Genomic DNA, 230,686 nt, shown 5'->3' with positions numbered 1-230,686 from the left:
GCAGGCTGAATCGGCTACTCACGCCTACCTCATAGTTATTGGTGATGATCGGGTCGGTTTGCAGTTGTGTCAGCGTGCTTTCTTCAGCACTCCGTACGATACGGCCCAGTTCGTTGAGGCCAAACCCTTGGGAAAAGCTTACAAACGGGTTGAATGCATCGAACTTGGTATAGCGAAGACCAGCGTTGAATATCGTCGCGTTGTACGAAAGGGTTGCTCCCGTGACCGGGATGCTGCCTTCTCCATTGGGGCCGGTGGCAAGCGTATTGAAATCGGCTATTTTCACCGTGGCATTTTCGTAGCGGATGCCCCCTTTGAAGATGAGGTATTCGGCAATGTCTGCTTTCAATTGTGCATACGGGGCGAAGTTGGTCATGTCCATGTTGGGGATATAGATCCGGCCGTCCAATAGCGGTTGGCTGGTCACGTCGCCCAGCAGATCGACGCCGTAGACCACATTACCTTTGACAATGCCGTTGCCCCAGGGGGTGCTGAGATTCAGCCGTACCCCTTTCTTTTTGGAACTGATTTGGGTCTGGCCGGGGCCATACCAGCCGTTGGCCCGCTCCACATAGCGGTTGGTCGAGAGAAACCGTTGGTAGTAGCCCGTAAGTTCTAAAAATGTATTCAGCGGCAGGGCCTCATTCCGGTAGGTCAGAAACGCATTGTGATTCTGCGGCGTGCCGGCCGGATCGCCTGGATACTCGCCCTTTATTCCGATGGAGGGTCGCTCACCGTATACACCGCTCTGATTGATATAATCGGTCTCCTGCAAGCTGTGGAAGGTACTGTAGGAGAGTGTCAGGTTGCTTGATGCATTGAATTGGTACGCCGCCTTTGCAAAGATGTTGTAGGAATACGTTTGGCTCAGGCCATCGTCCTGCGCCAGCACATTGCCCTCGGCATCTTTGAATACGCCGTTGTAATTGTAGGAACCTCCGGCGACGTAAGAAAATTGGTCAATGGTACCATGCAGCACCTGCGAAATGCGGTATCCCATGGTATTGGCGAGGTGCCCGGGCTGGCCGTTCGTGCCCAAGGTGGTCTGGCCGCTGATCTTCTTATCGCCGTCCGGTTTTTTGGTGATGTAGTTGATGATACCGCCGCCTGATCCATTGCCATAGATGGATGTAGCTCCTTTGATGATTTCCACCCGTTCGATGATGGCCGGATCGATTGAACGGATATCGCGCGAGCCGTTCATCAATGGGGTAGACTGCGGGATGCCGTCAATCAGCACCAGCACACTGCGGCCGCGGAGTGTCTGGCCCGAGTTGGTCGCCTTATTGGTCGATGGTCCGAGGCCGGGCACCGTGAAGCCCAGGATCTCACTGATGGAGTTGTTGATGTTAGCCTGCTGTTCAATCTGGGCGGCATTAAGTATCGTCACCGAAGAGGGTACCTCGTCAATGCTTTCCTGTACCCGGCTCGCGGTCACGATGACCTCCGAAAGCTGGCCCGTTTGCTGGAGCGTAAAGGTAATATCCGCAGTTTGATCAGGAGCGACGGTTATTTCCTGCGTGGCCGTGCTGTACCCTACGGCGCTTGCGTTTAATTGGTGGGCACCCGCTTCAACCCCTTCCAGCGAGAAGTGCCCTTGCTCGTCTGTGCGCGTATTTCGGTACCCCTGGATTCCGACGGTCACGTACGCGGCCGGTTTGCCATCGGCGGTTTGTACCGTACCGGTGACTTTGCCTTTGCCCGATGAAGCTTGTATCGTAATCCGGTTGCCTTCTACAAGCAGCTTGTTGAAATCCTTGCCCAACAATTCGGCAAGGACTTCACTCAACGGGGTGCCGCTGGCAGCAATGGACACCCTTCGCTGGGTATCAAACTGGCTGCTCGAATAGGAGATGGGGGCACCGGCTTCCTTGCCCACGGCCGAAAGTGCCTCAGCCAGCGTCACGTTCGTAAGTTGCAACGTGATGGGCTTCGTGAGGACGTTTTCCTGCGCCCACACGGTGTTGACAAAAAAGGTACTCAGGAAGATGGCGATGATTAGTAAGAAAGCGGAGATATTTTTCTGGTAACTTATTACCGTTTGCATATTTTTGTTGATGGTATGATTAATAATTCACGTTATTGATTACTGCTTGCCCGGTACAACGTTTGGCGATGGGGTGCCGGGCTTCATTTCTTATTGAATGGTCATGGAGGATATTGATCGTTCGTCATTTCGTATGTAGTTAAGGAGTAAGGGTTGTTGAAGGTGTAATGGTCACGTGCCGGCCATCGGTTTGGTATTCGAACCGGATGGCAAACGCCAGGCTTTTTAAGACGCTCTGAAGCGAAGGATGGTCAAATTCGCCGGTATAGCGTTGCTGCGCTAAGGCATGCGAAACGATGGTTACCTCCACGCCGTACCAGCGAGTGAGCGTGCGGGCGATGTCTTCCAAGGGCATATCATCAAATACCAGCTTGTTTTCCTTCCAAGCAGTGTGGTATTCGGCTGCTACCGCTTGTTGTTTCAGGACGTTGCCATCTTTCAGCCGACCGAGCTCATTTGCCGTGAGCATAAGCTGCTGGTTGCGGTCCTGTTTCGCCGAAAAGCTGACCCGCCCTTCGGCGACCACCACGGTAGTGGTGCGATCCCCTTCATATTCGCGGAGGTTGAATGCCGTACCTAATACCCGGGTGACACTCTGCTGTGTCTCAATGACAAATGGCTGGGCCGCGTTTTTCGCTACTTCAAAAAAAGCCTCGCCGGAAAACGTGATGAGGCGTATGCTATCGTCGAACCGCTCGGGATAGCGCACGGTGCTCCCACTGTTGAGGTAGATGCGGGTGCCATCGGCCAACGTAAGCGTGGCTTTCTTTCCCGGGGCGACGGAGTAGGAATGGTAGTTGGTCATGTGAGGCTCCTGACGCAGGTGGGGATAAAGGTAAAAGAAAAGCGTACCGGCAAGCAATAGACACGCTGCAACGGCAATGAGCCGCCGTATCGACCACGTATGCCCTTGGGCGGTATGCCTAACCTCGGGGTGCCTTGCTTCGAAGGATGCCCAGCCGCGATCTTCGAGATACTGCGTATCGGGATGCGGTGGCACAGGCGCTCCTGTCTCATCTTCGTCGGCCAGCCATCGTTCTACGGCTTCTTTCTCCGTGGGGCTGCACTGGCCGAGGTAATACTTGTCTAATAACTCCTGCGTGATTTCCATGCACGATATCGCTAACGGCTTTTTATGCGTCCGTTAATACTATCACGTCCTAAGTCGGGCATTTTCCTCAACCGGAGATGGATTTTTTTAACTTATTTGATTTTTTCCCGGAGATAGTTTAGGGCTTTGTACAAGTGATACTCGACATTCTTTTCGGATATCGCCATCGAGGCGGCGATGCCCCTTTTGTCCAGTCCGTTTTCGTGGAGGTAGTATATTTCCCGGCTTTTGACCGGTAGGTCGGATACCAGTGTTGTAATGGTGGTTGTCAGTTCATGGAAGAAAATAGCTTCTTCCGTATTGTTGGTAGTGCCTGGAAGTGTGCACGCGTGTGTTTCCAGCAACTGCTTTCTATTGGCCGTATGGCGGCAGTATGATTGTGCTTCCAACTTAGCAGCCCGGCAAAGGTATTTGCCGATACCGGTTTCGGGAATAAGCATGTCACGCTTCTGCCACGCCAGCTCAAATACATGCTGGGTAAGGTCTGCCGCCAAATCCGCGTCGCGGACATACCGGTAGCAGACCGCGAAGACCTCCTTCCAATGGGCCCGGTACAACTGTTCGAACTCCCCGGCACCAATGCCCTTAGGGGTTGAATGTTGCATATTATGATCTTCGGGACGTGACATTGTCCCGCAAAATTAAATTTATTTAGAATGATTCAAAAGTATTTTTGCAATATTGTGCCAGATGCGAGGAGCAACTGCTATCCATTGCTTCTCCGGTGTCTCGCCATCAATATAAAAAGCCGAATAGCCACAGGGGGATTTTAGATCCGTACCCGTATTCAATATCATCTGCGGCGATGTAGCCTGCATCCACTTCCTTTAACTGGGCGGTGGACTTATCTTTTCCACCCACCTCGAAGACATATTGGCCGTCAATCAGGAAATCCCCTTTTGTGGGAAACAGCACTTGGTGATGATAAGACAATTGGTTTGCAAAGAACGTTTCGCGGACGTTGCCCACGTTGGGCTGCCCGAGAATATAGGCCAGGTTCGTGTTTTCCAGGAAAATCTTATCCGGCTTTTGCAACCGGCTAATGCCTCCGGCAGCGCGGAAAAGGTTACGACTGAGTCCCACTTCTTGCAGGTAGTGCAAATAGGAAAGCAACGTGGCCCGGTTGATGCCTATCTTTTCGCTTATTTTGCTGACATTGGGGATAAAAGGAGCTGATTCGGCGATGATAAGGAGTAATTGCTTGATTTTCGGCACGTAGGCCAAGTCGACTTTCCGCAACAAGGGCAACTCGATTTCCAGCATCATGTTGATGACTTCCTCTACCCGTTGCGCATACAGATCGATTTCCTCTCGGTAATAGGGATAGTATCCGTGCTGCAGGTACGCCGAGAAATATTTAAGGGGTTTGACGTCCTGTAAAATCTTTTCGGCGATTTCGGAATGGTGTTCAAGGAGATTTGGTAGCTTGATTTCAGGGGTGGTGTAGCCCCATTCGATGGCCAGGTATTCGCGGAACGATAAGCCTTGCATGGCGTAGACCACAGCACGTCGGCTGAGGTCCGCACGTGCATTTAGTATTTCCAGCAGCGAAGAGCCGGTAAAGATGATCTGTAGGTTTGGGTAATCGTCGTAACTGTTTTTTAGTTCCTGCGACCAGTTGGCATATTTATGTACTTCATCCAGAAACAGATGCTTTCCACCCCGTTTTACAAAGTTGTCCACGAGATCGGCCAACCGGTTGTTGCTGAACCACAGGTCATCCAAACTCACGTAGAGTACTTCATCAAGCCGATCGCGCAGGTGTGATTTGATATATTGGAGCATCAACGTAGTTTTTCCCACACCCCTGGGCCCTTTTATGCCGATCAAGCGCGCGTTCCAGTTGATGGCTTGGATATTCCCCCGCATAAAATCCAGCGATGTATAGGCGATTTTTTGCCGGAATTTTTCCGTTAGCTTTTCCATATTTGTTTATTGTGATATACAAATATACTAATTATATGTTTACCATAGTAAACAAAAATAGCATAAATTGTTTAGCATAATAAACAATACTAAGGGTTTTCCAAGCGCGAGGCAGAGGGCTGCCGCTGATTCCGTTGCCGCTTTTTCTTCCCCCACTTGCGCTGGTACCAGACGATGAAGCCGGTGACGGGGAGGGAGGCGCAGATGAGGGAGCCGAAGAAAGCGAGGATTTTTGTGGGATAACCGCCTATGGAACCTGTGTGAATTTCACTGTTCATGCGGTCACCAAAGTCTGCGAAGCTGGCCGTGGCGTATCTTGTCTGGCTATAGATCCCTCCACCGGGTACTTCCTTCAATGTATAGCGGTCGTAGTAATAGATGTCTTGTGCGTATAACCTGCTAATGGGACTGAACCGAATAAAGTAGGTGTCCGCTTTTTCCCTGGGGATGTTCATATACAATTCCCAGTTCTTGCCCACCGGTTTTATCCGATTCCATATGGTGTCCAGCGCTGCAGCAAGCGGGATATTGTCCATTTTTGTAGTATCCGATGCCACCGGTATCCATTCGGATTTGGTTTTTCCCCCGGAAGCAACCCAGTACAGGCCTTTTGATACCCAGGGAAATGAATATACAAGCCCTGTAATGGCGAGCATGAGTGCTACGGAAAATACATAAAAGCCCAGCACATTATGCAGATCATAATTCAGCCGTTTGAACGTAGCCCTCCACTTTATGTAAAAACTTTTCTCCCGGCTGGATTTTCTCCAGTTTTTGGGCCACCACAATACCATTCCCGATAGGAGCAGAATTACGAATATCAGGGTGCATATGCCGACGAACGGCCGTCCGACAGGGAATGGCAACCAGAAATGCCGATGCCCCCGCATGAGGAAGCCAAGGACGTCATAATGGGTCAACCCACCGACATCGGCCCCACTTTTGGCGTTATTATCCTTATTTACCAATAGCTTTCCCGAATATGGATTGAAAAATAAGGTATGGCTGTATTCGCTGGCGAAGTACGAAATGAAGGCTTCGGAGCCGCTGTTTTTGTAGACAATGACCGTGGGCACTTTGCCCGGGAGTTCTTCTTCCGCTTGTTTCAGCAAAACCGATGGCGGTTGTACAGGAGCATTCCTTGCCAATATCGTAGGCGAATCGTTTTTAATCCACAAGGGTGAAAGCTCGGCCACAAGTATCCACAGGCAAGCCGTAAAGCTGATGATAAATACGACCAACCCGGATATAAGGCCGAGCCAAAGGTGCAGCAGGTAAACGATCTTGCGGAATGTCATGGATAGTGGTGTTTAGTTAATTAAGTTGATTGGGAGCAGTATGTTCCCAATCAACTCGTGCGTGAGAATTACCTGAATTTATAATTCCGGTATACGGCAAAAATGCCAGGGTCAATGGAAACACCCTTTTTGAATTCGTCTGTGTTAGGGTCATATCGATATACTTTCCAGCCGTTATTCCTTACGAATGTGTACATCTTGCCATCTTCCACGGCATTAATCAGCCCGCGTACCCAATCACCCTGTTCATAGGATTGCAAATCCACTTTCATCTTCGCATTGGGCAGATCCGCGATGTAGCGGCCCTCGCCGATGCAAGCGTAGCCATCTGTGATGTATGCACTGAAGCTATGCGGATTTTCCAGGTTGTCCGGCAGCACGAACAGGTAGTCCGGATCGATCCGGGTTTCATCCTTTTTCATGCGGAGAATGGCATTGCCATATTTCTCCGAGGGGGAGTCTGCAATGACCGGAGTCCCTGAGAAAAAGTAAATATTTCCTTCTTCATCACGAACCTGTTGGTAGAGGTAGGGGGGGACAGGACCTGCGTTGACACCGACTCCCGCACGTTCATCGGTAATCACTTCGGGATTTTCTAAGCTTGGATAATCCAATGAATAAAGGAAAAAAGATTCCGACTGCGTGGTCGGCTTGGTTTTGGTTTCGTACCGGATGCCGAGAAATAGTTTTCCGCCGTTGAGGAAGCATTGGCGGATATGGGTGGCCACTTCCTGGTCCTCGCCGGTTATGGGGTTTACAATCGGATCGGGTAGATGCGGTATGTCAATGATTTTTGCCGCCTTGATGGTCATGTCTGTGGTATTTACCGTATACAGCTGGATTTTGTAATCGTCTATTTTGCTGGCAACGATCAGGTCGTCTCCATCCCAGTCAAAACCACCCTGAAAATTGATTTCGGCTACCATGTTGTCCACTTCCACATAACGGCCGCTTTCAAATGTGCCTTTGCTGAATTTTCCATTCAAGCCCTGATAAAAATAGCCGTCGCGGAAGGTACAATTGCCATAATCAAGGATTTCGTTGGTTTCGATACCGGTGCCGACGATCGAGATGGTCGTATCTTTCATCAGATCGTCAAGGGTCAGCATGTAAAAGCCGTAGCCGGTTGCTTCGCTGCCACCATATAGCCAGATACCGTATTCCTTGGACAGCTCTGGATCCGGAGCCCCGTTGCCGGGATCTTTTTTACAGGAAGAGGCAGATATGCCGATCAGCGCTGTAGCACATAGAAAGAGTAATGATTTGAATCTGTTTGTATTCATGTTCGATATGTATTAATTTGTTGGTCTTCAGATAATGGACACCCTGAATTTCACATAGAGCGCCCGGCCAGGCTTCTGCAGCCGGAAGTTGTCGTATACCCGGTCATCCGTCAGGTTCCGGGCTTCAAGGGAGAGATTGTATCGCTGCTCCAGCCACGAATAGGTGACGATCAACGAATGGATGAATTGGGAGGGGATGACCGATTTGGTGTCTTTGCGTCCCAGTTTAGACCACGTAAGGTAATACCAGTGGGTGTATTGGTAGTTATAGGTCAATTGCAAGCGGTCATCCTTCCGTTTTACCTGATCCCAGCCAATGTTGGCCGTTGCTCCACCGTAAAACCACGGCCGATTGGGCAACTGGTCGCCATAGGTAATACTTACGATGCCGTGTTCTTCATCCACATATTTCCAATTGTCACGAGCCGATTCGTAGCTGCCGTTTACCGCAAGATCGAATTTGGTTTTATAACCATAGTGTGCTTCCACATTGATGCCCCGGAGGCGAACTCCCGGCATATTAAAGCTTTGGAAGTAGTCTCCACCGGCATTCCTTGTTCCAATATAGTCCTTTGAATCCCTGTAAAACATGGAACCATCGATGTTGAGAAAATGGCTCCCTAAAAAGCGGTTGTAGAAAACCCCTATATTGACATTGTCGCTGCGTTCAGGTTTCAGTCCGTAATTGGGAATGTGGTTCTGTCCATCACCGTATAATCCGATCATTTCTGGCAGATTGTAACCGCGTTCAGCAGAAGCTTTCAGTCCGATGTCATCGGACAGGCGGTAGCGGAGGGCCACTCCTGCACTGTAATAGCCGAAAAATCTGGAGTAATCCATAACACTGCCCACCACTTCTTTCTCTTGGTTATTCCAACGTCGTTCGTCTACCGTCCAATCCGTTGATAAACCGTAGTATTTTCCAAAAAGGTTGCTGATTAATTTCTTGCTGAACCATTGCCCCTGCCAGGAGAGGCCCAAGATATGCCTGCCAAGGCTACTGGGCAAACCGCTGACGTCCTGCTTTTCGGGCGGTGCAAGTTCATCGTATACCTTTTGGCGGTTCCAGTCAAAGTTATAGTTGAAATTGATGCTCTGCGTACGCTCCTCATTGAAGTCGTAATTGAAATTAGCCCGGAAGACATAGTTGTTGTACCGGTATTTGAAATAACTTGGCGCGCGGGAAATAGGAGGAAGCGGATTGACCCATTGCCCACTCCAATCATAGCGGTATAAGGCGGTATCGCGGATATCATTCGCATTGTTGGAATAGCTCGCGAAGAGGTTGGCATAGAGCCCCTTCGTAAATAGGTCGTCTTTGACATAACGCGCTGACGGCATCAGGAAGTCGTTCTCCGTCCAGTTGCCTGCTCGGATAGCGTTTACTGCGGCGCCCAATTGATTCTGTTTCTTGTTTTTTGAATAGATAAGTCCCACGGTGAACCAATCGGCCCATTTGACTTTTTCCATCCCGACTTCCAATTCACCCATGGCCGACCAGTAGGTGTCGTAAAAACGTCGTGCTTTATCTACGGGCACGAACTTACCATCCTTCGCCACCTCCAATAAGACCTTGTATTCCGGATCGCTATACATCGTATAATTATTGTCCGAGTAATTGTAATATCCATTGGCCCGCAACATTAAACCGGTTTTTTGGTCACGCAAATTGGCCGTCAGGGCTGTACGATGGGTGTTGAACGAACCAAAGCTGTAGCTGGCATCTATCGCCTGCCGCGACTGCCTTTTGGTAATGACGTCTACCGCACCGCCCATGGCATCCGAACCAAGATAAGCGGGTACCACACCTTTGTATACCTCTACGCGTTCCACCATGTCCACGGGGATGTTGTTGAGGCCCATCGAACTACCGAAATTTTCCATTGGAATGCCGTCAATGAATATCTTGGCATCCAGTCCGTTGATTTTGAATGTGAAATCCGACCCCATCCCGCCCGATTCCCGGATGGTGATGCCTGTGGTCTGGCGCAGCACTTGATTCACATCGGCGGTGGTGTTGGCATATTTCTGCATGTCCACCACGTTGACGTTGTATCCGCTCTCGCGGATTTCCTGCACAACGCTTCTTCCGCGCACGTTGACCTCCTCCAAATTGCGGCTGTCCCGGCTGACCGTAAAATCAACGATAGTTGTACGGTTTGCGGTAACTTCTGCCTCACGGCTGCTCAACAGTTGTCCGACGTAGGACACCCGTAGCTGGTAACTGCCGGGCACCATGTCCTCCAGTTGGTATTGTCCTACGCTGTCCGTTTCCGTTTTATTTATGCCCACCACCGAAACCGTTGCATAGGCGAGGGGTTCGCCACCCTGCAACCGTACGGTACCGGTAATACGACCCCGGCCGGGCACGAGTTTCAACGTAATGACATTGCCGCGCACAGTGATATCGGCAAGCTTGTCGCCCAGCAACTGCGTGAGGGCATTCCTGAGCGATTGGTTTTGGATGTTTATACGGATGAATTGCTCGGTATCCAGCAGCGAATTATTATAGGAAAGGGTAGCACCTGCGTTTTGAGCAAGATAACGCAGGGCATCTCCCAAACGGATGCTGTGTTCCCGGAGCGAGACCCGCTGGTCCAGCAATGACGGCTGTGCATGGACCGGATTGATAGCCAGCAAGACGATGAATAGGAAATAAGAATATTTTAGAAGGTGTTTTTCTGACGTAACATGCGTTGCATGTCTGCTGATATGCATATTTTTGGCGAATTGTGATTAGCTAACGGTTAATTACACACGCCCGGTGGAAGGTTTGGCGACGGACCGCCGGGCATTTTTCCTACCTCATCGCTATGTCATGGTTTTTCATTGTTTATAGTAAGCACTTTGTTTTCAAACCGGTACTCAAACCCATAGGCAAAACTGAGGCTCTTTACCAATTCCCCGAACGGCGGGTTGTTAAACTCGCCGGTATACCGTTGTGCGAGCAGGGCCTTATCCTGTACTTCTACGGTGATACCGTACCAGCGTTCTATCGTCCGGAATACCTCTTTGAGTGGCTGGTTGTCGAAGATTAGGCCGCCACGTTGCCAAGCAAGCTGGCTGCTGATATCCTGAACGGTCTTGGAAAGTTGTCGTTCTGCGTCTTGCCATCCCGTCTCGCCGGCGGTGAGTATGACAAACTCCCCCGATCCGGGATCGGACAACTGGACTTTTCCCCGCACCACATTGACCGATGCCATGGTTTCATCTTCATAGGCCCTGAAATTGAATGCCGTGCCCAGTACACGGACGACGCTGCGCGGCCCATTGATCACAAAAGACTTGGTTGTATCGTGGGCAATGTCGAAATACGCTTCGCCACCGAAGGAAACCAGTCGCAGGGAGTCGGTAAAGCGCTCCGGATACCGGATGAAACTGCCTGAGTTGAGGTGTACACGGCTGCCATCGGGTAGTGTGATTTCCATTTTTTTACCGGCAGGCACTTCGACAACCCGATATTGTACCTCCGCCGGTGCCGACGGTCTCAGGAAGTAAGCCAAGCCAAGTGCAAGCACGATGCCTGCAGCCACCCCGCGCAAGACCCATCGTTGGAAGAAAGGCTTTGTCTCTTTTGTTTGAGCCTTGAAAGCTACACGTTGGTGAAGCTCTTCCCACGACGTTTCGCGCAGACTCTCCATGTCTACTCCGTCCGGAAAAGCGGTTTCCGCATCGCTTTCCAGCAACCAGGCTTCCACGGCTTCCCGCTCAGCGGCGGTACATTCGTTGCGGTGGTACCGCTGTATGAGTTCCTGTGTGATTTCCATCGTTCAGCTACATAGCTGCATGAAGAGCTAGTTTCCCTAAATGATCGATGGAAAAATTTATAAGTTGCTCATTTGTAGTGTGAATAGTTTTTAGTGGGATTGCACTGTTGTTCCGATCGAGGAGCAAAAGAAATAGCTTTTGGTTTGTGAATCCAGTATTTGATAGCTATATTTGTGACTAGCTAAGCAAAGGAGGCATTATGGTAACCGAAGCGAGGAAACTGCACGTCATCGAGCAAGTCCTAAAGATAAAAAACGAAGAAAAGCTAGCTGCTATTGAAGATTTTGTTAGCCGTACCTTGAAAAAGCAAAAAAAAGAAGCTCGTTTGGAATCGCCGTTTCAAGAATTTGTGGGTATATGGAGTGAGGAAGAAGCAGCGGAAATTGAGAACGCCATTGCCGAATCATGTGAAACCATAAACCCTGATGACTGGAAATAGCATCCTCTTAGACACCAGTATTGTCATCGAACTTTTTAAGGGCAACACCAAAATATCATCCCATTTGGGTGACAGACAAATAGTCGATATTCCATACGTGGTACTTGCAGAATTGCTATTAGGGGCATACCGATCATCAAATACACTGAAGCATCTTTCTCAGATAAATAATTTCGTGAAACGATGTAATATTGTATCCGCCGATGCATCAACGGCCGATGTTTACGCCCAAGCCAAGGCCGGCCTGTTAAGAAAAGGAAAACCAATCCCTGAAAATGATATTTGGATTGCAGCCATAGCCTTGCAGTATAATTTAGTTTTAGTTACCCTGGATAAGCATTTTCAAGAGGTTGAGGGGTTGCTAACAGAAAGTTGGAATCCGAATAATTGACGGACTCTCAACTCACTGCTCCTTCCCTGTGTTGACATCATCATTGTTCACACCTCGGTGCTGCACCTGTCTTCCCGATTGCCCGAATTTCCAGCCGACTGTCAGCCGGAAACTGCGGTTGTAATACCGGTTGTCCAACTGCGAGCGATACCCCGAAGCATCCCACACATCGGTCCGCGACGTATAGGCGGCAAATGGATTGGCTGCAACGAAGGAGATGTTGAGGTTTTGCTTGGGTAGGTCCTTGCTCACCGAAAAGCTGTAATAAAGCCAATGCGTTTCATAGCCCTGCAGGGTCACCGCCCGCGAATCGTAGTCGACAAACCCCTGCACGGTATACTGCTTGCCGGGTGAATACGTCAGGTTGGCGTTGATTCCGGCATTCCATCCCCCATTGGCAATTTCAAGCGCACGGCTGTCGAAGCGTGCATGCCCTGCGCGGGCGTTGCTGCTCAACTGCCATTGGCTGGATATCGGCCAGTTGGCCGATGCATTGACACCCAACTGCCGACTGGAACCGAGATTCTGCTTGGTAATTGTCGAAATGCCGGAAGCAGGATCTATGCGGATGATGTCTTCGATGGCGTTGTCGCTCTGCCGCCAGTACAGGGAACCGAACAGGAAAACGCCGGAAGCAGTACTTGCCCCGTACGAAAGTTCGGTTTGGTGGGTAGCCTGTGGCCGTAAATCGGGATTACCCACCACCAGGTTATTGGCATCCCGGGCATCGATATTGGGGTTCAGGTCGATGATAGACGGGCGGGTAATCCGCTGCGTATAGCTGACGGCCAGTGTCCCGTTGCTGTTCCACTTCTTTTCAAATGTAGCGCTGGGCACCCAATTGGTAAAGTCATTGGTAAAAGGTTCGCCAACCGAACGCAGCAATCCTTCTACGTAGGTCTTCTCCAGTCGTATACCGCCGATGACCAACCAATCTGCTGGCAATTGAAGTTTTGTCTGCAGGTATCCTGCCAGCACATGCTGGCTGTAGTCAAACCGGTCCGTCCGGCTGGGCTGCACTTCCAGCGGGGATGAACCCGTTTCGCTCGCCAGCGTGGTGTAGTCGCTCAGCACGTCCCGGAAAATGGCTTTCACGCCTGCTTCAAGCACATTACGTCCGCCCCGGCCCAGGGGGTGCGTGTAATCGGATTGCAATGTCCATTCCGCAGTCTGCAGGTGATTGTCGTTGCGTTCCCGGTAGATGGGGGTGCCTGCATCATTGCGGTGCCAAGTATCGTAGTCATAATCGTCTTTTAGGTTATTGCTGTACTGGGCGATGGCAAAAAGCTCCTGACGGGGCTTCCGTAAGCGCTTGGTATAACTACTGTTCAGTTCAAAACCGATATTGGGCGCTCCCCGGGTGAGGACTTCCTGCGCGTACCGTTGCGCTGAGCCGGGCAGCAGGCTGACATTGGTTTGCGTGGTGTTGACAGGCCAATTGCCGAACCAACTGCCCGCGGAAAGATTGAGCAATGTTGTCGTGTCGGGTTGGTAGTCTACGCTCATGTCGTACGATCCGTGCGGCCTTATGTTGTCTGCTGCTGTGGATTGCGTAAGACCATACACCGCTCCCTGATCGGAAATCGGCGACCTTTGCAGGCTTCGCGTCCATTTATCCTGCAAGCGATGCAGGTGCGCGTAGGCATTTACATGCCATTTTTCCAAAGAGATGCCTGCCCGCGGATTCAGGATCTGCTCGCGGTTACCGCCGCTTAGGGTTAAGGCTCCCCCAAAGGGCATATTGTTTTTCTTGGTGATAATGTTGATGACACCGGCGGCACCTTCAGCGTCGTATTTTGCGTTGGGACTGGTGATGACTTCCACCGAGCGGACGATGTCCGAAGGAATCATGTTGAGGGCATCGGCCGGGCTGCGCGCCACCTGTCCGGAATATTTGCCGTTGATGAGGATGCGGATGCTGCCGCTGCCCCGCATGGTCACGTTGCCCTCGGCATCCACCTGAAGAGCCGGAGCTTTCCGCAGTACATCGGCGGCCGAGCCGCCCACGTTGGTGGGATCGTTTTCGGCGTGGTACACCAACATGCCGGGCCGCTGCTCGACGAGCCTTTTCTTCGCTGATACATTCACTTCATCCAGCAGGTTTACATCGGGAGCGAGAAGGACGGGTGCAAGCGGGATGGAAGGCTCCGTTTCCGCTACGGTAAACACAACGGTCTTCGGATGATATCCCACAAAGGAAACTTGCAACTGATAACTGCCGGGAACAGTGGTTTTCAACTGAAATGTGCCGTTTTCGTCGGAAAACGCAGTTTCGATCGTTTTCCCGGTGCGTGCGGTCAGCTGTAGGGAAACATAGCCGATGGGTGCACCGCTCAACGAATCGTTTACCACACCCTTTATGGTTCGGAAATTAGTTTTGTTTTGTGCCTGTATGGGCTGGCCCAACACCAGCCCATACAGGCACAGGAATGCAACTCGGAAAAAAGACATCATTAGCTATTTAGCTACTTCAATGCTATAAGTGGCACCCTGCCATAGTGCTTCGTAACTATTAGCTTTGTGCTTGCCCGGTGTTTTTTCGTAATGGCTGATTTCAATGACGTAGGTGCCCGGCCATAGTGGGATAAAATCAACGGTTCCGTCTGCACCCAGCGGGATGCCCTTTGTCCAACCCGTAGGGGATAGGATCGTGGCAAACCCCTCGGTCAGCGTTCCTCCTTTATGCAGGGCTTTCAGCTTGGTCGGTTTGTTTACCTTCCATTTGGCGGGAGATTGTGGGAATACCGTTAGTTCTTGGCTGCTGAGCATGGTTTCCGGGTTGTCACCTATTTTGCCCACACTCACGGTTGTTTGAGCCAAAAACTCCAGTTGGGTGTCGCCATTCAGGTCGCCGAGTTTATGTGCGGTGGAGAGGATGTACACCCCATTTGCCGAGGGAACAAACGATGTGTGCAGGAAGTTGCTGTCCGGATTCACGGTTAGTTTTTCTTTGCTTCCGTCGGGCTTGGTCAGCCACAATTCCAGATCTTTCAGGTCGGAATGCCAATTGGTTAGTGGTTCCCGTTCCCCTTCGGCATATTCGCCGAAGAACAGTTTGACCGTATGCACCTGCCCAGCTTTGCCGATAGGGGTTGTTTCAATCCAAAGGGCATGAGCGGATGCATGGAAAGTCGCTGATATAAGCGCAATGAAGAGAAAGAGTATTTTCAGGTATTTCATTTTTTAGTTATTAATGTGATTATTTGATTCGATAACATAGCTGCATAGCGCAGCATTTCCCCTAATGTATGGTAATAAATAACTGTTAAGGAGTTTATTTACAGGGAAAAAAATTATGATTTGTAATCTTTTAGATGCCTGCGCAGGAAAGAGCGGGTTTTACCGATGTGATATTCGACGGTTTTTTCGCTTACGTTCATGGCAGAAGCGATTTCGCGATGATTAGCACCCTCAAAATTGAGCCGGTAGATCTGCTGTCGTTTTGGTGGCAAGCTTTCCAACAATTCATCCATGCGGGCAGTAAGTTCGGCATAATGGACATCCTCTTGCGTACTGTTGATGGACTGTGGTACCTGATTCCGGTAGCTATCCAAATGTACTTCACGGATATTCTGATTGCGGATGTATTGGAACACTTCAAGCTTCGCCGCCCGGATCAGGTAGGCCTCTGGGCTGCCTGTGATAACCAACGTTTCCCTGCGCCGCCATAAGGATTCGAAAATATCCTGTGCAAGTTCCTTGGCCAGTTCGGTGTCCTGCAATACGCGGAAGCACACACCGAATACCTTAGCCCAGTAGGATTCATAGAGCTGCCGGAAAGTGTTTCCGTCGATATGCAGAGCGATATGTTGCTGTTTATCCGCCACGGGCTGTCAAAAATTCTATGGGCAAATATAGCCTTATTTAGAATTGATACAAATAAATTTGTCATATCGGTTTTGATTAGAAGCGTGTCACGTTAAAAGATGGCTGATTCCATACAGCACATGCCGTCGATTAGCCTGTTTTTGGTTGTTGAGTATACCCAAGATGGTAAGTCGCTTAAGTGTGGTGTACACGGTGGCGTAGCTGATGGTACTACCGTGGTTGCGAAGCCACATGAAAATGTCTTCTCCAGCCATAGGGATTCGTTGCTCAAGCAGAAAATGGATAATGGTTTCTTCGGGCACTGTTATCCGTGTTCCTTTTCGCTTTTGGACAGTTTCCAGTAATTCAGTTGCCAAAGTTTCCATTTATGTACGACTTGGTTTTTGTTTGGGGAGTATTGCCGTCGGCTGTTACCCTTTTTATATGCCTTTTCTTTTTCCCTCGTTTGCGGTTGTACCAGATGATAAAGCCGGTTACAGGCAGGCTTGCGGCAACCAGGCTGGCAAAAAAAGCAAGGATTTTGGTGGGCAGTCCCATTAATTGACCCGTATGGATATCATAATTCATCCGGTCACCTTTGTCAGCTAAACTGGCCGAAACATACCTGTTCTGGCTGTAGGTTCCGCCACCGTGCAGTTCCTTCAGTGTGTACCGGTCGAAATAGTAGATTTCCTGCCGGTAGAGTGTTCCCGGTTTTTTATTGACATTCACAAAGTAAGTGTCTGCCGGCTTTTCGGGCAGTCCGATGTAAATGGCGCCTTTTTCGGGATTATTTTTCCAGAATCTCTCCCATATCCTATCCTCCGGATGTTGAAAGGTTTCACCTACAAAAGTGGTATCCGAGGAGACGTTTTTCCATTCCGGGAGTTGTTTGCCTACGGATGCCACCCAGTAAATCGACTTTGATACCCACGGGAAGCCGTATACCAATCCAGTCAGGGCGAGGGCTAATAGGATAAGCAGGGAATAAAAGCCGATCACATTGTGCAGATCATAGTTGATGCGTTTGAATTTGGCGCCCCATTTAATGCGGAAGCTCTTTTCACGATTGGCTTTTTTCAGGTTTTTCGGCCACCAGAGCACCAAACCCGTTACGAGTTCGATCACGAAAATCAGGATGCCGTAGCCGACGATCGGGCGTCCGTAGTCCCACGGCAGCCACAGCGCCCGGTGCCCATTCAGCACCCAGGCGAAAAAATCAAATTCCGCCGGGGCATCCTGTTTCCAATGCGTCTTTTTAAGCAGCTTTCCCGTGAAAGGGTCAATAAAAAGCTGGTAGTTTTCATTTTCCATCCAAATGAGTACCCAGCATCCCCACCCAACCTCATAGGTGAGCGCACCCGGTTCCTTATCCACCGGAGCATACCGTTTGGCCAGTGCGATGATTTCCGAGGGGGAAAGGTATGTAGTGCTCTTATCATGGGACACACGGACTTCGCTGTCCTTATCCATCAGCTTGTTGATTTCTGCGTGGAATACATAGAGGCATCCGGTGATGCCAACGATGAAGACAACGATACCCGAGGTGAGCCCCAGCCACAAGTGGATTTTTCCGATGAGCTTTTTGAATGACATGCGATCCCTGTATAGTTAGGAACCGGGGCAGGCAGCAAACGCCACGCCCCGGAAACCAGCTGAATTCGTTAAAAACGGAACGTCACATTGCCCACCACACTTCGCAATGGCTGCGGTACAGCTCCCGACCAATATTTCTGGTCTGTCAGGTTGTTGGCTTTCAATCCTACCCGCCATTTCGGCTGGTCGTAAAAGACACTGGCATTCAGCAGGAAATACGAGGGGATGATCACGGTGTTCTCACCATTGAAATACGATTTGTCGACGTAATTGCCTCCAAACGCAATTCCGACATTCTTTAATGCGGGCGAAGACAAAAACTTATAACTTACCCAGAAATTGGCGATATTTTGAGGGTTTCCGGTCACTTGCATGCTTACATTGGATGCGGATTCGACGTATTGGTTGTCATTGAATGTATAACCCGCCAACAGATTTAATCCGGGAAGCGGATTGACGATGAGTTCGATATCGATCCCTTTGCTGTGCTGGTCCCCGTCCTGGTGGATGAAGCTATTCTCGTCAACACGGATGGCATTTTCAATGTCAATGTTGTAATAGCTGATGGACGCATTCAGCTTCTTGTCGAAGGTATTCATTTTTATCCCTGCTTCCCATTGTTTTGCATACTCAGGTTCAGCGATCAGTTGGGTGCCATCCGGCTGGTTGAAAGGACCATAATTGTTGAAGTTGCTCATGTAGTTGCCAAACAGCGAAACCTGATCTGGTACAACTTGATAGACCAGGCCTAACTTTGGAGCAAGCGCCGTCTGTCCATAACCCTCCTTCTGCTGGTAACGATCCAGCCGTAAACTCAACATTAGCAACAGCTGCTTCGTGAAATTGGTTACATTGGAAACATAAGCGCTGTACCTGTCCTCTCCTGATGTCGAAGACCAAAGTCCGTTTTCCCGGAGAATGGCCCAGTCGGCTTGCGAACGGCTTACCGGTGAAAACCCCTGCGTCAAATCGATGGAGTCTAGGAGGCCGCCCGCATAGTTGAATTTGTTGTCATGGTGCAGGTAATCAAGCCCCAGCACAATGCGGTTGGCCACTTTGCCGATGGCAAACTGGCCGTTGAAGTTTTGCTGAATGTTGATATACTCGTCGGCAATCGGGCCAAACAACGTCAATCCCCGGGCAATCGTGGTTTCATCGAGCCAGTTGGGATAGGCCTGGTAGCTGTTGGTGGCCCGGGTATTGCTGTTGGAAAAACTGGTGCTCGATGTCCAGTTGTCAGACATCTTGTAGGTGGCTACCACAAAAGCCCTGAATGTGTTGGCCAGTCCGCTGAAATCCTCACCGTACAGGGAGGTGGTGTAGCCGATGGGGACATCTTTGACGTTTGTCAACCCATACTGGTTGATTAGGGTGTTGATGTTGGGGTAAGGGTTACGGGTTTTGTCTTCCTTGTAATATTCGATGTCGACCAGAAAGGATAGCTTTTTATTTAACTCATAGTAGAGGCTGGGTGCAATGGCGATGGTATTGTGATGCCCCGCATCCATGAAGCTGCCTTCCCGGTTGTAGGCGGCATTTATCCTGAATAGAGCGGTCTTCTCCGCATTCAGTGGAGTGTTCACGTCAATGGTTACCCTGTTCAGTTCCCAGCTACCGGTGGAGTAGGATATTTCTCCTCCGAACCGGTCATAAGGTTTTTTAGTTACCAGATTGACCACACCGCCGTACGACGCGACATTGCTGCCGAACAATGTTCCTGAAGGGCCTTTTAACACTTCTATCCGCTCAATATTGACCGGATCTAATGTCGATCTTCCCGTAGGGGAGGCCATTCCATTTCTTGCATTGATGCCCACTCCAAAGCCTCGGGCGGATATACCCACCCCGCCAGCGGGGTCATTGCCGGCCACCGATCCCGGTATGTTGTTCAATGCCTGATTGATGTTGGTGTTGATCTGTTCGGCCATCAGCTCTTTGGTCACCGTACTGTATACCTGCGGATTTTCCAAATTACTCAGCGGCATTCGCGCGGCATAGTCTGTTTCCTTGTCGGCAAATTTATTTACACGTTCGCCGTTTACCACGACCTCCTGCAGGGTCTGTGCATCCTCACTTAGGGTAAATGTCACATTGGCTGTACTTCCGGCCACTACCGTTACGGATTGCTGCTGGGTCTGTAGTCCTACATAGCTGGCTGTAACCGTATACGTGCCAACTTCGATGTTTTCCAGCGTGAAACGCCCTTGATCATCGGCCTGTGTGCTGCGTTGGCCACGGATGCCTACCGTTACAAACCCTGCGGGTTGCCCGTCGCTGGTGGTCACTGTTCCTTTTACAATACCCGTATTTTTTTCCCTGACAATGATTTGCTGCCCCGACTGGGCAAAAGTCAGGTTGGTCTGGGCACTTATCTGCTCCAGGATATGTTGCAGGCTGCTGGATGGATCAGCCAGCGTGATGGTCCGGTCTACTGCCGCGAAGCGGCTGCTGTATACGAAAGTGACGTTGTTTTGCTGCTCGATCTGCTGGAGGATAGCTTTGACGGCCTGGGTTGCGGGTTGGATACGTATGGATTGGCCTTTCACAGGCTGGATGACCGTTGCCATCAGGAAAATCGCCGCCAGCATGCTTAGCCAGCGGGCACTTGAATTAAAATTCATACTTTTGTAAGCTTTTGAGAAATAAAATGCAGTGAATAAGTGAATGTATTTGTATTCTTGAAAGTTAGTTAAGCGGACGTGTTGCGAGCGCGTCCGTTTTTTATTTCTTGATTACTTGTTTCCCGTTAAGGCGGGAAATGGAGGGTAGCTGTTGATTCCATATTGGTGATTGATAAACGATATGTTGAATTAATGATCATTTCTTATAGATAGTAATTTGCTTGCCTTTCCGGGAGAACGCAATATCGGTGCTTTCGCTGATGACCCATAGAATGCGATCCAGCGGTTCCCTCGTGAATTTGCCGGTAATCAGCTGCTGTTCCACGTTTTCGCTGCCGGAGAATGTGACATCATAATGCTGTTCCAGCCTGCTGAATACCTCTTGGACGGGTGTCTCTTCAAACCACAGCATCCCGGATGTCCAAGCAAGGACCGGGGCGGTATCAGCCAATTGCTGTTTGCTGAAATCTTCTTGGTCGCTGGTCAGTTGCTCACCGGGAACCAGGTGATGGTATTGCGTCGCTGTGCGGTAAGCAATACGGCCATGAATCAAGGTGATTTGGATCGGATGATGATCATCGGCATGCCGGACGTTGAATTCCGTACCCAGCACCTGGATATATTCCTTCTCCGCGGTATGCACGATGAATGGACGGTGTGTGTCCCGATGAACGGTAAAATAGGCTTCTCCCCGAAGGAAACGAATTTCCCGGAGGGTGTCAGTAAACCGTTTGGGATAGGCGATACTGCTGCCGCCGTTCAGTTGGATGACGGAGCTGTCGGGCAAGGTAAGTATGCGTTGTTTGCCCGGCGGATTGTCCACCTGTACCCATTCCAGTGGCTTGGGGGACTGGGTAGATTGGAAAAGTCCCAATCCCAGTATTAACAGAAACATTGCCGCAGCGGAGCCGATAAGCAATACCAATCTATGGATGGTTCGTTTCTTGGCCGGGGCCTGCCTGATCCGGTCTTCCAGTTGCAGCCAATGACGGTCTTTCTCGCCATTGGCAGCCGGCGGTGCCGGAGGCAGCTCATCTGCCTCGTGCAGCCATTGTTCTACCAACCGCCGCTCATCTTCCGTACAGGTTCCACGCAGGTAACGGGCTATTAATTCGTTGTCCATCTATAAAGGATATACCCATTTCGGACGGGTACCCTAAACGGAGACTGTTTTTTTTAAAATTAAAACATATTGGAATTACGATTTCAAATAATCCCGCAGGGAATGTCGCAATAGTTGCAGGGTTTTTCCCATGTGGTATTCCACGGTTTTTATCGAGACATTCAACTGGTCGGCAATTTCACGGTGGGTGAGGTGCTCTTCACGGCTCAACCGGAATATAGTTTTGGCAGGCTCACGGATGGCCGACATCGATTTGGCATAGGTGCGCTGGAGCTCTTTGAATTGGATGTCTTCCGCCGACGCCGTACTTTCGGTAGCCGGGTTATAACCCGCTTGCCTGCGTTCCAAACGTTGCTTGTCTCGCAGGTATCTAAATGATTGGTTTTTAGCTGCTTGGTGCAGGTACGCACTGAGGTTGATAGCTGGAGACAATGATGCGCGGCGCACCCAAAGCGAATAGAAAATGTCCTGAGTCAGTTCGGCGGCTTCTTCATGTAATCCGATAAGACGTTCACAGACTGCCAGCACCTGCGACCAATAACGGTCATAGATTTCCTTAAAAGCGGTCACGTCCCCGCCAATTAGCCTGTCTATTGAATTGCTGAGCATCGCTTGTGTTATTTAGATAAATTCTAAACAACTGCAAATATGCTAACCGCCGGGGATATAACCAAATTTTAATTGCGTCTTTCTTTCGTCCTTGTTCTTTGTTCATTATCTCTGCTTTTTTTCTTCTTCCCCCACTTCCGGTTGTACCAGATGAGGAAGCCAGTGATGGGGAGGGAGGCTGCTATCAGTGAAGCGATGAAAGCGATAATTTTCGTCGGCAGGCCGTAAATGGCGCCGATATGTATATTGCGGTTCTGGCGGTATATTTTTTCTCTTACGGATAAATCTTCATACCGTTTCGCGAAGTGATCAGCGAAGGGCAATTCCTGCAACGTATACTGGTCAAAGTGATACCGTTTCTCTTTGTACTTATTCCCTTCCAGGTAATCAATATATGCGATGTAGGTACCCTGTGCTGCTGTTGGAAGCAGGAAAAAAACGCTGGATAGGTCGGGATATTCCAATTGAAGGCGATTCCAAAGGCGATCCAAGGGCGCTTCCGGGGAGGTGATATTGACCGTCGTATCGCTGACGGGCCGGCTCCCGGTCAATAACGCATTTCCGGTCAATGCCCGGTGATAACCTTGGTTGAACCAGGAAAACGTGTAGACGAGGCCGGTAGCCGCTAAAATCAGGCAAACGATAAGGCTATAGAACCCCAATACGTTGTGCAAGTCATAGTTTTTCCGCTTCCATCCCGTGGTTTTTTTCCAGCCGAAACGGAAGCTACGCTTCCGCATATGCTTATTCCACGGCCACCACAATACAAGGCCGGAAAGCAGTAGGGCAATGAAAATAACCGTGCTCCATCCCACGATATACTTGCCAACCATGCCCAGCATTAGGTTGTAATGCAAATACAGGATAATGTTGAAAAATTCGTGTTTTGTGTTTTCGATGTATACTATCTTTCCGGAATACGGGTGGATATATACCGTGTAATACACTTGGATCGTGTTGAAATAGTGCGTGCCGGCCGGATTGAATAACATGGCATTTGCCCGGAATGTACGGTTCGGCGCAGTATTGGCCTGGATGGATACCAATGGAATATCCCCCATGGTATCCTGTGCAATGCGTGTTAGTTCCGTAAGGGAAAGCGGTGTTCCTTCGGATGGCTGGATGAATAGCCGATCACGGTAAGCGACGTTTTTGATGTCTGGTTCTAAGACATAAATGCAGCCGGTTATTCCCAAGATAAACACCACCAGCCCGGAAATCAATCCGAGCCAGCGGTGTAAAAAGGCATTGAAATCGGATAGCTTTTTTTTGATAGTCCGCAATTTCATCAGAGTTTGACGCCGATGCTCAATATTGCCCGCCTCGCCCAAAGTGGGTAATACCCCCCGTACATGCCATACGTGTATCCTTTCTCATTCGTTAAGTTTGATACATTGAGCCGGGTGAAGAAATGGCGGTATTGGTAGCCAATGGCGGCATCGAGCGTCGAGTATGAAGGGGCTAGTTCGTTGTCAAGGTTGTATGCTACATGTTGGCGGGTTCGCCGAGAAAGGTTTCAAATCGCAACCGCTGGAGTCCATCGTACGTTTGGTTGGGGGAGATAATACCCGGATCCGATGTACGTTCGTCATTGCTGTAGACCGCCTCAACGTTCCAGGTTAGCCGATCGGTGATTTTCCAGGTAATGGTCGGAGCAAAAAGAAATGTCCGGTTGTTGATTTCATCCCGGAAACTATTAGCCTTTTCAAGTGTAGTATTGAGGCGGAACAGTACGGTCCTGTTTTCATCAAGTGCACCGCTGATATCGAACGTGGGACGAAGCAGGCTGTATTGGCCCAATTTCATTTCGAACCGTGTATAATTTTGTTCAAGTGGTTTTTTAGTGACTAAGTTGATCACCGATCCCGGCGGCAAGTCGCCATATTGGATGGAGGCTGGGCCTTTCAGTACGTCGATCTGCTCGATGTTATCGCCATAAAGCTGCCCTGCACCATTGGCTATACTCACGCCATTCCGCATGGCGGTAAGTTCAAATCCCCTTCCTGAAAATGCATCATAACCGCCTGAGTAGGAGCTGGCATAGTTGATGCCGCTGACATTGGCAATGGCTTCCCGTATGGACAGCACCTGCCGCCGCTGCAATTGAGCTTGGTCGATAATCTGTACCATCATGGGCAAATTTTCCAATGGAATATCCGTTTTTGTCACTGACGAAGTTTTACGTTGCTGGCCAGTCACCTCAACCTCCTGCAAGGTCTGTGCATCTTCGCTCAGGGTAAACGCTACATTGGCTGTGCCGTCCGGCGCTACGGTCACCCGCTGCTGCTGGGTTTGCAAACCCACATAGCTGGCCACAACTGTATAGGTGCCGGCTTCAATGTTTTCCAGCTTGAAGCCTCCCCGCTCATCAGCTTGCGTACTCCGCTGCCCGCGGATGCTGACAGTTACGAATCCGGCAGGTTGCCCATCGCTTGTCCGTACCGTGCCTGACACGGTACCTTTGCCAGCCGATGGCTGGAGGTTGATGCGGTTGCCCTTGATTTCCATGCGCTTCACGGCGTCGCCGAATACATCCTGCAACACGCGTTCGAGTGTCTCGTCGCGATGGTTGAGGCTGACCTTCCGGCCGGCATCCAGCAGGTTGAGGCTATAAATAAACGTGCAGCCTGCTTTCTCCTCGATTTGCTCCAATGCTTGCGCGAGGGTGACGTCATTCACCTGGATGCTGATGCGTTTTTGCAGGATGTCGGACTGTGCCCAGGAGAGGGATGTGATAAGCGTAAGCCATAGGATGAGGATGAGGGTCTTGAAGAGATGTGAAAGGTATGTGGTGCTAAATAGCGAAAAGTTCATATTTTTGAAACAGTGTAATGTGATTGAATAATTGATGAATCCATTGCATATGCCCGGTGAACGAGTTTGGCGATGAGTGCACCGGGCTTCTTTATTTAATGATTTAATATTTATTGATACAATATAACCTCCTTGTTTTTAACGGTGTAGTTAATGTTCATGCTGAATGCCAGGTCATGCAGTACCGAAGAGAGCGACGCATTCATAAAACTGGCCTTCACGCGATAATCTGCCAATCCGGGGTTTTGCAAGGTAATGCGGACATCATACCAGCGCTCCAGTTCGGGCAGTGCTTCCGCCAATGAAATTCCGTTGAAAATGATTTCGCCGCTTTTCCATGCCGTATAATTGCGGCTGTTTACGGCCAACTGTTCCATGGCTTTGCCGTTGTAGATGCCCTGTTCATTGGCGATAAGGGTAAGGGTATCGGCCACTCCTGCGGCGGTAAACTGTACCTTGCCTTCCTCCACGGTCAGGCTGGATTGATCCGGGGCACGGCTCCGCATATTGAAGCGGGTGCCCAATACCCGTGCCGCTGCATACGGGGTCTCCACGATGAACGGCTGTTCGGGATTTTTGGTCACCTCGAAGAAGCCCTCGCCTTCGAGCAGCACATGTCGTCGACTGCCATCGAATCGAACGGGATATTTTAGCGTGCTTCCTGCGTTGAGGTATACTGTAGTACTGTCTGGTAAGGTCACTTGCATTTTCCTGCCGTACGGCACCGCTATTTCCCGGTATTCGGCAATGGATAGCCCGGGATGTTCGGTAATTGATGACCACTTGAATAGATAGAGGGATGTTACGATGAGTAACGAAGCGGCTATGCCTATGGGCATCAGCCAGTGATGTAGTCGCCGGTGATAGGACTCCGCGGGCTTTTTTTCCGGTTCTTCCTGTTTGCTACTGCGTTCGCCCTGTATACCTTGCCACAGCTGTGTTTTCAGTGCCTCTTCTCCATTAGGCGCATGCAATTCGTATTCCCGATCGGGGGTATCTTCGGCCATCCAGGCTTCCACGGCTGTCCGTTCTTCGGGCGTGCATCGGCCCGACCAGTATTTTTCCAGCAAGCGGTGGTCAATCTCCATGGATGTTGCGTTTACAACATCAGTCGGCGTTCGGGCGGCTTACCCTTAGTCGGGTATGGAAAAAATTATTTCCAGTAATGCCCCTTAACGGAATGGATTCTTATTCTGTCGTTTAAGACTTCGTAAACGATCCGGTGCTCATCGGTTATACGTCTTGACCATTTGCCTGATAGCTCGTATTTCAAAGCCTCGGGTTTGCCTATTCCGTTATAGGGATTCTCTTGGATGGAACTAATTAGGCGGCTGATCTTTTTTTGGATAGCGAGGTTTCCAGATTTCTTCCAACAAGCAATGTCAGCCATTGCTTGTTCAGAATAATCTATTTCCACAAATCTTCCGTTTTAATAGATTTGAATTGGCCGTTTCGGAACTCTTCTTCGCTTTTTTTGATTTTCTTTACAAAACTCGGATCATAGGTTTTGCCCGATGTTTTCTCAAAAGAGATATTCATGGCTTTTAATACGGCTTTAATTGCGTTTGCTTGGGCCTTGTTCTCCGGATGCACAATAAACGTTTCCATATAATACTTTGTCGTATACTGGCAAATATACTCATTATTCTGATAATGTGCAATCACTTGCTGTCCAGTTGCCCGTCAAGGTTCTTTTTTAAGAAACCAAGAGCTTTGGTGAGGTGTGCCTCCACGGTTTTCTCAGAAATGGACAGTTGCTCAGCGATTTCGCGGATGTTTAATCCACTATTGCGGCTGAGGGTGTACACCTGTCGGCAGCGGCAGGGGAGGCGATTTACCAAGCCATCCACGAAGTGGTCGAGGTCTTTGTAGTAGATGGTTTCTTCCGTATTGTTTACAGTCTCGCAGAACTGCTCAGCAAGGCAATTCTCCCGTTCCGTCCGTTTGAATTTCTCGCGGAAATGATCACTGATTTTGATGCGCGCTGCGCGGAAGAGGTAATATTCCATGCTGACACTGATTTGGAGGGTTTCCCGTCGTTTCCAAAGCGAGCAGAAAATATCCTGTACCATGTCCATCGCCGCATCATCGTCATGCGTGTGGTGCTGGCAGAAGGCCAGTAAACGTTTCCAATAAAGGTCAAACAGCAAACGGAACGCCGTTTCATCCAAGGGGTGTTGGACTTGCTGTTGTGGGTCTTGTTGGCCGTTTTTGTCCACGGAATACGAGATTGCAGTTTAAACGGCCCAAAGCTATGTATTTATGTGGAATAATTCTAAATAAATTTAGTGGTATGTTAGCAGGCTATATCCTCACTTTTTCTATTGCGCCTTATCCGTATGCCCCAGTTGCTTATCCGGTGCTATCCGGTCTCGTACCAAACGCTTCAACGCGGTAATTTCGGGGAATCCACCGTCCGTTTTCCGATCCACAATTATTGTTTCATTGATGGCTATGGTGAATCTCCCCGCTGTTTCCGAAGGCTTCAGCAGGACGCCACCGAGTTCCTCGGTGAAGGTAGTCAATAGTTCAGATGCGAAATATACCGATCGCAGCATCCAGCCGCATTTCGGGCAATATTCAATCGTGATGGTTGGCTTCATCGCACGCTACGTGTTAAAAAAACCTTGCTAAAATACAGAAATATTAGCATAAATGTGGATGGAAAACCAGGCATCAATAGTCCAACACCACACAAGTGAAGTCCATAAATGCCAACGCCGCCACGATGTCTTCTGTAGCATTGCGGTTGGTGCATACCCGCAATACTTTATCGCAATCGTCCAGGTCAACGGTCCAGTTGCCCTTGCCGAGCAGCTTGTCCATCACGGGACTGATGGCTGATACGTCTTTCCCGGTCGCCACCGAAGTCTTAAAAATCAGGATGTGTTGCATCATTTCGATAGTTGCGCATTGGGGATGACAAAAGAGATGCTGAAATTGAAGTATGCGCTCCCTTTGGCATCCGTTTCAAAAAGATAATCCGTATTCCGGTTATAAACCTTCATCAGGCGGCTCTGTATGGTGTTGCGGTAGCCGGCACGGGCACCGGCAAGGATGCGGCCGAACAAACGCTCATACCCGATACCCGAACAGAGCTCCGCTGAAAGATTTTCGTGGTTGCCCCGGAGGGCGTCGGACTCGGGTGTGAAAAAACTGCTGCCCGCCAGTTCCGGTCCGATTGACAGCCAACCCTTTAGGAAATTGGCCTTTCGCAGTATGATTTTCTGTGGAAAGACCGCATCGATTTCCCAGGGTCCGCCACCGAGCCGATGCCAATAGCTGATTACGGGGATTACCGGCGTGGTACTTGAAGGATCCGATGTCACATACACGCCCAACGTGTATCTTGTGGCCGGGCCTTTGACAAAGATCAGCGATGAGACGGCAGTGACAAACACCTTCCTCACGTAGACAAGGTTCGTGCTTGCCATGATGATGTTGACATTGTGCAGGACGGGCTTGTTCCATAGGTTTCCCCTGTGAAACATTGAGGTGGTCAGGTTCACGTCATTGATCTGCATGCGCCGGTCGGGTATAAATCCCGGAAGCCCCGACATCCCTGAATTGGAAATAGCCATGTGCGTATATAGGACACTCCCCGCAAAGGTCGTCTTGCCTTGTTTGTAGATCGGGAAAGAGCCGAGTGCCATGAAGCGGAGCATGCTGGCGTTTCCCCTACCAAATTCCTCATCCTGATGCCGGTTGGTGTAGTCGGCTCTGGCCACCCGGTCGAGCTGCACTATGTAGGGTTTGACCAATGGGTAGTCCGGGGGGTGTTCCGTCTGTTGTGCCGGATCGGTCTGTGCTGGTAATAGCAGGGGGATAGCGGATAATGCAGCAACGAGCAAGATCTTGGCATCGAGTTTTACGTTCATTCTGGATACAAAAATGTCCTTATCCTTTGGCGTGGAAAAGGATAAAATAACCGAAACGGACAAATAAAGGGGGGAAATCGAAACATCAGTGGCCGGAGAGCCAGCGCAGGAACTGCCCTGTTTTCTCCTTGCTCACCTTGACGGTGTCCCCAAAGGGGACGGTCAGATCCACAGCCAGTTTACGCGAAATGGATTGGGACGCGTGTTTCACGGCCCCGCGATTTACCAACTGCTGCCGGTTTACACGGAAGAATTCGTCTCCCACCTGCCGTTCCAATTCTTCCAGGGGCCTACCAATGGCAAAGGTTTTCCTATCGAAAGTCAGTAGGTAGGTTTCCTCCTGTTCGATGTAGAACAATGCGATCTCCTTGATGGATAAGGGGATGATTTTATCCCTGTAATTCACCAACAGGGAAACTGGCCTACGCAGCATATCATCCAGGAGCCGTTTGTAAACGCCGTCATGACTTTCTCTGCCGACCGTGAACATACGCTGGAACGCATAATACTTGCGAAGGGCGGTGGCAACGGCTTCCTCACTTGTCGGTTTCAGCAGGTAATCGATCCCATTGCTTTTAAAAGCCTCCAGGGCATACTCGTCATATGCTGTGCAGAAAATCACCGGGGCGGATACCCGTACGTTGCTGAATATCTCGAAACTCAACCCATCCTCCAGCTGGATATCGCAGAAAATGAGGTCGGGTTGGGACTGCGTGGGTTCGTTCAGGTATTCGGCGCTTTCTGCAACGGAAGCCAGTACGGCGAGGATCCGGACGTCCGGTGTAGCCTTCTGGATAGCATTTGCCAGCACTTCGGCGGCCAATTCCTCATCTTCGATCAATAGGACGTTCATTGCTCAGTATTTTGATTTTTACTAGAAAATGTTCGCTGTTCCGCACGATTTCGATGCCCTCTTCCGAGAGCATACGGTAGCGTTCGGCAAGATTGGCCAGGCCGATGCCTGCGGATGCTTCTATATAGGCTTTTTCATGGATGTTGTTCTTGACGCATATCCATCCGCCTTCTGAGGCGATGATGATGGACAGCGGGATCGACTTCGTAAGCTGGTTGTGTTTTATCGCATTCTCGGCAAGCAATTGGACAGCAAATAGGGGAAGTTTATGATCCATAAGGGATTCATCGACGGTGATGCTGAAACGCAACGTATCCCTGAAGCGCATTTTCTGCATCTCCAGGTAATCGCGGCACAGTTTTATCTCGTCGCGGAGCGTTGCCGTGCCGGCAGGATTTGAGGATACCGCAACCCGGAGGAAGTCAGCCAACCTCAGCAGGTAGGCTTCCGCCATATTGCCGTCTTTCCGGATCAGGGCCCTCAATGTGCTGAGTGCGTTAAACAAGAAGTGGGGATGGATCTGCTGCCGCAGCAATTGGTTTGTAGCTTCGCTTTTTGCTTTGGCAAGCCGTGAATTTTCAAGCTCCACCTGCCACTTGGCATACTGCATGATACTCAAGTGCTGCCAGATCAGCAATACACCGTTCATCAGCACGGCCTGCAAGGCAAGGTAAACATATAGCTTTCCACCTGCTATATCCGAAACCGGTTGGGATAGCATCGGGTACCCGCTAAGGAGCCGCTTATGGAGGTTGTGCACCGCATAGATGGTCAGGATGGCGAATGCACTACTGATGCCAATAGCAGCCGCGGAAAGCCGTACCCCGTTTTGCGGAGGCATCAATGCGTATATGGCTGTATTGCCCATGGAAATGCAGAAAAAAACCAGGAAGGCGAATGTGGTCCGATCCAATACCTGTAGCCCATTCAACCCTTCCATATAAGACGACAGCATCACATAGATGGTAAGGGTCACGGAGAAAAGTAAACCCTGCTTTATCCAGATCTGTATCGGAAATCCCGACGTTCTCATGTGCAAATATACACATCGGATTGCTTTCAATTCCGGGGAACGCATCCAAACGGCCAAATCCGCGTCTGGAATGGGCAAATCCAGCGTGGAGACCATACTTTCGGTTGTATCAGATAATAGTGGTGATTGTACTTATCCTCAATGATGCGTAAACGGATTGTTCCAAATCACATCCAACGCGATGTACTGGACATCCTTGGTATGGTGTCCATGTCCGATGAGGTTGTTCATGTAGCCGATATCCAGTGTGAGTGGGCTTTTACTTGGCTGGAACGAATAGTAGCAGGTAAAGCGGCTTTCCTTATAGGCAAAAGGACTCCACTCATGGCCGGGTACGTTTTCTTCCGAAATGGCAAATAAGGCTTCCGCGCCGCCGACAATCTTTTGGTTGCCATCGACATCCAGCGGGATGGTCAGCTGTGTCTTCGCGCGGGTCCTGAACTGGATGTTTTCCTCGACGGCTCCAAAATCCGGGTCGAAATATTTCCGTACCTCTTGGCGGAAGGTGTTGGTCCATTTGCTCTTTCCAAGGGGATGTGTGTAGGCCATACGACCATATAACCTGAACTCCTGTTGTATCGGAATGGAATCCGGTACGAAGTGGGCGTCGGACTCCTGGTATTGGTTTTGTCGACGGTAGCTTAATGCGTAGGAATACTGCCAGCGGTCGGCAAACTGATGGTAAAACTCTTGGTTAAGTACCATAATGGCTGGATGCCGCGCGGGATTGCTGCCAAGGTGCGGGTCGCTGATGCGGCCAAACCCTAAATAAGTGGTTGAACTTTTGGTATTTTCGGCATTGAGGTTCTGTTTGATTCCAAACGCTATCCAAGAAGCGGTTGCCGTGCTGCCCAATCCCGGTGGGCTTATCTGCGCAAAAACGACGGGAAAATAACTGAATAACGCAATGAAGAGAAATAAGGAATATTTAGTTGAGAAAAGTTTTGATGTAAATGATGTTAAATTCATTTATAATTAATGATTTGTTAACATTGAAGCGCCCAAAAATAAGAATTTCGCTGACCGAAATGAAAGTAGCAGTGGGAATGCACTATTATTTTTACGATTCCGCAACAGGAACTGCATGAACAGGTTATTTACTTCTTACTACTTTTACTAATTGTAGAAACATTATACGGAAATAATACGGAAATTGTAGGGACTTTATAGGGACAAATCCCTAATAAATCCTTATAAACTATCAGTAACTTATCAGTTACTGTTGGAATTGGTCATCAGGTTTTATTACTTTAGTAATATACAAAAAACAGGAAAAGGATATGGCAATCTTGAAAAACGGTCCTAATGGTGGATTCAGCGGAAAGGTAGGCAGCATTGTCGGCTATCAATGGCGCGGCAAGGACGTGATACGCGGCCTGCCTCGTTTTTCCTCAAAACCGCGTACGCCCGATCAACTGGCTAACCAATTAAAGATGACACTGACACAACGCTTCCTGCAGCGCGTGATCCAATTCATCCGCGTAGGATTCAGGCATGAAGCTGATCGGAGGGTCATGAGTGCGTTTAATGTGGCGATGTCCTACAACAAGAAGCAGGCTATCGTGGGCGAATACCCGGATTTAGCATTCGATTACCGGAAAGCTTTGGTGAGCATGGGCAGTGTGCCGCCCGTGAAAGACGGTACGGCACGCTGGGTAGATGGGGGGCTGGAACTGCAGTGGACGAATGACACCGGCGAGGGCAACGCCGGCGGCAGGGATTACTTGCTTGCCGTGTTGTTTTTTCCGGATGACGAGGTCTGCGAATTCCGTTTTAACGGCGCGTCGCGGACTGAAGGCCGGGATGTAATCGCTGTTCGGCCGATGTTTGTTGGAAAACCCGTACACGTCTATGCTTCATTTACTTGCTACAACGGAAGCGATATTTCGCCGAGCAGCTATGTTGATGTGATTACTGTTTGAGGTTGGGCATGGGCAACATCTGCATCGTAACTTTAATCGTAAATGTTGCAAAGGTTATGGAGCTATTGTTATTTTTGCAAACTGACCAGCGTATGAAGAGCTATAGCGTCGAGTGAAAATCATTAAAATCGGAATAATTGTTAGCTGGTGTCTGTCTTGCTTTCATTTACAGGCACAACATTCCTATGTTTTTCGCCATATTGATGCCAATAGCGGGTTGTCTGACAACTTGATCAAGGGAATAGGCACTACACCGGATGGTCGCGTGCGGATACGGACGCAATCAATGCTAAACCTGTACAACGGCGGGACGTTTGATTTCTTTCGCCAAGATAGCGGCACACTATATACATGGAACTGTACGGGAGATGAAGAGGAATATGTGGATAGCCAAAACCGTATCTGGCTTAAAGAGAAGCATCGGTTACAGCTGTTCGACCTGAATACCAATCAATATGTGCCGGATGTAGACAGCGTTCTGCGGGCGTATGGAGTATCTGGCAAGTTGAGCGATTTCTTTGTTGACGATACTACAACCTTGTGGTTTGTTGAGGAGGATCGTACACTTTCGTATTACGATACGGCAATTGGTAAATGTATTGCGTTGCCACATCCAGGTATTGAAACAGGGGGCCGAGATCTTTTGCCGCGCGAAATCGAACGGGTGGGCGATACCTGCTGGATAGTTTATTCGAATGGGTTGGTCCGGCTGTGGAACTACCGTACACGGAAAATTATTCGTGAAGACGATAGGTTGGCAGGATTGATCAATGAGGCGTCGTATAATCTGGTGTTGAAGCGATCGTCCAAGGGTGGGATGTGGCTGATGCACCAAACCGATCTCCTGTATTACGACCCCTTGTCCGACCAATGGAATGTTACAACGAATATTGCCGGTTTGTCCAACTTTTTTACTTGCATGGATGTCGATCAGGATGGCAACGCATGGGTAGGCACGTCGCTGGCAGAAATTCGAGTGGTCAGTGGGAGGTCTTTCCATACGCAATCGTTTGTCGGCTTGCCCCTGACGACCGGTGGAAGGCTGGTCAATGATATCAGTACGATTTACATCGATGATGACAATGGGGTATGGATTGGTACATTGTTTCAGGGAATCTGTTATTACCATGCAAGCATGCGCAAAATCAATCTGATACACACTGTGCCGCATGAAAGCCATGTCACCAATGAAAATGTCCGCTGTTTTCTTGAAGAACCGGACGGTACGATTCTGGTGGGTACGGTTAACGGATTATTTCGCTATTTCCCTGAAACCAACCGATTAGAGAGCGTATACCCCGAGCTGAAAGGAAAACTTTGTATGTGGCTCTATCGCGATAGCCGGGGACGGATATGGGTGCCCACATTCCTTAACGGCGTATTCTGCATAGCGAATGGGCAAGTGCGGCAATATGAGCAACCGGGTGTCGCTATCCATGCCGACCCGAATCCGAACAATGGCCGGATGATCATCGAAGATGCTTCAGGCCAGCTGTGGGTGAGCGTGTATGGGGGAGTGGGCCGATTTGACCCGCGTACGGGATCCATTGATTATTTGTATAAAAACCATCCGGAAATAGGCAACCTCAAATTGGGGCTGACGTTTACCCGTATGAATGACCGTGTGCTTGCTGTGGCCGCAGAGGAGTTGTTTTTCTACGATATAACAACAGACAGCCTGTGGTTTCCGTCTTACAGGGATCAGATCCGGACCCATGGAGCGGAGTTTAATTTTATTTATCCGGATAGCCGATCGCTTCACTGGATAAGCGTTGATGGGCTAAAGGTGTGGGATGAGGGAAACAACCGAATCTACGAAATTCCGATCAACGATGATCGCCCGAACCAGACGGTATCGGCTATTTTGGAAGACGAAAAAGGAGATATGTGGGTGTCTACCATGAATGGCATCAGCAAGATTACGGTGAATAGTGGCACGGAAGGCTATGATTTTACGGTCACAAATTTCGGTAGTACGGATGGAGCGGGTGTGCAGGCAGGACGCTTTAATACCGGTGCATCCATGCGGGCCAGCGATGGTACCATGTATTTTGGCGGCGTACATGGCATGAATGTGTTTCATCCAGAGTCGATGGTGTATAATGCCGGTGTGCATAAACCGATTTTTACCGGGTTCAGGCTGTTTAACACGCCTATTAAGGAGCGTATAACCCATAATGGGCGTATATTATTTGAACAGCCCATCAACCAGATGCATGACATCCATCTGAAGCATCATGAAAACTTTATCACGCTGGAGTTTGCGGGATTGAATTATGTAAACCCTTCCAAGACCTATTACCGATACCGGCTGGAAAACTATGACCAAGGCTGGACGGAGATACAAACCGACGGCGTGGGCAGGGTAAACTATACGGGTTTGCCGCCGGGGAAATATACATTTAAAGTGTATACAGCCAATAACGATAGGCATTGGGGAGACGAATATGCCGAACTGGCCATTGTGATTTCCCCACCTTTTTGGGCTACGGCATGGGCTAAGTTATTATATGTTGTACTTGCCTTATTGGCTGTGTTAGGAATTATTAGGTATTTTAATTGGCGAAATCACCTTAAAATGCTGCGTAAACAAGAAATGGAAGCGCAGCGTCAACGGGAGGAACTTGACCAATTTAAACTCAATTTCTTTACCAACATCAGCCACGAGTTTCGCACGCCATTGTCGCTTATTATGACCCCGCTGGAATTGCTGCGCAATGATGTGGACGACCCTGCGCTGAAGGAAAGACTGGGAGCGATATATGGGCATTCAAATGACTTGTTGGCGATGGTCAACCAACTACTGGATTTCCGCAAGCTGGAGGTGAAGGGTGAAGAATTGCGATTGAGCCATGGCGATATCGTTGAATTCTTAGAAGGTGTATATGCTTCTTTTAAACCTATAGCCGATAGTAAATACTTGGACTTTGCGCTGAATAGACCGGAAACGCCGGTGTACATGTTTTTTGACAAAGACAAGATCCAGAAGGTGATGAACAACTTGCTGTCCAATGCCTTCAAATTTACCCCGCAAGAGGGGAAGGTGAGGTTGCGCGTGTCAACGGACATCACGGGCGAACGAAGATGCGTGCGCATCATCGTGGCCGATACGGGACGTGGGATTGCTGAAGCCGATTTACCTTATATCTTCGACCGGTTTCATCAGGCAGACAACCAGGTGTCCAATCAGGCGGGAAGCGGTATTGGTCTGTACCTGGTCAACGAGTATGTAGCGTTGCATGAAGGGCAGGTAGACGTGGCCAGTAGCCTGGGCAGCGGGACAACATTTACCGTACAATTGCCTACTGATTTGGCAGCTGAACCCGTTGCACTGCCTTCACAGGACAATGCACAGGAATCGATTAAGGCTATACAGGTCGTTACAACCCAAAAGATTCTCATCGTGGAGGATAATACCGAGTTCAGGCAGTTTCTCAAGTCGCAACTGGCTGTGCATTATAGTGTGATAGAAGCTTCGGATGGGGAGGAAGGTGAAAAACGGGCATTGGTCGACGAGCCCGACCTTATCCTTTCGGACATGATGATGCCTAAGATAGATGGGATTACCCTCTGTCAGCGATTGAAAAGCAATATCCAGACCAGCCATATCCCCATTATCCTCTTGACGGCACGGACATCTGAGGATGCAAAGTTGGCCGTATATGCTGCCGGAGCAGATTCCTATATGGCTAAACCCATTGTATATGCTACGCTGTTGACACGTATTGAAAAACTTATCGAACAACAGGAAATGCGGAAGGCGCTGTTTCATACCACCATCGAAGTAACGCCAAGCAGCATTACGATCAATTCGCTTGACGAGGCGCTGGTGCAAAAGGCATTGCAAAGTGTCGAAAAAAATATGGACAATCCACAGTATGGAGTTGATGACCTCGGCCAGGAGATTGGATTGAGCCGTGGGCACCTGTATCGAAAACTTCAATCCCTTACTGGTCGGAATCCGGCAGAATTTATCCGTGCTATTCGTTTGAAAAGGGCAGCCCAATTGCTTCGCGATAGCCAACTCCATGTTGCGGAAATCGCGGATATGGTCGGCTTCAACACGCTCAAGTATTTCAATAAACACTTCAAAGATACCTTCGGTATGACACCTACGCAATACCGGGAGAAAGAAAAGACGGATTGTACAAAGTGACCTATCATTTGAGACAATTTGACCCAGCCTTGAAAAGGCATTCAACCTACTTTTGCTGTCCAATTAATAAGAAGCTAACCCATATTTTAAACATGTGAATTATGATTCAGGAAAACAATTACAATTAAACCAATTGATGCCATTTGGCCATTGATAAGCAAATGTTAACCAATGAATAATTGGGAGGGAACCAATTATTTGAAGTGAATTTTTCAAACCTTAAAAAAAGAATTATGACATTAAAATTAGCTTTTTCGAATAGAGGCTTTTGGTTGTTACCTTTTTTTCTTTGGGCAACAATGCAATCGTTTGCTCAAGGTCAGACTGCGAATGGTACGGTCCGGGATGCGACGACGAATGAGCCACTGCCCGGGGTAGCAGTCAATGTGGTGGGCTCATCGACGTCAACCAGCACGAATGAACAGGGAAATTTTACATTACAAAATATTCCAGCAGGTGCCACATTGGAGTTTTCATCGGTAGGTTACACCGCGCAACGTGTCAGTGCAGCTACCAATATGATGATTCTGCTGGACGTCGAACAGAGCGAACTGGACGAGGTGGTTGTGGTGGGTTATGGCACGGTCAAGAAATCCGATTTAACAGGGGCCGTAGGAAGTGTTTCCAATCAAACATTGACCAAGGGCGGGCAATTCAACGCGTTGGCGGGTATGCAAGGGGCGGTGTCCGGCGTGAACATTGTGCGGAGCAACAGCAAGCCAGGCGGCGGTTATTCGATTGAGGTGCGTGGATTGAGCTCGATTTCGAGTACCAATGAACCACTTGTCGTTATCGATGGAGTGCCAGGCGCAAATCTGGATAAAATTAATCCGGACGACATTGAAAAGGTTGATATTTTAAAGGATGCATCGGCCACGGCTATCTACGGTTCGCGTGGTGCCAATGGCGTGGTCATCGTCACCACGAAACGGGGTGTCGATGGTAAGCCCAGTGTCAGCTACCAGGGTTATGTGGGCTTTCGGCAATACATGAATTTACCGGACATGATGTCCGGGAATGAATACGTGCAGCTTGCCCGTGAGACCCGCCGGGCAACGAATAACAACGAATACATTTCGGACGAGACTATTTTTTCGGATCCTTCAGAACTACTTGCGGTACAACAAAACAATTACTTCGACTGGGTCAGCGCCGTGTCAAATACGGCAATGCAAACCAACCACACCATTTCGGCGACTGGTGGCACCGAAGATACCAAGTATTCGCTTTCTGCGGGCTATTATAACGAGGGTGGTATGTTGTATCCGCAAGGATATGACCGGTATAACCTGCGCGCTAACCTGGATTTGACAGCGAACAGATTTCTGAATTTCGGCGGAAGCCTTTACTTGACCTATGATGACCGTGAAACGGGCAATTCGGATTTGATGCAGGATGCTATCCGTATGCGGCCTACACAGCACCCGAATAGCCTGGTGGATGGCACAGAACTTTTCCGGTACCCAAGCAACGGCTTGTTTAATCCCTTGGTCACCCAACAGAATGAGTTTAATAATACGAAGGCAACAAATATCTTGGCTAATGCGTATGTGAGCCTGAAACCGATTGAGGGATTGGAACTCCGTTCGTCCTTCTCTCCCTACATCGTCAATACGCAGGTGGGCCAGTATCGCGGGGTGTATACCAAAGCTTTGCAGGGGACTGCGGCGGGAGCCACCAATAGCTTGCGGAAATACACGGATTTGAACTGGGTATTCGACAACATTGCGAATTATAAGTGGGAGTCCGGGGTACATCGCTTGGATATTACCGGTGTGTTTTCCTTGCAACAAAATCAATATGAAAACATTCAGGCGGCTTCGCGTGACCTGAGTTTCAACTCGCTGTGGTATAACCTACAAGGAGGCGAAATGACAGGTCTCAGCTCTGCCTATACGCGGGTCAACCTGATGTCGTACCTCCTTAGGGCAAACTATACGTTTAATGATAAATACATGCTTACAGCAAGTGCACGCTATGACGGGTCATCCAAGCTGGCATCAGGCAATAAATGGGCTCTTTTTCCTTCTGCGGCCGTTGCCTGGCGCCTTAAACAGGAAGCGTTCCTGACGGATGTCGACTGGTTGAGCGACCTTAAACTTCGGCTGAGCTATGGGCGTACCGGCAACGATTCCGTGTCCCCCTATTCGACAAGCGGTACGATATCGGGCCCAAGGTATTATGTTTTTGGGGAAGACGTCATCGGAAATGCACCCAACAACTTGCGTAACGATGCGCTTACCTGGGAAAAGACGGCCGAATATAATCTGGGGATTGACTTCGGACTTTTCCGCAGCCGGATATCAGGTAGTGTAGAACTCTACAATAGGTTGACCACCGATTTGATCATGAGCCGGATAGTGCCTACACACCTGGGCTATGGTTCTATCACGGACAATGTGGGATCGGTGCGCAACAAGGGGACGGAGGTGATGCTGAATACGGTCAATGTAGTAACCGATAATTTTAGATGGACCTCGGTAATTAGTGTCGCGTACAATCACAATGCCATCGTGGATTTGGCGGCAAAGGAAGACATGGGACGCTATTCGCCGCAGTTGGAAGGAATGATGGGCGATTATGCCAACCGATGGTTCATCGGGCAACCTATCCGGACAAACTGGAACCTGATGACTATTGGTGTGTGGCAACTCGGCGAAGAGGAAGAGGCTGCCCGGTACGGGCAACGTCCGGGACAATTCCGTGTGCGTGATTTCGACGGAGATGGGGCAATTCACAACGACCGTGACCGTGCCATTGATGGCAAAAGGCAAGCGGACTGGAATGGTGGTTTCACGAATACGTTTGAATACAAGGATTTCGATCTGGCCGTCCACACTTACTGGCGAACAGGTGCCCGCGAGCGAAATCAGTTTTATGTCTCCTATGCCCTGGAAAATAACAATATGAATTTCAACAACCTGAGGAAAGACTATTGGACGCCGGAAAATCCATCAAACACCATGGGACAACCTTCCAATATGGGGCCTTACCGTGATCAAAATAGCACGGTATCTACCGTATCCCATGTGGTGCAAAGTACAGATTTTCTGAAGATAGCTTATGCGACGCTGGGATATACATTCAAAAGCTCCCTTGCTGAACAGATCAAAGCAAGCCGCATACGGCTTTATGCCACCGTGCAAAACCCATTCATTTTTACCAGCTGGTCCGGGTTTGACCCTGAACAGCCAAGCGCAAGTATTGGCGGGACGGACTTGATGACACGCAGTGTGCTTTTTGGATTGAATGTTTCCTTCTGATCAAAGAATGATGAAGGGTTAGGATGAACTTAAAAATGAGAAAAATGAAATTATCGAAATATATCGTTAAAGGGGTTGCCCTCCTTGGTATCGCAGGCTCATTGGCTGCGTGCAGTGACTTCTTGGATGAAGTCAACTACTCCAGTCAGTCTGCTGAAGAATTTTTCATGACGGCATCAGGTTATGAAAATTTAGTCATTGGCTGCTATGCTGATTTGCGCAGCATTTATAATAGTAAAGACTATATCAATATATCGCAATTGGGAACGGATGTCGTAACCCAGAATTTTGTGGGCTCGGTATCGCCCCTTAACCAGTATACGGTGACGTTTGATGCGAATCAAGGAAGCCTAAATGCACATTGGAACCGGTTGTACAGTGCCTTGAAAAATGTGAATGCAGCAATAGGCCGTGCACCGGACGTGCTGACACGTGATCAAGACCTGGACGGTATCGATGAGGCGGTGCTGGCCACGCGCATAGCGGAGGCGAAATTCCTTCGCGCACTCTATCTGTTTGAAATCGTCAAAAATTGGGGACAGGGGCCACTATTGACAGAAGAACCGATGGCTCCGGTATATACTGCTGACATGAGCCCCGCATCGGCATTTTACGAGCAGATTTTGTCCGATCTGGGCGAGGCTATCGAGCTATTGCCTACACGGCAGACTGGCGTGAATTACGGGCGGGCCTCCGCTGCTGCAGCAAAACACCTTCGTGCGCTGGTATTGCTTACCCGGGGATATGAAGATTATGCGGCACCGACAGATTATCAAAATGCATTCAATGATGCGATAGATGTCATCAACAATTCGGGGCATAGCCTGTTGGACGATTATATGCAGGTACACCGGCAGGCCAATCAGCGCAACGACGAAATTATCTTCTCGATAGGCTTCTCGGAAACGGCAAACAACAACGTGAATGGTCGGCATATGTATTACCTCTTTCCTTACCGGGAGGGTTGGCCGGGCCTTTCGAAGGATAACTATTATAGCAACGATGACGCGAGCTTTGTGCCGACGAAATATTTCTATATGCTCTTTGACTGGGCAAATGACCGCCGCGCGGAAGTGACTTTCATGAGCCCGCTGAACGCCGATCCGGCTACGTCAATCGATGGAAGGAACACCGGTAAAAACTGGTTCCAATGTACTTCGCCCGTGGCCGGCCGATTTGCACTTGGGGATACCGTAGTGTATTTTCCAGTGCCGAGCGACCCGAACTTCAAGTTTTGGACTCAGGAAGATAAAGATGCCGTGGAATTTACCGTATACAATTTCCCTACGGGCGATCCGGACGATATGTCGCAGGACGATTATTTCCGGAATGCGTACCAAACCAGCAATTCCAATACGCGGGCTTTCTTGCCGGTCTGGAAATTCAAGGACGCCAACACGATTTATAATGAAAGTAATGCGGCTTCCGGAACCCGGAATATCTATCTTTTCCGTTTGGCGGAAACGTATCTGATTGCCGCGGAGGCCGCATTGCAAAACGGAGACAATGGGCAAGCTTCGTTTTACCTCAATGAGGTACGTGAGCGTGCAGCGAAGGTCCCAGGAAGCCTGCGAAAAACCGGAACGATTACCCTGGATGATATCCTTGATGAACGTGCATTGGAGCTGTTTGGTGAAGTGTCTCATTGGAACGACCTGCAACGGACGGGTCGCTTGGGCGAGCGCGTACTGGCACACAACTGGGATACGGCCAATATCTTTGGCGGCATCCAGACACAATTGACCACTGGAGAGTCCAAGTTTTATTTAAGGCCGATTCCACTGGCTTGGCTAAATACGCTGTCAAACGGCTCGGAGATTGGAAATAACCCTGGATGGTAAACTTTTGGAAATGAAAAAATTTTGGTTAATTATTATTGGTTTATTGCTGGGCAGGTGGGGGGCTGCCCAGCAAACTGAAGAACCATTCGTTCATCCTGGCATTTTGCATACGGAAGATGCGCTGATGGCAATTAAGCAGGCAATCACGGAGAACCGTGAGCCGTGGGCCAACGCTTATGCCTTGTTTTTGAAAGATAGGCGTGCCTCTTATCAATATGATGTCAATGGTCCATATGATGTCGTTTCGCGGATGGGCAGCCAGCCCAATGAGCCAAACCTGCACAAGAAGGAATTCGAGGACGACTGCTTAGCAGCTTACTACAATGCGGTACAATGGAGGCTCACGGGCGATCAGCGGCATGCTGCCAAAGCTGTTGAAATCATGGATGGCTATGCGAGGGAATTGAAAGAGGTCATCAACCACGATAGGGAATTGATGGCTTCTTTGTGTGGTCACCTGTTGGTCAACGCGGCAGAGCTTATTCGACATAGTGATGCGGACTGGGATACGCAGCGGATCGCGGCTTTCGAGCGCATGGTACGTGAAGTGCTGTATCCGGTCATCGCTGAATTTGCTACGTTTGCCAATGGCAACTGGGATGCAGCTTGTATCAAGGCCATGATGACGTTCGGTGTATTCCTGGATGATAGGGAAATGTTTGACCGTGCGGTCACGTATTTTTACAAGGGCGAGGGGAATGGCCGGCTGACGCACTATGTGATCAATGAAGCGGGGCAATGCCAGGAAAGCGGACGAGATCAAGCGCATACGCAATTTGGTCTGGGCTGCCTGGCAGAAGCTTGCGAAATCGGCTACAACCAGGGATTGGATATGTACGGGGCCGCGGAAAACCGTCTGCTCGCAGGTTTTGAATATACTGCAAAATATAATTTAGGATTTGATGTGCCGTTCTCGACTTGGCTGGACAGGACAGGCAAGTATTACCATGCCGAAATCGCACACCATGACCGTGGTAAATGGCGTGGTGTTTTCGAAATTGTCCTTAATCATTATGAAAAGCGGGCTAAGTTAAATCCGTTCTATACCCGAATGGTGGTAGATAAAATAATGCCAGAAGGCGAGCCGTGGACGGCTGACCATCCGGGCTATGGTACCTTATTATTCCGATCTCCAAATTAATTCAACTATGTCAATTACGTTGCGTTTAATTGCGCTATCTCTTCTTCTTATGTGCGGCCGGATAGGTGTCGCACAGCGTTTGTCATTGAAATCGCCCGATGGCAACTACGAAATGCAGGTTTATACGGCCAAGGAAAGGTTGTGGTATATGGTAGCTTATCGGGGAACACCCGTTATCCTGGAGTCCCAGCTGGGCATCCGGGCGGCCGAAGATTGGTCCGTCGGACTGGAAATAGCCGATCAGACAATCGGGGAAACCGATACGGTGTGGAAGCCGATCTACGGTGAGCGATCACAGGTGACCGACCATTATCGGTCTTGTGAGTTGACGGTTACGAAAAAGGGAACGGATAAGAAGCAATTGAAGCTACAGATTCGGGCATATAATGAGGGCATCGCCTTCCGCTATCGGTTTCCCGGGAACGAATATTTTCAAGTGACCGACGAATATACGGAGTTTCAGCTGCCAGCCAACACACAGGCTTATTTTACCAAGCAAGCCCAAAGCGTCTATGAGAAACGGCCATTGGCGGATTGGCCTGGTGAAAGCGAGCGCCCATTGGTATTGACCTTAGAGAATGGTCCTTATGTGCTGTTGACAGAAGCGGCCGTAGTCGATTATGTGCGTACCAAATTCGTGCTCAGTGCACATAAAGCCAATACGATAAAAGGTGCCATGTACGGTCCGGTGGATCACATCGCACCTTACCAAACACCATGGCGGGTCATTATGGTGGCAGAGCGACCGGGGCAATTGATTGAGCATAACGACCTGCTGCTTAATCTCAATCCACCAAGTGAAATCGATAATCCGTGGTGGATTAAACCCGGGAAAGCGATGCGCGAAGTAACACTTACAACAGAAGGCGCGAAAGCTACCATCGACTTTGCTGTCAAGCATCATCTCCAGTATTTGATGTTCGACGCCGGTTGGTATGGGCCTGAAGGCAGCAAATCGTCTGATGCGACCACGGTTACGTTGGATCCGGCACGCAACTCGAACCCGGATGCGTTAGACCTTAAAACCGTCATTGCTTATGCTAAACAACGTGGCATCGGAGTTATCTTATATGTCAATCAGCGGGCGCTGTTTCAGCAACTGGATGACATCCTGCCCCTTTACAAGTCCTGGGGCGTAGACGGCCTAAAATTTGGTTTTGTGCAGGTGGGCTCGCAATACTGGACGGCTTGGATGCACGAGGCTGTCCGGAAGTGTGCGGAATATGGATTAATAGTAGATATCCACGATGAATACCGGCCATCGGGGTTCAGCCGTACCTACCCGAATCTGCTATCACAGGAGGGAATTTATGGCAATGAAGAGTTTCCGGATGCCACGCACAATGTGACCTTGCCGTTTACCCGGTATACCCAAGGTGCGGCAGACTATACCATCTGTTATTACCGGCAGGATTTCGATGGCAAAACAACGTTCGATACCCGACATGGACTGACGAATGTACGGCTGCTTAAAACGACGTCGGCGCATCAATTGGCTTTGTCTGTCGTTTATTACAGTCCGCTTCAATTCTTGTACTGGTATGACAAGCCCAGCGACAGCCGGGACGAACCCGAACTGGAGTTTTTTGACCAGGTGCCCACCGTGTGGGACGATACCCGGGTTGTGCAGGGTGAGATTGGTGAATACATTAGCGTTGCCCGCAGGACTGGCGACCGTTGGTTTGTAGGAAGTATTACCAACAACGACGCACGGAAATTGAATATCCCATTGGATTTTTTGGAAGAAGGCAAGGAATACGTTGCCAAAATTTATGAAGATGACCAACATGTGTCAACACGCACGAAAGTCGGTATCCGTGAACTTGTCGTAAACCGATCGATGCAGTTGAATGCTGATCTGCAGGCTTCTGGTGGTCAGGCGGTTTGGATTTTTCCGAAGGATTGAAAACGCGCTTACGTAAACTATACTGATGAAACTTTTATTCAAGCTGATTCCCCCATTAGCGCTTATCCTGTCTTGCCAAAACGAGCAGCAATATGACGTTCAACACGAAATCGATTACAGTGTAGCGAAAGTGCGTCAGACTTTAGCCCTTTTACCACCCGATCCGCCAAATATCCCTCGAAACATTACCGAAGATGGAAAGACTTGGCGATATGTGAGCCATAGCGATTGGACCAGTGGATTTTGGCCCGGCATCTTATGGTATGCCTATGAAGCTACGCGTGATGAGACATTGTTGAAGACAGCCGACATATTTACTAAGCAGTTGTTGCCGCTCTCGCAGGAACCAGCGACCGACCACGACTTGGGCTTTCAGGTATTCAATAGTTTTGGCAATGGGTATCGGCTAACTTCAAATGAAGCATACAAACCAGTTATTTTGGCAACGGCAGATAGCTTGGCTACCTTGTACAACCCCCGCGTCGGTACCATCTTGTCCTGGCCCAGATCAGTGCCAAACTTGGAATGGCCACAGCACAACACGATCATCGACAATATGATCAATCTCGAATTGTTGTTTTGGGCGTCAAAGAATGGTGGTGCGGATTCGTTGTATGACATCGCGGTGAAACACGCGGAGGTGACGATGGCGAACCAGTTCAGGCCAGACCACACAGTCTACCATGTCGTGGTATATGACAAAGATACCGGAAAGCGAATTAAACAAGTGACTCATCAAGGGTTTGCGGATCAAAGCGTATGGGCACGCGGGCAGGCTTGGGCTATCTACGGATTTACTATGGTCTATCGGGAAACACACGATCCGAAATTTTTGGATTTTGCCCAGCAAGTAACCGACGTATACCTCGATAGGTTGCCCGATGACTTGGTTCCCTACTGGGATTTCGACGACCCCGATATCCCGGATGCGCCGCGCGATGCATCGGCGGCCGCCATCGTTGCATCGGCCCTGCTGGAGCTTTGCACGTTTGTTGAAGGGCCTGAAAAAGACACGTATTTTGATTGTGCGCAGGCGATGCTCCGGTCGCTTTTTGACCATTATCGGGTAGACATGCCGGGCAATACGGCATTGCTGAAAGGTGTCACGGGGCATAAGCCGAACGGGAGCGAGATCAATACGTCTATCAACTATGGCGACTACTATTACTTGGAGGCGTTGTTGCGGCTGCATAAGCTTTCTGGCGGCCCCAAATAACTCGGCTGTTCGCCGCCGAGGTCAATGACCACCCGTTGCAATACCACACCGGGGTCGACGAACCATACCTTTAAGGCATGTTTCCCGCTATCGGCAAGCGAATGGCGGGAAACCACATGCTTGATGTTGTTGGCAACCCCCTCACCCCATGCTTTCTCGGATCCGTCTTCGTTGATGTTGATCAATTGCGGAGCCTGCCCATCCACGGATACGGCCAGCCTCAGATGGCCTTCCCCGTTGAAATTGAGGGTGGGTGATACGTGCAGCGTCACCTGGGCGTCGCCTTCGCCGTGGCTATAAAAGCGGTATACCAGGTGCGGGCTTCCTTCGTCCCAAGGCAGGGGAGGGGCGGTCACGGGCATGGCCGCGACGGCAGACTCCGTGCGCCCGTAATCCGGTAGCACCTGCCACTGGATGCCCTTGGCATCCACCGCTTCACTGTAGTGATGTGCTTCGATGGCGACATAGCCGTTGTTTTCGATAAAGGTGTTGGGTTGTTCAGCCTTAGGTAGCGGGTAATAATGTATGGGGATCTGCACACGTGTTTCCTGTCCTGTCCCTTTTATGCGGATGGTGGCGGTATGTTTCCCGGCAGGGACCTTGTCCCAGTCGATATACACCCATAGTCGCAGTTCATCGCTGATCGTCCCGCCTGTATCGGAAAGCCGCACCCAGTCGGCCGAAGACTTCGCTTCGAACGGGAACGTGCCTTCCCCTTGGTTGAAGATTTCGATGTAGGCGCTGTCGCGCGTATGGGGGTTCAGTTCGGGCAATAGCGGTTGCTGCTGTCCGTCAAACCGGAACCCTTCGGCGTGTACGCCCATCCGGGCCTCTGTGGGCATGGTGAGGCGTTTTACCTCGGGCATGACCTGATGTTCGGGCTGCTGCCAGTACGTATAGCCGATATGGGTTTGGTCCATCATGTGGCTCCATTTGCCTCCGGCCATCACGTCGTTGTACTGATGGGTGAGCAGGGAATCTTTTGCGAACAAGGTTTCGGCCTGTTCGGCCATCGTATTGGTTGCCGCGCGCCGCTGGGAGGCGTAGAGCCGGTTTTTGGCTACGGTATAGTAGAGCTCGTAGAGGTTGGCGCAGGCCAGGATGGGAAAGAGTACCAACTGGTAGTAGGCGTCGCGGTATTGCGCGGGTAGTCGCTCATGGACAGCTTGGGCGCGGTCGGCTAAGGCGTTGTAGTCGGCCACCACGCGTTCCCATTCGCGGTAGTAGTGGAGGCTGTAGGTATCGGCATCGAGCAGCTCAGGCTTGCGGCGGCCGTTGAATTTGGTGTACTGCGCAAGGAACTCGGCGATGTCGCTTGCATGGGTTTCGCCGAATTGTTTCTGCGCCCATTCCACGGTATATGCATGCAGTTGCGCGGCACCCCAGCGTTCGGGCGACCACGCCATGTCGAGGAAAAATTCCGTGGGAAATTCCATGGGCTTGATGTCGCCGACATTCACAATCCATAGCTGGGTGGCACCATACTGATAAGCCAGGTTCATCTGTTCCCATACTCTGGTAATGGGGTTTGTGTTCAGCCATTTGTAGTTGCGCGGGCCGCCTACATAATCGAAGTGGTAGTAGATGCCATAGCCTCCCTTGCGCGGCGGGTCGGACAGCTTGGGTAGCTTGCGGATGTTGCCCCAGTTGTCATCGCAGAGCAGGAGGGTCACGTCATCGGGCACGCGCATGCCATGGTCGTAGTAGTCCTGCACTTCTTTGTACAGCGCCCACACTTGCGGTACTGCTGTTGCATCTTTCCCGGTAACTTCGCTGATGATTTGGCGCTGGTCGGCCACGATGGTTTCCAGCAGTCCGATGGCCGTGCCTTCGGTCATCGGCTCGTCGCCGTCGCCCCGCATGCCGATGGTCACCAGGTTTTCATGAGTACCCATCCGCTGGATGCCTGCTTTCCAGAATGCTTGGAGTGCAGTTTTGTTGGTTTGATAATCCCACGACCCATTGCCGTAGCGCCGCCATTCGTCGTGCGCACGCACCATGGGCTCGTGGTGGGAAGTGCCCAGCACGATGCCATATTGATCGGCCAGCACGGGATTCAGTGAGTCGTCGTCGTTGAATGCCCGGCCCCACATGGCAGGCCACAGGAAGTTGCCTTTAAGACGGAGGATAAGCTCGAATACTTTTTCGTAGAAGGTATGGGTGAAGCCACCGTGGTATTTTTCAGCCCAGCCCGCCAGTGCTGGGGCCTCGTCGTTGATAAAGATGCCCCGGTATTTGACGGCGGGGGATTGGAGAACCGTCCTTTTGGCCGGGAAGAACAGCTCGTCGCTTTTTTTCACGGGTACATCAGCCCAATAGTGCCATGGGGATACCCCGATTTGGTAGGAGACATCATAAATCCCGAAGATGGTACCCCGGTTGTCGCTGCCTGCAATGACCAGCGCCTGTGCAATATCTGAAGTGGGGTTGTCTACCACTTCGATGAGCGTGCTTTCCCATTTGCCGGTGACATCGGTCATGTCAATCGTTCCCGTGCGAACCAGTTCATCGATGACGCGTGATTTTCCGATGGTACCGATGATGATAGTGGCAGGGGTACCCTTGCCATTCAATGTGGGCCGTACGGCGGTGATGCGCTCGATATCCAATTGTAAGTCCGAGGCTGCCCGCAGTACACTACGGTGTTCGCTGCTGTCGACCATGATGTTGGCCGCTTGGTGGCTGCCAACAATGGGAAATTCCTTGCCGGATGCGTATGCGATCTGTACGATTCCTAAAATTCCTATGAAAACGGCGATTTTCTGCATAACTCGGTGTTTTAATGGGTTTTATTAAAGGATTAGAAATCTACCACCCTCCAATAAGCCCTTTTGGGTTTCCGCTGGGTATCGAATAGGGAGGGATGATTTTTCCTTCCCGCTACCGGGTAATTATCGAGCCAGGTGTAGCGGTCGTTGGCATTCCAGAAGGTGACACTGGTCAGGACGTCGCGGTAATCACGGAATACCCGGAATGCCATCGCGTATTTTTCGGCCTGGGCTTTTTGCATGGCCTCGGTATACACATCGGATTCGTCGGCACGTTTGGAGCGGCGTTCCTTTTCCCAGGGATATACCGAGACATCCAGTTCGGTGATGTGCAGCTCCAGTCCGAGCGAGGAAAACCGATCCAACGCATAGCGCAATTGGTCTTCCGAAGGTTCAAAAACAGACCAGTGTGCTTGCAGCCCGACACCATGTATCGGGACGTTTTTGTCTTTGAGCCGTTTCAGCAGTGTGTAGATACGCTCCACCTTCTCCGGTCGTTCGCTGTTGTAGTCGTTGTAGAAGAGCTTGGCATCCGGATCGGCTTCGTGGGCAAATTCAAAGGCTTTTTCCACGAAGTCTTCACCGATGATCGCCGTCCATTTTGATGGCCGCAACAGGTTTTCCGGGTTGTCGTCAATGGCTTCATTCACGACATCCCAAGCATATACCTTCCCCTTGTACCGCTTCATGACGGTATGGATGTGCGTCCGCAGGCGTTCCAGCAGGATTTCCCTGGAGACTGGTTGGCCTTCGTCATCCACGAAAAACCAGTCGGCCACCTGCTGGTGCCAGCATAGGGCATGGCCCCTAATCCGCATGCCGCGGGAAGCAGCAAATGCCACGATATCATCAGCAAGTTCCCAGTTGAATACACCCTCCTTGGGTTGCAGCGGTCCCATTTTCATGGCATTTTCAGCGGTGACACTATTGAAGTGCTGCTGGATAAACGCGGCTTCCTCACCGTCAAGGCTTCTCGGGTTGACGGCCACGCCGATGGGAAAATAGGCCGCATAATAATCCTTCAAGCCTTTGTCCGGTTGGGGCCGGACAGACGATGTGCTGGCTAATGCCAGTAAACTGATGAACACTGGTAGTCTTTTCATGACACTGGTATTTATATCCCCGGCACAAAATGGAATTGCAAATGCTCATAATATTCCAGCGGATGCGCTGGCTGCTCCAGTCCTTCCGGGATGGGCATGCCCGAAAATTGCTGGAAGTACAGCACACAGGCATCGCGCCACAGGATGGCTTCCTCGTGCTGGACGGCCAGCAAATCACTTACCTCCTGAAAGACCGTCGAATCCACCTTGCCGCGCTGTGCTTCCCAGACGGCCTGCATGCCGGCCACTTCCGCTACGCCGCCATAATAGTGGCCGCAGAGCGTCTCCCAGAGCGTTTCGCCGGATTTCATCCGGAAATCCCAAGGGAGGTGGTGGAACCACAGAAGGTACTCATCGGGGCAGGTTTGCGGGTCTTCAAATCGCTTGCGTACCTCCGGTGTATATTGGCCTAAGGCATTGCTGCCCGAAGCGGTGCGGTCAAAGCCAATGCCATCTTTATCAGCCTGGTGGTAATACACCGACGTCCAGTCGGCCCGCTGTTTGTCCTTGATCCACGGCCCCGGTCCGTAGTGGTGGCTCCATCCCATTAGGTGATGGAGGCCGAGGGGTGTCATGTAGTTGACCACGGCCTCGCGCGACTGCATCATCAGGGGCAGCAGGGCACCGATGAGGGAAGCATCGTTGCCGAAGGTACGGCGTAGCCAATCCTCGGCAATGGTAGCGGCGTCGGCTTCGGGATCCCACGCCAGCTGGCCATAGGCAAACCAGTTGGCCTGTGCAAAGGGGTGTCCCGTCCAATTGGTGGCGGTACCCGTGTTGGCCACGCCGGCTATGGCCGTAAGCGATTGCCCGGTCAATGAGCCGTCAACGACACGCGCAACGGTTGATTGAGGGCCGTCGGCATAGGTGTCGGCCTGCAACGTTTCACTGAACAGGGTGCCTAAATAAGCCAGGTTGGTGGCAAAGCCGAGGTATTCCTGCGTGATCTGGAATTCCATCATCAGGGGCGTTTGGGGCATGGCCCCGAAGAGCGGATGGAAGGGTTCGCGCGGCTGGAAGTCGATTGCACCATTCTTGACCTGCACAATGACATTGCCACGGAATTGGCCGTCCAATGGTTTGAACTCGTTGTAAGCCTGCTTGGCCCGATCATCGGGTTCTTTGTCGTCATAAACAAAGGCACGCCACATGACCACGCCGTTGTGGGGTTCCAGCGCATCGGCCAGCATGTTGGCCCCGTCGGCATGGCTGCGCCCGTAGTTCTGCGGACCGGGTTGCCCTTCGGAATTGGCCTTCACCAGGAAGCCACCAAAGTCGGGAATATACCGGTAAATTTCCGCAACCTTTTCATTCCACCATTGCTGCACCTTGGGATTGAGCGGGTCGGCATCGGCAAGGCCGCCCAGTTCGATGGGGGCGCTGAACCGTGCAGACAGGTATACCTTGATGCCGTAGGGACGGAAGATGTCGGCCAGTGCCGCGGCCTTTTCAAGGTAGGGCGCCGTAAGCATGAGCGCGTTGGCATTCACATTGTTGAGCACCGTGCCGTTGATGCCGATGGAGGCATTGGCGCGGGCATAGTCCGTGTAACGCGGATCGCGGTATCCCGGCAGACGGTGCCAGTCCCACAGGGAGAAGCCCGCATAGCCGCGTTCCACGGTGCGGTCGAGGTTGTCCCAATGATTGAGCAGGCGCAATGTAACCTTGGGCCGGGTGGTGATGGCCACTTGTGTGATATCCTCGCCGCCTTGCAGCAGGCCAAGGAATGCGTAGGCACCGTATAGCACACCCTTGCTGGTATTGGCCAGGATGACCGTTGCCGGGCTGCCGTTGATGGTCGTGCTGTGGATGCCATATCCTTCCTCGCCCATGTGATCGAGATGTTCGCCAATGGCTTCACCAGCCAGCCAGGGGAGGGTAGCGGGGGTGCCGACAATCAGGGTGCCTGTCTTTTGGGGGGTATCAACCGATGTGGGGCGTTGCCCGAGCAAGCCATCCAATGCGGTGAGCAGTTCCTGCTTGGCAATGCTATCTGTTTGGTTTGCCACAGGGAAAAGCAGGGCTGTAAGCCGTTGCTTGTAGCCATCGGCCGTTTCTGTGGGTAAGGATTTGAAATCCAGCCACAACCGATAGCCGGATTGGGCCGCAACAGGAAGGCTGTATAGGCAAACTCCTGCCAGGAAGGACAAAATGCGGGTGTATGGGTTCATAATCGGCTTATTTTCATCATTGGTTTCATTGTGGTCGTTGGGTAGAATCCCGTATGATCAATTCATGGCGCAGCATGATGGTTGCCGCGGTATGCTGTTCACCATTTCCATTAAGCAGGTTGATGAGTGTTTTGGCTGCCATTTCTCCCATTTCAGGCCCCCGATAATTAACGGTAGTGAGGTTGGGTTCAACCACCGTAGCGATCGGATCGTTGTTAAATCCAGCAACGAGGATGTCTTTCGGGACGTATATGCCATTTCGTTTCAATTCCTGCATGCAAGCCACTGCGCAGGTATCATTGGCTACAAAGACGGCATCGGGCCGTTCCGTCAGTGCATAGATGTGTTTTGCGGTATGTATGCCGTCTTCTGCACTGAGGTTATTGACGATGAGCCAGCCTTCCTGGAATTGAATGCCATTGTCTAACAAGGCGTCTCTGTACCCCTTGAAGCGTTGGCTATAGACATTCCTGTTGAGATTACCCGCTACATGCATAATACGCCGGGCACCTTGCTGGATAAGGTAGGAAGTAAGCTCGTAGGCTGCTTTATAATTGTTGATGACGATATTCGGGCAGTTGGGGTGTTCGAATACGCGGTCAAAGAAAATCAAGGGAATATTTTTATCAAAGAAGCGCTTGAAATGGTCAATGCCTGTTGTCGTATAGGCCAGGGATACCAATAAACCATCCACTCTGTTATTAAACATGGTAACGGCGTTCTTCATTTCTTTTTCCATGGTCTCCAGGGATTGGCTGATGATTAGTTCATAGCCTGCTTCATTGGATACCTTTTCCATGCCAGCAATGACATCCGACATAAACATACTATTCAACCGGGGTACAATGACACCGATTGTATACGTTCGTTTTGTCCGCAGGTTGCGGGCAAAGGTGTTGAATCGGTATCCCATGCGCTCGGCTTGGGCAAAAATCCGATCTTTCGTAGCCTGCTTGATTGCGGGATGGTTTTTCAGCCCCCGGCTCACGGTTGCCGCTGATATTTGGAGGGCAGCCGCAATATCATAAATGGTTACTTCTTTTTTCTCGTTGGACGTACTCATTTGTTTGGTAAAAATACGGTTCACTAAATGGTTCGGCTAAAATAAGAAAAAAAGTTTTTTTTTGCAATCGGTTGCATAAATTAATTTTTGTTTCTACCTTTACCCACAGAAAGAAATAACCAAGGTCCGGGAGGACGTTATAAACCTTATCCAGATTCAATCATTTCGATGATAAGGTAGTTGTCAAAAGTGCCACATGCCAACGTTGGAACTGTGCAGTTGGGAAAATTGGTCAAGTGGATACGGTAAAGTAGCAATTAACTAAATTATTAAACCAATAAAATCCTACAGTATGATAAGCGTATACAAACCGGGATTGCGGCGACAGCGAGGGAAAGCCATCAAAGCCGCCTGTCTATCGTTGCTTTTGTTTTTTTATTCCGTATACACCATGGCCCAAGGCGGTGGCGTGGGGATATCAGGGATCGTTGTCGATGAAGGAGGCGTGGCGCTGAGTGGGGTTTCCATCCGGTCGAGTGTGGGCACAGCAAGCACGTCTACCGATGACGGCGGCCGCTTCACTATCCGTGTGCCTGCAAGCAGTGCATTGATATTCAGCTATGTTGGATATGCTACGCAAGAGATTAAAGTGGGCGAAGCTGACCAGCAATTGACCGTCACATTGGTAGGGGAAGCCAGTGCGTTAGATGAAGTGATTGTTGTGGGATACGGTGTCCAGCGGAAAGAAGCGGTGACAGGTTCGGTGGCCACAATCGGCGGCGATCAGATGCGCGACGTGCCATCGGCGAATATTTCGCAGGCCTTGCAAGGGCGTTTGCCGGGGGTACAGCTATCGCAAACCTCATCACAACCGGGCGCAACTACGCAAATCCGTATCCGTGGTACACGTTCGCTGAATGCCAGCAACGACCCGTTGGTGGTGCTCGATGGTATCCCCTTTGCGGGGTCCATCGGTGACATCAATCCGAACGACATTAAGAGTCTTGATATCCTCAAGGATGCTTCTGCAACCGCGATTTATGGGTCGCGCGGGGCCAACGGCGTGATATTGGTGACCACCAACAAAGGGCAGAGCGGGCAAGCGGCACGCGTATCCTACAACAGCTTTCAGGGTTTTAAAACTATTTTTTCCAAATATCCGATGATGAATGGACCGGAATTTGCCGCGCTCCGTGCCGCTGCTGGCCAGTACCAGAATGGATTGGATGAATCTGATGATGTCAATACCGATTGGCAGGATCTATTTTACCGAACCGGAAATACAATCAGCCAGGATGTCGGCGTTTCGGCTGGCACTGAAAAGGGCAACTATAATTTCGGCGGGGGCTACTTCCAGGATGAAGGCGTGGTTCCCACGCAAAAATACAGCCGTATTTCATTGCGCGGTACGGTCGATCAGCAACTGGGGGATTATTTCCGGGTCGGCTTTACCACCAACAACAATTATAATATGACAGAAGGTTCCCAAGTGGGGTTGTATGCCGCTTTAAGCATGTCGCCGATAGCCAATCCCTACAATGAGGACGGCACCTGGAAACGGACGATACGCATGCCCTTGGATGAGCCCTGGACGGCCACGAGGGAAATTATAGAAGGTGTACAAGACCAATGGTTAAACGAGACCCGGGCTTATGCTACATACAACTCCGTATATGGCGAAGTGAGTGTACCTTGGGTCGAGGGGCTGAAGTATCGAATCAATCTTGGTTTGGACTACCGCCAAAGCAATGGTGGGGCCTATACCGGGCAGGGCATAAACGCCACAAACCCCACCACACCTTCATCGGCTTCCATCAGCAACCAGCACACCTATCACTGGGTCGTTGAAAACCTGCTGACCTACGACCGTACGTTTGCTGAAAAACACAACATCAATGTAACGGCATTGTACTCTTCCGAGCAGAACAAATTCAACCAATCGGGTATAGCGGCAAGGGATATTCCCGCTGATGCATTCCAGTTCTATAACCTGGGGCAGGCAACAGGCGAAATTACGATCGATCCGAATGGACAGATCTATGAATTGTGGGGATTGATGTCGTGGATGGGCCGTGTCATGTATTCCTATGACGATCGCTATATGCTGTCGGCCACGCTGCGGTCCGACGGCTCCTCAAGGCTGGCATCGGGTCACAAATGGCACACGTATCCAGCGATATCAGCCGGATGGAATATTGGAAGAGAAGCGTTTATGCAAGACGTTTCCTTTGTGGACATGCTCAAACTGCGGGTGGGCTACGGGCAAACCTCCAATCAGGCTATTGCCCCCTATGCGACATTGGGGCGTTTGAACACCCGGCCGTATAATTTCGGCAGCGATAACTATGCTGTAGGCTATTATGTATCCCAATTGCCCAATGCAGGTTTGGGATGGGAATATTCGGAAACGTGGAACTATGGGTTGGACTTCTCCATCCTGAACAGCCGTTTGTCCGGTACCTTAGAGTATTATGTAACAAACACCAACGATGTGCTGTTGAATGTCAATCTGCCGAATACAGCGGGTGTGGGAAGTTACACGGCTAACATTGGGGAAACACAAAATAAAGGGTTGGAGCTTTCGCTCAATGGGGTGATATTGGATGACCACAATGGCTGGACTTGGGAAGCTGGTATCAACGTGTATGGCAACCGCAACAAGCTGGTGGCATTGGCTTCCGGACAGGACAGGGACGAAGGCAACTGGTGGTTCGTAGGACATCCCATTGATGTCGTTTTTGATTACGAGTATACGGGACTCTGGCAGGAGGGAGACCCTTACCTGGATATCCTGGAACCGGGTGGAAACGTGGGTATGGTCAAGGTAAAATACACCGGCGATTATAATGACGATGGGACACCTGCCCGGGCAATCGGGCTTGCCGACCGGCAAATTATCAATCTGCAGCCTGATTTTCAGGGCGGTTTCAACACGCGTGTTGCCTATAAAAATATTGATTTGAGCGCTGTAGGGATGTTCCAGCGCGGTGGCACGCTCATCAGTACGCTCCACACCGCATCCGGCTACCTGAATATGCTGAGCGGACGCAGGAATAACGTGCGGGTAGACTACTGGACGCCGGAAAATACCGATGCGCGGTATCCCATGCCCGGTGGTATTATCAGCGGCGACAATCCGAAGTACGGCAGTACCCTGGGTTACTTCGATGCATCGCACCTGAAGATACGCACGCTGTCACTGGGCTATAACTTCGACGGCAGCGATTGGGTGCAACGTGCCGGCATTGACCGGTTGCGGTTTTATTTCACGGTACAGAATCCATTTGTCTTGTTCTCTCCCTATAACAGGGAGACCGGATTGGATCCGGAAACCAACTCCTATGCTGACGAAAATGCGGCGGTAACCAATACGTACCGGCCCCGGTTATTGACGATTGGTACGAATTCGCCGGCAACGCGTAGTTACTTGTTTGGTATTAACCTGGTATTTTAAAGAAAATAGTAATGAAACAGACACGTAATATCAATTATATAGGAGCAGCCGTGATAGCGTTGTTCTTTTCGGCATGCGCTAAGATTTTGGACGAACAACCGCGTAGCATTTATGAGCCCGGTTTTTTCACGACCGAAAAAGGCGTCCAAGGTGGAATAACCTCCATGTACGCACACCTGCGTTACATTTATGGGCAGGCTTACTATTATAACACGACCCTCACGGGCACCGATGAGGCAACGTATGGGCAAGGGGCGGACGAAAACTTCCTGGTCATGGACCTCAGCGGGCAGGGACAGATCACGCCGATCAACAGCCGTGCTGATGTCCTGTGGGGCACTGCATTCAGCAATATCAACACGGCAAGCGGTATCATTGAAAATGCCGCAGAAGTAGGTACAATCTCAAATGCGTTGATCGCCGAAGCCAGGTTCTTCCGGGCGTTCGACTATTTCATACTGGTGCAGACCTTTGGCGGGATACCGCTGGATTTGGGTGCAGGCGAACTGGCGTTCAACACCAATCCCAGCAGGACCTCCGCGCGGAATACCGTGCCTGAGGTGTACACCAAAGCTATTTTCCCGGATTTGCTGGTCGCGGTAAATGATTTGCCGGATGCCGGCCGGGTAACGGGCGGTGTCACCAAAACGGTTGCTCGCCTATATCTCGCAAAAGCTTACCTGACCTACGGATGGTGGCTGGAAAACCCGAATAATATTCCGACCTATCCGGAGACCAATCGTGTCGATCCGGATGGACATGATGCCCAGTGGTACTACCAGCAGGCATATGATGTGGCAACAGCGGGTATCGACAACCCGGGGCCCTTCGGTTTACAGCCGACATTCTACGACGTCAATTTGGGGCCAAATGATCGCAACAACGAAATCTTGTTGTATGCCGACCATACGGAGAGCAGTGAATTTTACAACGCAGGAAGCCTTACGTATAGCAATGGTGAAGCTCCGGAGAACTTTGCCGGATGGATGATGACATGGAATTATACCGAAATCCGAAGCAGTTCGTCCAACTCGGGGTGGACGGCTATGAGTTCCGTCCAGCGTGAAGCCGAGCAAGCGCTCGGGCGGCCGTGGATGCGGATGAGTCCCACGATTGGAGCGATTACCAATACCTTTGCCGACAAGACCAATGACTCCCGCTACGATGGCACGTTTACCACCGTTTATCGTGGCAACTGGGATAAGGCCGGTGTCAGTGGCCCGGTGTACAACGTAAATTTTGCGCCGGTAAACCCCGGCGATGCGATACTGACCTTTCTGGATGAGGAACCGGAAGGAACTATTGATTACTCCAATTCGACCTATAATAGTAACGTCGGCGCAGGTATACTGCCCGGAAGGAGCGATTTTGTGGTGTCGCCCCGTGGCGTCAGTCGGCGCGTCTATCCCGGGCTTTGGAAACTTGGCCCTTACCGCACCGATAATGGCGATGGATTGGGGCAGCCGAATGCAGCGAGCACGCGGCCGTTTAATATTGCTAAATTCTCAGAGCTCTACCTTATCGCGGCTGAGGCCGCTGTGAAAGGTGCATCGGGTACGCGTAGCGCGCGGGATCTTATCAACGTCATCCGTGAGCGCGCGGGAAAGTGGCGCTGGGATAACAACGGAAATGTGGAGAAAATAGCCGATAATAGTGCCGCCTTGGTCGCTGCCACACCGGCGACGATAGACATCGACTATATCTTGGCCGAACGGTCACGTGAATACTATGGTGAAGGTTATCGGTGGTACGATCTGATACGTACACAGAAATGGACCGAATTGGCGGGTACGTATGAAATCTGCGGACCCAATATCGGTGACCATACGCCGCAAACGGTGACACGAAGTATCCAGCCATATCACTACTTGCGGCCCATTCCGCAGGGCCAGCTGGATGCGATGGAAGGGGAGACCGAAATGTATCAGAATCCAGGATACAATTAACCTGAATGTCCAATTAACAAGGCCGGTAGTGTCCACGATGAGGGGATCTACCGGCCTTATGGATTGGAGCGTCTTTTGCCTTTATGTAAAAACATGCAATCGGTTGCGGTTTTCATTTTTTATTTTTAGATTTGTGGGTAGCGGAATAACCAAACCCCTTTTGGGGTGCTTATAAACCGATTTTCAGACCTTTTTGCATCGGTGGAAGAACATATTTGGATACCGGACGGCTTTGCATGCCAACGTTGGTTTTCAGTTTATGGTGGCTAACCGGTGTATGCGTCTGTCCAGGCAACGGGGATAATACTAATCAATTATATCAATTAAAGCTTATAAAATATGAATGCAAAATTGAAACAATTTCTTGCTTTTGTTTTTGCTTTCCTGTGGGCTTTCCATGTGCAAGCTCAGCAGCCTGTAACGGGGAAGGTAGTCGACCAAAACGATGAGCCCATCTCGGGGGTAAACATCAACGTAAAGGGAACCAGCAATGGTACCTACACCCGGGAGGATGGTTCGTTCGAAATCACCAATGTTCCTGACGGAAGCACGTTGGTATTCTCCCATTTGGGTTATTATACACAGGAGCACCTGGTAGAAAGCCGATCCGATATCCGTATCCAGCTATCGGAAGACCCCAATACGTTGGATGAAGTGGTGGTCATTGGTTATGGAACGCAAAAGCGGTCTGATCTGACGGGGGCCATAAGCTCGATAAACGAAAAATCCATTTCGGAATCGGGGGTCGTCAATATCGATCAGGTATTGCAGGGGCGCGTGGCGGGTGTGCAGTTTCAGCAAAACTCCGGAATGCCCGGGGCGAGCAATTCGGTCAGGATAAGGGGCATCAGTTCGCTCAGTGCATCCACGGAACCGATTTACGTGATAGATGGTGTCATCATTGAAGGCGGGGCTGCCGGCGGGGATAATACCAATACCAACGCACTCGCCTCCATCAACCCCATGGATATCGTTTCCGTGGATGTGCTGAAAGATGCATCGGCAACGGCTATCTATGGTTCCAGGGCGTCCAATGGGGTCATTGTGATTACCACGAGGCGGGGGAAAGCCGGATTTTCTACCCTGAGTTACCACGGCTATACCGGCATGCAGCAGATTCCCAAAAAGATGGATGTCTTGAACTTAAGGCAATATGCGGCGCATCGAAATACGTTGGCGGATTATAACATCTCCACGCCGAACAACAATTTCATCCGTCCTGATTTGTTGGGTGAAGGCACCGATTGGCAAAGCGAACTTTTTAATAATGCGCAGATGAACAACCACAACGTTTCCATCTCCGGCGGCAGTGAGCGGAATACCTACGCGTTGACCGGCGGGTTATTAAAACAGGATGGCATTGCGGCGGGCTCCGGATTTAAGCGCCTTACCTTAACGGGCAATTTTGAATCGCAGGTCAAAAGTTATTTAAAAGCCGGTATAAATTTCGCATTTAACCACTTGAATCAGACGTTGACGGTTTCCGACCAGTCCTTGGTCTCCATCGCGCTGAGGACAACTCCGGATGTGCCTGTAAGGAACGCTGATGGGTCGTTTGCCGCATCTGATGAACAATTCATGCCTACCAACCCAATGGCAATGGCAACGCTTATCGATAACCGGATGGAATCTTACGGTATCCGGGGCAATACATTTGCCTCAGCGGATATCCTTTCCGGCCTGACCTTCCGGACGGAGGTCTCGTTTGATTACAGTACGCCCAATTCGTACCGGTTCCAACCAACTTACTACCTCTCGCCAACCCAATTCATGGACAACAACGAAGGAACCTATTCGAAGCAATTTAACCAATTCTGGACATGGCGGAATATATTGACGTATACCAAAGCATTCGGTGTACATAGTATTGATGCAATGTTGGGCCAGGAAATGCAGAAAACATCCTGGGAGTTCCTGGGTGGATCACGGACAGGCTATACGACCAATGGATCAACGGACTTGTCGTTGGGGGATGCAACGACGGCGGCCAACACGGGGTATTCGGGCGCAAGTTCCATCCTGTCCGAATTTGGCAGGGTTTTTTATTCATATGACGACAGGTATTTGCTGACGGCTACGTTGAGAAGGGACAGGTCTTCGAAATTTGCTCCCGAAAACCGTACCGGATGGTTTCCTTCTGCTGCATTTGCATGGAAGGTTTCCAGTGAAGGGTTTTTGCGGGATCATCCAACAATCAACAACCTGAAGCTGCGCCTGGGGTGGGGGCTCGTGGGCAACCAGAATATTCCAGACAACTATGCATATATCGCTACATATGGCACTGCGACGACGATCTGGGGCACCGGATTGATAGCGGCCAATACACCCAACGAAGATTTGAAATGGGAGAGCACAACCTCCAGTAACCTGGGTATCGACCTCGGCCTGTGGCAGGACAGGGTAAATTTCACGGTTGATTTCTACCATAAGAAGACCGAAAACCTGCTCTTGCAGGCCTCGCTACCGGTATACGCGGGCACTGCGGGTACAGGCGCGAGCGGCCGCCCTTGGGTAAACCTTGGTTCCTTACAGAATAGGGGGATTGAATTTACACTGGCGACGACGAATTTCCAGCGGGATAATTTCCGGTGGCATACCAATCTCGTTTTTTCGTTGAATAGGAACAAGGTGCTGGCCATCAATACACAGACCGGTATCGACTCGCGGACCATCGAGAGCAGCACGTATGGTGTGAATGACAGCCCGGTTATCAACCAAACGATAGTGGGGCAACCCATCGGGCAGTTCTATGGCTATCAGATTGTTGGCCGGTTTGAGCAGGCTACAGACTTTTATTACAAAGACGAAGCGGGCGACATCCATCGGATCCCGGTGATGTTTGATCTTCCCATCGACGAACAAACGGGTGTATGGGTTGGCGACTACATCTATCGGGACGTCAATTTCGATGGGATAATCGACGAACAGGACCGCGCTTTCATCGGAAATCCGGCACCGGATTTTACCTTCGGTGTTGGTAATACGTTTAATTACCGGAATTGGGATTTGACCGTATTTCTGACAGGTTCATACGGCAATGACGTCATCAATTATTCGCGCAGGTTCCTGGAAAATCCACGCAGGAATATCTCAAACCTCTACGCCAAGGCGCTTAATTACGCACGCCTTGAGCTGATCGATCCGGATGGACCGAATGATTACCGGAATGTGCGGGTCGCAGGAGGAGATGGGGACATGAGCCGGCTGGCAATCGGCCAGCAAACATCGAATTACAACTATGCGTTCAGCGACCGTTATGTCGAAGACGGATCTTACCTCCGTATCCAGAACATCACCCTGGCCTATAACTTTCCGACGAGGTGGATGGAACGGATAAAGCTCCAGAACCTGAAGATTTATGCCAACCTGCAAAATGTATACACATTTACCAATTATTCAGGCTATGATCCGGAAATTGGCATTACCTACAGCGGCGGCAACCAGCTGAATGGTGTGGATAACGGACGATACCCAGCTCCGCGCATTTATACTTTAGGTGTTAATCTTAGTTTGTAAAATCATGAAAAATAGATTTATAACAATGAAACCCATCTATGTGCTGCTGGCTTCGGTGATTGCTGTGCTCACGCAGTCGTGCAGCGATTTCCTGGATATAAAACCCAATAATCTGATTACCGGGGAAAGCTTGACGGAAGAAAACCTGCCTTCATTGACCTCGCCGTTATATAATGTGGTTTGGTCGGATTTCAACAGGCAGTTTTACTATGGATTGGGCGATGGTGCTTCCTATAATTTATATGCGCCATTCTCGGATTATGTCTACCCGTTTGCCGATCTCGCGGTCACCGGCCTTACCGGTCCGTTGGTCAGTGCATGGCAATCTTTTTATGTGGTTATCCAGCAGTCCAACAAGGTCATCATCAGCATCAACCAAAGTTCGGCCAGCGATGAAGAAAAACGGACTTATATCGCTGAAGCCCGTTTCATGCGCGGCGTGGCGTATTGGTATTTAGCCTCGCTGTGGGGGAATGCCATCATTACCGAAGACCCCAGTCCGATTGTCAATAATCCGGTCATCAACAGCCATCCAAGGAAGGATGTCTTTGAGTTTGCTATCCGGGATCTCGAATATGCCGCTAAATACCTGCCCCCGGTTTCATTGCAATCCGGAAGGGTGAATAAGTTTTCGGCATTCGGGATGCTGTCCCGTGTATACCTGGCGTATTCCGGTTATGTAGACAACGAAGCCAATCCGAACGGCGGTACGCGCAACCAGACTTACCTGGATTTGGCCAAACGGGCTGCAGCGGCAGTGATTACACAAAGCAGTTACCGGTTGATGGATAGTTATCCGGATCTCTTCAAAATTGAAAACAATAACAACAGCGAATCGATGTTTGCCTTGCAATGGGTTCCCGGCCTCAGCAGTGCTACGGGCTGGGGCTATATCAATCCGCAGCAAGCCTATTTTGCTTCCAGCTCACAGCTAACGGGCGATGATGCGGCCTGGGGGGATTGGACAAGGGCAACATACGACGTGATTAAAGAATATGAGCCAAGGGATTCCATTCGCCGCAAGGCTACCTGGATGGGATATGGAGATTTCTATCCGGAGATCAGCAAAGCTGCGGGCGGATACCTCAATGAGCGGGGAAATGGCCAGCAATTCTTAAATGTAAAGAAAGGGGTGGTGGGATCCTCCCGGGACAACGCGGCGATAGCACGTATGAATTCAGCGCTCAATACCTATATGTTGCGGCTGGCCGAGGTCTATTTAAATTATGCGGAAGCCGAACTCGGGAACGCGGCATCAAGCAGTGATGAACAGGCGCTTTTTTATTTCAACGAAGTGCGCAGACGTGCGGGCTTGGATCCCAAGACAAGCATCACCTATAACGATATCCGCCATGAAAGGCGTGTTGAATTTTGTATGGAGGGCTTATATTGGTATGACTTGCTGAGCAGGGCGTATTACAAACAGCAGGAAGTGATCAACTACATCGAATCGCAAGACCGGGGTACGATTGTACCGTTTCTTTTTGATGCACCTAACGTGCTCAGGGAAGACCCGGATAGGGACCGTGAAACGAGGGCCGTCGGAAATGTGACCCCTGCCATATTCCTGTTGCCATACCCCGAGTCGGAGCTGATACAAAACCCGCTATTGCGGGAGCCGCCGGTCCCGTATGAATTCACTGAGGAGAAAATCACCGATCTGTTTGATTAAAGAATGTTGGCATGAAAAGCTTAATTAAGAATAAAAGTATATACCAAGGGGCGGCCCACGCGGCCCTGGCGGCGTTTCTTTTGGTTTTGTTGTTGAATGGCTGCAAAAAGAGTGATGAGGCTTCCGGCGGACCGATGCGCATCGATGTGGTGTATTTGCAGGACGTCAATTCGGATGTGCCGGACAGGGCCGTGGAGTTTGCGCGTATCGGCCAGACCATACGCATTGAAGGGGAGGGGTTTTCAGGGGTTGAACGCATCTTTATCAATGGGTACCAGACGTCGTTTAACTCGGCGTTGTTTACTGACCATAATATTTGGTTGTCCATCGCGGCGGAAACCCCGACATTTGATGCCAACCCGGACGAACGTAATACCATCGTGCTCGAAAAAGGAGGACAGCTGTACCAATATGCCTTTGAAATCCGGTCGTCGGCACCCACTGTAACGAGCATTTCGCATACCATGCCACAGGCGGGTGAGGAAATTACCATCTATGGCACAGGCTTACAGGGAATAGAAAGCATTACGTTTCCCGGTGGGATAACCGTCACAAGCGGTATCGTCTCGGACGACGAGGAAGGAACCTATTGTACGGTTACGGTACCTGATAACGTATCCGACGAAGGTGGTGCATTGTTGTTGGTGGGAGCCAATGGAGGGGTCTATTCCCCGGCGTATTTCAATTTTAAGCGGGGACTGCTGCACAACTTTGATAACGTGAATACGGCATCATGGAGCAACGGCGAGATATCCGAGGATCTGGATGCGCTGCTGCCCGCCGATGGAAATGGGCCGAAATCCCAAGGTCTATACCGATCGCTCAACAAGGACAGCCGGACGATGGCAGCCTCCGATGCCGCTGTAGACATTACCCGCTATTGGATCAACAACGGCGTGTGGGGGAGTATGATTGACAACACGGTCATCCCGGGTACGACATCGACCGATCAGGTGGCGGTGCAGCTGGATATCTATGTGCAAGGCGAATGGAACTCGGGAAATATCCGGTTTGTCGTCGCTGACGGCTTCGGCACCACCCGCTACTGCATGCTGTATGCCCCATGGGAGTCGGGCGGATCGCGTGTTCCGTTCGAGAATCCGGGCCATTGGTTTACCGTTACCTTGCCTTTCAGCGACAGCGAAGACTTCGCGGGCATGGATTTCCAGGGGGTATTGTCCCTGCTTTCCACAGTGACTTACGCACAGGCGGGCCCGTGGCTGGAGAATGGGCCGATCAATGGGGTGCCCGCGGAAAATACGAACGTAAACGTCTATTTTGACAATATCCGCATTGTGCCATTAAGTACACCCGCATTCAGCGATTTCGAGTAAACGTATGGTTAAACCTTTAGTTTGAAAATGATGAATAGAAAGATAAATATGCACAACGGTCTGCTCATGGCCTGTGTGCTGCTGCTGTCCATGCTTGGTGCCTGTGATAAAAACAAGATGGAATGGGGGAGGGACCCGCGATACGGGCAGGTCACGATGGCGGAGTTGCCATTGGAATTGCGCGAAGCGATTTCGAGGTATGATGTACTGAAAAGCTACTCCGATTTTACACTCGGCGTCGGAATAGATTTCGCCTTGTATTCGAGTGATCAGACCTATAGGACCTTGGTGAATGAAAATTTTCACGAGGTTGTAGCCGGCTATGAAATGAAACACGGGTCTATGGTGGGGGCAGATGGCGCGATTAATTTCGGACCCGTGGACGCGGTCATTGACCAGCTGGTGGCGGCCAACTTACGTGTATATGGGCACACGCTGGTTTGGCATCAAAATCAAAATGCGAGTTATTTGAACAGTCTGATAGCGCCTACGGTCGTGCCTGCGGCAGGTGGCAGTGTACTGGACGTGAGTCCGCTGGCAGACGGCTCATTCTCCGGTTGGAGCAGAAATAACGCAGGAGGCATGACGTTGGTGGACAATGGTGGGCTCAGCAATGGCCCAGCGCTGCGCCTGGAGGTCACTGCTGCCGGAAATGAATGGGATACCCAGTTGATGAGCCCTGGCATTCCTGCCACAGCAGGACACCGCTACGAAATATCCTTTTGGATAAAGTCAGACGGGCCGGGAAACGGACGGATGTCTTTTGACGGGATGGCCAATAATTATCCGTGGTTAAATGGGGCAGCGCTATTCGAAACCAGTGGGGTGTGGACTAAAATGACGTATAGCACATCGACTTTGGGGGCCGACTTTACCGCAACCGCCAGTACGATAAAGCTTGCATTCGATTTGGGTAAGGTGCCCGGTGTTTATTACGTGGATATCAATTCGATCAGTGTCATCGATGAAGATGCGGCGCCGACGGAATATAATCACGTGCCTAACGGTGGATTTGAATCCGGGAGTTTAGGCGACTGGGCGGCGCTGAACCCCGGTGCGGGAATTGAAGTTGTTGGTGAGGATGTTCATGCGGGCAGCTATGCGGTGAAAATGACCACGTCCGCAACCGCAGCTAATGCGTGGGATTTGCAACTCGAAAGCCCCGGACTGCCGCTGCAGGCAGGTAACGACTATACCTTTTCTTTTTATGTGAAATCCAGCGTGGCGGGCCAGGGCAGGGTTTCGTTCCCCGGTCTGACCAATCAATATCCGTGGCTGGACTGGCGGGGTACAGGTGCCGGTGAGTCGTTTACGACGGGCACGGATTGGTCGTTGATCAGTGTTGATTTGGATGGGATAGCCTATAGCTCGGGTACCAGTGTAAAACTGAGCTTTGATTTTGGCTATTTACCGGGTGTCACTTACTATATAGACGACATAAAGGTCGTCGAAAAAGGCGGCGGAGGATCTCCGGGTGGAACGCTCATCATTGAGAAAACACCTGAAGAGAAAAAACAGCTTATCGGAGGGGCGTTGGAAACGTGGATTACGGCGATGGTTTCCCATTATCAGGGCAGTGTCCATGCGTGGGACGTGGTGAACGAGCCGATGACCGAGAGTGGAACCTTAAGAACCGGAGCTAATGTCGTGGATCCGGCCAGCGATGAATTTTATTGGCAGGACTATTTGGGAGAAGATTATGCTGTGCTGGCATTTAACTTGGCACGCAAGCAAGCGAAGCCTACGGATAAGTTATTTATCAATGATTATAACCTGGAAAGCGGATCATTAGCGAAACTTGATGGCTTGATCGACTATGTAAATTACATGGAAAGTCAGGGCGCTGCCGTAGACGGTATCGGCACACAGATGCACTTGTCACTCAGTTCCAACAGGGATAATATTGCCGCGATGTTTGAGAAGCTGGCAGCGACGGGCAAATTGATCAAGGTATCTGAACTGGATATCCAGGTGGGCACCACTTCTCCAACAATGGAACAATATGCGGAGCAGGCAGCGCTATACCGTTATGTGGTGGAAATGTATAACACCCATATTCCAAAAGAACAGCAATTTGGAATAACGGTCTGGGGTATTTCGGATAATGCCCAGGAACACCAATACTGGCTGCCTGAGGATGCACCGAACCTTTGGGACCAAAATTACGCACGTAAGCATGCGTACAAGGGATTCGCCGATGGATTAGCGGGTAGGGACGTTAGTGAGGAATTTAGTGGCGAGCTGGAATATTAATTAACCGAATCCTGTAATAAGTCGATCATGTCGACCATTAACATGAAAGGCTGTTTCACTTACCGAAACAGCCTTTTTCATTGGATTTTTTCAGGAGCAGTACGCGTTAGATGGGGTCGGCATTGCGGTATGGATTTATCGTTCGGATGCGTCCGTCATTGTCGTACTGGAGTTCGGTCACTTTGATGTTGCGCAGATGCGTCTTGCCGCCGGACAATTGGGTGTCGTGGTAGAACAGCCACCATTTACCGCCGTGCTCGACAATGGAGTGATGGGTAGTCCATCCGATGACCGGGGTCATGATCACACCTTGGTAGGTGAACGGCCCGTAAGGATTATCCCCGATGGCGTATACCAATTGATGGGTATCGCCAGTGGAATAAGACAGGTAATAATTGTCCTTGTACTTGTGCATCCAGGAGCCTTCAAAGAAGCGCCGGTCGTGGTCGCCCGTAAGCAGGGGTTGCCCGTTCTCGTCCAGAATAAGCACATCCCGCACGGCTTCGGCAAATTGGAGCATGTCATCCGTTAGGCGGGCTACCTTTGGTGTCAATGCAGGGAGGCTATCATTTTCCAGATCGGTGGATGAACCCTGCGGATCATACTCGCCCGATGCCCAGCGTTGCAACTGGCCGCCCCATATGCCGCCAAAGTACAGGTAGGAGGTACTGTCCGTATCCGTAAATACGGTAGGATCCATGCTGAAACTGCCTTGGATGGGCTCCGGCTCAGCGGCAAAAGGTCCTGTGGGTTTATCGGACGTGGCTACGCCGATGCGGAAAATATCCTGCTTGTCTTTTGCCGGGAAGTAGAAATAGTATTTGCCATTTTTGTGGGCTGCATCCGGTGCCCAGAGCTGCCTTCCGGCCCAGGGAATGTCTTCCAGTTTTAGCGCCACGCCATGGTCTGTGACCTCACCACCTACACTATCCATGGAAAATACATGGTAGTCGCGCATGTCGAAGTGGTCGCCATTGTCGTTCTCCGGTGTCCCGGCATCGATATCATGTGATGGATAGACGTAAATTTTGCCCTCGAACACATGGGCGGAGGGATCGGCTGTATAACTATGGGAAACCAGTGGCTGGGATATGGCCCCTTCGAAACGTGGATCGCCGTCACCGTCAGCAGATTGCGATGATCGCTGTTGGCACCCTATCAGCAGGAAAATGCTAACAGGAAAGGCAGTTAGGGCCGGAAAATAGAATCTTTTCTTCATCATTACTAAGGTTTAATGGTTAGTCAAATTAAGGCGCTTCTTTTCCTGAGAATGCAACCGATTGCAATATTAACTAATTTTTTGTATACTTGCCAAGTAAACCCATGTGTTTAACCAAATTAGCTAAAGAAACGATGACTATCAAGGAAGCAGCACGGACGTCACTGTCGGGTACTATTCGCATCGCCATACTTTTCCTTTTTTTCCAGGGGATGTTGTGTTCGTCGGTCGTTGCAGATGTGAGGCTTCCTGCCCTTGTCAGTGACGGGATGGTATTACAGCGCGGCGTAGACCTGAAGATTTGGGGCTGGGCGTCTCCCAATGAACGAGTCGCAATGCAGTTTGCGGGCAAATCGTATCGAGCAGTGGCTGGGCGCGACGGGAAGTGGCTCGTGGTACTGCCGCCCATGGATGCGGGAGGGCCTTACACCATGGATATCCAAGGAGATAACCAAGTCACTGTCCGGGATATTCTCATCGGCGATGTCTGGTTCTGTTCGGGTCAGTCAAACATGGTGTTGCCCATGGAACGCATCAAAGAGAAGTACCCTGATGCGATAGCTTCGGCAGCGTATCCCCAAATACGCAATTTTTTTGTGCCCACGGCTGCGGATGTCCGTAAGGTACAGGATGACCTACCACCGGGAAAATGGGTGACGACGACACCTGAACATGTTCTGCCGATGGGTGGCGCGACTTTTTTCTTTGCCCGGCAACTTTATGAAAGGTATCGGGTACCCATCGGTATTATCAACGCCAGCGTGGGCGGTACGCCGGCACAGGCCTGGGTTAGTGCAGACGGGCTGGGGAATTTGGAACCTTATGCTGCACATATTGCTGCCTTGCAGGATACTGCGTATTACCGTGTCCTCACAATGCCCGATGAGGTACCGTCGCAACCTAAACCATTTCCGGTGGATAAGGGTACCACTGGCCCGGTGGCTTGGTTCGACCCGGCTTACGAGCCGCAGGGCTGGCGTCCGTTTTGGATGCCGGGTTACTGGGACGATCAAGGGACAAGGAATCTGCATGGCGTGCTTTGGTTTAGGAAGGAAGTAGACATTCCGCCAGCTATGGCGGGACGCCCGGCGAAATTGTTTCTTGGGCGTATCGTAGATGCCGATGAGACCTATGTAAATGGCATTAAAGTGGGCAATATTACCTACCAATACCCCCCGCGCCGCTATGAAATACCCGAAGGGGTTTTGAAGGGAGGGAAAAATCTTATTGTGGTACGGGTGACCAACACTGCGGGTAAGGGTGGGTTTGTGCCCGATAAAAATTATTCGCTGACCGATGGCGAACATACCATTGACCTACGGGGTGATTGGATGTACCAAATCGGCATGGTGCAGCCGCCTACGCTCGATGGTTCAACTGCCCGTGCACCGGTATTCAGCGCGCAGAATGAACCCACGGGGCTGTATAATACCATGGTGGCTCCGGCTGCTGACTATGCCATCAAGGGGTTTCTTTGGTACCAGGGCGAAGCCAATACCCACCGTCCGGACGATTACGGGTCGCTAATGAAAGCATTGATTGCAGATTGGAGAAACAAATGGGGGCTGGGCGCACTGCCATTCATCTATGTACAGCTTCCCAACTTCATGGAGGTGGATTTTTCGCCTACGGAAAGTAATTGGGCACTGCTCCGTGAGCAGCAACTGCAAACGTTGTCCGTGCCCCACACGGCGATGGCCGTGGCTATCGATCTCGGCGAGTGGAATGATATCCATCCGTTGAATAAGAAGGACGTAGGCGAGCGATTGGCGCTGGCTGCGGAAAAGCTGGCCTATGGGGATACGGGTGTCGTGCATTCTGGGCCTATCGTGGAATCGGTGGAAGTGAAAGGCAACCAAATTATCGTATCCTTTGATCAAGTTGGCAGCGGTCTGGTTGCTAAAGACGGCGGTGATCTGTGCCATTTTGCCATTGCTGGAGCGGATAAACATTTTGTGTGGGCAAATGCCCGAATTGAGAGGAACACCGTGGTCATATGGAATGACGATATTGACAAGCCATTGTACGTCCGGTATGGGTGGGCAGACAACCCGGAATGTGCCAACCTCTACAACAAGGAGGGGTTGCCGGCATCGCCATTCCGGACGGATCAGCCATAAAACGAAATATAGCGGTCGCCTGAAAAAAGTGACGTAAATCACTAAAAAATGAGAGGTTAATTTTATCCATTCTAAATAAAAACAAATTAATTTTGCCCGTATATGTCCCTTATATGGAGAAACGGGTATTTGCCATACTGATTTGTACGTATATTTTATCAATCTGCACGCTTAACGCCCAGGTGCTTACCTCTGAAGATTCATTGGCCTCGGGCCTTATCGAAAGGCACCAAACGACCGTCCTTTCCGGGTATGGAGAAGCCAAATACGGGTTAGACACCAAACGCCAAAGTGCCGAAGCCAGGCTGATGCGTGTCGTGTTATTTGTGGGACACAAATTCAGCAACAATATTTCCCTATTTACAGAGCTGGAGCTGGAGAACGCACTGGTCGCCGGGGCCAACAACGATGAGGGGGGCGGGAAGGGGCTTGGGGGCATTTCCATGGAACAGGCATTCCTGAAATTCAATTTTAACCCCTCTTTGTATTTAGTGGCAGGGCTCTTTATCCCACGGATTGGATTTCTGAATGAAAATCATTTGCCCACGACCTTCAATGGGGTGGACAGGCCGTACCTGGAGCAGCAGATCATCCCGTCGGTGTGGCGGGAGGTCGGCGTGGGGCTTTATGGGCAGGTGCGCGACGTGCCTGGGCTCAATTACAGCCTTGCGCTCACCAATGGCCTAAATTCAGGTAACTTTAGCAGCAGTACGGGTATCGGCGGGGGCAAGCAATTGGGGCAGGCCACAGATGGGATCAACCTGGCCGTGAGCGGTTCGCTTTTATACTACTTCCACAACTTCCGCATACAGGCATCGGCTTATTTAGGGGGCTCCACTGCCCTGGAAAAGCGCGTAGCAGATAGCCTGTTGCTCGATGGGGGAGCCTTCGGCAATCCGGTGTCGTTGGGCGAGATGAATGTGAGCTACAACCACGGCCCTGTGAATATCCGGGCCATCGCGACGTATATCCATGTGGCCCATGCCTCGGAAATCAACCGTGCTTTTGCGAACAATACGGCAGAAGAATTATACGGTGCCTATGGTGAAGTTGCTTATGATTTGTTTTACAGGTACTATAAAGGCGAAAAGATGCTGGCGGTATTTGGCCGTTATGAATGGATGGATTTGTCGGCTAAGGTTCCATCCAATGGCATCGATAATCCGGCCAACCGGAAACAATACCTCATTGGCGGATTGACATACAAACCCGTCCGTGGGGTAGCCGTCAAGGCCGACTATGTACGGAGGATTACCGGCGAATTTAATCCGGCACTCATCGTGACTCCTTTTCCACAGCGGGTACCTTATTTCAAGGACAATGGATTTGTCAATGTGGGGGTAGCCTATAATTTCTAAACAAAATGGTTTCAAGAAGGATATTTATTAAATCAGGATGTGCAGCGTGCCTGGGGTTGTCTGGTGCAAGCCTGTTGAACGCTTGCGCCACGCGGCTTCCGATGGTGAAATTAAGCCCGGATGCGGGGCGGGTGCTTACTGTTCCCGAGACGAGTTTCGTGGAGGGGGTGGAGATGTTGGTGGTACGGACCAATACGCTGGAAAACGATATCTTGCTCAGGAAAGTCGGCGAGCGCTACCTGGCGCTTTATCTCCATTGTACGCACGAGGGTGTGGGCCTTACTCCTACGGCCGAACGTATCTATTGTCATGCCCACGGGAGTGTATTCGATCTGGAGGGGCAGGTCGTGAAAGAACCGGCCTTCGAGCCGCTGAAAACATTCAAAACCGAATTTAATAATCATCAAATACTCATTTATTTAACTTAATATACAATGAAAACAAAAGCAATTACCTTTTCATGCTTGCTGGCCACGGTGCTTTTCATAACACTTTCTTGCAGCAAGGACGACGATGGCAATGACGGTACGGACGACATCGCCTTGCAGGAAGAAATTCTGGCCCAGGTTGCTACCAATGTCTGTGAGGATTCATACATCGACATGCACGCCAAGGCCGTGGCTTTGAACGAAGCGATTACCACCCTCAACGGTACGACCACCGACGCTAACCTCGCTGCTGCCCAAGCAGCATGGCGCGATATCCGCACCACTTGGGAACGTACGGAAAGCTGGCTTTTTGGTCCAATTGATGCCGATGAAATCGATCCCCGTATCGATACCTGGCCTGTGGATTTCAATGACCTTGATGGTATACTCGCCAATGGAGACGAACTGACGGAGGCATATATTGACGGATTGGAGGAATCGCTGAAAGGGTTCCATCCGATTGAGTACCTGCTTTGGGGGGAAAACGGAAACAAGACCGCAGCGCAGTTTACCGACCGGGAAAAGGCCTACCTCAGCGCCTTGGGTGAAAACCTGACCAAACTGAGCGCTGATGTAAAAGACACCTGGCAAAACGGATATACACAGGAGTTGGCCAACGCCGGCCGTGGGTCTTCGGAATTTGCTACCCGACAGGAAGCATTCCTGCAACTGGTGGATGCAATGGCGGGGATTTGTGACGAGGTGGCTAATGCCAAAATTAAGGAGCCTTTTGATGCTGCGGATCCCACGCTTGAAGAGAGTCCTTTCGCTAAGAATTCCTTTACCGACTTCAAGAACAACATTACGGGTATCTTGCTGATGTATCAGGGCAAATTCAACACGGATGGCAAGGGGCTGGAAGATTTGGTGCGTACCCATAACCTGTCGCTCGACGCGGAAATCAAAGCCAACCACGCAGCGGCTATTGCTGCACTGGATGCGTTCAACGTACCGTTTGGGGAGGCTATCACAACCAGGCAATCAGACATACAAAATGCCATGGACAAAATCAATGCTTTGGCGACTACGCTGGAAGGCAAACTGAATCCGTTCGTCTTGCAATATGTAAGGTAACGCACATCCCTGCCGGCATGCACCTATATAAATCCACAAAGTTAGCTATCGCATTTGTCGTCGGCGTGTTGACCCTCCAACTGGCTTGCCGGAAATACCAGGATGATACAACGAATCCGGATGATGAGTGGCGATCGGGAGGGGAGCAAACGGTATTCGACCAGGGAAGCGGGGCGTTCGGGCACGCATTCAATGGCCTCCCTGCGTATTTGGCAAGGGTTCACGAAGTGGGTGATGTGCAGTTTAATGCCACTTTTGTTTCTGCTCCGGCTCCGCTTAACCCGGGGCTGGGGCCAGTTTTCAATAACGTATCCTGCTCTTCTTGCCATGTCAACGATGGCCGTGGCAAGATTCCGGGCCGGGGAGAAAGCGCTGCCAATATGCTGTTCAGGGTCAGCCTCCCGGGTGTGGGGGAGCATGGCAGCCCGCTGCCGGTACCCGGCTACGGCGATCAAATCCAAAACCGTGCCCTGCTCAATTACCAGCCGGAGGCCGATGTGGCGATTGGCTATACCAATGAGTCGTTTGCCTTTGGCGACGGCACGTCCTATGAACTCCGACGGCCCACCTATACCATTACCAATCCGTATAGGCCATTACCGCAGGGAGTATTGCTTTCACCGCGTGTGGCGGCGCCCATTTTCGGTTTGGGACTGCTGGAAGCGATAAGCGACGTCGACATCCTTGCCCGTGAAGATCCCAGTGACCTCGACGGTGATGGCATCAGTGGGCGGGCAAATTGGGTATGGAATATTGACGAGCAGCGGACGACCTTGGGGCGTTTTGGCTGGAAAGCCAACCAACCCAGCCTATTGCAACAGACTGCAGCGGCCTATTTTGCTGATATTGGCATTGCGAACAGGCTCTTTTCCGATACCGATGGCGTGCTGGAGATTACCGATAGCCTACTCTATGCCGTTGACTTTTATTTGCGTACCCTTGCTGTTCCGGGGAGGCGTAATGTCGGGGCAGCCACCGTGCAACAGGGGAAAGCGCTTTTCTTGTCGTTGGGTTGTTCCAAATGCCATATCCCCGATCAACGGACGGCCGTCACCACGGCTTTCCCACAAACCAGCTACCAGCTCATCCACCCCTATACCGATCTGCTGCTGCATGACATGGGGGAGGGATTGGCCGACAACCGCCCGGATTTCCTGGCAGACGGAAATGAGTGGCGCACGGCGCCATTGTGGGGCATCGGTCTCACACAGAAAGTGAACGGCCATACCAACTTCCTCCACGATGGCCGCGCACGCAACCTTCAGGAAGCCATCTTATGGCATGGCGGTGAGGCCGAAGCGGCAAAAGATCGGTTTCGGACACTCGGTAAGCCTGATCGCGACGCTGTAATTGCTTTTCTGGAGTCGTTGTAGACTGCAAAATAATTGTTTATAACAATTCTAAATAATTACTTATGTTTGTACCATAGATAGGATGCTATGGTAATCAAATCGCGGATAGAAGGCATGGCCGATTGGCTATTCATCGAGGATGTCCCCGACAGGTATACCCCCAACTATCGGTTGATTGAGAAAGAGGTGGCCATCCATCGGAAGCCGGTATTCCTGGCCAGCCATCAATTGGCTACCGGTGGTTTATTCATGATGAATTCAGAGATCCTCTTCGATGAACCGCTCAATATCCATACCGAAGTGATGGGCGAGATCATCGCCAGCCAGTTTATTTTTTACAGACGGGCATCCGAACAATCAAAGGGCAAGCCGAATACCTTTTACGGCAGGAGCCGTCACAACATCCGATACACCCCGACCACCAGTAGCGATCACGAGATCAAAAAAAATATCGATTATACCTATTTTCTGGTGGTAATGAGCAAAGACTATTACTTCAACCTGATAGACCGACACTCGCTCGTACACGAAGATTTCGTCAAAGAGATAGCACGTGGACAATATACATCGTATGCCTCCGAAGACTTTCCGGTGACACTTGAGATGCGGCGCGTCATTGATGATTTGGTCAATTGTCGCCAGCATGGCGAATTGAAACGCATCCATACCGAAGCGCGTATCCTGGAGCTGCTGATGTACCAGCTGGAGCAACTCAATGGTGGTCACGATCGGCCCGAACTGTATTCCGTCAAGGGAGACGATGTCATGCGGCTGGAGCAAGCCCGCGAAATCCTGAAAGAAACCTTCCGCCATCCCCCCACGCAGCGGGAACTTTCGCGGATGGTCGCACTCAATGAGTTTAAGCTTCGTAGGGGTTTCAAGGAATATTTCGGGACGACGGTCTACGATTACGTTACTCGCCTCCGCATGGAACATGCCCGCAAACTGCTGATGGAGGATCGGATGTCAATTTCTGAAGTGTCCCATGAAGTTGGGTTTTCCCACCAGAACAATTTCAGTATCGCATTCAAGAAATATTTCGGTTTGCCACCCAGTGATTTGGCGAGGTAACTCCCAAAAAGCTATTGAACTCGTGCGCTTCCAGCCGCTGGCCCAACGGCAAGATATTGGTTTTCAGACTCCGGGGATTAACGATGACGTGCGCATCCATCGAAAATACGGAGTAGATATTCCGTTCATTAAGTATTTCAGACGGCGTTCCATCGTGCAATTTCCGGCCATTCTTCATCAGGATCAGCCGATGCGCATAATGTGCGGCAAGGTTGATGTCATGGAGCACGGTTAGCACCGTATACCCCCTATCGGCCAATGCTCGCAGGATGGCCAACGTTTGGTGTTGATATTGTACATCCATAGCCGATACGGGTTCGTCCATCAGCAACACACCGTTGGGCCGGTCCCATACCTGCGCCAGTACGCGGGCGAGGTGCACGCGTTGCTGTTCGCCGCCGGATAGGGATTGGATAGGGCGTTCGGAAAACAGCGTGATCCCACATACGGCCATCGTTTCTTCGACCGTCTGATGGTCGGCCGCTTTCGGGTTACTCGTATAGTGGGGATACCTTCCCATCATGACCACTTCGGCCACTGTAAAATCTGCGGATACTTGGTGCTGTTGACCCATGGTGGCCCTCCGGACAGCCAATTCAAGCGGGGTATACTTTTCCAACGCTTTTTTTGCCAGCCGGATGCAGCCCGATGACGGCTTTTTTTCACCGCCCAACAGTTTGATGAGTGTGGATTTGCCCGCACCGTTTGCCCCCAGTAGCGCAACCAGTTCGCCGCTGCCGATACTAAAACTCACCGCGCGTAAAAGCGTTTGGTCCTTGATGGTGTATGTGAGGTTTTCCACACTGATCATGTTGCGGCAAAAATAATATTAATGGATGATTTTTTTCTTATCGCGTATCAGGATATAGAGAAACAGCGGGGTACCCAGCAGGGCGGTGATCACACCTATAGGCAATTCGGCAGGTAGGGCTACGATCCGCGCAAGCAGGTCGGCCACGGTGAGGGTCAGCGCCCCCAGCAGGGCCGATGCAGGTAGTACGTAACGGTTGTCTGCCCCACCCAGCATCCGTATACCATGGGGTACCAATAGCCCGATGAAACCGATGATGCCTGTCATCGCCACGGAGGCACCTACCGCTAATGTGGCAAGTAGGATCACCAGGCGTTTTACCTGCGTAGGTTTGAAACCAAGCAGGTGTGCCTCCTGCTCGCCAAGGGCAAACGCGTTGAGCGGTTTGGACAGAAGGGGGAGGCCTATGATCGTCAGTACGGTAAATGGAAGCAACACAATGACCGTTTCCCAACTTGCACCGCCCAGGCTGCCCAGCATCCAGAAGGTGATGGTGCGGAGCTGCTGTTCATCGGCAAGGTAGGAGATGAGCCCGGTGAGCGCACCGGCCATGGCATTGATGGCGATGCCCGCCAGCAGCATGGTGCTAATGTGGGGCCTGCCGTCCACCAGCGAAATCCGGTAAACCAGCCAAGTGGCGGCACCGGCACCGGAAAATGCCCCCAAGGCCAACAGATAATGTCCGAAAAGATCGCTGAAAGCCGTGAAGAGCGTCGCTTCGAAAGCGATGAGGAGTGCAGCTACGAAAGATGCTCCCGCAGATACACCGATGATTCCCGGTTCAGCCAGCGGGTTGCGGAAGATGGCTTGGATAGCCGCTCCAGATATGCCGAGTGAAGCGCCCACCAGCAAGCCCATGACGGCACGTGGTAAGCGTACCAGCGCAATCACGCCGGAATAAAGTTCGTCGACGGCCACGTCTTCGTATAACCCGACACGTTGCAACAGGCTCACCACCACGTCGCCTATCGGGATGGGCATAGCTCCCCAGCTCAGGGACAAGATCACCGCCAGCACCAATAAGAGAAGCATGGTCACATAGCTGGTATATGTTTTTGTTGTGCCTGCCATGATGCTTTTCAGGGACAAAGCGCCCGGTTAAGTGCGGTGAGGGCCTGTGGCAGTCTGGTACCGAAGTTGACGAGCAGGGGACCGTCCATCTCGATGATGCGCTTGGATTTCCCGGCCGTGGTGAGCGATATACCGGGCATCCGGAGCACAGCTGCCGGGCCACCCAGGCTACTCAAACCAAAGTCGAATAGCAGGATGGCATCGGGATTGGCCTTGACCAATGCTTCCGTGCTGTATGGTTTGAAATCCGAAAACTCCTGGATGGCATTGCGGCCTCCGGCCAGCTCGATGATGGCATCGATGGAGCTGCCCTTGCCTGCGACGCTCATCAAACCCACACCCTGGGCGTATATAAACAGCACTTTTGTCCTTTTTTGCGGGATTTTCCTTTTTTGCAAGGCACTTTCGAGATCCTGTTTAAGCTCGCGGGCGAGCGCATCTCCTTTTTCCGGCACACCCAGCGCGCCAGCAACGTCCCGTACGAAACGCACCGCCCCGTTTGGACTGTATTCCTGCCGTAGTGTAACCAGTTTAATGCCGAGTTGTTTCAGGCGACGTTCTACATCGGGCGCCAAGTCCCCTGTGGGAGCCAATACCAAATCGGGCCGGAAAGCGAGGAGCCCCTCCAGTGGAACAGTTCGATCCTCGCTCACCCGTGGCAGCTTTTTGACATAGGCCGGGTATTCGCTGGTGACATCCACAGCCACCAGGCGGTCGCCCAGTCCCAGCGCGTCAATCGTTTCACTGAGCGCGCCGCTCAATGAAACAATGCGGCGGGGCTGCCCATATGTGCCATGGGTGATTAACAGTGCTGCCCATAAAACAAGAAAATACAGAGCCGTTTTCATCCGGTGCAAAAGAACGTTTTCCGCACGCCAAATCCAAGCCAACCAAGCATCCAATCCGGGTACAAGTGATAGAAAATACGGATTGCATATAAAAAAATACGGATAGCATATAAAGTAATACGGATTGCATAGAACACTTGCCACGGGGCTTGCGCAATTTTGTATCCATGATTAGCAACGAATTGAAATCGGCTACACGCGTAGCCCACCAACAATTGGAGAAGACCGTGGTACGGCGGCTTAAGGGTATCCGTTCGGAAGCGGATTATGCAGCATTTCTGAATTATTTCTACGCCTATTTTCGTGCCGTGGAACGGGCCATCGCCGAATACATTACGCCAGAGGTATTGCCCGACTACACCGAACGGCGCAATTCGGATTACCTGAAACGGGATATTGAAAGCTTGGGCGGTACAACCGAAACCCTGCCGACAGCCATCGCTCCGTCCGTTGATAGCACAGCCGCGGCATTGGGCGCATTGTATGTGCTGGAAGGTTCCATCATGGGTGGCCCGTACATTGTGCAGCTATTGCAAAAACAGGGAATCACGGCGGGATTTTCCTTTTTTTCGGGTTATGGTGCCGAAACCGGCAGGATGTGGAGTGCTTTCACCGAAGCATTGGATGTTCAGGCAAGTGGCACGGGCGATCGCGAATCGGTTTTGCGGGCAGCACAGGAGACCTTTGAGCGATTCGGTGATGTATTCACCCGTGATTCGATAGCAACGGATATCGTATAGCTTCACTCCGATGGGCAGGAAAAGGCTTTCACAGATTATCCTCACACGATTGGCTGATGGCGGATATGTCATCAGCCAACAACGTCGTGTACTGATTGAGGAGGTTTGCAAAGCGCAGGCGATTCCGGATGTGGAAGCTTTTTGGATACAGCTCCGGTCTCGGCATCCCATCAGCTGGTCTACCGTATATAATGGCTTAAAATTGCTGGCGCAGCTTGGTTTGCTGGAGCGAAAGGCAGCGGGCACACGAAATCAAGCTTACCGATTGGCACCCGGGCTATTGCCGGAAGTTTAGCTGTTCACTGTTTGCCTGTGCAATCAACTAAAACCTTTTCTAAATCACATTAAACACCAAAAATACGGATTGCATATAAAAAAATACGCTTTGAATATATCGTGATTCCAACCATTTGTCCACCTTTGCGGCATGAGTTTATTTAGAACGGTTTTAAATAAAACAGCAATCGTTGTCTTGCTGCTTGCCGCGTGTGGGAAGGACGACCCTGTGGCACCCCCGTTGGAAGACGGCAAAAGCACGGTCATATATGACCTGGCAGGGGATACCCAAGCCTCGATAGCCGATGGGATAGACGGCAAGGAAAGACGCCCCTTTTATACATTTCTATACCGCCTGCGTGATAAACGGCAAATCTGGATACGCACCAAGGCCGATTCCGCCCAATGGCTGAAAACCGCCGATTGGGACATTGCTTTTACCGGCAACTACAACAGTGAAATCTATATCAACCATGCTGCGGATCCGAACAATCCGGGGTATCAGGGACCGGTAACCAACACGGGCATTGTATTGGTGGAGCAACCTTACGAAGCGGTGACCACCGCACCGTCGGATGTGGAGTTTGACAACAATGGAGTGGGTGCCGTCGGTTGGGCACAATCGGAAGGTTCCCCGGGTTGGTTCAGCTATAACGCGACCACCCATATCATGAAAGCGCTGCCCAACCGTACCTATGTGTTGCGGCTACCCGATGGGAAATACGCCAAACTGCAATTGCTGAGCGCATACAAAGGCAATCCACCTGCCGTGACGGATATGTATTGGCCAGCACCGTATTTCACTTTTCGGTATTTCGTGCAGCAGGATGGCAGCAAGGACTTAAACACCAAATAATGGAAAGCGGAAAATTGATGATGCGTAAACTGGCAGATTTGCACAGTCGCAGATTCGCGAAATCGCAAACCTTTATACTGGTACTTATGATTACGTTATTTGCCTCCTGCGGCGAAATCTACGACCTCAACGGGTTTGACTGGGAGCCGGATACACCGCCGAGCGATTCGGTGTTTAATAGGGAGATACAAGTGCTGGATTGGGGGCTTTCAAATCTTCCGGAAGGACACCGACCCCTTGATGACTCGGATCCGATGTTGTTCAGCCTTGAAAAATTCTCGACCGTTCATATCGCTTATAAAAGCAGCGAGCGTTGGGATATATCGATTGGAGGATTGGGCGGGTTATCCAGCAACAACGGAGGGCATGCGGGTGTTGGTTACGGCTCATCGGCTGTTGGCGGTTTGTTATTGCTGGACTCGGCCTATAGTCAGGTGACTTCCGTGCCGGAGGATAACCGCTTCAGCACCCCCGGCAATGCCGGTTTGGATAATTTCAATGGGAGTGGATTGGGTTATATATACTATACCTTTTTTGGAAACGCATTCCGTCCGGACATGGTGGAATGGTCCAGAAGTTCCGATCCCGATAAGGCAGCTACCGGAAATCGTTACCTGCACATGATGTATTGCCTGTCCGAAGACCTTGCCCGGACTTTCCCCGGATTAAATAGCGGCTATTATGAAGTCAGGCCCAAGACCATCATCGTCCGGACGGCCAATGGCAATTACGTCAAGCTGGAGATGCAAAGCTACTATAAAGGCACCCTGGATCCCAGGGAAATGCGGCGCGGCACCGATATGCCGGGCGGTTATATGAGTTTCCGGTATATGGTGATCCGGGCAGACGAAAGACGCTTTGGTTTCGTAGCCCGTAGGCCGCCCTTAACCGTAGACCTGACAAACAAAAAGATCACGGTAGGCGAAGAGAACGTGGAGCATATAGAAGAATAAAAACTCATCACAATAAAAATAACAAGAACAATGAATACAATCATACCAAACAGCAAGCCGTACTTCTGGCTTATCGCACTGATCGGCATCGTTCAGTCCTGTACAAAAACGGAGTATACCGATTATGAAACGGAGCCGCAAAACCACATCGTGGAATACCGGGTCACCAATGCGCAACAGGAACTTTTGGGCGCCATTGACAACGAAAATAATACGATTACCGTGTATATTCCCTATTACCTGGGCATCGAGTACCTTAATGTGGAAGTGAAGATGGACGAAGGGGCTACTCTTTTGGATAGTGCAGGCAATGAGATTAACCTGGATGGTGGGTTGGAGCCTGTGCGCATCAATCCCGATTCGACGGAGTACAACTACACAGTAGCAGCCGCCTCCGGCGAACAGCGTATTTATAGGCTGATCCAGAAAATATTGCCGCATGGAGATTCCCTTCACGCCACCTATGCGCTGCTGGAAGAAGGACAAACTGTCTTGGCCAGGGCTGCCAATAGTCCGTTGATCATCACCGGCAATTTTGAATCCTCCAGCGCCAATGCCCGGTTTCTCCTGACCGACAAGGCCACGGGACAGGTGTACGACAATTTTATAGAAAAAGTATCGATGATACCCGGCGATAATGGATACACGTTCAATACCTTCGTATCTCCGGAAGCGCTGGCGGGCGACTATACCGTACGTGTAGAACACCAAGGGCGTAGCGCGGATTTGCCCGACCTACACATCTACTATCAAAAATATCCATTGGCAACCGCCTATTTTAACTCGACAGCGGCCTACGCACCCGGCGATACGCTTACGCTTTCGGTCGCCATCAATCCGCCGGAATACAATCGTCCCAGCATACTGCTGCCCGTAGAACGGCTGTATATAAAAGTAAAAAAAGAGGGTACCTTGGTAAGGAATGGCGTAACGGTGGCTCCAAGGCCCAATGGTTTCGTGGCTCCCGAAGGCTTTCCCGAATCGCTGTACGATACCGAGATACCCTTGGAAATTGTAAGTCAGACCCGCCGGGAAATCAAAGCCATTTTCCCGGACATGCCGGCAGGTTATTATACACGGAACAACACGGTTGCTAATGCAGACTTAGCATTACCCACGTATTCAGATGCGAATTTTGGCTTCTACCTGGCTTTTAAGGAAGAAGCCGGATGGGGTACTGAGGGGTACGTTACCTGTTCCGTAGGCCCCATCAGATTTACAGTAAACGAAAAAGAGTAAGACTATCCAATATAAATAATCATGACAGAAAATAAAAAATATATCGGTTACACGGGTGTCGTATGCAGCCTGCTGCTTCTTTTCGCGGTCTCTTCCTGCAAAAAGACGAACTATGAGCAGCTCAAACGCCCTTATAATTCCATAGAACGTTTTAGTTTAGGGGGCTACAACGAACTGGATTCCATCAACGGTGTCATCAGTGGTGATGAAATTAAAGTGTATTGGTCGGCAGATGCCGAGCGCCCGGCAACGATAAGGCCAAACATAACCCTCTCCGAAGGCGCGGCGGTTTCCCCGGCTTCGGGTGAAGCTGTGGCGTTTTCCGAAAACACGGTGTACACCGTGACTGCAGAAGACGGAACGACAAAGGAATATACACTCAAGCCTATTTTCAATGAGGCAATACCTGTGTTGTCTGCCTTTGATGACATTACAAGCTGGTCTTGGGCGACAATAGATCAGCTGAAGATCAATGGTGAATATTTTTTGACCAACAATGGCATTGCGGATATACGTATTCATGCTCAGCGCCTGCGTGACGGCTATGAATTTGACCTGGATATGGATGAAGAATTGACTACCGGTACACAGCTTATCGTAGACCTGCCCAAATTCACTACGGAACTGGATTCGGGCATGCACCGCATCTGGGTGCAGGTGGGCGATTTTCCGTCCAACAGTCTTGATATCTTTATCGCCCAGCCGATACTGTCAAACATTGCCACATCCTTCACCTTAAAAGAAGCCGGACAAACCGTTTATCTCGGTGATACGCTTACACTGACCGTTAATTTAAACCCTAAAATTGATATTGACCAGTTCAGGAAATACTTTACAAAGGATAACCTGTATAGGTTAAGTGTTAACTTATTGCACGAAACCATAAACAGAAGCATAGGTGCAGATTTTACGGGTACAGCGGTTATTGAGGGCAACCAGATTAAAATTCCCTTCGAGGCACAGGCCAACAATCCATTTATAGCCGAGGCGGCCAGGGACGGATATTATATCAATAGGGTACAGCCTGAATTTATCTATCAGGTTGGTGAATATTTCTACGGAACCACTACCTACGATACGAATAGTGGCTATAGTAATACGATGCGTCAGCGAAGCGATGCACTGGCACAATATACCGATTTGGATACACGTAAAAAGACGGTTTTATTGGAAAGTAGAGATTAATCAGATGGCAGTAAAATCAGCAGGAATAGCCATTGGTTGTTTGATACTGCTAAGTTTAACTTCCTGTTACAAGCTCGAAAATCCGCTGCCCAACTACGAAGACGGCCGCAGTACGACGGTGTATGACCTGCCGGGTGATACACTGGCTACCGACGGTTGGGACGATAACTACGAGGATGGCGATCTCTACCTGCGGCAGCGGTATTACGATTCGCGGTGGACGGATTCCATCCGCTTCGTGCCGTATGGTGGCGAAGTCTTGAATGCTGCCATCGGTGTGGATATTGTCAAAGGAAGCCGTGCGGACAGTGTCTGGAGGGAAGAAATAAACGCACATGAACAGGCTATTACCTGGCTGTCCGATGCCTCATCCCATCCGGTAGGGACCGCCGATAACAGCGCCTACCGCAACACATCGGATAATCTGCATTACATCTACCGTAGTGGCGTATGGTATCAAATGGAAATATTCGGAGAACGGGGAACCGCTGAAAATGATAGCATCTTCGTTAATTGGCGCGGTTATGTAAAAGATCCACCGCCAAATCCGGAGACGGGATGGGCCTACCGGGATAACGATAACAACCGGGTATACCAGTACAATGGCACGGCCTGGGAGCTGATGGTTAATGACGCCAACTATCGGGAAAATATGGATTTCATACAGATCGAGTATGGTAAGAGCGGTAAGGAAGCGGGTATTTACAGTATGTTCCTTTACCGTTTCCGGGATGGTAAGCAAGTCTTTGTTAGGGATCACGCGGACTCCGTCCGGTATTTACAAACCGACGAATGGGACTTGGCCTTCACCGACGAATTCAATAGTTTGGTCTACCTGAACAATGGTCGGGCGCGGTTCAGTCCGGCCACCGGAAGCCCGATTACCAAATCGTCCTTAATCATGTATGAGTATGGTTACGACTTTATGGATGAGGCGCCGGAGGATGAGTTTTTCGACAACCGTCCTGCCGACCAGCTGCATATAGGTAGCGTGTCACAATATGGTCCGGGCGTAAATCCCTGGTATGAAATCGGCAGTACCTTCATTGCCAAGCCTTTTCCATACAGAGCATATTATTTACGACTGGAGCAACCTGATGGTAGTTATCGCTACGGAAAGCTCCAGCTCATCAGCATGTACAAAGGCGCACCGGAGGTGCTTACCGATCGAAACTGGCCGTCGCCGTATCTCACGTTCCGGTATTTCATTCAGCAGGATGGAAGTAGGAATGTGCGGACGAAGGATTGAGGTGAGTTGAGAGTCGGGAAGACCGGAAGTCGGAAAGAAGGGAAAAGAAAGAATCAGCGGCTATCCGTTTGATCCGCATTATCTGCGTTCAATAAACTACGCGCGCGATTTGTTCTTTGACATATTGGAAACAGGGACAATTGAAGTATTCCGGCTATAAAATATTTTTGTGTATTTTTGTACATGTTTTTATTTTTAAAAACAAAGCGCTATGGAAAGTATAACGATTTATCCTAAAAATGAACGTCAAAAATCTTTGCTCAAATCTTTATTGAAAGAGTTGGAGATTCGTTTTGAAATAGGGCAATATGAAGACGAAACCTTATTGAGTGAAAAAGATTTTCTTGCCAAAATAGATAATTCCATTGCTCAGGCTGAACAGGGAAAAACCAGATCGCTTCCAAAAGACCAACAGCGGGAGTTTTTGGGATTATGAGTTATTCGATTGAACTGACTCCGGATGCTGAATCAGACATTGAAAAGCATAAAAAATCGGGCGACAAAAAAATACTCTTGAAAATCGATAAATTATTAAATGAACTCCGTGACCACCCGACCTTTGGTACCGGAAAACCTGAACAATTGAAACATTACGATTTTCCGACTTGGTCAAGGCGAATTTCTGACAAACACCGATTAGTCTATAGAATTCAAGAAGACAAAGTAATTGTATTGATCCTTTCATTCTGGGGTCATTACGGAAACAAATAAAAGTTGAGAAACTAAATCCCCTGTATCCAATATGTCTGCTTAAAAATGAGTGACAAAAGTTTGGATACAACAATGAACAAATATTTTTTACTGCTTTTATTGACGGCATGCCTATTTCAGGTATACGGCCAAAGCAGCACACTGACAGGTACTGTTACCAACCAAGCAGACAGTGCCATCGCAGGTGCTGAAGTGTGCATCTTGCCAGATGGGCCGGTGGCCGTCACGGATGAGGCCGGACGATTTAGCTTGGTGGGCTTGGCACGCGGTACGGTCACGGTGAGCGTTTATGCCGTGGGCTACCGCAAGCATGAGGAGCAGGTTTCCCTAACGCGGGACATCACTGAACTGAATTTCCGCCTGACCATTGATGAGCAGTCGCTCGATCAGGTAGATGTGACCGGCAGGCGCATCAATGCCAATACCGAGACGTTGGTGAAACTGGAAAACACCATCATGCCAGTGACGGTGATTGACCGCCGCACCATCGAATTGATGGGCAGCCGCCGCCTCGACGAGGTGATGAAGGAGCAGACGGGTGTGGCCATCGTAAACGACATCGCCAGCGGCTCTCGATCGGTAGGGGTGCAGATGCAGGGTTTTGGCAGCGAATACGTAATGGTACTCATCGACGGGCAACCCATGGTAGGGCGCAATGGCGGCAACTTCGACCTCTCGCGCATCAGTGTGAGCAACATCGAGCGCGTGGAAATCACCAAGGGATCCGCGGCGAATATCTATGGAGGCGATGCGCTGGGTGGTACGATCAATGTGATCACGCGGCAGGTGGTGTCGCAACCGCAGGCACTCGCGTCGGTCAACTACGGCAGCAACGAGACGGTCGATGTGTCGCTCGATGGGGAAGCACCGGTGTTGCGGCAAAAGGGCAGTGTGGCACTCAACGCCAATTATTACCACACGGGCGGCTTCAACACCAACCAGGGTACCATCGTGGGTACCACGGCGCCGCCATACGACAATTATGGGGCACAGGGACGGTTCCGTTACCAGTTCAACGAGGCCAATCGATTATCCGTGAGCGGACGCTATGGCTTGCGGCGCAGCTTCATGAGCAAAGATTTCGCCGGGGCAAACTATCGCACGGAAGATGTGCTCGACGAGCAGGACGTGAACCTGTCGGCCAACTTCGACCATCGCTTCAATCAACATTGGCGCAGCATGACGCGCTATTACTTTACGCGATACCACGCCGACATGAATGTGGCCCTGTCGCAGGGCGATAGCATCAGCCAGACCACCTTCGGCCAGTTGTTCAACCGGTTGGAGCAACAGGTTTCCTACAGCATCCCTGAAAAGCTGGATGTGATTACCGGTGTTGGCGGCAGCATCGAAGGCATCGACCAGAACATCCTCAACGACATCAGCGAAATCAAGTCGCTCTTTGCCTACTCGCAGGCCAACTGGAATATCACATCCAAATTGGAGTTTACGGTGGGCCTGCGCTACGACCACATCGTCGACTATGGCTGGCGGCTGGATCCCAGCGCGGCGTTGCAGTACCAGTTGCTTCCTACGCTGCGGCTGAAAGCGGCTTATGGTACGGCCTTCAAGGCCCCGGACATGCGCAAACTTTACCAAGTATTCTACAACCCGGCGTATAACAACATGGTGGTCGGTTCGTATGCCATGCGCGATGTGATCAACGCGATGCGCGAAAGCGGGCAGGTGAGCCAGTATGAACTGGAGCCTGTTTACGATGAGATCAAGGGGCTTGCACTGAATGCCGAAATGAGCAAATCGTACAACGTGAGCTTGATCTGGGAGTCTCCAGACAGGAACATACGGGCCGAAGGCAGCGTGTTTCACCACGATATCACCAACCAGATCAATTCCGTACTGATCGGTCGGGATGTGCAGGGAGGATTGATCTATTCCTACCGCAACCATGCTAAGGCCTATTTTCAGGGTGCGGAATTATCATTGAGTTACAAGCCCATACCGGACCTTCAGGTCAGCGGGGGCTACCAGTACTTGGTAGCCAAAGACCGGACGGTTGGCGACGAAATCCGGGAGGGTGGGAAATATTACAGTCCACTGTTTGATCCCAGCACGGGTTTTGTGAATTACACGCCTTCGACGTCCGATTACTGGGGTATTGAAAACCGCTCGGTGCATATGTTTAATGCCCGCGTATTTTATACGTACCAGCCTTTGCAGTTGAGCGCTAATGTGCGCGTGAACTACCGTGGCCGCTACCCGTTTAGCGATCTGAACAACAACGGTTATATGGATCGTTTTGATACATTCGTCCGCGGGCATTACCTCCTGAATGCCGGGCTGGAAAAGCGGTTTCCGGCACAGCGCATGTCGCTTCGTCTCACCTCGGAGAATATGCTTGATTTCGTGGATCAGAAGGTGCCTTCTCAGCCGGGGCGTGTTTATTTTGTAGGGCTGTCTTATCAACTGTACCGAAAGTAAGGGCATGGCTGGGATCAGGGAGTGTTTGTCTATTATTCTTATTGGTTTGGCCTTTCACGGCGAGGCGCAAGTGGCTGGAACGCTTGACGGCCGCGTCGCCGATAGTAAGGGGCGGCCGGTTTTAGGTGCTACGGTACTCCTTGAGCCCGACCGCCACCTCATACAGACCGATTCGGTTGGTGAGTTCCGTGTCGAAGGACTTTACCCGGGAATCTACCTCTTGCAGGTGACACACACGGGTTTTCGCACGTTCGTGGATTCGGTGATGGTGGGGCAGGACGAGAATAAAGCCATAGCTGTCACCCTGCTTGCAGGTGATCAGACTATCGGCGAAGTAAACGTGACGGGTGATCGCTCGCTTGCCCCGACGCCGGACAACTTAATTCGACTCGATCGGGCAGCCATGCCCATGCAGATCATCACACGGCGGCAAATCGAGCTGATGGGGAGTCGTCGACTGGACGAGGTGCTCAAAGAGCAGACCGGCGTGGCCATCGTCAACAACATCAGCGGCGGCAGCCGCTCAGTGGGGGTGCAGCTACAGGGGTTTAGCAGCGAATACGTGATGGTACTGATCGACGGGCAGCCCATGGTAGGCCGCAATAGCGGTAACTTCGACCTATCCCGCATCAGCGTGAGCAACATCGAGCGCATCGAGATTGTCAAAGGGGCTTCCTCCTGCTTGTTCGGCAGTGAAGCACTCGGCGGTGCTATCAACATCATCACACGTTACGGGGCGGTGCAACCACAAGCCTCAACATCTGTGAGCTACGGCAGCCTGAATATCGTAGACGCGACCGTAGACGGCGAAGCTCCCTTTCACCACCAACGCGGCTCAGCGACGGTGAGCGCCAATTATTACCGAACGGATGGATTCAATACGAATCCCTACCTGTCGTCTGGCGCGACCAGTGCGCCATATGACAACTACGGTATACAGGGCCGTGTCCGCTATCGGCTCACCAAGAACAGCACGATAGGGACCAGCGTCCGCTATGGGCTGCGCAAGTCCTACATGCCCAAAGACTGGGGGGATGGTTGGGTATCCGGTGATAGCCAGGATGAGCAAGACCTGAATTTGTCTGCCTCATTTGACCATACCTTCCGTTCCGGCCTGCGCAGCATGAGCCGTTACTATTTCACACGTTATACATCAGACATGAGCGTGTTGTGGGAACAGCAGCAATCGGTAGCCAGCAGTGAGGTGTTTGGTCAGTCGCTCCACCGTTTCGAACAGCAATTTGCACTCAGTATCCCAGATGCAGGCATAGGCCTCACGGGCGGGTTGGGTGGAAGCCTGGAAAAGCTGGATGAACAGGCACTGGGCGACATTCGCCATATGGCAACGACCTTTGGCTATGTGCAGGGCGATTGGCAGGTGTCCAAGCGGTTTTCGGCATTGGGGGGACTCCGATACGATTACACGCAGTATTATGGGGGCAGGCTGAATCCAAGTTTGGGAGTGCAATATCAAATCGACCGTCGGTTGTTGCTGAAAGCGGGGGTAGGTACGGGTTTCAAGGCACCGGATTTCCGGATGCGGTACCTGGTATTTTATAACCCGGCAGCCAACTACCTGGTCATCGGCAATGACCTGCTGGGCAAGACGTTGCAGCAGTTGCAGGACAATGGGCAGATCAGCGAACTTCGCCAATATATCGTGGATCAACTGAATCAAAATTTACAGGCGGAGCGCAATACTTCCTGGAATGCGGGACTGGTATGGAATCCATCTTCATGGGTGAAAGTGGAGGGCGGAGTGTTCTATCATCAGCTCCGCAACCAAATCAATGCGGTGCTGGTGGCTACCGGTACGGCTGTGGGTCAGATCTATTCGTATCAGAACCTATCCCGCGCGACAAATAAGGGTGCCGAAGCGACGATCAATCTTACCCCAGTGGAAGGCCTCGACATCAGTGTAGGCTATCAATATTTGATCTCCCGTGATTTGAGTGTAGTGGATAGTATACGCACAGGCCATTGGCCTTACAATCAAAACATCCACAACCCGATTACCGGAGAATCGTTCAGCCCTAAGGCCTCGGACTATTGGGGTATTGAAAACCGCTCGCGCCACATGCTCAATGCCCGGGTTTTCTATACGTATCGCCCATGGGATGCCAGTATGTCCGTACGGATCAATTACAGGGGGAAGTATCCATTTGCCGATTATAATGGCAACCAGTTTATCGACCGTTTTGATACGTTTGTGCCGGAGCATACGTTGCTCAACATGTCTATGGAAAAGAAATGGATGCAACAGCGATTAAGCATCCGGCTGACAGTAGACAATCTTTTGGACTTTAAACACATGCTCATGCCCGGTCAGCCCGGCCGGTTATTTATTGCAGGGATTACGTATAGATGGTATCGGTAACTTCTATTAATCATTAACAAATAAATGAAATCGATATTTACGTCTTTTGAAATGGAAATTTTAGACGAATACTGTTTGCTGCTGATTGCATTGGCGATGGCCAACATAGGCATCGTGGCGCTGAATGTTTATCTGGATAATAAGTACTTTAGGAATCGCACGGAGAAAAAAATCTTGCTAAAGAAAAGAACGGTTGAAAGCAAAAACCAAGTTTCACTATTTTGGAAAATTAATCCATCGGCAATAATAGATCGCGAATATTTTCTGATTGAGGGGTGTTCTTTCGTCACAACCCATTCGCCCTCGCCGTGATTTCGGCGATATCCAGTACCTGTACGTCCTGTTCTTTTTCCTTGATTTTAATGCCGTCACGCAGCATGGTCATGCAAAATGGGCAGGCAGCGGCGATGATTTCCGGCTGGGTTTCCAGTGCTTCCTCGATGCGTTCGGTATTGATGTCTTTCTTTCCCTTTTCGGGCTCCTTGAATAGTTGGGCACCCCCGGCGCCACAGCATAGGCCATTGCTGCGGCATCGTTTCATTTCCACCAGTTGGGCGTCAAGACTTTCCAAGGCCTTGCGCGGTGCTTCATAGACTTCATTGCCGCGGCCTAAGTAGCAGGGATCATGGTAGGTGATGCGTCGGCCCTTGAAGGATTCGCCGCCCTCGGCTTTAAGCTTGCCTTCGTCAATCAACTGCTGGATAAGCTGTGTATGGTGGATGACTTCATAATGGCCACCCAAATCGGGGTATTCGTTTTTGAGCGTATTGAAACAATGGGGACAAGCAGTGATAATTTTTTTTACTTCGTACCCATCGAGGATTTGGATATTCATCAAGGCTTGCATCTGGAAGAGAAATTCGTTGCCCGCACGCTTGGCGGGATCGCCCGTGCAGTTTTCTTCCGTGCCAAGGATGGCGTATTTGATGCCCACATGGTGCAGGATTTTGCAGATATCACGGGTAATGCGCTGGGCACGCTCGTCAAAACTGCCCGCACAGCCTACCCAAAATAAGATATCGGCGGTTTCTCCTTTGGCCATCAGCTCGGCCATCGTGGGTATGTTGAGTTCGTTCATTTGCTAATTACCATCCACCCAATTTGCTCTATCTGCTTGTGCATATTTCCAGGGAGCCCCATTATTCTCTACATTGCTAAACATCGCATGGAGGCTGGCGGGGGCCTGGGATTCTTCCATCACGGCATATCGCCTGAGCTCCATGATGATTTCCAGTGGATTGATGTTTACGGGGCAGGCTTCCACACAGGCGTTGCAGGTGGTGCAGGCCCAGATTTCCTCGCGGGTGATGTAATCGTCTAACAGGGATTTTCCATCTTCCGTCAATTCCTTGTTTTTGCGGACCTTATTGCCTACCTCCACCATGCGATCGCGGGTGTCCATCATGATTTTCCGGGGGGATAGCAGCTTACCCGTCATGTTGGCAGGGCATACTGCCGTGCACCGTCCGCATTCGGTGCAGGTATAGGCTTCCAGCAGGTTTTTCCACGTGAGATCCGATATGTCTTTTGCCCCAAAACGAAGTGTGGCAGCTATGGCCATCGGCGTGTACGTTGGATCGAGCATCGCCTTTACTTCATTGGCCACGCTCTCCATAGTGGTAAAATGCCCTTTGGGATTCAGGTTCGAAAAATAGGTGTTTGGAAAGGCAAGCACGATGTGCAGGTGCTTGGAGTAGGGGAGGTAATTGAGAAAGACCAGCACCCCAATGATATGGAACCACCAGCAAAAGCGCTCGATGCCGATGAGCGATGAAACATCATCCGGTAACAACGGAAGCAACCATCCACTCACCGGAAACGCACCTGCTTGCGTATAGTGCGGTGCACCCAGTAATTGCAAGTTATGGTCGGCTGCATTCATGGTCAGAAAAGCGGCCATCAGCAGGATTTCGGCAGTGAGGATAAGATTGGCATCCGTCCGTGGCCACGGAGTCATCTCGGTGCCGGAAAAGCGCCTTATTCGCGCGATGTTGCGTCGCATCAGAAACACGATGCATCCGGCCAACACCCCCAATGCGAGCCATTCAAAGGCACCGATAAGCAAGGCATAAAAAGCCCCCAGGCCCGAAAAAACGCGATGGGTGCCGAACAGGCCATCGATGACGATTTCGAGCATCTCGATGTTGATAATGCAAAATCCAAGATAGACAAATAGGTGGAGCAACGCAGCGAAGGGGCGCTTAAACATCTTCTTTTGGCCGAAAGCTACCAAGAGCATAGCCCGCCACCGTTTTGAGGGGTGATCAAAGCGCCGCTCATCCCGTCCCAACCGGATGTTTTGGAAGATTTTACGAGCGTTGCAAATGGCCAGCGCCACCGCAGCAAGTAATAGTGTTCCGAAAATGAGTTGGCCTATCATATATTGGGTTTATATAGCCTATACCACCTAACCACTACGAAAATACGGAATTTAAAATGCTATGCAAGCATAATAAATTATTTAGATGGATTTTAAGATTTAAGGGGTTAGGGACAATAAAAAAGCGGAATGGTTGTACATTCCGCTTTAGTTAATATAGGTGTTCGATATACCTCTTATGGATTGGATGGTGTGGCTGCAGGTGTTGTAGCCGTAATTCCCAGCTTGGTCTTGACATCCGCAGTCAAATCGTCGCCACCGGCGAAGTAGGGAATGCCACTATTTGCGATGTCAAACACATACGCATAGCCTTTTTCTTTCGCTACCGCTTGAACGGCTGTGTTTGCCTTTTGAAAGATGGGCGCGAACAGTTCTTCGCGTTTTTGCTCCAGCTCTTGCTGGGCTACTTGCTGGAATTCTTGGATCCTTCTTTCGATATCATTTACTTCCACAGTAAGGGTCTGTAATTTGGCATCAATAGAGTCCCTGTTGGCTTCGCTGCGATTGCGTTGCAGGTCTTGTGCGGCAGTTATCCTTTTTTGGTATTCAGCGCCCATTTGCTGCAATTCGCCTTCCTTGCTTTTCGAAAGGGTTTCAAATTCCGCATTCGCGGTTTTGAATTCGGCCATCGACTGGATGATGTCATTTGAATTGACATGGCCAATCTTCTGCTGAGCACTTACGAGTCCGGTTGATAAAAACAGCAGCCCTACCACCACTACACCTTTAAACAAATTTTTCATGCTATCCATTTTGATTTTACTTGTTGTTTTGGGGCTACGATCACTTACCCCTGTCTGTGATTATACGTTATTATTCTTGTTACTTTTCCTAAAAGTCCCGCAATGATACGAAATGGATTAATTTTCCGCAAGTGACGGATCGGGTTTATATCCTAAACGGGTAATGACATCGTTGCTTTTATCCAATTTGGGGTTGGCGTAGAGGAAAGTTACCTCGCTTCCTTTATCCAGGATGATATCCAAACTTTGGTCGGTAGCAATGGTTTGGATGGCTTGTGCCACCCGATCTTGGATGGGTTGGATCAATTTGGTGCGCTCCTGAAAGAGGTCGCCTTCAAAGCCGAATTTCTGCCGCTGGAATTCCCGGGCTTCCTGTTCTTTGAGCACAATTTCATCTTCCCGTTTCCTGCGCATTTCTTCACTAAGCAAAACCTGTTCTTCTTGGTAAGCTTTATAAAGCTTTTCGATTTCAGCAAAACGGTTGTCGACCTCTTCCTGCCATTGTACGGATAATGCATCCAACTGCTTTTGGGCAGCAAGGTATTCGGGTATATGTTTCAGGATATATTCAGAATCCACGTAGGCAAATCGCTGGGCCAATGCTGCGGACGAGGTAAGAACCAGCAGAACAACGATTCCCATTATTTTTTTTGCGTTCATGATTATATGACTTTAGTGGTGAACATCACTGCAAAAGTAATTCCATTTTTTTAATCTCAAATCTATATTATATTAAAATCCCCCCATCTGTTGCATGATGCTGAAGGTGAAATTCTGCCGCCACGTGCTGGATGGAACGCCCGGTATCGGATCAAATGCATGGCCATAATCAATACCCAGCAAACCAAAGATAGGCAGGAAGATACGGGCTCCTACACCTATCGATCGGCGTACTTTGAAGGGATTGAAATCCCGGAAGTTATTCCAGGTGTTACCACCTTCAGCAAAGGCCAGTACAAACACGGTAGCTTGGTCATTCAGCATCACGGGGTGCCGCAGTTCCAGTTGGTATTTGTTGTATATAGGGCTGCCCGAGTTACGGGCAATATTCACATCTGCGCCGTCGGGTATGACCATCCCGTTGGCATACCCCCGCATGGCGATGATCTCCGAGCCTTGCAGGAAGTCGAAGCCCATCATCCCATCGCCACCGAGCTTAAACCGTTCGAATGCCGACTGGCCTGTTACGCTGTTATACGTGCCCAGGAAACCGAATTGCGCTTGTGCCTTGAGAACCAGTTTGCCGGCAATCCGGGTAAACCATTGGGAGTCAAACTTCCATTTATGGTACTCTGTCCACTTATACCGCTCGTCATTTGGCGCAGTGGGATAATTAATGCTGTTAAAGCTCGAATAAGGCGGCGTGACCTGGATGGTCAACCGCAGGTGCGAACCGCTTGTTGGATATATCGGGGCATCCACTGAATTGCGGCTAATCTCTTGCGTAAGGTTGATGTTGTAGGACGTGCCATTTTCAAACAGGAATCCGGGGTAGTTCTGCAACTTATATTGCTGGAATCCCAATGAGTAGTTCAACTGGAAATAATTGTCGGGCCATTGGAGGCGTTTACCCAAACTCACGGTCACCCCGTTCATCCAAATCCGGTTTAAGTCGGCATCGCCCACAATCTGCCTGCCCGTCCAATAGTCAAAGCCGCCGAATGAAGACGATGAGGTAAAGGCACTCACCCCGAAATAAATCGGTTTCTTACCGCCCAACCACGGTTCGGAAAACGAGAAGCTGTACGACTGATAGCGCTTGCCGCTGGTTTGGCCACGGAGGCTCAATTTTTGGCCATCGCCCCTTGGCAAGGGTTTCCAGGCACCTTTATCAAAAATATTGCGGGTGGAGAAGTTGTTGAAATTGAGACCCAACGTGCCGATAACCTGGCCTGCACCGAAACCGCCGGAAAGCTCCACTTGGTCGGACGGTTTTTCCACCACATTGTATTCAATATCCACGGTTCCATCAGCGTGGTTGAGGTTGGTGGGTACCGGGTTGGTCTTTTGTTCGTCAAAGTTGCCTAATTGGGAAATTTCGCGGGTACTGCGCATCAGCAGTTCCTTGGAAAATTTCTGGCCGGGTTTGGTGTAGATGGAACGGAGTAATACGCGATCATTGGTCACGTCATTTCCTTTAAGGATGATGTTGTTGACGGTAAACTGGGCCCCTTCATAGATGCGTAGATCCAAGTCGATGGTGTCGTTGTATATCTTGGTCTGTATGGGGTCTACGGTAAAGGTCAGGTAGCCGTCATTCATATACAGCGAAAGGATATCATCACTGTTTCGGGTAGGCCCGCTAAGTTTGGTATTGAGTTTTTCTTCACTGAATACTTCACCTTTCTCAATACCTAAGATGACGTTCAATATCGAGTCCGAGTATTTTGCATTCCCCTGCCAAGAAATGTTGCCGAAGTAGTATTTCGGGCCTTCATAGAGGTCGATATCAACGATGACATTCCGGTTGTTGTATTTGTAAAAGGTGTCCCTAAGAATTTCTGCATCGCGGTAACCGCGTTCGTGCATCTTGGCGATGAGGTTTTCTTTCGCTTCCTTATATTTCTCTTCCTTGAATTTGCCCGGTCCGGTGATACGCCACCAAGTACGTTGCCTTACGCCCTTGAAAAACTTGCGGAGCTGGCGTTGTGAAAACTCTTCATTGCCTGTAAAATTGATGCGATGGGCACGTACCTTGCGGTTGCGATCCACGTTCACTACCAGGATCTGATTGTTTGCCTGAGTGGAGTCCTTCACGGGAGCCATCGTGATTTCAGGGTATAAATACCCCTTTTCGCTGAGGTAGCGGGTGATGGTATTCCGCGTGGTATTCATCAAATTTTCGTTGACGATTTTACCGGTGTTTTCATTGAGCTGCTTGCGGACATCCTCCGTTTGGGTCTTGCTGAGCCCTTCGATATCGATACGGGTGAGGCGTGGGCGTTCGACGACATGGATGTTGAAAAAAATCGAATCGCCTTTTACGGCGTCCGCATAAAGTTCCACATTGTCAAACAGGCCTTGATTCATCAGGTTTTTTACCACATTTGATGTAGCATCGCTCGGTACTTCGATGCGTGATCCAACCACTAGTTTTGATATGGTGATAAGTACATCATTATCAAGGTATTCCGTACCACTTACCGTTATTCCTCCAATAATGTAATTCTGGGGGTTGAGGTAGCTAAATTCATCTGAATTACCCACGGGTGTTCCGCGTTGCTGGGCAATGGAGGTCTCTGCCGCCAATATGGTAATAAGTACAAAAAAGAGTATCCGCTTCATCTATCTAATTTATCGCCGCTAAAGTACGTCAAACAGTTGTTAATTTTTGTTAAAAGGTTTTTTTTTGAGACACGAGACAACAGACATGAGATAACAGACCCTGCACAATTAATCATTAATCCTTATTTCAGTTGTTCACTGGTGAGTCCGAAGCGACGTTCACGCTGTTGATAAGCAATGACAGCTTCAAATAAGTCATTCCTTCTGAACTCCGGCCACATTTTATCAGTGAAGTATAATTCGGCATAGGCCAATTGCCAAAGTAGGTAGTTGCTGATGCGCTGTTCGCCACTTGTGCGAACCATAAGCTCCGGATCCGGTACATTACGGGTGGTAAGATGCTGAGCGAATAGCTGTTCATTAATATCATCAGGGCTGATTTGGTTTGATTGGACTTGGCGGGCCAATTGCCGGGCCGCTTCCGTGATTTCCCAACGTGCGCTGTAGCTCAATGCCAACGTCAACGTACAATTGGTATTAGCGGCTGTTTTTTCCATCGCTTCGTGAAGCCGGAGGTAACATTTGGTGGGCAACTTGGCTAAATCACCGATGGCGTTAAGCTTGACGCCATTATCCATAAGGGTCTTGGTTTCTTTATTAATTGTATTGACAAGGAGTTCCATCAGCGCGGATACTTCTAATTTTGGCCGATTCCAGTTTTCGGCGGAAAAAGCATAGAGGGTCAGGTATTTGACGCCGATTTCAACCGCACCTTCCACCGTGTCCCGCACCGCTGCTACACCGTTTTGATGACCAAACACGCGCAGCTTACCGCGTTCTTTCGCCCATCGCCCATTGCCGTCCATGATGATGGCTACATGTTGGGGAAGCCGTGACTTATCTATCTTTTCTTTGATATCCATCCGTTAATTTGGCGCAAAGTTAATATAATTTTTCGAACGGAATCACCTCCATTCCGGACACCCGCCTTTGAAAATGGTGTATGACAGGGTGATGCCTACGGTCATGAACGAATCGTAAGGGCGTCCGTCGCCACGTTGGGAACCTATCGGCGAATTACTCGGATTTGCTATGTTTCCCCAATCGGATCGTGAAACAGGTGCAAAACCATTTGAAAGGGCATAGTTGTAATAAACGTCGTAATCGAAATAATCACCACTCACATCATCCAGATAATCCGTTAAGGTCATTCGATAGCCAAGTTCAGCACCGATGGTCCACGGTCCCCGCAGGTTGTATTTGAAGCCTGCGCCAAATGGGATGGTAATCGTTTTGTTTTGGTATATTACACCTTCTGTGTAGTAATGGCGCAATTTGATGTCATTTCCTGAAACGCTCCGCCACTTCGGGTCGAAGAGGATACCTCCTATGCCTGCAAAAATATAGGGTGTATACACGATCCTGCCCCGTTGCGGCAACCACTTGAAGAAATTGAAATCCACCAATAAAGCGGCTTCTTTCACGGCTCCGAAAAAACCCAGGTAGCGATTTTGTCGCTGCTGGACGCTCGAATAAAAATCATGTGCAAATAGATTGGCATAAGCAAAGTTACCACGGAGCCCCCAAGTATGGTTAAAATTGTATTTGACAAACGCAGCGGCCGACCAGTCGTTGAAAGCCAGGGGATTTTCGGGGTTGATATCGCCCATATAGCCTGAGGCGCCGCCTTGCAAACCAATTTCCCATTCCTGCGCTTGGACATTCATGAGTTGGAAAGCAATGAGTAACGTCAAAAATCCTCGGAGCACCGTATGGGGGTTGTCTATTTATAAAGGGCTAAAGATAATTATTTTCGTTTACGTATAAAGAACTCCGTGTAAATCCGCCAAATCTGTGTTCCATTAATAATTCCGCGCATCAAGGCCCCAAAGTAATTTATTGCGTAGGTTGGTGAAATAGCTGTAATTTTTTAATCGGATAAGGTTTACCTGATAATGCGCTTTGCTGATCTTGAGCCGGATGTCGGTGGAAATGGTGGTGGTCTTGGAATCGCAGGACAGCAAGAATTTGCCGCTTCGGCTTTCGATTTCCAAATCCAGCTCCATGTCGTCTGATATGACCACCGGCCTGACGTTGAGATTGTGCGGAGAAATGGGCGTGATGACAAAGTTGCCGCTTCCGGGCATAATAATCGGGCCACCACAACTCAGCGAATAAGCCGTAGAGCCTGTGGGAGTGGCCACGATGATACCATCTGCCCAATAAGCATTGAGCAGTTCGCCGTTGAGGTATACATTGACGGTAATCATCGCTGAACTATCCGATTTAAAGAGCGTAATGTCATTGAGCGCAAAATGACTCCCCTCAAATAGCGGCGCTCTCTGGTCGGATTTTACGGACAGCAGCGTCCGCTTTTGGATGTTGTATTCGCCCATAAGGATGGCTTCCAGGGAAGCATCGATATCATCCTTATTGATATCAGCCAAAAAACCCAGCCTGCCGAAATTGACACCGGCAACCGGAATGCCCGAATCCGCTACGATGGAGACCGCCGCGAGCATGGTGCCATCGCCCCCTAAACTCAACATAAAACCGATATCGTCCGGCAATTCGTCGTGCGTGGCATACGTGTAAAGCTTTTGCGGGCAATCAACCTGCTGTTCTAAAAATTCATGGAAATCCTTGTATATCCACAGTTCGGTGTTTTTAGCAATTAACGAATCAAACAAACGCTGTACATAGGGAACGACTGATGAATGGAATTCTCTCCCATAAACCGCTATCTTCATAGTTACATATTGATATAATTCATCAGTTGTTCATAGCGATCGTGGGAATTATCGCGGCTATTTTCGTCATTATAGGTGGCCTTGATCGTATAATCATGCCGCAGGAAAGCAGCGATGATTGATGAGATATCTGATTTGTTGATTTTTATTGTAACCTCCAAACGGGGAGAATCCGGAAACGCATGGACATAGGAATTCAATATCTGTGCATTGTCGGCTTCGACGATATGAGCGACATGCGATAGGGCATTATCGCGGTTTCCCATTTCCAATACGATAATCCCGCCGGGCTGGGGGATGGACATGGCTTGGCTTAGTGCATTGATCAAATCAAGTGGCGTCACCGCGCCTAGGTAATTGTGCTGGTCGTCAATCACCGGCAATAAATCCAGTTGATGGATTTGGAAAAAGAGCATGGCATCATACACGTGCTGGGTATCGTAGATGTGTACCTGTTGATAGGTAATGTCTGTTTCCTGGATGCTGTTGTCCGGTTTCGGGCGCCCGGCCAATGACTCATAAGCTACAAGGCCCAGGAAAAGGTCGCTTTTTACCAATGGCAACTGGGCCAATCGGAGATCGGCCATTTTGTCCAGCGCATGGCGTATGCTATCCGACGGGCTTATTGCATAATTGCGGTCGATGATGACTTGACCTATATTCATGGTTTCCCCTATGCTCCTTTTTTAGTTAAACGAATAAAACAGCCAATCGTTTAAATTAATCTAACTTGTTTGTCAAAATTACTTCGTTTTGGTGATATCAACGACTATTTTACTTTTTTTTTCACTATTATCGGATTTTTCGTGGGAATTAAACAAAGAGATGACAATATCGGAACTTTTACTACTTTTGGCTGCTAAACGCTTCGGCGGCTATAATTGCTGGGAATAGGACATCAATTGCTTGGTTGAATATCGTTTTGGAAGATAAGAGCAAATACATCGTTATCAGGGAGGTTATCCGCAAGAAAAACCCGGTGTTACTTAAATGGATACCCCGATTTGTGCTGCGCTATATTGAGCGGGTGGTGCATGAGGATGACATCAACCACATTATGGCAAAAAATGGGCAGCTGTATGGCTTGGCCTTTGTCGATGCGCTAATAGCCGATTTGGGGGTCGTGGTGGAGCTGACAGGTGCAGCGCATATACCGAAGACAGGCGGCGTGATTTTTGCCTCGAACCATCCCTTAGGCGGGTTGGACGGGATTGCCTTTATGCATGCTTTGGGCAAGTACCGGGAAGACATCAAGTTTTTGGTCAATGACATCTTGCTGAACATCAAGAACCTCGAACCCTTATTTGTAGGGGTCAATAAACATGGTGCGCAGGGACGACAGGGTATCGCACAGATTGAAGAAGCCTATGCCCAGGAGCATGCCTTACTGGTATTTCCTGCTGGATTGGTTTCCCGTAAACAACACGGTAAAGTTGAAGATCTGGAATGGAAGAAAAGTTTTATCAACAAAGCGAAAAAGTACCGGAAAGATATTGTGCCGGTATATATCGATGGAAAAAATTCCAATTTTTTTTATAATTTCGCCCGTTTCAGGGAAACTATTGGCATCAAAGCCAACATTGAAATGTTTTACCTTGCAGACGAAATGTTTGCCCAACGAAACAAAAAAGTGACCATCCGTATAGGAAAACCAATTTCTTATACCTATTTTGACGGCGCCAAAAGTGAAAAAGAGTGGGCGGCGGAGGTTAAACGAACGGTTTATAACTTAGCCCCTGAAAATTAACTATATGCAAGAAATAATAGCACCTGTTGAACGGAATTTCATAAAAAGGGAGCTTACTCAGGAGGTATTTGTCCGTTATACCAACAATGGGAATAACGAAATTTATCTGATAAATCACCACAATGCACCGCACACCGTAAGGGAAATCGGGCGATTGCGAGAACTTACCTTCAGGGCTGCTGGCGGTGGTACCGGGTTGGCATTGGATCTGGACTATAATGACACCTGTCCCGATGCTTATGATCAGCTGATCGCCTGGAATCCGGAGGATGAAGAGATCATTGCCGGGTACCGGCTGATTAAATGTAAGGATGTAGGCGTCAGCAGCGATGGGGAAATCAATCTGTCAACTGCTCATTATTTTCATTTTTCACCGAAGTTCATCCAGGAATATTTGCCCTACACCATCGAATTGGGCCGTTCTTTTGTGCAGCCTAAATATCAGCCCGGCAAAGACAACCGCAAAGGGTTGTTTTCGTTGGACAACCTGTGGGATGGGTTAGGGGCCGTGGTAAAGCTCAATCCGGATGTCAAATACCTATTTGGCAAGGTGACTATGTATCCGCATTACAACCGGGAAGCACGCGACCTGCTGATTTATTTCATGCATCATTACTTTCCCGACCAGGAACGGTTGGTATGGCCGATTAAACCACTTGACTATTTTGGAGATACAGCAGCTTTCCAAACCATTTTTGATGGACTTGAATACAAAGAAGGCTACAAAATCCTGAACAGCCGAGTGCGGGCGCTGGGTGAGAACATACCGCCTTTGATCAATACCTATATGAATCTTTCGTCTACCATGAGAACGTTTGGTACAGCCACCAATGACGAATTTGGCACGGTGGAAGAAACGGGAATCATGATTACCATTGACGACATCTTCGAAAGTAAGAAAGAACGCCACATATCTACGTACGAGCGCGACAAAGAAATTGGAAGCCGTAAGGTGATGTAGTTTTGGCTATCGGTAGATCAGCTACCAGCTGATCTACCGATAGCTGGAGCTAATTTCCTGCTAACAGGGTTTTGACGATTTCGGATATGGTTTTGCCATCTGCTTTCCCGGCAAGTTTCTGGTTGGTCGATCCCATCACCTTACCCATATCTTTTGGCCCGGTGGCTCCCGTTTCCGCGATGACTAGTTTGACAATATCCTCAATTTCTTCTCGGGAAAGCTGCTTGGGCAGGTAACTTTCGATGACGGCAAGTTCTTCCATTTCGATTTGGTAGAGGTCGTCCCGATGTTGTTGCTGGTAAATTTCAGCAGACTCTTTACGCTGTTTAGCGAGTTTTTGCAGTACTTTAATCTCGGTATCTTCGGTAAGCGCTTCGGCTGACCCTTTCTCGGTTTTGGCGAGCAAAATAGCTGCTTTGATGGCACGTAGGCCACGGAGCCGAGCGTTGTCTTTGGCCAGCATGGCCGATTTGATGTCCTGATCTATCTTGTCTTGTAAAGCCATTGTCGTGATGATGTTGAAGCGTCAAAGGTAATAATTAGGACCGGCAAATGGAATTATTGAAGCAATCATATATGATGGTACAGATTTTTTTGTACTTTTGGCGCAAACTGTTATTTACATGGCAACGACATTAGAAAAAACTCCACCCAGGAAAACAGATAACGAAGCAAATCAGACCCGTCACTATGTAACGCTGGCCATCGCAGTGGCCATCGGCCTTGCTGGAACGTTTTTCCGGTTTATCCAGGATTCGTTTCTGATCTCTACCATATCGAATATTTTGCTGGCCTTAGGCTGGTTTATTGTATTCCGTGTGGTGTTCCGGATCATGAAATAATTTGTTGCCCACAAGGTGATAAGCGATAAGCCCGACCTCCTTAAGGTTGGGTTTTTTTGTATCCGCCGAATACTAAGCTTTTTTAACTGTTGATATAGCTCTCCAGTTGGTTAATGGTCTGCCGCTGGTCTTCGATGATGTATTTGACGAGGTCTCCAATGGATAACATCCCGATGACGGTGCCATTGTCCAATACGGGTAGGTGCCTGAAGTGATTGTTCGTCATCAATTGCATGCAGCGCTCAATGGCTTCGTGCTGCGTGATGGTGTAGGGATCCGTTGTCATGACTTCGCGAATCAGCGTATCCTTGGAAGATTTGCCTTGTAAGATTATTTTGCGGGCATAGTCCCGTTCAGTGAAAATACCTTGGAGGTACCCGCTTTCAATGACCAGCAATGCGCTGATGTTTTTTTCCATCATGATTTTCAGGGCCTCCAATACGGAAACATCTTGATGTACCGAGTAGACGACAGCCGGCTTGTTCTTGAGAATGTGCTTTACGGTTTTCATGGTTTTATACAATTAGATCGTTGTCAATGGATCCCATTAAGGGTTATAGCGATTAAAGCATGAATACACGAAAGGGGCTACGATATGCGTATAATTGGTGTCTGGCAAAATATATGGATAAAGCTACTGAATTTTCCGGAATAAAAAAACCCTAATGGAACAAAAAAACCATTAGGGTTTTGCAATGCGCAAATGCTATTGAACCCGTTATATCCTGGGCCATACATGCCAAGGAATACGGGATAAGATGAGTACCAGCGCGATTAGGTAAAATACCGCTACGGTGCCATTTTGCTTTTTGGCCGGAGCCAGTCGCTTAGCTCGTGAATAGCCAATGGTGATAAGGACGATGGCTATCAACATGATGAGTGGATGTTCAAGGAAGTAAAGACGGGCAATACTGTCTTTCATGGCTGTTCCTGAGGCGTTTTTGATGCCATACGGCGATACGAAATACATGATTAGCCCCACAACCAATTGCAGGTGGGCACATATCAATCCCAGCAGCGCCATCTTGCGGTTATAGGCCTTATTTTGCAGGTAGGCAAAGAGCACATAAAGAATTGAAATAATTAGCCCAGCCAATAATACATAAGCAAGCGTAGCATGTAAATGTCTGATTCCTGTGTACATAGTTATATTATATATAGTTGTTAGTCTTAAAGTCTGTCTAGTGTCTAGTGTCTCGTGCTAAAACCTACTATCTCCCATTTCCTTGAATTCCGAACCGGCTTTCCACTGCGGGAAAGTTCGCTCTTGGCTTAAGCTGTAGCCGATATCAAATGCGAGGCGAATGTCGGCTATCATGCCGCTTACATCCCAGGTTTCGTCATATTCGTCACTTACGTGGTGGTAGCGTTTGCCAAATGTCTCTTGCAATGCGGCAGCAGCGGTACTGTCTTTATCTACGATATGTTTGCCGCTGCCCGTATATAAAGCTGGGACACCCACTTTGGCGAAATTGAAATGATCAGAACGAAAGAAACTTCCCGCAGAGGGGTTGCCCCCCGGTACGATGTCTCTCCCTTGGCGTGCCGCCGCACGGCGCGCATAATCGTCCATGTCGGATTGTCCAAGCCCAATAACGGCGATATCACTGGTTTTTCCGATGGGGCTCAAGGCGTCGATGTTGATGTTGGCAACGGTTTTGTTAAGGGGGTATACGGGATTGGCTGCATAATAAGCCGATCCCAGTAGCCCTTGTTCTTCAGCGGTCACTGCAAGGAACAGGATGGAGCGCTCCGGCGGCACGGTCGCGCTCTTGAAGCCCTTGGCCAATTCAAAAAGTGCGGCAATGCCACTTGCATTATCATTGGCTCCGTTGTAAATCGAGTCGCCATCAACAGGCTCGCCGACACCGAGGTGATCCCAATGGGCGCTGTAAATGATGTATTCGTCGGGATACTTACTGCCGGATAGCTTACCCAGCACATTGTTGGAACTCGATTTCCTAAATTCGTTTTTCAACGAAATACCTGTTTTGATGCCTAAGTCTACGGGTTTGAATCCCGGTTTTTTGGCTTGGCTGATTAGGCTATCCGTTCCTCCCGCCAGCTCAAACAATTTTTCGGTGGCTTCAGCGGTAAGCCAGCCTTCAAATGCGGCCCGGGAAGCACCGTTGTCAGGGGTGACCAAGCTCAATTGCGGCCCTGCCCATCCGCTTCGCACGACATTCCAGCCGTAGCTGGCCGCATCGGTATCATGGATAATGAAGACTCCGGTGGCACCCTGCCGTGCGGCTTCCTCGAATTTATAGGTCCAGCGGCCATAATAGGTCATCGTATCACCCTTAAACAATGTTTTGTCATAAAATCCAGGGTCATTCACCATGACGACCACAGTTTTTCCCTTGGCATCAAGGCCAGCATAATCATTCCAGTTATATTCCGGAGCAACAATGCCAAATCCGGCAAATACTACTTCGGTTTCCGGAATATCTACTTGGGCATTTAAACGCTTGCTTCCTATCACATAATCGTCAAGGTGATCCAAGCTGAACTGGCTATTCCCTTTGCTGAATGTGAGGGGGAGGGTGGGGGTAGACCTGATCTCGACCATCGGAACCGCCTGGAAGTAATCATCACCATTTCCCGGTTCCAGCCCGATGCGTTGAAATTCTTCGGCAATATACGTAACGGCTAAGGTGTCTCCTTTCGTAAAGGGTTTGCGGCCGAGCAATTCGTCGGCAGACAGATCTTTTACATATTGGACGAAACTTTCCTCATTAATGCTGTTCAGCGCCACGGAATCAACGGCTTCGGAGGCATCATCGCCACTGTGGTTTCCGCAAGATGCTAATAGGGATGAGACTATCAGGATGACTGGGACAAATCGTTTCATAAAATCTAAATAAGCGCTAAAAATACGGAATAAATTTAAAAACCAGCTATCGGCTATTGACGAAAGTTGCCTTGTTGCAGGATGAACACTTCGGCAATGGGGCTAAATAAATATATTCGCTGCGTCTTCACCTCCACGCAGCGGTAGCGTTTCCTGATTTTTTCCTTTTTTTGGAAAACCCGGCCATTTTTTAGCGCAAATACCGTGTTTTCCGGCAACTGTTCTACCGTATGAGTGTCTTCCTTTTTAATGTCGTAGCGCTTCAATACGCGGAATAGGTTCAAATCCGAACAACTGGAAGCCGCTGGATTATCCATGTATGTTGAAATGGCCACCTGGACGTCATGCGGGAAGATGGCAGCCTGCAGGAACGGCTGCATCAATTGCCTGAAGCTGGATTTCCACTCCTGGCCGTGGGGCTTCACGCGGTCTTTATAGGCGTTCCACGTTTTCAAGTGTGCAAACTCGTGCACCGTGGTGATGAGGAATGCATACGGGTTGAGGTTGTGGTTTACCGAAATGCGGTGTCCATGCCCGCCATGCGGTGGCCGATAGTCACCAAATTTAGATATGCGGCCCCTGCTGATGCGAAATTGACACCTGCTGTCATTAATCCAGCGCGAAATCACCGGCGCAGCTGTAGCCGGCATATATTTGCTCAATTGAGCACTGTAGTCTTGCATTGTTGCAAACTTAAAACAAAGGAGCAAGTATTCATAAACACCGGGCTATTTTTTCCCTGTCTCCAGCTGCTGTTTGACCATTTGTATAAAATTGTTTTTCAAACTGAATACTTGACTGATTGGTAAGGGTTTGCTTTTGGCATATGCTGCATCCAAAGCCTCTGCGTTATGCTCTTCGGGTGCATCACTGAAGCTGACCGACTGGAGATCTGTTTTTTCAAATACCGCTTCCACTTCAAGCACAAGGCCGGGTAGTCCCTGATAAATGTCGGGGCCGGCAGACACGGGTATATCCGTCGTGAACCAAACGCTTGTACCTGTCAAGTTTTTGAGATTGGCTTTCGTACAGCTGTATTGGCCGATTTGTTTTTTCTCATCGGTGATCTCCCATTCCAGGTTTCCCTTGTTTCCGGAGAAATAATATTCGTCACCTGTAAAGGTTTCCTTGCCGTGGAAATTCCCTTCGGCATCAACAAGTACGAACACCGAATTGCCCGCTGGAACGATTCCCTCGACTTTGTTTATTGAATCAAGTTTGTAACACGAAGTTTGGGTCTTTGTGTTGTAAATGAGGGTATAGAAAAATTTGTGGTCACCGATGTCTTTCAGGAGCTTGCGCTGTTCCTGTGGGTCGTTGGCCTGTAGCTTTATGGTCTGTACGATGGTGGGAGACAGTCCGTTGCTCACATACTTGGCCATCAGAAAATCGGGCTGCTGTTGTGCCAGTGATGGGTTGAAGCTGGCGAAAAGCACCAGCGCGGAAAATAGCAATTGGATGAATCTTTTGGTTTTCATGATTAGTGAATTGAGTGATTAATTAAACGTGTATTTGATGTAAAAAATGGCATAACGGATAGCACGGTCGTTGGTTATAATGGTGTTGATGCCCTGGTTGTAGACGACGTAATTGTTGTAGGCAGCATTCCCAAATAGCCCGAAGAAATCGTCGAGGTTCAGTCCCTGGAAGCCATAGGTGACTTTGGCACTTCTCTTTTCCACGGTGAGGTTGATGTTCTTACGGTCGAAGCGATTTCCATACAGGAAGTCCAGCTGGTATATAAATTCCAGTTTGGTTTCCATCCCCCTGCCCCTGGCTTTGACTGCAAACGTATTGATGGTGGACTGGTTGTCAAAGGTGTTTTCATTAATGCTGATCGTATACAAATTGGCACGGCTTGAAACTTCGAAATTGAACCACGAAGGGTTGAGGGACTGCAGCCCAATCCGCACCGAAGGCCCCCTGTGAAGAACATCAGCAAGCCGCTGCCCGAAATAGGACGGCGAGTTTCCGAAACTATAGCTCAGTGCGGCATCGGATTTAATAGGATAATTGTTGCTGAACAGGTTTTTGGAGCCTGTGACGGATAGTTTTGTATCTTTTGAATGGGGTATTGCGCGAAGCGTGAACAGGCGCATACCGTTTTCATAGGTGCGGTCGAAGTTCGGCTGCACCTGATTATATTGCGTCTGGCGGGTGACGCTGACGCCATAGGAAACACCCCTGAACAGATTCATGTATTCATAACCCAGTGAATGGCTATCCATACGGTTTGTGAGATGAGGCAGCTCATCTGCGCCTAAGTGAGTATCCGTGAGGTTCCGTATCAATGTAACTCCCGTACTGATGTCATTCAGGAAATATTGCCTGCTGCCCTGTGCATACCAACGCTCAAGCCGCTTGTCAACCGATATGCTGAACCGGTAAGGGAAGTAAAAACCCGTATGTCGCGATGTGCTGAAATGGAGTAGCTCCCAATTGGCCGAGTAGTTCAGGTAGTCGAGCAGCCTGTCGCCCGCCATGCCCAATTGCAGCCGCCTTTGCGAATAATCACGGTTGAATAGCGTCGCCTCGTTTCCTGCGGATCTGTTGGTCACAGCTTCCCGGACATGCTTATCCTCGTATTCCACCCATGGAATGAACGTTCCATTTAACCGGAATTTCAGGTTTGCCCTGATGGCCAAGGCGTTCATGTTGAACCCCGCGTCCTGTACGTTCCCATCCACCGTCGGGTTTCCGGCATCCAACGATACTGGATAGTCAATGCCTGAAAGGTGGTGGCCAAACCGGATGGAGGAAATCCAACGGTTGGAAAACTTATGGGAGTAACCGACATCGTTCAGGATATAATGGCTGTTTGGCTGTGTGGATGAGGAAAGCCCGTTCATCAGGAGGGAATTTTCACCATCGAAAATCGTGACTCTCCGGTCTGAATGGCCGTGATCCCTGATGACATTGGTGATGAGGCGGTAATCCAGTAAACTATTATCTTTCAGACGGTAGTCGAACGAACTGGTGTGCAACAATGCCCTGTAGTTATTGGTATTCCGGTCCTGGGTGGTCAGCAGCGGATTTCCATCTTCAGAAACATTCTCGGTACCGGATGATGTTTCCCGGTTATTCATTAGGTAGTAAGCCACCATTTGTAGTCGGTAACGATTGGTTTCCTTGCGTACCGTCGCGTTGGTGTTCGACCGGAAATCACGGGTGCGTGCCTGATTCTGTGAAAGCACGCCGTTGATGAGTTCCTTATCAAGGTCTGAAAAAACCTGTTCCCGGCTGAACAAGGCATTTATCTCCCTTGGCTCAAGGTTGATGCCGCCGATGTTGTTGGTGTTGTGTATGAAAAATGCGTTGATAGGGGTGGAAAAATACAAGGCTTTCCCATTGGCATCGTATTTATTCGATGCCCCGTATCCAGCGCTTACGTCCCCGATGAGGATGCTGCTGAAATCGGCTTTGGCTGCGACGTTGAGGACGGTTTCTTTTGTGTCTTCAAAACTTAACCTAAAATTGTCCTGGTAATTATTGATAACGTCCAGGTGATCTATCATCCGCTTTTCAATGGATTGCAGGGCCATCTTATTCTGGTTTACAAACACCTGCCTGCCGTTGACCGTTATTTTATCGATATTTCTTCCCCGGTAGAGGATGATGCCATCCTCATCAAGCTGGAATTCGGGGAGTTTGGACAAGATTTCTTTTAGGTCGCTGGTTTCTGATAAACCAAGGTCGTCGATGTGTATCGCCACGGAGTCCGGTTCGCTCTCATCGCGCTCGACGACCACCTCATCCAACACCACCGCCTGCGGTTCCATAACAAATTCCTTTTCAATCTTTTCGGAGGTAAACCAGGAGTCGTCGACCGTAAGTTCAACTTCACGATAGCCGATTGACCGGACGGTCACTTTCGTACCCGACTGTTTCGGTAGCAGGAGCGTGAATTGACCGTCATTATGGGTAGTAGCAAATCCCCGTATCTTTCCTTCTGCTGAATATGTAGTTACCGTGGCTCCCGGTATGGCTATTCCTGCTGCTGTTTTCACCCTGCCGATCAACGGAAATTGTTGCCCATATGCAACGTTGGCTAACACCACACCGATAAATAACAAATGGAACGGAATCTTCAACATTAAAACTAAAATAACAAGTTAAACGTAATACATAGTATAAGTATGTATATGGCCAAAAAAATTACTTCCGTCTTCGCTTCACCAAACGCAGGATCAACGTGGTCAATACATAGAACACAACACTAACAAGCAGCATTGCGGGAATGAACCAGTTGCCGAGTACCTCTTCGACACCATACTTCTGCCGGTATTTGGGATCGATAATTCCAAGCAAATAAAATGAACCGTCTTGAAAGAAAAGTCCCACCTCCTTCGGGTACAGAATTTTTGCCCCGATGACGAATACAAAAGTGAAAAGGAAGAGATAAAGCAGGGAGAAAATGATGTATGCCACCCCGTTGGTCACGTTCAATGCCAATGCCTTAACGATATGTACCGGATTGAACGTAGTGGTTGCCTGGCGTAGTTTCTTTTCGGCAATCAGCGGCCGCAGGACATCTTCGGGTTCCCCGAACCTATCAAGAATGTCCAGCAACTTATCGGCCTCGGTCGCCTCTTTAACATGCACGCGTTGCATTGCCTCATAGATATGGCTGTTTATTTCCATAAGGATATCATCCTTGTCCTCCTCGGGCAATCCTTTGCTTACTTTTTTTACCCGCTTGATATACAGTTGATAAATTTTATTCGCTGTTTTGTCGTTGAACGTAAGCATCTTCATTTTGATAGTTTATTGATGGATTTCTGCAATTCTTCCCAAAACTGGGTCATTTGGGCAAGGCTTGCTAATCCCTTTTCATTCAGTGAATAATATTTCCGGGGAATCCCCGTTTCCTGTTCTACCCATTTAGCGTTTACCAATCCCTCGTCTTTCAGCCGGTTGAGCAGGGGATATAGTGTCCCCTCGGCCACATCGATTGCGGTGTAGCTTCTGATTTGCTCAATGAGCTCGTATCCATACAACTCCCGGGTCTTCAGGATATTTAGCACGATGAAAGCAAGTGTGCCTTTTTTAACCTGAGATCGCCATTTATGTACAAAATCTTCATTCACGGAGGCAAAGATATAACAAAATACATAGTAATGCAAAGTATGTGGTAAATATCTTGATGCTCGACAACGCAAATTATTTCATCCATTATCTATATCTTTGGGCATGATTCAACGATTGGGTTTCTTGGCCAAGGGAATGATGTTGCTGTGCTTATGGAGCACGTCCACACAAGCCCAAGATTTGAACGCACGGGTACAAATCCTTTCGCCACAAGTACAAAATACCAACAAACGGGCATTGGAAGTATTGCAAAAAGCGGTGTCCGACTTTCTTAATAATCGCTCATGGAGTGCCAATCAGATACAGCCGCAGGAACGTATCGATTGCAGCTTCGTAATCACCATCAACGAATGGGATGGCTCGTCCAATTTCAAGGCGCAGGCCCAGGTCATCTCCACAAGGCCGGTGTTCAACACTTCTTATAATAGCCCGCTGCTGCGTGTGTCAGACAACAATTTTGATTTCAGCTATACGGAAGGGCAGCTGATGGATTATTCCGATCAGCAGTATATGAATAATCTCACTTCCTTACTAGCCTATTATGCATACCTCATTGTGGGACTGGATGCGGATACCTTTGAACATCAAGGGGGAACGCCGTTTTATACGGCTGCGCAGAATATCGTAAACAATGCGCAAAACACCGGTTTCATGGGGTGGCGTTCGATGGAAGCGATGAACAACCGATTTTGGCTGGTCAACAACCTGCTCGACCGCCGGTACCAGCCCATCCGTGATTTCCTGTATAGTTTTTACCTAAAAGGTCTGGACGCGATGTCCGAGGACGCACCGACTGCCCGTAAAACCATTTTAACACTATTGCCATCTTTGCAAAAAATAGATAGGTTGGCACAAGGAGCCGTCTTCAACCAGGTATTTTTCACGGCGAAGTCAGACGAGCTTATTGGTATATTCAGCGGGATGGGTCCGCAGGAAAGGGTGCAAGCCTACAATGTACTTGCCGAAGTGGATCCAGCCAATGCGAATAAATATGAATCTTTACGAAATTCAAGGTAGTTCATAAACTATGCTTAGTCGCCTATCCATCAAAAACTATGCGCTCATCGATGCGCTTGATATTCATTTTGACAGCGGATTGAACATCCTGACTGGCGAAACCGGAGCCGGTAAGTCCATCATCATGGGTGGATTATCACTCATTCTGGGCCAACGGGTGGAAAGCCGTTATTTTTTCAATCAGGACAAGAAATGTATTATCGAAGGGCATTTCGACGTGTCGGGTTACCAGTTGGCGCCTTTTTTCAGCGAACAGGATTTAGATTACGAACAGGAAACCATCCTGCGGCGTGAAATAAGCGCGGATGGGAAGTCCAGGGCTTTTGTAAACGATACGCCGGTCACGCTTGGTGTGTTGAAAGCTTTGGCGGAAAAGTTAATTGACATCCATTCCCAGCATGCAACGCTGCAACTTAGTACCGAAGCCTTCCAATTGCTTACGTTGGATAGCGTAGCCCAAAACCATACCCTGCGTGGCCAGTACAGCGCCACCTATCAAGCTTACAGGGCTATACAGGGACGATTAGATCAATTGCGGGAAGAAGCACAGCAGGCCCGTTCAGAGGCTGATTACCATCAATTTCTATATGATGAACTGGCCAAGGCCAACCTGCATGCCGACGAACAGGGGCGGCTGGAAACCGAGCAACAGCAACTGACACATGCCGAAGAAATCAAGCGTAACCTATTTGGTGTGGTATATGCCTTGCAAGAACAGGAAATGAATGCGATAGCGCTGCTTAAGGAGGCTGTGCAGCAGCTTCAGCAAGCTGAGCGCTATATGGCGGCCCTTGCCCCGCAGACCGAACGGTTGCAAAGCAGTTTCATCGAACTGAAGGATTTGGCTGATGAAATCAGCCGTACAGAACAGGGAATTGTGCTGGATGAAGCCCGCTTGGTGGAAGTCAACGAACGACTTAGCTTGCTGTATATGCTGCAACAAAAACATCGGGTAGATAGTGTAGCCGGGCTCATTGCGCTGCGGGAGGAATTGGGTGGGCGACTGGAAGCCCTGTCTTCAGATGAAGCTGAGATCAATCGGCTGGAAATGGAAGCCAGCCAGCTAAAAACCGAAACCTTTGAACTGGCGGCCCAGCTGAGCGAACAGCGCCGATTGGCCATTCCGCTGGTGCAGGATGAGGTAAGTAGGATATTGCATGAGGTGGGGATGCCCCACAGCCGACTGCAGATTGTGCTTAGCCCACTCGACACGGGTCAGGTAAGAAGCAGCGGACAAGATAAGGTAGCATTTTTATTTACGGCCAATAAGGGACAGGAACCGCAGCCTATTGGCAAAGTGGCCTCGGGAGGGGAGCTTTCCCGGCTCATGCTGGCCATCAAATCATTGATAGCGAAGACCTCATCATTGCCAACCATCATCTTTGACGAAATCGATACCGGGATATCCGGCGAGGTGGCACTCAAAGTGGGGGATATTATGGAACGCTTGGCGGACCATATGCAGGTCATTGCCATCACGCACTTGCCGCAGATTGCTTCAAAAGGGAAAGCCCACTTCAGGGTCTATAAAAAGGAGTCGGCAGACAGGACGTCAACCGGCATTGTCCAATTGGAACCACAAGAACGGGTGCTGGAAATTGCGCAAATGCTTAGCGGGGCTAAGCCCGGTGAGGCGGCACTCCAACATGCTGCTGAATTGTTGGGGAATTAAAAAAAAGCATTATTTTTACCCACTTTATATTTCATTGACTTTAAAACAAGCAACTATGTCCCATAACCTACTGAAAGGAAAGAAAGGAATTATTTTTGGCGCATTGGACGATAAATCCATTGCATGGAAAACTGCACAGCGCTGTGTAGAGCAAGGTGCTGAAATTGTGCTGACGAATGCTCCGGTAGCGTTGCGTATGGGCACCATCAAGCAGTTGGCTGAGGAGTGCAACAATGCGCCCGTTATTCCTGCTGATGTGACCAGCAACGAGGACATTGAAAACTTGTTTGATCAGACACTGGCGCATTTTGGGGGTGGTGTGGACTTTATCCTGCATTCCGTAGGAATGAGCATCAATGTACGTAAAGGCATCCACTATACGGAAAACAACTACGACTTCACACATAAAGCCTTTGATATATCGGCCATCAGCTTGCATCGGGTGCTGGCTACCGCGATGAAAAAAGATGCTATTAATGAGTGGGGATCGGTCGTAGCACTTACGTATATCGCTGCGCAGCGTGTATTCCCGGATTACAACGATATGGCTGATGCCAAGGCATTACTGGAAAGCATTGCCCGTAATTTCGGTTATCAATATGGTGTGCGTAAAAAAGTGCGTGTAAATACCATCAGCCAGTCACCTACGCAGACCACTGCTGGCTCTGGTGTGAAAGGTTTCGGGGATTTTATCTCCTATGCCGATAAGATGTCTCCGTTGGGCAATGCCACGGCCGATCAATGCGCGGATTACACGGTCACGTTATTTTCGGATTTGACAAAGATGGTGACCATGCAAAACCTCTTCCATGATGGCGGTTTTTCATTTACCGGGGTGAGCGAAGCCGTAATCGGAGGAATAGGGGAGGAGTAGTGGAAATACAGCGAGTATACCACATAAAAAAAGCGGCTGCAAGCCGCTTTTTTTATGGAACCTGTATCTGCTCTAAAATTCGCGTATAAAATCAGATTCGGAAAGCACCACCTTGACCACTGCGGGATCGGGTAAATTGATTTCTATACCGGGCTCCGCCAACGGGTCTTCTGCGAATATCGTAATGGAACCGACCGTGTAATTGACGGAATAAGCAATACCGCCAAATGTGGTCGGCAAAATATCGTAACTATTTTCGCCGTCGAAACTTATCGCTACACTGACATTTCCTTCCAATAGGTAATACTCCGTTAGCTCTGGGATGGCTTTGGTATGGAACACCTGGTGACTAACGCCGGACTCCCATTGCCATGCATTTGTACCGATGGTATAGACATAGGTCGTATTGGGGTTTGGATTTACGACATCGTAATATTCTTTTTTGCAAGATGACATGCCGAGGATGGCTAAAAATCCAACCATGGCCAAGGTAAAGTGCTTCTTCATATGCATGAGTTTTGGGTAAATAATGCTGTTTTCTGTTCCTGTTTGTATGACGGTAAATGACGTTGAAAAGTTTAACGCAATAATTGCTCCAAGAATGACTACACCAAAGATGTTACAACTAAAAAAGCGTCGCTTATTTTTCATAAACGACGCTTTTCGAATAAGCAGGTTGCTTAATTAGTCATCTTTTTTTTCTTCGGCCAAATCCGAAGGTTTTGACGAACCATTGTCCGCGGCTTGCACATTAACCACGATTTCCTGTTTGTCTTTGTCGTAACCCACTTCAAGTGTATTGCCTTCGGCTACCACGCCCTTGAGGATTTCCTCGGCGATGGGATCTTCCAAGTATTTCTGGATAGCCCGTTTGAGCGGACGTGCACCGAAGTTGCTGTCGAAGCCTTTTTCGGCAACAAACTCTTTGGCTCCATCGGTGAGCTTAATATTGTACCCCAAAGCTTCAATGCGTACGAAGAGCGACTTCAACTCGATATCAATGATTTTGAAGATATGCTCTTTATCGAGGGAGTTGAAGACAATCACGTCATCGATACGGTTGAGGAACTCGGGCGCAAAAGCACGTTTCAACGCATTTTCGATGACACTGCGTGAGTGTGATTCAGCCTGTTCGGATTTTGCCGCTGTGGTGAATCCTACCCCCTGTCCGAAGTCCTTTAATTGGCGTGCGCCGATGTTGGACGTCATGATGAGAATCGTATTGCGGAAATCCACCCGACGGCCAAGGCTGTCGGTCAGCTGTCCTTCATCCAGCACTTGCAGTAACAAATTGAACACATCGGGATGTGCTTTCTCGATTTCGTCAAGCAATACTACAGAATAAGGTTTACGGCGTACTTTTTCCGTCAGCTGGCCACCTTCTTCATAGCCTACATACCCCGGAGGCGCACCGACCAAGCGGGAGATGGCGAATTTCTCCATGTACTCACTCATGTCGATTTGGATGAGTGAATCTTCACTGTCAAACATGAATCGTGCAAGCTCTTTAGCCAGTTCAGTTTTACCTACACCCGTAGGGCCTAAGAAAATGAATGAGCCGATTGGCTTTTTAGGATCTTTCAATCCGGCACGCGTACGCTGAATCGCTTTTACCAATTTTTTAACGGCTTCATCCTGACCAATAATGCGACCTTTCATGGATTCAGCCATGCCCAATAACTTTTGGCTATCGGACTGCCCTACACGTTGTACGGGGATACCGGTCATCATAGACACGACTTCAGCTACGTTATCCTCCGTTACCGTGTACCGCTTGGTTTTGGTTTCAGCCTCCCAAGCCGCTTTTTCCTGCTCAAGCTCTTCAAGCAGCTTTTTTTCTGTGTCGCGCAATTTCGCAGCTTCCTCATATTTCTGGCTGCGTACGACTTTATTTTTCTCGACTTTGATTTCCTCGATTTTCTGCTCAATATCGATGATGCTTTGCGGCACATGGATATTGGTGAGGTGTACCCTTGAACCGGACTCATCCAGCGCATCGATGGCCTTATCGGGCAGGAAGCGATCGGTAATGTAACGGGTGGTCAATGACACACATGCTTCAATGGCTTCCGGCGTGTAATTGACGTTGTGGTGCTCTTCGTATTTTTCTTTGATGCGATTGAGTATCTCCACCGTTTCATCATGCGTGGCAGGCTCAATCATCACCTTTTGGAACCTACGGTCAAGCGCACCGTCTTTTTCGATGTATTGCCGATATTCATCCAATGTGGTGGCGCCAATGCATTGAATTTCACCACGGGCCAAGGCTGGTTTGAACATATTGGAGGCATCCAATGAACCCGATGCGCCACCGGCTCCTACTATGGTATGGATTTCATCGATAAACAGGATGACGTCCGGTGATTTTTCCAACTCGTTCATTACCGCTTTCATGCGCTCTTCAAACTGGCCGCGGTACTTCGTGCCCGCTACCAACGAGGCCAAATCAAGCGTGACCACGCGTTTGTTGAACAATACCCGCGATACTTTACGTTGGATGATGCGCAAGGCCAAACCTTCGGCAATGGCAGATTTGCCCACACCGGGCTCGCCAATGAGAATCGGGTTGTTTTTCTTACGGCGCGATAAGATTTGCGAAACACGTTCGATTTCCTTTTCACGGCCAACAATGGGATCAAGGCGACCTTCTTCGGCAGCCCTTGTCAAATCGCGTCCGAAATTATCCAGTACTGGAGTCTTGGATTTAATGTCAGATACCTTTTTGGGCTGGCTAAAGTGATCTTCTTCTTTGAAATCATCGTCACCAGCTGTAGAGCCGGAAGCTTGATCGGTAATGCCTGCTTTGTGCTGCTCTACATCCGCTTTGAAGACATCGTAATTGATGTCATACTGTTGCAGGATTTGCGAGGCAATGTTGTCTTCATCGCGTAGGATGGATAATAATAAGTGCTCTGTGCCAATGACATCGCTCTTGAAGATTTTCGCTTCAAGGTAAGTGATTTTCAATACTTTTTCCGCTTGCTTGGTAAGCGGCATATTGCCAATAGGGGCGCGGGACATTGAAGAGCCCTTGACGGCGTCCTCAATGGATTTGCGTAGCTCGGTGGTGTCGATCCCTGCATGTTTCAATATCTTGATAGCCATGCCGTCTCCTTCACGGATCAGCCCGAGCAGTAAATGCTCCGTGCCAATGTAATCGTGTTTCAACCTGATGGCTTCTTCCCTGCTGTATGAAATCACATCCTTTACGCGAGGCGAGAATTTTGCTTCCATGAATGTTTACCTTTCTTTTTTTATGCTAAGGATGCGATAAATGTAGAAAAAATTATCGCTTGTGCCCTTAATATTTGTGTAACATTTATCAACAATTAAGCCATTGACACAAATATAGCATTTTGTCAGTTTCCATGAAAGATTTATTACATCATTCTGACTATACGCCTTATGCTGTCGCTGCTTGCATATGAAGGGTAAGTTAGCTAAGTTTGCACTTCCTATTTAGTTTTACAACGTTTGTAAAAACCACAACATGTCTGACGAGAAAATTATATTTTCCATGGCGGGGGTAAATAAAATCTACCCACCCCAGAAGCAAGTACTGAAAAATATTTACCTCTCTTTTTTCTATGGAGCTAAGATAGGCGTCATTGGCCTCAACGGCTCAGGAAAATCGTCACTATTGCGGATTATCGCCGGATTGGACAATTCCTACCAGGGCGAAGTGGTGTTCTCTCCGGGCTATTCTGTGGGCTATTTGGCGCAGGAGCCCGAATTGGATACCAGTAAATCGGTTCGTGAAATTGTCGAAGAAGGTGTAGCGGAAACTACTGCAATTTTGAAGGAATATGAAGAAATCAACGAGCGATTCGGGCTACCGGAAGTGTATGAGAATCCCGACGAAATGGATCGGTTATTAGCCAGGCAGGGTGAATTGCAGGACAAAATCGATGCTTCGGGTGCATGGGAGATCGACAGCAAGTTGGAACGGGCCATGGATGCGCTCCGCTGTCCGGAGCCTGAGCGACGAGTAGACACATTGTCAGGAGGCGAGCGCCGCAGGGTGGCATTATGTCGTTTATTGTTGCAGGAGCCCGATGTCCTCTTATTAGATGAGCCGACCAACCACCTGGATGCCGAGTCCATCGACTGGCTCGAACAGCACCTGCAGCAATATAAAGGCACCGTCATTGCCGTCACCCACGATCGGTATTTTTTGGATAACGTGGCGGGCTGGATACTGGAACTCGATCGCGGGGAAGGAATCCCATGGAAAGGCAATTACTCCTCATGGCTTGATCAGAAGGCGAAGCGGCTTGCCCAGGAGGAAAGAACCGAAAGTAAGCGGCAAAAAACGCTGGAACGCGAACTCGAATGGGTACGGATGGCGCCCAAAGCACGCCATGCTAAATCCAAAGCTCGTTTGCATAACTACGAAAAACTGGCCTCCGAGGAAACTAAAGAACGGGAAGAAAAGCTGGAGCTTTTTATCCCACCGGGCCCGCGATTGGGCAACGTGGTTATCGAAGCACAACAAGTGAGCAAGGCTTATGGGGACAAGATTTTGTTTGAAAACCTGAGTTTTTCACTGCCACCCGCGGGCATCGTGGGTATTATCGGGCCTAACGGAGCGGGGAAAACCACCCTCTTTAGGCTTATTACGGGCCAGGATCAGCCCGATAACGGTACCTTCCGTGTCGGGGAAACCGTGGCACTTGGCTACGTAGATCAGTTGCACGATGATTTGGATCCGGATAAGACCGTATGGGAAAACATCACCGGCGGAAATGAAAACGTGCAATTGGGCAATCGGTTTGTCAATTCCCGGGCGTATGTTTCCAAATTTAATTTCAATGGTGCTGACCAGCAAAAGAAAGTAGGTGTACTTTCGGGCGGGGAGCGCAACCGTGTACACCTGGCCATCACCTTAAAAAAGGGCGCCAACGTACTCCTGCTTGACGAGCCTACCAACGATATTGATGTCAATACCTTGCGGGCACTGGAAGAAGGATTGGAAAATTTCGGCGGATGTGCTGTGGTCATCTCGCACGACCGTTGGTTTCTCGACCGCATATGTACCCATATACTGGCTTTCGAGGGAGACTCTCAAGTCTATTTCTTTGAAGGAAACTATACCGAATACGAGGAAAACCGTAAGAAACGTCTGGGCGATACCGCGCCCAAACGTATTAAATATAAGAAATTGGTCAAAGGATAATGGATACCGCCAAGTTACTTAAGGCAATCATTGAAAATGCGATCGACGGTATCATCACCATTGACTGGCATGGTACCGTGGAATCTATTAATCCGGCAGCGCTGAGGCTCTTCGGATACGACGCTGCTGAGGTCATCGGGCAAAACATATCCATATTGATGCCCGAGCCAGACCGTAGCAATCATGATGGTTACATTGAAAACTATCATCGGACCGGACATAAGAAAATCATCGGAATCGGCCGTGAGGTGAGAGGCAAGCGCAAAGACGGCAGCACCTTTCCATTCCGCCTCGCTGTTAGTGAGGTGCATTACGAAAATAAGACGGCTTTTACAGGGTTTGTACATGACTTATCCAAGGAAAAAGAAGCGGAGGAAAAGCTTCTCTACCATATGGAGGAATTGGAAGCAACCGTCAGCAACCGTACAAAAGACCTGATCAAACTGGTATCTGAACTGGAAAAGGCCAAATCCGAAGTAAGCTTGTCGCTGGAAAAGGAGAAGGAACTTAACCAGATGAAGTCCAGGTTTGTCTCCATGGCTTCGCATGAGTTTCGCACACCGTTGAGTGCTGTACAGTTGTCGGCATCGCTGATTGAAAAATACATTGAAAAACCCGATAAAGCCAATGTGCTTAAGCATACGGGGCGGATCAAAAATTCTGTACAGTTGCTCACCAGCATCCTAAATGATTTTTTATCGCTCGAACGGTTGGAAGCGGGCAAAGTGTTAGCTGCTAAACAAGAAATAAATTTGGTGCAGCTTGCCGAAGAAATCACCGAGGAGATGCAGATGATCTGCAAGGCCAACCAGCATATTGTATACCAGCATACGGGCTCTACCGGAAAATTTGACCTCGATGCCAATTTGTTGAAAAATTGTATTATCAATTTGATATCCAATGCGATAAAATATTCGGGGGAGAATACGTTCATTGAGTTCAATACGGAAATCAATGATGATACCTGTACCATTGTCATCAAAGATGACGGAATAGGCATACCCGAGGAAGACCAGAAAAGTTTGTTCGAACCATTTTTCCGGGCACATAATACCGGCAACATCCCGGGTACGGGCTTGGGACTTAATATTGTGAAAAGATATGTATCTTTGATGGGCGGTCAAGTGACTTGGCACAGTGCCCAGCATAAAGGTACCCTATTTACACTTACCTTCAGTAATACGATACCGGAACTAAATGACTACTAAGCAAATCAATGTGTTGATCATCGAAGACAACGATGATATCCGCGAAGGGACGAAAGAAATCCTTGAACTTACCGGCTATCAGGTGTATACCGCACCAGAAGGCAAAACCGGAGTAGATATGGCCTTGAAACATCTACCGGATATCATTCTGTGTGATATCATGATGCCGGAATTGGATGGCTTTGGCGTATTGTACATGCTTTCCAAACATCCGGAAGCCGCTACGATACCGTTCATCTTTCTGACGGCGAAAGCTGAACGTGCGGATATGCGCAAAGCAATGGAAATGGGCGCCGACGATTACCTGACCAAACCTTTTGATGATATCGAATTGCTGAATGCTATTGAGACACGTCTTAAAAAGCGCAAACAACTGGGAACGGACAATAACGTCCGGAAAAACTTATATTTAAGTGACGAGGAGCAAGAGTTGCTACTCAAAGAGCTGGTACAGGGAGCACGGGTAAAAACCTACCGGAAGAAGCAGTTTATTTATCAGGAACGTGATATGCCACTCTATGTATATTACGTAAAAAAAGGGAAAGTACGTAACTTTTTGTACTACTTGGATGGCCGTGAATTATCAACTGATATTCACGTGTCCGATTCATTTTTTGGCTATGAGGCGTTATTGTTGCAGCAACAGTACAACGATAATGCAGAGACGCTGGAAGAAGTTGAATTGGCATTGATTGATAAAGAACAATTCTTTGAATTGCTATACCGGAAGCCGGGAATTGCCAATAAATTCATTAAATGGTTGTCGGGTACTATCCGTGGCAAGGAAGATCAGTTGCTTGCGTTTGCTTACGATTCCGTGCGTAAACGGGTAGCCAATGCGTTGATAAGTGTTGCCGAAAAGACTATCTCCAATGCATCGGCGGATGAATGCCTTATCCGGATCTCAAGGGATGATTTGGCCTCTTTGGCCGGGACGGCGAATGAAACCATCAGTCGCATGCTGGCTGATTTTAAAGACGAAAAACTAATTGCAAAAGAGGGAAATGCCATCCGCATCTTATCCATCCATCGATTGAGAAATATTAAACAATAGCCCGCGTGGCCAATCCTATTTTACTTTTTTTCTAAAATGTGATCACTATCATTTTTTAGATTGACCCCTCACATCGCCTGCCATAGGCTGCTCCTGTAATTTTGTGGGACAATGAATACACCAGAAAATCATTTTCCCACGGACACGGACAGACGGATGAAAGCAATTGCCTATAGTATAAAGCCTCAGGAGAAGGAGCATTTGGCTCTTGCCAACGGAAAGCGGCATGATTTGACGTTGATATCCAACGAACTGAACGTAAAGACCGTATCCTACGCCCACGGAAAAGAGGTCGTTATCGTTTCCACGTATGACATACTGGATCGCGAAATGCTATGGGAACTCAAAAATGCAGGAGTAAAAAAAATCATCACCCGATCCAAAATTACCACACACATCGACCTGAAAGAGGCTACACGGATGGGATTGAAAGTGGCCAATGCACCAGACGAAGACCAGTCCATTGAAAGTATCGCCAAGCAAACGATACGCAACCTGAATGCTTGGGATGCTGGAAAATGTGTAGGCAAAGCCTGTTGCTGCCAAAAGGTTTGCACAATGGACAATGCCGATAGCCCCTACGTGTATGGAAACAACGAAAAATAAGCTATTGGAATTGGTCCAGCGCTATGACGTGGCTGCACCGCGTTATACGAGCTACCCCACGGTGCCGTGTTGGGATGAAAATACTTGGAGTCCAGGCAAATGGATTCATCATGTCCGTTTGCAACTGGCTCAATCTTCATCACGGGGAATCAGCCTCTATGTCCACCTTCCGTTTTGTGAAAGCTTATGTACCTATTGCGGTTGCAACACACGCATTACCAAAAACCATGGTGTAGAAGTGCCTTATATTGATGCCGTATTGGCCGAATGGAAGCTCTATCGAAACCATCTCAGTGCAGATAGTCTGCCCATTAGTGAGATACACCTGGGAGGGGGGACGCCGACATTTTTCAGCCCGATTCAGCTCGATAGGCTGGTGGCTGGTTTGCTCGATGGCAACCACGTGCTTCCGGGTGCGTCATTTTCCTTTGAAGCACATCCTGCAAATACGACTATTGAACATCTTCAACTACTATTTGACGCAGGTTTCAGGCGACTGAGCCTGGGCATACAGGATTTTGATAGTGGGGTACAACAGTTGATCAACCGGAGACAGACCGAAGCCGATGTGTGGCGGGTCATGAAAGATGCCCGCCAAATCGGCTATACGTCCATTAATTTTGATCTGATTTATGGACTCCCGCTACAGACCTTGAAAAGCGTATCGGATACGGTGAAGAAAGCGCTGGCCATGCGACCCGACCGCATCTCGTTTTATAGCTATGCGCATGTGCCGTGGATGAGGCCCGGCCAGCGACGTTATACGGAAGAAGACCTGCCGAAGGGCCGAGATAAACTCGAGCTTTATCTCCTTGGCAAATCGGCCATTAAACAGGCCGGCTACCGCGATGTGGGCATGGATCATTTCGCCTTGCCCAATGATGCGCTCTGCCGGGCGGCAGATGACGGATCGCTGCACCGTAATTTCATGGGTTATACCGATCGGTATACGCCGCTGCTTATCGGACTTGGCGTATCGTCCATCAGCGATTCATGGACGGCATTTGCCCAGAATGTGAAAACCGTGGAGGAATACAAAGCATTGGTGAATGCAGGCCAACTCCCGGTTTTTAAGGGACATGTATTGTCGACAGCAGACCTATCGGTAAGGAAACGTATCTTGGACATCATGTGTCGTGGCACCACGATACTGGATGTGCCGGCAGCGCAGTCGGCGACGATACTCCGGCGGCTGGCACCACTATTCGCCGATGGGCTGGTATCCTGGGATGGCCTGCATGTGAAGGTTACGAAAAAGGGATTTTCCTTTTTACGCAATATCTGCATGGCATTTGATGAACGATTGCATGCAAAACACTATACGCACCCTCTATTCAGCAAAGCTGTATAACCAATTGTGAAGGATGAATACGGAAACGAAAACATCGAAAAATACCAAATGCTTTCATTGTGGTGACGCATTGCCCAATGCGGTGTATGAATCGGATGGACATGCATTCTGCTGTCTGGGGTGCCAGAGCGTATACCAAATATTGAGCAGCAGTAACATGCAGCAATATTACCGGTATAATGCCCACCCCGGTAAAAAGCGAAACGACCAGGCTGATCGGTATGAGTACTTGGACGAACCTGCCATTGCTGATAAATTGATTGATTTCAAGAATGACGAGATCACCATGGTGACATTCTATGTTCCGTCCATCCATTGCAGTTCATGCGTGTGGCTGCTCGAACATTTGTATAAACTGCATCCGGCCATTGTCTTATCGCAGAGCGATTTTCTGAAAAAACAGGTGAATATCACTTTCAAACATGGAGATATATCCCTGCGGGCGCTGGTCGAGTTGCTGACCAATGTGGGGTATGAACCCAAGATTACCTTGCAGGATGTGGTGAAAGCGGGTCAGGAATTTTCCCAGAAGGGATTGATTGCCAAGATTGCTGTTGCAGGGTTTTGTTTTGGTAATTCGATGATGCTGAGCTTCCCCGAATACTTCGGCATGGCGGCATTTGAAGCCAAATATTCCATTTTTTTCGGCTGGATGAATCTCAGCTTTGCGCTTCCGGTATTGCTTTACAGCGGGCGGGATTATTTCCGATCGGCATGGCACAGCCTGTGGCAACGGCAGCTTAGTCTGGATGTACCCTTGGCGTTGGGCATTTTGGTGTTGTTCGCCCGTACCGCGTGGGAGATTCTATCCGGCGCGGGGCCAGGGTTTGCTGATACGCTCTGTGGGTTGGTTTTTTTCCTGCTGGTAGGCCGGTGGGTACAGCAGCGGACGTACCACCACCTGTCTTTTGAACGGGATTACCGCTCTTATTTTCCGGTAGCGGTGACACGCCTTGGCGATGAGGGAGCAAAGCCTGTACCCATTGCGGAAATATGCATGGGGGATCGGCTCCTTATCCGAAATAAGGAGATTATTCCGGCTGATGCCATTTTATTAAAGGGACGGGCAGCAATAGACTTCAGCTTCGTCACGGGTGAGTCTGAGCCCGTGGAAAAAGTACTCGGTGAAATCATTTATGCTGGTGGGCGACAGTTGGGTGAAGCTATCGAACTGGAGGTTGTTAAAGCCGTATCGCAGAGCTACCTGACCAAGCTTTGGAACAACGATGCTTTTAAGCAATATGAAAAGCGATTCCGCACGTTCAGCAATGTGGTCAGCCAGTATTTTACCGTCGTGCTCCTGGGGATTGCCTTTTCAGCGATGGCTTACTGGTTTTTGCATGATGACGTGGCAAAGGCATGGGGGGCTTTTACAGCGGTATTAATCATTGCTTGCCCCTGCGCGCTGGCGTTGAGTTCGCCATTTACCTTATCGGCGGCGCTGAGTGTCTTTGATAAAAACCGCTTCTATGTAAAAAACACGGCGGCCATCGAGCAACTGGCTGCGGTAAATTGCTTGGTTTTCGACAAAACCGGTACGATATCTTCGCCCAGTGCCACGCGGATGCGTTTTGAAGGAAATTTAGAAGCCGAAGAGCTCGCCATGGTAGCAGCGGTATGCCAAAACTCGAATCACCCATTGAGCCGCGAACTTGTGAAATGGGCGGGATCCATCGGGAGGTGGCCCGTAGCGGATTACCGCGAAATCGGAGGAAAAGGAATTGAAGCGTTGGTCAATTCAAACTGGATACGTATAGGGAGTGCCGCGTTCACGGGGGCGTCAGCTGCAGGAGGCCTACGCGCCGGAAGCAATATCCATATCTCCATCAATGGCAAGGCAAAGGGCTGCTTTTTTGTGGAGCAACCCTGGCGGGAAAATCTTGGTGAAATCATGGGAGAATTGGCTAAGGGATATGAATTGCACTTGATTTCGGGCGACAATGCTAAGGAAAAAGATCGGCTTCGTGAAATTTTTCCTGGGAATGCGGATTTACTGTTCAATAAACTCCCCGCTGAAAAATTGGAATACATCCAACTATTACAACAAGCAGGTAGCAAGGTATGCATGTTTGGTGATGGGCTTAATGATGCCGGCGCACTCAAACGGGCAGACTTAGGCATCGCAGTAAGTGATGACATCAATAATTTTTCCCCGGGATGCGACGCTATACTGGATGGTAAGTCGTTTGCCCTGTTGCCGCGTTTTCTCCGGTTTGCCAAAGATGCGGTGCGCGTCATCCGCATGAGTTTTGGCATTTCGTTGACCTATAACATCGTGGGATTGAGTTTTGCTGTGATGGGCACGATGTCGCCACTATTTGCCGCAGTCTTAATGCCGTTGAGTACCATTACCATTATTGGCTTTACTACCATAGCTACGCATATATACGCATCCCGGAACCAGTTAAACAATAGGCCATCATGAGCGCGATATTTTTTCTTATCGGATGCAGCGTGTTTATTGCGTTGATCTTTTTGGCCGCTTTTTTCTGGGCCAACAAGACCGGGCAGCATGAGGATACGTATACACCTTCCGTGCGTATACTGTTTGATGATGAGCCGATGGAGGAGTCGGGAGGCCGAAGCCAGGAGTTGGAAATCCGGGATCCGGAGTTGGAAGCAGTCCGTAAACCCTGATTTATTACATTATTTTTGTTACTTTTACGGCAGGGAGCCTGCAGCCGTAGGGCTGCTTAGGTCACATCATTTTTTATGCTGTTCGCATGAAACGGAAATTGAAGTATTACCGGCTTGTATGGCTCAAACATGACCTGCCTGCCGGTTTGTCCGTTTTTTTAGTGGCATTGCCGCTTTGTTTGGGTGTCGCTTTGGCATCAGGTGCCCCGTTGTACGCGGGGTTGCTATCCGGAATTATCGGCGGCTTGGTGGTAGCGTTGATCAGCGGTTCATCATTGGCCGTGTCGGGCCCGGCGGCGGGCCTGACGACATTGGTAGCGGCCTCCATCGCGTCGTTGGGTGATTACCGCATATTTTTACTTACGGTTGTCATCGCGGGCTTTTTCCAACTGCTATTGGGTATACTAAAACTGGGCGCCATCGCCAATTATTTCCCTTCAGCGGTGATAAAAGGGATGCTTGCTGCTATCGGCATCATATTGATTTCCAAGCAAGTACCATTGGCTTTAGGTTACGAACAGCCTGATTTCTGGCGAAGTGGATTTTTGGAGATTTTTTCGAAGGAAGTCTTTTCCGGGGATTTTGATTTTTATCGTGACCACCTGACCTTAGCAGCGGTTTGCATCACGGTGCTATCGCTCCTTGCGATGCTCATCTTTCAAAGACCTTATTTTAAGCGATTTTCGTATATTCCTGCTGCGTTGGCTGCCGTATTGGCAGGTGTCATCGTTCATCTTATTTTTACCAAAATAGCGGGAATATATCCACTGAAGCAAAGCCAGTTGGTGGATATTCCCCTCAACATTGCTGAAAGTCTTACTTTTCCCGACTTCAGTAAGTTGTTTTCAACTTCCCTGATTTGGAAAAATGGGCTTTTTATTGGTCTGTTGGCCACGTTGGAAACATTGCTGTGCATCGAAGCGGTAGACAAATTGGATAAACGCAACCGCATCACGCCGGTAAACCGTGAATTAGTAGCGCAGGGGATAGGGAATATCGCATGCGGATTACTGGGGGCCATTCCGATTACGGCTGTTGTAGTGCGGGGCGCGGCTAATATCCAAGCGGGTGGTCGTACCAAGCTTTCGGCCTTCACACATGGCATCTTCCTGCTGATTGCCGTTGCATTGATTCCCATGGCGATTAACTTTATCCCTTATGCCTCGCTGGCTGCCGTCCTGCTGGTAACGGGTTATAACCTGACGAAGCCCTCGCTTTACGTAAACATGTGGCGTTTGGGATGGGCACAATTTTTTCCTTTTCTAATTACCATCGTCATTATCCTCGCCACGGACTTGCTTATTGGTGTCTCCATTGGGTTGCTGATCTCGCTTTATTACATTATCCAGAATAATTTCCGGACGGAATTCCGGGTAACGAAAAGCGTTATCCATGGTATTGACCATTACCAGGTTAAACTGAATACCGATGTAACCTTTTTAAATAAGGTAAAGCTGAGGAAAACACTGGATGAAGTGCCTGAATACAGTGTGTTGACGATTGATGGGAGCGAATCAGATTTCATCGATTATGATATTCTGGAAATCATCAGTGAATTTGAGAGCAAGGCCCGCTATAAGCATATCGAATTGCACCTTCAAGGAATCAAAAAAGTGGAATTGACATCGTCTTTACATTAGAGGCAAAGCGATTGCAGCTTATAGCAGCAGATTTATCAATGCCAACCATTCTTCTTCCAACGTTGTTGCCGGTCGTTGCTGCCCCGCCCGGCGATACCAGTAATCAGCATTCCAAAGATCGCCTTCTTTGCGGTGAAGGTAGGCATGTACATGGGCGGACTGTTTGTCGGCTAAATCATTAATCAAATCATGGGCTTGCTCCCACTCACCTTTGCCATCATACCACAAGGCCTCAAGCTGTACGGTAAGGCCGATGGGTGGTGTGTCGTGCTCCAGGGATGACTTGAATGCCGCGATGTTCATAAGCTGTTTGTCCGTTAATCTTGCCAAATGTACGTTATTTTTATTTTTCGCTACCAATCACGAACCACCCACCACCAAAGAAATAGTGACTACCATTACTTTTAAACCCAATCGCCGTCATTCGACTGACACTCCGGTGACAGTAATTTTACCGACGGAAAAACAATTACAGCAATGCAGCTAACTAAATTTAATTACGACAACAAGATTGTAAGGGATTTCGGTATCGCCACTATCATCTGGGGCATTGTCGGCATGTCCGTAGGGTTATTGGTGGCCATTCAGTTGATATGGCCATTTATGAACTTCGAACTCCAATACACGACGTTTGGGCGGGTACGTCCGTTGCACACGAATGCCGTTATTTTCGCATTTGTGGGAAACGCCATTTTTATGGGGGTGTACTACTCGTTGCAGCGACTGCTTAAAGCCCGTATGTTCAGTGATCTGCTGAGTCGGGTGCATTTTTGGGGCTGGCAACTGATTATTCTGGCTGCGGCCATCACGCTGCCACTGGGTATCACGACGTCCCATGAGTATGCGGAGCTGGAATTGCCGATAGACATTGGGATTACCATCATCTGGGTAGTTTTTGGAATCAACATGTTTGGCACCATTATCAAGCGGCGTGAACGGCATATGTACGTGGCCATCTGGTTTTATATCGCCACGTTTGTCACCGTAGCCGTGCTACACATCGTCAATTCGGTACAGCTGCCGATCTCGATGTGGAAGAGTTATTACCTCTATGCCGGTGTCCAGGATGCGCTGGTGCAGTGGTGGTACGGGCACAATGCTGTCGCATTCTTCTTGACGACTCCTTACCTGGGCATGATGTATTATTTTCTGCCCAAGATGGCCAACCGGCCCATCTACTCCTATAAGCTGAGTATTCTGCACTTCTGGTCGTTGATTTTTATTTACATCTGGGCTGGGCCGCACCATTTGTTGTATACGTCATTGCCGGGATGGGTACAGTCGCTCGGCGTAGTATTTTCCATCATGCTCATCGCTCCCAGTTGGGGCGGGATGATCAACGGGCTGCTCACCCTGCGGGGGGCATGGGATAAGGTACGTACGGAGCCTACATTGAAATTCATGGTGGTGGCACTTACGGCTTATGGCATGGCCACTTTTGAAGGCCCCATGCTTTCGTTGAAGCAGGTCAATGCCATTGCACACTTTACCGACTGGATTGTTGCCCACGTGCATGTGGGTGCATTGGGTTGGAATGGATTTATGACCTTTGCTATCCTCTATTGGTTGATACCCAGGGTTTATAGAACGGAGCTGTATTCAAAGAAACTCGCATCCATGCACTTTTGGATAGGTACGCTGGGTATCCTTTTCTATGCGATTCCGATGTATTGGGCAGCTGTTGTACAAGGACTGATGTGGAAAGAGTTTACGCCAGAGGGTGTATTGAAATACCCCAATTTCCTGGCGACTACCCTCCAGATCATTCCGATGCACATGCTCCGTGCCATTGGCGGTACGTTGTATTTGACCGGGGCCATCCTCATGGCCTACAACTTGGTGAAAACGATGAAGAAAGGAAAGCTCTTGGCCAATGAACCGGCCGAGGCACCGGAACTGGCACCAGTGGTCGTCAACGAGCGCTCCAGGCACCGTCGTTTGGAACGCAAACCCATCCTATTCATGGTTGTGGCCTTGATCACCATTTTAATCGGGGGGCTGGTGCAGATGATGCCGACGTTTATGATTTCATCGAATGTCCCGACAATTGCCAGTGTGAAACCTTATACGGCTTTGGAATTGCAGGGCCGTGATTTATACATCCGCGAAGGCTGTGTGAGCTGTCATTCACAGACCATCCGGCCATTCCGGTCGGAAACAGCCCGCTACGGTGATTATAGCAAGGCCGGCGAATTTGTCTATGATCACCCCTTTCTCTGGGGTTCCAAACGGACTGGGCCTGATCTGCACCGCATCGGCAAAAAATATCCCAATAAGTGGCATTTCGATCACATGCTTGACCCCACTATTACTTCGCCCGGCAGCATCATGCCGCCATATCCTTGGCTTATCGAGCAACCCCTGGATACTACGGCCACTAAAGCCAAGTTGAATGCCATGCGGATTTTGGGCGTGCCGTATACCGATGCCGATATCAATGCAGCAAACACCCACCTCCACCAACAGGCTGAAACCATCGTGGCGGACTTAGGGCAACAGGGTGTCACGATACGGCCGGATCGGGAAATCATCGCCTTGATCGCCTATCTGCAACGATTAGGGACAGATATCAAGGCACAAGCAACGGCAGCAACACAGGATTAACGCTTTAAAATTTAATAGGCAATGTTTAAGCAAATAACGGATTTGAGCGGTAATGAGTGGTACCTCATTGTTTCGCTGTGGATTTTTCTCATCTTCTTCATCGTGGTAGCCATCATGCTGGTTCGCATGCGGAAAGACTATGTAGACTACATGAAGGAAATTCCAATGGATGAAGCCGAAGAGTGTGATAATGTTTAACATACTAAACAACTACAAACCATGGAAATAGCATTTATACAGATAGATAACGTTGAGGAGGCTGCCACGGCCACTTCGTTATTCGGAAGTGGAAATATCAACAATGATATACTCATTATCGCGCTCATCATCGTAATGATCGTGGTGCTTGCCGCTGCTATCGTCGTACTCAAGGCGATGCGCGTCATGGTGCGTATCACCATGCCGCACATCTTGGAAGCAGAAAAGGAAACAAAAGTACAGGCCCTGGCCGCCCGTAAGGCCAAACGTCGGGCATGGTGGAACAAACTGATGGGATTGCGCCCGATTGCCGAAGAGAAAGATTTGATCATTGATCATACATATGACGACATCAAGGAGTTGGACAATCCTGTGCCGGCTTGGTTCAACGGCTTGTTCTATGCCTCGGTTGTATTTGCAGCGGTGTACCTCTGTGTGTACCATGTCTTTGGATGGGGGCCAAACCAGGACCAAGAATACGAACGCGAAATGGCTAAAGCTGAAAAGGCACGCCAAGAGTGGTTGGCGCAAGCCGCCAACAATATCGACGAAAATTCGGTAGAAGTGGATGCGCAGCCGGAAACGATAGCTGCTGGACAAGCTGTTTTTACCCAAAATTGTGCCGTATGCCACGGCAATGCCGGAGAAGGCGGAATTGGCCCCAACCTGACGGATGAATTCTGGTTGCATGGCGGGGAAATTCAGGATGTGTTTAAGACCGTAAAATATGGGGTACTCGACAAAGGCATGGTTCCTTGGGAACAGAGCCTTACGCCGGCGCAAATTGCAGAAGTCAGCAACTACATCCTTAGCCTAAGGGGAACGAACCCACCAAACCCGAAAGAACCACAAGGGGATAAGGTAGAATATCAGTCAGCGCAAGACGCAGCGGGAACGGAGACGGCAACAGTGGCCGGGGATGAGAAGAAGGTGATATAAAGCAGGTAGCTATGGATATGATCGTAGGAAAGGCATTGGATGGGACGAAGCCCAAGCGCGAGTGGATATATGCCAAGAAACCGGGGGGCAAATTATTTGCCTACCGCCAGTGGCTGGGCTATACGTTGCTGGCTTTATTGGTGGCAGCCCCTTTTATAAAAATCGGGGGTGAGCCGTTTCTGATGTTCAATATCATCGATCGTAAGTTTGTGCTATTCGGCAACGTGTTCTGGCCCCAAGACCTGCATATTTTCGTCTTTGGGATGCTTATTGCTATGGTGTGCATCGTGCTGTTCACCGTGGTCTATGGACGTGTGTGGTGTGGGTGGGCTTGTCCACAGACGATTTTTATGGAGCTGGTGTTCCGACGGATCGAATACTGGATAGAAGGCGACTGGCAACAGCAGAAAAAGCTGAACCAGGCACCGAATACGTGGGCCAAGCAAAGGAAAAAATTGATCAAGCATGCTATTTTTCTGCTTATCTCGTTTTTCATTTCCAACATCTTTCTTGCCTATATCATTGGGGTGGATAATCTTTGGAAAATCATGGGCGACCCGGTAAGCCAACACCTTGGGGGATTTGTTTCCATCATGCTTTTTACCTTGGTTTTTTATGCCGTGTTTGCTTACGTACGCGAAATCGTTTGTACCACGGTATGTCCCTATGGACGGTTGCAGGGGGTGCTGCTGGATGACCAAAGCATCACAGTTGCCTATGACTACAGGCGGGGCGAGCCCCGTGGTCACCGTAAAAAAGGAAGCGAACAGGCTGTAGGCGATTGCGTGGATTGCAAACTATGCGTGCACGTATGCCCAACAGGCATTGACATCCGCAACGGCTTACAGATGGAATGTGTGAGCTGTACAGCCTGCATCGATGCGTGTGATGCAGTGATGGAAAAACTGGACAAGCCCAAAAAGCTCATCGGCTTTTATGCAACGGGGGAGATTGCGGGTGACACCAAAAAAAAGGGAAACACCAGGGCAATTGCTTATACCGTCGTGTTAGTGGTGTTGATGGGTATCTTTGGCTGGTTGATATTCAGCCGGTCGCAGGTGGATGGTACGTTGCTCCGGGCAAAGGGAAGCAGTTATCAAATCCGTCCGGATGGCACGGTGAGCAACCTGTATAGCTTGGAGCTGATCAATAAAACTCATCAGGACATGCCATTCGAACTGGTAGCCGCAGCGGAAAACTTCACCGTACAGGTGGTCAATAAAATTGATGAATTAAAGAGCGGGGGTACCGCGCAGCTGAGCTTTTTCTTAATAACTGCTCAACGGGAGGTGCAGGCTTACAAGACGAACGTGAAAGTAAACGTCATGGTGGACGGAAGGGTGTTAGAGACGATGAAGACCACATTTGTAGCGCCACCCGGAGGAGGAAATTAACAACTGAAACATCGAAAATGGACTGGGGAATAAAAATTGCGATTTCATTGGTGCTGTTCATGGCGCTGATCATTTCTTTTGGAATTTACATGGTGAGCAACGATACGGACTCGTTGGTCGCTGAGGATTATTACGAGCAGGGGTTGAATTATGACAAGTTGCATAAACCAGACTCCGTTCGGATTGACAACGACTCATTAACGGTCAAACCCAATCGGTAAAAGTGAATTACTTGGTATTTGCTTTCTTTATGGGCGTTTTTGGCAGCCTCCATTGCGTAGCGATGTGCGGGCCGTTGGTATTGGCGTTGCCAAGTGGTCATCAATCGCGATGGATGACATTGGTCAACGCCGTCGTATACCAAGTGGGCCGGGTGGCCGTATATGGTATGCTTGGATTGCTTGCGGGCTTCATCGGCAATGCCGTGGAGACGAAAGGGTGGCAGCAGGGGATTAGTGTTGTTACCGGACTGTTGCTCATGAGTGTGGGATTGCTATCGATTTGGCGTAGGCGCTTTCGTGGTGTTGTGCGCGCCCAGCAAATATGGGTAAAACCGGTTGCCAAATGGATAGGATATTGGCTTTATCGGCCCGGTGGCTATTTCATGGTCGGTGCGCTCAATGGCCTGCTGCCGTGTGGTATGGTATATATGGCCCTGGTCGCTGCGCTAAGTGCCGATTCTGCATATGGCGGAGGATTATTCATGCTGCTCTTTGGGCTGGGTACGTGGCCAGCGATGCTACTTGTCTCGGCCATGGGCAATGTGGCTAAGCGTTATATCCGATTCAATCTTGCTTTTTGGCTGCCTGTCATCTGCCTGCTGATGGGCGGATGGTTTTTGCTTCGTGGGGCCAGCCTCGATATTCCGTATCTGAGTCCGGCGATTTACCCAACAGGAGCGGTAAACTGTAAATAGATTTTCCTTGTTTTCAAACTTCTTCTTATCATATTACCGAATATGATAAGGCAAACGGTTGCTTGGAAACTGAATACCCCTTAATTTTGAGCATATACAAAAACCGTGTCACTGGCCACATACTCCTTCGATCAGTATCAATGTCTTGATGGGTTAATCCAATCGATTATGTTTGACAGGTTATCAACGTATTTGCAAAATAGGTCTGCTGACTTTCACTATATACGGGATTACCCAAGAATGGAAATCTGGATTAAGGGGAAAGAATGGTATCCGATCATCATCTCCCATGTCAGCCGGCACCGGTATCTTGTTTCTTGGGGCGACGTTGCGTTTGAGTTTAATGACCCAGAGAAGGTGTATCATTATGTATTGCGGATATTCAAGGTGATAGGTAAGGGCTGAGGATGGCCCTCAGTTGGCAGCTATTAAGCGAGAATTTTCCAATTAGGGACAAGATTTGATAAAAAAATCGCAATATTTGTGTGCCGCAATAAGCAGCCTGATGAAACAATTTCTGATCGCGATTACCTGTTTGTTTACAGTCACTTACTTATTTTCCCAATCACCCGAAGAAGACTTTAACCGGGCGTTCATGCATATCTATATGCATACAGCCAGTGAAGATATAAACGTTGCTTTGGAGGCGGCTGACTCACTTTATCGGGTGGCAGGTAGTGATATTCAAAAAATCCGGTCATTGATGCTCATTTCTGATATGTTTCATCGGATGTCTAACCGGGATTCTTCCATCCACTATGCCATCAAAGCCGAGCGGATAGCCGAACGGACAACTAATCATGCATGGCAGGCACGTATCTGCGGCGTCCTCTCTACGCAACATCGCGAAACTGGTTTATTCAGTGCAGGTAAGCAATATGTGGAAAAGGGGTTGAGGGCCATCGAAAAAGTGGATAATCCTGAGGTGGTTAACCAATTTAAGGGGCAATGTTTTCAGGAATTGGGCTTTTATGCACTGGCGGAAAAACAATATCATGAAGCGATAGCTCATTTCAAACGAGCGGATCTGTTTTTTATTAATCTTGCGGACAGCACGATCAGGCATTTTGCCTTGGCACAAAACGACGAGCGGCTTGGCTTATGCCATATGGAATTGGGTGCTATCGATTCTGCAAAATTCTATTATGAGCGCGCTTTAGTGCTTGAACGCAGGGCGTCTGAAGCGGAGACGCCAATGAAGGGGTTTATTTATGATGGACTGGGCAGGGTGCATCTTGCCAAACAGCAATATGGGTTAGCAGATTCATGTTTTCAACGCGCATTAGCCATCGCTGAGGCAAGTGGATTCCCCAACCTCAAAATCAGTGTGTATAAAAACCTCGCGCATTATCATCAACTTACGGGCAATGAAGAAGGATATCATCAGTATAATGAAAAATACCTCAGGGAAATCGGCGACGATGCAGCCAGGCATCGGAAATATGCCGATAATATTTTAGCGCGTATTCAGCAGAAGGTTCTTGAGCTATCAGCTACGAACCGGATGTTAGGCATTGCGGCTGCTGCCTTTATCGTGTTGGCCGGACTGAGCATGGGGATGTATATCCGCAGGCAACGGAAAAATCAGCGCCGGTACAAAGACGTGATCAGTAGGCTCAGGAGCGCAAGGACGCAAGCATTGGCTGTAGTACCTGCTACCGTAGAGACGTCGTCCGATCGAGATAAGGACCTCATGCCTGAAAGCACCAAACAAGAATTGCTGCGAAAATTGGAGCATTTTGAATCGTCCCAACAGTTTACCGAACGGAATATTTCCATTGCCGTATTGGCGGGCAAAATGAAGACGAACACCAAATACCTGTCTTATATTATCAATAATTACCGAAATAAAGATTTCAATAGCTACATAAACGAACTGCGTATTAATTATATCATATCGAAAATAGGAGCGGACAATCGGTACTTAAACTATAAAATCAGTTATTTGGCGGAGGAGTGCGGATTCGCTACCCACAGCCAGTTTACTACGGTATTCCGCAACATCACCGGGTTGTCTCCCTCTACATTTTTGACCTATCTCAAAAAGGATGAGCAGGTAGGAGATAATACGATGGTAAACTAGGTTTACCTCCATCCGCCACCCAATGCTCTGTAAAGCGCTACTTTGGCGTTGAGCTGTTGTTGCTTGATACTTGCCAAATCCAATTCGCTGTTGAGTGCATTGCTTTGCGCGGTGATCACTTCCAGGTAAGTGGCTTCCCCGCTTTTAAAGAGCAGGTTCGCATTTTTGACACCAAGCTGTGCGGTAGCTACCCGCCGTTCAGCGATGGCGTATTGCTCATTGAGTTTCGCTATCATGGTCAGCGCGTTTGTTACTTCATGGACAGCCTCCATGACGGTTTGCTGGAAGCTGATTTCGGCTTTGTCGCGTTCCAGCTTTGCAATTTCATGCTGGGTTTTGAGCCTCCGCCTGCTGAATAGCGGTTGCGTAGCGCCGCTGATGATGCCGCCAAACAATGCACCGGGGATGTTGAACCAATTTTGGGGAAGCATGGCATTGAGCCCCCCCGAGGCATCAATGGTAAGCGTTGGGTAGCGGTATGCTTGGGCTACGCCCACATCAGCATTTGCCGCGCGCAGGGCAAGCTCGGCCTGCCTTACATCGGGGCGGTTGGCCAGGAGTTGCAGGGGCACCCCCGCGTTGTAGGTGTCCTGCATGCGCCAATCCATCAATGCCGATGAACGGTAAACGCTATCGGGCATGCGCCCGGTTAATGCCATCAATGTATTTTCCTGGATGGTAATTTCCTGCTCCAATTGGGGAATAAGCGATGCTGCTACCAACATTTGCGACTCCGTCTGTTGGATGGCCAGGGAGCTGACTTCCCCTGCATCACGTTGCAGTTTGACGATTTGCAAGGTACTATCGTTGAGCCTTAGGTTTCGCTGTGCAACTTCTAACTGCGCGTCTAACATCAGGAGGTTGTAGTAGCCTTCTGCAATGGTGGCTACCAAGCTGGTCTGTATGGCTTTTTTTGCCTCAAATGTTTGCAGGTATTCGGCCAGCGCGCTTTCGTTTTGCCTGCGCATCTTTCCCCAGATGTCCAATTCCCAGCTCATGCTGATGGATGAAATGTATTGCGACTGGTACATGAATAGGTTTTCGGACGGTTCAGCCTGACCATCACGCCCATACCATTTCGAAGCGGGTGAACTATAGAAATCACGCGACCGCCATTGATGGTTGGTGCCACCCAATTGGGCTTCTATCTCTGGAAAAAAGGCAGCACGCGATTGCCGCAACGATTGATTGGCAATTTCGATGTTCTTTAGTGCGGTCTGCATATCATAATTGTTGGCGATAGCACTGTCAATGAGCATCGTCATCATGCTGTCGGTAAAGAAATCATACCAAGGAATGTCGGCAATGCTGGCGGTATCCGCGGTGCCCGCAATGGTATCTGTGCCACGGAAAGTAGGGGTGAGCCCCGTATCGGGACGGACATAGTCCCGCCCTACCTTACAGGATGATGCCAATATACAACCTACGATTAGGAATAAACCCGCTTGCCGGATAAACGTTATCATTAGTCTTCTGCTTTTATGATCAATTTATTTTTTACCAACTCATCAAGGTGCTTGAAAATGACATACAACACAGGGATGATAAATATCCCCAAGGTAGCCCCAATGAGCATTCCGCCCGCCGCACCGAAACTGATGGAATGGTTGCCCTGGGCAGAGGGGCCCACGGTCCACATCAGCGGGATAAGACCCGCTACAAATGCAAGCGAAGTCATGAGAATAGGGCGGAGCCGCATGCGTGCGCCTTCTATGGCCGACTCGTAAATGCGTAGTCCGGCGCGGCGTTGCTGTAAGGCAAACTCCACGATAAGAATGGCATTTTTGGCTAACAGCCCAATTAACATGATGAGCCCTACTTGTACATAGATGTTGTTTTCCAATCCTGCTAAATTAATAGCGGTATAGACGCCGATCAGTCCTACAGGCACAGAAAGCATGACGGCCAATGGAAGGATATAGCTTTCATATTGAGCGGCTAGCAGAAAATAAACAAAGATGATGCTCAAGGCAAAAATCAAAAGCGTTTCGTTGCCAGACTGGCGCTCTTCCAAGCTCATGCCAGTCCATTCGTAGCTGTAGTTGCCAGGTAGGTATGCTGCTGCGACTTCCTCCATGGCTGCCATCGCCTCGCCAGTGCTGTACCCATCTGATGGTATGGCATTGACGGCAATGGCATTATACAAGTTATAGCGGTTTACGATTTCGGGACCCATTACTTTTTTGAGTTTGACAATGGTGTTTACCGGAACCATTTCGCCGTTGTCATTCCGAACAAAGATGGATTTAAACGATTCCGGCTCGGCCCGGTATTCGAAATCGGCCTGCATGTACAGGCGGTACTGCCTGCCGAAGCGGTTGAAATCGCTCACCGTTACACGGCCGTAGTACCCCTGGATCGTGCGCATCATGTCATTGATGCTTACTCCCAAAGCTTTGGCTTTCACAGGATCTACTTCCAGCAGGTATTGCGGAAAATTGGCATTGAACGTCGTATATGCGGAGGCGATTTCCGGCCGTTTTTCCAGCTCGATCATGAAGGTATCTGCCACCATGCCGAAATCCCACATGGAGCCGCCCATCCGGTCTTGCAGTACAAATTCGAGACCTGAAAAGTCGCCAAACCCCTGTATGGTGGGTCTTGGGAAAACACTGAATGATGCTTCCGTGACTTGGGCGAGGTCACTTCGGATGGTGTCCATCACCGCATTGATGTCTTGGATAGGCCCCCTTTCTTCAGCGGGTTTTAGGTTGATATAACCTACGGCAAATGCCGAACTCGCGCTGGCATCGATGGCATTGTAACCGGATACGGTGGTCATGCCGGCGATGGCTTCGCGCTTTTTCAATATGCTATCTGCCTTGGCGAGTGCAACAGTTGTCCGGGCGAGCGAAGCTCCGGGAGGCATGGAAAGCGAGTACGTGACGAAGCTGTCGTCTTCGGTAGGGATAAAGCTTGACGGTGTCCGGTTCATCAGCCATATGCCGATGGCCGTCACAATTGCGAGCCCGCCAACGGCGAAGGCTTTCCGGTTGATTAAAAAGCGTAGCGAACCAATGTATTTATTGGTAATCGTGGCAAATGCGGTATTAAATGCTTCAAAAAACCGAGATACCAACCTACGGGGTTTATTGTGGTTTGCCCGTGGGGTATCTGCAACTGCCTGGTGCCGTGCTGGTTTTTTAAGCAGCAAAGCACATAATGCCGGTGTGAGTGTCAATGCATTTAATGCCGAAATAAGGATAGCTGTGGCCAGGGTGTATGCAAACTGCTGGAAAAAGACCCCCGCTGGCCCACCCATGAAACCCACGGGAAAAAAGACGGCAGCCATCACCAAGGTAATGGAAACGATAGCGCTGGTAATTTCGCCCATGGTAGCAATGGTCGCTTTCCGTGGCCCCAGGTTCGTGGCATGCATTTTTTGATGTACGGCTTCGACGACGACGATAGCGTCATCCACCACGATGCCGATGGCCAGCACCAAGGCAAACATGGTAAGTACGTTGATGGAAAATCCGAAAAGCTGGAGGAAGAAGAAGGTACCTACTAGTGATACTGGAATGGCAATGGCTGGAATGAGTGTAGAACGGAAGTCTTGCAAAAAGATGAATACAATGATGAATACCAGCAGGAATGCTTCAAAGATTGTATGCTGCACCTGGCTGATGGATTCGTCGATTTGGTCGCGTACGCTATACGATATTTCATACTGTATACCCTCCGGAAAATCATGGGAAAGCCGTTCCAGCACTTCGCGTATCTGGATGTCAATGTCACGGGCGTTGGAGCCGCTGGTTTGAAGGATATTTAACGTAAGTCCCGGATACCCGTTCACCTTATTGTCACTTCCCAAATTAGTAGCCCCAAGCTCGGTACGGGCAATATCTTTTAGGTATAATACCGAACCATCATCGTTGGTTTTGATCACAATTTGTTCAAATTCTTCTGGCAAGGTGAACCGTCCTTTATGCCGCAGGATGGTTTCAAATGCTTCATTGGAAGTTTCCCCGAATTTCCCGGGTGCGATTTCAAAATTCTGGTCACGGATGGCCTGTTGGACATCCTGCGGAACCAATCCGTATACGGCCATTTTTTCGGGATTCAACCAGGTGCGGATGGAATAATCGCGTGCGCCCACACGCCTCACTTCTCCTACCCCGCTCACCCGTGCGAGTTCGCGCATGAGGTTGATCTGGGCATAAGCCTGCAAGAAAGTCTCGTCGTACAGGGTGTCCGGATGGTTGCTGAAGACATTGATGGTCATGATAATCCCGCTTTGGCGGGGTTCTACCGTGATACCCGATTCAATGACTTCCGGGGGGATACGGGAGTTTGCCTTAGAAACACGCGTCTGTACATTGACTGACGCTTGGTTGGGATCCGTGCCTGTCTTGAAAAACACGGTGATGTTTCCCGAACCGGAATTGGTTGCAGACGATCGGATATACGTCATGTTCGGCACACCATTTATCGCTTCTTCAATGGGTAGGAGTACCGCTCCAGCTACCGTTTCGGCATTGGCACCGGGATAGGAGGTAGATACGGTAACACTTGGAGGGGCTATTTCCGGGAATCGGGTGATGGGCAATTGCCACATCGATACCAGCCCGAGGATAACCAATAACGTGGAAATAACGGTGGCCAACACGGGCCTATTGATGAATGTCTTGAGCATTGTACATTTTTTATGATAAAAGTCTGCCGGAGACAAGCACATGGCATGCCTCGTGCAACGCACTAAACGGCGGGATTAACAACAAAGGCGCTATTCTGCTGATGGTGCCGGAACGGTCAGGGGCTTGATTTCCATGCCATCCGATAATTTATCCAAGCCGGAAAGGACAATGCGATCGCCGGCCTTGATGCCTTCCCGCACAATGTATTGGTTGCCGCTTTTTCCGGCCACTTGGATGGCTTGTTGCTTCACTTTGTTGTCAGAAGAGAGGATATAGACGAAAATCTTGTCTTGTAATTCCGTGGTGGCCACTTGCGGGACGGTCAATACGCCACGTTCGTATTCGGCCATCTTAAGCGTACCCGTGTTGCCAGAGCGAAGCATGTTGTCTTTATTCGGGAAGGTGGCCCGCAAGCTAATAGCCCCGGTGGTTCGGTTTACTTGGCCGTTGATGGCATCTACGACACCCTTTTCTGGATACACCGTGCCATCGGCCATGATCAGTGATACATTGGGGATAATCTGCGCGGTATCTGCCGAATTTACCTCGGTGGAATCCTTCTTGCCATATTTCTTCCGAAAATAGAGAAAATCAGCCTCACTCATGGCAAAGTATACATAAACTTCGCTGATATCGGAAAGCTCGGTCAATGCATCGCTCTTGCCCACCAGGTTGCCTACCCGCTTGGGGATGCGGCCAATGAAGCCATTTACAGGTGCTTTGATGGCAGTAAATTCCAGGTTGATACGGGCACTGGCCACTGCGGCCGAGGCCTGAGCAAGCGAGGCCTTGGCTACATCATAATCTGACATTGCGGTGCGCAGGCGTACATCAGAGATGACATCGTTTTCAACCAGGGGCTTCAACCGCTCCACTTCTAATTTTGCATTTTCTAATTTTGCTTTCTCCACATTTTCGTTGGCTAGGGCATTGTTTAGTTCCTCTTGATAAGGCTGGGGATTGATTTTAAAAAGTTTTTGCCCTTCCTTTACAAATGCGCCTTCGTCTACATAAATTTCTTCCAAAATGCCCTCAACCTGGGGACGTATCTCCACATTTACTTTGCCCTCTATCGTTCCCAGGTAATCCTTGACTGTAGTGGCTGTCGTCGTATCTACACGTTGCACAGGTAGCGCTATAGCATTGTTTTCGCTATCGCTGGTTTTGGATGAACCTGTGGAGCAACTGAGAATTCCAATGAATGAAATAAATGGTAAAATGCTTATTATTAGTGTTTTAATTTTTAATCTGATGGAGGTGTTCATACTTGTTGATTTTGTTGCTGTAGTATCTGTTACTAGTGATTATAAAAAATGCATGTCCCGCGATGCTGAGCATATGCGGTTGCTTAATGAATTTCAGATTGTATGCCAAAGTAGGTGAAGAAAACATTTGCTCCGCATCGGTGTTTATGATTCCAAATGGAATTGGTTTACACCATACACCGGGAACAAACGCCTCTTATCGTAACAGCTATCCACGATGGTCACCGGCTTGCTTTGCCGTTAAATGAATACATGTGTTTGCAGGAACATGAACGTTTTCGGGAAGAAGATCCCTATACGGGTGATATGGCGGATTTGCCGGTAAGCCGGATTATCGTGGGGACTTCAAGGTTTCAAACCGATCTGAACCGACGACGCGAACAGGCCGTGTATCGCAAACCGGAAGATGCTTGGGGGTTGACCGTCTGGAAGCCAGCATTGCCGGAAATCATCGTGGCCCAGCTATTGGAGGGCTATGATCAGTTTTATGCGGATATGGCCGAGTTGCTGGAATGGACGATAGCAGAATTTGGAAAATTTGTGGTTTTGGATATTCATAGCTACAATCACCGCCGGGAGCATCCAATGAAGTCGGCGAGTATCGGCGAACATCCGGAAATCAATATCGGGACGGCCCATAATTGGGATAGGTGGAAATCACTGGGACATTGTATGGTTAGGTTTCTTTCCCATCATCATATTTTGGGGCGGTTTCCGGATGTGAGGGAGAATGTAAAATTTAAAGGCGGCGCATTTTCTGAATGGATAAACCACAATTTCGGTGAGTATGGCTGTGTATTGTCATTGGAGTTTAAAAAGACATTCATGGACGAATGGACCGGCAGAGTGGATAGGACACACCTCAATCACATTAGATCCATGCTCCATGGGTGTATACCGTTTCTATTAGACTTATTGGACACGCCAACTAAATCTGCATATCCGAATGGCTTCTGATACCAAAAAATACGTCCAACGTATCCTTGATAAACTCAAAAAAGGTAGTCCCTTGCACGCCAATTTGCCTTGTGAGGGTGAACTTCACATCGATAGGCCGGTTCCTTATCTATTGGTTTATCGTGTCCCGCCGGATGGGGAAGACGCTTTTACCTCGACATTGGGAAAAACGGAGTCGGCTTATCTGGTAGCTCCTGATACGCCGGCATGCGCGGTCACCCCCATTATCCGGGCTATTGCCAATGCGATGGCAGACAAATTCGGGGGATTTATGCTGCTGGAGGTCTGGTTGTCAGCCCGTATGGATGCATCTCCTTTCACCATCCATATCTGTCAGAAAAGTGCATTGGCCGTGACCGAGAAATTGCAACTTGAATTGCAACACATCCAACTGTACCAGACACAAGGGATCGATATAGCGCTTGAGAAAAGTAAAAAAGTTCCGGCCCCACCTTATTATCGTGAAGTGTTTAGCATTGAAGAAGCACGGAAGCGCGAGATTATTCTTATCGGACTGGAGATTGCGCCTTTTTATATTAACCAACAAACGGGCACACCGTATCCTTTGTTTCTGCGCGAATTGCGCGAAAACTTCGGAAAAGCGTTGCGGAAAAGCTTTTTTGAGTTTATACGGATAAAGACGTCTTATAGTGCCGCACATTTCGAAATGTTGGGCACCACGGAGCTGCATGAAGATGTGTGGAAAATGGATGAAAAATTGGCAGAATACAGCAACCAATTCGATTTCCTGCTATTGGTGACACCAATCAATGCGCAAGAGGCCTGGGAAAGTTTTTCGAAAAGCAAATACCGTAAGAACCCGGTATTTCACTATCGACCCATGCCGATAGACCCCGAGCTTATCAAGCGTAAGTTGTACAACCTGCCTATTGAGGATATCATGGATCCGACCATCGCCTACCTCTTTCGGGACAAGCGCAACGAGATCGATCGCATGCTCAATATGCTTAGCGACAGGGAGAAGCCTGATTTCATGTATAGCAGCCAGCAAGTTTTTGGTAAGGTAGAAGAAAGTTTACTTGATATTGCAAGTGCGATATTGGTAGCCTCAGAACCGCAGCGCCCGCCTGTGGAAAACGAAATGCTGGATGCATATGCATTTGCGGAGTTGGCAAAGGGTGAACTGGAATACCTGAAACAGCAGTATGATCCGGTATCCACAGCCGTACGTGTCCGGGATGACGTGGAGGGCGTCATGGTGTCCCGTGGCACGCTGAATATCGGCTCCCGCTACCGGATATCAAAAGACAGGGCTTTTTCATTGCTTCAGCACGAGGTGGGTACGCATGTGGCCACTTATTATAATGGGATGGCACAGCCCTTCAAACTTTTTTATGTAGGCGTGCCGGGTTACGAGCAGCTTCAGGAAGGGCTTGCCGTGCTCAGCGAATACATGACCGGAGGACTTACCAATCAGCGGATGCGGACACTTGCCGCCCGCGTAATAACCGTTCACCACATGCTGGCTGGAAATCCTTTCGCGGATACTTTTGGCCTTCTTGTAGACAAATACCTATTTAAGCCTGAAGCCGCCTTTTATATTGCCATGCGCGTTTACCGGGGTGGTGGGCTGACCAAAGATGCGGTCTACCTCAAAGGGTTGCTCAATGTCATCGAGTATGTCAAACAAGGGAAGGATATTGCACATTTATTGGTGGGCAAAATAAGACAGGATTACCTTCCCATCATTGAAGAGTTGATGCATCGGCGGTTGCTGAAACCGCTCCCTTTACGGCCAAAGTTTTTGGAAAAACCCTATATCAAAAAAATTAATGATATTAAAAAAGATGGTAGCGTATTCAAAATGATAGGGTAGCTGTGGGCAACAAGCCTACAGCTTACAGCCTCTACCTACAGCAAAAAACATAAAACAGCGAAAACAATATGACCATTACATTCGTCGTCAATCAAGTACGTAAAGAATCGCCGGGCTACACGACCACGGCACTAGCTTTTGAAGCCCATCGGCGAGGCCACACCGTTTACTATGTAGGTATAGGGGATTTGGTATATTTATCCGATGGGTATGTGGGAGCACATTGCCGCAAAGTGCCGGATCGCGAGTTTCGATCGTTGCACACGTTCTTGGAGGCCGTGATCGGTGTTGAAAAGCAATTGGTAAGCTCTGCGGAGTGGCATGTTATGTGGTTGCGGAATGATCCGGCTGTGGACATGGAAAAGCGGCCCTGGGCACAGGATGCCGGCGTGTTGTTTGGCCAACTGGCCAGCAAACAAGGGGTATTGGTGCTTAACAATCCGGACGGATTAGTAAGAGCGTCTAACAAAATCTACCTGCAATATTTTCCGGAGTCTGTTCGGCCACAGACTATCGTCACCCGCAACATGGCTGATGTGGAAGCGTTTTACCAGGCACAAAAGCACCGGATCATCCTCAAGCCGCTGAAAGGATCCGGTGGAAAAAATGTATTCCTGCTCGATAAAAAAGAGGAAAAGAACCGTAAACAGATTGTGGAGGCCATCTGCCGCGATGGCTTTGTGATCGCACAGGAATACCTGCCTGCTGCAAAAAATGGGGATACGCGCTTGTTTTTAATGGAAGGGCAACCGTTGATGAAAGAAGGCAAGGTTGCCGCCATCCATCGCGTGCAGCAGGCTGGGGAAATCAGGAGCAATATCCACCAAGGCGGACAGGCCAAGCGAGCCACGATGAACAAGGAAATGAAAACGATCGTCGAAACCATCGGGCCATTATTGAGAGAAGACGGTATGTTTTTGGTAGGTTTGGATATTGTAGGCGATAAACTTATGGAGATCAACGTCTTTAGTCCCGGTGGGCTTATCCATGCAAGCGAATTCCATCACGTAGATTTCATGGAAGAGGTCATTACGGCTGTGGAACAAAAAGTAGCGAATCTCACGGGGAATCCTTAAGTTTGGTCATGCATTCAAGATGCAGGACCGTTTATGACACAAACGCTTCATCAGATAGGGGCTTTCACGTATCAGTGGTATTGGGTGCCGCTTCTTTTGATATACTTGGCCATTATTGCGACCATCCTTATTGAGAACCGCAATCCCACAAAAACCATTGCGTGGGTTATGGTCATTGTTTTTTTGCCAGTGGTCGGGGTCGTTATCTATTATCTTTTTGGACAGAAATTCAAGAAGATACAGGTTTTCAGGAATCAAAACAGGGAGAAACATGTTCGTTTGCTACGCGTCTGGGATAGACTGAATCCCATCATGGATGAAAACCTACAGACACTAAAACAGGCGATTGGTCCACTCAGCCGTGTATTCACCTTCCTGAAAAATCAACGTGTTGCACCGCCATCGCTACACAATGAGGTCACATTATTGATCAATGGTGAGCAGAAATTCCCGGAACTCATTGCTGCCGTCCGCGAAGCCCAGCACCATATTCATTTGGAGTATTACATTTTTGAGCCTGATGATATCGGTGGTGAAATCATTTCCCTGCTTGAGCAGAAGGCCCTGGCCGGTGTAGCTGTGCGGGTTGTGGTGGATGCGTTCGGATCGCCAAGGCTTAGGAGGCGACGGAAGCGGCTTGCCAAAATGGGTATTCAGCTTGTTTCGTTTATGCCTGTTGGCTTTGCTTCGCTAGCCGATAGTAATTACCGGAATCATCGTAAAATAGCCATCATTGATAGCCATACGGCATTTGTAGGAGGGATCAACATCAGTGATCGGTATATCAATAATGGCAAGCATGGATTATTCTGGCGGGATACAACACTAAAGATTCAGGGTGAAGCGGTAAATGTCCTCCAAACGCAGTTTTGGATGAACTGGCATTTGGCCAATGGGCAACCTTTCAACCTTCGCGACGGCTATTTTTATACGGCTCCGGTAAATCCGTCTGGTACGGCTGCGGTGAGCTTTGCTTTCAGCGACCCCGGCTCCGTTGGGCCGTTCAACATGGAAGCCATGTTGATTGGAATAGCGGAAGCTGAAATGTCCATCCAATTATGCACCCCATATTTTATACCGAGCGACGAATTGAGCACGGCACTTCAGCTGGCTGCCGGATCGGGAGTGAAGGTTGAGCTGATGCTGCCGGTTCAATCGGACGCATTCATTGTGCAGCATGCTTCATTTTCCTTTCTGAAACCTTTATTGGAAAGGGGGATATCGGTCTATCTCTATAAAAAAGGGCTAATGCATGCTAAGACCATCTGTATTGATGGAAAGCTTGCGTACGTTGGCACAGTCAACCTGGATATCCGCAGTTTTTACATCAATTTTGAGGTGAGTGCCATCGTCAGCGATCAGGATCTCTGCCAGCAACTGCAAAGCCAATTCAACATCGATAAGTTGGACAGCATACCAATAACACTGGACGATTGGCTAAAGCGACCGAGTTGGAAACGTGGGCTCGATTCGGTATGTAGGCTGTTAGCGCCGCTGTTGTAAACGGTATTTTAAATGTTAAAATTATACTATCTTTTGGCATAAGCAGCCGAAAAAAGATATCTTAGCCGCTGATTGATTCTAAACAGGATGGGAATGAACCGTATTATTAAATTATTTTGTTTTTCTTTTTTTAGCTATTGTTATTCCATACCCGTATTCGGCCAGCAAGATAGCCTCAGCATCAACACGGTTGTCGAGAAGACGCAGAAACTGCTCGAATCCTATCCAATAGAAAAAGTGCACGTACATTTTGATAAACCCTACTATGCGGTAGGGGATACCCTATGGTTCAAAACCTACCTGACCAGTAATATGTACAATTACGATCTAAGCAAAGTGGTTTATATGGAGGTCATGAACGGTAAAGATTCATTGATGCAGACCCTGCGTATTCCGCTGACGGACCATGTGGGAAATGGCCATCTCGTGCTCGATCAAGAATGGTATACGCAGGGCAATTATCGTTTTAGGGCTTACACGAAATGGATGGTCAACTTTGATCCTACCTATTTTTTCAATAAAATCGTGCCGATAGGCGACGTGCTTAATAATAATCTTCATTATACCCTTACATTCAACGATGTAAGCAACGGTAAGAATGCGCGGGCACAGGCTGTCTTGCAATTTAAAGACAGGGAAGGTAAACCCTTGGGAAACCGCAAACTCACATGGGCTGCGGTAGCGGGCTGGGAAGCCATTGATGACGGCAAAGGCCAAACCGATGCGGTGGGCAATGTCATCATCAATATCAACGGGAAGGACAGGGAATTGCTGAAAAAGGGCAACCTGCATGTCTCTGTGGAATCCGGGGGCAGCGCTGCTCCAATGACGGGCGCTTTCTCGTTGTCGGTGGCACTTTGGGATGCGGACGTACAGTTTTTTCCGGAGGGAGGCGACTTCATTGCAGGATTGGCAAAAAAGGTAGCTTTCAAAGCGTTGGGGAGCGATGGGCGGGGATTGTCGGTGAAAGGGAATGTGGTAGACCAAGCGGGTGTCGAAATCGCGTCCATCGCAGATATCCATAAAGGAATGGGATATTTTACGATGATCCCGGAAGCGGGTAATACGTATACGGCTAATCTTACCTTTGAAAACGGTGAAACACGCAGCTATCCGTTGCCTGCCGTTGTTGATCAGGGAATTAATGTGACGGTGCTAAAATCCGACAGTGCCCAGCTGCAACTGGCCCTTATGTCCAATGATCGCTTTTTTGCGGCCAACAAGGGTAAAGCATTTTACCTGATTGCCCAAGCCAACGGCATCCTTTGCTATGCCGCACAGGCTGCCCTGCGGAATGAGTCGGTCTTGGTCAATTTGCCCGTATCGCGTTTCCCGACAGGGATTGCCCAGCTTACCCTCTTCACTTCGTCGGGAAGGCCCGTAAGCGAGCGGTTGGTTTTTGTGGAAAATATTAAACCGCTTGACATTGCCATCAGCAGTGACCAAAATGAATACGCGGCCAAGCAACTGGTCAAACTGGCATTGAATGTAAGCAACAACGATACGGCGACAGCGGGGAACTATTCGGTAGCAGTGGTGGATGAAACGAAGGTACCTTATGATGAAGACAAAGAGACTACCATCCTGAGCAATCTACTGCTCACTTCGGATCTCAAGGGTTATGTGGAAGAACCCAATTACTTCTTTAATCAGGCCGATAAGCAAAAGCGTGAAGCGCTTGATGCGCTATTACTCACTCAAGGTTATCGTAGGTTTTCGTATAGTGATGTGCTGGCAGATAATTATCCACAAGTGCACTTTTTGCCCGAACAGGGTATTGAGCTATCCGGTGTTTTGCGGCTCAATAACGGAAAACCGGTAGTTAATGGTGGGTTGTTGCTTTCCATTCCTGACAAGAGTTTCCGTAAAGATACGTACACCGATGAAAGCGGACGCTTCCTTTTTAAGGAACTGGTATTTACCGACTCCTCACGCGTGACCATCAACGCACGGGGTAATGATGATTACCGCAACATGGTTATTACTGTGGATCCTACGCAATTTCCAGGTATTGATAGTACGGCTTACCGGGCTAATGATGAATTGAATATTGATAAGGCAATAGCCGCTTATCTCGACAATAGCCGAAACGAATACCGGACGTCTATATTGTTGGAGGAAGTGGAAGTGACGGCCTCTGCAGGCCCAACGTTTTCGCATAAGGACTATTCCGCTATTTCGGGATTGGGTATGGCTGATCACCAGATTACCGCCGACCGGCTGAAGGGTTGCAACAACCTGCTGATGTGCCTCCAAACGGTGCTTACAGGGGTCACCTATGATTCGCAGCAGCAGCTGTTTTATATCACACGTGATTACAATGCAGGTGGGCGTATTCCGGTTCAGTTTTTTGTGAATGGTATGGCCATGGACGTCCCTTCACTGAATGGCATCATGCCTGCCGAGGTTGAAGGGATTGAAATCTTCCTGCGGGACGAGCTGGGCACGGTGAGCCGGATGTACCAAAACAACGGTGTGGTATCGATATACACCACCAAAAAGCAGGAAAAAGGCCCCCGGATGTCTCTCAGCCAAATCGAAAGCCTATTGCCTAAAAGCAACATTATCGACCTTACACCACTTGGATACGTCAAGGAACGTAAATTTTACGTGCCAAAGTATGATACCCCGGATCGGCGTGCGGTCAATGATGTCCGTACAACGGTGTATTGGAACCCCAGCGTGGTTGTGGGCGAAGCGGGCAATGTTCAGCTGGATTATTACAATGCGGATGGTAAGGGCAGCTATCGGGTGGTGGTGGAAGGCGTGGATGCACAAGGCAACATCGGTAGGGGGGTCTATCGATATACGGTAAAGTGATGTACGTCTAAGAACTGCAGGGGTTAAATCAGCCTTTCGGTTTGCTGTGATCGCTCTGGAATGCTATCGGTTCGTCCTCCACCTCCTTTTCTTTCCAGACGACCTTCACGGCATAGGACGACGGCCATACGCCCTTACCATACCGGAGCGCATATACTTTCGTGAATTCAGCACCGAAATATAGGATGGCCGCGGAGTAATATATCCAAAGTAATAGGATGATGATTGCGCCGGCAGCCCCATAGGCAGAAGCCGGTGCGCTGTATTGCATATAGAGGCCGATGAGGTATCGGCCGAGCATAAATAATGCAGCGGTAAAGAGCGCACCCCCCACTACGTCCTTGAAACGCATGCGCGCATCCGGTAGAAACCGGAAAATAAAAGCAAACAGCGTGGTAATGACCAGAAAGGTAAGACCGATATTGACCCACTCCATCACATATACCGAAATGTCCGGAAGATATTGGGTAATCTGTGAGCTGAGGGCCACAATAATACCGTTTGCGATTAATGACACGATGAGCAGAAAACCAAGCCCGAGGACCATGGAAAAAGAGATGGCCCGATTGAGCAACATTTTTAACCAGCCTTTTTTAGGTTTGGGGCGAATCCCCCATATCCGGTTGAGCGAATCTTGTATTTCTATAAAAATAGTGGTTGAGCCTGCTATCAATGTGCCTACCCCAATGGCAATACCAATCCCTGATTTATTGGATAGGCTGATATTCTGGATAATCTGCTGGATTTGGGCGGCCGTCTCTGTGCCGAATATATTGGCAAATTCTTCAAAGACCTCGGTTTGTGCATCTTGTTCTCCGGCTAAAATTTCACCGTAAAAAAATCCGACCAGCCAAATGACGATGAGCAGCAGTGGCGCTATCGAAAAGATGGTGTAATAGGCAAGGGAAGCACTCATCTTCATCGCACTGTCTTTGGAAAATTCAGAAAACGCATCACCAAGCAAGCCAAAAATCTCCTTGTAAAATGATTTTTTTAATAGTTTCATCCCTGATATCTTGATAGTCCAACTGACAACAAAACTGTGCCAATGATGTTCAAATGAGCGAAAACCATGTTTATTCCTGGTATATCCCAGCTATTGCTTTTTCGTGTCGTTGTGCGATTACTTTCCGTTTCAAACTAAGTTTTGGGGTGAGTTCTCCTGCATGGATTGTCCATTCTTCTGCGAGCAATATAAATTTCTTTACTTTTTCCCATTGACCAAAGCCCTGATTGAGCCGGTCAATTTCCCGCTGGTACTTGTCGATGACTTCGGGTTTTTTGATGATTTCTTCGCGTGAGTTAAATGTGATGCCTTTGATGGCACACCAATTTTTCAACACATCGAAAGCAGGCACAATGAGTGCGGCGGGAAATTTGCGGTTTTCGCCGATGACCATCACTTGGGCAATGAATGTCGATTCCATGTATTTGTTTTCCAGTGCCTGTGGGGCTACGTATTTTCCCCCGGCGGTTTTAAACATTTCCTTTTTGCGATCGGTGATTCGTAAAAATCCATCGGCGTCCAGCTCGCCGATATCGCCCGTGTGGAAATAGCCATCACGGTCTATGGCCTCGGCAGTTGCTTCGTCATTTTTATAATAGCCAGTAAAAATACTGGGTCCTTTACACAATATTTCACCATCGGAAGCAATTTTTACATCCACATGCTTGAGCACTTTGCCTACCGTCCCGAACCGAACGCCGTCTTTTTCCAAGCTGTTTACGGCAATGACAGGCGACGTTTCCGTGAGGCCATACCCTTCAAGTACCGGCATTCCAGCAGCCCAAAATACGCGCGCCAAGCGGGGTTGAAGGGCCGCTCCTCCCGAGACGATAAGTTTGATGTTGCCACCAAGTGCGGCCTGCCATTTGCTAAAAACGAGTTTACGTGCGATGCCCAGCTTCAGATTGAACCAGGTACTGTTGCGGCCGGGTTCTTTATTGGTAAGCCCCAATTGGAGGGCCCAAAAAAACAGCTGCTTTTTCAATCCGTTGAGGGCCTTGCCTTTGGATACAATACTATCATATACTTTTTCTAACACGCGCGGTACGGTGGTGAATCCATCGGGCTTGACATCACTGATGTCAGCAACAATCGTATCTAAACTTTCTGCATAATGGATTTCCACCCCTTTGGCAAAGTATAAATAGACCACCATGCGCTCGAAAATGTGGCAGAGAGGCAAAAAACTAAGTGCTTTCTTAAAGTAATCCGGAAGCAGGTGATAGCAGTCGTAAACATTGGTCAGCACGTTTTTATGAGAAAGATGAACACCCTTAGGCTTGCCCGTAGTGCCCGATGTATAGAGGAGCGTGAGTAGATCTTCCCCATCTACAGCATTGCGGTAAGTGGAGAGATCCACATCATGTTGTTTGCCTTCTTCGACCAAACGCTGCCAAGAAGGCACACCGTCTACGGGATCAAAGGTATAGATGGGAATAGTTAGGTTATTGGCCTGCAACGCACCCGTTATCTTTTTATGGAGATCCGCATTGCTCAGCAAAATCAATTTTACCGCTGCATCACTAATGATGAAAGAAAGATCTTGATCAGACAGTGTAGGATACAAGGGTACCGTGGCAGCACCCAGCTGGCTGATAGCGAAATCGCAGAAGTTCCATTCGGGGCGGTTGGATGACATCAATGCAATCTTATCTCCTTTGCCAATCCCTTTGGATAGCAGTCCCTTACTCAAATCGTTTACGATGGTTAGAAATTCGTTCGTAGCATAGTTTGTCCACCTGCCATGTGCCTTTCCGGCAACCATTATTGGCTTGGCATAGTGGGTTTCATAGTGCGTCAAAATATCAAAAATGCGAGTTGGAACTACCATAAATTCTTACTGTTGGTTTATACTGTCTGTTGCATATGCAGCTTTCGGCAATAGCGCATCTAAAGTTAACAATAATTTGGCTAAATAGTGCCATGAATAAATAGCTGATGCGGTGCTGGAAGGCAGCAATGTTGGCATTTGTTTTGTTTGGATAGCGGCATGGAAAGAAAATGGATAGCCTTATTTATCGTCATAGCCATCAGTGTGATCACTTGCCAACGGGCTTTGGCACAGGAAGGAGATGTTACCTACATGCGTGCGATCGGTGGTCGATTTGGGGTGGCAAACGGCATTACATACAAACACTTTTTGAATGATAGCCATGCGATAGACGGCATTGTGAATTTTCAGGGCAATCGCAGTTTTACCATTTTCAAACTGCTCGGCCTATTCGAGATTCACCAACCGCTAAATCTATTCGATGTAGCAGGGCTACGGTGGTATTATGGCTTTGGCGGCGGGCTGGGCACCTACCGTTACAAAGACACGGATGAAAGCGGGGTGGCCTGGAGTTTTGACGGTGCCATAGGCCTCGACTATAAAATCCCTACCGCCCCCGTTAACCTGTCGTTGGATTGGAAGCCCACCATGGAATTGACTCCTGAAACGGGCGTACGGTTTGATGGTATCGGCTTATCGATACGATTTGTGTTTTAGCCACCACCATCGCTCACGGCAAAGAAAGCCAGATTTTCCCCAAACTTACTTGTTCCGGTGTGGCGTTTTGCAATGGAACAATGCTGAATGCACCTTTCTTGTCTTTGCTGAGGACGACGTTAAGCGTGCGTATTTTTCCATCCCTGGCGATCAGCACATCAAGCGTATCGCCCACAGCCACTGTTTGGATAAGGCGGTTTAATTCCCGGCCATTGGCATCCAGGCGCTCACCATTAATGGCGATGATTTCATCCCGCACGTTGATGCCCCCATCCCAAGCTCCCGTGCCACGGCTGACACCGCTGACGGTAGTACGGCCATCACTTACCGATGTGGTGATGCCTAAATCCGGCAATTCCCGGCCTTTATTATAATCGACCAACTCATATCCGACAGCGTTGAGGTAACGATTGTAATCCAACGGCTCCACGGTGTAGGCGGCATGGAATAGCTCATCAACGGATACACCGGCAACCTGTTCAATCAATGCTTGGAACTCATGCTCTTCAAAACCACGTTTTTTCTTGACGTAAAATTCATCATAGGCAATTTTCAATACGTCATCCAGGCGCTTCTGTCCCTGCGTAGCGGCGAGGATCTTCAAATCAAGCATCATGGCAAGCAATGCGCCTTTATTGTAATAAGAAACGCTGGTGTTCGCTGAATTTTCATCGGGACGGTAATACTTAATCCAGGCGTCAAAGCTGGCTGATGAAACCGGTTGAAGCTGGTTGCCCGCGCGGTTTTCTACGGTATTGACATCATTTGCCAATGCCTGTAGGTAGTTGCTTTCGTTCAAAAAGCCACAACGCCTGAGCAATAGGTTGTCGAAATAGGCAGTAAAGCCTTCCATGATCCAGAGTGCGGTGGTGTAGTTTTCCGCATCGTAATTAAACGGGCCGAGTTCAATAGGGCGAAGCCTTTTAACATGCCACAGGTGGAAGTATTCGTGTGCCATGAGTCCCAAAAAACCCACATAGGATCGTTCGTTTTGATAGCCGTTTCGACTGGCCCCCAATACTGTAGAATTGAGGTGCTCCAGCCCGCCGCCGCCGGATTGGTAGTTGTGCACAATAAACACGTAACGTTTGTTGGGATTTACGCCAAATATGCTTGTCGCTTCTTCGACAATGGTGGTGCCGTCTTTTTTCAATCGTTCGCGATCGTAGTTTCCACCACCAACCATCGCAATCTCATGGTGTACACCCGCTGCTTCAAAGGTGAATACGTCTTGATTGCCCACTTCGATGGGTGAGTCAAACAACATGTCAAAATCTGCGGCATAATATGTACCGGGACTCCCCGCTACAGGTTCGAGTCCAGTGGAAACCGTGCTCCACGAAGCATGGGGGATGACCGTTACATGCGCGGGATGATTAAGCATACCATCCACGTATAGGAAAGTGGCGGCAGGGGACAAAAACGCATGGACATCATCGATAAAATTGGTACGTACCGATACTTCGAAGCCATATACCCGGTAATTGACGACTACGTATCCGTTTTTATTTGATGCAATACGCCAAGTGTTCTTATTGATTTTCGTGATTGGCAACTCCGTACCCTCCTCATTACAAGCCTCCATGCTCTCGACATTTTTTGAATATTCCCGTACTAAATAAGAACCGGGTGTCCATACGGGCATTTTCACATCGATATAGTCTTTGCGGAGATCAGAAATTTCCATTTTGACTTCAACATAGTGAGCTTGTGGTTCCCTGAAGGAGATTTCAAAATTGATGCGGGGTGCAGCAGCTAATGTGGAAGAAATAACAGTAGTCATAAAGATACAAAGCTTGGTACGTATTCGTTTCATTATCATGCAAATTATCGTGTGAAACTTGGCTAACTATTTTCTCTTACTACTAATGTAGCGCTGGCCTGGATGGTAGGCATGATAAGCATATCGTTGATATTGACATGTTTGGGCCTGGAGGCAACAAACCATACGGCTTCTGCGATGTCTGCCGCTATCAGTGGTTCCAGGTTTTGGTATACAGCTGCGGCGCGTTGTTTATCGCCCTTGAAGCGCACCTCTGAAAACTCGGTTTCCACCATGCCTGGATGTATGGCCGTCACCTTGATGTGTTGATGGAGCAAATCGATACGCATCCCTTTTGTAAGGGCATCCACGGCATGTTTGGTGGCACAATATACATTACCATTGGGATATACCTCCTTACCGGCAATGGAACCAATATTGATGATATGTCCCTGCTGCCGCGCAGCCATGATAGGCGCTACCGCCCGGGTGACGTAAAGCAGCCCTTTGATGTTGGTATCAATCATGCGATCCCAATCGCCAACATCCCCTTCATGGATGGGATCAAGCCCTTGGCTTAATCCAGCGTTGTTGACCAATACGTCAATCTGCTGCCATGATCCGGGAAGGTTACTAAATGAAGAAAATACATCTTCGGCATTACGGACATCAAGTGCAAGCAAGTGGGTATCGATACCATATGCTTCTTCCAAACGGGCAGCCAGTTCTTCCAAACGGTTGATACGGCGGGCAGCGAGCAACAGGTTATACCCTGCTCTGGCAAATACTTCCGCGCAAGCCTCACCGATACCTGCGCTTGCTCCGGTGATGAATACAATTTTGTTGGACATGGATGTGATGTTAGACATTAGATGTTTCTGCTTATTCAAAAATTAAACTTACCTGGAAATTTCTTAACATGAGCCGCTGTATGGGGTGGTTGTACATATTCGGTTCCCGTGCATCAAGCAGGTTGCCGATACTCTGCACCCATTTCAACTCAGGGGACATCTTGAAAAAATCGAAATAGAAATCAAACCCGATGCCTGCTTCGTAAGAAAAATACCCGGGCTTCGTTTTCAGTAATTTTTCAATCGGTGCTGATCCGGCGTCATCATAACGTTTGCTCGATACAACATTGATGGCGTATTTGCCCCCACCAATCAGGTAACCCCGGTAGTTTCCTTTGCGATCGGACTTGAATTTAATCAAAAGGGGTAAATCAATGTATGATGCCCGTACGATGGAGGTAAGCTCCCTGTTGTGGGAGCTTATCGGATAGGGTGTATAGGCATAGTTCACTGCTTTGTTGGAAAAAACCAAGGTAGGCGTAAACCTAAGATTTGCATTTTCAGTGAGTTTTAAGTCGGCTAGCAGACCCAGCCCAATACCTGTTTGAGCGGGAGAATATACCTTATATAGCGAATCTGCCATAAACCCATCGATGGTACCCTGAGCGTCTGTATAGGGAGATTGCCAATTTTCTTTTAATCCGATTTTATAATTCGCACTGATATAATGGAAGCTAAAGCCGAAATGGATGGTCTCGTCGTCTACACCGCCACCCCACCGTTGGAAACGTTGCTGGCCAAGGGATGGGAGGGATAAGAGTACAAATAGCACCATTACGCAAGCAGGCCATATCACCGGCATCGGCTTCATTTTGTGCCGATGTAAATGGTGCAAATGCCGAATGTTTGGGGGCGGCATTCCGTTTGGCTGAATCCTACTTGGCGCAGGATGTCAGTAAAATCTTTCCCATCCGGAAATTGTGCAACGGATTCGGGAAGATACGTGTATGCCCGGCTATCTTTGGAAAACGCCATGCCAATAAGCGGCAACACCCGACGGGAATAAAAGTTATAAAGCTGCTTAACGGGAAATGATTTTGGTTTTGAAAATTCGAGCACCACGGCTTTCCCTCCTGGCTGGAGTACACGGCAAATATCCGCCAGCCCTTTTTCCAGGTGTTCGAAATTCCGTACGCCAAAAGCTACGGTCACCGCGTCGAATGTATTATCGGCAAAAGGGAGGTTTTCCGAATCGCCCAATAATACCTTAAATTGATTTTCAAGGCCTTTTTTGATGATCTTGTCCTTAGCAATATCCAACATACCTTGAGAAATATCGACGCCGATAACATTAGCCGGCTTCAGTGTTTTTAGCGCTTCCAACGCAAAATCGCCCGTGCCGGTGGCCACATCCAACAGCTGTTGCGGTTGGATGGTTTTTAATGCGCGTATCGCCTTTTTTCGCCAGATGACATCGATGCCGAATGACAAGAAATGGTTGAGGAAATCGTAAGTGCCAGAGATGTTGTTGAACATGTCTGCCACCTGCTGCTTTTTGTCGTCGTTACTGTCTTTATAGGGTTTTACTGTCTCGGATGTTGTCATGATACGCAAAGATAGGATTTATGATTTACGATTTATGATTATTGATAGGCTATTTATATTTATAACGCATCCCTGCTGCTCCTGACTTCCCGTACCCGACTTTGTTAAGTAATTGTTAAGGATTTTTGTGCTAAAGATTGATAATCAAGTGGTACAGTGCGGAATGCATTTTCAGGACAAATAATTCCGGTTTTTATCTGTATGTTTGCGTTAATTCACAGTTTGGAAAGTTGTTAACATGCTTGTAATGTTTTGTAAATCAATAGATTTTTGAGGTTTCTGACATTTTTTAAACATAGCGTGTTGATAACATGCGGGGCTAATTGCGCTTGTTTCAAGGTGAAACGTGTTGGCAAAAAGGATTTGTGAAGTGGCTGTTCAGAACTTATATAAGCGTACGAACCAAAAATCCATACATTTGTTTTGTTGATTTTCGGAGCAGCAACCGGTGATAGACCGCGCATCAATTCTACCACTTAAAGAGATATAATTATATGACGAATGAGAATGAATATGCCTTCAACCAAGCCGGCAATTCTTCACGGGGCACGTTTGCTGAACGGCGTACGCGCTTGAATAACCTTGTAAGTGGACTTGGGAAATTGCCTCCCCAGGCCGTCGATCTGGAGGAGGCGGTGCTGGGTGCACTGATGCTGGAGAAAAATGCACTTAGTGAGGTGATCGATATTCTCAAACCGGAAACTTTCTACGTAGAGGCGCACCAAAAGATATTCGAAGCGATCTATAACCTCTTCCAAAAAACGTCTCCGATAGACTTGCTTACCGTCACTGCTGAGCTCCGGAAAATGGCGGCCCTGGAATTGGTAGGAGGGGCTTATTACATCACACAGCTTACTGACCGTGTGGTTTCTGCCGCCAACATTGAATACCACGCCCGCATTGTTTCCCAGAAGTATATTCAACGTGAGCTCATTAAAGTATCTACGGAGATTATCAACAATGCGTATGAGGATACCACGGATATCTTCGATCTGTTGGACCATGCGGAGAAAAGCTTGTTCGATATTGCGCAGAACAACTTGAGGCGGGATACCCGTAAGATGGACGATATCATGCGGGAAGCAGTGGAAGCATTAGAAATGCTGCGGGATCGTACAGATGGCCTTACCGGCGTTCCCTCCGGCTTCACCGAGCTGGATCGGATGACCTCCGGATGGCAGCCCTCAGACTTGGTGATTGTGGCGGCCCGCCCAGCCATGGGTAAGACAGCCTTTGTTTTGAGCTGCGCACGTAATGCGGCGGTGGATCACGGTAAGCCTGTGGCGGTATTCTCGCTGGAAATGTCTTCCGTACAGTTGGTAAATCGTCTTATCGCCGGAGAAACCGAAATCGAACAGGAAAAACTCCGGAAAGGCAATTTGGCTGATCACGAGTGGACCCAAATGCATTCGCGTATCGGGCGGCTTACGCAGGCACCGTTGCTTATCGATGATACACCAGCGCTTAATATCTTTGAGTTCAGGGCCAAATGCCGCAGGCTGAAAGCGCAATATGATATACAGATGGTGATCGTGGATTACCTTCAGCTGATGCATGGCAAGAATGATGGTAAGGGAGGCAACCGCGAGCAGGAAATCGGCAGCATTTCACGCTCCCTGAAATCGGTGGCAAAGGAATTGAATATTCCGGTTATTGCCCTGTCACAGCTGAGCCGTGCCGTGGAAAGCCGTCCGGGAGGCAGCAAACGGCCTATGCTTTCCGACCTGCGTGAATCCGGTTCCATCGAGCAGGATGCCGATATGGTACTCTTCCTCTACCGGCCGGAATACTATGGCCTCACGGAAGATGAGGCCGGACGCCCAACAGCCGGGGTGGGGGAAGTCATCATCGCCAAACACCGAAATGGGGAGACCGGGACGGTACAATTGCGGTTCATTGGCAAGTATGTCAAATTTGCAGATCTGGAGGACGACTTCGCCTTTAGTGGGGAAACGGGATTCCCTGATGCAGGTTCGTTTTCGTCTGGTATGGCACCGTCTTCTTCATTCGACCAACCGGGAAGCATTATCCGGCAATCGCGCATGAACGACATGAATGACGATTCGCCTTTCTAAGCCATCGGTTTTTCAGTTGTCGGCAGTCCGTTTCCGGCTCTGCCGGTAATTTTGTACCTTTACACCGCAATCGGAAAAGACATAAGAGGAACAGGATTTTGGACTATTTAGCAGGTTTGAACCCTTCACAGCGGGCCGCGGTAGAACAAACCGAGGGGCCCGTAATGATAGTGGCCGGAGCAGGGTCTGGCAAAACGCGGGTAATTACTTACCGGGTAGCTCATTTGGTACGCCGTGGCGTAGACCCCTTCAATATCTTGGTGCTGACATTTACCAATAAGGCGGCCAAGGAGATGCGTGAGCGCATCATGAAGGTGGTGGGTAATGAAGCAAAGAATATCTGGATGGGCACCTTCCACTCCGTATTTGCCAAAATACTGCGGGTGGAAGCCGAACATATTGGCTATCCGCGGAATTTTACCATCTACGATACTGATGACAGTAAAAGCCTCATCCGTAGCATTCTCAAAGAAATGCAACTGGATGATAAGTTGTACAACGCAGGCTTTGTATACAACCGGATTTCATCGGCGAAAAACAACTTGATATCTGCACAGGAATACCTTAATAATGATCAGGTACAGGCAGAGGATTACTCCAATGGCCGAGGACAGCTGGGGCAAATTTACCTCACCTTCACGCAACGCTGTTACAAGGCCGGCGCAATGGACTTCGACGATTTATTGTTCAAAACCAATGTGCTTTTCCGCGAATTTCCGGAAGTGCTGCACCGGTACCAACATAAGTTTAAATACCTTATGGTAGATGAGTATCAGGATACCAACTTTTCGCAGTACCTAATCGTACGAAAACTCGCAGCCATCAACGAAAACATATGTGTGGTAGGTGATGATGCACAGAGCATCTATGCCTTTCGTGGAGCAAACATCCAGAATATCCTCAATTTCGAGAAAGACTACTCCGACTTGAAGGTTTTCAAGCTGGAGCAGAACTACCGCTCGACACAGAATATCGTCAATGCTGCTAACAGCATCATCGCCAATAATCAAAACCAACTGAAGAAAAGTGTATTCTCTGAAAATGAGACGGGCGAAAAAATCAAGGTATGCCGGGCATTCAGCGATAATGAAGAGGGCAAGATAGTGGCTGAAGCTATCGCGCAGGAGCGATCGCTGAAAGGATGGAACTACCGCGATTTCGCCATCCTCTACCGCACCAATGCGCAATCACGGGCTATGGAGGAAGCCCTTCGTAAAATCAGTATCCCATATAAAATCTACGGAGGTACGTCTTTTTACCAACGTAAGGAGATTAAGGATTTGATTGCCTATTTCAGGTTGACATTCAACCCGAATGATGAAGAAGCCATCAAAAGAGTTATCAATTATCCTCGCAGGGGTATAGGGGACACCACGGTGGATCGTATCCTCATTGCAGCAGATAAACACCAACTGACGCTTTGGGACGTCATCAGCAACGCCGCAACCTACCTGGATGGCCGTAGTGCGGGGGCGGTGGGTATCTTTGCAACCATGATACAAGGATTTCAGGTGGTCGCCAAAGGCCATTCTGCTTTCGATGCCGCTATGCACATTGCCCAGCACTCAGGATTATTAAAGGATCTGTATCAAGATAAGTCTGTGGAAGGCCTTAGCCGGTATGAGAACATCCAGGAATTGCTCAACGGCATCAAGGAGTTCAGTGAGCGGGAAGATATCGAGGAAAAAGGGCTTGATGTCTTCATGCAGGACATTGCATTGCTCACGAATGACGATAATGATAAAAATCCCAATGCGGATACCGTGTCGTTGATGACCATCCACTCCTCCAAGGGGTTGGAGTTTCCCCATGTATTTATCGTGGGCTTGGAAGAAAATCTTTTTCCATCGCAATTGTCGCTTAATTCGCGCAGCGAACTGGAAGAAGAACGCAGGCTGTTTTACGTGGCGGTGACCCGTGCTGAAAAGAAACTGACATTGAGCTATGCTACGTCGCGATACCGCTGGGGTACCTTGAACAATTGCGAACCAAGCCGCTTTCTGGATGAGTTGAATCCGGCGTACCTCGAACTGGACTTCAAAGCCAGGACAACGCCTGAGAGCACCGCTTCCTTTGCCGACGAGCGCCAAGCATGGGGACAACGGGATATGTTTACTAAACCGAAGCCAAAGGTAGCACCAAAAACTACGGCTATATTGCCCAAGGCCCACACACCGAGCCCGGGATTTGCACCCTCGGATACCAGCGGCCTGCAAGTAGGCATGGAAGTAGAACACGAACGCTTTGGCTTCGGCAAGGTCATCAACCTGGAGGGAAATAAAAATGATGTAAAAGCAACTATTTTTTTCAAAGAATTGGGGCAGAAGCAATTGTTGCTTAAATTTGCGAAGTTGAGAATTGTGGGGTGAAAAAAGAATTACTATAATTTATGGAAATAGATTTTGATTACAATAGCACAAGGCCAAAACTAATTTTGGCGGAGTATGGACGGAATGTACAAAATATGGTGGATTATATCTGTACGTTGCCTACAAAAGAAGAGCGCAACCGCCATGCACAGGTCGTCATCGATATGATGGGATTCCTCAATCCACATCTCCGCGATGTGGCTGATTTCAAGCATAAGCTTTGGGATCACTTGCATATCATCTCGGATTTTAAAATTGATGTGGATTCGCCATATCCCATTCCTGAGCGGGATGCTATTCATCCGATGCCGGAGTTGCTGGACTATCCCCAACACCGGATAAGGTTTAAACACTATGGTCATACTGTTGAAATGATGATTGAAAAAGCCAAGCGGATTGGTGATTTGGAAAAAAGGAAAAGTATGACCCAATCCATCGCCAATTTTATGAAAATGGCCTATGTGACTTGGAATAAGGATTCCGTAGAGGATGAAACGATAATAACCGATCTTCACGAATTGTCTAATGGTGAATTGCAACTTGGATCTGATGTAAGCTTGACTAAGCTTGACTTCAAAACACCGCCCCCAGGTGTCCGGACAAAAGGCGGTGCCATACAGCAAAATAACAACGGGAAGAATAAAAAGCTGCAAAAGAAAAAGAAGAAGCATTGAATGCATTCGAAATTCACGGGGGAAAGCCGCTGAAAGGCGCTATCATTCCCCAAGGGGCGAAAAATGAAGCCTTACAAGTCTTATCGGCGGTGCTGTTGACCCCGGAGGAAGTGACGATAAGCAATGTGCCAGACATCAAGGACGTCAATAAACTCATTGAGCTACTTGGCGACCTTGGCGTACAGGTAACCCGGACAAGCAAAGACACCTATACTTTTCAGGCAAAAGATATTGACCTCGATTATTTTAGATCGACGGAATTTAAGAGCAAAGGTAGCGGGTTGCGCGGTTCCATCATGATCGTGGGGCCACTGCTTGCCCGATTTGGTAAGGCTGCAATTCCGAAACCCGGGGGAGATAAAATTGGTCGTAGGCGACTGGATACCCATTTTCTGGGGTTTGAAAAGTTGGGGGCAAGGTTTCACTATGACCCGGATGCCCATTTCTTTAATGTCGACGCAACCAATCTTACCGGTACGTATATTTTGATGGATGAAGCGTCGGTGACCGGAACAGCTAATGTCGTAATGGCAGCTGTGCTGGCTAAAGGTACGACCACGATCTATAATGCTGCCTGCGAACCCTACCTCCAACAGCTTTGTAAAATGCTGAACCGGATGGGAGCAAAAATCTCGGGCATAGGCTCCAACCTGCTGACCATTGAGGGCGTGGACTATTTGGGGGGTACCGAACACCGGATGTTGCCGGACATGATTGAAATAGGCTCCTTTATCGGCCTGGCTGCTATGACGGAATCGGAAATCACGATAAAAGATGTGCATTATCACGAATTGGGTATTATCCCGTCGGTCTTTGCAAAACTGGGTGTCCAGTTTGAACTCCGAGGCGATGATATCTATATTCCATCCCAAAAGAACTATGAGATTGATACCTTTATCGATGGTTCGATTCTGACCGTGGCCGATGCACCCTGGCCCGGCTTTACGCCCGACCTATTAAGTATCGTATTGGTCATGGCCACACAGGCGAAAGGGAATGTGCTTATCCATCAGAAAATGTTTGAAAGCAGGCTGTTTTTTGTTGATAAGCTGATTGATATGGGAGCCCAGATCATCCTCTGTGATCCACACCGGGCTACGGTAATCGGTCTCAACAAGGCTTTTAAGCTGCGGGGCATTGAAATGACCTCGCCGGATATCCGAGCGGGAGTTTCACTCTTAATTGCTGCGTTATCTGCTCAGGGCAAGTCCATTATCCATAACATCGAACAGATTGAGCGTGGATACCAAGATATTGAAAGCCGTCTGCAAGCCTTAGGGGCAGATATCAGGCGTGTTGAAACAAATCCATCGCTCCACTAAGAACAATTTTGTCTGATAATTGTTATTTTTCCAGTATAACGTGAAAAATGGCTGCCGATTCATATTTTTGCACAAAATAAATGTTTAACCATCAAATTACTTAATCGTTAGAATCATGGAAAAAGTGTTTTTATCATTAACAGCTGGGGTATGCTTATTGGTATCCTGTGTAAGCAATCCGGAAGGAAAAAAGGCAGAAACGACAGACAGTGTGGAAACAGCCGTTGCTGCTTCAGGCAATGAATTGGCGGTGGATACCACGGCATCTACCGTAACATGGACAGGAAGGAAAGTAAGTGGCCAACACCATGGTACTGTTAAGATTAAATCGGGATCATTGGCAGTCGAAGGCGGGAAGCTTGTCGGTGGCAATTTTGTCATTGATCTGAATACCATCACGAATCAAGATTTGGAAGGCGAATATAAGGGTAAGCTGGAAGGACACCTTAAATCAGCTGATTTCTTTGATGTGGAAAACCATCCTGAAGCAACGTTTGAGGTCACCGGCGTAACGGACGGAACCGAAGCTGGTGTGATAGTCGTTTCAGGTAACTTGACATTGCGCGGTGTCACTAAAAATATCACATTTGATGCTCACGTAGAAGAAGCAAGTGATACTGCTGTGAAAGCGACTGCAGATTTCAATATTGCCCGTGAGGATTGGGGCGTGAGTTACGCAGGCCAGGCTGACGACTTAATTAGCAAAGAGATCAACTTGAAAATTACACTGGTAGCTGGAGCATAACGGTTCAGTGGTACTTCGTCTTTAGTACTTAGTACATAGACGTAGTGCATTAGAAGATTTAAAAGCCTGGAACGATAAGTTTCGGGCTTTTTTACTTATCCGGAAATGGCATTGATGATATCGTATTGCGTGATAATCGCAAGCTCGCCCGACTCATCCTCCACCAACACGGCTTGGTTGTCTTGATGGATAAGGGATGATATCTTATCGATGGACGTACGGAGGTCCACAAAGGGGAAGGGCGAGGTACAGATTTCTACAACCTGGGCTGATCGTAACCCCGGATTTTCCAGCAACGCATGCAGGATGTCCGCTTCGGTAACTTTGCCAACGACCATTCCGTGCTGTGTCACGGGGATTTGCGAGATATTAAGCGTCTTCATCGTGTTGAACGTCTCCATCACGGATTGCTCCGCATCTGCTGTGACAATGGGCACGTTGCCGCGTTTTTTTAGGATGGATTGCGCTGTCAGTTTTTCGTCTTTGAGAAATCCGCGTTCGCGGAGCCAATCATCATTATACATTTTGCCCATATAGCGGGATCCGTGGTCATGTAAAATGACGACAACGACAGCATCATCGGTAAGCTTATCCCTAAGCTGCAAGAGGCCCGCTACGGCAGCTCCAGACGAATTACCTGCAAATATGCCTTCTTTACGCGCGATTTCGCGGGTCATCAACGCAGCATCCTTGTCCGTCACTTTCTCAAATAGATCAATAACGTCAAAATCCACGTTCTTTGGCAGAAAATCTTCCCCGATGCCTTCTGTGATGTATGGATAAATCTCGTCCTTGTCGAATACGCCTGTTTCCTTGTATTTCTTGAACACGGATCCATATGAATCGATTCCCCATACCTGTATGTTGGGATTTTTTTCCTTGAGGTACCTACCCACGCCGCTAATCGTGCCCCCGGTACCTACGCCTGCAACGAAGTGGGTGATTTTACCCTCCGTCTGTTCCCATATTTCCGGGCCTGTCTGCTCGTAGTGTGCTTGGGTATTGGAGAGGTTGTCGTATTGGTTTGCTTTCCATGAATTGGGGATTTCGCGTTCCAATCGGCTAGAAACCGAGTAGTAGGAGCGTGGATCTTCCGGGTCGACATTGGTGGGACAGACAATAACTTCGGCCCCGAATGCGCGCAGTGCATCGATTTTTTCCTTGGATTGCTTATCCGTGGTCGTAAAGATACACCGATACCCTTTGATGACGGCTGCAATGGCTAAGCCCATGCCGGTGTTGCCTGACGTACCCTCGATAATGGTTCCACCGGGTTTGAGCAATCCTGCCTTTTCGGCATCTTCAATCATTTTTACCGCCATCCGATCCTTAATGGAGTTGCCAGGATTTGCGGTTTCTACCTTGACCAATAAGGTGCCCCTTATGCCTTTGGTGATGGTATTGAGCTTGACCAAAGGCGTATTACCAATGGTTTCCAATATATTGTTGTGCCACATTGTCTACCCTTTTACTCGTTTTTACAAAAATAGGAATAAGGGTTGGTATGGGTAGCTGTAAACGATTAAAATTTCAGGTGTTTTACGGTAAGCCCGTTATTGATGAGTTGTCGCAGCGATTCAATACCTACCGTAAGGTGGGTTTCTACGTATGAGGCCGTGACACTGGAGTCACTCTCCACGGTTTTTACGCCCTCGGGGATCATCGGTTGGTCCGATACGAGAAGCAGGGCACCTGTAGGAATCTTGTTGGCAAAACCTACCGAAAAAATAGTAGCCGTTTCCATATCCACCAACATCGCACGGATACTTTTGAGGTAACGTTTGAACGCCCTGTCGTGCTCCCATACCCGTCTGTTCGTCGTATATACCGTGCCCGTCCAATAATCCAACGAATGATCGCGTATCGTCGTCGATATGGCCTTCTGCAACGCAAAAGCTGGCAATGCAGGTACTTCAGGCGGAAAATAGTCATTGGACGTACCTTCGCCCCGGATGGCGGCGATAGGGAGCACAAAATCGCCTATTTTATTCTTTTTCTTAAGCCCACCGGCTTTGCCCAAGAATAAAACTGCTTTGGGCGCAATAGCCGACAGCAGATCCATGACGGTGGCTGCCATGGGACTTCCCATGCCGAAATTGATTATCGTGATTCCTTCGGCAGTCACACTCTGCATTGGTTTGTCCAGTCCCATAATGGGGGCATTGTCGTGCATCTCGGAAAACAACTTAACGTAATTGGAAAAGTTGGTAAGCAGGATATATTTGCCGAATTCTTCCAACGGACGACTAGTATACCTGGGCAACCAGTTGTTCACGATATCCTCTTTTGTTTTTAGTCCCGGTTTGATCGGGCTTTGCACGGGCTTTATTTTTTCTTGTGCCATAACGATCTAAAATAAAAATCCCCCGTTTCAGGCGGGGGATTAGGTTATGCGGCTTTCAGCTTTTTCAAATCCGACTTTTCGAATTTGTGTTTGGCGTATTCGAGCGAGATATAAAACTCTTTTTGCTCAGTTTTACTCTTCGCGGAAGGAATCTCAAACATGGCATCCAGCATGATCGCCTCGCAGATGGAACGGAGCCCGCGAGCTCCGAGCTTAAATTCATCCGCCTTATCCACGATGAATTGAAATACGTCCTCGTCAAACTTCAATTCGACCCCTTCGTAGTCAAACAGCTTCCTGTATTGCTTTATCAAGGCATTTCTGGGCTCGGTAAGGATGTTCAACAACGTATCCTTGTCAAGGGGGTTGAGGTAAGTCAATACGGGTAACCTGCCGATAAGCTCAGGAATAAGCCCATAATTTTTGAGATCCTGCGGTGTAATGTATTTGTACAGGTTATTCATGTCGATATCGACATCTTCCTTGTTGACTTTATACCCAATGGTTTGCGTACGTAAACGGTTGGCTATTTTTTTCTGTATACCATCAAACGCTCCGCCACAAATAAACAGGATGTTGTTGGTATTCACGGCAATCATTTTCTGATCGGGATGCTTGCGCCCGCCCTGTGGTGGGACGTTTACAATCGTACCTTCCAAAATTTTCAAGAGTGCCTGTTGAACACCTTCACCGGATACATCGCGGGTAATGGAGGGGTTATCACTCTTCCGTGCGATTTTGTCAATCTCATCGATGTATATAATCCCCCGTTCGGCGGCAGCAACATCGTAATCCGCAGCTTGCAATAGGCGGGTAAGTATACTTTCCACATCTTCGCCAACATAGCCGGCTTCGGTAAGTACCGTCGCATCGCATATGCAGAAGGGCACATTCAGGATTTTGGCAATTGTCTTAGCCAGTAAGGTCTTGCCGGTTCCCGTCTCGCCAACCATGATGATGTTGGATTTCTCGATCTCGATTTCATCCTTATCAATCTTTTGGTTGAGCCGCTTGTAGTGGTTATAGACCGATACAGCCATCACCTTTTTTGCGTCATCTTGGCCAATGACATACTGATCAAGGTGCTCCTTAATCTCAATGGGGCGTATCAGCTTCAACGTGGTTTGAAGCGCCTTGCTTTTCCGGAGATTCATCTCTTCCGTCAGTATTTCATTGGCTTGGGTGATACAGCGATCGCAGATGTGCGCGCCGTCACCCGCAATGAGCATCAAAGCGTCTTGTTTACGTATCCCGCAAAATGAACAAGTCACTTCTTTCATATTTTTTGCCATTTTTATTTTTCCTTTTTGGAGGTAAGCACCTCATCTACCATGCCATGTTCTTTGGCTTCAGAAGAGGTCATCCAATAGTCGCGATCGGACGATTTCTCCACCCATTCATAGGGTTTTCCCGAATGTTGCGAAATGATTTCGTACAGCTCTTTTTTGAGTTTAAGCATTTCGCGGAGGTTGATTTCCATATCAGCTGCTACGCCTTGCGCACCACCGGAGGGCTGGTGTATCATCACCCGGGAATGGGTTAATGCTGCCCTTTTGCCCTTAGCACCGGCACAAAGCAATACGGCCCCCATGGAAGCTGCCATGCCTGTACAAATCGTAGCGACGTCAGGGGTAATATATTGCATCGTGTCATAAATACCTAATCCCGCGTAAACGCTTCCCCCCGGCGAATTGATGTAGATTTGGATATCACGGTGAGCATCTGCCGATTGTAAAAAGAGCAGCTGTGCCTGTATGATGTTTGCCACCTGATCAGTTACTGCGTCGCCAAGGAAAATGATGCGATCCATCATCAAACGTGAAAACACGTCCATCTGCGCTACGTTCAATTGCCGCTCTTCAATGATATAAGGCGTAAGCGATGTAGGCATCTTCTGTTCCACACGGGAGATGAAACCATCCACATGTTGGCTACCAATTCGATGGTGCTTAATTGCATATTTCCTGAATTCGTTTTTATCTATACCCATTTTTCTGTTGTGTTTAATCTACTAAGATAGGTTATTCCGTTTAATTTTTTATACCCAATACGGTACTACTCGTTGGGCAAACATCGATCCATTGCCTCTTGCCGTGAATATAACTGTCAAAATGCCTTATAAATTTACTGTCAGACTGTCTGTTTTAAGAGCGCATTCAGGCTCCAAGGGGGTATTCAGGCAAATCGTCCAAAAAGGTGAATGTTCCTCCCTCAAAATCGATCCGGCAATAGAAATGCTGTAAGCCATTGCTGACTAGCAAAAAAGGGATTCGATGTACTGTATTATAGTTGGCTATTTGTTCGAAAGTGGCTTGTGTAATTTTAACCGAAGGGGCCTTGAATTCAGCCAACAGAATCTTCTTGCCCAGGTTGTCATAGACGACCAAATCACTTCGCCTGGACATTTCATTTAGGGTAAGTCCTCCTTCGATTCTGATAAGTGCTCTGGGGTATTTTTTTGCACGGATAAGGTGTTGTACCCAATGTTGCCGCACCCATTCTTCGGGAGTCAGCACGAGTTGTTTTTTTCGCAGTTCGTCAAAGATAAACAATGCGGCTCCATCTCGTTGGATTTTAGCCGGATAGGCAGGCAAATTGAGGGGGATAGGGGTAAACATTTTACAAACTTAGCCAACTTGTGTCGAAAAGGCAAACCGCCAGACATGCTGAAAACTTTTTTTGCAGATGGAACATAATGTTTAATTTGGCGACGCGAAATTAAGTTCGCGCAAAAAGATGGATGCGAATAAGATCATAGCTGATATCAAAAGCAAGAAGCTCCAGCCGGTGTATTTGCTGCACGGGGAAGAACCGTATTACATCGATTTGGTGAGTAATTATATGGAGGAGCATGTGCTGGATGATGCCCAAAAGGGATTTGACCAAACGGTTTTGTATGGAAAGGATACCGATTTCACCACCATCGTAAATGCGGCTAAACGCTATCCGATGATGAGTGAATATCAAGTGATTGTCGTGAAGGAGGCGCAGAACCTTAAATGGAAGGACGATGCTTTGTTTACGGCATACTTGGAAAACCCAATGAAAAGCACTGTATTGGTGTTCGCTCATAAACACGCTAAATTCGACAAACGCAAAAAGAGCTATAAGCTGGCAGAGAAAATAGGGGTAGTGCTGGAATCGGCTAAGCTCTACGATGATAAAGTGGCACCCTGGATAACAGCGTTTGTGAAGGACAAGGGGTGGAACATTCACCCCCAGGCTGCGGCGATGATGGCGGAATACCTGGGCACTGATTTGTCTAAGGTGGTCAACGAGCTGGAAAAGTTGATGCTCAATGTGCCCAAGGGGCAGGAGATTACGGCGGGCGATATCGAACGCAACATTGGCATTAGCAAAGACTTCAATGTTTTTGAACTGAATACCGCCCTAGCCAAACGGGATGTCGGCAAAGCTTTCCAAATCGTAGACTATTTTGCCGCTAACCCACGCAGCAACCCTATACAGGTAATCCTGGGTGTCATGGGTGGGTATTTCACGAAAATATTAAAATACCATTACCTTGCTGATAAGTCCCCCCAAGTCGTGGCACGGGAACTTGGCGTGCATCCTTTTTTTACCAAGGAATATGATATAGCGGCGCGTAGTTACAACCGTCGGAAGACCTTTGACGTCATCGCTTACCTGCGTGAATATGATCTAAAATCAAAAGGGTTGAATGCGGTAAACATGGAACAAGGTGATTTGCTCAAGGAGTTGGTGTACAAAATCCTTTATTGAATGATGAGAAAAAACTGTTTTTTTGCAATTATTGGTTTATTGTTTTGTTTTCAGGTGCAGGCACAGCAACGCGGTACGTATACCTTGTTGCAAGCCGGAGGTCTTTTCGGTGTCGCAACCAGCAGCGATCAAAGTCCCATGCATGGTTATCAATTTCAGTTTGCATTTGGCCGTAATTTTTATGACAATGTTTATTTGGGCCTTGGTATTGGCACCGATGTCTATCGGGGCCGGACGACCCTGGCCGATGGCACCCGGTCCACCCGGCGGGTAAATACATTGCCAATATTCGCTGACTTTAGACTACCATTTGCTCAGCTATCTCCTTTGGGTAGCTTTGGCATGATGGCCAACGCCGGGTATGCCCCAAGCATTGGCAACGACTACTTCAAGGGATTCCTCGGCAAGGTAGGCGTCACCTATGCACATCTTTTAGTGGAGGGCTCAGACCTGCTGTTCAGTGCTGGTTATGGATTCCAGCAGTTCGATTCCAGCTTTTCAGGAAACACCTTTAGTCAGCATAACGTCTTCCTTACCGTGGGGCTTTTTGTGCATTGACGGTTTTTCCAAGTTTATGCATACATCGTTTCGCGCTGCCCTTTCACGGCATCGCTTTTGATATATTCATCATAACTCATCAGCTTATCAATGATGCCGTTTGGCGTGAGTTCGATAATGCGGTTGGCTACGGTTTGGGTAAGCTCATGGTCACGTGAGGTAAACAAGATACTACCCCTGAAATCGTTCATGCCATTGTTAAGCGCTGTAATCGACTCGAGATCGAGGTGATTGGTAGGTTCATCGAACAACAACATATTCGCTTGCTGAAGCATCATCCGCGAAAACATGCAACGCATTTTTTCCCCTCCGGAAAGTACCGAGCATTTTTTGAGCACTTCCTCGCCGGAAAACAGCATCTTGCCGAGGAAACCACGGATAAACTGTTCGTCTTTATCTGTGGAAGAATATTCGCGCAACCAATCGACAAGGTTTTCGTTCTTGCCGTCAAAATAGGAGCTATTGTCCATCGGAATATCCGCAATGCTGATCGTGACACCCCACTTGAAACTACCGTTGAAATCGTTATCCCGGCCAGCAAGGATGTCATAGAAGGCCGTAGTAGCCAAACTGTTCTGTGATAGGATAGCGATTTTATCCCCCTTGTTGACCATGAAATTTACATCACTAAACAGCAGATCGCCATTCAATGTTTTGCTTAAATTCGCTACCTGTAAAATTTGGTCGCCAGCTTCACGGATCATTGTATTGAACATGATGGCCGGATATTTCCTGTTCGATGGTTTGATTTCCTCCAGGTTGATTTTATCCAATGCTTTCTTGCGGCTGGTGGCTTGCTTTGATTTGGAAGCGTTTGCACTGAAACGGCGGATAAATTCCTGAAGCTCCTTGACCTTATCCTCCATTTTCTTGTTCTGTTCACTACGTTGTTTTGCCGCTAATTGGCTAGACTCATACCAGAAAGTGTAATTACCGGTATAGATGGTCATTTTTCCGAAATCGATGTCCACTACGTGTGTACATACGGAGTCAAGAAAGTGCCGGTCGTGGGATACAACAAGTACGATGGCTTCATAGCTGGCCAGGAAGTCTTCCAACCAAGCGATAGTATGGATATCAAGGTCGTTGGTTGGTTCATCCAGTAACAGGATGTCCGGGCTGCCGAAAAGCGCTTGGGCAAGGAGTACCCGGACTTTTTGGTTGCCATCCAGTTCCTTGACAAGTTTATAATGCAAGCTCTCGTCGATGCCGAGATTGCTGATTAATGTTGCGGCATCGCTTTCGGCATTCCAGCCGTCCATCTCCGCGAAACGGGCTTCCAGCTCGCCCGCACGCTCGCCATCGGCATCAGAGAAATTTTCCTTGGCATATATGGCATCCTTTTCCTTCATGATGCTATACAGCTCTTGGTGTCCCATCAGCACGGTTTCAATGACAGGAAACTCGTCAAACGCATAGTGATCTTGTTTAAGCACTGCCATACGCTCCCCAGGCGTAAAACTTACCGAGCCTGTCGTAGGATCTACATCGCCTGAAATGATTTTCAAAAACGTGGATTTGCCGGCACCGTTAGCACCAATGATGCCGTAACAATTGCCTTGTGTGAATTTTAGGTTGACTTCTTCAAACAGCACCCGCTTGCCGTAGCGCAGCGAAAGATTCGATACATTAATCATGGGGCAAAGGTACGGTTTAAAATGCGAGGTATGAAACCTGAAGTTTTAGTTGTCGTTAGGAAGGGTAAAGGCCAAATATTTACCACTTGACCGCATCCCCAGTTTCCCGCCTCCTGCTGCGATAACGATGAATTGTTTGCCTTCAATGGTATACAGGGCCGGGGATGCAAACCCAGCAGCAGGGAGTTTATGTTCCCAGAGTACCTTTCCGGTTTTCTTGTCGAAGGCCCTTATTTTTTCATCTTGCGTACCGGCGATAACTACTAGTCCGCTCTTGGTTACCACGGGGCCACCATAAACCTCGGTGCCGGTATCTTCCTTGGTGCCAAGTTCCTCAAAATTACCTAAAGGAACCTTCCATAGTAGCTTGCCACTATTCAGGTCCACGGCATTCAAGGTACCCCATGGCGGTTTTATGCAGGGATAACCATCGCTATCGAGGAATCGTTGATAGCCGTTGAGCACGTATTCGGGAACGGCATTCCTGTCCACGGCTATGGTTTTTTCACCAGGTTGTTGCGGGGTGGCTTCCTTGTCCTCCAAATCCAGCAGGTACGTCAGCAATGCGGTCTTGTCTGCATCAGTAAGCATCTCCTTGAAGGCGGGCATCATGTTGCGTCCATTCTCGATGACTAACCGGGCTTCTTGTATCGTTAGCCGATCACTCAAGCCTCGAAGGGCGGGAAACGCGGCACCAATCCCTTCCCGGTCAGCGCCATGGCAAACGGCGCAGTTTTTCGTGTATACCAGCGCTCCCTGCCCACTCAGGGTGGTAGCATCACCTTCTTTCAAGGCCGGGTTAGGGATCAGCTGTAGCCGCCAGGGCAACTCAGAGCTGCCCACGTACAGCACTTGTGTCTCGGGATCCACCGCAGCGCCGCTCCATTGCCCACCTCCATCAAATCCAGGGAATATCCAGGAACCTTGTAAGCTTGGGGGGATAAATAAGCTGCCGCTCCGGTACCTGAAATATTCTTCGAGCAATTTCCCGATGGATAGCGGGCGTTCGGTCACTGACGTCCTCCGGGCCAAAATGTTGCCTAGCGAACGGTTCGGGCAGTGTAGGTATCGGCTGCGTGGGCCATGCGTGTTCATCGGGAAGGTCGGAAGGCAGTACGTTCACTTCTTTAATCGGAAACAAGGGCTCCCCCGTGACTCGGTCGAGGAGAAAAATATACCCTGATTTAGTGATTTGTGCAACCGCTGCTACCCATTGGTGATTTTTTTTGACAGTTACTAAATTAGGGTAGGCGGGGAGATCCCTGTCCCAGATATCATGGTGGACAGTTTGGAAATGCCACAAGTAACTCCCTGTGTTGGCATCTAAGGCAAGTAGGCAGTTGGCGAAGAGGTTTTCGTATTTACGGCGTTTGCCGTAGAAGTCGGGTGTGGCTGATCCAAGGGGAACATATACGATCCCCCGTTCTTCATCAAGGGCATCCCAGCCCAATTATTCGCGCCGCCGACTTGTTTCCAAGCATCCTTATCTCTCCACGTTTCGTATCCTTTTTCCCCCGGATGTGGAATGGTATGAAAGATCCACCGCCGTTTGCCGGTATGTACGTCAAATGCACGGATGTGGCCTGGGGCGGCATCTGCACCCTCGCTTACCCGCATGCCCGTGATGAGCAAATCTTTGTAGATGATGGGTGCAGCATTTCCTGCCATCCAGCTGTTTTGATAGGGGCCGTCCATGTCCGCTCTTAAGTCAATGTAGCCGCCTTTCCCAAAGGAGGGTATGGCTGTGCCTGTGAGGGCATCAACAGCATATAACTTCGGCCCGGTGGCATAGAAGAGTCTTTTCTCGCGAGCCGCGTTATCTTCCCAATAAGCCAATCCCCGGATGGAACCCCTTGCTGCCGGATCTGGGGCCTTGAAGACCCAACGCTCCTCACCCGTGCGTGCATCCAATGCAAAAAGGTTTTGGTTGGGAGAGACTCCATATAGGATACCACCCACCATTAGCGGCGTTATCGGTATGGTTGATCCCTTGGTGATGGAGTCGCCGGTGTCATATTCAAGCGACTTGCAGGTGCTTGACGTTGTCGGCGGTGATATCGCCACTGGCAACATATCGCATACCCTCGTTGGTTCCGGTGACCGTGCGCCATTCTTCATCGCTCCCGATCGAGGAACAACCTGACAGGATAACTGCGAGAAACAAAAAAGATTTCGTATTGGCCAAATAGCTCATATGCTTATCGTGAAATCAATTCCGTTTCTAAGACCACATTGTCAAAGTCATATACGGGATATTTGCTTTCAATCAATTGGATAAGCAATTCCATCGCCATGCGTCCCATTTCGAAAGCCGGCTGGTGGACACACGTGAAGTCGGACTGAAGCAAATCCAATACATCGGAATTGGAAAAACCTGCTACCGCAGGATGCCTATCTTTGGGAGCCAAGTTGTTGTAAGCACTCAAGCAGCCCATGCTTAGCCGATCACTAGCTACAAAGATGGCTTCCGGCTTTTCCGGAAGGGCTAGGAAATAACGCACGGCTTCTTCTACTTCTTGCTGGATGCGTCCGCCGTGATGGCAATAGCGAATGAGCGATTCTTCAAGCGCGATGCCATTCTGTCGGAGCGCTTCTTCGTACCCCTCAAGACGCTCACTGGTAATGGACAAATGGGGCGCATTGGCTAAATGGGCAATTTTTTTAAAACCCCGGTCGATGAGCGACTGCGTGGCCTTTTTTGCGCCCTCCCGGTTATTGGTCGTAACGGTATGCGTGTCAAAGGTGTCAATAATACGATCAAAGAAAACAATCGGAAGGCCTTGGTCATGTAAGTTTATGATATGGGAAAAATCCTTTGTTTCGGCAGACATCGAGATAAGCAATCCATCGACCGCCCGGTTGGCCAAGTGCTGAATATTCACTACCTCTCGCTCATACGAATCATGGCTTTGTGAGATAATAACGTGATACCCCTTGCCATAGGCTACGGACTCGATACCATCGATGGCTTGGGAAAAGAAGCTATTCGCCACCTCACATACGATCACGCCGATGGAATAGCTGCGGCCTTGGCGCAAGCTTGATGCTATCGGGTTTCGGCGATAGTTGTGTTTTTCCGCATATTCCAGTATACGTTTCTTGGTCTCTTCATTTATCTCATAACTGTCGCTCAAGGCACGAGAAACAGTAGACGGTGAAAGTTCAAGTGCCTGTGCGATGTCTTTAATGGTGATGGGTTTGAACACGGTTCAATTTAGTTACTTTTTCCGCAAAAATAAAAAAAAGTAACCCTGTATCAACATTGATTCATTGAACGCTTGCTATTCGTTGGCTAATAGAAGTCGCAATCGATACCGGTATCGATTGCGTAGATTTTTCCGGACAGAAATGGCAAATTGGAATTATAAGTGCCTAATATTGCGGGCAAGTTAAAACAATCGGCTCCGATTGGATAGACGTGGAGAATGCATGAGCCGATTATTCAAGCTGTTATAAACCAAGAATTTTATTTCAAAATTTATATTATGAGCATTATTTTATTTAGGAAAATGAGAGGGATATTGGCAGTCTTTTTCTTTTTTCCTGCTATCATCAGCTTCGCCCAGGATAGTCCGCGTGGTACCGAAGTAAAATACTTGTCAGGCATAGATAAGGATCATCGGGTTGATTGGGAATTTAAGATTGATAAAGGCAGGAGAAGTGGGGAATGGACGACAATTCCCGTTCCCTCGAATTGGGAACTGGAAGGCTTCGGTGTATATAATTATGGCCATGATTGGCGTGATTCATTGCCGAAATCGGACGCTACTGGATATTATAAGCATCGTTTTTCAGTGCCCGCTACATGGAAAGGGAAAGCCATTGAAATTGTTTTTGAAGGCGCGATGACGGATGCCGAAGTTAAGATTAATGGCAAATCGGCAGGTGTGACCCACCAAGGGGGATTCTACCGCTTTAAATATGATATCACAGGATTACTCAAAATAGGGCAAGAAAATTTGCTGGAGGTAACGGTGAAGAATGTTTCAGCTAACGAGTCGATTAATCAAGCCGAGCGCGATGCAGACTTTTGGGTGTTTGGTGGAATTTACCGTCCAGTTTATTTGGAGGCCAAACCAAAGGAGCACATCGATCGGGTCGCAGTCGATGCGAAAGCGGATGGCACGTTTTCGGTTGATGTTTACCTCGCAAACATCCAAAAATCAAATTCCGTGGAAGCGCAGGTTTTTTCCCTGGATGGTCAACCGCTTGGCAATGCTTTTCAGGCAGGGGTAGCGGGAAAAGAAGATAAATATACACTGAAACAGCAATTTACCCAACCTAAATTATGGTCACCTGAATTTCCGAACCTATATGTCGTTGAGGTAAAGCTGAAAGATGAATCCGGCGAGGTACATACGGTGAAGGAACGATTTGGATTTCGCACCGTAGCGCTTCGCCCTAAAGATGGCTTCTATGTAAATGGAAAGAAAATAAAATTCAAGGGGGTAAACCGCCACAGTTTTTGGCCAAATTCAGGCCGGACACTAAGCAAAGCATTGAGCGTACTGGATGTCAACTTAATGAAAGACATGAATATGAATGCTGTCCGGATGTCTCATTACCCCCCAGACCAGCATTTTTTGGATGTTTGTGATTCCTTGGGGCTTTTTGTTATTGATGAACTTACAGGCTGGCAGTCCGCATATGATACTGAAGCTGGACGAAAGCTGGTAAAGGAATTAATCATCCGGGATGTAAACCATCCTGCTGTTATCCTGTGGGCAAATGGCAATGAAGGTGGGAATAATTATGATTTGCTGCCGGACTATCCGGTATATGATCCGCAAGCGCGTACAGTCATCCAACCGTGGAACACACTCGGGGAAACAAATACGTTCCATTATCCGGATTTGGATTATGTGTCTGATGTGCTCGCTAATGGCGATAAGATATATTTTCCAACAGAAGTAATGCATGGGCTTTACGATGGCGGTCACGGAGCAGGGCTAGAGGATTTTTGGAATGTCATGCAACGTAGTCCGCTGTCTGCGGGTGGTTTTTTATGGGTCTTTTCAGATGAAGGTGTGGTCAGGACTGACGAAGGTGGTAGAATTGATGTCAGGGGTACCTATGCGCCCGATGGTATCTTAGGCCCATACCGTGAAAAAGAAGCAAGCTATTATACAATCAAAGAAATCTGGTCACCAATCTTTATTGACCAACAGTATATTACCCCTCAATTTGATGGTACCTTAAAGGTGGGAAATCGGTTTCAGTTTACTAATTTGAATGAATGCAAACTCCAATGGAGTCTGGTGGCGTTTCCAAAACCTAACGATGAGCGAACAGATTCGACCATACTGCATCAGGGTGAAGTACGTCTTCCTTCTTTGGAACCAGGCTTGTCTTCTTATATCCATATCGACTTACCGGCAGGCTGGGAGGGCAGCGATGCGCTGTACCTCACAGCTACCGATCCCCATGGACGGCATATTTTTACGTGGACCTGGCCCATTAAGACTGCTTCGCAATTTGCTGCCGCAATTGTCGATACGACTAGCGCGCAAATCGCGAACGCGCGTGAGGACGAACAATATATCTATATGGAAGCCAATGGTGTAGAAGTTAAATTCAACAAGACAAACGGCTTGATTGAAGGGGTGAAAAACCGATTATCATCAATCTCTTTTGGAAATGGGCCAAGATTGACCACCGAGAATAGTAAGTTTAAGGCAATTAGCCACCACCAAGCGGGTAATAAACACATTGTTGTCGTCGATTACGAAGGGCCGATTAGTAAATTGTCTTATAGCATGTTGGGCAATGGCTGGTTGAAGTTGGATTACACCTATGCCTTGTTCGGAGATTACGACTATATGGGGATTACGTTTTCTTATCCAGAAGAAAAAGTGAAGGGTGTGACGTGGTTGGGAAAGGGCCCGTACAGGGTTTGGAAGAACAGGATGAAGGGGCCACAGTTTGCGGTACATCAAAAAGAATACAATAATACCGTTACAGGTATCGATTGGAATTACCCCGAATTCAAAGGCTACCATGACCGGATGTTTTGGGCGGTAATAGACAATGAAGAATATCCCATTACCATCGTGTCGGAAACGGATCACATTTTTTTGAGGCTGTTTACACCAAAGCCTACCGGAAGCAAAAATGTGGATCCCATTTTTCCCGAAGGCGATATTTCGTTTATGGATGCCATCAGCCCAATTGGTACGAAATTCCAAACCTCGGATCAACTAAGTCCCCAAGGTAAAAAGAACCAATTTAGAAATCGTAGGGACAGGCAACGCCTATGGGGGGCTACCCTGTATTTTGACTTCGGCGCAGGAGCAGTGCGGGACTCTCAATAGCATAACAACTTTTTTAAGGGCAGCATATGTTGGATGTCCCGATAAAATAATTTCCTATAATTAATCATAAGTTAAATTTTTATATTTAATATGCAAAATCAAAAAATTAGAAAGAGCAGGTATTTATGGCTTTTTTTACTGGTGGCCGGTATGTTCATCAGGGTTCATGCGCAAGATTTAGTAGTTCGCGGAAAAATAACCGATAATAACGGTGAACCGCTCTCGGGTGTGACGATTGCGGTGGAAGGAACATCGATAAGTACAGCTTCAGCGGAGGATGGTAATTATTCGCTCAATGTGAAAGATGGAAACGGAACACTAAGCGTTACTTATATTGGTTATCAAACGGCTAAGATTCCCATCAGTAATCGGACGACTATCGATATTACTATGGAACCGGAATCGGAGGAATTGGGCGAGGTGGTTGTCGTGGGATATGGCACGCAAACGAGACGGAACCTCACTGGGGCGATTGCATCGATAAAAGCGGATGATATTGTGACAGAAGGGGCCAATACCGTGGAGAAATCACTTCAGGGGCGGATTCCCGGTGTACAAGTTGAGTCGGCGGGCGGCAATCCGGGGTCGGGCGTCCGCATATTGATTCGGGGCACCGGTTCGCTTGGAAACAATACGCCATTGTATATCGTGGATGGTGTACAGGTAGATAACATAAACAATCTTTCTCCGTCAGACATTGCGTCCATGGATATCTTGAAGGACGCATCTGCTGCTGCGATCTACGGATCGCGCGCTGCGAATGGTGTTGTATTAATCACTACGAAATCTGGCAGGAAGGGAGAGAATAAAATTGACGTGGATGTCTATACAGGAATTCAGGATATTGGGAAGCAATTGGACGTGTTGGATGCCTCGGGCTGGGCTACTGTCAACAACATGGCACATGATAATGCCGGGCAGGAGCGGCTGTCTTTCGCCCAAAATCCAGAGTCTCTTGGCAAAGGAACAGATTGGCAAAACGAAATATACCGAATAGCACCAATACAAAACTATGCCCTTGGCGCGAGTGGAGGGGGGGAGAGCTACACGTATAGCTTATCCGGCGGCTACCTTAGCCAAGATGGTATCATGGATAAAACAACCTATGACCGGTGGAACCTCAGGCTCAAATCAGACTTCACAAAGGGACGGGTAAAAGTTGGCGAGACGGTGATCTTAACAAAAGAATATTGGCGTAATGCATCCGGAGGTTTTGGCGGACAAGGGGGAAATCCGGCAGGTTCGGCGGCTAAGATGATTCCCGTCTTCAACGTATATGATCCCACAGCGGTCGGAGGCTATGGCGGAGCTTATGGTCCTATCGTAAACATCGAAAATCCTGTTGCCGTATTGAACCTGGAAGATCCGGAGGAAAATATGACCAAAGCAGTGATTAATGCCTATGCAGAAGTTTCCATTATCGAGGGGTTGAAATACAAGCTGAACTTGGGGTATACCAATATGGCCGGGTATGACTACACCTACACCTACCCTTATCAGGTCGGTACGTTTTTTACAAATTTGGACGCCGACTTATATGAAGGTAGAAGCGAGACGAATACTTCTTTGCTCGAACATACCCTCACGTATGACAAGGCTTTTGGAAACCACAATATCCAAGCATTAGCGGGATATACTTACCAAAATTCCAACTACCGAATTTTGACAGGCAGCAAAAGTGGTATGCCGCAAGGAATCAAGGTGCTTGATGCCGGCACATTAAATATAGCCTCCGGGAGTAATGCGCTGGAAAACACATTGATCTCCTATTTTGGAAGGTTGGTGTATTCTTATGACAACCGCTATGTACTTACGGGAATACTCCGCAGGGATGGATCCTCCCGGTTTGGGAAAAGTAACCGATTTGGTAATTTCCCTTCAATTGCCGCGGCTTGGAATATCTCCAACGAAGCATTCTTCGATCCGCTTTTGGCCTACATCGACCAGGCAAAGCTGAGGGTAAGCTATGGTATATTGGGTAGTCAGGAGTTTGATGATTACCGGTATAATCCTGCTATCTATTTGAATATCAACTCAGTCATTGGTCAAGATCAGCATTTGTGGCCCGGAGCCATCCAAACCGCGTTTGCAACGCCAGACATCAAATGGGAAACCTCAAAGACGCTCAATATCGGCGCTGACCTTGGATTCTTCGATCAAAAACTACAATTGGTAGCAGATTATTTTATCAAAAAGAACTCCGACGTGATTTTGCAAGTGCCCATCCCGTTGTCTACCGGAGCGAGTGGAGACAGCCCCTATATCAATGCAGGGCAGATAAGCAATCGGGGATTGGAACTATCCTTATCTTACACAAACTCGGTCAACGATTTGGATTATCAACTGACAGGTACATTTTCGACCGTGAAAAATGAGGTCGATCAATTGGGAACAGGTTCCCAGCAGATATTCGGCGGCCAACCTACGCATCACGGGGCTTCCGCGACGCTCACGCAAGCAGGATTACCTGTGGGGGCGTTCTATTTAATTAAAACTGATGGCATTTTTGATTCACAAGAGGAGATTGATGCCTATGTGAAAGATGGCCAGCGTATACAACCTAATGCCCAGCCAGGGGATATTCGTTTCGTAGATCACAATAACGATGGCCAAATCGATGAAAACGACAGGCAATATTTGGGAAGCCCCACTCCGGACTTTACAGTTGGGGTAGGAGGAAACCTGGCATGGAAAGGATTTGATATGAACCTGTTTATACAAGGTACCCAAGGAAATAAGATCTACAATGGCCTCCGGCAGGACTTGGAAGGAATGAACCTCGATGTCAATTACTCCAGATCGACGTTAAGCGCGTGGACTCCGGAAAACAGGAACACAGCTATGCCCCGGGCAGTCATCAACGATCCCAACCAAAATGCACGGACATCCGATCGCTTCCTGGAAAATGGGTCTTATCTCCGGCTAAAAACAGTGCAGATAGGTTATACGTTTTCTGATGCATTGGCACAGTCGCTAAAGGTAAACCGTGTACGCTTCTACTTAAGCGCGGATAATGTGTTTACCATCACGGATTACAAAGGATATAATCCGGATTTGGGACGGGTCGGATCCATATTGGATAGGGGCGTGGACTTTGGTCATGTTGCTTACCCCCTTGCCAAAACGTTTATGGCCGGTGTTCAACTTTCTTTTTAAACTGAAAAAAACAACTTGAAATGAAAAGAATAGCCTATATTTTAATTCTTGTGTTGAGCTTAGTTGGCTGCGAGAGTTCACTTGATCAAGTGAATCCGAACGTGGTGACGCAAGAAAATTTTTGGAAAACCGAAAATGATGTTTTGACCGGATTGGCTGCAACCTATAAATACCTCAAACAAACGACAAATGGTTATTGGGGGTATCGTGTGGTACAGTTACAGAGCGGAAGGGGTGATGATTTTTTTATCCGGAATGATAACCGGGATATGTATCAGCTTTCAACATTTACGAATAGTCCCACGACGAGCATTCCCGGATATTTATTCACCGGTGCCTATACCGGGATTTTCCGAGCAAATCAAGTCATCGAAAATGTACCCAATGCTGAAATCTCAGAGGAACTGAAACGTCAGTTTATTGCAGAAGCAAAATTCTTACGAGCACTCAATTATTACCACCTGGTGATCAATTTTGGGGCTGTTCCTATCCACACGAGTGTGCCCAAATCTCGTGAGGAATATTTCGCAGCACAATCATCGGAAGAAGAAGTATGGGCCCAGGTAATCAGTGACTTTGAAGAAGCGAAGGCGGATTTGCCTCGTTCATATCCGCCCGAATGGGTGGGCAGGGCTACCCAAGGTGCTGCCATCGGATATTTGGGCAAAGCTTATGTTTACCAAAGTAAATGGCCGGAAGCCGAAAATGAGTTTAAATTGCTGGCCCAGCCAAATGGCCAGCCTATGGCACCTTACACCTATGATCTTTTGGCGGATTATGAGCAGAACTTCCTTAAAGAATACGACAACAACGTGGAATCGTTGTTTGAAATCCAAGTACAGAATGTAGGAGGTGCTGATGGATGGGCTGCAGAAAACGCAAATGAATCACAAGGTGTAGTCATCGCGTATGGCAATGCCCCTGCGGAGGTAGGCGGATGGTTCCAGATGCACCCTACCAATAAAATGTTCAATGAGTTTCAGAAAGAAAAGACGGTAGATGGCGATTTTGATCCCCGTATGTATGCTTCCATCGTGTGGGATTATCCGGGCGCAATGTTTTATAACAGGCCATTTAGTGAGTTCGAGCTGGTATTCGGCAAGCAATCTAAGGTGAGGAAATACCAAAATTGGCGGAACAATAACGAAGGAATCGACGGTTCTTCCGAAATCAACGAGAAGGCGCTTCGGTATGCTGATGTCCTTTTGCTGTATGCGGAAGCATTGATTATGCAGGACAGGGAAAATGAGGCGTATCCACTGATCGACCGGATCAGGAACAGAGCCAAATTGGCAAATCTACCTACCGGGTTGAACCGCGACGAACTGATGGCCGAGCTCCGCCACCAACGTATGGTTGAATTTTTTAGGGAAGGGCAGCGGTTTTATGATTTGAGGCGTTGGGGGCTTTTGGAACAAGAGATTGCTAATAGTGATAAAGAAGGGCGCGAATACTTCAATTTGGCCAGGCACGCCTATTTTCCAATACCACAAAATGAGTTGAATACAAATCCTAATATTGATCAAAATCCTAATTGGTGATTTGATGGCGCGGACACTGAATTTTTTCAGATAAAAGGTGTGTAAGTGAGTTATTTTGCTGAATTTTGATTGTACGGCATCCAATTATATAAATCAATTAATGCAACCAATTAATAACAGTAAAATGGAAAACAAACATCAGCATTCTCGTAGAGATTTTATCAAGACAGCTTCGTTAGGAGCAGGCGTTATCGGACTTTCCGCAATGGGATTCAGTGCCAAAAGTTATGCACGAATTTTAGGTGCAAACGACCGTGTTAGGGTCGGCATTGTTGGGTTTTCCAATCGGTTCAGAAGTTCGCTGTTCCCCTGTTTCTTGGATCACGCGAAGGCACAAAACTTCGAATTTGTGGCGGTTTCGGATTTATGGAACCGGCGTCGTGACGAGGCTTATGCGTATGTCAAGGAAAAAGCAGGCATGGAAATCGCAAAATATAGGAATAATGATGAACTTTTCCCTCGCACGGATGTAGATGCCGTCATCATCAGCACCGCAGACTTCCAGCATGCCCTGATAGCTGCTGATGCTGTACGCCATGGAAAGGATGTTTATGTGGAGAAACCGCTGGCCGAGACGCTTGAAGATGCCAAGGTTGTGCGTAAGGCCGTCGAAGAAACGGGGAAAATTTTGCAAGTTGGTTCTCAACGTCGCAGTGCTCCAAACTATATAGCGGCCAATGAATATATCCGATCTGGAAAATTCGGCGACATCAAAATGGTCGAAATGACATGGAACGTAAACCAACCGGGCCGCTGGCGTTTGCCGCAATTGACCAAAGAAATCCGCGAACAGGATACTGACTGGGATCGTTTTCTGATGAACCGGCCAAAAGTCGCTTGGGATCCCCGGAAATACCTCGAATATCGGTTGTTCTGGCCGTATTCCTCTGGTATTTTCGGGCAATGGATGGCACATCAAATTGATACCGTGCATTGGTTTACTGACTTGCCACATCCGCGTAGTGTAGTCGCCAATGGCGGTGTCTATATGTGGAACGACGGCCGCACAAACCCGGATACGTTGACCGCTGTAATGGATTACGGCCCGAACGGCGATCCTGCTAAAGGGTTCCAAGTGCTTTATTCCTCAAGGTTTACCAATTCGGCGGGTGATGTGAAAGAACTATATTTCTCCAATGCAGGCTCGTTAAATTTGGATACCAACCAAGTAACCCCCGAAGGAGGCCTTACAGGGCGCATGGCCGCCGAGATGGACATGAAAGAGAATCTCCTCGAACCGTTTACATTGGCAAATGCAGCAAAAATGGAAACTTCTGCCAACACCGGTGGCGATCCAATGACTTCCTTGCATATGCTCAATTGGATGGAGTGCGTACGGAACAGGAAAACGCCTAATGCTGACGTTGTGGCTGGATATAACCATTCAGTAGCTAATATCATGGGGCGTACCGCTTATGAAACAGGCAAACGGGTAACTTTTGATGACGATAAGCAAGAAGTTGTCATTTCTTAACCATCAAGAAAAACATGAAACGCAATCCAATAAGTATGATTACGGTTGCAATGGCGATGTCTTTCTTCTTCGCGGCGTGCAGCCAACAGCAAAAAGAGGCTGGACAAGACGGGCAGATCGGGAGGTTTTCTTTTGTGGAACACCCCGAGCTTAAAAGCATTGATATTTTGCTTGATGGACAGCCTTATACATCGTATTGCTATGCCGATAGCTTGAAGAAGCCGGTTTTATTCCCATTGCGTACAGCAGGCGGGCATTTTGTTACACGGGGATGGCCCGTAGCACCACGGGCCAACGAACGAACAGATCATCCCCACCACATCGGCCTTTGGTTTAACTACGGCAATGTGAATGGATTGGACTTCTGGAATAATTCCACGGCTATTCCCGCAGAAAAACAGGCGGGATACGGTAGCATCATCCATGCCGCTGTAGACAAACTGGAAAGTTCAGGCGACGAGGGTAGGCTTGAAGTGACCAAATACTGGGTGGGGCCACAGGGAGACAGTTTACTACGCGAGAAGACGCGGTATGTTTTCAACGTCGTCGATGAGCAGACAACAGCGATTGGGCTGGATATCCAATTGACCGCTTTAACCGCCGTGTCCATGGAAGACAATAAAGAAGGGGTACTGGGTATACGGGTTGCCCGGGAACTTGAACATCCTTCCGATGAGCCGGCAACATTTACCGACGCTAATGGCATTGTCACTGAAGTGACGCAAGCAAATAATGAGGGCTTGACGGGGCAATACATCAGCAGTGAGGGAGTAGTGGGAGACGAAGTGTGGGGGACGCGCGGCAAATGGGTAACGCTCAACGGTACCCTCGGAGGTGAAGATGTTGCCCTTGTCATTCTTGATCATCCGCAGAACCCCGGATTCCCGACGTATTGGCATGCTCGTGGGTATGGGTTATTCGCCGCGAATCCCTTAGGACAAAAAGAACTAAGTGGGGGGAAGGACGTATTGGACTTCAAGTTGGCCAAAGACACATCCACGCGGTTTAACTACCAGGTATTGATACACTCGGGCAGTAAGTGGGATGCCGCAACTATCAACCAATTGTTCACAACCTTCAGTGATCAGTAAATCCACAGTTATCATTATATGTTCAATTTCAATTGCGCAATCGTTACCGGTAACGATTGCGCAATTATAATGATTCAATTGTTTCGCCAGTTATTCGGTTAGCTGTAAAATTGCACCAGCAAACTTATATAGTACAGCAGACCCATGATGATTGAAAGCAAAGCCATTGGATTTGTTTACACAAAGCTCTGAAAATAAATAGGCGCGAATGAAATTATTAAATAGACGGTTAGTTAAGGTGAATTCCGGGCCAGAAAAGGTGCTTCAATTTGGCACAGGTGTGCTGCTCCGGGGACTGCCCGATTATTTCATTGATAAGGCGAACAAAATGGGGTGTTTTGATGGGCGGATAGTGGTCGTTAAATCTACTGATAATGGAAGCACGGATATGTTTACTCAACAAGAGGGGATGTATACGTTGCACGTAAATGGGATCCACCAAGGAAAAATAGTCCAGGAACATATCGTTATATCAGCGATTACCAATGTACTCTCCGCAACGGAGCAATGGGATGAAGTGCTTAGCAGGGCTGAAAATCCTGATTTGACAGTTGTCATCTCGAATACCACTGAGGTGGGTATTGCATTGGATGAACACGACGATTTATGGGCTGCTCCGCCACGTTCGTTTCCTGGTAAACTGACAGCCTTGTTATATAGGCGCTTTCACTTTTTTAATGGGGATATGGCAAAAGGATGGGTGATTTTGCCTACCGAGTTAATCAGTGACAATGGCACAAAATTGAAGTCAATCGTCTTGGATCTAGCACACATACATGGCCTGGACGATAATTTTATCGATTGGCTGGAGGCGGCAAATGACTTTTGCACAACCCTCGTGGATCGCATTGTGCCTGGCAAGCTTTCCGCGACGCAAGCGAAAGATGCAGAAATAAAATTGGGCTATCGCGATGAATTGGCCATTATGGCAGAGCCATTCCGGCTTTGGGCTATCGAATCCGATAGTGAGCGAGTGCGTGATAGGCTTTCTTTTGTGCAAGCGGATAAGGGAATGGTGCTCACACCGAATATTGTAAAATTTAAAGAACTCAAACTGCGCTTGCTGAACGGTGGCCATACCTTTTCATGCGGATTGGCAATACTTTGCGGATTTACTACCGTAAAGGAAGCCATGCAACACGAGTTGTTCGCACGTTATGTACGATTGTTGATGCAACGGGAGATTACGGATACGATAGTTGATGAACAGATTTCAGCCAACGAAGCATTTGAATTCTCTGAGCAGGTCATCGATCGTTTCAGCAATCCTTTTCTCAATCACGAATGGTTGAGTATCAGCATGAATTATACCTCAAAGATGCGGATGCGGAACGTGGCTTCATTGCAACGGTTCGTACAAAAGCACGGGGTTTCCCCTCAATATATGGCGTTGGGCTTTGCTGGTTACCTCTGTTTTATGGAAAAAAACCAAACGGTGGCTGACGAATACGGAACCGTATTAGCGGATATAAGATATGCTTATCACGGTGACGAGTTTGTGTATAGGGTGCTCGGTCAGCAAAACCTCTGGGGTATGGATTTAAATGATTTGCCTGGGTTTGCGGAAGCGGTAAACTCCTTCTTAGCACAACTCCGACAAAAGGGGGGCTTGCAAGTCATCCAGGAACTGAAAGAGAATGCCCATTTGAAAAAGGAGGCATGAAATGGACATGCGCGTATTGAAAGTGCATCCGCAGGATAACGTATTGGTAGCTTTGCAGGATCTAAAGGACGGGGAAGTCGTCGCTTATGCAGACCATGTATATCAGTTATTAGATGATGTTGCCGCGAAACACAAGTTTTTTACCACAGATTTGGAAAAGGGTGCCGCCGTGGTGATGTATGGGGTTATTGTCGGCAGGGCGACGCAAGAAGTGCATGCCGGACAATGGATGAATACGGAAAATGTAGCACATGCGACGTCGCCCTACCAGTACCGTTCCTACGACTACCGATGGACTCCGCCGGATATATCGAGATTCCAAGATCGGACATTCAATGGCTACCATCGGAATGATGGCCATGTGGGTACGGCTAATTATTGGTTGTTTATGCCTACTGTATTCTGCGAGAACCGCAATCTCGATGTCATCCGTGAGGCTTTGCATCATGAATTAGGATATGCGGTCACCGACAAATACAGCGCAAAGGCGCGGCTATTGCGTGAACTATACGAGCAAGGTGCATCACTGGTCGATGCGGAGTTGACGATTCGCGAATCGGAAGTCAACGTGGATCGCTTGTTTTCTAATGTAGACGGGATTAAGTTCCTCAATCATCAGGGGGGATGCGGGGGCACGCGTCAAGATGCCGCGGTGCTGAGCAAATTATTGGCGGCCTACGCCAATCATCCGAATGTTGCAGGCGTGACGGTATTGAGCCTGGGGTGCCAAAACTTGCAAGTGCAACAATTTTTGGATGATTTATACACATTAAACCCGAAGTTCGATAAACCATTACTCATCTTTGAACAGCAGCAATCGCGGAGTGAAGAGCAATTGATTACAGATGCCATGCACCAAACATTCCTTGGCTTGGTAGAGGCAAATAAGCTTATGCGACAACCCGCCCCGCTGAGCAAATTGACCCTAGGCGTGAAATGTGGCGCAAGTGACGGATTTAGCGGTATCTCAGCCAATCCTGCTGTCGGATATGCGGCCGACCTGCTTGTTGCTTTGGGGGGTACGGTATTATTGGCTGAGTTTCCAGAGTTGTGCGGTGCCGAGCAGAACCTGCTTGACCGGATGCCGGATGAGGCGTCGGCACTTAAATTTATTTCCTTGATGCAAGCTTATGGGGCTGCTGCTGAGCAGGCGGGGTCGGGCTTCCACATGAACCCCTCGCCAGGAAACATCAAGGATGGATTGATCACCGATGCCATCAAGAGCAATGGTGCCGCAAAAAAAGGAGGCACTTCGCCCGTGGTGGATGTACTTGATTATACAGAGCGGGCTACCAAACCGGGATTGAACCTGGTATGTACACCGGGAAACGATGTAGAGGCAACAACGGGCAAAGCAGCCAGCGGGGCTACACTGATTGTGTTTACTACGGGGTTAGGTACCCCTACAGGCAATCCAATATGCCCTGTCATTAAAGTGGCTACAAACAGTTTACTGGCGCAACGGATGGCCGATATCATCGACATTGATTGCGGCCCTATTATAGCTGGGGTGCAGACCATCGAAGAGATGGGAGCAGGTATATTGGAATATTGCATACGTGCGGCTTCAGGAGAAGTGGTGCCAAAAGCTGTAATGCTTAATCAAGATGATTTTATTCCATGGAAGCGCGGTGTCTCTTTGTGATTAGTGAATAACGAACTTAACGATATGAAAACTTTTTTGGACGAACATTTTCTTTTAAATACAAAAACTGCTCAGGCGCTATACCATGGCTACGCCGCTGACATGCCCATCATCGACTACCATTGCCATTTGCCACCCCGGCAGATTGCTGAAAACACAGGTTTCGAAAATATTACCCAAGTGTGGCTCAATGGTGACCATTATAAATGGCGGGCAATGCGTACGAACGGCGTAGACGAAAGCTATATTACCGGTAATAAGCCCGATCGGGAAAAATTCCGTAAGTGGGCAGAAACTGTGCCTTATACCATGCGGAATCCGTTGTATCATTGGACACACTTGGAATTACAGCGTTATTTTGGCATAGCGGAGCTGTTAAATCCAACTACGGCGGATCGGATATTTGACGAAACTCAGGAGAAGCTTCAATCTTCAGAATACCACGTTCGTGCATTGTTACAGCGCATGAATGTGAAAATCATTTGCACGACGGACGATCCAACGGATCCACTGGATTTTCATCAGCAATTGCGTGATGAAGCCTATGAAATTGCGGTTTACCCCGCATTTCGTCCCGATGCGGGAATGAATCTCAGTGATCCGCATAAGTTTAGAAGCTACGTGACTATGTTGGAACAGGTATCTGGCACACCGATTTCCGGCTTGGCAGATTATTATAAAGCCTTAAAATCCCGCCATGATTTCTTTGCATCGATGGGCTGTAGGGTGTCAGATCACGGGTTGGAGGAGATATACGTCGAAGATTATACCGACGCGGAGATTGAACACATTTTTGCGCAGGCTTTGGCTGGAAAGCCGATATCGGGCAAAGAACATCGGAAATTCAGGTCGGCCATGCTGCTGTTGTTTGCACAATGGGATGCAGAGAAGGGATGGGTACAGCAGTTTCACTTAGGGGCATTGCGCAATAATAATTCACGCATGTCGCACAAACTTGGGCCAGATACAGGCTGGGATTCTATTGGCGATTTTGCGCATGGTCAAGCGCTTTCGAAGTTCTTAGATCGGCTTGATAGTCGCGATCAGTTGGCCAAGACCATTCTTTACAACCTTAATCCGGCGGATAATGAGTTGATGGCCACCATGATTGGCAATTTCAACGATGGATCCGTGGCGGGCAAAATACAATTTGGCTCGGCTTGGTGGTTCCTTGATCAAAAAGAAGGTATGACCAGGCAACTAAATGCTTTGTCCAATATGGGATTATTGAGCCGTTTTGTAGGTATGCTCACCGATTCGCGGAGCTTTCTCTCCTTTCCGAGGCATGAATACTTTCGGCGGTTATTGTGTGATCTCTTCGGTACCGAAATAGAAAATGGTGAATTACCAAACGATTTGGAATGGATTGGTCAAATTATCCAAGATATCTGTTATAACAATGCGCATCGATATTTTGGCTGGAAATAGCTGATGGCCGCTACGCTCAGGAATACGAAAACGATTTCGAAGAATTTCCATGTAAAAAAGATTAGTAGTCGGGAACTCTTTCTATATTTGGTTTTTGTAAACGTTTACACCTTTATAAATCTAATCATTTTAAAACGTTAATTATGTCTGCTTCCCCCCCGATGACTAACTACCGCTGGAGTATATGTGCCCTGCTTTTTTTCGCCACGACGATCAATTACTTGGATAGGCAGGTATTATCGCTTACTTGGACCGATTTTATTGTGCCCGAATTTCATTGGCGAAACAGCGATTATGGTAATATTACGGCAGTTTTTTCCATTGTTTATGCCGGTTCGATGTTGTTTGCGGGGAGGTTGGTTGACTGGCTGGATACCAAGCGCGGGTTTTTATGGGCCATTGGGGTTTGGTCGGTGGGGGCATGTATACACGCTTATTGCGGCATAGCCACAGCCGGCATTCTGACGGGGAATTGGCTTGTTGGTTTCGGGGAAGCAAAAGAGCTTATTGGTACAGTAGGGGATATTAGCCGTGTCGTATCGGTAAGTGTTACGTTATTCATTTTCGCCCGTATTGTCCTTGCAATCGGGGAGGCGGGCAATTTTCCTGCTGCCATTAAAGCTACTGCGGAATATTTTCCGAAAAAAGATCGTGGATTTGCCACGAGTATTTTCAATGCCGGGGCGACGGTTGGTGCATTGGCTGCACCGGTAACCATTCCCTTTATTGCAGCGGCTTACGGTTGGGAAGCTTCGTTTATCATCATCGGGGCACTGGGCTTTGTATGGATGGGGTTTTGGATATTCATGTATAAGAAGCCCCATCTGCATTCAAGGGTTAGTTCGGCCGAACTGGCTTATATTCAACAAGATGATGTAATGGTGAAGGTTGAACAGTCTGATCCGTTGGTGACGCCAAGGAAAATGTCCTTTATTCAGGCGTTTGGCTATAGGCAAACTTGGGCGTTTGCTGCTGGCAAATTTATGACAGATGGCGTTTGGTGGTTTTTCCTTTTCTGGACACCGGCTTACCTCAGCTCTGTATACAACCTGGACTCTACGGAAAGTGCCCTATATATCTTCGTGCTTTATGCACTTACGTTGCTTTCCATCATAGGTGGGTGGCTTCCGACTTATTTTGTCGAAAAGAAGGGCATGAATCCTTACGCCGGCCGAATGAAAGCCATGCTGATTTTTGCATTTTTTCCTTTACTGACCTTATTGGCCCAACCGTTGGGAAGTATATCGGTATGGGTTCCTGTGATCATTATCGGTATTGCCGGCGCTGCCCATCAATCCTGGTCTGCAAATATTTTCTCGACGATTGGGGATATGTTTCCCAAATCCAGCGTAGCTACCATTACCGGTATCGGTGGGATGGCAGGCGGTGTCAGTTCATTTTTAATCAATAAGGGGTCGGGCGTGCTTTTTGATTACGCGGCGGATACCAACATGAAATTCATGGGATTTGAAGGTATCGAGTCGGGTTACTTTATTATATTCTCCATTTGTGCGGTAGCATACCTCATCGGATGGTTGATTATGAAATCGTTGGTGCCCACTTATTCCCCCATTACAGATATTGAATAAGGGTATTTGCAAACGCGGGATAAAAAAAATCCCTGACACAACGTGTCAAGGATTTTTTTTATCCCGTTTGCAGGGCGGTTTACCAACGGCTTTTTTCGCGCCGTTTTCCACCGAAATCGCGGAAACCTCCGCCATCACGCCTTTTGCGTCCGCCATCACCGTTATTGCCATTGCCATTACGGAATGATCGGCCTCGTTTTTCGTCCCGGCTTTCTCCACGGCCTTCCCCAGCGCTTTCCACACGTACTGTACGTCCGTTGAAATCAATGTTTTGGAAGCCCTTGAATACTTTATCTACCGATGAATTTTCAACTTCGAAAAAGGTATACACCCCTTTGAGGTCTATTTTGCCAATAGCTTTTCCACTGATACTCGTGGTATTGCAGATATAGCCCAATATATCGCCTCGGGTAAAGTCGTCCACAGAGCCGAGGTTGATAAACAGCCGGGTGTAATCCGATTTATATCCATCACGGCCGAAACGATCTGTTTTTCCCTTGCTGCGTTCGCTGCCACGCGCTTCGTGGGCATCCACATTGAGATCCGGCGCATTTTGGTAGTATTCCAAAAACCGATTGAACTCCAGGGAGGCAAAACGCTTAATGATTTCTTCTTTACTCAAATCAGCAAAACTTTCCATGATTTTCGGCAAGTACCGATCGATGTGATCATCGTTTACGGCGACCTCATGTACCTTGTTGATCAAAGCAAAGAGCTGCTTTTCAACAACGGCGTCACCTTTCGGTACTTCCATTTTAACGAATGATTTGCCGATAACCTTTTCGATTTGGCGGATTTTGCCAAGTTCTTTCAGGTTTACCAATGAAATGGAAATACCCGTTTTGCCGGCGCGGGCCGTACGGCCGCTACGGTGGGTGTAGTTTTCAATTTCGTCGGGCAGGGAAAAGTTAATCACATGGGTTACATCATTCACATCGATACCACGTGCCGCTACGTCAGTAGCAATCAGCAACTGTAGGCTGCGCTCTCGGTAGCGTTTCATTACTTTATCGCGTTGTTGTTGCGAAAGATCGCCATGTAGCGAATCAGCATTGTAGCCGTCCTTGATGAGTGCTTCGGCGATTTCTTGCGTTTCTACTTTAGTACGACAGAATACGATGCCAAAAATCTCAGGGTTCGAATCCACAATGCGCTTGAAAGCAGCATACTTATCACGGGCACGTATCACATAATAGTGATGCTCGATATTGGCATTACCGCTGTTTTTGGTTCCCACGGTCAGTTCAAACGGATCGGTCATGTAATTCTTAGCGATCCGCCGCACCTCGGCGGGCATGGTGGCTGAAAACAGCCAAGTTTTTTTCTCGTCCGGGGTAGTGGACAGGATATTGTTGATGTCTTCCTGAAAGCCCATGTTGAGCATTTCGTCAGCTTCATCCAATACGACGTACCTTACGTTGGAGAAATCGATGGCGTCACGGCCGATGATGTCGAGCATGCGGCCGGGTGTGGCCACTACAATTTGTACACCACGACGGATTTGCCGCAATTGGTCGCTGATACTTGCACCGCCATAAACGGCGACAACATGTACATTCGGAATGTTTTTGGCAAATTTTTCGATGTCTTTGGCAATCTGCAAACACAACTCACGGGTAGGGCATAGTATCAGCGCCTGTGGGTGTTTCTGCGAAAAGTCCAACAATTCTAATAATGGCAGACCAAATGCTGCGGTTTTGCCGGTACCAGTTTGGGCTAATCCGACAAAATCGTTGCTGCCTGTCAAAAGTACGGGAACGGCTTGTTCCTGAATGGGAGTGGGTTTCTCGAACCCTAACTCTGTGATGGCATTAACAATATCATGACGGATTCCCAGTTCAATAAATGGGTTCATGAATATTATATGTACAATAGGCACTATTGCCTAAGGCGGTGCAAAGGTACGGTTAATAAATTGAAATTCAAAATTTAAATCAGAGATCGAAATCGGGAGCTATAGCGCTTTCTCTTCGCACTCCCGACTTCGGTCTCTGCCTCCTTATTAATATAATGTAAACTCGACCCGACGGTTTTGTTGCCGTCCTTCTGCGGTATTGTTGCTTGCGATGGGTTGTGATGGACCGTATCCGGTGGCTTCAATGCGTGACGGGTTGGCTCCTTTGCTGACCAAGTAGGCTTTCACCGCCTCGGCGCGATCTTTCGAAAGGCGCATATTCGTTTGCATGGAACCGGTGTTGTCCGTATGGCCAGCCAGTTTGAGACTGAAGTTTTTCTCAATCAATAGTGCTGCGACTTTATTGAGGCTTGCGTGGGATGATGGACGAATCGTGGCTTTGCCTAAGTCAAACTCTAGGTTTTGAATTGCTTCATCCACCACGCGACGGTCCTCTTCGGTAACGACTACTTGTTGTACCACGGGCGTCTTCGGTTCCGGTAATGGACATCCCGCACCATCTACTTTGGTATTTTCAGGGGTATCCGGGCATTTGTCATACCGGTTGGCTACGCCATCTCCGTCATCATCGCCAAGGTCGGCATACAACCGCTCGATTTGCGATTGCATTTTCGCGTTTGCCGCTTGTTGTGCCTCCAAGGCTTCCCGCTGCGCTTCTCTTTGTGCCACCAATTCGTCATACTGCGCTGTGTATTCTTTTTGCATACCCGACACCGGATTGCTGTTGGCCAAGAATGGTTTGGATTTATTGCCCAACGCAAATTCGACGCCTGCATGGGCGTAAGAGAAAATGTCTTTCGAACCACCTCCGCGTACTCCATCAAAGGCGGTTGACTGTACCAAACTCATCCGGTAGCCCAAATCGATGTTGATATCCGGCGCAACGGCAAACTTCAATCCTAAGCCCGCCGGTACAAAAAGCTCAGTGGTCGAGTCATACGTCCTTGTAACGCCGTTGATTTCAGTGGTTGGCTCAAAAGCCAGTGCGCCTAGGCCGACATTCAAATAGGGTTTGATAAGTCCTTGGTGATGCCGCCAGTTGATGTTGGCTAAGGTGACATGTGCGGATAGCGCTACGGACCAGGGTAGCTTGGTCTCAAAGGAATTGTTGTTGTCTTTGTAGGCACCGGCAACTTTTCCACCCAGGTATTCCGCTTGGATGCCAAAACCCGGAAGAATTTGCCGTTTCACGTATACACCGTATCCGAAGTTGTGCTCCACTTTATCAAATCTACGACGGATGCCAATGAGGTTGGATTGATTTAAAAGCCCTCCATGTACACCAATAGACCACGTCCGGTACTCAGATTCCGGAGCAAAGGGTTTTACGTCATTGACAGCGGGGGCTTGGGCAACAAGTTGGTTAGCGGCGAGGATACTTGCTGCTGCAAGTAAGCCTGCTTTCTTTACGTTCATTTTCATGTTTGGTAATTCGTTATGCGATAGTTGTGATTTTTGAAAGCGACTGTGCAATTAGCTTGCCAGTTTTGTGTCTACAATAGCTACAAATTGTATAAACAGGCAATTTTGACTAAGTTTGCGGAAAATATCAAACGCATTTTTTCAAATGACAAGCAGGGAAATCCGTGAAGCATTTTTGACTTTTTTCAGAAATAAAGGCCATCAAGTCGTGCCGTCAGCTCCAGTAGTCATCAAAAACGACCCCACGCTGATGTTTACCAATGCTGGCATGAACCAGTTCAAGGACATTTTTTTGGGGGAGGCGCAAGCGCAATATCCCCGGGTGGCGGATACCCAACGTTGTTTGCGTGTATCCGGCAAACATAACGATTTGGAAGAAGTGGGGATAGATACGTATCACCATACCTTGTTTGAGATGCTCGGCAATTGGAGTTTTGGCGATTATTTCAAGAAAGAGGCCATCACGTGGAGCTGGGAACTCCTTACCGAAGTGTATAAGCTTGATAAGGATAGGTTGTATGTGACCATTTTTGAGGGCGATGCCATAGATGGCTTACCCAAAGATGAAGAAGCGCATGGCTTTTGGAAAGCGGTGATTCCCGAGGATCGGATTCTTTTGGGCAACAAAAAAGATAACTTCTGGGAAATGGGAGACATGGGCCCTTGTGGGCCCTGTTCGGAAATCCACGTGGATTGCCGGCCTAACGCCGAGCGTATGGCGGTAGATGGCAGGACGCTGGTCAACGCCGACCATCCACAGGTTATCGAAATCTGGAACCTGGTATTTATGCAGTTCAACCGGCAAAAGGATGGCTCGCTGAAGCCGCTTCCGGCTAAGCATGTGGATACCGGCATGGGCTTTGAGCGCCTTGTACGCATTATCCAGGGCAAGGCTTCCAATTACGACACGGATGTGTTTCAGCCCCTTATCAGCTACATCGCAGCGCGAGCAGGGATAGCTTATGGTGACAATGAACAAACGGATATTGCAATGCGGGTAATGGCCGACCATATCCGTGCCATCAGCTTTACCATCGCTGATGGGCAGCTACCATCCAATAATAAAGCGGGTTATGTCATTCGTCGTATCCTGCGGAGGGCCGTGCGGTATGCCTATACGTTTCTGCACTTCAAGGATCCGTTTTTGCATGAGTTGGTGCCTTTGCTGGCCAAACAATTCGAGGGCGTATTCGATGAATTAATTTTGCAGCAGGAGTTTGTGCAGAAAGTGGTGCTGGAGGAAGAGCAATCCTTCCTGCGTACGTTGGTCACAGGGGTGCAACGTTTTGAAAGTTATGTGGCTTCAAACCAGGCAATAACTGGGGACTTTGCTTTTGAATTGTATGATACGTTTGGTTTTCCCATAGATTTGACCGAACTGCTTGCCCGGGAAAAGAAGTTGAATGTAGATATGTTGGGCTTTCAGCGGGCATTGGAAGCGCAGAAAAACCGTTCCCGAGCCGCCACGGCCGTTGATACCGGCGACTGGGTTGTCCTGCGCGGAGGAGATAGCGTGGAGTTCGTTGGGTATGACCAGCTTGTATGCGATACAGAGATCCTGAAATACCGGAAGGTTAGTGCAAAGGGTACTGATCAATATCAGGTAGTACTTGCCAAAACACCCTTTTACGCTGAAGGAGGCGGGCAGGTGGGCGATACTGGAGTACTGGTGGCTACTGATACCGGTGAACAGCTCGTCATCACGGATACCAAGAAGGAACATGGATTGATTGTGCATTTTACCCCGCACTTGCCCAAGGAATTGCCACGCGCCGTTGTAGCTCGGGTGGATGCGGCCAAACGCCGTGAGACAGAAAGCAACCACTCCGCTACCCACTTGTTGCACGCAGCACTCAAACAAGTGCTGGGTAACCACGTGAACCAGAAAGGATCGTTGGTCAATGCGGACTACCTGCGGTTTGATTTTTCGCACTTTGCCAAAGTCAGTGATGACGAGCTGTTGCAGATCGAACGCATCGTCAATGCCAAGATTCGGGAAAATATCCCCCTTAAAGAAGAACGTGACGTGCCCTTCCAGCAAGCCATCGATGCCGGGGTAACGGCATTATTCGGTGAAAAATACGGCGACCGGGTGCGGGTAATTACCTTTGATGATAAATTTTCCAAAGAGCTGTGTGGGGGCACACATGTGCGTGCTACCGGACAGATCGGTTTTTTCAAAATCGTGACCGAGAGTGCCGTGGCTGCCGGTGTGAGGCGGATAGAAGCGATTACCGGGAGCCATGCGGAGCAATTTATCCATGAGCAGGTCGATATTGTCAATAAGTTTAAGGAGTTGCTCAACAATCCAAAGGATTTTGTCAAAGCATTGACGAAGGTAGTCGATGAAAATAGCTTACTGAGAAAGGAAATAGAGCGTGCGGTGGCAGAACGTGCGCTCAGCATGAAGCAGGATTTGGCGGCAAAGCTGGAGCATATCAATGGGGTTAACTTCCTGTCCCAAAAAATTGATGTACCCAATGCTGACGCTGCGAAAACCTTGGCCTACGCATTGAAAGGATCGATAGACAACCTTTTTCTTGTATTTGGTACAGCAATTGGCGAGAAGCCGGGACTTACCGTCGTTATTTCCGACAATTTGGTCGACGAACGTGGTTGGAATGCAAGTGCGATTGTGCGGGAACTGGCCAAGGAAATACAAGGAGGTGGTGGTGGACAGCCATTTTATGCGACGGCTGGAGGCAAGGATATAAACGGCTTGGACAGGGCGTTGACCAAGGCGAGGAGTTATATAGGTGATTATACTAAGGTTATTGAAGATGATGAGTAGAATGGTAATCCTATTGGGATGGATAAGCTTACTTTTTTCGGCCTGTGCCGGCAATGAAGAATTTACGATTGACGGACAGGTAGCTAATGCCGGAAATATCAAGACCGTATTGCTTTATGAAGGCGATCGGAAATTGGATTCGGTATTTCTCAATGAGCGGGGATCGTTCAAATTCCATCGCACGGCATCACATCCCCGGTTGCTTACGTTAGAAGCCGGCAACAACAGGTACCACCTTATCCTTCAAAATGGCGATCGGTTGACCTTCCGTGCCGACCTCATGCAAGAAAACGACGCTTATGAAATTTCGGGTTCGCCACTGTCAGAAAAAATCAAAAGTTTTGCCGGCACGATTGCCGAAAAGGAACGTTTTCAGGCGGAGTTGGAGAAGTCTTTTGCAAGCCAGGCGGTGGGGCTGGATGATACCGCATTAATGAACCTCAGGCAACAATTTCTCCCAGAATACCGCAAACGTATGGAGCAATATACGGAAGCTGCGGTACAGTTCGCCAATCAGCATGATGATTTAGCCGGGTTTTATGCCATGAGCACCCTGGATCCGGAGCTCGCTGAAGTGGAATTGATAGCCTACGCCGATCGCATTGCCGGACGGTGGGAAGACAATGCGCGTGTGCGGCAATTTTCTGAAGAAATGGCGCGTTTGAAACGCTTGGCCGTCGGACAGCCTGCGCCTGATTTCGAATCGCTTACGCCGAATAATCAACCGGTGAAGTTATCGGATTTTAAAGGTAAGTATACGCTGGTGGATTTCTGGGCATCGTGGTGCGTACCTTGCCGTGAAGAAAATCCCAACATCCTTAAACAGTACCACACCTATAAAGATAAGGGATTTACCATTTTAGGTGTATCGTTGGATGGCAATCCAGGAGCTTGGATGCGTGCCATCCGAGACGATGGATTGGAATGGACGCAGGTTTCAGACTTACAGCAATGGGGGAGTGAAGTGGTGGGATTGTACCGGATACAGGCTATTCCGACCTCCTATTTGCTCGATCCACAGGGCACCATCATTGCTAAGAATTTAAGAGGGGCCGACCTCGAAACTTTCTTGAAGAAAACATTGGATTAGTGCTTCTTTAGTGTTAAAGCAGGGGTGTGTTTAACGATTTATTAATATTGGTTTAACCATTATTTGTCATTAAGTACATACTTTAGCAAAAAATAACACCATGAGTACCGCAAAACAAAAGATATTGGTGGTAGACGATGAACCGGATATCGTAGAGTTAATTGCTTATAATCTCAAGCGCGAAGGCTATCAAGTTTATACGGCGTCCAATGGACAAGAAGCTGTCACCACAGCAAAGAAGATCATGCCGGATTTGATCATCCTCGATGTCATGATGCCCAAGATGGACGGTATTGAGGCCTGTCGCATCATGCGGGCCATGCCGGAGTTCAAAAGCACATTTATGGTCTTTTTGACGGCCCGTAGCGAAGAATATTCGGAGATCGCAGGCTTCAATGTAGGGGCTGATGACTATATCGCCAAGCCCATTAAGCCTCGTGCCCTGTTGAGCCGTATCAATGCCATCCTCCGGCGCAACGCGCAGAGTGAGGAGCTCCCAAATGAAAAATTGGAAATTGCTAATCTTGTTATCGATCGGGAAGCGTTTTTAGTGTTCAAAAACGGGGAAAAGATTGTGCTGGCCAAAAAAGAATTTGAATTGCTCTATTTGCTGGCGTCCAAGCCCGGTAAAGTGTACACAAGAGAAGTTATCCTGAAAAACATTTGGGAAGATTCGGTGGTTGTGACCAACCGCACCATTGATGTTCACATCCGTAAACTTCGGGAAAAAATTGGCGAGAATTATGTCTCTACGGTCAAAGGCGTTGGATACAAGTTCGAAGCTTAGCCTATACTGAAGGCATCATAAATCGTTTTATTGAGGTGATAGCCGTAATTTTCGGCTGCTTCGTTTGCTTTGCGCACGAATGAACCACTGCTGATTAGCTGATGTAGCTTTTTGATATCATAGGAAAAAATACGATCACTATTGACAAAAGGCACTTTGGTTCTTACGAGCTCATGGCAAGATTCCAATACTTCGGAGGATTTGAGCGGACGCCGAAAATCCATTGCTTGCGCTGCATACAATAGTTCTATTGCCAGGATGTATTCGAGGTTGTCTATGACTTTATTCAATTTACGTCCGCTGATGGATCCCATAGATACGTGATCTTCTTGCCCCAGCGAGGTGGGGATGCTATCTGCACTGGCTGGAAAACACAGGCTTTTATTCTCTGAAGCCAAAGCTGCGGTTGTGTATTGCGGTATCATGAACCCGGAATTTAACCCAGCATCCTGGATGAGTAATTTGGGTAGTCCATAGCGCCCTTCGATAATGAGGTAGCTCCGACGGTCAGCTATATTGCCTAATTCAGCTGCCGCTACCGTAGCATAGTCAAGGGCAATTGCTAAGGGCTGTCCATGAAAATTTCCGCCGCTGATGGCTTCCTGTGCCCCTAAGACAATGGGATTGTCTGTCACAGCATTAATTTCTATTTCGGTAAGTTCTTTGAGATGAAGCCATGCGGTACGTGATGCCCCGTGTACCTGGGGCATACAGCGCAAAGAGTAAGGGTCTTGTACACGGCCGCAATCCGGATGCGAATTGGCAATTTCGGATTTGTGAAGCAGCTCCCAAAGGCGATGGGCTACCAATTGGTTGCCGGGGAAGGGCCGGATTTGATGCAGGCGGGCATCAAATGGTTTGTAAGAACCCATCAGCCCTTCAAGGGACATGGCACCGATAATGTCGGCAGCTTCTAGTGCATTATGCATCCGGTACAACGCATGGACTGCGTGGGCTGCAATGAATTGTGTGCCATTAATCAAGGCCAACCCCTCCTTCGGGCCGAGTTGGAGCGGCAACATTCCCTGCGCCCTTAATGCTTCTTCGGCAGACATGATATAGCCTTGGTAGTATACCTCGCCAAGGCCGATAAGTGGCAAGAAAAGATGAGAAAGTGGCGCAAGATCGCCCGAAGCACCAACGGATCCCTGTTCGGGAACAACGGGAATGATGTTTTGTTCAACCATCCAAATGATGCGTTCAAGTGTACGCAGCCGTATGCCAGAATACCCCTGTGCCAGCGATTGTACTTTGATAACCATCATGGTTTTTGCAATATCCTTGGAAAGCGTATTGCCCACGCCTACCGCATGGCTTTTGAGGAGATTGTGCTGCAGCTTAGTGGTATCCTCAGCCGAGATGATGGTATCACATAATGGGCCGAATCCGGTATTGATGCCATAGACCACCTCATTTTGGGATACGATGCTGTCCACAAATGTAGCAGATTGGTCAATCTTGTGCCTGGCTTTGGCAGACAATGTTCCATGCAATTCACCGCGTGTGAGTGCCATGGCAGTTCCTATGGTTAGCTTATCCGTGCCGTATCGAAAATTTTTCATCATTAGTTTATCCCGTTATAATCATTCCTACCTGTCGTACGACGGTCCTGCCAGCGTTGTAGGCGGGCACTTTTTTTGACATTTGCTCAGATGAATCTTTGTTTTGGAATCGTCTGCCCCTCGGCAAACCACCGGATGGAAACCTGCAATGTGCATGTTATTTTTTTGATAGCGATCAATTGTTTTCAGATAGAAGAAAAATAAGCCTAAGATTTACAAAATCCATAATCAGCATGCAAGCGTCTATACAATGTTAGAAACTATCCATGACTTTATCAAATAAATAATGCATACTCCGCTCGCTGCGGCGAGCTTGCTTTGAAATATTCTACTAACTTTGGAGATCTGTATGGCTGTATTCAGGTTTAAGCGGTTTGCCATTGATCAGACAGGGTGTGCTATGAAAATCAATACCGATGGCGTATTATTAGGTGCCATGGCCACTGTCCCTAATCCGATGCGCGTGTTAGATATTGGAACAGGTACCGGCGTTATTGCTTTAATGCTTGCCCAACGGTTTCCTTCAGCCACAATTGATGCGATAGAAATTGATCCCATAGCTGCCGATGCCGCACGAAAGAATTTCATTGCTTCTTCTTACGCCGCACGGACTACGGCATATGCCGTGGCATTGGAGGATTTTGAACCCACTGGATCGTATGATTTAATTGTGTCTAACCCGCCCTTTTTTTTGCATTCACTTAAGAATACTGATGCGCGCAAGCAACTGGCCAGGCATACCGATATGACCTTTTTTACAGCATTATTAATGCGATCGGCCCGTTGGCTCAGCCATGAGGGAAGTTTGCAGCTTATCCTCCCTACTTTGTTGGCAGGGCAGGTAAGGGCCAAAGTATCAACAGAATGCCAGCTAATTATGCAGGGCGAAAAATATATCCGTTCTTTTGGGTCGGCACCGGTGATACGCCATTTGTTGGCCATCGGTAAAATGCCTCATGCGGGAATATGGGACAAACAGGATTTTATAATTTATGAAGACAAAGGCGTCTATAGTGGCGCATACCGTAAGTTACTGGAAGACTTTTTCCTGGCATTTTAGGAATTCTTATATTAGCAGCCAGTATGACCAAGATTGGATTGCTTTCAGATACACACGGCTACCTCGACGATGCGATATTCCGGCATTTTGAATCTTGCGATGAAATCTGGCATGCCGGCGATTTCGGAAACATTGCCATAGCGGATACGTTGGCTGCTTTCAAACCCTTAAAGGGCGTATATGGGAATATCGATGGACAGGATATCCGCACTGTCTATCCGGAAAACTTACGGTTTACTTGTGAGGCGGTGGATGTGTGGATGACCCATATAGGAGGATATCCAGGACACTATACCCCATTGGTAAGGGATACCATCTACCGCCACCCTCCTAAGCTTTTTATCTGTGGCCATTCGCACATCCTTAAAGTGTTGTATGACCAAAAGTTACAATGCCTTCACCTCAATCCGGGCGCTGCGGGAAAACAAGGTTGGCATAAGGTTCGCACGCTTTTACGATTTAGCATCAATGATAATCGTATTGAGCAATTAGAGGTTATCGAACTAGCAGGAAGGTAAAGGATAGTTTTACACTAAGATATTTTTAAATCTTTGTTTTGTTGGTTTTTGGTCTATATTTTTGTGGTGTATGAAATAATATTAATACACTAACTGATTTCATTTTATGACCACAGTGACTACCCTGGGACAATTCATTATTGAAAAACAAGCGGACTTTCCTTATGCCAAAGGGGAGTTATCAAGGCTGCTGCGCGACATTGGTATTGCGGCAAAGATTGTGAATCGAGAGGTCAACAAAGCCGGCCTCGTTGATATCCTCGGCGACAATGGTACGACCAACATACAGGGGGAAGGGCAGAAAAAACTGGACGTGTATGCTGATGAGCAGTTCATCTCGGCATTGCGTAGCGGCGGTGAGTGCTGCGTGGTCGCTTCCGAAGAGCACGGTGATTGTATTTTTATCCATTCGGAGATATCAAAAAACGCAAAATACATTGTCTGCATTGATCCATTAGACGGTTCATCTAATATCGATGTAAATGTGTCTGTGGGAACCATTTTTTCGATTTATAGACGCACGACTACCGAAGGACCTGTGCAGTTAAAAGAAGTCCTTCAGCAAGGTGTCTGCCAAGTGGCGGCGGGATATGTGGTTTATGGTTCTTCGGCAATGTTGGTATATACCACGGGCAAAGGTGTAAATGGCTTCACGCTTGACCCTTCAATCGGTGAATTTTGCCTGTCCCACCCCAATATGCAAATTCCGCGCAATGGCGTGATTTATTCCATCAATGAGGGCAACTATATTAAATTCCCACAAGGTGTAAAGGACTATATTAAATATTGCCAAGTGGAAGACCAGATCACCCAACGGCCGTTTATTTCGCGTTACGTTGGTTCGATGGTTGCCGATATCCATCGCAATTTGATTAAAGGAGGGATTTTTCTTTATCCCACCACTTCATCACACCCGAAAGGTAAACTAAGATTGATGTATGAATGCAATCCGTTGGCATTTATTGTTGAACAGGCGGGAGGAAAGGCTACCGACGGATATTGCCGGATACTTGGCATTCAACCGGAATCGTTGCATCAACGTACACCGATCTTTATTGGGAGTACTGAAATGGTCGAAAAAGTTGAAGAATTTATCCGATTATCATCGGAGCAAAAGCAGCCGATTGGCGTAAATGATTAAAGGCTATCCCGTACTTCCAGCAAAAAAGCTTTCAACCGTTGGAGTGAGTCAATAACCCGTTGGTTTTCGCGTGCTTCACCCTTGTTGTTTTTCAGGTAGTCGCGAGCGCCTTGAAGGGTATACCCCTTGTCTTTGACCAAGTTGAAGATAATTTTTAAATTGGCAACATCTTCAGGGGTGAACAGTCGGTTGCCCTTTTTGTTTTTCTTGGGCTGTATGATGTCAAACTCACGCTCATAAAACCGTATCTGGGATGCATTGACACCGAACATGGTCGTCACTTCGCCCATTGTGTAATAAAGTTTAGTTATTTCGCGCTCTTTATATGGCATGTATTAAGAAGAGAAATGAAACAGTCCTTCTTGCAAAGATACAATTACACCCGAATTTTTACACAAACCCGGTATTTTTTTTGCGCAGGTTAATCAAAGGATTGGTTTTCCTGTGATGCTGCTTCCAAAATGGCCACATATTCAGTAGGCGTAAGGTCGTTGTAAATAAAGTTGATGGGGTTTACAGGCTGGTTATTTTTGTGTACTTCGTAATGCAGATGGGGGCCTGTTGAAGTGCCTGTATTCCCTACATAGCCGATGAGGTCGCCACGTTTCACCTGTTGGCCAGCCTTTACTGCAAAACGGCTCATGTGGCCGTAAAGCGTCTTATAGTTGTATCCATGATTGATAACAATGCGACGTCCATAACCCCCGTCAATGCCTACTGATTCTACTTTGCCGTTGCCAGTGGCATATATCGGTGTGCCCACCGGCGCTGTGAAATCGATTCCGGCGTGCATTTTTCGGATTTTGTAAATGGGGTGTATACGTATGCCAAAACCCGAGACGCCGGCTCGGGTTTTTCGGCTGTCCACAGGCTGGATAGCGGGGATACTTGCCATCATCTCTGCTTTGGATTTGGCCATTTCCGTTAAATCATCGTATGATTTGGACTGTACGTATAACGCTTTGGATATATAGTCGAGTTTTTTGGCTGTTTCGACCATGAGGTCAGAATTGCTAAAATGTTCCAGGCTTTTATAACGATTTACACCTCCGAAACCTGCCTTGCGGACATCGGGGTCAATGGGATCTGCTTCGAAGATGATGCGATAGATGTTGTCATCCCGATGTTGCATATTTTCCAATGCAGCGTCAATTTGTTTTAGGCGTTCCTGCATGATGTTATATTGCAGTGCCATTTGATCTACTTCCCGTTTGAGTTGTTTTTCCTTCGGAGAATCGATAACGGTAAAACCTACATAAAGCAAAGCTATTCCACATGCAAAGGAACTGGTGAAAAACCCAAGAACTCGTAGTGCCAAGGTTTTAGTGGTTGTTTTTACTTTCTCATACTTCAGCGTATGTGAATTGTAATGGTACTTCGTTTTCGCCATTCGCATTGTTTCGATTAGTCCTATAATGGGTTATACGGAGCTCGGTAACAAAGGTACTTAGTTTGAACGACGCAAATATGTGAAAAAATGTTAGAATTCAAAACAAAATTAATTGTTTTGTGTTTATACGCGCATGACCGCCATGTTGTAGGGCAATAACGGTATATATCCTTTCCTATTTTACCATCCTCAGGAATAAGGCTACTTTTTGCTTGAGCTCGCGGCGATCGACGATGAAGTCCAAAAAGCCATGTTCAAGCAAAAATTCGGATGTCTGGAAACCTTTCGGTAAATCCTTTTTGATGGTTTCCTTGATTACCCTGGGGCCGGCAAAACCGATGAGTGCACCGGGTTCGGCGATGTTGATGTCACCGAGCATGGCGTAAGATGCTGTGACACCGCCTGTGGTAGGGTCGGTCAATAGACAAATATACGGTATTTTGGCTTCGTTCAAGAGGGCCAATTTAGCCGAAGTCTTGGCCATTTGCATCAGGGAAAAAGCCGCTTCCATCATACGCGCTCCGCCGGATTTAGCTATGAGCATAAACGGAATCTGATGTTTTAAGCAATAATCAATGGATCGGGCGATTTTCTCGCCGACCACAGAACCCATCGATCCACCAATGAATGTGAAATCCATGCATGCCAATACCAAATCTTGTCCTTCGATTTTACCATGTGCACAACGGATGGCATCGTTCAGGCCTGTTTTGGCATAGCTTTCCTCCAGCCGCTCGGTATATTTTTTGGTGTCTTCGAAGTGAAGCGGATCACCCGAACGTAAATCCGCAAACAGCTCGGTAAATTGGTTGTCATCGAAAAGAATAGAAAAGTAGGCAGCAGAACCAATGCGTAAATGATAACCGCAGTAATGGCATACATACTTGTTTTCAATTTGTTCGATATTCAATAGAGGCTTTTTGCAAGATGGGCACTTGTTCCATAGGCCATCGGGTGCTTCCTTTTTGTGCTCGGTTGCCGTACTTATTCCGGCCTTTTCACGTCTAAACCAACTCATGCAAATCGTCGTTATGGGATGCAAACTTAGATAAAGTTGCGTGGATATGCAAATACTCTTGTGTTGGAATAGTAAGGTGCGGTTAGCTGGATGAAGACGGGGATACGGTGAATAAGGTGGGTATAAATAAAAAATGGGCAAGCTCCTTTTATCGCACCGCTCAACCCAATACCCTTGCTGTGTTCCCACCCTGGGGGGTTCTCGGGGAGCTGGTCGTAAAAGACTTACCCACCGCAAAAGTAGCAAAAAATGGAAGAATACACAATAAAAATTGCTTTTGTTATTCAACCGATTGGTTTGCAGGTGGATTATGTAATTCGATACACTTTGCCTGGAAGTGCTGCAACAACACCTTTTATCTCCATTTCAAGCAATGTGATAGCCAATTTACTTTGGGGCCATTGGAGCCGTAATGACAAATCATCAATAGCGATTTGGCCCATGGAACGGATGATGTCATACACATGTTGTTCTTGCACATCGAGGGTCACCGGTAACCCCAGTTGCCTGGAACTGCCTGACGTGGTATCGGGAAGCCAATTCATGAGGTATTCCAAATCCTTCGCTCCAGTGATGAGGTGTGCCCGGTTAGTTTTAATGAGGTAATTGCATCCGGCCGAAAACTCCTGGTTCAGGTTGCCCGGAAAGGCGCAGACATCGCGGTTATACGTATTAGCAATTTCGGCGGTGATGAGCGCGCCTCCTTTGGTCGCGGCCTCTACCACGATAGTTACATCGGCTAGACCGGCAATGATGCGATTGCGCATCGGGAAATTCTGCCGATCGGGATTAGTACCTGACGGGAATTCAGTAAGCAAGCCCCCGTAATCCAGCATTTGGGCTGCCATCTCGCGATTGGTAGCTGGATAAATGCGGTCGAGACCATGCCCCAGTACGCCAATGGTGGGTAAGCCGAATGTTAGTGCATTACGGTGGGCATAGCTGTCTATGCCATAGGCCAATCCGCTGATGATGGTCGCATGATAGGATGAAAGTGCCTGGATAAATTCGGAGCAAACGGACTTTCCATAAGAAGTGGCGTTGCGTGTCCCCACGATGCTAATCATGCGTGGGGCATTCAGATCGGCATGCCCTTTATAATAGAGTAATAGGGGAGCATCGGAACATTCGGCAAGGCGTTTAGGGTAATCTTTGCTACCCCAAAAGCGGACTTGAATATGATGCTTTTCTATAAAGCGGAGTTCATTTTCCGCGTTCTGGAGCGCGTTCCCATTCAAAATGGTTTCCGCCAAGCGGGTACCGATACCGGGAACGGCCACAAGTGCTTTCTTAGTTGCTGAAAATACAGCTTCTGCGTCTCCGAAATGGGAAACAAGGTGGCGTCCGAGTACCGAACCAACACCACTCACTTTAGTCAATGCGATTTGATGAAGCAGGCTCATAGGATTCAGCGAATATACGGAAAAGCAGCCAAAAAAGGCGTCGATTTCCGCAAAAAATAGTGTTATATTCGGCTACTTTATAACGGATAAAAAACTCAACATGGAGACTGGACAACAACCCGAAGTATGGATGCGGGGCCCGATACCAGGAGTACCACCATTATTGCAACCTGTCGCACATGCCTTATTGCAGGCTAAAGAGGAAATGGGACGATATATGGCTGGATTTGACGACAGTCACCTATGGGTAATGCCTGCTGATGTAGCCTCTGTGGGATTTCATTTGCAGCACATTACAGGGGTGATCGATCGGATGTTTACGTACGCGGCCGATAAGCCGTTGAGCAAACTGCAATTTGAATACCTTCAATCAGAGGGGAAGGCCTTACCTGGAATTACCGCTGAAGATTTGGTGTCCGCATTTGGGAAACAAGTGGACATTGCTATCGCGCGGTTACAGAAAATGGGCGAGAAAGATTTAACGGACACCCGCCACTTAGGGCGAAAACGGATACCTACAACATTGATAGGGCTGCTGTTTCACGCAGCGGAACATACCCAACGGCATGTTGGGCAATTGCTGGTTACCGTGAAGTTATTGCCTTTGCTGCAAAACCGTTAGCTAATCAAAAAGACATGATGCGTCACACGGGGATATATACCAGGTGTTTCGTTTCAAAGAACGCTTCCTCAAAATAAGCTGAAAGCGGATGTACTTCTGCCTTAAGGCGGGCTTCCCTGATTTCTTCGGTGAGGTTTCCGCCCTTCAAATAAAGGATGCCATTCGGGATTGCATTCTTGTCTTTTTTCAACAATTTATTGCTTACCCAAGGATAAAAATCGACTAGCCGCGTTACTGCGCGGGATACGATGAAATCATATTTTTCATCCAACTGTTCGGCACGGATATGATCCGCTTCTACATTTTTCAACCCAATGGCAGCGGCTACCTCCCGTACCACCTTGATTTTTTTGCCGATGGAATCCACTAACTGGAAGTGGACTTCCGGGAATAAAATAGCTAAAGGAATACCAGGGAAACCACCGCCCGTACCGACGTCTAATATCCGCGTATGGGGTACAAAGTTGATAAACTTGGCAATACCAAGGGAATGTAACACGTGGTGGAGGTATAGACTGTCAATATCCTTGCGTGAAACCACATTAATCTGGGCATTCCAAAACGGGTACAGCTCGCCCAATTGCTGAAATTGCCGGCGTTGCGCGTCCGATAGTTTCGGAAAATAACGATAAATAATATCGGCAGTTGGATTGAGCGTTACTTCCATTTCACTTCTTTCCTAAATAATGCAAAGAACCCGTTGACGCATATGTAGCTATAAAATATGATATCCAGCAATGGCAACGCCCAGATGAGGCCCTTGGTCTGGAGTTTTTTCATGATGGTGTAGTACACAAGTAGCTGGACAAACATCCTGCAAAGGTAAATTCCGAGTATGATGTACCAATATTGCGGAAATACCGCTACAGTGACGATGGCGGACAGGTAGAAAAGAAATGCGCTGATCAGCTGCGCAGCCAACATCCGCCGATGCTTCGCCTTATAGGCCTTGGAAGCGCCAACATGCCGGGTTTTCTGCCGATAATACGCTGAAAGCGTGGTTTTAGGTTCGCTCCAGATATGGGACTCGGGGTGGATACAGATGGCTGTATTTTGCGGTGTCGCATTTTGGTTTACGAAGAGGTCATCATCGCCAGATAAAATATGCATGTGTGAGGCGAAACCTTTGCCCCTGAAAAATAAACTTTTCGTATAGCCCAAGTTACGTCCTACGCCCATATAAGCACTCCCCTTAAGCGCATAAGCAAGATAATTCATCGCGGTGTGGAACGTTTCAAAGCGTATCAACGCATTCAGTACGCCTGTTTTTTTTAGATAAGGCGAATAGCCAAGTACAATTTCTTTTCCACCGTCGAAGGAACAAGCCATGTGCCGAAGCCATTGATCCGACTGGGGTACACAGTCTGCATCTGTAAAGATCAAATGCTCGTACTGGGCTGCTTTAATGCCCAATGACAATGCGAATTTTTTGCCATGTTTGAGACGTACGTGCTCAGCGATTTCCACCATTTTCAGGTGCTTATATTGGGCGCACAAATCTTTTAATAACCATTTTGTGTCGTCTTCGGAGTAATCATTGACCAAAATGACTTCAAATGTTGGATAGGCTTGGTCAAGAATGGCGGGCAGATTGCGCCGTAGATTCTCTTCCTCATTGCGCGCGCTGATAATGACCGATAAAGGTGGAAGGGTTATGTCAGGCAGCGCAGAAGGGATTTTATAGTAAGCTAGCTTGCTATAGACGAACAGCAGGTAGTACAATTGAAAGACGAAGAACAGGACGCATATTCCTGATAAAACGAGAAAATCAATTTCGGCTATTTGGCCCCACACGTCCATAGTTGTTGCTAAAGTTAAGTTGCCAAAGATAACAGGTTAAATTGAAAAATCATGCATACGGGCATCTATTAGCCCGATGAGGCAGGCGTTATGTAGCGGTTTTTTTGAAATTGCATATGCAGGGCATTTTGTCTAAGTTTGCGCAACGTAAAATAGCATGAAATTTACCCTCCAGGCAAAAGACACACAATCCAAGGCACGGGCCGGTATACTTGAGACGGCTCACGGCCCTATCGAAACTCCTATTTTTATGCCTGTGGGTACAGCCGGTACGGTTAAAGCCGTTCACCAACACGAGTTGGTAGCCGATATCAAGGCCCAAATCATTCTGGGCAACACCTACCACCTTTACTTGAGGCCGGGATTGGATATCTTGCAGGGTGCCGGTGGGCTCCATCGCTTCAACGGATGGGAAAAACCCATCTTGACAGACAGCGGTGGTTATCAGGTCTATTCGCTTACCGAAGTGCGCAAGATTAAAGAAGAAGGGGTGACATTCCGTTCGCATATCGATGGTTCCAAACACCTCTTTACGCCAGAAAATGTGATGGATACCCAGCGTATCATTGGAGCTGACATTGTCATGGCATTTGATGAATGCACGCCTTACCCCTGTGATTACCAGTATGCCAAGCGGTCGTTGGACATGACACACCGCTGGCTTGGGCGCTGCTGCGATCGGTTTGATACGACCGAACCACTGTATGGCTACGAACAAGCACTGTTTCCCATTGTGCAAGGTTCTGTATACCGCGACCTCCGTGAGCAATCTGCTGAGACAATTGCTGCTTTCGAGCGGGAAGGCAATGCAATAGGGGGGCTTTCCGTCGGGGAGCCAGCTGAGGAAATGTATGCGATGACCGAAGTGGTGTGCGATATACTGCCAGTCGAGAAACCACGTTATTTAATGGGTGTAGGTACACCGGTTAATATTCTGGAAAATATTGCGCTGGGTATTGATATGTTTGACTGTGTAATGCCTACCCGGAATGCACGCAATGGCATGTTATTTACACGGCGTGGCATTATTAATATTAAAAACAAGAAATGGGAACGGGATTTCTCACCAATCGACGCGGAGAGCGATTTACTTGCAGATCGGGTATATAGCAAGGCTTATTTGAGGCATCTTATCCGTTCGCAGGAGATTCTAGGTGCACAAATTGCTTCGTTGCACAACCTGCATTTTTACCTCTGGCTAGTCGGTGAAGCCCGGGCGCATATCGTGGCAGGTGATTTCCGCGTGTGGAAAAACAGTATGGTAAAACAATTGGACGAAAGGTTATAGCGAATGGTGAAGTGGTTGCGGACGTCATTTAATATCGTTGATAGGTATATTATTAGGAAGTACCTGACCACGTTCGTGTTTACCATGGGCATCTTCACGGTGGTCGCTGTGGTGTTTGACATCTCCGAGCGCCTGGATGATTTCATGAAACATAAGGCACCGCTTTCTAAGATTGTATTTGAGTATTATGCGGGTTTTGTGCCGTTTTATTTAAACATGCTTTCGCCGCTAATCAACTTTATCGCGGTTATCTTTTTCACGGCAAAAATGGCCGACCAGACGGAGATTGTTCCGATTTTAAGTGGCGGCTTGAGCTTCAATCGGTTTATCAGGCCCTACATGATAGCGGCTACCATCATTTTTGGACTCAATTTCGTATTCAGTGTGTATATCATCCCGCGTACAAATAAATTGAAAGTGGGATTCGAACGGATATATGTAAAACCCGTAGAGAACAATACCAAAAGTTCTACTCATATGCAGATTGATGACAACAGTTATGTCTATATCGATAATTTTGACAACAACAGAAAAGTAGGGTATAACTTCGTGTTGGAGAAGTTTAATGCCGGTGAGCTGACCGAAAAGCTGATGGCCGACCGCATTACGTGGGACTCCATCAAGAACAATTGGCGTATCGAGAATTATACCGTCCGTATTATAGATTCGTTGGATGAAGAGATGATTAAAGGTACGCGCATGGATACGTTGCTTGACATGACGCCGCGTGATTTTGAAGTATATGACAATATTTTCACGGCGATGAACATGACGGAGCTGAACGACCGCATCGAAAAAGAAAAAATAAGGGGCACGGGCATGATGACAGATTTGCTGTTGGAAAAATATAAGCGCTTCGTCACGCCCCTGGCTGCTTACGTGCTCACGTTGATGGGGGTTGCATTATCGTCCAAGAAAGTACGTGGCGGGATAGGGCTGAGTTTGGGGATCGGCATAGGACTGAGCTTTACCTATATTGTCTTCATACAGTTTTCGACCATGTTTTCATTAAAGGGGGGATTACCGCCCATCATTGCGGTTTTCATTCCCAATCTGATTTTCGGAACCCTTGCTTTTTATTTGTTGCATAAAGCGCCAAAATAATTACTTGTAATAATTGCCATGGGAAGTCTAACCATCAGCCGCAACCTGTTTATCCTACATCTCACGGTCGTCGTTTGGGGCTTTACCGGCATATTGGGCAACCTGATTTCGATTTCGGCTATCCATCTCGTGTGGTATCGGGTACTGATTGCGTTCGTGTCATTGGCCTGCTACTTTTGGTTTAAACGACAATCCTTCGCCGTAGGACAGAAAGAACTGATGCAATTTTTCTTTACCGGCGGATTGGTGGGATTGCACTGGGTGCTCTTTTTCGAGTCTATTAAAGTATCTACGGTATCAGTCACGTTGGTGTGTCTGTCATCGATCACGTTGTTTACTGCCGTCATCGAGCCATTATTTTATAGGCGGCGCACATCAAAAATGGAAGTGCTGGTAGGATTACTCATTATTGTTGGCATCTACCTCATTTTTAAATTTGAAGGCCAGTACGTCAAGGGCATAGTTTTGGGCTTATCAGCGGCAATGGCCGCTGCTTTATTTGGTACCATCAATTCCAAACTGATTAAGAAGAACGAGGCTACGGTCATTAGCTTTTACGAAATGCTTGGCGCTTGGCTGTGGGTTTCCTTGTTTATGTTATTGTCCGGAGGCTTTCATGGGGGATTGAAGACTACAGGCTCCGATGTGCTCTACCTGCTATTGTTAGGCATCGTGTGTACATCGGGAGCCTATGTTGCTGCGGTGTCGGTGATGAAAGAAATCAGCGCATTCCGTGTGGCGCTTGCCAGCAACCTGGAACCAATTTACGGTATCTTGCTTGCTTGGCTGTTTTTCGGTCAAAGCGAAAAAATGAGCGCCGGTTTTTATGCCGGCGCAATTATCATTTTAGGGACGGTTTTCGTTTACCCTGTAGTCAGGTACCAATTGGCAAAAAGGAAAAGCCAACGGGAAATAAGCCCAAAGGCTTAGGCATAATCAAATACCGCGTCTTTGCTTTCCAATTCGGAGTATCCCATGAGGTATTCATCCACCTTGCGTGCGCACTCACGGCCTTCGGAGATGGCCCACACGACAAGCGATTGGCCGCGCCTCATGTCGCCAGCCACAAAAACCTTGTCCGCAGACGTTTGGTATGCGCCTTCGAGGGCGCGCACATTGCCTCGTTCATCCAATTCGACACCCAATTGTTGGAGTAACCCATCGTGTTGGGGATGGAGGAAGCCCATGGCCAATAAAGCCAACTCGCACGGGATTTCCCGCTCCGACCCGGATACTTCGGCAAACTTCACTGGACGACCGAGGTGGTCGCGTTCCCACTCCAGATCGACCACACGGGCACTTTTGAGGTTTCCATTGTCGTCACCGATAAACGCCTTGGTACTGATACTCCAAAAGCGATTGCAGCCTTCTTCATGCGACGTCGTGGTTTTAAGTAGCATGGGATAGGTGGGCCAGGGCATAGCCTCCGTACGGTTTTTGGACGGTTGGGGCATTAATTCAAATTGGGTGACCGATTTTGCCCCGTGCCGATTGGATGTGCCCACACAGTCTGATCCCGTATCACCACCACCAATGACCAGCACATGTTTGTCCGTGGCCCAAACGTTTTCTTCCGTAAAAGGTGAATTACCCACCCGCTTGTTTTGTTGTTTCAGGAATTCCATGGCAAAGTATACGCCCTTTAATTCTCGCCCCGGGATGTTGAGGTTGCGGGGAATGGTAGAACCTCCTGCCAGTACAACCGCATCATATGCCTGAAGTTCGCTAGTGGGTACATTTTTGCCTACCTCAGCATTGCAGCGAAAGATGACACCTTCTTCTTCCATGACTTTTATCCGGCGGTCGATTACCCATTTTTCAAGCTTAAAATCCGGTATTCCATAGCGAAGCAATCCGCCTGGTTTGTCGTCACGTTCATACACGGTCACCTCATGGCCCACTTTGATCAATTGCGCAGCGACGGCGAGGCCTGCGGGTCCGCTTCCAACTACAGCTACACGCTTTCCGGTTTTCAGGTGCGTAGGGCGTGCCTTGACAAACTCACGTTTGAAAGCAATTTCGATGATATGCTTTTCAATCTCTTCAATGGCCACTGGCGAGCGGTTGATACCCAGCACACAGGCTGACTCACAGGGCGCCGGGCATATCCTTCCCGTAAATTCAGGGAAGTTATTGGTGGATACCAATATCCGGTAAGCTTCTTCCCATTTGCCATCATAGACGGCGTCGTTAAACTCGGGGATCACGTTGCCCAGTGGGCAGCCCGAATGGCAAAACGGTATACCGCAGTTCATGCACCGTGCTGCTTGGTCGTTCAATTCGTCGTCGCTATAGGCATGGACGAATTCGTTATATGTTTTTTTCCGGCTTGCAACGGCCTCCTTCTTTGGAAGGAGCCGTTCGAATTCCTTAAATCCGGTTGGTTTTCCCATGTTATTTTAAGACATTAGATATTAGACATTAGACAAAAGACTTGCCTATCCTTGTTCCTTGTTCATGAAGGCCTTTATCTTCATTACGCTTCTACTAACTTTGCCCGCAGTACATTCTTGTATTCCCGTGGGAATACCTTGATGAAACAAGCCCGTTCGTTCTTCCAGTTTTGGAGGACAAGGGTGGCTCGCTTGCTTCCAGTAAGGTGGATATGCCGTTTGAGCAGGGCGATGATTGCTGTCTCATCCTCGGTATCGAGTGGGTCGAGATCGACCATTTCGGTATTGCAATTGTCGCGGAAAGTACCTTCGAGATCATACACCCAAGCAATGCCCCCACTCATGCCAGCGGCAAAGTTGCGCCCTGTGGCACCGAGGATGAGGGCCCTGCCCCCGGTCATGTACTCACATCCATGGTCGCCCACACCTTCTACCACGGCTGTAGCTCCCGAGTTGCGTACAGCAAAACGCTCACCGGCCTGGCCACAAACAAAGAGGTGGCCGGAGGTTGCCCCGTAGAGGGCCACGTTGCCGATGATGATGTTTTCATGTGCAACACGCGGATTGGCAAGCGGCGGATAAATGGCCAACTGTGCGCCGGAAAGTCCCTTGCCCACATAGTCGTTGGCTTCACCTTCCAACTCAAACGACAACCCTTTAGCCGCGAAGGCACCAAAGCTCTGGCCGGCAGAGCCGGTAAACTTATAGTTGATCGTGTTGTCAGGAAGGCCTTCGCCGCCATATATTTTTGATACTTCATTAGACAGCATCGTGCCGATTGTCCGGTCGGTGTTTTTTACATGGAATGTGCCGAAAACCGGTGTTTTGTTTTCCAATGCTTTACGGGCTTGGGTTACCAACCCCCAATCCAGTATCATATCCAAACCGTGGTCCTGCTGCTCCGTCTGGTATAAAGTGTCACCCATTCGACTATGAGCCACGTGCAAGATGCCCGATAGGTCAAGTTTGTTGATCTTCCAGTGATCCACGTTTTCCCGCTTTTTGAGAAACTGCGCCCGGCCTACCATTTCATTGATGGTGCGGAAGCCCAGTTCAGCCATGATTTCGCGCAATTCCTCTGCAAGGAATTTAAACAGGTTGACGATGTCCTCCGGTTTGCCTGTAAATAATTTGCGCAGTTCGGGATCCTGTGTAGCCACGCCGACAGGGCAGGTGTTTAAGTGGCATTTGCGCATCATGATGCAGCCGCCTGCTACCAACGCGGAAGTGGCGACGCCCCATTCCTCGGCACCCAATAACGTAGCGATGGCAATGTCTCTGCCGGTTTTTAGTTGCCCATCCGTTTGCAGGACCACGCGGCTGCGCAGGCCATTCCTGACCAGCGTCTGGTGTGACTCGGCCAATCCCAATTCCCAGGGTAGTCCGGCGTGTTTGATCGAACTGATGGGAGAAGCGCCCGTTCCGCCGTCATAACCCGCGATAAGAATCACGTCGGCATGTGCCTTTGCGACACCGGCAGCGATGGTGCCTACGCCAGCCTTCGAGACCAGTTTCACATTTATTCTCGCTTCGCGGTTGGCATTTTTCAGGTCAAAAATAAGCTGGGCCAAATCCTCGATCGAATAGATGTCGTGGTGGGGTGGGGGGGAGATGAGTCCTACTCCCGGCGTGGAGTGCCTTACGCGAGCTATCCAGTCATCCACCTTATGGCCGGGCAGTTGCCCCCCTTCACCAGGTTTTGCGCCCTGCGCCATTTTGATTTGCAATTCATCAGCTTGCGTGAGGTAGTTGGAAGTGACGCCAAATCGGCCTGAAGCCACCTGCTTGATGGCAGACCGCATGGAATCACCGTTAGGCAGTGGCTTAAAACGTATTTCGTCCTCACCGCCCTCGCCGGTATTGCTTTTGCCGCCGATGCGGTTCATGGCAATAGCCAACGTGCTATGGGCCTCATGCGATATGGAACCAAAGGACATGGCACCGGTCGCAAAACGTTTCATGATATTTTCCGCAGATTCCACCTCATTGACGGAGATAGGCGTACGGTGTCTTGCAAAATCCAGCAAACCGCGCAGGGTATACATGCGCTCTTGTTGGTTATTGATGAGTGCCGCATACTTCTTGTAGGTTTCATAGTCGCCCGTGCGGCACGCCTGTTGCAGCAAGTGCACGGTTTGTGGGTTGAATAGGTGCGCTTCGCCCCGCCTTTTCCATTGGTATATGCCTCCTTCAGGCAGTAGTTCCTTGGCGTTTCGTGAGCTGGTAAACCCACGGTTGTGTTTGCTTAGCACCTCGCGGGCGATATCATCCAGATCCAAGCCACCAATGCGGGACACGGCCCCACAGAAATAATTGTCCACCACGTCTTTGTTGAGGCCGAGTACCTCGAAAATCTGTGCGCCATGGTAGGATTGGAGGGTAGAGATGCCCATCTTGGAGAAAATTTTCAGCAATCCGCCACATACCGCTTTGACATAATTTTTCGCCAATTGAGGCCAGCTGAGTTCGGTATCCAACATCTTCTGCTCTTTAAGCGTACGGATGGTTGCAAGGGCCATATAGGGATTGATAGCCGTAGCGCCAAATGCCAGTAGACAAGCAAAGTGGTGCACTTCCCACACATCCCCCCCCTCTACTACCAAGCCTACAGCGCCGCGGTGGCCCGTCTTGATGAGGTGGTGATGCACAGCAGATACCGCTAAAAGCGAGGGAATGGCTGCGTGCTGTGAATCAATAGCGCGGTCAGAAAGGATAATCACCTCAAAGCCGTCTTTCACGGCGTCCTCTGCATAGCGGCAGAGCCGATTCAGCCCGTCTTCAAGCGCCCCGGGCTCTCCGGTAGCATTGAAATAACATTGCAAGGTTTTAGCCTGGAATATGCCGGTATCAATACTGCGCAATTTTTCGAGTTCTCTGCTGGTAAGTATGGGGTGATCCAGCGCCACGCAATGGCAATGCATCTTATCCTCGTCGAGAATATTTCCATTGTTGCCGATAAACGTGGCAAGACTCATGACCAACCGTTCGCGTATGGGATCGATGGGTGGGTTGGTTACCTGGGCAAAGAACTGCTTGAAATAGCTTGAAAGATGCTGGGGATGGTTAGAAAGCACTGCCAACGGCACATCAGTCCCCATGGAGCCTACAGGCTCCTTGCCATCCAATGCCATGGGCGTGAGAATGCCTTCCACGTCCTCCCGGGAGTAACCGAATATCTGCTGATACTTAAATACGGATTCCTTGGATAAGTAGGTAAATGTCACCCGCGGTTCGGCGAGTTCCTCCATACGGATTTTATATTGATTTAGCCAATCACCGTAGGGCTGTTTGCGGGCAAGCTCGTCCTTTACTTGTTCGTCGGATAGGATTTCTCCTTTTTCCATATCAATAAGCAGGATCTTGCCGGGCTGCTGGCGCCCTTTTTTGACAATGATACTTTCATCTACCGGCAATGCCCCTGCCTCTGATGCCACAATCACGCGATCGTCTGAGGTAATGGCAAAACGCAAGGGACGTAAGCCATTCCGATCCAGCATGGCACCGATGATCGTACCATCCGTAAAGCAAAGTGCAGCAGGCCCGTCCCAAGGTTCCATCAGCGTGGCATGGTATTCATAGAATGCCTTTTTGAGGGGATCCATTTGCGTATTCCCATCCCACGCTTCGGGAACCATCATCAGCATGGCGTGCGCGATGCCGCGTCCGCTGTGCAGGAGGAGTTCCGCTACGTTGTCCAAACAAGCTGAGTCCGACTGGTGGCCATCCACTACGGGTAGCAAAATCTGCATTTCGTCTTCCGTAAAATAAGGGGAAGACAAGGAGCGCAGGCCAGCATAAAACCAATTCAGGTTTCCGGTCAACGTATTAATTTCCCCATTGTGCGCCAGCATCCGGAAGGGCTGAGCCAATTGCCATGAAGGGAAGGTATTGGTAGAAAAGCGGGAATGTATCAATCCAAAGGCAGATACCACCCGCTCATCCGAGAGATCGGGAAAATAGGTGCCTACTTGATATGTGGTCAATTGGCCTTTATAGATGATCACCCTGCAGGATAGGGAAGCAATATATGGCTCTTCGGTAAGCGCTTCCGTTTCCCGTACCATTTTTGCGATAAGGCGGCGTAGTACAAAAAGTTTCCGCTCAAAATCCGTGGTATTGGTTACCCCCGCCGGGCGCGCAACAAAAAACTGGACGATTTCCGGTTCCACACTCAACGCTGTACTGCCAATGCCCTCCGCATTGACGGGCACGCGTCTGAATCCGAGAAATTTCATTCCCCTGTCTTCCGCTGCACGTTGGATGATCTCCCTGCATATGCGGTTTGCCTCCGCATCCTTGGGTAAGAAGGTCATGCCGGTACCGTAATAGCCTGGCTCGCTCAGTTGGATACCAAGCGATATGCATTCTTCCCAAAGAAATTCATGGGGTAACTGGATCATGATTCCTGCACCGTCGCCACTTTCAGGATCGCAACCGCATGCACCGCGATGTTCCATGTTTTCCAGCATGGTCAATGCGTCCCTTACTTGCTTGTGTGTTTTGTTGCCTTTGAGATTGGCAATAAATCCCACGCCGCATGCATCGTGCTCAAAATCAGATTGATAAAGCCCCTCCTGTTGTCTCAATTTATCAGTCATTCTATTTAGTTAGCGTATTCAATTTGCTAAATTAGTAATTATTTTGCGGATAATTAAATTATTTTCAAATTTTTATTTTGTTTATTAATAATTACCTATTATTTGTGTGTATTTTTAGTAAATTGCTAAAACTGTTATATTCTATTTATCAATTTTGCAATCAAATGGAGCTGGCTCGGTTGCGGCTATCCATTGTCCTGCTACGTTAAAAATGTTAACTTCGAATCCCAAGGCAATCCAACAATAAAATTAATAAAAAAATGAAGATAACCCATATCGAAATTTACCGTTTTAGTATTCCCATGGAGCCATTTGTGATTGCTACGGGAGCCGTGGATTATGCACAAAACACCCTTATCAGGGTGTATGTGGATAGCGGAGCCTTCGGTACCGGCGAATGCTCAGCCTTTCCGATGATTGTAGGCGAAACACAAGATACGTGTTTGGTGATCGCGCGCGAGTTTGCACGATTGTGGAAAGGCAAAGATCCGCTGGCCATTGGCGATAGGCTGGCTGAGCTTGACGCATTCATTGCCAGGAATACGACGATCAAAAGTGCCTTTGATATGGCATTGCATGATTTGGCAGCCAAGCATGCAGGCATGCCGTTATACCAGTTTTTGGGAGGCGGCATCCGTGATATCGTCACCGATATCACCGTAGGTATTGGCAGTGCCGAAGAAATGGCTGCAAAAGCACTGGCATTTAAAGAACGGGGTGCGGAAGTACTTAAAGTGAAACTTGGCAAGGCACCGGAAGCAGACCTTGTACGGCTGAAATCCATCCGCGATGCTGTCGGCTATGCAATTCCGATACGGATAGATGCCAACCAAGGCTGGACGTATGAAGAGGCCATAAGGGCCTTACAGGGCTTGCAAGAAATGGATGTCCAGTTTTGCGAGCAACCCATGCGCAGTTACCACGATCACCTGTTGCCGCAGTTGCGAAAAGAGACACGTATCCCTATCATGGCTGACGAAAGCTGTTATGATCATCGGGATGCGATTCGCCTGGCCTCGCAGCAGGCTTGCGATTACATCAATATCAAATTTTCCAAAGCCGGTGGCATTGCTGAAGCCATGCGCATGCAGCAAGCAGCAGGACAGTATGGGATCCCCTGTATGATTGGTGGTATGCTGGAAAGCCGCTTGGCGCTATCGGCCAAGGCACATTTCGCTTGTGCGGCATCTAATGTGCGGTTTTTCGACCTGGATACTTGCCTGCTCGGTCACTTGGAAGATCCGATCGTGGGCGGGGTGCAATTCAATGGCTATCACATCTCCCTGCCCGATTTACCGGGCATTGGTGCAGATGTCGATGATGCTTTCCTGAATGCGTGTGAGCGTTGGGATGTGTGACCTTAAAACCGTACCTTTGCCAACAAAACCAAGTGTAAAGAAGAGATGAGCAAAACAAGAGGCCCTATATCCCAGTTTATCGAGAAAAATTACCTGCATTTCAATGCTGCGGCATTGGTGGATGCAGCTAAAGGTTACGAGGCACATTTGGATGCCGGAGGAAAAATGATGATTACGTTGGCCGGAGCCATGAGTACCGCCGAATTGGGTATCTCACTTGCTGAAATGATCCGTCAGGACAAAGTGACCATCATCAGCTGCACAGGAGCTAACCTTGAAGAGGACATCATGAATCTGGTTGCTCATTCACATTATAAACGCGTACCGCACTACCGCGATCTGAGTCCGCAGGATGAATGGGAACTGCTTGAGAACCACTATAACCGGGTGACGGATACCTGTATCCCAGAGGAGGAAGCCTTCCGTCGTATCCAACAGCACATCTACAAAATATGGAAGGATACAGAACAAGCCGGAGAACGCTACTTCCCACATGAGTTTATGTATAAATTGTTGAATAGTGGTGTGTTGGAGCAGTATTACGAGATCGATCCAAAAAATTCGTGGATGCTGGCAGCGGCCGAGAAGAACCTTCCTATCGTGGTGCCCGGCTGGGAGGATAGCACGATGGGCAACATCTTTGCCTCCTACGTCATTAAGGGCGAGCTAAAAGCCTCCACGATGAAAAGCGGCATTGAATACATGGCCTACTTGGCCGATTGGTATGTCAAGAACTCCGAGGGCAAAGGCGTAGGGTTTTTCCAAATCGGCGGGGGAATCGCAGGTGATTTTCCTATCTGTGTAGTACCTATGCTTTATCAGGATATGGAAATGGAAAACATCCCTTTCTGGAGCTATTTCTGCCAGATTTCGGATTCCACGACGTCGTATGGCTCCTATTCCGGTGCCGTGCCCAATGAGAAGATTACATGGGGGAAGTTGGATATCCATACACCTAAGTATATTATTGAATCCGATGCGACCATTGTGGCACCGTTGGTATTCGCTTGGATATTGGGACAATAAGATTACGGTTTTTGCCATGTTTAAGCTCAATACTTCCGATCCCATAGCACTCCGTTATTTGATGAGCGAAACGGTCTTTGGCATTGCGGAGGGCGCGATGGACACATCAGGCACCGGGCAACCGGAGAAAGAAGCTGTTGGCAAGCAGGAGCAGGTACCGCAGTTTGTTTTTTATGGCAAGAACAAGCGCAATTACCTGTTTTTGACCCAAGAGAAACAACATGAGTGGATGTCTGCCGCTGCATTGGAGGCGTTTACAAAAACCATAGCGGCACTAAAGCTCACACCGGATGATGTGGCCGTGTTGAATGTGGGCGCACTGGTCGCAATCCCCGGGAAAGCGGATGTCCTTTCTTTCTTTAGGCCAAAAGTGATAGTAGGCCTCGGCGTTTCTGTGCAATCGATAGGGCTGGACATTTCGCCGTCTGCACCCATGGCAGAACATCATGGCATCACCATTTTTCACACATGCACATTCGATGAAATGCTTACCAGTCCAGAAAAAAAGCGCCTTTTCTGGACGACAATAAAGACGCTACTCACATGATTCAGTTGGTGTTTGCTACGAATAATGCCCATAAGCTGGAAGAGGTACAGGCTATTGTAGGTCAAGGCTTTCGTATCCTGACGCTTGCCGATATTGGCTGTACTGACGATATCCCCGAAACGGGTGATACGTTCGAAGCGAATGCTTCACAAAAAAGCACCTACCTGTATACCAAATACGGCTACGATTGCTTTGCCGATGACTCCGGCCTCGAAGTAGAGGCGCTGGGCAATGAGCCGGGTGTGTATTCCGCGCGTTATGCAGGTACGCGGGACATGGAGAAGAATATCGACCTGCTGCTGCAGCGGCTGGGCGACCACCAAAACCGCAAGGCCCGTTTCCGAACGGTCATTTCCTTGCAAATTGCCGGGAATGAATACTTTTTTGAAGGTGCCGTGGAAGGTAAAATTGGCCATAGTCGACAGGGGATTGGCGGTTTCGGATATGATCCCTTATTTATCCCTAATGGTTATGACAGGACATTCGCCCAGATGACGGCCGATGAAAAAAATGCCATCAGCCACCGCTCCGTTGCCGTGGCCAAGCTGGCGGAATTCCTGAAGGCCAACTAACCTTAATTGGTTATCGTCCTGAAGGTCAGGTTCACCCGTGGAAGCTTCACGCGGGTGGTCGGCGGCAACCGGTGCAGCCAATGGGTTTGCGTGGTGCCTTTCATCACCAATAAGCTGCCGTGGGGGAGCAAGAACGAAACTGTTTCTTTGGTTTGTTTATGGCGGAAGGAAAACTTCCGTTCCGCTCCGAGGCTTAGCGAAGCAATCGCTCCGTTTTTCTTTAAATCTTTTTCACCATCGCTGTGCCAGGCCATGCCCTCATTGCCGGTAGGATAAAGATTCAGCAAGCAGGAATTGAAGTGTTCCCCTGTTTTCTCTTCCACCAATTTCTTCAATTCCACCAATTCCGGCGTCCATGGAAGTGCTCGCTTAGTGATGTTGGAATACGTATATGCATAAGGGATATTGGCAAACCAGGCAATTTTTCTTTTGGTTAGGTAGTGTTTACCGAAAATGACAGCTTCATCCGGTTTCCACGGAATCGTAGTCAGCAAGGACGTTAAATAGTGGTCAGCTACGGCGGGTAGTAGCAAGCTACCGTAGTAATTGACGATGCCATCCTTCGGCAATAGATTTTTCGTCTCGTCTATTTCAATATTGAATAAATCCATTTTTTTAAATTCCATTCATTCAACTTAGCGCGTCATGAAAGATAATGCCCAACGTATACCGTTCTCCTTCATGGACTTCGCTCACACCATGTTTCACATTTACGCGGTAGTACCTGTTTTTTCCCTTCGCAGGCCTGAAATTGGTGGTGAAAACCAACATATCGCCCTTATTCGGTAGCAGGACCCTCGCTTTTGATTGCGCGCGGGGCACTTGTTCGATCAATACAAATTCACCGCCTGTATAATCGCTGTTTGGCTCGCTCAGAAATAGAACTACCTGGATGGGGAAGTATACTGATCCGTATAAATCTTGGTGCAGGGCATTGAATCCTCCCTTGCCGTATTTCAGAATCAGCACTGTGGCTTTTCGTTGGCCATTGGCTTGGCATTGCGCTAATAATTCCTCGTGTGTGGCCGGAAAGGCGACTCCGCTATTTAATGCTTGCATCCATTGGTTGGCAATAGCTGCCAGGTGTGGATATGTTGTTTCCCGTAATGTTTGGATGACAGGTGGCAATGGATAGTCAAAATACTTGTATTCGCCCAGGCCATACTGGTGTCGTTCCATGACGACCGTTTTTCGATACCCGTCGTCATTGATGTAGTTTTTTTTCAGCGCCTCGCATTGGGAATCGTCTAAGATGCCGGGAATCAGTGCAAATCCCTTTTGGTGCATGGTTTCGGCTGCCTGCAGCCAGTCAATGGTTGATAATTTTGATAATAAAGTATCCATGTGATAGGTTTAATTTGGTGAATATATTCGTTGACCTGGCAAATCAACTTGCGCATTTTCCCAGCCGACGATGGCCGTCTTCCGGGTATTTCCCCACATATAGCCGCCCAGTGCTCCCGTAGATTGAATAACCCGATGACAGGGAATCAGGTATGCCACCGGATTGCTTCCGATAGCTGTGCCTACAGCTCTGGAGGCAGTAGGGTGTCCTATTTTTTCGGCAATAGCTCCATAAGTGGTGAGGCTACCCATCGGAATTTTCAATAGCGTTTCCCATATTTTTAGTTGAAAATCAGAGCCTTTCAAATGCAATTTGATTTCGCGGAGATCAGTCCAGTCGTTTTGGAAAATAGCCAAAGCGTGTTGATGGGCTGGATCCCGCGCATGCCTAAGCGTGGCATTGGTGAATTTCTTTTTTAAGTTTTCTAAAGCTATGCGTTCGTCATCGTGAAAGGCCATGTGGCAAATCCCTTTGTCAGTTGAAGCCACCATCAAATCACCAAAGGGGCTTTTGGCAAAGCTGTAGTGGATGGTCAAGCGTTGCCCGCCATTTTTGTATTCGGCGGGGGTCATGCCTTCTATCGTGATAAACAAATCGTGCAAACGGCTTGTTCCGGAAAGGCCCGTTTCCAGCGCGGTTTCAAACAACGTTGCTTTCTCTTTAAGTAAGCGTTTCGCATATTCAATGCTGGTGTATTGCAGGAACTTTTTTGGACTTATGCCCGCCCATTCAAAAAACAACCGTTGGAAATGATAGGGGCTTACATGCACCTGCTCGGCGATTTCCCCAAGCGTGGGTTGCGCTTTGAAATGTTGCTTGATATAATCGATCGCTGCCGCGATGCGATGGTAATTAATCGTTGCCTGGTCATTCATATCCTATTGATTTTATGTAACAAAAATCATAAATATGATTGCGCAATAAAATCCGAAACTTGCTTAAGTTAACGAATTTACAGTTTTTTGCCGAATTATGTCACTTATTTATGCATAATCGTTTTAGCTATTTATTTGGTGTTTGTAATTAATAAAATTTTATATTTGGCCATTGATAGCGATTGGTCAATGGATCAAGCGCTATCAAACTAAACGATAACAATATATATAAACCAAAGAATAATGATTTCTTACCAAATCAAGGAAAATCCCACGGTATTTGATGCGATAGTAGTTGGGTCGGGTGCCGGTGGTGGGATGGCCGGTTATGTGCTGGCCAATGCGGGTCTAAAGGTGCTCATGTTGGAAGCGGGCCCGTTTTTCGATCCGGCAAAAGATACGTTGCAGTTGCGGTGGCCATGGGAGTCCCCCCGCCGCGGGGCAAGTACAGTCCGCCCGTTCGGGGATTTCGACGCGGCCTATGGTGGCTGGGAATTGGAGGGAGAGCCCTATACGCGCGCAGCGGGTACGGAATTTGAATGGTTCCGGGCCCGGATGCTGGGTGGACGTACCAATCACTGGGGACGTATTTCCTTGCGGATGGGGCCTGATGATTTCAAGCCTACGGATGGTGTGACGGCCGAATGGCCAATTACCTACGATGAAGTAAAGCCTTATTACGACAGGGTCGATCGGATGATTGGTATTTACGGCACGGTGGAAGGCATCCACAATGAGCCAGATGGCATCTTCCTGAAACCACCCAAGCCAAGGCTCAATGAATTGTATATCAAACGTGGAGCACAAAAGGCTGGTGTGCCGGTCATCGCAGGCCGCGGATCGGTGCTTACGGAAGCCCTTCCCGGTGTGGAAGGACGGGGTACGTGTTTCTATTGCGGCCAATGTGGCAGGGCATGCCGGGTATATGGCGATTTTTCGTCTTCTTCCTGTTTGGTTATACCCGCCATCAAGACCGGCAACCTTACCGTCGTGGATAATGCGATGGTACGTGAGGTACTTACGGATGACGAAGGGCAAGCCACCGGTGTTTCCTACGTGGATACTAAGGATTTGCAGGAGTATACCGTACGGGGCAAGCTTGTCATACTGGGTGCAAGTGCTTGTGAAAGCGCCCGCCTGCTACTCAATTCCAAATCAGCTGCGCATCCGGGTGGTCTGGGCAATAGTACGGGCTTGGTGGGCCGCTACCTGCATGATTCCACGGGCGCAAGTGCTGGGGGCTTCCTGCCGCAGCTGCTGGATAGGAAGCGGTACAATGAAGATGGGGTAGGTAGTGTGCACATTTATTCACCCTGGTGGGCAGACAATAAGAAACTGAGTTTCCCGCGTGGGTACCATATCGAATACGGTGGTGGTATGCGCATGCCATCATACGGCTTTATGGACTGGGCAGCCAATGTGAACCACCTGGTGCCGACCAAGGATGGCCAGCAGCGGGAGCAGGGCGGATACGGAACTTCATTGAAGGCGGATTACCGCCGATTCTACGGGGCGAGTGTAGGCATGGCGGGTAGAGGTACAGCATTGGCAAGGCATGACAATTATTGCGAGATAGATCCTTCCCGGGTAGATAAATATGGTATTCCTGTGCTCCGTTTCCATTACAAATGGGCCAATGAGGAAGTAGAGCAGGCCAAACACATGCAGGAAACGTTCAAGGAGATCTTGCACGAGATGGGTGCCATCGTCACCTCATCCATGCCTGGCCCGGAAACGTCTTATGGATTGGAAGCGCCGGGAAAAATTATTCATGAAGGTGGCACTACCCGTATGGGCGATGATCCAAAAACATCCGTGCTGAACAAATGGTGCCAGGCCCATGATTGCCAAAACCTCTTCGTGGTGGATGCGGGACCATTCGTACAACAGGGGGATAAGAACCTGACCTGGACAATCCTTGCACTGTCGATGCGCACGGCAGAATATATATTGGAACAGCGCAACAAACTGAATATTTGATAACCACATTAAGGATAATAACGTGAACAGAAGAGATTCCCTTAAAGCATTGGGCCTTGCCGCAGCAGGCGGGGCGCTGTTGTTTGATTCCTGTGGCCCGGAGACAAAAGCGGACAAAGCAGCAGCAACAGGCGGCGAGAAGCTTCCAGGTGTGCAGGAATTTGAGCATGAACGCAACCAGCAATTGGCCAATGAACAATTTTTTACCGAGCATGAGCTAGCCACCATTGCTGTGCTGGCAGACATCATCATTCCGGCTGATGACGTTTCGGGAAGTGCTACGGATGCGGATGTGCCAGCATTCATTGAGTTTATGGTAAAGGATATCCCCAGCTACCAGACACCGATGCGGGGTGGATTAAAATGGCTCGATGTACAATGCCAACGACGGTACGGCAGTGTGTTTGTTGATTGCAAGGAAGATCAGCAGCTAACAATCGTGGATAATATCGCCTACCCCGGCAAGGCGCAGCCCGAGATGCTGCAAGGGGTGGCCTTCTTCAGCTTAGTGCGCAACCTTACCGCGTCGGGCTTTTTCACCAGCGAGCTGGGCGTGAAGGATATCGGCTATGTCGGCAACCGTCCCGGGGTGTGGGATGGCGTGCCTCAGGATGTACTCGATGCCCACGGATTTGCGGACGGCTGGGGCTAAAGACTGATGAAAGCCGAGCAATGAAAGGGTTTTTACTGGCTATTGGTGCTGCCCTGCTGTGGGGCGTATCGGGAGCTTGTGGCCAGTTTTTATTTGCATATCGCGGCGTAGATGCCGGTTGGCTGGTCACTGTCCGGTTGCTCATCTCCGGCTTGTTGTTAATCGTGTTGGCTGCCCTGCAAGCGAGGCATGGCGTATGGCATATCTGGAGAGAACGACGAGATAGGCAGCAGTTGGTACTCTTTGGGATATGCGGTATGCTGGCTGTGCAATACACTTATTTCATGGCTATTCAACACTCCAATGCGGCCACGGCTACTGTCCTGCAATACGCTGGTCCCGTCATTATTGCAGTATACCTGGCCATAAAAAAGCGCACCTGGCCGAAACCAATAGCATATGTGGCTGTATTTTTCGCCGTGGGGGGCACGTTTTTACTGGTGACCCATGGTAGCTATGGTACGCTTGCCATCACCAATCAGGCACTTTTCTGGGGTATTGCGTCGGCTGTTGCGCTCGCGTTTTACAGCATCCAGCCTGGCTATCTCCTGAATCGATACCCCGCCACCATTGTCATCGGATGGGCGATGCTCATCGGTGGGACGGCCCTTGCCATCGTACATCCACCTTGGCAGGTAGTGGGTAGTTGGGACAAATATACGTATCTCAATTTCGCATTTATTATTGTATTCGGGAGTGCCATTGCCTTCTATGGGTACCTCAC

182 protein-coding genes, 1 other RNA gene and 1 pseudogene (2 of these 184 cut by a window edge) are annotated in these 230,686 nt (G+C 48.7%); 94 read left to right on the top strand and 90 right to left on the bottom strand.

Going from position 1 to position 230,686, the window contains the following annotated elements; genetic code table 11:
* The 8 genes from BMW65_RS07405 to BMW65_RS07370 all read right to left on the bottom strand — a co-directional run.
* Positions 1 to 2,047, bottom strand: the 5' portion of a protein-coding gene (locus BMW65_RS07405; RefSeq protein ID WP_090604091.1) for a TonB-dependent receptor. It extends 563 nt beyond the left edge of the window; 2,047 of the gene's 2,610 nt are visible here — the first part of the coding sequence; it begins with the start codon at positions 2,045 to 2,047; its stop codon lies beyond the left edge, outside the window.
* Between the two features lie 139 nt (positions 2,048 to 2,186).
* Entirely contained in the window at positions 2,187 to 3,158 is a 972-nt protein-coding gene (locus tag BMW65_RS07400) for a FecR family protein (protein ID WP_090604089.1), read from the bottom strand.
* 92 nt (positions 3,159 to 3,250) lie between these two features.
* Positions 3,251 to 3,763 carry an RNA polymerase sigma factor gene (locus BMW65_RS07395; protein ID WP_177181038.1) on the bottom strand — a complete coding sequence of 171 codons (513 nt, stop codon included), beginning with the start codon at positions 3,761 to 3,763 and terminating at the stop codon, positions 3,251 to 3,253.
* 130 nt (positions 3,764 to 3,893) lie between these two features.
* Positions 3,894 to 5,084 (bottom strand): ATP-binding protein, encoded by a 1,191-nt coding sequence (locus BMW65_RS07390; RefSeq protein ID WP_090604085.1) that lies wholly within the window; start codon positions 5,082 to 5,084, stop codon positions 3,894 to 3,896.
* An 89-nt stretch (positions 5,085 to 5,173) separates the two neighbouring features.
* A complete protein-coding gene (locus tag BMW65_RS07385) occupies positions 5,174 to 6,382 on the bottom strand; it encodes a PepSY-associated TM helix domain-containing protein (RefSeq protein ID WP_090604083.1) in 1,209 nt (402 codons plus the stop codon).
* Positions 6,383 to 6,450: 68 nt separating this feature from the next.
* The gene (locus BMW65_RS07380; protein WP_090604081.1) at positions 6,451 to 7,665 is read right to left on the bottom strand and encodes a hypothetical protein; all 1,215 of its coding nucleotides are present in this window, start codon (positions 7,663 to 7,665) and stop codon (positions 6,451 to 6,453) included.
* Between the two features lie 27 nt (positions 7,666 to 7,692).
* Positions 7,693 to 10,383, bottom strand: a complete 2,691-nt coding sequence (locus BMW65_RS07375; RefSeq protein WP_090604080.1) for a TonB-dependent receptor — start codon at positions 10,381 to 10,383, stop codon at positions 7,693 to 7,695.
* Positions 10,384 to 10,481: 98 nt separating this feature from the next.
* The gene (locus BMW65_RS07370) at positions 10,482 to 11,432 is read right to left on the bottom strand and encodes a FecR family protein (protein ID WP_090604078.1); all 951 of its coding nucleotides are present in this window, start codon (positions 11,430 to 11,432) and stop codon (positions 10,482 to 10,484) included.
* Between the two features lie 200 nt (positions 11,433 to 11,632).
* Between BMW65_RS07370 and BMW65_RS07365 the strand changes: the two genes are divergently transcribed.
* Together BMW65_RS07365 and BMW65_RS07360 are read left to right on the top strand one after the other, a co-directional pair.
* Positions 11,633 to 11,872, top strand: a complete 240-nt coding sequence (locus BMW65_RS07365) for a hypothetical protein (RefSeq protein ID WP_090604076.1) — start codon at positions 11,633 to 11,635, stop codon at positions 11,870 to 11,872.
* On the top strand, positions 11,859 to 12,263 hold the full coding sequence (locus BMW65_RS07360; RefSeq protein WP_090604074.1) for a type II toxin-antitoxin system VapC family toxin: 405 nt from the start codon (positions 11,859 to 11,861) through the stop codon (positions 12,261 to 12,263). The genes BMW65_RS07365 and BMW65_RS07360 overlap by 14 nt, the downstream gene beginning before the upstream one ends.
* 12 nt (positions 12,264 to 12,275) lie before the next feature.
* Here the strand turns inward: BMW65_RS07360 and BMW65_RS07355 are convergent, their stop codons facing one another.
* From BMW65_RS07355 to BMW65_RS07260, 20 genes are all read right to left on the bottom strand, one after another.
* Entirely contained in the window at positions 12,276 to 14,717 is a 2,442-nt protein-coding gene (locus BMW65_RS07355) for a TonB-dependent receptor (protein WP_090604072.1), read from the bottom strand.
* 3 nt (positions 14,718 to 14,720) lie between these two features.
* Entirely contained in the window at positions 14,721 to 15,443 is a 723-nt protein-coding gene (locus BMW65_RS07350; RefSeq protein ID WP_090604070.1) for a hypothetical protein, read from the bottom strand.
* A gap of 113 nt (positions 15,444 to 15,556) precedes the next feature.
* Positions 15,557 to 16,090 (bottom strand): RNA polymerase sigma-70 factor, encoded by a 534-nt coding sequence (locus BMW65_RS07345; RefSeq protein ID WP_090604069.1) that lies wholly within the window; start codon positions 16,088 to 16,090, stop codon positions 15,557 to 15,559.
* A gap of 87 nt (positions 16,091 to 16,177) precedes the next feature.
* Positions 16,178 to 16,456 carry a transcriptional repressor gene (locus BMW65_RS07340; RefSeq protein WP_090604066.1) on the bottom strand — a complete coding sequence of 93 codons (279 nt, stop codon included), beginning with the start codon at positions 16,454 to 16,456 and terminating at the stop codon, positions 16,178 to 16,180.
* Positions 16,437 to 17,666: a PepSY-associated TM helix domain-containing protein gene (locus BMW65_RS07335; RefSeq protein ID WP_090604064.1), complete on the bottom strand. Its 1,230-nt coding sequence runs from the start codon at positions 17,664 to 17,666 to the stop codon at positions 16,437 to 16,439. The genes BMW65_RS07340 and BMW65_RS07335 overlap by 20 nt, the downstream gene beginning before the upstream one ends.
* A 68-nt stretch (positions 17,667 to 17,734) precedes the next feature.
* On the bottom strand, positions 17,735 to 20,287 hold the full coding sequence (locus BMW65_RS07330) for a TonB-dependent receptor (RefSeq protein ID WP_090604062.1): 2,553 nt from the start codon (positions 20,285 to 20,287) through the stop codon (positions 17,735 to 17,737).
* Positions 20,288 to 20,483: 196 nt separating this feature from the next.
* On the bottom strand, positions 20,484 to 21,410 hold the full coding sequence (locus BMW65_RS07325) for a FecR family protein (RefSeq protein WP_090604060.1): 927 nt from the start codon (positions 21,408 to 21,410) through the stop codon (positions 20,484 to 20,486).
* Between the two features lie 75 nt (positions 21,411 to 21,485).
* Positions 21,486 to 22,019 carry an RNA polymerase sigma-70 factor gene (locus BMW65_RS07320; RefSeq protein ID WP_090604058.1) on the bottom strand — a complete coding sequence of 178 codons (534 nt, stop codon included), beginning with the start codon at positions 22,017 to 22,019 and terminating at the stop codon, positions 21,486 to 21,488.
* Between the two features lie 68 nt (positions 22,020 to 22,087).
* Entirely contained in the window at positions 22,088 to 23,308 is a 1,221-nt protein-coding gene (locus BMW65_RS07315; RefSeq protein WP_090604056.1) for a PepSY-associated TM helix domain-containing protein, read from the bottom strand.
* A 196-nt stretch (positions 23,309 to 23,504) separates the two neighbouring features.
* Positions 23,505 to 24,833: a TonB-dependent receptor gene (locus BMW65_RS07310; protein ID WP_090604054.1), complete on the bottom strand. Its 1,329-nt coding sequence runs from the start codon at positions 24,831 to 24,833 to the stop codon at positions 23,505 to 23,507.
* A 110-nt stretch (positions 24,834 to 24,943) separates the two neighbouring features.
* On the bottom strand, positions 24,944 to 25,921 hold the full coding sequence (locus tag BMW65_RS07305; protein ID WP_090604052.1) for a FecR family protein: 978 nt from the start codon (positions 25,919 to 25,921) through the stop codon (positions 24,944 to 24,946).
* A gap of 65 nt (positions 25,922 to 25,986) precedes the next feature.
* On the bottom strand, positions 25,987 to 26,250 hold the full coding sequence (locus BMW65_RS07300; protein ID WP_262497313.1) for a Txe/YoeB family addiction module toxin: 264 nt from the start codon (positions 26,248 to 26,250) through the stop codon (positions 25,987 to 25,989).
* On the bottom strand, positions 26,241 to 26,441 hold the full coding sequence (locus BMW65_RS07295) for a DUF2683 family protein (RefSeq protein ID WP_090604048.1): 201 nt from the start codon (positions 26,439 to 26,441) through the stop codon (positions 26,241 to 26,243). Before BMW65_RS07295 ends, BMW65_RS07300 begins: the two co-directional genes overlap by 10 nt.
* A 53-nt stretch (positions 26,442 to 26,494) precedes the next feature.
* Positions 26,495 to 27,052: an RNA polymerase sigma-70 factor gene (locus tag BMW65_RS07290; RefSeq protein ID WP_177181037.1), complete on the bottom strand. Its 558-nt coding sequence runs from the start codon at positions 27,050 to 27,052 to the stop codon at positions 26,495 to 26,497.
* A 102-nt stretch (positions 27,053 to 27,154) separates the two neighbouring features.
* A complete protein-coding gene (locus BMW65_RS07285) occupies positions 27,155 to 27,436 on the bottom strand; it encodes an Rdx family protein (protein ID WP_090604044.1) in 282 nt (93 codons plus the stop codon).
* A gap of 73 nt (positions 27,437 to 27,509) precedes the next feature.
* On the bottom strand, positions 27,510 to 27,731 hold the full coding sequence (locus BMW65_RS07280; protein ID WP_090604042.1) for a hypothetical protein: 222 nt from the start codon (positions 27,729 to 27,731) through the stop codon (positions 27,510 to 27,512).
* Positions 27,728 to 28,711 (bottom strand): hypothetical protein, encoded by a 984-nt coding sequence (locus BMW65_RS07275; RefSeq protein WP_090604041.1) that lies wholly within the window; start codon positions 28,709 to 28,711, stop codon positions 27,728 to 27,730. The genes BMW65_RS07280 and BMW65_RS07275 overlap by 4 nt, the downstream gene beginning before the upstream one ends.
* An 85-nt stretch (positions 28,712 to 28,796) precedes the next feature.
* Complete coding sequence (locus tag BMW65_RS07270) at positions 28,797 to 29,564, bottom strand: LytR/AlgR family response regulator transcription factor (protein WP_090604039.1); 768 nt, start codon at positions 29,562 to 29,564, stop codon at positions 28,797 to 28,799.
* Positions 29,539 to 30,597 (bottom strand): sensor histidine kinase, encoded by a 1,059-nt coding sequence (locus BMW65_RS07265; RefSeq protein ID WP_177181036.1) that lies wholly within the window; start codon positions 30,595 to 30,597, stop codon positions 29,539 to 29,541. Before BMW65_RS07265 ends, BMW65_RS07270 begins: the two co-directional genes overlap by 26 nt.
* Before the next feature lie 138 nt (positions 30,598 to 30,735).
* Positions 30,736 to 31,566, bottom strand: coding sequence for a DUF2490 domain-containing protein (locus BMW65_RS07260; RefSeq protein WP_090604035.1), 831 nt, complete (start codon positions 31,564 to 31,566; stop codon positions 30,736 to 30,738).
* Between the two features lie 311 nt (positions 31,567 to 31,877).
* On the opposite strand from BMW65_RS07260, the gene BMW65_RS07255 reads away from it, so the two are divergent.
* The 7 genes from BMW65_RS07255 (at position 31,878) to BMW65_RS07225 (ending at position 46,042) form a co-directional block, all read left to right on the top strand.
* Entirely contained in the window at positions 31,878 to 32,519 is a 642-nt protein-coding gene (locus tag BMW65_RS07255) for a DUF6266 family protein (protein WP_090604033.1), read from the top strand.
* 217 nt (positions 32,520 to 32,736) lie between these two features.
* Positions 32,737 to 36,675, top strand: a complete 3,939-nt coding sequence (locus BMW65_RS07250) for an ATP-binding protein (RefSeq protein ID WP_090604030.1) — start codon at positions 32,737 to 32,739, stop codon at positions 36,673 to 36,675.
* 299 nt (positions 36,676 to 36,974) lie between these two features.
* Positions 36,975 to 39,938 carry a SusC/RagA family TonB-linked outer membrane protein gene (locus BMW65_RS07245; protein ID WP_218145358.1) on the top strand — a complete coding sequence of 988 codons (2,964 nt, stop codon included), beginning with the start codon at positions 36,975 to 36,977 and terminating at the stop codon, positions 39,936 to 39,938.
* 44 nt (positions 39,939 to 39,982) lie between these two features.
* Entirely contained in the window at positions 39,983 to 41,779 is a 1,797-nt protein-coding gene (locus tag BMW65_RS07240; RefSeq protein ID WP_090604026.1) for a RagB/SusD family nutrient uptake outer membrane protein, read from the top strand.
* 10 nt (positions 41,780 to 41,789) lie between these two features.
* Positions 41,790 to 42,920 carry an alginate lyase family protein gene (locus tag BMW65_RS07235; protein WP_090604024.1) on the top strand — a complete coding sequence of 377 codons (1,131 nt, stop codon included), beginning with the start codon at positions 41,790 to 41,792 and terminating at the stop codon, positions 42,918 to 42,920.
* A 7-nt stretch (positions 42,921 to 42,927) separates the two neighbouring features.
* Positions 42,928 to 44,826 (top strand): glycoside hydrolase family 97 protein, encoded by a 1,899-nt coding sequence (locus tag BMW65_RS07230; RefSeq protein WP_245747535.1) that lies wholly within the window; start codon positions 42,928 to 42,930, stop codon positions 44,824 to 44,826.
* A 25-nt stretch (positions 44,827 to 44,851) separates the two neighbouring features.
* The gene (locus tag BMW65_RS07225; RefSeq protein WP_090604020.1) at positions 44,852 to 46,042 is read left to right on the top strand and encodes a glycoside hydrolase family 88 protein; all 1,191 of its coding nucleotides are present in this window, start codon (positions 44,852 to 44,854) and stop codon (positions 46,040 to 46,042) included.
* On the opposite strand, the gene BMW65_RS07220 is transcribed toward BMW65_RS07225, so the two are convergent.
* From BMW65_RS07220 to BMW65_RS07205, 4 genes are read right to left on the bottom strand one after another with little or no spacing between them, the layout of a single operon-like run.
* The gene (locus tag BMW65_RS07220) at positions 45,991 to 48,810 is read right to left on the bottom strand and encodes a glycosyl hydrolase 115 family protein (RefSeq protein WP_090604018.1); all 2,820 of its coding nucleotides are present in this window, start codon (positions 48,808 to 48,810) and stop codon (positions 45,991 to 45,993) included. The two genes, BMW65_RS07225 and BMW65_RS07220, sit on opposite strands and share 52 nt — an antisense overlap.
* Before the next feature lie 32 nt (positions 48,811 to 48,842).
* Positions 48,843 to 49,913, bottom strand: coding sequence for an endo-1,4-beta-xylanase (locus tag BMW65_RS07215; RefSeq protein WP_090604016.1), 1,071 nt, complete (start codon positions 49,911 to 49,913; stop codon positions 48,843 to 48,845).
* An 11-nt stretch (positions 49,914 to 49,924) separates the two neighbouring features.
* Complete coding sequence (locus BMW65_RS07210) at positions 49,925 to 52,084, bottom strand: alpha-glucuronidase family glycosyl hydrolase (RefSeq protein WP_090604014.1); 2,160 nt, start codon at positions 52,082 to 52,084, stop codon at positions 49,925 to 49,927.
* A gap of 25 nt (positions 52,085 to 52,109) precedes the next feature.
* Positions 52,110 to 53,147, bottom strand: a complete 1,038-nt coding sequence (locus BMW65_RS07205) for a LacI family DNA-binding transcriptional regulator (RefSeq protein ID WP_090604320.1) — start codon at positions 53,145 to 53,147, stop codon at positions 52,110 to 52,112.
* A 292-nt stretch (positions 53,148 to 53,439) separates the two neighbouring features.
* On the opposite strand from BMW65_RS07205, the gene BMW65_RS07200 reads away from it, so the two are divergent.
* The 6 genes from BMW65_RS07200 to BMW65_RS07175 all read left to right on the top strand — a co-directional run bounded on the left by BMW65_RS07200 (position 53,440) and on the right by BMW65_RS07175 (position 67,262).
* Positions 53,440 to 56,541 carry a SusC/RagA family TonB-linked outer membrane protein gene (locus tag BMW65_RS07200; RefSeq protein ID WP_090604012.1) on the top strand — a complete coding sequence of 1,034 codons (3,102 nt, stop codon included), beginning with the start codon at positions 53,440 to 53,442 and terminating at the stop codon, positions 56,539 to 56,541.
* 11 nt (positions 56,542 to 56,552) lie between these two features.
* The gene (locus BMW65_RS07195; RefSeq protein ID WP_090604010.1) at positions 56,553 to 58,487 is read left to right on the top strand and encodes a RagB/SusD family nutrient uptake outer membrane protein; all 1,935 of its coding nucleotides are present in this window, start codon (positions 56,553 to 56,555) and stop codon (positions 58,485 to 58,487) included.
* Positions 58,488 to 58,826: 339 nt separating this feature from the next.
* Complete coding sequence (locus tag BMW65_RS07190) at positions 58,827 to 62,003, top strand: SusC/RagA family TonB-linked outer membrane protein (RefSeq protein ID WP_090604009.1); 3,177 nt, start codon at positions 58,827 to 58,829, stop codon at positions 62,001 to 62,003.
* A 25-nt stretch (positions 62,004 to 62,028) separates the two neighbouring features.
* Positions 62,029 to 63,675, top strand: a complete 1,647-nt coding sequence (locus BMW65_RS07185) for a RagB/SusD family nutrient uptake outer membrane protein (protein WP_218145357.1) — start codon at positions 62,029 to 62,031, stop codon at positions 63,673 to 63,675.
* Positions 63,676 to 63,686: 11 nt separating this feature from the next.
* On the top strand, positions 63,687 to 65,009 hold the full coding sequence (locus BMW65_RS07180) for a glycan-binding surface protein (RefSeq protein ID WP_090604007.1): 1,323 nt from the start codon (positions 63,687 to 63,689) through the stop codon (positions 65,007 to 65,009).
* Positions 65,010 to 65,036: 27 nt separating this feature from the next.
* Positions 65,037 to 67,262 carry an endo-1,4-beta-xylanase gene (locus BMW65_RS07175; RefSeq protein WP_218145356.1) on the top strand — a complete coding sequence of 742 codons (2,226 nt, stop codon included), beginning with the start codon at positions 65,037 to 65,039 and terminating at the stop codon, positions 67,260 to 67,262.
* Between the two features lie 106 nt (positions 67,263 to 67,368).
* Here BMW65_RS07175 and BMW65_RS07170 read toward each other — a convergent pair whose 3' ends face one another.
* On the bottom strand, positions 67,369 to 68,484 hold the full coding sequence (locus BMW65_RS07170) for a glycoside hydrolase family 43 protein (RefSeq protein ID WP_245747534.1): 1,116 nt from the start codon (positions 68,482 to 68,484) through the stop codon (positions 67,369 to 67,371).
* Positions 68,485 to 68,585: 101 nt separating this feature from the next.
* Here BMW65_RS07170 and BMW65_RS07165 point away from each other — a divergent pair, with 101 nt between their 5' ends.
* From BMW65_RS07165 to BMW65_RS07140, 6 genes are all read left to right on the top strand, one after another.
* The gene (locus tag BMW65_RS07165; protein WP_245747533.1) at positions 68,586 to 70,601 is read left to right on the top strand and encodes a sialate O-acetylesterase; all 2,016 of its coding nucleotides are present in this window, start codon (positions 68,586 to 68,588) and stop codon (positions 70,599 to 70,601) included.
* Positions 70,602 to 70,714: 113 nt separating this feature from the next.
* Positions 70,715 to 71,959 (top strand): hypothetical protein, encoded by a 1,245-nt coding sequence (locus BMW65_RS07160; RefSeq protein ID WP_090604003.1) that lies wholly within the window; start codon positions 70,715 to 70,717, stop codon positions 71,957 to 71,959.
* A gap of 101 nt (positions 71,960 to 72,060) precedes the next feature.
* On the top strand, positions 72,061 to 72,387 hold the full coding sequence (locus BMW65_RS07155; RefSeq protein ID WP_177181034.1) for a QcrA and Rieske domain-containing protein: 327 nt from the start codon (positions 72,061 to 72,063) through the stop codon (positions 72,385 to 72,387).
* A 6-nt stretch (positions 72,388 to 72,393) separates the two neighbouring features.
* Positions 72,394 to 73,461 carry an imelysin family protein gene (locus BMW65_RS07150; protein WP_090604001.1) on the top strand — a complete coding sequence of 356 codons (1,068 nt, stop codon included), beginning with the start codon at positions 72,394 to 72,396 and terminating at the stop codon, positions 73,459 to 73,461.
* Positions 73,462 to 73,478: 17 nt separating this feature from the next.
* Positions 73,479 to 74,834 carry a di-heme oxidoreductase family protein gene (locus tag BMW65_RS07145; RefSeq protein ID WP_090604000.1) on the top strand — a complete coding sequence of 452 codons (1,356 nt, stop codon included), beginning with the start codon at positions 73,479 to 73,481 and terminating at the stop codon, positions 74,832 to 74,834.
* 66 nt (positions 74,835 to 74,900) lie between these two features.
* Positions 74,901 to 75,884 carry a helix-turn-helix transcriptional regulator gene (locus BMW65_RS07140; protein WP_090603998.1) on the top strand — a complete coding sequence of 328 codons (984 nt, stop codon included), beginning with the start codon at positions 74,901 to 74,903 and terminating at the stop codon, positions 75,882 to 75,884.
* Here BMW65_RS07140 and BMW65_RS07135 read toward each other — a convergent pair.
* Genes BMW65_RS07135 through BMW65_RS07125 form a run of 3 tightly spaced genes read right to left on the bottom strand, consistent with a single transcriptional unit; the run spans position 75,841 to position 78,614 of the window.
* Positions 75,841 to 76,695, bottom strand: a complete 855-nt coding sequence (locus tag BMW65_RS07135) for a heme ABC transporter ATP-binding protein (protein ID WP_090603996.1) — start codon at positions 76,693 to 76,695, stop codon at positions 75,841 to 75,843. The two genes, BMW65_RS07140 and BMW65_RS07135, sit on opposite strands and share 44 nt — an antisense overlap.
* A gap of 18 nt (positions 76,696 to 76,713) precedes the next feature.
* Entirely contained in the window at positions 76,714 to 77,766 is a 1,053-nt protein-coding gene (locus BMW65_RS07130; protein WP_090603995.1) for a FecCD family ABC transporter permease, read from the bottom strand.
* Between the two features lie 8 nt (positions 77,767 to 77,774).
* On the bottom strand, positions 77,775 to 78,614 hold the full coding sequence (locus BMW65_RS07125) for a heme/hemin ABC transporter substrate-binding protein (RefSeq protein ID WP_090604314.1): 840 nt from the start codon (positions 78,612 to 78,614) through the stop codon (positions 77,775 to 77,777).
* A 167-nt stretch (positions 78,615 to 78,781) separates the two neighbouring features.
* Here BMW65_RS07125 and BMW65_RS07120 point away from each other — a divergent pair, with 167 nt between their 5' ends.
* The 12 genes from BMW65_RS07120 (at position 78,782) to BMW65_RS24115 (ending at position 90,951) form a co-directional block, all read left to right on the top strand.
* The gene (locus BMW65_RS07120) at positions 78,782 to 79,354 is read left to right on the top strand and encodes a biliverdin-producing heme oxygenase (protein ID WP_090603993.1); all 573 of its coding nucleotides are present in this window, start codon (positions 78,782 to 78,784) and stop codon (positions 79,352 to 79,354) included.
* A 10-nt stretch (positions 79,355 to 79,364) separates the two neighbouring features.
* Complete coding sequence (locus tag BMW65_RS07115; protein ID WP_090603991.1) at positions 79,365 to 79,649, top strand: transcriptional repressor; 285 nt, start codon at positions 79,365 to 79,367, stop codon at positions 79,647 to 79,649.
* A gap of 132 nt (positions 79,650 to 79,781) precedes the next feature.
* Positions 79,782 to 80,486, top strand: coding sequence for an HmuY family protein (locus BMW65_RS07110; RefSeq protein WP_090603989.1), 705 nt, complete (start codon positions 79,782 to 79,784; stop codon positions 80,484 to 80,486).
* An 86-nt stretch (positions 80,487 to 80,572) separates the two neighbouring features.
* Positions 80,573 to 81,439: an HmuY family protein gene (locus BMW65_RS07105; protein WP_177181033.1), complete on the top strand. Its 867-nt coding sequence runs from the start codon at positions 80,573 to 80,575 to the stop codon at positions 81,437 to 81,439.
* A 30-nt stretch (positions 81,440 to 81,469) separates the two neighbouring features.
* Entirely contained in the window at positions 81,470 to 82,678 is a 1,209-nt protein-coding gene (locus BMW65_RS07100) for a hypothetical protein (protein WP_090603985.1), read from the top strand.
* A 21-nt stretch (positions 82,679 to 82,699) separates the two neighbouring features.
* Positions 82,700 to 83,863, top strand: coding sequence for a DUF5018 domain-containing protein (locus BMW65_RS07095; protein ID WP_090603983.1), 1,164 nt, complete (start codon positions 82,700 to 82,702; stop codon positions 83,861 to 83,863).
* 4 nt (positions 83,864 to 83,867) lie between these two features.
* Positions 83,868 to 85,112, top strand: coding sequence for an HmuY family protein (locus tag BMW65_RS07090; protein ID WP_090603981.1), 1,245 nt, complete (start codon positions 83,868 to 83,870; stop codon positions 85,110 to 85,112).
* Positions 85,113 to 85,323: 211 nt separating this feature from the next.
* A complete protein-coding gene (locus BMW65_RS07085) occupies positions 85,324 to 85,548 on the top strand; it encodes a DUF2683 family protein (protein WP_090603979.1) in 225 nt (74 codons plus the stop codon).
* Positions 85,545 to 85,823 (top strand): Txe/YoeB family addiction module toxin, encoded by a 279-nt coding sequence (locus tag BMW65_RS07080; RefSeq protein WP_177181032.1) that lies wholly within the window; start codon positions 85,545 to 85,547, stop codon positions 85,821 to 85,823. Before BMW65_RS07085 ends, BMW65_RS07080 begins: the two co-directional genes overlap by 4 nt.
* Before the next feature lie 72 nt (positions 85,824 to 85,895).
* Complete coding sequence (locus tag BMW65_RS07075) at positions 85,896 to 88,262, top strand: TonB-dependent receptor (protein WP_177181031.1); 2,367 nt, start codon at positions 85,896 to 85,898, stop codon at positions 88,260 to 88,262.
* Positions 88,263 to 88,266: 4 nt separating this feature from the next.
* Complete coding sequence (locus tag BMW65_RS07070; protein ID WP_090603975.1) at positions 88,267 to 90,639, top strand: TonB-dependent receptor; 2,373 nt, start codon at positions 88,267 to 88,269, stop codon at positions 90,637 to 90,639.
* A 24-nt stretch (positions 90,640 to 90,663) separates the two neighbouring features.
* The gene (locus tag BMW65_RS24115) at positions 90,664 to 90,951 is read left to right on the top strand and encodes a hypothetical protein (RefSeq protein ID WP_090603974.1); all 288 of its coding nucleotides are present in this window, start codon (positions 90,664 to 90,666) and stop codon (positions 90,949 to 90,951) included.
* On the opposite strand, the gene BMW65_RS07060 is transcribed toward BMW65_RS24115, so the two are convergent.
* The 9 genes from BMW65_RS07060 to BMW65_RS07020 form a co-directional block, all read right to left on the bottom strand.
* Complete coding sequence (locus tag BMW65_RS07060; protein ID WP_090603973.1) at positions 90,926 to 91,717, bottom strand: (Fe-S)-binding protein; 792 nt, start codon at positions 91,715 to 91,717, stop codon at positions 90,926 to 90,928. The two genes, BMW65_RS24115 and BMW65_RS07060, sit on opposite strands and share 26 nt — an antisense overlap.
* A 3-nt stretch (positions 91,718 to 91,720) precedes the next feature.
* Positions 91,721 to 93,019, bottom strand: coding sequence for a 4Fe-4S dicluster domain-containing protein (locus BMW65_RS07055; protein WP_090603972.1), 1,299 nt, complete (start codon positions 93,017 to 93,019; stop codon positions 91,721 to 91,723).
* Positions 93,020 to 93,195: 176 nt separating this feature from the next.
* On the bottom strand, positions 93,196 to 93,762 hold the full coding sequence (locus BMW65_RS07050; RefSeq protein WP_090604312.1) for an OmpH/Skp family outer membrane protein: 567 nt from the start codon (positions 93,760 to 93,762) through the stop codon (positions 93,196 to 93,198).
* 117 nt (positions 93,763 to 93,879) lie between these two features.
* Positions 93,880 to 94,422 (bottom strand): OmpH/Skp family outer membrane protein, encoded by a 543-nt coding sequence (locus BMW65_RS07045; RefSeq protein ID WP_090603971.1) that lies wholly within the window; start codon positions 94,420 to 94,422, stop codon positions 93,880 to 93,882.
* Positions 94,423 to 94,494: 72 nt separating this feature from the next.
* Entirely contained in the window at positions 94,495 to 97,047 is a 2,553-nt protein-coding gene (gene bamA, locus BMW65_RS07040) for an outer membrane protein assembly factor BamA (RefSeq protein ID WP_090603957.1), read from the bottom strand.
* A gap of 122 nt (positions 97,048 to 97,169) precedes the next feature.
* Positions 97,170 to 97,910 carry an isoprenyl transferase gene (locus BMW65_RS07035; protein WP_090603954.1) on the bottom strand — a complete coding sequence of 247 codons (741 nt, stop codon included), beginning with the start codon at positions 97,908 to 97,910 and terminating at the stop codon, positions 97,170 to 97,172.
* Between the two features lie 42 nt (positions 97,911 to 97,952).
* Positions 97,953 to 98,756: a type IX secretion system protein PorG gene (gene porG / locus BMW65_RS07030; RefSeq protein ID WP_177181030.1), complete on the bottom strand. Its 804-nt coding sequence runs from the start codon at positions 98,754 to 98,756 to the stop codon at positions 97,953 to 97,955.
* A gap of 93 nt (positions 98,757 to 98,849) precedes the next feature.
* Positions 98,850 to 99,737 (bottom strand): NAD kinase, encoded by an 888-nt coding sequence (locus BMW65_RS07025; protein ID WP_090603950.1) that lies wholly within the window; start codon positions 99,735 to 99,737, stop codon positions 98,850 to 98,852.
* Positions 99,738 to 99,739: 2 nt separating this feature from the next.
* Positions 99,740 to 100,402 carry a CBS domain-containing protein gene (locus BMW65_RS07020; protein WP_090603949.1) on the bottom strand — a complete coding sequence of 221 codons (663 nt, stop codon included), beginning with the start codon at positions 100,400 to 100,402 and terminating at the stop codon, positions 99,740 to 99,742.
* Positions 100,403 to 100,647: 245 nt separating this feature from the next.
* Here BMW65_RS07020 and BMW65_RS07015 point away from each other — a divergent pair, with 245 nt between their 5' ends.
* Positions 100,648 to 101,484, top strand: a complete 837-nt coding sequence (locus tag BMW65_RS07015) for a lyso-glycine lipid O-acyltransferase GlsA (protein ID WP_245747531.1) — start codon at positions 100,648 to 100,650, stop codon at positions 101,482 to 101,484.
* A gap of 4 nt (positions 101,485 to 101,488) precedes the next feature.
* Positions 101,489 to 102,445 carry a glycine N(alpha)-acyltransferase GlsB gene (locus BMW65_RS07010; protein WP_090603947.1) on the top strand — a complete coding sequence of 319 codons (957 nt, stop codon included), beginning with the start codon at positions 101,489 to 101,491 and terminating at the stop codon, positions 102,443 to 102,445.
* 49 nt (positions 102,446 to 102,494) lie between these two features.
* On the opposite strand, the gene BMW65_RS07005 is transcribed toward BMW65_RS07010, so the two are convergent.
* Complete coding sequence (locus BMW65_RS07005; RefSeq protein WP_090603946.1) at positions 102,495 to 102,950, bottom strand: GatB/YqeY domain-containing protein; 456 nt, start codon at positions 102,948 to 102,950, stop codon at positions 102,495 to 102,497.
* A gap of 118 nt (positions 102,951 to 103,068) precedes the next feature.
* On the opposite strand from BMW65_RS07005, the gene BMW65_RS07000 reads away from it, so the two are divergent.
* Positions 103,069 to 103,287 carry a hypothetical protein gene (locus tag BMW65_RS07000; RefSeq protein ID WP_090603945.1) on the top strand — a complete coding sequence of 73 codons (219 nt, stop codon included), beginning with the start codon at positions 103,069 to 103,071 and terminating at the stop codon, positions 103,285 to 103,287.
* Positions 103,288 to 103,369: 82 nt separating this feature from the next.
* On the opposite strand, the gene BMW65_RS06995 is transcribed toward BMW65_RS07000, so the two are convergent.
* From BMW65_RS06995 to BMW65_RS06960, 8 genes are all read right to left on the bottom strand, one after another.
* Entirely contained in the window at positions 103,370 to 103,798 is a 429-nt protein-coding gene (locus BMW65_RS06995) for a CBS domain-containing protein (RefSeq protein WP_090603943.1), read from the bottom strand.
* Between the two features lie 207 nt (positions 103,799 to 104,005).
* Entirely contained in the window at positions 104,006 to 104,431 is a 426-nt protein-coding gene (locus tag BMW65_RS06990; RefSeq protein WP_177181029.1) for a hypothetical protein, read from the bottom strand.
* Between the two features lie 57 nt (positions 104,432 to 104,488).
* On the bottom strand, positions 104,489 to 106,138 hold the full coding sequence (locus BMW65_RS06985; RefSeq protein WP_090603941.1) for a M28 family metallopeptidase: 1,650 nt from the start codon (positions 106,136 to 106,138) through the stop codon (positions 104,489 to 104,491).
* A gap of 53 nt (positions 106,139 to 106,191) precedes the next feature.
* Positions 106,192 to 106,821, bottom strand: a complete 630-nt coding sequence (locus tag BMW65_RS06980; RefSeq protein WP_090603939.1) for a SprT-like domain-containing protein — start codon at positions 106,819 to 106,821, stop codon at positions 106,192 to 106,194.
* Positions 106,822 to 106,866: 45 nt separating this feature from the next.
* Positions 106,867 to 107,616 (bottom strand): GLPGLI family protein, encoded by a 750-nt coding sequence (locus BMW65_RS06975; protein ID WP_090603937.1) that lies wholly within the window; start codon positions 107,614 to 107,616, stop codon positions 106,867 to 106,869.
* A gap of 18 nt (positions 107,617 to 107,634) precedes the next feature.
* The gene (locus tag BMW65_RS06970; protein ID WP_090603935.1) at positions 107,635 to 110,232 is read right to left on the bottom strand and encodes a carboxypeptidase regulatory-like domain-containing protein; all 2,598 of its coding nucleotides are present in this window, start codon (positions 110,230 to 110,232) and stop codon (positions 107,635 to 107,637) included.
* A gap of 61 nt (positions 110,233 to 110,293) precedes the next feature.
* Positions 110,294 to 110,893, bottom strand: a complete 600-nt coding sequence (locus BMW65_RS06965) for an HAAS signaling domain-containing protein (protein WP_245747529.1) — start codon at positions 110,891 to 110,893, stop codon at positions 110,294 to 110,296.
* The gene (locus BMW65_RS06960; RefSeq protein WP_090604307.1) at positions 110,890 to 111,225 is read right to left on the bottom strand and encodes a PadR family transcriptional regulator; all 336 of its coding nucleotides are present in this window, start codon (positions 111,223 to 111,225) and stop codon (positions 110,890 to 110,892) included. Before BMW65_RS06960 ends, BMW65_RS06965 begins: the two co-directional genes overlap by 4 nt.
* Positions 111,226 to 111,361: 136 nt before the next feature.
* Between BMW65_RS06960 and porD the strand changes: the two genes are divergently transcribed.
* The 3 genes from porD to BMW65_RS06945 are packed head-to-tail and all read left to right on the top strand — an operon-like array spanning position 111,362 to position 114,789.
* Positions 111,362 to 112,243: a type IX secretion system protein PorD gene (gene porD / locus BMW65_RS06955; protein WP_090604305.1), complete on the top strand. Its 882-nt coding sequence runs from the start codon at positions 111,362 to 111,364 to the stop codon at positions 112,241 to 112,243.
* Between the two features lie 10 nt (positions 112,244 to 112,253).
* Positions 112,254 to 113,915, top strand: a complete 1,662-nt coding sequence (gene recN / locus BMW65_RS06950; protein ID WP_090603931.1) for a DNA repair protein RecN — start codon at positions 112,254 to 112,256, stop codon at positions 113,913 to 113,915.
* A 55-nt stretch (positions 113,916 to 113,970) separates the two neighbouring features.
* Positions 113,971 to 114,789, top strand: coding sequence for an enoyl-ACP reductase FabI (locus BMW65_RS06945; protein ID WP_090603929.1), 819 nt, complete (start codon positions 113,971 to 113,973; stop codon positions 114,787 to 114,789).
* A 72-nt stretch (positions 114,790 to 114,861) separates the two neighbouring features.
* Here the strand turns inward: BMW65_RS06945 and BMW65_RS06940 are convergent, their stop codons facing one another.
* Positions 114,862 to 115,296 (bottom strand): hypothetical protein, encoded by a 435-nt coding sequence (locus tag BMW65_RS06940; RefSeq protein WP_090603927.1) that lies wholly within the window; start codon positions 115,294 to 115,296, stop codon positions 114,862 to 114,864.
* A 177-nt stretch (positions 115,297 to 115,473) separates the two neighbouring features.
* The gene (locus BMW65_RS06935; protein ID WP_090603925.1) at positions 115,474 to 118,023 is read right to left on the bottom strand and encodes an ATP-dependent Clp protease ATP-binding subunit; all 2,550 of its coding nucleotides are present in this window, start codon (positions 118,021 to 118,023) and stop codon (positions 115,474 to 115,476) included.
* A gap of 256 nt (positions 118,024 to 118,279) precedes the next feature.
* On the opposite strand from BMW65_RS06935, the gene ettA reads away from it, so the two are divergent.
* The 8 genes from ettA to BMW65_RS06895 all read left to right on the top strand — a co-directional run bounded on the left by ettA (position 118,280) and on the right by BMW65_RS06895 (position 128,461).
* Positions 118,280 to 119,965, top strand: a complete 1,686-nt coding sequence (gene ettA, locus BMW65_RS06930) for an energy-dependent translational throttle protein EttA (protein WP_090603923.1) — start codon at positions 118,280 to 118,282, stop codon at positions 119,963 to 119,965.
* The gene (locus BMW65_RS06925) at positions 119,965 to 121,173 is read left to right on the top strand and encodes a PAS domain-containing sensor histidine kinase (RefSeq protein ID WP_090603921.1); all 1,209 of its coding nucleotides are present in this window, start codon (positions 119,965 to 119,967) and stop codon (positions 121,171 to 121,173) included. Before ettA ends, BMW65_RS06925 begins: the two co-directional genes overlap by 1 nt.
* Positions 121,163 to 122,227: a response regulator gene (locus BMW65_RS06920; protein ID WP_090603919.1), complete on the top strand. Its 1,065-nt coding sequence runs from the start codon at positions 121,163 to 121,165 to the stop codon at positions 122,225 to 122,227. Before BMW65_RS06925 ends, BMW65_RS06920 begins: the two co-directional genes overlap by 11 nt.
* Before the next feature lie 111 nt (positions 122,228 to 122,338).
* The gene (locus BMW65_RS06915) at positions 122,339 to 122,833 is read left to right on the top strand and encodes a Rossmann-fold NAD(P)-binding domain-containing protein (protein WP_245747526.1); all 495 of its coding nucleotides are present in this window, start codon (positions 122,339 to 122,341) and stop codon (positions 122,831 to 122,833) included.
* Positions 122,814 to 124,184: an oxygen-independent coproporphyrinogen III oxidase gene (gene hemN, locus BMW65_RS06910; RefSeq protein WP_090603917.1), complete on the top strand. Its 1,371-nt coding sequence runs from the start codon at positions 122,814 to 122,816 to the stop codon at positions 124,182 to 124,184. The genes BMW65_RS06915 and hemN overlap by 20 nt, the downstream gene beginning before the upstream one ends.
* A 13-nt stretch (positions 124,185 to 124,197) precedes the next feature.
* A complete protein-coding gene (locus BMW65_RS06905; RefSeq protein ID WP_090603915.1) occupies positions 124,198 to 126,609 on the top strand; it encodes a heavy metal translocating P-type ATPase in 2,412 nt (803 codons plus the stop codon).
* Entirely contained in the window at positions 126,606 to 126,821 is a 216-nt protein-coding gene (ccoS, locus tag BMW65_RS06900; protein WP_090603913.1) for a cbb3-type cytochrome oxidase assembly protein CcoS, read from the top strand. The genes BMW65_RS06905 and ccoS overlap by 4 nt, the downstream gene beginning before the upstream one ends.
* An 86-nt stretch (positions 126,822 to 126,907) precedes the next feature.
* Positions 126,908 to 128,461 (top strand): SulP family inorganic anion transporter, encoded by a 1,554-nt coding sequence (locus BMW65_RS06895; protein ID WP_090603911.1) that lies wholly within the window; start codon positions 126,908 to 126,910, stop codon positions 128,459 to 128,461.
* Positions 128,462 to 128,479: 18 nt separating this feature from the next.
* Here BMW65_RS06895 and BMW65_RS06890 read toward each other — a convergent pair whose 3' ends face one another.
* Entirely contained in the window at positions 128,480 to 128,791 is a 312-nt protein-coding gene (locus tag BMW65_RS06890) for a hypothetical protein (RefSeq protein ID WP_317040428.1), read from the bottom strand.
* Between the two features lie 147 nt (positions 128,792 to 128,938).
* On the opposite strand from BMW65_RS06890, the gene ccoN reads away from it, so the two are divergent.
* The 8 genes from ccoN (at position 128,939) to BMW65_RS06860 (ending at position 136,595) form a co-directional block, all read left to right on the top strand.
* A complete protein-coding gene (gene ccoN / locus BMW65_RS06885) occupies positions 128,939 to 131,065 on the top strand; it encodes a cytochrome-c oxidase, cbb3-type subunit I (protein WP_090603909.1) in 2,127 nt (708 codons plus the stop codon).
* A 21-nt stretch (positions 131,066 to 131,086) separates the two neighbouring features.
* Complete coding sequence (locus BMW65_RS24110; protein ID WP_177181028.1) at positions 131,087 to 131,263, top strand: hypothetical protein; 177 nt, start codon at positions 131,087 to 131,089, stop codon at positions 131,261 to 131,263.
* 21 nt (positions 131,264 to 131,284) lie between these two features.
* The gene (locus tag BMW65_RS06880) at positions 131,285 to 132,202 is read left to right on the top strand and encodes a cbb3-type cytochrome c oxidase N-terminal domain-containing protein (protein WP_090603907.1); all 918 of its coding nucleotides are present in this window, start codon (positions 131,285 to 131,287) and stop codon (positions 132,200 to 132,202) included.
* Positions 132,203 to 132,213: 11 nt separating this feature from the next.
* Positions 132,214 to 133,596 (top strand): cytochrome c oxidase accessory protein CcoG, encoded by a 1,383-nt coding sequence (gene ccoG, locus BMW65_RS06875; RefSeq protein ID WP_090603905.1) that lies wholly within the window; start codon positions 132,214 to 132,216, stop codon positions 133,594 to 133,596.
* Between the two features lie 17 nt (positions 133,597 to 133,613).
* The gene (locus BMW65_RS06870; protein ID WP_090603903.1) at positions 133,614 to 133,817 is read left to right on the top strand and encodes a FixH family protein; all 204 of its coding nucleotides are present in this window, start codon (positions 133,614 to 133,616) and stop codon (positions 133,815 to 133,817) included.
* Between the two features lie 2 nt (positions 133,818 to 133,819).
* Complete coding sequence (locus BMW65_RS06865) at positions 133,820 to 134,512, top strand: sulfite exporter TauE/SafE family protein (protein WP_245747524.1); 693 nt, start codon at positions 133,820 to 133,822, stop codon at positions 134,510 to 134,512.
* Between the two features lie 240 nt (positions 134,513 to 134,752).
* A complete protein-coding gene (locus tag BMW65_RS24105; protein WP_177181027.1) occupies positions 134,753 to 134,917 on the top strand; it encodes a hypothetical protein in 165 nt (54 codons plus the stop codon).
* A 100-nt stretch (positions 134,918 to 135,017) separates the two neighbouring features.
* Positions 135,018 to 136,595 (top strand): helix-turn-helix domain-containing protein, encoded by a 1,578-nt coding sequence (locus BMW65_RS06860; RefSeq protein WP_090603898.1) that lies wholly within the window; start codon positions 135,018 to 135,020, stop codon positions 136,593 to 136,595.
* Positions 136,596 to 136,597: 2 nt separating this feature from the next.
* On the opposite strand, the gene BMW65_RS06855 is transcribed toward BMW65_RS06860, so the two are convergent.
* The 3 genes from BMW65_RS06855 to BMW65_RS06845 all read right to left on the bottom strand — a co-directional run bounded on the left by BMW65_RS06855 (position 136,598) and on the right by BMW65_RS06845 (position 142,497).
* Entirely contained in the window at positions 136,598 to 138,061 is a 1,464-nt protein-coding gene (locus tag BMW65_RS06855) for an efflux transporter outer membrane subunit (RefSeq protein WP_090603896.1), read from the bottom strand.
* Positions 138,061 to 141,231, bottom strand: a complete 3,171-nt coding sequence (locus BMW65_RS06850) for an efflux RND transporter permease subunit (RefSeq protein ID WP_090603894.1) — start codon at positions 141,229 to 141,231, stop codon at positions 138,061 to 138,063. Before BMW65_RS06850 ends, BMW65_RS06855 begins: the two co-directional genes overlap by 1 nt.
* Positions 141,232 to 141,321: 90 nt before the next feature.
* The gene (locus BMW65_RS06845; protein ID WP_090603892.1) at positions 141,322 to 142,497 is read right to left on the bottom strand and encodes an efflux RND transporter periplasmic adaptor subunit; all 1,176 of its coding nucleotides are present in this window, start codon (positions 142,495 to 142,497) and stop codon (positions 141,322 to 141,324) included.
* A gap of 156 nt (positions 142,498 to 142,653) precedes the next feature.
* On the opposite strand from BMW65_RS06845, the gene BMW65_RS06840 reads away from it, so the two are divergent.
* From BMW65_RS06840 to BMW65_RS06820, 5 genes are all read left to right on the top strand, one after another.
* Positions 142,654 to 143,454, top strand: a complete 801-nt coding sequence (locus BMW65_RS06840) for an N-formylglutamate amidohydrolase (protein WP_090603890.1) — start codon at positions 142,654 to 142,656, stop codon at positions 143,452 to 143,454.
* Complete coding sequence (locus tag BMW65_RS06835; RefSeq protein ID WP_090603888.1) at positions 143,444 to 145,291, top strand: peptidase MATCAP family protein; 1,848 nt, start codon at positions 143,444 to 143,446, stop codon at positions 145,289 to 145,291. The genes BMW65_RS06840 and BMW65_RS06835 overlap by 11 nt, the downstream gene beginning before the upstream one ends.
* Positions 145,292 to 145,359: 68 nt before the next feature.
* The gene (locus tag BMW65_RS06830; protein WP_090603886.1) at positions 145,360 to 146,367 is read left to right on the top strand and encodes an ATP-grasp domain-containing protein; all 1,008 of its coding nucleotides are present in this window, start codon (positions 145,360 to 145,362) and stop codon (positions 146,365 to 146,367) included.
* Positions 146,368 to 146,400: 33 nt separating this feature from the next.
* On the top strand, positions 146,401 to 147,870 hold the full coding sequence (gene cls, locus BMW65_RS06825) for a cardiolipin synthase (protein WP_090603884.1): 1,470 nt from the start codon (positions 146,401 to 146,403) through the stop codon (positions 147,868 to 147,870).
* Between the two features lie 93 nt (positions 147,871 to 147,963).
* Positions 147,964 to 150,690, top strand: coding sequence for a carboxypeptidase-like regulatory domain-containing protein (locus BMW65_RS06820; RefSeq protein WP_090603880.1), 2,727 nt, complete (start codon positions 147,964 to 147,966; stop codon positions 150,688 to 150,690).
* 28 nt (positions 150,691 to 150,718) lie between these two features.
* Here BMW65_RS06820 and BMW65_RS06815 read toward each other — a convergent pair whose 3' ends face one another.
* Together BMW65_RS06815 and BMW65_RS06810 are read right to left on the bottom strand one after the other, a co-directional pair.
* Positions 150,719 to 151,696, bottom strand: coding sequence for a YihY/virulence factor BrkB family protein (locus BMW65_RS06815; protein WP_090603878.1), 978 nt, complete (start codon positions 151,694 to 151,696; stop codon positions 150,719 to 150,721).
* 70 nt (positions 151,697 to 151,766) lie between these two features.
* Entirely contained in the window at positions 151,767 to 153,527 is a 1,761-nt protein-coding gene (locus BMW65_RS06810) for an AMP-dependent synthetase/ligase (RefSeq protein ID WP_090603876.1), read from the bottom strand.
* Between the two features lie 159 nt (positions 153,528 to 153,686).
* Here BMW65_RS06810 and BMW65_RS06805 point away from each other — a divergent pair, with 159 nt between their 5' ends.
* Positions 153,687 to 154,184: a hypothetical protein gene (locus BMW65_RS06805; protein ID WP_090603874.1), complete on the top strand. Its 498-nt coding sequence runs from the start codon at positions 153,687 to 153,689 to the stop codon at positions 154,182 to 154,184.
* 13 nt (positions 154,185 to 154,197) lie between these two features.
* Here BMW65_RS06805 and BMW65_RS06800 read toward each other — a convergent pair whose 3' ends face one another.
* From BMW65_RS06800 to ubiE, 4 genes are read right to left on the bottom strand one after another with little or no spacing between them, the layout of a single operon-like run.
* Positions 154,198 to 156,000, bottom strand: coding sequence for a M61 family metallopeptidase (locus tag BMW65_RS06800; protein ID WP_090603873.1), 1,803 nt, complete (start codon positions 155,998 to 156,000; stop codon positions 154,198 to 154,200).
* 29 nt (positions 156,001 to 156,029) lie between these two features.
* Positions 156,030 to 156,797 (bottom strand): SDR family oxidoreductase, encoded by a 768-nt coding sequence (locus BMW65_RS06795; RefSeq protein ID WP_090604299.1) that lies wholly within the window; start codon positions 156,795 to 156,797, stop codon positions 156,030 to 156,032.
* 31 nt (positions 156,798 to 156,828) lie between these two features.
* Positions 156,829 to 157,572: a type IX secretion/gliding motility protein PorT/SprT gene (porT, locus tag BMW65_RS06790; RefSeq protein ID WP_177181026.1), complete on the bottom strand. Its 744-nt coding sequence runs from the start codon at positions 157,570 to 157,572 to the stop codon at positions 156,829 to 156,831.
* 32 nt (positions 157,573 to 157,604) lie between these two features.
* Positions 157,605 to 158,342, bottom strand: a complete 738-nt coding sequence (gene ubiE / locus BMW65_RS06785) for a bifunctional demethylmenaquinone methyltransferase/2-methoxy-6-polyprenyl-1,4-benzoquinol methylase UbiE (RefSeq protein WP_090603869.1) — start codon at positions 158,340 to 158,342, stop codon at positions 157,605 to 157,607.
* 494 nt (positions 158,343 to 158,836) lie between these two features.
* Between ubiE and dnaB the strand changes: the two genes are divergently transcribed.
* The 5 genes from dnaB to BMW65_RS06760 all read left to right on the top strand — a co-directional run bounded on the left by dnaB (position 158,837) and on the right by BMW65_RS06760 (position 165,527).
* A complete protein-coding gene (dnaB, locus tag BMW65_RS06780) occupies positions 158,837 to 160,417 on the top strand; it encodes a replicative DNA helicase (protein ID WP_090603867.1) in 1,581 nt (526 codons plus the stop codon).
* Between the two features lie 98 nt (positions 160,418 to 160,515).
* Entirely contained in the window at positions 160,516 to 162,786 is a 2,271-nt protein-coding gene (locus BMW65_RS06775; protein ID WP_090603865.1) for an ATP-dependent helicase, read from the top strand.
* Between the two features lie 26 nt (positions 162,787 to 162,812).
* Positions 162,813 to 163,460, top strand: a complete 648-nt coding sequence (locus BMW65_RS06770) for a DUF4290 domain-containing protein (RefSeq protein WP_090604297.1) — start codon at positions 162,813 to 162,815, stop codon at positions 163,458 to 163,460.
* The gene (gene murA / locus BMW65_RS06765; RefSeq protein ID WP_090603863.1) at positions 163,457 to 164,782 is read left to right on the top strand and encodes a UDP-N-acetylglucosamine 1-carboxyvinyltransferase; all 1,326 of its coding nucleotides are present in this window, start codon (positions 163,457 to 163,459) and stop codon (positions 164,780 to 164,782) included. Before BMW65_RS06770 ends, murA begins: the two co-directional genes overlap by 4 nt.
* 115 nt (positions 164,783 to 164,897) lie before the next feature.
* Positions 164,898 to 165,527 carry a YceI family protein gene (locus BMW65_RS06760; RefSeq protein WP_090603861.1) on the top strand — a complete coding sequence of 210 codons (630 nt, stop codon included), beginning with the start codon at positions 164,898 to 164,900 and terminating at the stop codon, positions 165,525 to 165,527.
* A 95-nt stretch (positions 165,528 to 165,622) separates the two neighbouring features.
* Here the strand turns inward: BMW65_RS06760 and BMW65_RS06755 are convergent, their stop codons facing one another.
* From BMW65_RS06755 to BMW65_RS06735, 5 genes are all read right to left on the bottom strand, one after another.
* Positions 165,623 to 166,984 carry a pyridoxal-phosphate dependent enzyme gene (locus BMW65_RS06755; protein WP_090603859.1) on the bottom strand — a complete coding sequence of 454 codons (1,362 nt, stop codon included), beginning with the start codon at positions 166,982 to 166,984 and terminating at the stop codon, positions 165,623 to 165,625.
* A 65-nt stretch (positions 166,985 to 167,049) separates the two neighbouring features.
* Positions 167,050 to 167,871: an AMP nucleosidase gene (locus BMW65_RS06750; protein WP_090603857.1), complete on the bottom strand. Its 822-nt coding sequence runs from the start codon at positions 167,869 to 167,871 to the stop codon at positions 167,050 to 167,052.
* A 44-nt stretch (positions 167,872 to 167,915) separates the two neighbouring features.
* The gene (clpX, locus tag BMW65_RS06745) at positions 167,916 to 169,163 is read right to left on the bottom strand and encodes an ATP-dependent Clp protease ATP-binding subunit ClpX (protein WP_090603855.1); all 1,248 of its coding nucleotides are present in this window, start codon (positions 169,161 to 169,163) and stop codon (positions 167,916 to 167,918) included.
* Positions 169,164 to 169,165: 2 nt separating this feature from the next.
* Positions 169,166 to 169,861, bottom strand: a complete 696-nt coding sequence (gene clpP, locus BMW65_RS06740; protein ID WP_090603853.1) for an ATP-dependent Clp endopeptidase proteolytic subunit ClpP — start codon at positions 169,859 to 169,861, stop codon at positions 169,166 to 169,168.
* A 166-nt stretch (positions 169,862 to 170,027) separates the two neighbouring features.
* A complete protein-coding gene (locus tag BMW65_RS06735; protein ID WP_090603851.1) occupies positions 170,028 to 170,489 on the bottom strand; it encodes a type I restriction enzyme HsdR N-terminal domain-containing protein in 462 nt (153 codons plus the stop codon).
* A 118-nt stretch (positions 170,490 to 170,607) separates the two neighbouring features.
* Between BMW65_RS06735 and holA the strand changes: the two genes are divergently transcribed.
* Together holA and BMW65_RS06725 are read left to right on the top strand one after the other, a co-directional pair.
* Positions 170,608 to 171,612, top strand: coding sequence for a DNA polymerase III subunit delta (gene holA / locus BMW65_RS06730; protein WP_090603849.1), 1,005 nt, complete (start codon positions 170,608 to 170,610; stop codon positions 171,610 to 171,612).
* Positions 171,613 to 172,170 (top strand): hypothetical protein, encoded by a 558-nt coding sequence (locus tag BMW65_RS06725; protein WP_090603846.1) that lies wholly within the window; start codon positions 171,613 to 171,615, stop codon positions 172,168 to 172,170.
* Between the two features lie 14 nt (positions 172,171 to 172,184).
* On the opposite strand, the gene BMW65_RS06720 is transcribed toward BMW65_RS06725, so the two are convergent.
* From BMW65_RS06720 to BMW65_RS06700, 4 genes and pseudogenes are all read right to left on the bottom strand, one after another.
* Complete coding sequence (locus BMW65_RS06720) at positions 172,185 to 173,807, bottom strand: ABC-F family ATP-binding cassette domain-containing protein (protein WP_090603844.1); 1,623 nt, start codon at positions 173,805 to 173,807, stop codon at positions 172,185 to 172,187.
* Between the two features lie 45 nt (positions 173,808 to 173,852).
* Positions 173,853 to 174,839: a c-type cytochrome gene (locus tag BMW65_RS06715; RefSeq protein ID WP_177181025.1), complete on the bottom strand. Its 987-nt coding sequence runs from the start codon at positions 174,837 to 174,839 to the stop codon at positions 173,853 to 173,855.
* A gap of 7 nt (positions 174,840 to 174,846) precedes the next feature.
* Positions 174,847 to 175,769, bottom strand: a pseudogene (locus BMW65_RS06705) (pyrroloquinoline quinone-dependent dehydrogenase); the annotation flags it as partial.
* Between the two features lie 236 nt (positions 175,770 to 176,005).
* Entirely contained in the window at positions 176,006 to 177,013 is a 1,008-nt protein-coding gene (locus tag BMW65_RS06700) for a LacI family DNA-binding transcriptional regulator (RefSeq protein WP_090603838.1), read from the bottom strand.
* A gap of 303 nt (positions 177,014 to 177,316) precedes the next feature.
* On the opposite strand from BMW65_RS06700, the gene BMW65_RS06695 reads away from it, so the two are divergent.
* From BMW65_RS06695 to BMW65_RS06655, 9 genes are all read left to right on the top strand, one after another.
* The gene (locus tag BMW65_RS06695; protein ID WP_218145355.1) at positions 177,317 to 180,118 is read left to right on the top strand and encodes a glycoside hydrolase family 2 protein; all 2,802 of its coding nucleotides are present in this window, start codon (positions 177,317 to 177,319) and stop codon (positions 180,116 to 180,118) included.
* 150 nt (positions 180,119 to 180,268) lie between these two features.
* Positions 180,269 to 183,274: a SusC/RagA family TonB-linked outer membrane protein gene (locus BMW65_RS06690; protein WP_177181024.1), complete on the top strand. Its 3,006-nt coding sequence runs from the start codon at positions 180,269 to 180,271 to the stop codon at positions 183,272 to 183,274.
* 20 nt (positions 183,275 to 183,294) lie between these two features.
* Positions 183,295 to 184,815, top strand: a complete 1,521-nt coding sequence (locus BMW65_RS06685) for a RagB/SusD family nutrient uptake outer membrane protein (protein WP_090603834.1) — start codon at positions 183,295 to 183,297, stop codon at positions 184,813 to 184,815.
* A 124-nt stretch (positions 184,816 to 184,939) separates the two neighbouring features.
* Entirely contained in the window at positions 184,940 to 186,289 is a 1,350-nt protein-coding gene (locus BMW65_RS06680; protein WP_090604293.1) for a Gfo/Idh/MocA family protein, read from the top strand.
* A 35-nt stretch (positions 186,290 to 186,324) separates the two neighbouring features.
* Positions 186,325 to 187,380 (top strand): DUF6807 domain-containing protein, encoded by a 1,056-nt coding sequence (locus BMW65_RS06675; RefSeq protein ID WP_218145354.1) that lies wholly within the window; start codon positions 186,325 to 186,327, stop codon positions 187,378 to 187,380.
* Between the two features lie 208 nt (positions 187,381 to 187,588).
* Positions 187,589 to 189,043, top strand: coding sequence for a tagaturonate reductase (locus tag BMW65_RS06670; protein WP_090603832.1), 1,455 nt, complete (start codon positions 187,589 to 187,591; stop codon positions 189,041 to 189,043).
* A 1-nt stretch (position 189,044) separates the two neighbouring features.
* Positions 189,045 to 190,688, top strand: coding sequence for a UxaA family hydrolase (locus BMW65_RS06665; RefSeq protein WP_090603830.1), 1,644 nt, complete (start codon positions 189,045 to 189,047; stop codon positions 190,686 to 190,688).
* A 24-nt stretch (positions 190,689 to 190,712) separates the two neighbouring features.
* Entirely contained in the window at positions 190,713 to 192,116 is a 1,404-nt protein-coding gene (gene uxaC / locus BMW65_RS06660) for a glucuronate isomerase (protein ID WP_090603828.1), read from the top strand.
* 143 nt (positions 192,117 to 192,259) lie between these two features.
* The gene (locus tag BMW65_RS06655) at positions 192,260 to 193,705 is read left to right on the top strand and encodes an MFS transporter (RefSeq protein WP_090603826.1); all 1,446 of its coding nucleotides are present in this window, start codon (positions 192,260 to 192,262) and stop codon (positions 193,703 to 193,705) included.
* Between the two features lie 79 nt (positions 193,706 to 193,784).
* On the opposite strand, the gene BMW65_RS06650 is transcribed toward BMW65_RS06655, so the two are convergent.
* Entirely contained in the window at positions 193,785 to 195,560 is a 1,776-nt protein-coding gene (locus BMW65_RS06650) for a DEAD/DEAH box helicase (RefSeq protein WP_090603824.1), read from the bottom strand.
* Between the two features lie 147 nt (positions 195,561 to 195,707).
* A complete protein-coding gene (locus BMW65_RS06645) occupies positions 195,708 to 197,042 on the bottom strand; it encodes an OmpA family protein (RefSeq protein ID WP_090603822.1) in 1,335 nt (444 codons plus the stop codon).
* A gap of 145 nt (positions 197,043 to 197,187) precedes the next feature.
* Between BMW65_RS06645 and alaS the strand changes: the two genes are divergently transcribed.
* From alaS to BMW65_RS06630, 3 genes are all read left to right on the top strand, one after another.
* Entirely contained in the window at positions 197,188 to 199,833 is a 2,646-nt protein-coding gene (alaS, locus tag BMW65_RS06640; RefSeq protein ID WP_090603820.1) for an alanine--tRNA ligase, read from the top strand.
* Positions 199,823 to 200,923, top strand: coding sequence for a TlpA disulfide reductase family protein (locus BMW65_RS06635; RefSeq protein WP_245747523.1), 1,101 nt, complete (start codon positions 199,823 to 199,825; stop codon positions 200,921 to 200,923). Before alaS ends, BMW65_RS06635 begins: the two co-directional genes overlap by 11 nt.
* Positions 200,924 to 201,023: 100 nt before the next feature.
* Positions 201,024 to 201,710 (top strand): response regulator transcription factor, encoded by a 687-nt coding sequence (locus BMW65_RS06630; RefSeq protein WP_090603816.1) that lies wholly within the window; start codon positions 201,024 to 201,026, stop codon positions 201,708 to 201,710.
* Here the strand turns inward: BMW65_RS06630 and hutH are convergent.
* The gene (gene hutH, locus BMW65_RS06625; protein ID WP_090603814.1) at positions 201,707 to 203,275 is read right to left on the bottom strand and encodes a histidine ammonia-lyase; all 1,569 of its coding nucleotides are present in this window, start codon (positions 203,273 to 203,275) and stop codon (positions 201,707 to 201,709) included. The two genes, BMW65_RS06630 and hutH, sit on opposite strands and share 4 nt — an antisense overlap.
* A gap of 346 nt (positions 203,276 to 203,621) precedes the next feature.
* Between hutH and BMW65_RS06620 the strand changes: the two genes are divergently transcribed.
* The 3 genes from BMW65_RS06620 to fbp all read left to right on the top strand — a co-directional run bounded on the left by BMW65_RS06620 (position 203,622) and on the right by fbp (position 205,991).
* The gene (locus BMW65_RS06620) at positions 203,622 to 204,332 is read left to right on the top strand and encodes a tRNA1(Val) (adenine(37)-N6)-methyltransferase (RefSeq protein WP_090603812.1); all 711 of its coding nucleotides are present in this window, start codon (positions 203,622 to 203,624) and stop codon (positions 204,330 to 204,332) included.
* 23 nt (positions 204,333 to 204,355) lie between these two features.
* On the top strand, positions 204,356 to 204,850 hold the full coding sequence (locus tag BMW65_RS06615) for a metallophosphoesterase family protein (protein WP_090603810.1): 495 nt from the start codon (positions 204,356 to 204,358) through the stop codon (positions 204,848 to 204,850).
* A gap of 106 nt (positions 204,851 to 204,956) precedes the next feature.
* Entirely contained in the window at positions 204,957 to 205,991 is a 1,035-nt protein-coding gene (gene fbp, locus BMW65_RS06610; protein ID WP_090603808.1) for a class 1 fructose-bisphosphatase, read from the top strand.
* On the opposite strand, the gene BMW65_RS06605 is transcribed toward fbp, so the two are convergent.
* The 5 genes from BMW65_RS06605 to dprA all read right to left on the bottom strand — a co-directional run bounded on the left by BMW65_RS06605 (position 205,988) and on the right by dprA (position 209,802).
* A complete protein-coding gene (locus BMW65_RS06605; protein ID WP_090603805.1) occupies positions 205,988 to 206,323 on the bottom strand; it encodes a MerR family transcriptional regulator in 336 nt (111 codons plus the stop codon). The genes fbp and BMW65_RS06605 overlap by 4 nt on opposite strands.
* Before the next feature lie 89 nt (positions 206,324 to 206,412).
* Positions 206,413 to 207,381: a M23 family metallopeptidase gene (locus BMW65_RS06600; RefSeq protein ID WP_090603802.1), complete on the bottom strand. Its 969-nt coding sequence runs from the start codon at positions 207,379 to 207,381 to the stop codon at positions 206,413 to 206,415.
* A 175-nt stretch (positions 207,382 to 207,556) separates the two neighbouring features.
* The gene (accD, locus tag BMW65_RS06595) at positions 207,557 to 208,399 is read right to left on the bottom strand and encodes an acetyl-CoA carboxylase, carboxyltransferase subunit beta (protein WP_090603800.1); all 843 of its coding nucleotides are present in this window, start codon (positions 208,397 to 208,399) and stop codon (positions 207,557 to 207,559) included.
* Positions 208,400 to 208,531: 132 nt separating this feature from the next.
* Positions 208,532 to 208,629: signal recognition particle sRNA small type (gene ffs / locus BMW65_RS06590), an RNA gene on the bottom strand.
* Between the two features lie 78 nt (positions 208,630 to 208,707).
* Positions 208,708 to 209,802 carry a DNA-processing protein DprA gene (gene dprA, locus BMW65_RS06585; protein ID WP_090603798.1) on the bottom strand — a complete coding sequence of 365 codons (1,095 nt, stop codon included), beginning with the start codon at positions 209,800 to 209,802 and terminating at the stop codon, positions 208,708 to 208,710.
* 100 nt (positions 209,803 to 209,902) lie between these two features.
* Between dprA and BMW65_RS06580 the strand changes: the two genes are divergently transcribed.
* A complete protein-coding gene (locus tag BMW65_RS06580) occupies positions 209,903 to 210,424 on the top strand; it encodes a DinB family protein (protein WP_090603796.1) in 522 nt (173 codons plus the stop codon).
* Positions 210,425 to 210,446: 22 nt separating this feature from the next.
* On the opposite strand, the gene rsmG is transcribed toward BMW65_RS06580, so the two are convergent.
* The gene (gene rsmG / locus BMW65_RS06575) at positions 210,447 to 211,091 is read right to left on the bottom strand and encodes a 16S rRNA (guanine(527)-N(7))-methyltransferase RsmG (protein WP_090603794.1); all 645 of its coding nucleotides are present in this window, start codon (positions 211,089 to 211,091) and stop codon (positions 210,447 to 210,449) included.
* Positions 211,082 to 212,224, bottom strand: coding sequence for a glycosyltransferase (locus BMW65_RS06570; protein WP_090603792.1), 1,143 nt, complete (start codon positions 212,222 to 212,224; stop codon positions 211,082 to 211,084). The genes rsmG and BMW65_RS06570 overlap by 10 nt, the downstream gene beginning before the upstream one ends.
* A 157-nt stretch (positions 212,225 to 212,381) precedes the next feature.
* Between BMW65_RS06570 and tgt the strand changes: the two genes are divergently transcribed.
* Genes tgt through BMW65_RS06555 form a run of 3 tightly spaced genes read left to right on the top strand, consistent with a single transcriptional unit; the run spans position 212,382 to position 215,546 of the window.
* The gene (gene tgt / locus BMW65_RS06565) at positions 212,382 to 213,512 is read left to right on the top strand and encodes a tRNA guanosine(34) transglycosylase Tgt (RefSeq protein WP_090603790.1); all 1,131 of its coding nucleotides are present in this window, start codon (positions 212,382 to 212,384) and stop codon (positions 213,510 to 213,512) included.
* Between the two features lie 3 nt (positions 213,513 to 213,515).
* Complete coding sequence (locus BMW65_RS06560; protein WP_090603788.1) at positions 213,516 to 214,616, top strand: LptF/LptG family permease; 1,101 nt, start codon at positions 213,516 to 213,518, stop codon at positions 214,614 to 214,616.
* An 18-nt stretch (positions 214,617 to 214,634) separates the two neighbouring features.
* Entirely contained in the window at positions 214,635 to 215,546 is a 912-nt protein-coding gene (locus BMW65_RS06555) for a DMT family transporter (protein ID WP_090603786.1), read from the top strand.
* Here BMW65_RS06555 and BMW65_RS06550 read toward each other — a convergent pair.
* The gene (locus tag BMW65_RS06550; RefSeq protein ID WP_090603784.1) at positions 215,543 to 217,009 is read right to left on the bottom strand and encodes a glutamate synthase subunit beta; all 1,467 of its coding nucleotides are present in this window, start codon (positions 217,007 to 217,009) and stop codon (positions 215,543 to 215,545) included. The two genes, BMW65_RS06555 and BMW65_RS06550, sit on opposite strands and share 4 nt — an antisense overlap.
* Positions 217,010 to 217,092: 83 nt before the next feature.
* A complete protein-coding gene (gltB, locus tag BMW65_RS06545; RefSeq protein WP_090603782.1) occupies positions 217,093 to 221,607 on the bottom strand; it encodes a glutamate synthase large subunit in 4,515 nt (1,504 codons plus the stop codon).
* Between the two features lie 260 nt (positions 221,608 to 221,867).
* Between gltB and BMW65_RS06540 the strand changes: the two genes are divergently transcribed.
* Genes BMW65_RS06540 through BMW65_RS06525 form a run of 4 tightly spaced genes read left to right on the top strand, consistent with a single transcriptional unit; the run spans position 221,868 to position 225,110 of the window.
* Positions 221,868 to 222,965 carry a mandelate racemase/muconate lactonizing enzyme family protein gene (locus BMW65_RS06540; RefSeq protein WP_090603780.1) on the top strand — a complete coding sequence of 366 codons (1,098 nt, stop codon included), beginning with the start codon at positions 221,868 to 221,870 and terminating at the stop codon, positions 222,963 to 222,965.
* A gap of 45 nt (positions 222,966 to 223,010) precedes the next feature.
* Entirely contained in the window at positions 223,011 to 223,991 is a 981-nt protein-coding gene (locus tag BMW65_RS06535; RefSeq protein WP_090603778.1) for a deoxyhypusine synthase family protein, read from the top strand.
* Between the two features lie 16 nt (positions 223,992 to 224,007).
* Complete coding sequence (locus BMW65_RS06530; RefSeq protein WP_090603776.1) at positions 224,008 to 224,538, top strand: hypothetical protein; 531 nt, start codon at positions 224,008 to 224,010, stop codon at positions 224,536 to 224,538.
* The gene (locus BMW65_RS06525) at positions 224,535 to 225,110 is read left to right on the top strand and encodes a non-canonical purine NTP diphosphatase (RefSeq protein ID WP_090603775.1); all 576 of its coding nucleotides are present in this window, start codon (positions 224,535 to 224,537) and stop codon (positions 225,108 to 225,110) included. Before BMW65_RS06530 ends, BMW65_RS06525 begins: the two co-directional genes overlap by 4 nt.
* A gap of 2 nt (positions 225,111 to 225,112) precedes the next feature.
* On the opposite strand, the gene BMW65_RS06520 is transcribed toward BMW65_RS06525, so the two are convergent.
* From BMW65_RS06520 to BMW65_RS06510, 3 genes are read right to left on the bottom strand one after another with little or no spacing between them, the layout of a single operon-like run.
* Positions 225,113 to 225,736, bottom strand: a complete 624-nt coding sequence (locus BMW65_RS06520; protein ID WP_317040427.1) for an alpha-ketoglutarate-dependent dioxygenase AlkB family protein — start codon at positions 225,734 to 225,736, stop codon at positions 225,113 to 225,115.
* Positions 225,737 to 225,740: 4 nt separating this feature from the next.
* On the bottom strand, positions 225,741 to 226,454 hold the full coding sequence (locus BMW65_RS06515) for a 2OG-Fe(II) oxygenase (protein WP_090603773.1): 714 nt from the start codon (positions 226,452 to 226,454) through the stop codon (positions 225,741 to 225,743).
* A gap of 9 nt (positions 226,455 to 226,463) precedes the next feature.
* Positions 226,464 to 227,330 (bottom strand): methylated-DNA--[protein]-cysteine S-methyltransferase, encoded by an 867-nt coding sequence (locus BMW65_RS06510; protein WP_090603771.1) that lies wholly within the window; start codon positions 227,328 to 227,330, stop codon positions 226,464 to 226,466.
* 243 nt (positions 227,331 to 227,573) lie between these two features.
* Here BMW65_RS06510 and BMW65_RS06505 point away from each other — a divergent pair, with 243 nt between their 5' ends.
* The 3 genes in view from BMW65_RS06505 to BMW65_RS06495 are tightly spaced (at most 22 nt apart) and all read left to right on the top strand, a layout consistent with a single transcriptional unit that may run on beyond the window.
* Positions 227,574 to 229,310, top strand: a complete 1,737-nt coding sequence (locus BMW65_RS06505; RefSeq protein ID WP_090603770.1) for a GMC family oxidoreductase — start codon at positions 227,574 to 227,576, stop codon at positions 229,308 to 229,310.
* Between the two features lie 22 nt (positions 229,311 to 229,332).
* Positions 229,333 to 229,962: a gluconate 2-dehydrogenase subunit 3 family protein gene (locus BMW65_RS06500; protein WP_090603768.1), complete on the top strand. Its 630-nt coding sequence runs from the start codon at positions 229,333 to 229,335 to the stop codon at positions 229,960 to 229,962.
* A 20-nt stretch (positions 229,963 to 229,982) separates the two neighbouring features.
* Positions 229,983 to 230,686: the 5' portion of a DMT family transporter gene (locus tag BMW65_RS06495; protein WP_090603766.1), read on the top strand. Its footprint extends 172 nt past the window's final position; the window shows 704 of its 876 coding nt (coding positions 1–704); it begins with the start codon at positions 229,983 to 229,985; its stop codon lies off the right edge, out of view.

Origin of the sequence: Parapedobacter koreensis (assembly GCF_900109365.1) — a bacterium.
GTDB classification, from domain to species: domain Bacteria; phylum Bacteroidota; class Bacteroidia; order Sphingobacteriales; family Sphingobacteriaceae; genus Parapedobacter; species Parapedobacter koreensis.
The sequence above is the reverse complement of the archived record's forward strand: the minus strand, read 5'-3'. Positions and strand labels throughout refer to the sequence as shown.

What these genes read in the sequence shown, in the direction of transcription:
- BMW65_RS07400 (WP_090604089.1), bottom strand. Translation starts at nt 3,158, where the DNA reads ATGGAAATCACGCAGGAGTTATTAGACAAGTATTACCTCGGCCAGTGC.
- BMW65_RS07395 (WP_177181038.1), bottom strand. Translation starts at nt 3,763, where the DNA reads ATGCAACATTCAACCCCTAAGGGCATTGGTGCCGGGGAGTTCGAACAG.
- BMW65_RS07390 (WP_090604085.1), bottom strand. Translation starts at nt 5,084, where the DNA reads ATGGAAAAGCTAACGGAAAAATTCCGGCAAAAAATCGCCTATACATCG.
- BMW65_RS07385 (WP_090604083.1), bottom strand. Translation starts at nt 6,382, where the DNA reads ATGACATTCCGCAAGATCGTTTACCTGCTGCACCTTTGGCTCGGCCTT.
- BMW65_RS07380 (WP_090604081.1), bottom strand. Translation starts at nt 7,665, where the DNA reads ATGAATACAAACAGATTCAAATCATTACTCTTTCTATGTGCTACAGCG.
- BMW65_RS07375 (WP_090604080.1), bottom strand. Translation starts at nt 10,383, where the DNA reads ATGCATATCAGCAGACATGCAACGCATGTTACGTCAGAAAAACACCTT.
- BMW65_RS07370 (WP_090604078.1), bottom strand. Translation starts at nt 11,432, where the DNA reads ATGGAAATCACACAGGAACTCATACAGCGGTACCACCGCAACGAATGT.
- BMW65_RS07365 (WP_090604076.1), top strand. Translation starts at nt 11,633, where the DNA reads ATGGTAACCGAAGCGAGGAAACTGCACGTCATCGAGCAAGTCCTAAAG.
- BMW65_RS07360 (WP_090604074.1), top strand. Translation starts at nt 11,859, where the DNA reads ATGACTGGAAATAGCATCCTCTTAGACACCAGTATTGTCATCGAACTT.
- BMW65_RS07355 (WP_090604072.1), bottom strand. Translation starts at nt 14,717, where the DNA reads ATGATGTCTTTTTTCCGAGTTGCATTCCTGTGCCTGTATGGGCTGGTG.
- BMW65_RS07350 (WP_090604070.1), bottom strand. Translation starts at nt 15,443, where the DNA reads ATGAAATACCTGAAAATACTCTTTCTCTTCATTGCGCTTATATCAGCG.
- BMW65_RS07340 (WP_090604066.1), bottom strand. Translation starts at nt 16,456, where the DNA reads ATGGAAACTTTGGCAACTGAATTACTGGAAACTGTCCAAAAGCGAAAA.
- BMW65_RS07335 (WP_090604064.1), bottom strand. Translation starts at nt 17,666, where the DNA reads ATGTCATTCAAAAAGCTCATCGGAAAAATCCACTTGTGGCTGGGGCTC.
- BMW65_RS07330 (WP_090604062.1), bottom strand. Translation starts at nt 20,287, where the DNA reads ATGAATTTTAATTCAAGTGCCCGCTGGCTAAGCATGCTGGCGGCGATT.
- BMW65_RS07325 (WP_090604060.1), bottom strand. Translation starts at nt 21,410, where the DNA reads ATGGACAACGAATTAATAGCCCGTTACCTGCGTGGAACCTGTACGGAA.
- BMW65_RS07320 (WP_090604058.1), bottom strand. Translation starts at nt 22,019, where the DNA reads ATGCTCAGCAATTCAATAGACAGGCTAATTGGCGGGGACGTGACCGCT.
- BMW65_RS07315 (WP_090604056.1), bottom strand. Translation starts at nt 23,308, where the DNA reads ATGAAATTGCGGACTATCAAAAAAAAGCTATCCGATTTCAATGCCTTT.
- BMW65_RS07310 (WP_090604054.1), bottom strand. Translation starts at nt 24,833, where the DNA reads ATGAACTTTTCGCTATTTAGCACCACATACCTTTCACATCTCTTCAAG.
- BMW65_RS07305 (WP_090604052.1), bottom strand. Translation starts at nt 25,921, where the DNA reads ATGGAGATTGACCACCGCTTGCTGGAAAAATACTGGTCGGGCCGATGC.
- BMW65_RS07295 (WP_090604048.1), bottom strand. Translation starts at nt 26,441, where the DNA reads ATGGAAACGTTTATTGTGCATCCGGAGAACAAGGCCCAAGCAAACGCA.
- BMW65_RS07285 (WP_090604044.1), bottom strand. Translation starts at nt 27,436, where the DNA reads ATGAAGCCAACCATCACGATTGAATATTGCCCGAAATGCGGCTGGATG.
- BMW65_RS07280 (WP_090604042.1), bottom strand. Translation starts at nt 27,731, where the DNA reads ATGATGCAACACATCCTGATTTTTAAGACTTCGGTGGCGACCGGGAAA.
- BMW65_RS07275 (WP_090604041.1), bottom strand. Translation starts at nt 28,711, where the DNA reads ATGAACGTAAAACTCGATGCCAAGATCTTGCTCGTTGCTGCATTATCC.
- BMW65_RS07270 (WP_090604039.1), bottom strand. Translation starts at nt 29,564, where the DNA reads ATGAACGTCCTATTGATCGAAGATGAGGAATTGGCCGCCGAAGTGCTG.
- BMW65_RS07265 (WP_177181036.1), bottom strand. Translation starts at nt 30,597, where the DNA reads ATGAGAACGTCGGGATTTCCGATACAGATCTGGATAAAGCAGGGTTTA.
- BMW65_RS07260 (WP_090604035.1), bottom strand. Translation starts at nt 31,566, where the DNA reads ATGAATTTAACATCATTTACATCAAAACTTTTCTCAACTAAATATTCC.
- BMW65_RS07255 (WP_090604033.1), top strand. Translation starts at nt 31,878, where the DNA reads ATGGCAATCTTGAAAAACGGTCCTAATGGTGGATTCAGCGGAAAGGTA.
- BMW65_RS07245 (WP_218145358.1), top strand. Translation starts at nt 36,975, where the DNA reads ATGCAATCGTTTGCTCAAGGTCAGACTGCGAATGGTACGGTCCGGGAT.
- BMW65_RS07240 (WP_090604026.1), top strand. Translation starts at nt 39,983, where the DNA reads ATGAAATTATCGAAATATATCGTTAAAGGGGTTGCCCTCCTTGGTATC.
- BMW65_RS07235 (WP_090604024.1), top strand. Translation starts at nt 41,790, where the DNA reads ATGAAAAAATTTTGGTTAATTATTATTGGTTTATTGCTGGGCAGGTGG.
- BMW65_RS07230 (WP_245747535.1), top strand. Translation starts at nt 42,928, where the DNA reads ATGTCAATTACGTTGCGTTTAATTGCGCTATCTCTTCTTCTTATGTGC.
- BMW65_RS07225 (WP_090604020.1), top strand. Translation starts at nt 44,852, where the DNA reads ATGAAACTTTTATTCAAGCTGATTCCCCCATTAGCGCTTATCCTGTCT.
- BMW65_RS07220 (WP_090604018.1), bottom strand. Translation starts at nt 48,810, where the DNA reads ATGCAGAAAATCGCCGTTTTCATAGGAATTTTAGGAATCGTACAGATC.
- BMW65_RS07215 (WP_090604016.1), bottom strand. Translation starts at nt 49,913, where the DNA reads ATGAAAAGACTACCAGTGTTCATCAGTTTACTGGCATTAGCCAGCACA.
- BMW65_RS07210 (WP_090604014.1), bottom strand. Translation starts at nt 52,084, where the DNA reads ATGAACCCATACACCCGCATTTTGTCCTTCCTGGCAGGAGTTTGCCTA.
- BMW65_RS07205 (WP_090604320.1), bottom strand. Translation starts at nt 53,147, where the DNA reads ATGAGTACGTCCAACGAGAAAAAAGAAGTAACCATTTATGATATTGCG.
- BMW65_RS07200 (WP_090604012.1), top strand. Translation starts at nt 53,440, where the DNA reads ATGATAAGCGTATACAAACCGGGATTGCGGCGACAGCGAGGGAAAGCC.
- BMW65_RS07195 (WP_090604010.1), top strand. Translation starts at nt 56,553, where the DNA reads ATGAAACAGACACGTAATATCAATTATATAGGAGCAGCCGTGATAGCG.
- BMW65_RS07190 (WP_090604009.1), top strand. Translation starts at nt 58,827, where the DNA reads ATGAATGCAAAATTGAAACAATTTCTTGCTTTTGTTTTTGCTTTCCTG.
- BMW65_RS07185 (WP_218145357.1), top strand. Translation starts at nt 62,029, where the DNA reads ATGAAACCCATCTATGTGCTGCTGGCTTCGGTGATTGCTGTGCTCACG.
- BMW65_RS07180 (WP_090604007.1), top strand. Translation starts at nt 63,687, where the DNA reads ATGAAAAGCTTAATTAAGAATAAAAGTATATACCAAGGGGCGGCCCAC.
- BMW65_RS07175 (WP_218145356.1), top strand. Translation starts at nt 65,037, where the DNA reads ATGATGAATAGAAAGATAAATATGCACAACGGTCTGCTCATGGCCTGT.
- BMW65_RS07170 (WP_245747534.1), bottom strand. Translation starts at nt 68,484, where the DNA reads ATGATGAAGAAAAGATTCTATTTTCCGGCCCTAACTGCCTTTCCTGTT.
- BMW65_RS07165 (WP_245747533.1), top strand. Translation starts at nt 68,586, where the DNA reads ATGTGTTTAACCAAATTAGCTAAAGAAACGATGACTATCAAGGAAGCA.
- BMW65_RS07160 (WP_090604003.1), top strand. Translation starts at nt 70,715, where the DNA reads ATGGAGAAACGGGTATTTGCCATACTGATTTGTACGTATATTTTATCA.
- BMW65_RS07155 (WP_177181034.1), top strand. Translation starts at nt 72,061, where the DNA reads ATGGTGAAATTAAGCCCGGATGCGGGGCGGGTGCTTACTGTTCCCGAG.
- BMW65_RS07150 (WP_090604001.1), top strand. Translation starts at nt 72,394, where the DNA reads ATGAAAACAAAAGCAATTACCTTTTCATGCTTGCTGGCCACGGTGCTT.
- BMW65_RS07145 (WP_090604000.1), top strand. Translation starts at nt 73,479, where the DNA reads ATGCACCTATATAAATCCACAAAGTTAGCTATCGCATTTGTCGTCGGC.
- BMW65_RS07140 (WP_090603998.1), top strand. Translation starts at nt 74,901, where the DNA reads ATGGTAATCAAATCGCGGATAGAAGGCATGGCCGATTGGCTATTCATC.
- BMW65_RS07135 (WP_090603996.1), bottom strand. Translation starts at nt 76,695, where the DNA reads ATGATCAGTGTGGAAAACCTCACATACACCATCAAGGACCAAACGCTT.
- BMW65_RS07130 (WP_090603995.1), bottom strand. Translation starts at nt 77,766, where the DNA reads ATGGCAGGCACAACAAAAACATATACCAGCTATGTGACCATGCTTCTC.
- BMW65_RS07125 (WP_090604314.1), bottom strand. Translation starts at nt 78,614, where the DNA reads ATGAAAACGGCTCTGTATTTTCTTGTTTTATGGGCAGCACTGTTAATC.
- BMW65_RS07120 (WP_090603993.1), top strand. Translation starts at nt 78,782, where the DNA reads ATGATTAGCAACGAATTGAAATCGGCTACACGCGTAGCCCACCAACAA.
- BMW65_RS07115 (WP_090603991.1), top strand. Translation starts at nt 79,365, where the DNA reads ATGGGCAGGAAAAGGCTTTCACAGATTATCCTCACACGATTGGCTGAT.
- BMW65_RS07110 (WP_090603989.1), top strand. Translation starts at nt 79,782, where the DNA reads ATGAGTTTATTTAGAACGGTTTTAAATAAAACAGCAATCGTTGTCTTG.
- BMW65_RS07105 (WP_177181033.1), top strand. Translation starts at nt 80,573, where the DNA reads ATGATTACGTTATTTGCCTCCTGCGGCGAAATCTACGACCTCAACGGG.
- BMW65_RS07100 (WP_090603985.1), top strand. Translation starts at nt 81,470, where the DNA reads ATGAATACAATCATACCAAACAGCAAGCCGTACTTCTGGCTTATCGCA.
- BMW65_RS07095 (WP_090603983.1), top strand. Translation starts at nt 82,700, where the DNA reads ATGACAGAAAATAAAAAATATATCGGTTACACGGGTGTCGTATGCAGC.
- BMW65_RS07090 (WP_090603981.1), top strand. Translation starts at nt 83,868, where the DNA reads ATGGCAGTAAAATCAGCAGGAATAGCCATTGGTTGTTTGATACTGCTA.
- BMW65_RS07085 (WP_090603979.1), top strand. Translation starts at nt 85,324, where the DNA reads ATGGAAAGTATAACGATTTATCCTAAAAATGAACGTCAAAAATCTTTG.
- BMW65_RS07080 (WP_177181032.1), top strand. Translation starts at nt 85,545, where the DNA reads ATGAGTTATTCGATTGAACTGACTCCGGATGCTGAATCAGACATTGAA.
- BMW65_RS07075 (WP_177181031.1), top strand. Translation starts at nt 85,896, where the DNA reads ATGAACAAATATTTTTTACTGCTTTTATTGACGGCATGCCTATTTCAG.
- BMW65_RS07070 (WP_090603975.1), top strand. Translation starts at nt 88,267, where the DNA reads ATGGCTGGGATCAGGGAGTGTTTGTCTATTATTCTTATTGGTTTGGCC.
- BMW65_RS24115 (WP_090603974.1), top strand. Translation starts at nt 90,664, where the DNA reads ATGAAATCGATATTTACGTCTTTTGAAATGGAAATTTTAGACGAATAC.
- BMW65_RS07060 (WP_090603973.1), bottom strand. Translation starts at nt 91,717, where the DNA reads ATGAACGAACTCAACATACCCACGATGGCCGAGCTGATGGCCAAAGGA.
- BMW65_RS07055 (WP_090603972.1), bottom strand. Translation starts at nt 93,019, where the DNA reads ATGATAGGCCAACTCATTTTCGGAACACTATTACTTGCTGCGGTGGCG.
- BMW65_RS07050 (WP_090604312.1), bottom strand. Translation starts at nt 93,762, where the DNA reads ATGAAAAATTTGTTTAAAGGTGTAGTGGTGGTAGGGCTGCTGTTTTTA.
- BMW65_RS07045 (WP_090603971.1), bottom strand. Translation starts at nt 94,422, where the DNA reads ATGAACGCAAAAAAAATAATGGGAATCGTTGTTCTGCTGGTTCTTACC.
- bamA (WP_090603957.1), bottom strand. Translation starts at nt 97,047, where the DNA reads ATGAAGCGGATACTCTTTTTTGTACTTATTACCATATTGGCGGCAGAG.
- BMW65_RS07035 (WP_090603954.1), bottom strand. Translation starts at nt 97,910, where the DNA reads ATGGATATCAAAGAAAAGATAGATAAGTCACGGCTTCCCCAACATGTA.
- BMW65_RS07025 (WP_090603950.1), bottom strand. Translation starts at nt 99,737, where the DNA reads ATGAAGATAGCGGTTTATGGGAGAGAATTCCATTCATCAGTCGTTCCC.
- BMW65_RS07020 (WP_090603949.1), bottom strand. Translation starts at nt 100,402, where the DNA reads ATGAATATAGGTCAAGTCATCATCGACCGCAATTATGCAATAAGCCCG.
- BMW65_RS07010 (WP_090603947.1), top strand. Translation starts at nt 101,489, where the DNA reads ATGCAAGAAATAATAGCACCTGTTGAACGGAATTTCATAAAAAGGGAG.
- BMW65_RS07005 (WP_090603946.1), bottom strand. Translation starts at nt 102,950, where the DNA reads ATGGCTTTACAAGACAAGATAGATCAGGACATCAAATCGGCCATGCTG.
- BMW65_RS07000 (WP_090603945.1), top strand. Translation starts at nt 103,069, where the DNA reads ATGGCAACGACATTAGAAAAAACTCCACCCAGGAAAACAGATAACGAA.
- BMW65_RS06995 (WP_090603943.1), bottom strand. Translation starts at nt 103,798, where the DNA reads ATGAAAACCGTAAAGCACATTCTCAAGAACAAGCCGGCTGTCGTCTAC.
- BMW65_RS06990 (WP_177181029.1), bottom strand. Translation starts at nt 104,431, where the DNA reads ATGTACACAGGAATCAGACATTTACATGCTACGCTTGCTTATGTATTA.
- BMW65_RS06985 (WP_090603941.1), bottom strand. Translation starts at nt 106,138, where the DNA reads ATGAAACGATTTGTCCCAGTCATCCTGATAGTCTCATCCCTATTAGCA.
- BMW65_RS06980 (WP_090603939.1), bottom strand. Translation starts at nt 106,821, where the DNA reads ATGCAAGACTACAGTGCTCAATTGAGCAAATATATGCCGGCTACAGCT.
- BMW65_RS06975 (WP_090603937.1), bottom strand. Translation starts at nt 107,616, where the DNA reads ATGAAAACCAAAAGATTCATCCAATTGCTATTTTCCGCGCTGGTGCTT.
- BMW65_RS06970 (WP_090603935.1), bottom strand. Translation starts at nt 110,232, where the DNA reads ATGTTGAAGATTCCGTTCCATTTGTTATTTATCGGTGTGGTGTTAGCC.
- BMW65_RS06965 (WP_245747529.1), bottom strand. Translation starts at nt 110,893, where the DNA reads ATGAAGATGCTTACGTTCAACGACAAAACAGCGAATAAAATTTATCAA.
- porD (WP_090604305.1), top strand. Translation starts at nt 111,362, where the DNA reads ATGATGTTGCTGTGCTTATGGAGCACGTCCACACAAGCCCAAGATTTG.
- recN (WP_090603931.1), top strand. Translation starts at nt 112,254, where the DNA reads ATGCTTAGTCGCCTATCCATCAAAAACTATGCGCTCATCGATGCGCTT.
- BMW65_RS06945 (WP_090603929.1), top strand. Translation starts at nt 113,971, where the DNA reads ATGTCCCATAACCTACTGAAAGGAAAGAAAGGAATTATTTTTGGCGCA.
- BMW65_RS06940 (WP_090603927.1), bottom strand. Translation starts at nt 115,296, where the DNA reads ATGAAGAAGCACTTTACCTTGGCCATGGTTGGATTTTTAGCCATCCTC.
- BMW65_RS06935 (WP_090603925.1), bottom strand. Translation starts at nt 118,023, where the DNA reads ATGGAAGCAAAATTCTCGCCTCGCGTAAAGGATGTGATTTCATACAGC.
- ettA (WP_090603923.1), top strand. Translation starts at nt 118,280, where the DNA reads ATGTCTGACGAGAAAATTATATTTTCCATGGCGGGGGTAAATAAAATC.
- BMW65_RS06925 (WP_090603921.1), top strand. Translation starts at nt 119,965, where the DNA reads ATGGATACCGCCAAGTTACTTAAGGCAATCATTGAAAATGCGATCGAC.
- BMW65_RS06920 (WP_090603919.1), top strand. Translation starts at nt 121,163, where the DNA reads ATGACTACTAAGCAAATCAATGTGTTGATCATCGAAGACAACGATGAT.
- BMW65_RS06915 (WP_245747526.1), top strand. Translation starts at nt 122,339, where the DNA reads ATGAATACACCAGAAAATCATTTTCCCACGGACACGGACAGACGGATG.
- hemN (WP_090603917.1), top strand. Translation starts at nt 122,814, where the DNA reads ATGGAAACAACGAAAAATAAGCTATTGGAATTGGTCCAGCGCTATGAC.
- BMW65_RS06905 (WP_090603915.1), top strand. Translation starts at nt 124,198, where the DNA reads ATGAATACGGAAACGAAAACATCGAAAAATACCAAATGCTTTCATTGT.
- ccoS (WP_090603913.1), top strand. Translation starts at nt 126,606, where the DNA reads ATGAGCGCGATATTTTTTCTTATCGGATGCAGCGTGTTTATTGCGTTG.
- BMW65_RS06895 (WP_090603911.1), top strand. Translation starts at nt 126,908, where the DNA reads ATGAAACGGAAATTGAAGTATTACCGGCTTGTATGGCTCAAACATGAC.
- ccoN (WP_090603909.1), top strand. Translation starts at nt 128,939, where the DNA reads ATGCAGCTAACTAAATTTAATTACGACAACAAGATTGTAAGGGATTTC.
- BMW65_RS24110 (WP_177181028.1), top strand. Translation starts at nt 131,087, where the DNA reads ATGTTTAAGCAAATAACGGATTTGAGCGGTAATGAGTGGTACCTCATT.
- BMW65_RS06880 (WP_090603907.1), top strand. Translation starts at nt 131,285, where the DNA reads ATGGAAATAGCATTTATACAGATAGATAACGTTGAGGAGGCTGCCACG.
- ccoG (WP_090603905.1), top strand. Translation starts at nt 132,214, where the DNA reads ATGGATATGATCGTAGGAAAGGCATTGGATGGGACGAAGCCCAAGCGC.
- BMW65_RS06870 (WP_090603903.1), top strand. Translation starts at nt 133,614, where the DNA reads ATGGACTGGGGAATAAAAATTGCGATTTCATTGGTGCTGTTCATGGCG.
- BMW65_RS24105 (WP_177181027.1), top strand. Translation starts at nt 134,753, where the DNA reads ATGGAAATCTGGATTAAGGGGAAAGAATGGTATCCGATCATCATCTCC.
- BMW65_RS06860 (WP_090603898.1), top strand. Translation starts at nt 135,018, where the DNA reads ATGAAACAATTTCTGATCGCGATTACCTGTTTGTTTACAGTCACTTAC.
- BMW65_RS06855 (WP_090603896.1), bottom strand. Translation starts at nt 138,061, where the DNA reads ATGATAACGTTTATCCGGCAAGCGGGTTTATTCCTAATCGTAGGTTGT.
- BMW65_RS06850 (WP_090603894.1), bottom strand. Translation starts at nt 141,231, where the DNA reads ATGCTCAAGACATTCATCAATAGGCCCGTGTTGGCCACCGTTATTTCC.
- BMW65_RS06845 (WP_090603892.1), bottom strand. Translation starts at nt 142,497, where the DNA reads ATGAACACCTCCATCAGATTAAAAATTAAAACACTAATAATAAGCATT.
- BMW65_RS06840 (WP_090603890.1), top strand. Translation starts at nt 142,654, where the DNA reads ATGGAATTGGTTTACACCATACACCGGGAACAAACGCCTCTTATCGTA.
- BMW65_RS06835 (WP_090603888.1), top strand. Translation starts at nt 143,444, where the DNA reads ATGGCTTCTGATACCAAAAAATACGTCCAACGTATCCTTGATAAACTC.
- BMW65_RS06830 (WP_090603886.1), top strand. Translation starts at nt 145,360, where the DNA reads ATGACCATTACATTCGTCGTCAATCAAGTACGTAAAGAATCGCCGGGC.
- cls (WP_090603884.1), top strand. Translation starts at nt 146,401, where the DNA reads ATGACACAAACGCTTCATCAGATAGGGGCTTTCACGTATCAGTGGTAT.
- BMW65_RS06820 (WP_090603880.1), top strand. Translation starts at nt 147,964, where the DNA reads ATGAACCGTATTATTAAATTATTTTGTTTTTCTTTTTTTAGCTATTGT.
- BMW65_RS06815 (WP_090603878.1), bottom strand. Translation starts at nt 151,696, where the DNA reads ATGAAACTATTAAAAAAATCATTTTACAAGGAGATTTTTGGCTTGCTT.
- BMW65_RS06810 (WP_090603876.1), bottom strand. Translation starts at nt 153,527, where the DNA reads ATGGTAGTTCCAACTCGCATTTTTGATATTTTGACGCACTATGAAACC.
- BMW65_RS06805 (WP_090603874.1), top strand. Translation starts at nt 153,687, where the DNA reads ATGGAAAGAAAATGGATAGCCTTATTTATCGTCATAGCCATCAGTGTG.
- BMW65_RS06800 (WP_090603873.1), bottom strand. Translation starts at nt 156,000, where the DNA reads ATGAAACGAATACGTACCAAGCTTTGTATCTTTATGACTACTGTTATT.
- BMW65_RS06795 (WP_090604299.1), bottom strand. Translation starts at nt 156,797, where the DNA reads ATGTCCAACAAAATTGTATTCATCACCGGAGCAAGCGCAGGTATCGGT.
- porT (WP_177181026.1), bottom strand. Translation starts at nt 157,572, where the DNA reads ATGGTGCTATTTGTACTCTTATCCCTCCCATCCCTTGGCCAGCAACGT.
- ubiE (WP_090603869.1), bottom strand. Translation starts at nt 158,342, where the DNA reads ATGACAACATCCGAGACAGTAAAACCCTATAAAGACAGTAACGACGAC.
- dnaB (WP_090603867.1), top strand. Translation starts at nt 158,837, where the DNA reads ATGACGAATGAGAATGAATATGCCTTCAACCAAGCCGGCAATTCTTCA.
- BMW65_RS06760 (WP_090603861.1), top strand. Translation starts at nt 164,898, where the DNA reads ATGGAAAAAGTGTTTTTATCATTAACAGCTGGGGTATGCTTATTGGTA.
- BMW65_RS06755 (WP_090603859.1), bottom strand. Translation starts at nt 166,984, where the DNA reads ATGTGGCACAACAATATATTGGAAACCATTGGTAATACGCCTTTGGTC.
- BMW65_RS06750 (WP_090603857.1), bottom strand. Translation starts at nt 167,871, where the DNA reads ATGGCACAAGAAAAAATAAAGCCCGTGCAAAGCCCGATCAAACCGGGA.
- clpX (WP_090603855.1), bottom strand. Translation starts at nt 169,163, where the DNA reads ATGGCAAAAAATATGAAAGAAGTGACTTGTTCATTTTGCGGGATACGT.
- clpP (WP_090603853.1), bottom strand. Translation starts at nt 169,861, where the DNA reads ATGGGTATAGATAAAAACGAATTCAGGAAATATGCAATTAAGCACCAT.
- BMW65_RS06735 (WP_090603851.1), bottom strand. Translation starts at nt 170,489, where the DNA reads ATGTTTACCCCTATCCCCCTCAATTTGCCTGCCTATCCGGCTAAAATC.
- holA (WP_090603849.1), top strand. Translation starts at nt 170,608, where the DNA reads ATGGATGCGAATAAGATCATAGCTGATATCAAAAGCAAGAAGCTCCAG.
- BMW65_RS06725 (WP_090603846.1), top strand. Translation starts at nt 171,613, where the DNA reads ATGATGAGAAAAAACTGTTTTTTTGCAATTATTGGTTTATTGTTTTGT.
- BMW65_RS06720 (WP_090603844.1), bottom strand. Translation starts at nt 173,807, where the DNA reads ATGATTAATGTATCGAATCTTTCGCTGCGCTACGGCAAGCGGGTGCTG.
- BMW65_RS06695 (WP_218145355.1), top strand. Translation starts at nt 177,317, where the DNA reads ATGAGAGGGATATTGGCAGTCTTTTTCTTTTTTCCTGCTATCATCAGC.
- BMW65_RS06690 (WP_177181024.1), top strand. Translation starts at nt 180,269, where the DNA reads ATGTTCATCAGGGTTCATGCGCAAGATTTAGTAGTTCGCGGAAAAATA.
- BMW65_RS06685 (WP_090603834.1), top strand. Translation starts at nt 183,295, where the DNA reads ATGAAAAGAATAGCCTATATTTTAATTCTTGTGTTGAGCTTAGTTGGC.
- BMW65_RS06680 (WP_090604293.1), top strand. Translation starts at nt 184,940, where the DNA reads ATGGAAAACAAACATCAGCATTCTCGTAGAGATTTTATCAAGACAGCT.
- BMW65_RS06675 (WP_218145354.1), top strand. Translation starts at nt 186,325, where the DNA reads ATGATTACGGTTGCAATGGCGATGTCTTTCTTCTTCGCGGCGTGCAGC.
- BMW65_RS06670 (WP_090603832.1), top strand. Translation starts at nt 187,589, where the DNA reads ATGAAATTATTAAATAGACGGTTAGTTAAGGTGAATTCCGGGCCAGAA.
- BMW65_RS06665 (WP_090603830.1), top strand. Translation starts at nt 189,045, where the DNA reads ATGGACATGCGCGTATTGAAAGTGCATCCGCAGGATAACGTATTGGTA.
- uxaC (WP_090603828.1), top strand. Translation starts at nt 190,713, where the DNA reads ATGAAAACTTTTTTGGACGAACATTTTCTTTTAAATACAAAAACTGCT.
- BMW65_RS06655 (WP_090603826.1), top strand. Translation starts at nt 192,260, where the DNA reads ATGTCTGCTTCCCCCCCGATGACTAACTACCGCTGGAGTATATGTGCC.
- BMW65_RS06650 (WP_090603824.1), bottom strand. Translation starts at nt 195,560, where the DNA reads ATGAACCCATTTATTGAACTGGGAATCCGTCATGATATTGTTAATGCC.
- BMW65_RS06645 (WP_090603822.1), bottom strand. Translation starts at nt 197,042, where the DNA reads ATGAAAATGAACGTAAAGAAAGCAGGCTTACTTGCAGCAGCAAGTATC.
- alaS (WP_090603820.1), top strand. Translation starts at nt 197,188, where the DNA reads ATGACAAGCAGGGAAATCCGTGAAGCATTTTTGACTTTTTTCAGAAAT.
- BMW65_RS06635 (WP_245747523.1), top strand. Translation starts at nt 199,823, where the DNA reads ATGATGAGTAGAATGGTAATCCTATTGGGATGGATAAGCTTACTTTTT.
- BMW65_RS06630 (WP_090603816.1), top strand. Translation starts at nt 201,024, where the DNA reads ATGAGTACCGCAAAACAAAAGATATTGGTGGTAGACGATGAACCGGAT.
- hutH (WP_090603814.1), bottom strand. Translation starts at nt 203,275, where the DNA reads ATGATGAAAAATTTTCGATACGGCACGGATAAGCTAACCATAGGAACT.
- BMW65_RS06620 (WP_090603812.1), top strand. Translation starts at nt 203,622, where the DNA reads ATGGCTGTATTCAGGTTTAAGCGGTTTGCCATTGATCAGACAGGGTGT.
- BMW65_RS06615 (WP_090603810.1), top strand. Translation starts at nt 204,356, where the DNA reads ATGACCAAGATTGGATTGCTTTCAGATACACACGGCTACCTCGACGAT.
- fbp (WP_090603808.1), top strand. Translation starts at nt 204,957, where the DNA reads ATGACCACAGTGACTACCCTGGGACAATTCATTATTGAAAAACAAGCG.
- BMW65_RS06605 (WP_090603805.1), bottom strand. Translation starts at nt 206,323, where the DNA reads ATGCCATATAAAGAGCGCGAAATAACTAAACTTTATTACACAATGGGC.
- BMW65_RS06600 (WP_090603802.1), bottom strand. Translation starts at nt 207,381, where the DNA reads ATGGCGAAAACGAAGTACCATTACAATTCACATACGCTGAAGTATGAG.
- accD (WP_090603800.1), bottom strand. Translation starts at nt 208,399, where the DNA reads ATGAGTTGGTTTAGACGTGAAAAGGCCGGAATAAGTACGGCAACCGAG.
- dprA (WP_090603798.1), bottom strand. Translation starts at nt 209,802, where the DNA reads ATGAGCCTGCTTCATCAAATCGCATTGACTAAAGTGAGTGGTGTTGGT.
- BMW65_RS06580 (WP_090603796.1), top strand. Translation starts at nt 209,903, where the DNA reads ATGGAGACTGGACAACAACCCGAAGTATGGATGCGGGGCCCGATACCA.
- rsmG (WP_090603794.1), bottom strand. Translation starts at nt 211,091, where the DNA reads ATGGAAGTAACGCTCAATCCAACTGCCGATATTATTTATCGTTATTTT.
- BMW65_RS06570 (WP_090603792.1), bottom strand. Translation starts at nt 212,224, where the DNA reads ATGGACGTGTGGGGCCAAATAGCCGAAATTGATTTTCTCGTTTTATCA.
- tgt (WP_090603790.1), top strand. Translation starts at nt 212,382, where the DNA reads ATGAAATTTACCCTCCAGGCAAAAGACACACAATCCAAGGCACGGGCC.
- BMW65_RS06560 (WP_090603788.1), top strand. Translation starts at nt 213,516, where the DNA reads ATGGTGAAGTGGTTGCGGACGTCATTTAATATCGTTGATAGGTATATT.
- BMW65_RS06555 (WP_090603786.1), top strand. Translation starts at nt 214,635, where the DNA reads ATGGGAAGTCTAACCATCAGCCGCAACCTGTTTATCCTACATCTCACG.
- BMW65_RS06550 (WP_090603784.1), bottom strand. Translation starts at nt 217,009, where the DNA reads ATGGGAAAACCAACCGGATTTAAGGAATTCGAACGGCTCCTTCCAAAG.
- gltB (WP_090603782.1), bottom strand. Translation starts at nt 221,607, where the DNA reads ATGACTGATAAATTGAGACAACAGGAGGGGCTTTATCAATCTGATTTT.
- BMW65_RS06540 (WP_090603780.1), top strand. Translation starts at nt 221,868, where the DNA reads ATGAAGATAACCCATATCGAAATTTACCGTTTTAGTATTCCCATGGAG.
- BMW65_RS06535 (WP_090603778.1), top strand. Translation starts at nt 223,011, where the DNA reads ATGAGCAAAACAAGAGGCCCTATATCCCAGTTTATCGAGAAAAATTAC.
- BMW65_RS06530 (WP_090603776.1), top strand. Translation starts at nt 224,008, where the DNA reads ATGTTTAAGCTCAATACTTCCGATCCCATAGCACTCCGTTATTTGATG.
- BMW65_RS06525 (WP_090603775.1), top strand. Translation starts at nt 224,535, where the DNA reads ATGATTCAGTTGGTGTTTGCTACGAATAATGCCCATAAGCTGGAAGAG.
- BMW65_RS06520 (WP_317040427.1), bottom strand. Translation starts at nt 225,736, where the DNA reads ATGGAATTTAAAAAAATGGATTTATTCAATATTGAAATAGACGAGACG.
- BMW65_RS06515 (WP_090603773.1), bottom strand. Translation starts at nt 226,454, where the DNA reads ATGGATACTTTATTATCAAAATTATCAACCATTGACTGGCTGCAGGCA.
- BMW65_RS06510 (WP_090603771.1), bottom strand. Translation starts at nt 227,330, where the DNA reads ATGAATGACCAGGCAACGATTAATTACCATCGCATCGCGGCAGCGATC.
- BMW65_RS06505 (WP_090603770.1), top strand. Translation starts at nt 227,574, where the DNA reads ATGATTTCTTACCAAATCAAGGAAAATCCCACGGTATTTGATGCGATA.